Annotated in this window: 212 protein-coding genes, 2 tRNA genes and 1 riboswitch (2 of these 215 cut by a window edge); of the genes, 94 read left to right on the top strand and 120 right to left on the bottom strand. The window is 37.3% G+C overall.

Annotated features, from left to right (window positions below):
- The 5 genes from DEU40_RS05505 to DEU40_RS05485 form a co-directional block, all read right to left on the bottom strand.
- A protein-coding gene (locus DEU40_RS05505; protein ID WP_110008896.1) for a GNAT family N-acetyltransferase crosses the window boundary here: on the bottom strand, window positions 1-144 show its start. 378 nt of this gene lie to the left of the window's left edge; 144 of the gene's 522 nt are visible here — the first part of the coding sequence; the start codon lies at window positions 142-144; its stop codon lies beyond the left edge, outside the window.
- Window positions 145-161: 17 nt separating this feature from the next.
- Window positions 162-743 (bottom strand): nucleosidase, encoded by a 582-nt coding sequence (locus DEU40_RS05500; RefSeq protein WP_110008895.1) that lies wholly within the window; start codon window positions 741-743, stop codon window positions 162-164.
- 102 nt (window positions 744-845) lie between these two features.
- Complete coding sequence (locus DEU40_RS05495; RefSeq protein ID WP_110008894.1) at window positions 846-1,547, bottom strand: DsbA family oxidoreductase; 702 nt, start codon at window positions 1,545-1,547, stop codon at window positions 846-848.
- A 74-nt stretch (window positions 1,548-1,621) separates the two neighbouring features.
- On the bottom strand, window positions 1,622-2,788 hold the full coding sequence (locus DEU40_RS05490; protein WP_110008893.1) for an MFS transporter: 1,167 nt from the start codon (window positions 2,786-2,788) through the stop codon (window positions 1,622-1,624).
- A 6-nt stretch (window positions 2,789-2,794) separates the two neighbouring features.
- Window positions 2,795-3,724 (bottom strand): alpha/beta hydrolase, encoded by a 930-nt coding sequence (locus DEU40_RS05485; RefSeq protein ID WP_110008892.1) that lies wholly within the window; start codon window positions 3,722-3,724, stop codon window positions 2,795-2,797.
- A 160-nt stretch (window positions 3,725-3,884) separates the two neighbouring features.
- Here DEU40_RS05485 and DEU40_RS05480 point away from each other — a divergent pair, with 160 nt between their 5' ends.
- Window positions 3,885-4,262 carry a winged helix-turn-helix transcriptional regulator gene (locus tag DEU40_RS05480; RefSeq protein WP_110008891.1) on the top strand — a complete coding sequence of 126 codons (378 nt, stop codon included), beginning with the start codon at window positions 3,885-3,887 and terminating at the stop codon, window positions 4,260-4,262.
- Between the two features lie 109 nt (window positions 4,263-4,371).
- On the opposite strand, the gene DEU40_RS05475 is transcribed toward DEU40_RS05480, so the two are convergent.
- Window positions 4,372-5,568 carry an MFS transporter gene (locus DEU40_RS05475; RefSeq protein WP_110008890.1) on the bottom strand — a complete coding sequence of 399 codons (1,197 nt, stop codon included), beginning with the start codon at window positions 5,566-5,568 and terminating at the stop codon, window positions 4,372-4,374.
- Window positions 5,569-5,824: 256 nt separating this feature from the next.
- Between DEU40_RS05475 and DEU40_RS05470 the strand changes: the two genes are divergently transcribed.
- Window positions 5,825-6,556 carry an MBL fold metallo-hydrolase gene (locus tag DEU40_RS05470; protein WP_110008889.1) on the top strand — a complete coding sequence of 244 codons (732 nt, stop codon included), beginning with the start codon at window positions 5,825-5,827 and terminating at the stop codon, window positions 6,554-6,556.
- Window positions 6,557-6,568: 12 nt separating this feature from the next.
- Here DEU40_RS05470 and DEU40_RS05465 read toward each other — a convergent pair whose 3' ends face one another.
- On the bottom strand, window positions 6,569-6,910 hold the full coding sequence (locus DEU40_RS05465) for a helix-turn-helix transcriptional regulator (protein WP_110008888.1): 342 nt from the start codon (window positions 6,908-6,910) through the stop codon (window positions 6,569-6,571).
- Between the two features lie 597 nt (window positions 6,911-7,507).
- On the opposite strand from DEU40_RS05465, the gene DEU40_RS05460 reads away from it, so the two are divergent.
- Window positions 7,508-8,101, top strand: a complete 594-nt coding sequence (locus DEU40_RS05460; protein ID WP_110008887.1) for a Crp/Fnr family transcriptional regulator — start codon at window positions 7,508-7,510, stop codon at window positions 8,099-8,101.
- 41 nt (window positions 8,102-8,142) lie between these two features.
- Here DEU40_RS05460 and DEU40_RS05455 read toward each other — a convergent pair whose 3' ends face one another.
- Window positions 8,143-8,772, bottom strand: a complete 630-nt coding sequence (locus DEU40_RS05455; protein ID WP_110008886.1) for a chloramphenicol acetyltransferase — start codon at window positions 8,770-8,772, stop codon at window positions 8,143-8,145.
- A 212-nt stretch (window positions 8,773-8,984) separates the two neighbouring features.
- Here DEU40_RS05455 and DEU40_RS05450 point away from each other — a divergent pair, with 212 nt between their 5' ends.
- Window positions 8,985-9,830 carry an NAD(P)-dependent oxidoreductase gene (locus DEU40_RS05450; protein ID WP_110008885.1) on the top strand — a complete coding sequence of 282 codons (846 nt, stop codon included), beginning with the start codon at window positions 8,985-8,987 and terminating at the stop codon, window positions 9,828-9,830.
- 10 nt (window positions 9,831-9,840) lie between these two features.
- Entirely contained in the window at window positions 9,841-10,287 is a 447-nt protein-coding gene (locus tag DEU40_RS05445; protein ID WP_110008914.1) for a PPC domain-containing DNA-binding protein, read from the top strand.
- 123 nt (window positions 10,288-10,410) lie between these two features.
- Here DEU40_RS05445 and DEU40_RS05440 read toward each other — a convergent pair whose 3' ends face one another.
- The 3 genes from DEU40_RS05440 to DEU40_RS05430 are packed head-to-tail and all read right to left on the bottom strand — an operon-like array spanning window position 10,411 to window position 12,430.
- Entirely contained in the window at window positions 10,411-11,214 is an 804-nt protein-coding gene (locus tag DEU40_RS05440) for a helix-turn-helix domain-containing protein (protein WP_110008884.1), read from the bottom strand.
- An 18-nt stretch (window positions 11,215-11,232) separates the two neighbouring features.
- Entirely contained in the window at window positions 11,233-11,634 is a 402-nt protein-coding gene (locus tag DEU40_RS05435; protein WP_110008913.1) for a GlcG/HbpS family heme-binding protein, read from the bottom strand.
- Between the two features lie 4 nt (window positions 11,635-11,638).
- The gene (locus tag DEU40_RS05430; protein WP_110008912.1) at window positions 11,639-12,430 is read right to left on the bottom strand and encodes an SDR family oxidoreductase; all 792 of its coding nucleotides are present in this window, start codon (window positions 12,428-12,430) and stop codon (window positions 11,639-11,641) included.
- Window positions 12,431-12,867: 437 nt separating this feature from the next.
- Between DEU40_RS05430 and DEU40_RS05425 the strand changes: the two genes are divergently transcribed.
- The 5 genes from DEU40_RS05425 to pdeM all read left to right on the top strand — a co-directional run bounded on the left by DEU40_RS05425 (window position 12,868) and on the right by pdeM (window position 19,724).
- Complete coding sequence (locus DEU40_RS05425; RefSeq protein ID WP_110008883.1) at window positions 12,868-13,890, top strand: ligase-associated DNA damage response exonuclease; 1,023 nt, start codon at window positions 12,868-12,870, stop codon at window positions 13,888-13,890.
- Complete coding sequence (locus tag DEU40_RS05420) at window positions 13,887-15,467, top strand: ATP-dependent DNA ligase (RefSeq protein WP_110008882.1); 1,581 nt, start codon at window positions 13,887-13,889, stop codon at window positions 15,465-15,467. Before DEU40_RS05425 ends, DEU40_RS05420 begins: the two co-directional genes overlap by 4 nt.
- 376 nt (window positions 15,468-15,843) lie before the next feature.
- Window positions 15,844-18,297: a ligase-associated DNA damage response DEXH box helicase gene (locus DEU40_RS05415; protein ID WP_110008881.1), complete on the top strand. Its 2,454-nt coding sequence runs from the start codon at window positions 15,844-15,846 to the stop codon at window positions 18,295-18,297.
- 130 nt (window positions 18,298-18,427) lie between these two features.
- Entirely contained in the window at window positions 18,428-19,030 is a 603-nt protein-coding gene (locus DEU40_RS05410; protein WP_110008880.1) for a 2,3-bisphosphoglycerate-dependent phosphoglycerate mutase, read from the top strand.
- A gap of 49 nt (window positions 19,031-19,079) precedes the next feature.
- Window positions 19,080-19,724, top strand: a complete 645-nt coding sequence (pdeM, locus tag DEU40_RS05405) for a ligase-associated DNA damage response endonuclease PdeM (RefSeq protein WP_110008879.1) — start codon at window positions 19,080-19,082, stop codon at window positions 19,722-19,724.
- A 57-nt stretch (window positions 19,725-19,781) separates the two neighbouring features.
- On the opposite strand, the gene DEU40_RS05400 is transcribed toward pdeM, so the two are convergent.
- The gene (locus tag DEU40_RS05400; RefSeq protein ID WP_110008878.1) at window positions 19,782-21,002 is read right to left on the bottom strand and encodes an MFS transporter; all 1,221 of its coding nucleotides are present in this window, start codon (window positions 21,000-21,002) and stop codon (window positions 19,782-19,784) included.
- Between the two features lie 151 nt (window positions 21,003-21,153).
- Here DEU40_RS05400 and DEU40_RS05395 point away from each other — a divergent pair, with 151 nt between their 5' ends.
- The 5 genes from DEU40_RS05395 to DEU40_RS05375 all read left to right on the top strand — a co-directional run bounded on the left by DEU40_RS05395 (window position 21,154) and on the right by DEU40_RS05375 (window position 23,621).
- Complete coding sequence (locus DEU40_RS05395; RefSeq protein WP_110008877.1) at window positions 21,154-21,744, top strand: TetR/AcrR family transcriptional regulator; 591 nt, start codon at window positions 21,154-21,156, stop codon at window positions 21,742-21,744.
- 69 nt (window positions 21,745-21,813) lie between these two features.
- Complete coding sequence (locus tag DEU40_RS05390) at window positions 21,814-22,272, top strand: hypothetical protein (protein WP_110008876.1); 459 nt, start codon at window positions 21,814-21,816, stop codon at window positions 22,270-22,272.
- Window positions 22,273-22,274: 2 nt separating this feature from the next.
- Entirely contained in the window at window positions 22,275-22,577 is a 303-nt protein-coding gene (locus tag DEU40_RS05385) for a DUF3817 domain-containing protein (protein ID WP_110008875.1), read from the top strand.
- Complete coding sequence (locus DEU40_RS05380) at window positions 22,574-22,936, top strand: rhodanese-like domain-containing protein (RefSeq protein ID WP_110008874.1); 363 nt, start codon at window positions 22,574-22,576, stop codon at window positions 22,934-22,936. Before DEU40_RS05385 ends, DEU40_RS05380 begins: the two co-directional genes overlap by 4 nt.
- A gap of 178 nt (window positions 22,937-23,114) precedes the next feature.
- Window positions 23,115-23,621 (top strand): pyridoxamine 5'-phosphate oxidase family protein, encoded by a 507-nt coding sequence (locus tag DEU40_RS05375; RefSeq protein WP_110008873.1) that lies wholly within the window; start codon window positions 23,115-23,117, stop codon window positions 23,619-23,621.
- A gap of 100 nt (window positions 23,622-23,721) precedes the next feature.
- Here DEU40_RS05375 and DEU40_RS05370 read toward each other — a convergent pair whose 3' ends face one another.
- From DEU40_RS05370 to DEU40_RS05360, 3 genes are all read right to left on the bottom strand, one after another.
- Complete coding sequence (locus DEU40_RS05370; protein ID WP_110008872.1) at window positions 23,722-23,955, bottom strand: thioredoxin family protein; 234 nt, start codon at window positions 23,953-23,955, stop codon at window positions 23,722-23,724.
- A 4-nt stretch (window positions 23,956-23,959) separates the two neighbouring features.
- On the bottom strand, window positions 23,960-24,850 hold the full coding sequence (locus DEU40_RS05365; protein ID WP_110008871.1) for a dihydrodipicolinate synthase family protein: 891 nt from the start codon (window positions 24,848-24,850) through the stop codon (window positions 23,960-23,962).
- A gap of 135 nt (window positions 24,851-24,985) precedes the next feature.
- Entirely contained in the window at window positions 24,986-25,441 is a 456-nt protein-coding gene (locus DEU40_RS05360) for a cupin domain-containing protein (RefSeq protein ID WP_089691934.1), read from the bottom strand.
- Between the two features lie 100 nt (window positions 25,442-25,541).
- Between DEU40_RS05360 and DEU40_RS05355 the strand changes: the two genes are divergently transcribed.
- Window positions 25,542-26,969, top strand: coding sequence for a PLP-dependent aminotransferase family protein (locus DEU40_RS05355; RefSeq protein WP_110008870.1), 1,428 nt, complete (start codon window positions 25,542-25,544; stop codon window positions 26,967-26,969).
- A 145-nt stretch (window positions 26,970-27,114) separates the two neighbouring features.
- Here DEU40_RS05355 and DEU40_RS05350 read toward each other — a convergent pair whose 3' ends face one another.
- Window positions 27,115-28,251: an Atu1372/SO_1960 family protein gene (locus tag DEU40_RS05350; protein ID WP_110008911.1), complete on the bottom strand. Its 1,137-nt coding sequence runs from the start codon at window positions 28,249-28,251 to the stop codon at window positions 27,115-27,117.
- Between the two features lie 117 nt (window positions 28,252-28,368).
- Here DEU40_RS05350 and DEU40_RS05345 point away from each other — a divergent pair, with 117 nt between their 5' ends.
- Window positions 28,369-29,172, top strand: coding sequence for an AraC family transcriptional regulator (locus DEU40_RS05345; protein ID WP_171006217.1), 804 nt, complete (start codon window positions 28,369-28,371; stop codon window positions 29,170-29,172).
- Here the strand turns inward: DEU40_RS05345 and DEU40_RS05340 are convergent.
- The 15 genes from DEU40_RS05340 to DEU40_RS05270 all read right to left on the bottom strand — a co-directional run bounded on the left by DEU40_RS05340 (window position 29,154) and on the right by DEU40_RS05270 (window position 41,954).
- The gene (locus DEU40_RS05340) at window positions 29,154-29,810 is read right to left on the bottom strand and encodes a DUF6766 family protein (RefSeq protein WP_110008868.1); all 657 of its coding nucleotides are present in this window, start codon (window positions 29,808-29,810) and stop codon (window positions 29,154-29,156) included. The two genes, DEU40_RS05345 and DEU40_RS05340, sit on opposite strands and share 19 nt — an antisense overlap.
- A gap of 59 nt (window positions 29,811-29,869) precedes the next feature.
- Window positions 29,870-31,399, bottom strand: a complete 1,530-nt coding sequence (locus DEU40_RS05335) for an FAD-dependent oxidoreductase (RefSeq protein ID WP_110008867.1) — start codon at window positions 31,397-31,399, stop codon at window positions 29,870-29,872.
- Between the two features lie 24 nt (window positions 31,400-31,423).
- Window positions 31,424-31,588 (bottom strand): hypothetical protein, encoded by a 165-nt coding sequence (locus DEU40_RS22325; RefSeq protein WP_171006216.1) that lies wholly within the window; start codon window positions 31,586-31,588, stop codon window positions 31,424-31,426.
- A 40-nt stretch (window positions 31,589-31,628) separates the two neighbouring features.
- Window positions 31,629-32,378 (bottom strand): SDR family oxidoreductase, encoded by a 750-nt coding sequence (locus DEU40_RS05325; RefSeq protein ID WP_110008865.1) that lies wholly within the window; start codon window positions 32,376-32,378, stop codon window positions 31,629-31,631.
- A gap of 8 nt (window positions 32,379-32,386) precedes the next feature.
- A complete protein-coding gene (locus DEU40_RS05320) occupies window positions 32,387-33,184 on the bottom strand; it encodes an SDR family NAD(P)-dependent oxidoreductase (RefSeq protein ID WP_110008864.1) in 798 nt (265 codons plus the stop codon).
- Window positions 33,185-33,188: 4 nt separating this feature from the next.
- Window positions 33,189-33,689 (bottom strand): CinA family protein, encoded by a 501-nt coding sequence (locus DEU40_RS05315; protein ID WP_110008863.1) that lies wholly within the window; start codon window positions 33,687-33,689, stop codon window positions 33,189-33,191.
- A gap of 36 nt (window positions 33,690-33,725) precedes the next feature.
- Window positions 33,726-34,904, bottom strand: coding sequence for a zinc-dependent alcohol dehydrogenase (locus DEU40_RS05310; RefSeq protein ID WP_110008862.1), 1,179 nt, complete (start codon window positions 34,902-34,904; stop codon window positions 33,726-33,728).
- Between the two features lie 49 nt (window positions 34,905-34,953).
- Window positions 34,954-37,092 (bottom strand): catalase, encoded by a 2,139-nt coding sequence (locus tag DEU40_RS05305; protein ID WP_110008861.1) that lies wholly within the window; start codon window positions 37,090-37,092, stop codon window positions 34,954-34,956.
- Between the two features lie 59 nt (window positions 37,093-37,151).
- Window positions 37,152-37,529, bottom strand: a complete 378-nt coding sequence (locus DEU40_RS05300) for a hypothetical protein (protein ID WP_110008860.1) — start codon at window positions 37,527-37,529, stop codon at window positions 37,152-37,154.
- Window positions 37,530-37,544: 15 nt separating this feature from the next.
- Complete coding sequence (locus DEU40_RS05295; protein ID WP_110008859.1) at window positions 37,545-37,862, bottom strand: hypothetical protein; 318 nt, start codon at window positions 37,860-37,862, stop codon at window positions 37,545-37,547.
- A 47-nt stretch (window positions 37,863-37,909) separates the two neighbouring features.
- Entirely contained in the window at window positions 37,910-38,497 is a 588-nt protein-coding gene (locus tag DEU40_RS05290; RefSeq protein ID WP_110008858.1) for a ferritin-like domain-containing protein, read from the bottom strand.
- A 72-nt stretch (window positions 38,498-38,569) separates the two neighbouring features.
- Window positions 38,570-39,373 (bottom strand): KGG domain-containing protein, encoded by an 804-nt coding sequence (locus tag DEU40_RS05285; RefSeq protein WP_110008857.1) that lies wholly within the window; start codon window positions 39,371-39,373, stop codon window positions 38,570-38,572.
- Between the two features lie 462 nt (window positions 39,374-39,835).
- The gene (locus tag DEU40_RS05280) at window positions 39,836-40,432 is read right to left on the bottom strand and encodes a Crp/Fnr family transcriptional regulator (RefSeq protein WP_228406448.1); all 597 of its coding nucleotides are present in this window, start codon (window positions 40,430-40,432) and stop codon (window positions 39,836-39,838) included.
- A gap of 317 nt (window positions 40,433-40,749) precedes the next feature.
- The gene (locus DEU40_RS05275) at window positions 40,750-40,983 is read right to left on the bottom strand and encodes a hypothetical protein (protein ID WP_110008856.1); all 234 of its coding nucleotides are present in this window, start codon (window positions 40,981-40,983) and stop codon (window positions 40,750-40,752) included.
- An 86-nt stretch (window positions 40,984-41,069) separates the two neighbouring features.
- The gene (locus DEU40_RS05270; protein WP_110008855.1) at window positions 41,070-41,954 is read right to left on the bottom strand and encodes a DMT family transporter; all 885 of its coding nucleotides are present in this window, start codon (window positions 41,952-41,954) and stop codon (window positions 41,070-41,072) included.
- Between the two features lie 97 nt (window positions 41,955-42,051).
- Here DEU40_RS05270 and DEU40_RS05265 point away from each other — a divergent pair, with 97 nt between their 5' ends.
- Window positions 42,052-43,473 carry a PLP-dependent aminotransferase family protein gene (locus DEU40_RS05265; RefSeq protein ID WP_110008854.1) on the top strand — a complete coding sequence of 474 codons (1,422 nt, stop codon included), beginning with the start codon at window positions 42,052-42,054 and terminating at the stop codon, window positions 43,471-43,473.
- Between the two features lie 126 nt (window positions 43,474-43,599).
- Here DEU40_RS05265 and DEU40_RS05260 read toward each other — a convergent pair whose 3' ends face one another.
- The 5 genes from DEU40_RS05260 to DEU40_RS05240 all read right to left on the bottom strand — a co-directional run bounded on the left by DEU40_RS05260 (window position 43,600) and on the right by DEU40_RS05240 (window position 46,919).
- A complete protein-coding gene (locus DEU40_RS05260) occupies window positions 43,600-44,196 on the bottom strand; it encodes a Crp/Fnr family transcriptional regulator (protein ID WP_110008853.1) in 597 nt (198 codons plus the stop codon).
- On the bottom strand, window positions 44,193-44,573 hold the full coding sequence (gene ytxJ / locus DEU40_RS05255; RefSeq protein ID WP_110008852.1) for a bacillithiol system redox-active protein YtxJ: 381 nt from the start codon (window positions 44,571-44,573) through the stop codon (window positions 44,193-44,195). The genes DEU40_RS05260 and ytxJ overlap by 4 nt, the downstream gene beginning before the upstream one ends.
- The gene (locus DEU40_RS05250) at window positions 44,570-45,031 is read right to left on the bottom strand and encodes a DUF1569 domain-containing protein (RefSeq protein ID WP_228406447.1); all 462 of its coding nucleotides are present in this window, start codon (window positions 45,029-45,031) and stop codon (window positions 44,570-44,572) included. The genes ytxJ and DEU40_RS05250 overlap by 4 nt, the downstream gene beginning before the upstream one ends.
- Window positions 45,025-45,561 (bottom strand): YfiT family bacillithiol transferase, encoded by a 537-nt coding sequence (locus tag DEU40_RS05245; protein ID WP_110008851.1) that lies wholly within the window; start codon window positions 45,559-45,561, stop codon window positions 45,025-45,027. The genes DEU40_RS05250 and DEU40_RS05245 overlap by 7 nt, the downstream gene beginning before the upstream one ends.
- Window positions 45,562-45,776: 215 nt before the next feature.
- On the bottom strand, window positions 45,777-46,919 hold the full coding sequence (locus DEU40_RS05240; protein WP_110008850.1) for a DEAD/DEAH box helicase: 1,143 nt from the start codon (window positions 46,917-46,919) through the stop codon (window positions 45,777-45,779).
- A 214-nt stretch (window positions 46,920-47,133) separates the two neighbouring features.
- Between DEU40_RS05240 and pncA the strand changes: the two genes are divergently transcribed.
- Entirely contained in the window at window positions 47,134-47,739 is a 606-nt protein-coding gene (gene pncA / locus DEU40_RS05235) for a bifunctional nicotinamidase/pyrazinamidase (RefSeq protein WP_110008849.1), read from the top strand.
- An 85-nt stretch (window positions 47,740-47,824) separates the two neighbouring features.
- On the opposite strand, the gene DEU40_RS05230 is transcribed toward pncA, so the two are convergent.
- Entirely contained in the window at window positions 47,825-49,006 is a 1,182-nt protein-coding gene (locus tag DEU40_RS05230; protein ID WP_228406446.1) for a pseudouridine synthase, read from the bottom strand.
- A 102-nt stretch (window positions 49,007-49,108) separates the two neighbouring features.
- Here DEU40_RS05230 and aroB point away from each other — a divergent pair, with 102 nt between their 5' ends.
- The 6 genes from aroB (at window position 49,109) to DEU40_RS05200 (ending at window position 54,930) form a co-directional block, all read left to right on the top strand.
- Window positions 49,109-50,155 carry a 3-dehydroquinate synthase gene (aroB, locus tag DEU40_RS05225; RefSeq protein WP_110008848.1) on the top strand — a complete coding sequence of 349 codons (1,047 nt, stop codon included), beginning with the start codon at window positions 49,109-49,111 and terminating at the stop codon, window positions 50,153-50,155.
- A gap of 275 nt (window positions 50,156-50,430) precedes the next feature.
- On the top strand, window positions 50,431-51,078 hold the full coding sequence (locus DEU40_RS05220; protein ID WP_110008847.1) for a porin family protein: 648 nt from the start codon (window positions 50,431-50,433) through the stop codon (window positions 51,076-51,078).
- A gap of 331 nt (window positions 51,079-51,409) precedes the next feature.
- Entirely contained in the window at window positions 51,410-51,922 is a 513-nt protein-coding gene (locus tag DEU40_RS05215; RefSeq protein WP_228406450.1) for a porin family protein, read from the top strand.
- A 190-nt stretch (window positions 51,923-52,112) separates the two neighbouring features.
- Complete coding sequence (locus DEU40_RS05210) at window positions 52,113-52,706, top strand: porin family protein (protein WP_110008846.1); 594 nt, start codon at window positions 52,113-52,115, stop codon at window positions 52,704-52,706.
- Between the two features lie 444 nt (window positions 52,707-53,150).
- Entirely contained in the window at window positions 53,151-53,846 is a 696-nt protein-coding gene (locus DEU40_RS05205; RefSeq protein ID WP_110008845.1) for a porin family protein, read from the top strand.
- Window positions 53,847-54,210: 364 nt separating this feature from the next.
- Window positions 54,211-54,930, top strand: a complete 720-nt coding sequence (locus tag DEU40_RS05200) for a porin family protein (protein ID WP_110008844.1) — start codon at window positions 54,211-54,213, stop codon at window positions 54,928-54,930.
- 89 nt (window positions 54,931-55,019) lie between these two features.
- Here DEU40_RS05200 and DEU40_RS05195 read toward each other — a convergent pair whose 3' ends face one another.
- The 6 genes from DEU40_RS05195 to DEU40_RS05170 all read right to left on the bottom strand — a co-directional run bounded on the left by DEU40_RS05195 (window position 55,020) and on the right by DEU40_RS05170 (window position 62,122).
- Window positions 55,020-55,967, bottom strand: a complete 948-nt coding sequence (locus DEU40_RS05195) for a glycerophosphodiester phosphodiesterase family protein (protein WP_110008843.1) — start codon at window positions 55,965-55,967, stop codon at window positions 55,020-55,022.
- Window positions 55,968-56,105: 138 nt separating this feature from the next.
- A complete protein-coding gene (gene purF, locus DEU40_RS05190) occupies window positions 56,106-57,605 on the bottom strand; it encodes an amidophosphoribosyltransferase (protein ID WP_110008842.1) in 1,500 nt (499 codons plus the stop codon).
- 99 nt (window positions 57,606-57,704) lie between these two features.
- Window positions 57,705-58,427: a phosphoribosylaminoimidazolesuccinocarboxamide synthase gene (gene purC / locus DEU40_RS05185; protein ID WP_110008841.1), complete on the bottom strand. Its 723-nt coding sequence runs from the start codon at window positions 58,425-58,427 to the stop codon at window positions 57,705-57,707.
- Window positions 58,428-58,463: 36 nt separating this feature from the next.
- Window positions 58,464-59,159, bottom strand: coding sequence for a DUF3307 domain-containing protein (locus DEU40_RS05180; RefSeq protein ID WP_110008840.1), 696 nt, complete (start codon window positions 59,157-59,159; stop codon window positions 58,464-58,466).
- A 2-nt stretch (window positions 59,160-59,161) separates the two neighbouring features.
- Window positions 59,162-59,767 carry a SatD family protein gene (locus tag DEU40_RS05175; protein ID WP_110008839.1) on the bottom strand — a complete coding sequence of 202 codons (606 nt, stop codon included), beginning with the start codon at window positions 59,765-59,767 and terminating at the stop codon, window positions 59,162-59,164.
- Window positions 59,768-60,208: 441 nt separating this feature from the next.
- Window positions 60,209-62,122: an endonuclease gene (locus DEU40_RS05170; protein ID WP_110008838.1), complete on the bottom strand. Its 1,914-nt coding sequence runs from the start codon at window positions 62,120-62,122 to the stop codon at window positions 60,209-60,211.
- Window positions 62,123-62,313: 191 nt separating this feature from the next.
- Here DEU40_RS05170 and DEU40_RS05165 point away from each other — a divergent pair, with 191 nt between their 5' ends.
- From DEU40_RS05165 to DEU40_RS05115, 10 genes are all read left to right on the top strand, one after another.
- Complete coding sequence (locus DEU40_RS05165; RefSeq protein ID WP_110008837.1) at window positions 62,314-63,453, top strand: acyl-CoA dehydrogenase family protein; 1,140 nt, start codon at window positions 62,314-62,316, stop codon at window positions 63,451-63,453.
- Window positions 63,454-63,476: 23 nt separating this feature from the next.
- Window positions 63,477-63,974, top strand: a complete 498-nt coding sequence (locus DEU40_RS05160; RefSeq protein WP_110008836.1) for a DinB family protein — start codon at window positions 63,477-63,479, stop codon at window positions 63,972-63,974.
- A 375-nt stretch (window positions 63,975-64,349) separates the two neighbouring features.
- Window positions 64,350-67,280, top strand: coding sequence for a reprolysin-like metallopeptidase (locus tag DEU40_RS05155; RefSeq protein ID WP_110008835.1), 2,931 nt, complete (start codon window positions 64,350-64,352; stop codon window positions 67,278-67,280).
- Window positions 67,281-67,469: 189 nt separating this feature from the next.
- Entirely contained in the window at window positions 67,470-69,689 is a 2,220-nt protein-coding gene (locus tag DEU40_RS05150) for a zinc-dependent metalloprotease (protein WP_110008834.1), read from the top strand.
- Window positions 69,690-70,146: 457 nt separating this feature from the next.
- Window positions 70,147-70,860 (top strand): glycohydrolase toxin TNT-related protein, encoded by a 714-nt coding sequence (locus DEU40_RS05145; RefSeq protein WP_110008833.1) that lies wholly within the window; start codon window positions 70,147-70,149, stop codon window positions 70,858-70,860.
- A gap of 10 nt (window positions 70,861-70,870) precedes the next feature.
- Window positions 70,871-71,290, top strand: coding sequence for a hypothetical protein (locus DEU40_RS05140; RefSeq protein WP_110008832.1), 420 nt, complete (start codon window positions 70,871-70,873; stop codon window positions 71,288-71,290).
- 234 nt (window positions 71,291-71,524) lie between these two features.
- Window positions 71,525-71,992 (top strand): nucleoside triphosphate pyrophosphohydrolase family protein, encoded by a 468-nt coding sequence (locus DEU40_RS05130; protein WP_110008830.1) that lies wholly within the window; start codon window positions 71,525-71,527, stop codon window positions 71,990-71,992.
- A gap of 3 nt (window positions 71,993-71,995) precedes the next feature.
- Window positions 71,996-72,559, top strand: a complete 564-nt coding sequence (locus DEU40_RS05125; RefSeq protein ID WP_110008829.1) for a TlpA family protein disulfide reductase — start codon at window positions 71,996-71,998, stop codon at window positions 72,557-72,559.
- A 3-nt stretch (window positions 72,560-72,562) separates the two neighbouring features.
- Window positions 72,563-73,168, top strand: coding sequence for a DUF4230 domain-containing protein (locus DEU40_RS05120; RefSeq protein ID WP_110008828.1), 606 nt, complete (start codon window positions 72,563-72,565; stop codon window positions 73,166-73,168).
- A gap of 72 nt (window positions 73,169-73,240) precedes the next feature.
- Window positions 73,241-73,426 carry a hypothetical protein gene (locus DEU40_RS05115; RefSeq protein WP_110008827.1) on the top strand — a complete coding sequence of 62 codons (186 nt, stop codon included), beginning with the start codon at window positions 73,241-73,243 and terminating at the stop codon, window positions 73,424-73,426.
- 98 nt (window positions 73,427-73,524) lie between these two features.
- Here the strand turns inward: DEU40_RS05115 and leuB are convergent, their stop codons facing one another.
- From leuB to DEU40_RS05095, 4 genes are all read right to left on the bottom strand, one after another.
- On the bottom strand, window positions 73,525-74,649 hold the full coding sequence (gene leuB / locus DEU40_RS05110) for a 3-isopropylmalate dehydrogenase (protein ID WP_110008826.1): 1,125 nt from the start codon (window positions 74,647-74,649) through the stop codon (window positions 73,525-73,527).
- A complete protein-coding gene (gene leuD / locus DEU40_RS05105) occupies window positions 74,630-75,238 on the bottom strand; it encodes a 3-isopropylmalate dehydratase small subunit (protein WP_062669734.1) in 609 nt (202 codons plus the stop codon). Before leuD ends, leuB begins: the two co-directional genes overlap by 20 nt.
- A gap of 200 nt (window positions 75,239-75,438) precedes the next feature.
- Window positions 75,439-76,827, bottom strand: a complete 1,389-nt coding sequence (leuC, locus tag DEU40_RS05100; protein WP_110008825.1) for a 3-isopropylmalate dehydratase large subunit — start codon at window positions 76,825-76,827, stop codon at window positions 75,439-75,441.
- 30 nt (window positions 76,828-76,857) lie between these two features.
- The gene (locus DEU40_RS05095) at window positions 76,858-78,021 is read right to left on the bottom strand and encodes a 2-isopropylmalate synthase (RefSeq protein ID WP_110008824.1); all 1,164 of its coding nucleotides are present in this window, start codon (window positions 78,019-78,021) and stop codon (window positions 76,858-76,860) included.
- Between the two features lie 148 nt (window positions 78,022-78,169).
- On the opposite strand from DEU40_RS05095, the gene DEU40_RS05090 reads away from it, so the two are divergent.
- A complete protein-coding gene (locus tag DEU40_RS05090; RefSeq protein ID WP_110008823.1) occupies window positions 78,170-79,714 on the top strand; it encodes a hypothetical protein in 1,545 nt (514 codons plus the stop codon).
- A gap of 288 nt (window positions 79,715-80,002) precedes the next feature.
- On the opposite strand, the gene DEU40_RS05085 is transcribed toward DEU40_RS05090, so the two are convergent.
- Complete coding sequence (locus DEU40_RS05085; RefSeq protein WP_110008822.1) at window positions 80,003-80,977, bottom strand: dipeptidase; 975 nt, start codon at window positions 80,975-80,977, stop codon at window positions 80,003-80,005.
- Between the two features lie 242 nt (window positions 80,978-81,219).
- On the opposite strand from DEU40_RS05085, the gene thrS reads away from it, so the two are divergent.
- Both thrS and infC read left to right on the top strand, forming a co-directional pair.
- Complete coding sequence (thrS, locus tag DEU40_RS05080) at window positions 81,220-83,139, top strand: threonine--tRNA ligase (protein ID WP_110008821.1); 1,920 nt, start codon at window positions 81,220-81,222, stop codon at window positions 83,137-83,139.
- Window positions 83,140-83,303: 164 nt separating this feature from the next.
- On the top strand, window positions 83,304-83,804 hold the full coding sequence (gene infC / locus DEU40_RS05075; RefSeq protein WP_027372223.1) for a translation initiation factor IF-3: 501 nt from the start codon (window positions 83,304-83,306) through the stop codon (window positions 83,802-83,804).
- 97 nt (window positions 83,805-83,901) lie between these two features.
- Here the strand turns inward: infC and DEU40_RS05070 are convergent, their stop codons facing one another.
- Window positions 83,902-84,465, bottom strand: coding sequence for a hypothetical protein (locus DEU40_RS05070; protein ID WP_146207827.1), 564 nt, complete (start codon window positions 84,463-84,465; stop codon window positions 83,902-83,904).
- 158 nt (window positions 84,466-84,623) lie between these two features.
- Between DEU40_RS05070 and DEU40_RS05065 the strand changes: the two genes are divergently transcribed.
- Window positions 84,624-85,697 carry a resolvase gene (locus DEU40_RS05065; protein ID WP_110008819.1) on the top strand — a complete coding sequence of 358 codons (1,074 nt, stop codon included), beginning with the start codon at window positions 84,624-84,626 and terminating at the stop codon, window positions 85,695-85,697.
- A gap of 86 nt (window positions 85,698-85,783) precedes the next feature.
- The gene (locus DEU40_RS05060; protein ID WP_110008818.1) at window positions 85,784-86,350 is read left to right on the top strand and encodes a hypothetical protein; all 567 of its coding nucleotides are present in this window, start codon (window positions 85,784-85,786) and stop codon (window positions 86,348-86,350) included.
- 81 nt (window positions 86,351-86,431) lie between these two features.
- On the opposite strand, the gene DEU40_RS05055 is transcribed toward DEU40_RS05060, so the two are convergent.
- The 3 genes from DEU40_RS05055 to DEU40_RS05045 form a co-directional block, all read right to left on the bottom strand.
- The gene (locus DEU40_RS05055; protein WP_110008817.1) at window positions 86,432-87,061 is read right to left on the bottom strand and encodes a response regulator transcription factor; all 630 of its coding nucleotides are present in this window, start codon (window positions 87,059-87,061) and stop codon (window positions 86,432-86,434) included.
- A 1-nt stretch (window position 87,062) separates the two neighbouring features.
- The gene (locus DEU40_RS05050; protein ID WP_110008907.1) at window positions 87,063-89,270 is read right to left on the bottom strand and encodes a histidine kinase; all 2,208 of its coding nucleotides are present in this window, start codon (window positions 89,268-89,270) and stop codon (window positions 87,063-87,065) included.
- 61 nt (window positions 89,271-89,331) lie between these two features.
- A complete protein-coding gene (locus tag DEU40_RS05045; protein WP_110008816.1) occupies window positions 89,332-91,797 on the bottom strand; it encodes a tetratricopeptide repeat protein in 2,466 nt (821 codons plus the stop codon).
- Between the two features lie 972 nt (window positions 91,798-92,769).
- Between DEU40_RS05045 and DEU40_RS05035 the strand changes: the two genes are divergently transcribed.
- From DEU40_RS05035 to DEU40_RS05010, 6 genes are all read left to right on the top strand, one after another.
- Window positions 92,770-93,591, top strand: a complete 822-nt coding sequence (locus DEU40_RS05035; protein WP_110008814.1) for an alpha/beta fold hydrolase — start codon at window positions 92,770-92,772, stop codon at window positions 93,589-93,591.
- Window positions 93,592-93,822: 231 nt separating this feature from the next.
- Entirely contained in the window at window positions 93,823-94,020 is a 198-nt protein-coding gene (rpmI, locus tag DEU40_RS05030) for a 50S ribosomal protein L35 (RefSeq protein WP_034694453.1), read from the top strand.
- Between the two features lie 117 nt (window positions 94,021-94,137).
- Window positions 94,138-94,482, top strand: a complete 345-nt coding sequence (rplT, locus tag DEU40_RS05025) for a 50S ribosomal protein L20 (RefSeq protein WP_002979659.1) — start codon at window positions 94,138-94,140, stop codon at window positions 94,480-94,482.
- A gap of 350 nt (window positions 94,483-94,832) precedes the next feature.
- A complete protein-coding gene (locus DEU40_RS05020) occupies window positions 94,833-96,011 on the top strand; it encodes a M28 family peptidase (RefSeq protein ID WP_110008813.1) in 1,179 nt (392 codons plus the stop codon).
- Window positions 96,011-97,246 (top strand): M28 family peptidase, encoded by a 1,236-nt coding sequence (locus DEU40_RS05015; RefSeq protein WP_228406445.1) that lies wholly within the window; start codon window positions 96,011-96,013, stop codon window positions 97,244-97,246. The genes DEU40_RS05020 and DEU40_RS05015 overlap by 1 nt, the downstream gene beginning before the upstream one ends.
- Window positions 97,247-97,440: 194 nt before the next feature.
- Window positions 97,441-98,610, top strand: coding sequence for a M28 family peptidase (locus tag DEU40_RS05010; RefSeq protein ID WP_110008812.1), 1,170 nt, complete (start codon window positions 97,441-97,443; stop codon window positions 98,608-98,610).
- A gap of 87 nt (window positions 98,611-98,697) precedes the next feature.
- Here DEU40_RS05010 and DEU40_RS05005 read toward each other — a convergent pair whose 3' ends face one another.
- The 16 genes from DEU40_RS05005 to DEU40_RS04930 all read right to left on the bottom strand — a co-directional run bounded on the left by DEU40_RS05005 (window position 98,698) and on the right by DEU40_RS04930 (window position 114,127).
- Window positions 98,698-100,062: a S41 family peptidase gene (locus DEU40_RS05005; protein WP_110008811.1), complete on the bottom strand. Its 1,365-nt coding sequence runs from the start codon at window positions 100,060-100,062 to the stop codon at window positions 98,698-98,700.
- Window positions 100,063-100,126: 64 nt separating this feature from the next.
- Window positions 100,127-100,714, bottom strand: a complete 588-nt coding sequence (hisIE, locus tag DEU40_RS05000) for a bifunctional phosphoribosyl-AMP cyclohydrolase/phosphoribosyl-ATP diphosphatase HisIE (protein ID WP_110008810.1) — start codon at window positions 100,712-100,714, stop codon at window positions 100,127-100,129.
- Complete coding sequence (gene hisF / locus DEU40_RS04995) at window positions 100,711-101,463, bottom strand: imidazole glycerol phosphate synthase subunit HisF (protein ID WP_110008809.1); 753 nt, start codon at window positions 101,461-101,463, stop codon at window positions 100,711-100,713. Before hisF ends, hisIE begins: the two co-directional genes overlap by 4 nt.
- Complete coding sequence (hisA, locus tag DEU40_RS04990) at window positions 101,456-102,178, bottom strand: 1-(5-phosphoribosyl)-5-[(5-phosphoribosylamino)methylideneamino]imidazole-4-carboxamide isomerase (RefSeq protein ID WP_110008808.1); 723 nt, start codon at window positions 102,176-102,178, stop codon at window positions 101,456-101,458. The genes hisF and hisA overlap by 8 nt, the downstream gene beginning before the upstream one ends.
- Window positions 102,179-102,180: 2 nt before the next feature.
- Entirely contained in the window at window positions 102,181-102,759 is a 579-nt protein-coding gene (gene hisH, locus DEU40_RS04985) for an imidazole glycerol phosphate synthase subunit HisH (RefSeq protein ID WP_110008807.1), read from the bottom strand.
- A 2-nt stretch (window positions 102,760-102,761) separates the two neighbouring features.
- Window positions 102,762-103,856 (bottom strand): bifunctional histidinol-phosphatase/imidazoleglycerol-phosphate dehydratase HisB, encoded by a 1,095-nt coding sequence (gene hisB, locus DEU40_RS04980; RefSeq protein ID WP_110008806.1) that lies wholly within the window; start codon window positions 103,854-103,856, stop codon window positions 102,762-102,764.
- Between the two features lie 167 nt (window positions 103,857-104,023).
- Window positions 104,024-105,049 carry a histidinol-phosphate transaminase gene (gene hisC / locus DEU40_RS04975; protein ID WP_110008805.1) on the bottom strand — a complete coding sequence of 342 codons (1,026 nt, stop codon included), beginning with the start codon at window positions 105,047-105,049 and terminating at the stop codon, window positions 104,024-104,026.
- Between the two features lie 91 nt (window positions 105,050-105,140).
- Window positions 105,141-106,415: a histidinol dehydrogenase gene (hisD, locus tag DEU40_RS04970; RefSeq protein WP_110008804.1), complete on the bottom strand. Its 1,275-nt coding sequence runs from the start codon at window positions 106,413-106,415 to the stop codon at window positions 105,141-105,143.
- Between the two features lie 323 nt (window positions 106,416-106,738).
- On the bottom strand, window positions 106,739-107,596 hold the full coding sequence (hisG, locus tag DEU40_RS04965; RefSeq protein WP_110008803.1) for an ATP phosphoribosyltransferase: 858 nt from the start codon (window positions 107,594-107,596) through the stop codon (window positions 106,739-106,741).
- A gap of 245 nt (window positions 107,597-107,841) precedes the next feature.
- Complete coding sequence (locus tag DEU40_RS04960) at window positions 107,842-108,939, bottom strand: glycosyltransferase family 4 protein (RefSeq protein WP_110008802.1); 1,098 nt, start codon at window positions 108,937-108,939, stop codon at window positions 107,842-107,844.
- Complete coding sequence (locus DEU40_RS04955) at window positions 108,936-109,712, bottom strand: polysaccharide deacetylase family protein (protein ID WP_110008801.1); 777 nt, start codon at window positions 109,710-109,712, stop codon at window positions 108,936-108,938. Before DEU40_RS04955 ends, DEU40_RS04960 begins: the two co-directional genes overlap by 4 nt.
- A 1-nt stretch (window position 109,713) precedes the next feature.
- Window positions 109,714-110,643 carry a glycosyltransferase family 2 protein gene (locus DEU40_RS04950; protein WP_110008905.1) on the bottom strand — a complete coding sequence of 310 codons (930 nt, stop codon included), beginning with the start codon at window positions 110,641-110,643 and terminating at the stop codon, window positions 109,714-109,716.
- Between the two features lie 5 nt (window positions 110,644-110,648).
- The gene (locus tag DEU40_RS04945; RefSeq protein WP_110008800.1) at window positions 110,649-111,818 is read right to left on the bottom strand and encodes a glycosyltransferase family 87 protein; all 1,170 of its coding nucleotides are present in this window, start codon (window positions 111,816-111,818) and stop codon (window positions 110,649-110,651) included.
- Between the two features lie 29 nt (window positions 111,819-111,847).
- Complete coding sequence (locus tag DEU40_RS04940; protein WP_089691708.1) at window positions 111,848-112,660, bottom strand: 2,3,4,5-tetrahydropyridine-2,6-dicarboxylate N-succinyltransferase; 813 nt, start codon at window positions 112,658-112,660, stop codon at window positions 111,848-111,850.
- Between the two features lie 72 nt (window positions 112,661-112,732).
- Window positions 112,733-113,341 carry a methyltransferase family protein gene (locus DEU40_RS04935; protein WP_228406444.1) on the bottom strand — a complete coding sequence of 203 codons (609 nt, stop codon included), beginning with the start codon at window positions 113,339-113,341 and terminating at the stop codon, window positions 112,733-112,735.
- A 213-nt stretch (window positions 113,342-113,554) separates the two neighbouring features.
- Complete coding sequence (locus DEU40_RS04930) at window positions 113,555-114,127, bottom strand: C40 family peptidase (RefSeq protein ID WP_062669794.1); 573 nt, start codon at window positions 114,125-114,127, stop codon at window positions 113,555-113,557.
- A gap of 154 nt (window positions 114,128-114,281) precedes the next feature.
- Between DEU40_RS04930 and DEU40_RS04925 the strand changes: the two genes are divergently transcribed.
- Complete coding sequence (locus tag DEU40_RS04925) at window positions 114,282-114,920, top strand: hypothetical protein (RefSeq protein WP_110008798.1); 639 nt, start codon at window positions 114,282-114,284, stop codon at window positions 114,918-114,920.
- 39 nt (window positions 114,921-114,959) lie between these two features.
- Here the strand turns inward: DEU40_RS04925 and DEU40_RS04920 are convergent, their stop codons facing one another.
- Complete coding sequence (locus tag DEU40_RS04920) at window positions 114,960-115,328, bottom strand: hypothetical protein (RefSeq protein WP_110008797.1); 369 nt, start codon at window positions 115,326-115,328, stop codon at window positions 114,960-114,962.
- A 383-nt stretch (window positions 115,329-115,711) separates the two neighbouring features.
- On the opposite strand from DEU40_RS04920, the gene DEU40_RS04915 reads away from it, so the two are divergent.
- Window positions 115,712-116,395: a hypothetical protein gene (locus DEU40_RS04915; protein WP_110008796.1), complete on the top strand. Its 684-nt coding sequence runs from the start codon at window positions 115,712-115,714 to the stop codon at window positions 116,393-116,395.
- Between the two features lie 336 nt (window positions 116,396-116,731).
- Here the strand turns inward: DEU40_RS04915 and DEU40_RS04910 are convergent, their stop codons facing one another.
- The 5 genes from DEU40_RS04910 to DEU40_RS04890 all read right to left on the bottom strand — a co-directional run bounded on the left by DEU40_RS04910 (window position 116,732) and on the right by DEU40_RS04890 (window position 123,420).
- Window positions 116,732-118,285: a hypothetical protein gene (locus tag DEU40_RS04910; RefSeq protein ID WP_228406443.1), complete on the bottom strand. Its 1,554-nt coding sequence runs from the start codon at window positions 118,283-118,285 to the stop codon at window positions 116,732-116,734.
- 194 nt (window positions 118,286-118,479) lie between these two features.
- Window positions 118,480-119,094, bottom strand: coding sequence for a response regulator transcription factor (locus DEU40_RS04905; RefSeq protein ID WP_110008794.1), 615 nt, complete (start codon window positions 119,092-119,094; stop codon window positions 118,480-118,482).
- Window positions 119,091-122,108, bottom strand: coding sequence for an ATP-binding protein (locus DEU40_RS04900; RefSeq protein ID WP_228406442.1), 3,018 nt, complete (start codon window positions 122,106-122,108; stop codon window positions 119,091-119,093). The genes DEU40_RS04905 and DEU40_RS04900 overlap by 4 nt, the downstream gene beginning before the upstream one ends.
- Window positions 122,109-122,499: 391 nt before the next feature.
- Entirely contained in the window at window positions 122,500-122,934 is a 435-nt protein-coding gene (arr, locus tag DEU40_RS22835) for an NAD(+)--rifampin ADP-ribosyltransferase (protein WP_410493747.1), read from the bottom strand.
- Between the two features lie 412 nt (window positions 122,935-123,346).
- Window positions 123,347-123,420, bottom strand: a tRNA-Ala gene (locus DEU40_RS04890).
- A gap of 165 nt (window positions 123,421-123,585) precedes the next feature.
- Between DEU40_RS04890 and DEU40_RS04885 the strand changes: the two genes are divergently transcribed.
- Window positions 123,586-124,122: a GNAT family N-acetyltransferase gene (locus DEU40_RS04885; RefSeq protein WP_110008791.1), complete on the top strand. Its 537-nt coding sequence runs from the start codon at window positions 123,586-123,588 to the stop codon at window positions 124,120-124,122.
- Between the two features lie 494 nt (window positions 124,123-124,616).
- Here DEU40_RS04885 and DEU40_RS04880 read toward each other — a convergent pair whose 3' ends face one another.
- The gene (locus DEU40_RS04880; RefSeq protein ID WP_110008790.1) at window positions 124,617-125,648 is read right to left on the bottom strand and encodes a hypothetical protein; all 1,032 of its coding nucleotides are present in this window, start codon (window positions 125,646-125,648) and stop codon (window positions 124,617-124,619) included.
- Entirely contained in the window at window positions 125,635-126,231 is a 597-nt protein-coding gene (gene pnuC / locus DEU40_RS04875) for a nicotinamide riboside transporter PnuC (RefSeq protein WP_110008789.1), read from the bottom strand. Before pnuC ends, DEU40_RS04880 begins: the two co-directional genes overlap by 14 nt.
- Window positions 126,232-126,256: 25 nt before the next feature.
- Window positions 126,257-126,365: riboswitch (TPP riboswitch) on the bottom strand.
- Between the two features lie 122 nt (window positions 126,366-126,487).
- Here pnuC and DEU40_RS04870 point away from each other — a divergent pair.
- The gene (locus DEU40_RS04870; RefSeq protein WP_110008788.1) at window positions 126,488-126,949 is read left to right on the top strand and encodes a PA2169 family four-helix-bundle protein; all 462 of its coding nucleotides are present in this window, start codon (window positions 126,488-126,490) and stop codon (window positions 126,947-126,949) included.
- 123 nt (window positions 126,950-127,072) lie between these two features.
- Here DEU40_RS04870 and DEU40_RS04865 read toward each other — a convergent pair whose 3' ends face one another.
- The 7 genes from DEU40_RS04865 to DEU40_RS04835 form a co-directional block, all read right to left on the bottom strand.
- On the bottom strand, window positions 127,073-127,684 hold the full coding sequence (locus DEU40_RS04865; RefSeq protein WP_110008787.1) for a DUF4142 domain-containing protein: 612 nt from the start codon (window positions 127,682-127,684) through the stop codon (window positions 127,073-127,075).
- A gap of 130 nt (window positions 127,685-127,814) precedes the next feature.
- On the bottom strand, window positions 127,815-128,423 hold the full coding sequence (locus DEU40_RS04860) for an alpha-ketoglutarate-dependent dioxygenase AlkB family protein (RefSeq protein WP_110008786.1): 609 nt from the start codon (window positions 128,421-128,423) through the stop codon (window positions 127,815-127,817).
- Window positions 128,424-128,650: 227 nt separating this feature from the next.
- On the bottom strand, window positions 128,651-129,217 hold the full coding sequence (locus tag DEU40_RS04855; protein WP_062670015.1) for a ferritin-like domain-containing protein: 567 nt from the start codon (window positions 129,215-129,217) through the stop codon (window positions 128,651-128,653).
- 163 nt (window positions 129,218-129,380) lie between these two features.
- Window positions 129,381-130,859, bottom strand: a complete 1,479-nt coding sequence (locus DEU40_RS04850; protein WP_110008785.1) for an alpha-amylase — start codon at window positions 130,857-130,859, stop codon at window positions 129,381-129,383.
- A gap of 11 nt (window positions 130,860-130,870) precedes the next feature.
- Window positions 130,871-131,623: an SDR family oxidoreductase gene (locus DEU40_RS04845; RefSeq protein WP_110008784.1), complete on the bottom strand. Its 753-nt coding sequence runs from the start codon at window positions 131,621-131,623 to the stop codon at window positions 130,871-130,873.
- A 30-nt stretch (window positions 131,624-131,653) separates the two neighbouring features.
- The gene (locus DEU40_RS04840) at window positions 131,654-132,223 is read right to left on the bottom strand and encodes a CinA family protein (RefSeq protein WP_110008783.1); all 570 of its coding nucleotides are present in this window, start codon (window positions 132,221-132,223) and stop codon (window positions 131,654-131,656) included.
- Window positions 132,224-132,250: 27 nt separating this feature from the next.
- Window positions 132,251-132,646, bottom strand: coding sequence for a low affinity iron permease family protein (locus DEU40_RS04835; protein ID WP_110008904.1), 396 nt, complete (start codon window positions 132,644-132,646; stop codon window positions 132,251-132,253).
- A gap of 374 nt (window positions 132,647-133,020) precedes the next feature.
- On the opposite strand from DEU40_RS04835, the gene DEU40_RS04830 reads away from it, so the two are divergent.
- Window positions 133,021-135,630, top strand: a complete 2,610-nt coding sequence (locus DEU40_RS04830; protein ID WP_110008782.1) for a TonB-dependent receptor — start codon at window positions 133,021-133,023, stop codon at window positions 135,628-135,630.
- An 89-nt stretch (window positions 135,631-135,719) separates the two neighbouring features.
- Here the strand turns inward: DEU40_RS04830 and DEU40_RS04825 are convergent, their stop codons facing one another.
- The 3 genes from DEU40_RS04825 to DEU40_RS04815 all read right to left on the bottom strand — a co-directional run bounded on the left by DEU40_RS04825 (window position 135,720) and on the right by DEU40_RS04815 (window position 137,390).
- Window positions 135,720-136,301 carry a YdeI/OmpD-associated family protein gene (locus DEU40_RS04825; protein WP_110008781.1) on the bottom strand — a complete coding sequence of 194 codons (582 nt, stop codon included), beginning with the start codon at window positions 136,299-136,301 and terminating at the stop codon, window positions 135,720-135,722.
- Window positions 136,302-136,419: 118 nt separating this feature from the next.
- Entirely contained in the window at window positions 136,420-136,899 is a 480-nt protein-coding gene (locus DEU40_RS04820) for a MarR family winged helix-turn-helix transcriptional regulator (protein ID WP_110008780.1), read from the bottom strand.
- Window positions 136,900-136,901: 2 nt separating this feature from the next.
- Window positions 136,902-137,390, bottom strand: a complete 489-nt coding sequence (locus tag DEU40_RS04815) for a GNAT family N-acetyltransferase (RefSeq protein ID WP_110008779.1) — start codon at window positions 137,388-137,390, stop codon at window positions 136,902-136,904.
- Window positions 137,391-137,558: 168 nt separating this feature from the next.
- On the opposite strand from DEU40_RS04815, the gene DEU40_RS04810 reads away from it, so the two are divergent.
- On the top strand, window positions 137,559-138,539 hold the full coding sequence (locus tag DEU40_RS04810; RefSeq protein ID WP_110008778.1) for a BtrH N-terminal domain-containing protein: 981 nt from the start codon (window positions 137,559-137,561) through the stop codon (window positions 138,537-138,539).
- Window positions 138,540-138,626: 87 nt separating this feature from the next.
- Here the strand turns inward: DEU40_RS04810 and DEU40_RS04805 are convergent, their stop codons facing one another.
- The 13 genes from DEU40_RS04805 to DEU40_RS04745 all read right to left on the bottom strand — a co-directional run bounded on the left by DEU40_RS04805 (window position 138,627) and on the right by DEU40_RS04745 (window position 156,395).
- Complete coding sequence (locus DEU40_RS04805; protein ID WP_110008777.1) at window positions 138,627-140,042, bottom strand: efflux transporter outer membrane subunit; 1,416 nt, start codon at window positions 140,040-140,042, stop codon at window positions 138,627-138,629.
- Between the two features lie 91 nt (window positions 140,043-140,133).
- The gene (locus tag DEU40_RS04800; protein WP_062670038.1) at window positions 140,134-143,280 is read right to left on the bottom strand and encodes an efflux RND transporter permease subunit; all 3,147 of its coding nucleotides are present in this window, start codon (window positions 143,278-143,280) and stop codon (window positions 140,134-140,136) included.
- Window positions 143,280-144,467 (bottom strand): efflux RND transporter periplasmic adaptor subunit, encoded by a 1,188-nt coding sequence (locus DEU40_RS04795; RefSeq protein ID WP_110008776.1) that lies wholly within the window; start codon window positions 144,465-144,467, stop codon window positions 143,280-143,282. The genes DEU40_RS04800 and DEU40_RS04795 overlap by 1 nt, the downstream gene beginning before the upstream one ends.
- 1 nt (window position 144,468) lies before the next feature.
- Window positions 144,469-144,924, bottom strand: a complete 456-nt coding sequence (locus tag DEU40_RS04790) for a hypothetical protein (RefSeq protein WP_034694378.1) — start codon at window positions 144,922-144,924, stop codon at window positions 144,469-144,471.
- 116 nt (window positions 144,925-145,040) lie between these two features.
- Window positions 145,041-145,553, bottom strand: a complete 513-nt coding sequence (locus DEU40_RS04785; protein ID WP_110008775.1) for a GNAT family N-acetyltransferase — start codon at window positions 145,551-145,553, stop codon at window positions 145,041-145,043.
- A 173-nt stretch (window positions 145,554-145,726) separates the two neighbouring features.
- Window positions 145,727-145,957 carry a DUF2007 domain-containing protein gene (locus DEU40_RS04780; RefSeq protein WP_110008774.1) on the bottom strand — a complete coding sequence of 77 codons (231 nt, stop codon included), beginning with the start codon at window positions 145,955-145,957 and terminating at the stop codon, window positions 145,727-145,729.
- Between the two features lie 61 nt (window positions 145,958-146,018).
- The gene (lat, locus tag DEU40_RS04775; RefSeq protein ID WP_110008773.1) at window positions 146,019-147,344 is read right to left on the bottom strand and encodes an L-lysine 6-transaminase; all 1,326 of its coding nucleotides are present in this window, start codon (window positions 147,342-147,344) and stop codon (window positions 146,019-146,021) included.
- 112 nt (window positions 147,345-147,456) lie between these two features.
- The gene (locus DEU40_RS04770; RefSeq protein ID WP_110008772.1) at window positions 147,457-149,007 is read right to left on the bottom strand and encodes an aldehyde dehydrogenase family protein; all 1,551 of its coding nucleotides are present in this window, start codon (window positions 149,005-149,007) and stop codon (window positions 147,457-147,459) included.
- 476 nt (window positions 149,008-149,483) lie between these two features.
- Window positions 149,484-149,672, bottom strand: coding sequence for a hypothetical protein (locus DEU40_RS04765; protein ID WP_034694367.1), 189 nt, complete (start codon window positions 149,670-149,672; stop codon window positions 149,484-149,486).
- A gap of 78 nt (window positions 149,673-149,750) precedes the next feature.
- Entirely contained in the window at window positions 149,751-150,617 is an 867-nt protein-coding gene (locus DEU40_RS04760; protein WP_110008771.1) for an SPFH domain-containing protein, read from the bottom strand.
- Window positions 150,618-151,253: 636 nt separating this feature from the next.
- Entirely contained in the window at window positions 151,254-154,523 is a 3,270-nt protein-coding gene (gene ccsA, locus DEU40_RS04755; protein ID WP_110008770.1) for a cytochrome c biogenesis protein CcsA, read from the bottom strand.
- A gap of 270 nt (window positions 154,524-154,793) precedes the next feature.
- A complete protein-coding gene (locus DEU40_RS04750) occupies window positions 154,794-155,372 on the bottom strand; it encodes a Crp/Fnr family transcriptional regulator (protein ID WP_110008769.1) in 579 nt (192 codons plus the stop codon).
- A 387-nt stretch (window positions 155,373-155,759) separates the two neighbouring features.
- Window positions 155,760-156,395 carry a cysteine hydrolase family protein gene (locus DEU40_RS04745; RefSeq protein ID WP_110008768.1) on the bottom strand — a complete coding sequence of 212 codons (636 nt, stop codon included), beginning with the start codon at window positions 156,393-156,395 and terminating at the stop codon, window positions 155,760-155,762.
- Window positions 156,396-156,757: 362 nt separating this feature from the next.
- On the opposite strand from DEU40_RS04745, the gene DEU40_RS04740 reads away from it, so the two are divergent.
- The 5 genes from DEU40_RS04740 (at window position 156,758) to DEU40_RS04720 (ending at window position 163,164) form a co-directional block, all read left to right on the top strand.
- Complete coding sequence (locus tag DEU40_RS04740; RefSeq protein ID WP_110008767.1) at window positions 156,758-159,337, top strand: FtsK/SpoIIIE family DNA translocase; 2,580 nt, start codon at window positions 156,758-156,760, stop codon at window positions 159,335-159,337.
- Window positions 159,338-159,420: 83 nt separating this feature from the next.
- A complete protein-coding gene (locus DEU40_RS04735) occupies window positions 159,421-159,882 on the top strand; it encodes a hypothetical protein (protein WP_110008766.1) in 462 nt (153 codons plus the stop codon).
- Between the two features lie 143 nt (window positions 159,883-160,025).
- The gene (locus DEU40_RS04730) at window positions 160,026-160,673 is read left to right on the top strand and encodes a LolA family protein (RefSeq protein ID WP_110008765.1); all 648 of its coding nucleotides are present in this window, start codon (window positions 160,026-160,028) and stop codon (window positions 160,671-160,673) included.
- A gap of 110 nt (window positions 160,674-160,783) precedes the next feature.
- Window positions 160,784-162,241 carry an LptF/LptG family permease gene (locus tag DEU40_RS04725; protein WP_110008764.1) on the top strand — a complete coding sequence of 486 codons (1,458 nt, stop codon included), beginning with the start codon at window positions 160,784-160,786 and terminating at the stop codon, window positions 162,239-162,241.
- Window positions 162,242-162,372: 131 nt separating this feature from the next.
- On the top strand, window positions 162,373-163,164 hold the full coding sequence (locus tag DEU40_RS04720) for a hypothetical protein (RefSeq protein WP_110008763.1): 792 nt from the start codon (window positions 162,373-162,375) through the stop codon (window positions 163,162-163,164).
- Window positions 163,165-163,207: 43 nt separating this feature from the next.
- Here DEU40_RS04720 and DEU40_RS04715 read toward each other — a convergent pair whose 3' ends face one another.
- Complete coding sequence (locus tag DEU40_RS04715) at window positions 163,208-164,269, bottom strand: 3-oxoacyl-ACP synthase III family protein (protein WP_110008762.1); 1,062 nt, start codon at window positions 164,267-164,269, stop codon at window positions 163,208-163,210.
- A 197-nt stretch (window positions 164,270-164,466) separates the two neighbouring features.
- A complete protein-coding gene (gene frr, locus DEU40_RS04710) occupies window positions 164,467-165,021 on the bottom strand; it encodes a ribosome recycling factor (protein ID WP_110008761.1) in 555 nt (184 codons plus the stop codon).
- Window positions 165,022-165,449: 428 nt separating this feature from the next.
- Here frr and DEU40_RS04705 point away from each other — a divergent pair, with 428 nt between their 5' ends.
- Complete coding sequence (locus DEU40_RS04705) at window positions 165,450-165,689, top strand: hypothetical protein (RefSeq protein WP_110008760.1); 240 nt, start codon at window positions 165,450-165,452, stop codon at window positions 165,687-165,689.
- Window positions 165,690-165,717: 28 nt separating this feature from the next.
- Here the strand turns inward: DEU40_RS04705 and DEU40_RS04700 are convergent, their stop codons facing one another.
- The gene (locus DEU40_RS04700) at window positions 165,718-166,368 is read right to left on the bottom strand and encodes a hypothetical protein (protein WP_110008759.1); all 651 of its coding nucleotides are present in this window, start codon (window positions 166,366-166,368) and stop codon (window positions 165,718-165,720) included.
- Between the two features lie 753 nt (window positions 166,369-167,121).
- Between DEU40_RS04700 and DEU40_RS04690 the strand changes: the two genes are divergently transcribed.
- Window positions 167,122-168,477: a lipase family protein gene (locus DEU40_RS04690; RefSeq protein WP_110008757.1), complete on the top strand. Its 1,356-nt coding sequence runs from the start codon at window positions 167,122-167,124 to the stop codon at window positions 168,475-168,477.
- 81 nt (window positions 168,478-168,558) lie between these two features.
- Here the strand turns inward: DEU40_RS04690 and pyrH are convergent, their stop codons facing one another.
- Entirely contained in the window at window positions 168,559-169,266 is a 708-nt protein-coding gene (gene pyrH, locus DEU40_RS04685) for a UMP kinase (RefSeq protein WP_110008756.1), read from the bottom strand.
- Between the two features lie 166 nt (window positions 169,267-169,432).
- Here pyrH and porQ point away from each other — a divergent pair, with 166 nt between their 5' ends.
- From porQ to DEU40_RS04660, 5 genes are all read left to right on the top strand, one after another.
- Window positions 169,433-170,425, top strand: a complete 993-nt coding sequence (gene porQ, locus DEU40_RS04680) for a type IX secretion system protein PorQ (RefSeq protein ID WP_110008755.1) — start codon at window positions 169,433-169,435, stop codon at window positions 170,423-170,425.
- Window positions 170,426-170,509: 84 nt separating this feature from the next.
- On the top strand, window positions 170,510-171,184 hold the full coding sequence (gene cmk / locus DEU40_RS04675; RefSeq protein ID WP_110008754.1) for a (d)CMP kinase: 675 nt from the start codon (window positions 170,510-170,512) through the stop codon (window positions 171,182-171,184).
- A gap of 95 nt (window positions 171,185-171,279) precedes the next feature.
- Window positions 171,280-171,630: a YtxH domain-containing protein gene (locus tag DEU40_RS04670; protein ID WP_047431084.1), complete on the top strand. Its 351-nt coding sequence runs from the start codon at window positions 171,280-171,282 to the stop codon at window positions 171,628-171,630.
- A gap of 79 nt (window positions 171,631-171,709) precedes the next feature.
- On the top strand, window positions 171,710-172,018 hold the full coding sequence (locus tag DEU40_RS04665) for a phage holin family protein (protein ID WP_034694332.1): 309 nt from the start codon (window positions 171,710-171,712) through the stop codon (window positions 172,016-172,018).
- A gap of 3 nt (window positions 172,019-172,021) precedes the next feature.
- Window positions 172,022-172,522 carry a phosphoribosyl-ATP pyrophosphatase gene (locus DEU40_RS04660; protein ID WP_110008753.1) on the top strand — a complete coding sequence of 167 codons (501 nt, stop codon included), beginning with the start codon at window positions 172,022-172,024 and terminating at the stop codon, window positions 172,520-172,522.
- 79 nt (window positions 172,523-172,601) lie between these two features.
- On the opposite strand, the gene DEU40_RS04655 is transcribed toward DEU40_RS04660, so the two are convergent.
- Window positions 172,602-173,327: a TrmH family RNA methyltransferase gene (locus tag DEU40_RS04655; RefSeq protein ID WP_110008752.1), complete on the bottom strand. Its 726-nt coding sequence runs from the start codon at window positions 173,325-173,327 to the stop codon at window positions 172,602-172,604.
- On the opposite strand from DEU40_RS04655, the gene DEU40_RS04650 reads away from it, so the two are divergent.
- Entirely contained in the window at window positions 173,313-175,922 is a 2,610-nt protein-coding gene (locus DEU40_RS04650) for a BamA/TamA family outer membrane protein (protein WP_110008751.1), read from the top strand. The two genes, DEU40_RS04655 and DEU40_RS04650, sit on opposite strands and share 15 nt — an antisense overlap.
- On the opposite strand, the gene DEU40_RS04645 is transcribed toward DEU40_RS04650, so the two are convergent.
- Both DEU40_RS04645 and DEU40_RS04640 read right to left on the bottom strand, forming a co-directional pair.
- Window positions 175,919-176,476 (bottom strand): vancomycin high temperature exclusion protein, encoded by a 558-nt coding sequence (locus DEU40_RS04645; protein WP_373427997.1) that lies wholly within the window; start codon window positions 176,474-176,476, stop codon window positions 175,919-175,921. The genes DEU40_RS04650 and DEU40_RS04645 overlap by 4 nt on opposite strands.
- Window positions 176,477-176,532: 56 nt before the next feature.
- Entirely contained in the window at window positions 176,533-177,657 is a 1,125-nt protein-coding gene (locus DEU40_RS04640) for a ferredoxin--NADP reductase (RefSeq protein ID WP_110008749.1), read from the bottom strand.
- A gap of 33 nt (window positions 177,658-177,690) precedes the next feature.
- Here DEU40_RS04640 and DEU40_RS04635 point away from each other — a divergent pair, with 33 nt between their 5' ends.
- The 13 genes from DEU40_RS04635 (at window position 177,691) to DEU40_RS04575 (ending at window position 189,403) form a co-directional block, all read left to right on the top strand.
- Window positions 177,691-178,251 carry a TlpA family protein disulfide reductase gene (locus DEU40_RS04635; protein ID WP_110008748.1) on the top strand — a complete coding sequence of 187 codons (561 nt, stop codon included), beginning with the start codon at window positions 177,691-177,693 and terminating at the stop codon, window positions 178,249-178,251.
- Window positions 178,252-178,274: 23 nt separating this feature from the next.
- Window positions 178,275-179,246: a FecCD family ABC transporter permease gene (locus DEU40_RS04630; protein WP_181397933.1), complete on the top strand. Its 972-nt coding sequence runs from the start codon at window positions 178,275-178,277 to the stop codon at window positions 179,244-179,246.
- A gap of 280 nt (window positions 179,247-179,526) precedes the next feature.
- The gene (locus DEU40_RS04625; RefSeq protein ID WP_110008746.1) at window positions 179,527-179,904 is read left to right on the top strand and encodes a GxxExxY protein; all 378 of its coding nucleotides are present in this window, start codon (window positions 179,527-179,529) and stop codon (window positions 179,902-179,904) included.
- Window positions 179,905-180,002: 98 nt separating this feature from the next.
- On the top strand, window positions 180,003-180,926 hold the full coding sequence (locus tag DEU40_RS04620; protein WP_110008745.1) for an ABC transporter ATP-binding protein: 924 nt from the start codon (window positions 180,003-180,005) through the stop codon (window positions 180,924-180,926).
- Between the two features lie 165 nt (window positions 180,927-181,091).
- Window positions 181,092-181,544, top strand: coding sequence for a MarR family winged helix-turn-helix transcriptional regulator (locus tag DEU40_RS04615; RefSeq protein WP_062671553.1), 453 nt, complete (start codon window positions 181,092-181,094; stop codon window positions 181,542-181,544).
- Between the two features lie 53 nt (window positions 181,545-181,597).
- Window positions 181,598-183,991 carry a 3-hydroxyacyl-CoA dehydrogenase/enoyl-CoA hydratase family protein gene (locus DEU40_RS04610; RefSeq protein WP_110008744.1) on the top strand — a complete coding sequence of 798 codons (2,394 nt, stop codon included), beginning with the start codon at window positions 181,598-181,600 and terminating at the stop codon, window positions 183,989-183,991.
- Between the two features lie 83 nt (window positions 183,992-184,074).
- Complete coding sequence (tnpA, locus tag DEU40_RS04605; protein WP_110008743.1) at window positions 184,075-184,539, top strand: IS200/IS605 family transposase; 465 nt, start codon at window positions 184,075-184,077, stop codon at window positions 184,537-184,539.
- A gap of 104 nt (window positions 184,540-184,643) precedes the next feature.
- Window positions 184,644-185,822, top strand: coding sequence for a thiolase family protein (locus DEU40_RS04600; protein ID WP_110008742.1), 1,179 nt, complete (start codon window positions 184,644-184,646; stop codon window positions 185,820-185,822).
- Window positions 185,823-185,865: 43 nt separating this feature from the next.
- Window positions 185,866-186,222, top strand: a complete 357-nt coding sequence (locus tag DEU40_RS04595) for a four helix bundle protein (RefSeq protein WP_110008741.1) — start codon at window positions 185,866-185,868, stop codon at window positions 186,220-186,222.
- Window positions 186,223-186,272: 50 nt separating this feature from the next.
- A complete protein-coding gene (locus tag DEU40_RS04590; protein WP_110008740.1) occupies window positions 186,273-188,051 on the top strand; it encodes an acyl-CoA dehydrogenase family protein in 1,779 nt (592 codons plus the stop codon).
- 148 nt (window positions 188,052-188,199) lie between these two features.
- Entirely contained in the window at window positions 188,200-188,514 is a 315-nt protein-coding gene (locus DEU40_RS04585; protein WP_110008739.1) for a hypothetical protein, read from the top strand.
- 27 nt (window positions 188,515-188,541) lie between these two features.
- The gene (locus tag DEU40_RS04580) at window positions 188,542-188,877 is read left to right on the top strand and encodes a YegP family protein (RefSeq protein ID WP_110008738.1); all 336 of its coding nucleotides are present in this window, start codon (window positions 188,542-188,544) and stop codon (window positions 188,875-188,877) included.
- Window positions 188,878-188,956: 79 nt separating this feature from the next.
- The gene (locus tag DEU40_RS04575) at window positions 188,957-189,403 is read left to right on the top strand and encodes a phosphohydrolase (RefSeq protein WP_041461800.1); all 447 of its coding nucleotides are present in this window, start codon (window positions 188,957-188,959) and stop codon (window positions 189,401-189,403) included.
- Here DEU40_RS04575 and DEU40_RS04570 read toward each other — a convergent pair.
- Both DEU40_RS04570 and DEU40_RS04565 read right to left on the bottom strand, forming a co-directional pair.
- Complete coding sequence (locus tag DEU40_RS04570) at window positions 189,400-190,116, bottom strand: DUF2490 domain-containing protein (RefSeq protein ID WP_110008737.1); 717 nt, start codon at window positions 190,114-190,116, stop codon at window positions 189,400-189,402. The genes DEU40_RS04575 and DEU40_RS04570 overlap by 4 nt on opposite strands.
- 71 nt (window positions 190,117-190,187) lie before the next feature.
- Window positions 190,188-191,999 carry a TonB-dependent receptor plug domain-containing protein gene (locus tag DEU40_RS04565; RefSeq protein ID WP_110008736.1) on the bottom strand — a complete coding sequence of 604 codons (1,812 nt, stop codon included), beginning with the start codon at window positions 191,997-191,999 and terminating at the stop codon, window positions 190,188-190,190.
- A 632-nt stretch (window positions 192,000-192,631) separates the two neighbouring features.
- On the opposite strand from DEU40_RS04565, the gene uvrA reads away from it, so the two are divergent.
- Entirely contained in the window at window positions 192,632-195,424 is a 2,793-nt protein-coding gene (gene uvrA, locus DEU40_RS04560) for an excinuclease ABC subunit UvrA (RefSeq protein ID WP_110008903.1), read from the top strand.
- A gap of 88 nt (window positions 195,425-195,512) precedes the next feature.
- Window positions 195,513-196,280, top strand: a complete 768-nt coding sequence (locus tag DEU40_RS04555; RefSeq protein ID WP_110008735.1) for a methyltransferase domain-containing protein — start codon at window positions 195,513-195,515, stop codon at window positions 196,278-196,280.
- A 153-nt stretch (window positions 196,281-196,433) separates the two neighbouring features.
- Here the strand turns inward: DEU40_RS04555 and DEU40_RS04550 are convergent, their stop codons facing one another.
- A complete protein-coding gene (locus DEU40_RS04550) occupies window positions 196,434-197,075 on the bottom strand; it encodes an NAD(P)-dependent oxidoreductase (protein WP_110008734.1) in 642 nt (213 codons plus the stop codon).
- A gap of 341 nt (window positions 197,076-197,416) precedes the next feature.
- On the opposite strand from DEU40_RS04550, the gene DEU40_RS04545 reads away from it, so the two are divergent.
- The 3 genes from DEU40_RS04545 (at window position 197,417) to DEU40_RS04535 (ending at window position 200,588) form a co-directional block, all read left to right on the top strand.
- Window positions 197,417-198,526 carry an epoxide hydrolase family protein gene (locus DEU40_RS04545; protein ID WP_110008733.1) on the top strand — a complete coding sequence of 370 codons (1,110 nt, stop codon included), beginning with the start codon at window positions 197,417-197,419 and terminating at the stop codon, window positions 198,524-198,526.
- A gap of 144 nt (window positions 198,527-198,670) precedes the next feature.
- Window positions 198,671-200,101, top strand: coding sequence for a S41 family peptidase (locus tag DEU40_RS04540; protein WP_110008732.1), 1,431 nt, complete (start codon window positions 198,671-198,673; stop codon window positions 200,099-200,101).
- A 415-nt stretch (window positions 200,102-200,516) separates the two neighbouring features.
- Window positions 200,517-200,588, top strand: a tRNA-Arg gene (locus DEU40_RS04535).
- 92 nt (window positions 200,589-200,680) lie between these two features.
- Here the strand turns inward: DEU40_RS04535 and DEU40_RS04530 are convergent.
- From DEU40_RS04530 to DEU40_RS04485, 9 genes are all read right to left on the bottom strand, one after another.
- Entirely contained in the window at window positions 200,681-203,644 is a 2,964-nt protein-coding gene (locus DEU40_RS04530; RefSeq protein ID WP_110008731.1) for a response regulator, read from the bottom strand.
- A 1,029-nt stretch (window positions 203,645-204,673) separates the two neighbouring features.
- Window positions 204,674-207,181 carry a cation-translocating P-type ATPase gene (locus tag DEU40_RS04525; RefSeq protein ID WP_110008730.1) on the bottom strand — a complete coding sequence of 836 codons (2,508 nt, stop codon included), beginning with the start codon at window positions 207,179-207,181 and terminating at the stop codon, window positions 204,674-204,676.
- Window positions 207,182-207,429: 248 nt separating this feature from the next.
- On the bottom strand, window positions 207,430-208,809 hold the full coding sequence (locus tag DEU40_RS04515) for an MBL fold metallo-hydrolase RNA specificity domain-containing protein (protein WP_110008729.1): 1,380 nt from the start codon (window positions 208,807-208,809) through the stop codon (window positions 207,430-207,432).
- An 11-nt stretch (window positions 208,810-208,820) separates the two neighbouring features.
- Window positions 208,821-209,237, bottom strand: a complete 417-nt coding sequence (locus DEU40_RS04510) for an Hsp20/alpha crystallin family protein (RefSeq protein ID WP_110008728.1) — start codon at window positions 209,235-209,237, stop codon at window positions 208,821-208,823.
- A 69-nt stretch (window positions 209,238-209,306) separates the two neighbouring features.
- Window positions 209,307-209,678: a hypothetical protein gene (locus DEU40_RS04505; protein ID WP_110008727.1), complete on the bottom strand. Its 372-nt coding sequence runs from the start codon at window positions 209,676-209,678 to the stop codon at window positions 209,307-209,309.
- Window positions 209,679-209,759: 81 nt separating this feature from the next.
- Window positions 209,760-210,812, bottom strand: a complete 1,053-nt coding sequence (locus DEU40_RS04500; protein ID WP_110008726.1) for a response regulator — start codon at window positions 210,810-210,812, stop codon at window positions 209,760-209,762.
- A gap of 11 nt (window positions 210,813-210,823) precedes the next feature.
- Window positions 210,824-212,011, bottom strand: a complete 1,188-nt coding sequence (locus DEU40_RS04495) for a PAS domain-containing sensor histidine kinase (RefSeq protein ID WP_110008725.1) — start codon at window positions 212,009-212,011, stop codon at window positions 210,824-210,826.
- 119 nt (window positions 212,012-212,130) lie between these two features.
- Window positions 212,131-213,006: a universal stress protein gene (locus DEU40_RS04490; RefSeq protein ID WP_110008724.1), complete on the bottom strand. Its 876-nt coding sequence runs from the start codon at window positions 213,004-213,006 to the stop codon at window positions 212,131-212,133.
- Window positions 213,007-213,017: 11 nt separating this feature from the next.
- A complete protein-coding gene (locus tag DEU40_RS04485; protein ID WP_110008902.1) occupies window positions 213,018-214,382 on the bottom strand; it encodes a L,D-transpeptidase family protein in 1,365 nt (454 codons plus the stop codon).
- A gap of 249 nt (window positions 214,383-214,631) precedes the next feature.
- On the opposite strand from DEU40_RS04485, the gene DEU40_RS04480 reads away from it, so the two are divergent.
- The 6 genes from DEU40_RS04480 to DEU40_RS04450 all read left to right on the top strand — a co-directional run bounded on the left by DEU40_RS04480 (window position 214,632) and on the right by DEU40_RS04450 (window position 221,769).
- Window positions 214,632-215,294, top strand: a complete 663-nt coding sequence (locus DEU40_RS04480; RefSeq protein WP_110008723.1) for a BON domain-containing protein — start codon at window positions 214,632-214,634, stop codon at window positions 215,292-215,294.
- 38 nt (window positions 215,295-215,332) lie between these two features.
- A complete protein-coding gene (locus DEU40_RS04475; protein WP_110008722.1) occupies window positions 215,333-216,097 on the top strand; it encodes an MlaE family ABC transporter permease in 765 nt (254 codons plus the stop codon).
- Window positions 216,097-216,876, top strand: a complete 780-nt coding sequence (locus DEU40_RS04470) for an ABC transporter ATP-binding protein (RefSeq protein WP_110008721.1) — start codon at window positions 216,097-216,099, stop codon at window positions 216,874-216,876. Before DEU40_RS04475 ends, DEU40_RS04470 begins: the two co-directional genes overlap by 1 nt.
- A gap of 12 nt (window positions 216,877-216,888) precedes the next feature.
- Window positions 216,889-217,932 carry an MlaD family protein gene (locus DEU40_RS04465; protein ID WP_110008720.1) on the top strand — a complete coding sequence of 348 codons (1,044 nt, stop codon included), beginning with the start codon at window positions 216,889-216,891 and terminating at the stop codon, window positions 217,930-217,932.
- 436 nt (window positions 217,933-218,368) lie between these two features.
- Entirely contained in the window at window positions 218,369-219,505 is a 1,137-nt protein-coding gene (locus tag DEU40_RS04455; RefSeq protein WP_110008718.1) for an FIST signal transduction protein, read from the top strand.
- A 2-nt stretch (window positions 219,506-219,507) separates the two neighbouring features.
- Window positions 219,508-221,769 carry a PAS domain-containing hybrid sensor histidine kinase/response regulator gene (locus DEU40_RS04450; RefSeq protein ID WP_110008717.1) on the top strand — a complete coding sequence of 754 codons (2,262 nt, stop codon included), beginning with the start codon at window positions 219,508-219,510 and terminating at the stop codon, window positions 221,767-221,769.
- A 578-nt stretch (window positions 221,770-222,347) separates the two neighbouring features.
- On the opposite strand, the gene DEU40_RS04445 is transcribed toward DEU40_RS04450, so the two are convergent.
- Complete coding sequence (locus DEU40_RS04445; RefSeq protein WP_110008716.1) at window positions 222,348-222,734, bottom strand: Rid family hydrolase; 387 nt, start codon at window positions 222,732-222,734, stop codon at window positions 222,348-222,350.
- Window positions 222,735-223,032: 298 nt separating this feature from the next.
- On the opposite strand from DEU40_RS04445, the gene DEU40_RS04440 reads away from it, so the two are divergent.
- From DEU40_RS04440 to DEU40_RS04420, 5 genes are all read left to right on the top strand, one after another.
- The gene (locus DEU40_RS04440; protein WP_110008715.1) at window positions 223,033-223,386 is read left to right on the top strand and encodes a hypothetical protein; all 354 of its coding nucleotides are present in this window, start codon (window positions 223,033-223,035) and stop codon (window positions 223,384-223,386) included.
- Window positions 223,387-223,517: 131 nt separating this feature from the next.
- Window positions 223,518-225,827 (top strand): TonB-dependent siderophore receptor, encoded by a 2,310-nt coding sequence (locus tag DEU40_RS04435; RefSeq protein ID WP_110008714.1) that lies wholly within the window; start codon window positions 223,518-223,520, stop codon window positions 225,825-225,827.
- Between the two features lie 3 nt (window positions 225,828-225,830).
- A complete protein-coding gene (locus DEU40_RS04430) occupies window positions 225,831-227,276 on the top strand; it encodes an ABC transporter permease (protein ID WP_110008713.1) in 1,446 nt (481 codons plus the stop codon).
- Entirely contained in the window at window positions 227,277-228,623 is a 1,347-nt protein-coding gene (locus DEU40_RS04425; RefSeq protein ID WP_110008712.1) for a DUF3526 domain-containing protein, read from the top strand.
- Entirely contained in the window at window positions 228,617-229,312 is a 696-nt protein-coding gene (locus DEU40_RS04420; protein ID WP_110008711.1) for an ABC transporter ATP-binding protein, read from the top strand. The genes DEU40_RS04425 and DEU40_RS04420 overlap by 7 nt, the downstream gene beginning before the upstream one ends.
- A 97-nt stretch (window positions 229,313-229,409) precedes the next feature.
- Here DEU40_RS04420 and DEU40_RS04415 read toward each other — a convergent pair whose 3' ends face one another.
- Window positions 229,410-230,686: the 3' portion of a cryptochrome/photolyase family protein gene (locus DEU40_RS04415; protein ID WP_110008710.1), read on the bottom strand. Its footprint extends 19 nt past the window's final position; 1,277 of the gene's 1,296 nt are visible here — the last part of the coding sequence; its start codon lies beyond the right edge, outside the window — the gene reads right to left on this strand; the stop codon is at window positions 229,410-229,412.

The following is a 230,686-nucleotide window of genomic DNA, read 5'->3' as shown; positions in this document are numbered from 1 at the left end:
CGTATTAAAGCTTTCTTCCAGATACTTTTTCATAGCCTCTTCCGTATTATTTTCTGCAAAAGTTTCGGAAAACGTCTGTCTTCCTAAACTTTGTACAATTTCTACATCTTCGGCGGAGGCTTTATTAATGATAATTGAACTCATAATGATAAGAATAAATGTTATGAAAAAAGAATTTTTTTAAATGCTTCGGAAGCGAGATGTACCTGTACACTCCAGTCGTCAGCAGCATCGCTTCCTGCATCGTCAGAAATATATTTCAGGCATAAAAACGGAATGTTTTCCTGTTGGGCAATCAATGCCAGCGGATAGGCTTCCATGTCTACAATATTGTAATCTGTTTCGGAGTGGTTCATTTCAAAACTATCACCGCTACCACAGATTCCTTCTTTCAAAGTATCCATTTTCAGACCATATTCCAGTACAGGTGGTACTCCTGATAATGGAGTTTCATATAATTTAAAACCAAGTCCTCTTACATCCATATCCCGCTGGATGAATTTTGTGCAGCATACCACTTCTCCTTTGTGAAATCCTTTGCTTCCGGCAGAACCTAAATTCACGATCAGTTTAGGTTTTCTTATGTGAATTTCTTTGGTTAATTCAATCGCCGCATTTACTTTTCCGATGCCGGTAATCAATTTATTTTTATCGTCAAATACAGTTCCTGCTTCAGAATCTAATGCAAAAACAAAAAGGGTATCATCAATTGAATAATGACTTTCGTTGTTAATTTTTATCATTGAAAAATCAAATTTACACAGCTTTTATTACTGTATTACAAAGATACAAGACTCTGTTCAATTAAAAACCCCAAAATAATTTTATTTTGGGGTCCTCATATTTTAAATACTGCATCCATCAGCGTCGCATGCAGCGCCGCCGCCACCGGAAAGATCCTTAAACGGGCTCACCGTCTCTTTATAAGTCTGCTGGAGTGCATTTTCAAATACTTCTGCAGGCTGAGCTCCGGAAACAGCATATTTACCGTTCAGAATAAAGAAAGGAACCCCGGAAATGCCATTATTTCTTGCCTCCTGAATATCCTGATTCACTTCATCATCCAGTTGATCTGTCGTAATAGCCTGCAGTGCCTCTTCTCTGTCAATCCCTAAGCTTTCAGCAAGAGCTGTCAAAACTTCAGTATTTCCAACATTTTTGCCGTCAATAAAATGAGCGACAAATAATGCCTCTTCCATTTCATTGGATTTGTTGTGTTTTTTAGCCAGATGAAGCAATTTATGAGCGCTGAATGTATTGGTGATCAATGTTTTTCCGAAGTTGAAATCAATTCCGGCTCCTCTTCCCATTTGGGTAACCTGTCCCAGCATTTGAGCAGCCTGAGCTTCAGCAACTCCTTTTTTCTCTCTGAAATATTGAATGGTATCCTGAGTTTCTTTCGGATCTAAAGTTGGGTCCAGCTGAAAACTCTTCCACTCTACTTCTACTTCATCTTTAAAAGGAAGCTTATTCAAAGCCTGTTCAAAATTATTTTTTCCGATATAGCAAAACGGACACATTACGTCCGACCAGATTTCTATTTTCATTGTATTTAATTTTAAATCAAATTAATAGTACAAAGATAGGGTATTTTATTTAATGTAACAAAAATTATTACAGTTTAATCCTGACAGGTGGTAAGAACCTGGCTGCGTTTTTCTGATACTTCTTTTAGAATCATCATTAAAAATGCCAGCAGACCACAGATCAGACCTATCCAGGGAATATACTCCACTCCTTTCGTAATGATAATCCACCCTCCTATTGTGGTTCCCAGTGTTACTCCCAGATTTCCGAATGAGGTCGCCAGGCTGTTGGCAAATTCCAGGGAGTCAGGTACAGAAGAGATCATATAGGTAGATGCATTCAGGAAGCTTGGCGAATACAAAAATCCCCAGATTCCGATTACTGCAATAGTAGCGAATAAATTACCATCAGAAAAATATAAAAGAAAAGGCACTACAATAGTTCCGGAAAGGAAAAAAGCGGTTGTGCCCGCCACATTTCTGTTCAGCATTTTTCCGGCTACACCATTGGCAAATATTCCGATAATTCCAAATAACAGAAGCATATAGCTTACCATTGAAGTATCCATTCCTTTTGCTTTGTTCAGATAATCTGCAAAATAGCTATAGGTAGAAAACCATGCTGTAATCATGAAAAAATTAGTAAGAGTACTCAGGATAAATGGTGGCTGTTTCAATATTCTGATCTGATTTCCATAGGATTTTTTCTCTTTCACAGGCATCGGTGGGAGAAGAAAATAAATGGTACTCAAAGCAATCAAACTAACAAGCGTTTGTATCATGAATGAATATTCCCAGGACCAAAGCCCGGCAATCCATATGGCAAAAGGGACTGTAGTCACCATAGCAATGGCTACTCCGTTAAAAACAATTCCCATCAATTCGTTCTTTTTCCTGTGATCCGCCTGAGATACTGCTACCGATAATGCGGTCGCAATATAAACGGGCTGAAGAAAGGCGGGTAAAATTCTTACCAGCATCAACAGCCAGAAAGGAGGCGAAAAAGAAGATACAAATCCTGTAACCAGAAACATGAAAATGGCAGCGAGCATTATCTTTTTACGGTCAATACCTGAGGTTAGCAAAGTCATAAAAGGCCCCGTAAGAGCAATTACCAATGCAAAAGCACTTAGAAGATACCCTGCTTTGTCTATACTGATTTTATAATGTTCTGCAATTTGCGGAAGAATTCCGATGACACCAAATTCTGTTGTAATGACGGCTATAAATCCCAGACATCCAATGTATGCATATTTCTTCATGACACTTTATTCTCCAGATTTTAAGTTTTGATGGGCAAAAACGGCCATTTCATCTACAGCTGACTGTACTTCTTCCAACAGCTCTCCCATATGCATAAAACCATGCACCATATCTTTGTAAAGGCTTATTTTAAGGTCAACGCCTGCATTTTTCATATTTTCAGAAAGCTGTTTGCCATCATCCAGTAAAGGATCATGCTCCGCCAGAATGATTAAAGTGGATGGTGTTTGTTTAAAATCTTTAATCAAAACAGGAATGGCAAGAGGATTATTTTTTTCCTCTTCCGGAAGATAACCTGCCCAGGCCTCTATACCACCCTGTTTGGTAAGGACCGGACCGTTTTCATACGTTTTCCATGTATTTGAATTCAATTGATTATCTGCCGCAGGATAAATCAAGACCTGAAATTTCAACTGTTTCCCTAACTGGATGGAAACTGCTGTTGACAAAGCGCCACCTGCACTGTCTCCTATAATTCCTACTTTATCAGGATCAATTTCTAAAGATTCCGCATTTTCAAATATCCAGTTTACAGCACCGATACAATCATTTAAACCAGCAGGAAACGGATGTTCCGGAGCAAGACGGTAATCTATAAATATCACTACAGAGCCGGTTTTATTAGCCAGTTTACGGACTACAGCATCATGAGTCTCATATCCTCCTGCAATAAACCATCCTCCATGAATATAAATAATAGCCGATGACAATTGAGTATCTCTTCCATGAGGACGATAAATCCGGATAGGAATCTGATGGTTTTCCTGTTGAATACTGAGTTCTTCTATCATGGCAACTGATTCTTTTTTACCACTAAGCTGAAGAGACATGGTTTCAAGAAATTTTCTCGCACCATCTAAAGAATTCTGAGGATTGAAAGGTTGAATCGTTTCTAAATGATTTAAAATTTGTGTTATTTTAGAAGTAAGTTGCATTTTTTAATCTGATTTAAGTTGTTATTATTTCTGCTGAGGACATGAGCGCTATTATCCTTCTATCGCAGTATATTTTCTGTTTGGTGAACAAAATTAAATTTCAAACCTTACATTTGCATTGTATACAGCTAAATGTATGGTACTAACAAATTTGTAAGTAATGGGCAAGATAAAAGAAAATTCAACGAATAATATCAACAGACAGTATATACAGGAATGTGATCTGAGTTATGCAGTATGTAAAATCGGTGGGCGATGGAAACTGATAATTTTAAATAAATTAAAAGATGGGAAATTGCGTTTCAGTGAAATTAGAAACTCTATTTCAGGAATAACGGAAAGAATGCTTACCCTTCAGCTGAGAGAGCTTGAAAAAGAAAGCTTAGTAAAGAGAACAGTTCACGCAGAAGTTCCGCCAAGGGTAGATTATGAGCTTACAGCTATTGCCAGAGAGTTGATCCCGATCTGGAAACAGTTGGATGAATGGGGTGGAAAACACAGGCAAATGATGATGCTACAGGAAACAATTGAAGAGTAATAATTATAAAATCTGCAGATCCGGAAATTGAATAAACCTGAAAATAGAAGAAGCGGGATTTTATCTTTGATAAAATCCCGCTTCTTAAACGAATCATAAATATAAAAAATTACATTTCTGCGTTTGCTTTATTGACTTTTTTTGAAAACAAAATATGGGCAATCAAAGCCAGTACTCCAAATACAGTTCCTACAAGACATACGCCGGTCCATTGAGCCTTTTGCCAGGCAATAGAAGCCAGCCATGTTCCCAGTGATCCTCCAATGAAGTAAGAAACCATATACACTGTATTCAGTCTGTTAACTGCATTTGATCTGATAAGGAAATAATTTGTCTGGTTCATAATATGGCTTGACTGTACTCCCAGATCTACAAGAATTACACCTACAATCAGTCCCCAATAGGTTTCACCTGCAAAGTAGGTAAAGCCCCAGCTTCCGATGACAATCAGTAAAGAATACAAGATAATTCTGTTAATATCCAGATACTTTTGAAGTTTTCCCACCTTAGCAGCAGCTAAAGCTCCTACAGCCCCGGCTAATCCAAAGCTTCCCACGACAGAAGAACCTGCATTAAAAGGTGGTTTTTCCATATGAAAAACCAATGTGGTAAACAAAGCACACATAGAACCGAATGCCATTGCCCCACGGAATGATGCCAGCTGAAGAACAGGCTGTGTTCTTGCAAGATGAGCTACAGACTGCATCAGCTCTTTATAGCTACCTTTAAAATTGGGCGACATTTCCGGAAGCATTTTATAGACAGCTAACCAGACAATGATCATTAACCCTGCCGCAATTCCAAACATGGCTCTCCAGCCCCAGACTTCTCCTACAATTCCTCCCACAAAGCGGGACAGAAGAATCCCGAGTAATAATCCGGACATTACCAACCCGATGTTGGAGGATTTTTCTTTATCTGAAGAAAGCTCCGCTGCAATAGGAACAAATAATTGTGGAATAACTGAAGTTGTCCCGATCAGTAAGCTGGCTGCATACAACATCCATAATTGAGTAGCAAAAGTCATCCATAAAAGTGATCCGAAAACAAGAAACAAATCAATTAAAATGAGTTTCTTGCGGAAAAATTTGTCTCCCAACGGAACAATCAGCAAAAGCCCTAACGCATAACCGATCTGAGTCAGTACAGAAATTTTACCTGCTGCACTCTCAGAAACCTGCAGTTCCTCTGAAATAAGGGCCAGTAAAGGCTGATTATAATAATTGTTCGCCACCACGAGTCCGGAAATAACGGCCATAAGCCAGATAACAGTCCGGGAAATACCATTGGAAGAATTCTCCTGCATTACGTATAAAGTTTTTATTTGAATTGAAAGCAGTCTGAAAGCAGATAACGATGCATACTTTCAGATTTTTAAGAGATCAAAGATAACCATTAAAAAAGGAAATAATCTGCTCTTTTCTTTTACATTTTCACGAATGCTATGTGATTCTGAGATAAGTAGAATGATTTCAGCATTCTGCCTTTCTGATTGTTTTTATGGATAATATATATTGACGAAAAACTTTTTGAATCTTGGAAATAATAAGGAAATTTGCATCATGAAAATCATTCCACTTAAAGAAGGCAATTTTTCGGCAAGCAAAACCAAGGATTTTACGCTTTTAACAGAAGAAAATTTTGATAAGATTGGAGGAATCAAAATGTCGGTTCAACCGTTTCTTATCATCACTGAAAATGACCATATCCTTCTGGATGCCGGCATTGGCTGGAAAAACAGTACCGGAACAACTGTGGTTTCAGAAATTCTTGAAAAGGAAAACATCCGTCCTGAACAAGTCACCAGGTTATTGCTGTCTCATCTTCATAAAGATCATATTGAAGGAGCTGTGAAGTTCACGGAAAATGGTTTTGAGGCCGCTTTTCCAAATGCTCAGATTTACATACAGAAACGCGAACTGGATTTTGCAATGGAAAATAAAGGCAATCCGTCTTTTGATTTTGAGATCCTGGAAAAACTGATTCAGCTCCCGAATATCACGTGGATGAATGATGATAAAGGAGAGATCACAGATGAAATTTCCTATGAAGTTGCAGGCGGACACACACCGTTTATGCAGGTGTTCTGGATCAGAGAAAATGATGAAACTGTTTTCTATGGTGCTGATGACCTCCCGCAGGCTTCTTATTTAAAATATCATTTAGCGTACAAAAGTGATTTTGACGGTAGAAAGGCAATGGAATTACGGCTGAAATGGGAAAAAGAAGCAAGAGAAAACCGTTGGAAAATTCTTTTGTATCACGATTTGGATAAAACTATTGTAGAAGTTTAAACAAAAAATGGTTTAAATTTCATTAAACCATTTATAGATATCAAATTCCGAAGGAATATTCAGTTTTTTCCTGATCCTGTTTTTCCTGTTTTGTATCGCTTTTGGGGTTACAAAAATGCAGGTTGCAATTTCCTTTGTGGTCATATTGAGCTTAAGGTAAATGCAAAAGATCAATTCAGAATTTTTTAGTGCAGGCTGTATAGCAGATAACTTCTTAAAAAAATCGGGATAGACGAGTCTGAATTTATTCAGCAGTCGTGGAGAATTTGCTTTAGCAAGAGCCATAATTTCGTCTTGTACAAGAATCTTTTGATTCAAATCCTCTATGTTCGGTTCAGGTTTTTTATTTTTCATAATACTTTCTCATCTCTACTTATTTCAGATACGGCATCTTTTGCGCATATCAGTACAAAGTCTTTTTTCTCTTTTCTATCTGTATTTTGCTGATTTACTATTGGGAGCAGGTTGATTTTTATGTATTCAAAATTCTGATGCTTTTAATTAATATAATGTAATGTTTCATAGTATATAGGCTATATTTATTGAATAATCATGTTAAAAAATTCCACATGTGAATTTTATATCAATTTTACATTGGCAAAGAAAGAAAAAATGATTAAAATTTTATTAAAAGCGTGTACCACATAGATACCACGTTATTTTTTTAATAAAAATTTCCTAACAGCTTTTATCAGCCTGTTTCCCATTGTTTGCACTGTTACTTTTTAGTGGGTTGTAAATGTAATGGATTATCCAAGTTACTTTTTATGATCTGGATCAATATTTAAACAAAAGAATTACTCAGAAAAAAGTGACTATATGTGGTACATGAATGGTACCACATTGCATGGGAAATAAAGAAAATCACAGTTCCTTTATTATTATAAATTTTAAAACATTAAAAGTCTCTTAAAGAGTATTTAAAATTTTAGCTGAAAATAAATAAGAACTATGATCACTGAAAATTTGCTCATCTCATTTGGAGCCGAAATTAAAACCTATAAAGCAGAAGATATTATTTTCCGGGAAGAAGATTCGCCAATGTATTATTTCCAGATTGAAAAAGGAAAAGTTAAGCTTAATAATTATATGGAAGACGGGAAAGAGTTTATCCAGAATATATTATCAGACGGCCATAGCTTTGGAGAATCCTTACTTTTTGTAGACCGGCCCTACCCGATGAATGCCATTGCAATGGAAGACTCCGGTATTTTCATCATGCCAAGACAGAACTTTCTGAAGCTGATCCAGGATAATCCCGAAATTTCATTAAATATCTATCAGTGCCTTGCAGAAAGAATGTATTATAAATATATCATGCTCTATAACCTTTCTTTTCAAAATCCGGTTTCCAGGCTAAAACTACTGATGGATTATCTGAAAAGTTATCATGATGATAAAAAGCCTTATTCTTTCCAGATTCCTCTTACCCGGCAGCAGCTTGCCTCATTGACAGGATTACGTGTGGAAACTGTTATACGGACCATAAAACAGATGGAAAAGAATCAGATCTTGAAAATAGAACGCGGGAAGATTTATTATTAAAAACAAAAGCCGGTTTTAAGCCCAGCTTTTGTTTTTATGTCTTATTCCTGATCCAGTTCTTTCTGGAACTCTTCCAGGTATCTTGCTATATGAATACCGTCTGCCAAACCATGATGTGCTTCAACAGACACCGGTAGATATTTTCTGCCTCCACGGATATTGAATCTTCCAAAAGCGATTTTTGGAACTGATTCTGTTGTATTAAAATCTGTAGGATGCAATATCGCACTGAATGAATTCCATGGAATAGTAGTATGTCTGATGTGATCTTTTCCCAGTCTTCCGTTGCTTAATCTCAAACCTGTGGTTTCATGGACTCCTTTTATTTCCTCCTGTAGCGCTGCATTGAATGTTTCAAAATCTTCTGAGAAAGGAGTGAATGAAAAACCGAAAGTACCATCCGGTCTTCCGATCGTACTGCCGGCATGAACGGTGTCAAACTGTATCACCTGCCCATCAATAATTCTGAGTTTCAGCTCATCTACTCTATTAACGGCCACCATAGATTTGTGAAAATAATAGGCAAAAAATGAATACCCTTTTTCTTTGGCGGTATCATAAGCTTTTGTGCAGTCCACCTCCGTTGTAAATCCAAAATAAGGGCTTGCCATATTAGAAAAGAATTCAAAATGTTCTTTTCTGTTCCAGTTGTCTATATCTACGATCTTCATTAATTCTTATTTGCTGCAAATTTCTGAAAGTTTATCCGGTTTTAAAAGCTTATGGATAAAAATATAATTAAAACTTAATTGGGTAAAGGGATTGTTTGGTCGATATTTTGCTGCAAAACAAACGTATTTTATATACTCATTGATCTCCTTTCAGAGGACTCTTCTTCAATCAGGATATTAAGACTTACTCAATAAAAAATAGAAAACATACTATGGAAAAAATCGGATTCATCGGATTAGGAAATATGGGGCATCCTATGGCAAAGAATATTGAAAAAGCAGGATTGCCGCTTTCAGTGTATAACAGATCTTCTGAAAAAGCCAAAGATTTTGAGGAAAAATCTATAGTCTGCACCCAGATTAAAGACCTTGTTCAAAACAGTGATATTATATTCACAATGCTAACCAACGACACTGCTGTAAAAGCAGTATACGAAGAAATTCTTCCACTAAATATTCAAGGGAAACTCTTTGTAGATATGAGTACGATCTCACCCGAAGCGTCTGCAGCAACATCTGCTGGTGTGAAAATAAAAGAGGCCTCCTTTATTGATGCACCTGTAGCAGGAAGCACCCAGCCGGCAAAGGAAGGAACCCTGATCATTATGGCAGGAGGTGAAGAAAAAGACCTTCAACGGGCTATACCCTACCTTTTGAAAATGGGAAAATCTGTAAAACATTTAGGTGAAAACGGAAAAGGTATTGCAGGAAAATTATCTGTCAATTATTTTCTGTCTGCCATTTATCAGGGGCTTGCAGAAACAGTTTTATTGGCCGGAAAGCTGGGGATTGAAAGATCAGACATGCTGGAAATAATCAACGAAAGTGCGAGCGGAAGCGGGGCAACCAAAGTAAAAACACCTATGCTGACTGCCGATCAGTACGCTCCGGCATTTGCCCTTGACCTGATGCTGAAAGATATCCTTCTTGCCAAAAATGCAGGTGCCGATTATCCTCTGTCTGAGGCTCTGGTTCAAACCTATCAGAATGCACATGATAAAGGATTCGGTCAGGATGACGTTATAGGAATCATCAATTATTTGAAAACAATACAATAATATGGAAATCATGAATTATAAAGGAAACCATTGGTCTGCAAGGAAAGTGGATCATATTTACATCGTTAGTATTGAAAATCAGTCCAATATTGTAGAAACTTTAACCGACTTTATTCAGAATCAGAATATCCGGGCGGGAGAAGTAACAGGAATAGGAGCTGTGAGTGAAGCCACTCTCCGTTTCTTTAATCCGGCCACCAAAAAATATGTGGACAGGACCTTCAAAGAACAGATGGAAGTCGTCAATATTTCCGGAAATGTTTCTGAAATAGAAGGAAAACAAACCCCGCACCTTCACATTACGCTCGGAAGACAAGATTACACAGCTTTGGCCGGACACCTTCTGGAGGCAAAAATTCAGGGTGCCGGAGAATTTATTTTTTACCCTTTGGCAACGAGAGTTGTAAAAATTAAAAATGAAGAAACAGGAATCAACTTTTATGATTTTGAAAAATAATCCGGTTCCTGTGTAGTATTTTTAATCAAATATTTATTGAATGTTTTATTCGTTACATAAAGCTAAATACAAAGACACAAGAGTATTTCCTGTGTCTTTGCATTTACGGCAAACCAGCAATGCTTAAAGCTCCGTAGTCGTTACTCCGAATTTCTTTTTAAAAGAAGAATAAAAATGAGATAAATTCTCAAAGCCCAGATCAAGATAAATATCTGAAGGCTTTTTATCCTGAGTTTTAATCAAATAATAGGCTTCCTTCAGTCTTTTTTCTTTCAGCCACTGTTTGGGAGCCATTTTAAATATTTTACTGAAATCCCTTTTAAATCCGGAAAGACTGCGTCCCGTAAGCCTTGCAAAAGCATCTACGGAAACATTGAACATATAGTTTTTGTTCATAAACTCTGCAAGATCAATCTTATGAGGCCCGGAAAAATCAAAAAGAAGATTTTTAAAATCCGGATTGCTCAGCAAAAGTAACTCTATGGCTTCTTTCACTTTTAAGGCCGCTAACTTCGGAGGAATTTCCTTTGTTTTATTGATGTAAGGAATAAGAGAAGCAAAATAACTCCCAAAGAAATCATCAGGCTCAAAAAACAACCGCTGATTACCCGGAAAAGGTGTATTTGCTGCGATTCTGTTCTCCGTGGCATACTGTCTTAATGTTTCATCATCAATCGTAATAGAAATAAACTGATACTTTTCGTTAGCGGAAGGATATTTGATCGTTCTGATCAGTTGATTTTTCCTCACCAGAACTACTGTATTTTCTTTGATCACCGTTTTCCCCTGTTCATGAAAAGCATGCGTTTCTCCTGAAATCTGAAAACCCAGAAAATAATCAGGAATAAACTCTTCATGACCTCTGTAAGATTCAAAGGCGCATGAATAAACCAGTTTATCAAATATGATTTCAGAAGTATTTTCCATGATACAAATATCTGAAATTTACGCAATAGCCTGCGCTCCTGCCTCGGCAATTTCTTTATCCTGTTCTGGAGTTCCGCCTGAAGAACCTATTGCACCAATAATCTTTCCGGATTTATCTTGTAAGACGACACCGCCTGCGATCGTCAGAAGCCCACCGTTAGAATTTAGCATTCCATAGCCATGGACGCCTGTTTCTGAAATGATTCCTCCTATGATATCACTGTTAACTCCAAACATAGCCGCCGTTCTTGCTTTTTTAAGGGCAAAATCAATCACTCCATAAACACTGTCCAGTCTGGCTAATGCGATAAGATGCCCACCGCTATCTACCACGGCAATGCTCACAGGAATATTCATCAATAATGCTTTTTCCTTTGCTGCATGTAAGACTTTTTCGGCAGTTTTATAATTCAGTTCCATATGATTAGCTTTTTGTGTTCCATGCATCTGCCTGAAGCTGTTTTACAAAATCTTCAGTCTCCTTTGGATGTACATTCCTGAAATTACTGTTGTCATCTAAAGCTACATTTACAATTACTTCAGCCATAGATTGAGGATCAAGCTGGTGCGCTAAAGATTCTGCAGCTCCATCAAAAGCAGATTCCGGAGTGAAATTGATTTTCGGATCATACCAATGGAAAATAGAATCTACTCCCCTGTCATTGAAACCTGTTCCAAATACACCCGGATTACAGGTTGCAATCTTGATATTGAATGGGGCAAGTTCAGTTCTTAAACCTTCTGCAATAGATTCCAGCGCATGTTTTGAAGCACAATAAGCGGCAACATAAGGAACAGTCCATAAACCTCCCATTGAAGAGGTGAAAACAATCTTCCCGCTTTTCTTTTCAACAAATTTTTTGATAAAACCCTGTGCAAGATTCAACGCACCAAAAACATTCACTTCAAACATAGAACGGATAATATCTACCGGTTGTTCTGCAATGGGACCTCCTTCCATAATTCCGGCGTTACTGATAAGAATATCTATATCATTGTATTTCTTTACAATATATTCTACATCTCTTGGGTTGGTTACATCCAGTTTATCCACGATCAAAGTTATTCCATGTTCCTTGGCTTCACGGATTAAATCACTCATCTGAGGATAGATCTGTGCAGTAGCAATTACCTGATGCCCTTTTTTAGCAAGTTCGAAAGCAGCAATCTTTCCAAATCCGCTTGCTGCGCCTGTAATTAAAATTGTTTTACTCATTGTATTCTTTTTTAATGATGCTCCAAAATTCAAAAAATTTTCAAAGGGCAATATTGGCTCAAGGTTCATTTTTATATTGCTGAAAAGCTCAAAAAAACAGTGGAATAAGATTTTGTTTAATAACCTCTTTTTACATCATAAAAAGATAGATTTATCGTTAAATTTGTAACCTTTAAAAACTAAAAACCAACCTATGCCATTTGATGGAATAGGCATTCAGCCTGACTATTTCATTGATCAGACCATCCCAGATTATCAATGGATTGATTATGTAAACAATGTTTTGAATGAAAAATAAAATAATGAGCTGTTTTCAAATGGAGACAGCTTTTTTTGATGTTTTTCCGTAAAACAATCAGTTTTTACTTAATAAAAAATACCATATTATTAAAATTGGTTAAGTTTTTGAAGCGTATTTTTGTAAACCAGTCACACCATTGAAATTAATCACATTTACCAAAAAAGGAATTTACTGCCCGCAAGGGAAATTTTATATTGATCCCTGGAGACCTGTGGATATGGCGGTTATTACCCATGGCCACGCCGATCATGCCCGTTGGGGAATGAAAAAATACCTTTGTCATCATTTTACAAAACCTATTTTGTACCAAAGAATAGGACCGGATATTGAATGCCAGGGCGTAGAATACGGAGAAGTTATTACTATTAACGGAGTAAGACTTTCGCTTCATCCTGCAGGACATATCATTGGTTCTGCACAGATAAGGCTTGAATATAAAGGATATGTAACCGTAGTTTCAGGAGATTATAAAGTTCAGAATGATGGATTGAGCACTCCTTTTGAGCTGGTAAAATGTAATGAATTTGTGACAGAAAGTACTTTTGGGCTTCCCATCTACAACTGGCTGGAAGTTGCGGATTTGAATAATAAACTTCAGAACTGGGTACTGAAGAATAAAGAAAATAGCAAAACCTCTGTTTTCATTGGATATTCTCTCGGGAAAGCCCAGCGTATTATGAAAGCCGTGGAAGAACTGGGAAAAATATACGTTCACTATTCCATCGGAAAACTCAATGAAGCCTTTGAAGCAGTGGGAATTGATCTTCCTGAATATACCATTGCAGATTTCAGGGAACGTTCGAAAGAAGTGGAACACGAAATTGTGATTGTTCCCCCTGCTTTACTAGACAGCAACGTAATTAAAAAGATTCCGGATCCGGCTACCGCAATATGCTCCGGCTGGATGCAGGTTCGCGGTGCCAGAAGATGGCGCAGTGCAGACGCAGGATTTGCGATGAGTGATCATGCAGACTGGAAAGGATTGTTACAGACTGTGAAAGCAACAGAAGCAGAGCTTGTACACGTAACGCACGGACAAACCGAAGTTTTTTCAAAATATCTGAACGAAATCGGAATCCAATCTGATGTGGTGGAAACATTATTTGGTGAAGACGAAGAAGAATCTGAAAAAGAAACCCTTGAAACCCCGGAATCATGAGACATTTTGCAGAACTTATCAACGCTTTGGAAACCACCAATAAGACCAACGCTAAAATTGATGCCATCATCGATTATCTGGAACGTGCTCCTGATGAAGACAAAGTATGGTTTATCGCCTTATTTACCGGGAAAAGGCCCAAAAGAAATGTCAATACCAATTACATGAAAGATTGGGCACTGGAAATTACCCGGCTTCCTTACTGGCTGTTTCAGGAATCTTACTCTTCTGTTGGAGATTTGGGAGAAACATTATCCTTAATACTGCCTCCTCCCAAGGAAAAAATAGAACGTACTTTATCAGAATGGATGAATGATATCGTAAGTTTAAAAGGCAGGACAGATGCAGAAAAAAAAGAATTTGTACTGCAGTCTTGGAATGGCCTGGATTATACCGAACGTCTGATTTTCAATAAATTAATTGGTGGGAGCTTCAGAATCGGAGTATCAGACAAAACGTTGATCAATGCCCTGACCAGGTTTTCCGGCCAGGAACCGAGTGCCCTGATGCACAGCTTAATGGGAAAATGGCTGCCGGATGAAGTTTCCTTCAGAGAACTTATTGATGCGGAAAATGTGAATCCTGACAATTCAAAACCCTATCCTTTCTGCCTTGCCTATCCTCTGGAAAAACCGGCTGAAGAATTGGGAAATCCCGACGAATGGCTGGTAGAATACAAATGGGACGGAATCCGCGGACAAATCATCAGGAGAAATGACGAAGTCTTCATCTGGTCAAGAGGTGAAGAACTTGTTACAGAACAATTTCCTGAAATCACAGAAGTCATAAAAGCCATGAAAGGTAATTTTGTACTGGATGGAGAAATACTTGCGGTAAAGGAGGGTAAGGTTTTAAATTTTAATGAATTACAGAAAAGATTAAACAGAAAAACTTTAACAAAAAAAATGCTCTCGGAAATTCCGATTGAAGTTTTTGTCTATGATTTATTGGAACTTGAAAATAACGACCTGAGAGAAAAACCTATTTCCGCAAGAAGAGCTCTTCTTGAAGAATTATTATGGAATGAAAGGCCCGAAAATATTAGTATTTCAAAAAGTCTGGATTTTGAGAAATGGGAAGAACTGGATGCTCTTCGTGAAAATTCAAGGGAAATAAACAGTGAAGGACTGATGCTGAAACAAAAAAATTCTCCCTATCATTCCGGGCGGAAAAAAGGCGACTGGTGGAAGTGGAAAATCAATCCGCTCACGATTGATGCTGTCCTGATTTATGCTCAGAAAGGAAGCGGCAGGCGGAGTGCTTACTACACCGATTATACTTTTGCTGTGAAAAACGGTGATACATTGGTAACTATTGCTAAAGCCTATTCGGGATTAACAGACAAGGAAATCATGGAGGTGAGCCGGTTTGTAACCAAAAATGCCATTGAAAAATTTGGTCCTGTAAGAACTGTAAAAGCAGAACTGGTCTTTGAAATTGCTTTTGAAGGCATAGGATTCAGCAACCGTCATAAAAGCGGTGTAGCCCTCCGTTTTCCCAGAATTGTTAGATGGCGGAAAGACAAAACGGTAGACGAGATTGATGATTTGGAAGAGATTAAAAAATTAATACAGTAATATTTTAACGCAATGAGGCAATGATTTTTTAATTATTTCTAATATTCTTTGTTCGCAAAGGCACTCCGTTCAGCTATAGTAAGATATTGTTTTGCTGAGTGAATCGCTTTTGCGATCGAAAATATAACATAATCATACAAACTCTTAGCGTCCTTAGCGTTGAAATTTGGTTAAAAAAATTACTACATTAATTATTTTAACGCAATAACGCAATGATTTTTAAATTATTAATAATATTCTTTGTTCGCAAAGGCATTCCGTTCAGCTATAGTAAGATATTGTTTTGCTGAGTGAAACGCCCTTGCGATCGAAAATTAAACAATATCAAATAAAAACTTTGTGCCCTTTTGCGTTAAAAATTTAAATAAAAATAGAATTGGCAGCTTTTGAACATAGCAACGGATTAAAGATCATCCAGCAATGGATGACCGACAAAGGTATTGCCCCTTTTAAATTTCAGCTGGAAACCTGGAAGAAATTTGGAAACGGATACAGCGGAATGGTGGTAGCTCCCACCGGTTTTGGGAAGACTTTTTCCGTGTTTTTAGCCTTGATTTCAGACTTTCTCAATCATCCTGAACAATATAAAAAAGGGTTGAAAATGATCTGGATAACACCTCTTCGTTCTCTTTCCAAAGATATTGCAAAAGCAATGCAGGAAGCTATTGATGAAATCGGACTTGACTGGACGGTAGGTGTAAGAAACGGAGACACCGATCCCAAAGTAAGACAGCAGCAGGTGAAGAAAATGCCGGAAATTCTTGTGGTAACCCCTGAAAGTCTTCATTTGCTTCTCGCTCAGAAAAATAATGAACGCTTTTTCACCGATATGAAATGTGTAGCTGTGGATGAATGGCATGAGCTATTAGGTTCAAAACGTGGTGTGATGGTAGAACTCGGTATTTCACAGCTTAGAAAATATACCCCAAAAATGAAGATCTGGGGAATTACGGCAACGATCGGAAATCTGGATGAAGCCATGGATGTGCTTATTCCCTATGATATTAAAAAAACAAAAATAAATGCCAAAGAGCATAAAAAGATAGATATTATCCCGGTTTTCCCCAATGAAATTGAAATATTGCCATGGGCAGGACACCTTGGCAATAAGCTCGCCGATAAAGTGGTTCCCATTATTCTGGATTCAAAATCTACCATTGTTTTTACAAATACCAGAAGCCAGAGTGAGATGTGGTATCAGTTATTGTTGGATGCACATCCGGATTTTGCAGGCCAGATTGCCATTCATCACAGTTCTATTGATGCTCATTTAAGAATCTGGATTGAGGAAAACCTAAGTTCAGGAAAGTTAAAAGCTGTTGTCTCCACATCATCCCTCGATCTGGGTATTGATTTTAAGCCCGTAGACACCGTTATTCAGGTTGGATCTGCCAAAGGAGTTGCCCGTTTCCTTCAAAGAGCAGGACGCAGCGGCCACTCCCCTTTTGAAACCTCAAAAATATATTGTGTTCCGACCCATTCTTTAGAACTGATCGAAGTTTCAGCGTTAAAAGAAGCCGTAAAACAGAAAGTTGTTGAGCCAAGGGAACCCCAGGTCCTGTGTTTCGATGTTTTGGTTCAGTTTCTTATGACATTGGCTGTTGGAGATGGCTTTTATCCTGATGAACTCTATGGAAGAATCAAAAAAGTGTATGCTTTTCAGGAAATGCTGGATGAGGAATGGAAAAGCATTCTCGAATTCCTGACCATTGGCGGCAGTGTATTAAAAAACTATGAAGAATTCCACAAGATCGTCATTATGGAAGACGGTCTGTATAAAGTCACTTCAAGGAAAATTGCAATGCTTCACCGGATGAATATGGGCGTGATTGTAAGTGATGCCATGCTGAAAGTGAAATTCATATCTGGAGGCTATATTGGAATGATTGAGGAATATTTTATTTCAAAACTTAAAAAAGAAGAAAAATTTATTCTGGCCGGAAGAACGCTCGAGGTCGCCATGATTAAAGATATGACAGTTTATGTAAGAGCCGCTAAAGGAAGAGCTTTAGTTCCAAGTTATCTTGGAGGAAGGCTGCCGCTAAGCTCCAATCTGGGTCATTTTTTAAGAGAAAAACTCTCTCATGCATTAAGTCCGAAAGCTTCTGAAAAAGAACTGAAGTTTCTGCATCCTTTACTGATCAATCAGGAAACCCGTTCCCATATTCCCAAAGAAGATGAATTTCTGGTGGAAATGATCAAGAACCGTGAAGGTTACCATTTGTTCATGTATCCTTTTGAAGGGCGTCTTGTACATGAAGTCATGGCCGCTCTGATTGCCTATCGAATCTCAAAGCTCGCGCCTATTTCTTTTTCCATGGCCATGAATGATTATGGATTTGAGCTGTTCAGCGATAAGGAAATCCCTTTAAATGAGGATAATCTACAGCAGATTTTAACCAGAGAAAACCTGATGAATGATGTCATTGCAAGCATCAATTCTGCGGAAATGGCCCGAAGGAAGTTCCGTGATATTGCCGTTATTTCAGGAATGGTCATTCAAAATTATGCCGGACAGCAACGCTCCAACAAATCGCTGCAAAGTTCTGCAGGATTAATTTTTAAAGTATTGGAAGACCACGATTCCAATCATTTTTTAATAAAGCAGGCGTATACAGAAGTTTTTAATATGCAGCTTCAGGAACAAAGGCTTGTAGAGGCTTTTAAAAGAATTGAAAAATCGGAAATTATTTTAAAACATTCCCGTTCCTTTACACCACTGAGTTTTCCGATTAAAGTAGACAGCTTAAGACAAACGCTGTCCAGCGAAGGTCTGGATGCGAGAATTAAAAGAATGTTGAAACTTTCTGATATAAGTGATATTTTATAAATGAACTCACTAAGTTTCCTTCAATTTTAATCCTATTCTTAGCCTAATATTCTATGTTAATTTTCTTGATAAGCTTAAATAATCATCGTAACTTAGAATATACCTTATTAGTAGTTTAATAAAATTTAAAATGGAAAAATTGTTCCTGGTCCGTCACGGGCAGTCACTCTGGAATCTTGAAAACAGATTTACAGGCTGGAAAGATATCGATATAACAGAAGCGGGTATTGAAGAAGCAAAAAAAGCAGGTATTGCCTTGAAAGGAGAAAGAATTGATATCGCTTTTACTTCTGCACTCATCAGAGCACAGCATACACTCTCTATCATTTTGGATGTCATTGGAAATCCTGATATTCCTGTCATTCAAGATAGAGCACTTAACGAACGCTGTTATGGAAACCTTGAAGGATTAAATAAAGCAGACACCGCTCTGAAATATGGAGCCGAACAGGTTCATATCTGGCGCAGATCTTATGATGTAGTTCCTCCCGGCGGAGAAAGTCTTAAAGATACTTATAACAGAGTGATCCCTTATTTTGAAAGAGAGATACAGCCGTTATTGAAACAAGGCAAAAATGTATTAATTGTAGCCCACGGAAATAGCCTTCGTGCCTTAATTATGTATCTGGAGCATCTTTCTCCCGAAGAGATTTTAGAAAGAGAGATTGCTACGGGTTTTCCTCTGACTTATATTTTTGATGAAAAATTTCACGTCAGCCGGAAAGTTAGCTGATCCGGTTTAAATAGCTTACCTTTAAACCTTCAATTTTTCAATCTATCAAGTGTTTATAGCAACTAAAAATATTTCCATCCAAAATGAGACTTTCATTCTGACCAATCAGCGGGCGGCATTCTGGCAAAAAGAAAAAGCGTTGATTCTTTCCGATCTTCACATTGGAAAGACCGCTCATTTCCGAAAAAACGGTATTGCACTGGCCAATCATATTATGAAAAGTGATCTGGAAAGATTATCCGCTTTGATTGAATATTTTCAGCCGGAAAAGTTTGTAGTGGTCGGAGATTTACTTCATGCCGGAGACAATTCTGATGTGGATGAATTCTGTATATGGAAAAATCAATATCCGGATATTGAGTTTTATCTTATTGAAGGAAACCATGACCGGATTTCAAAAACGCTGGAAAAAAAGTTATGTTTTAATCATAAAGCTGAATGGCTGGAAATAGATGATATTACGTTCATTCATGATTTTGATGTATCCAGATCCGGATTTCAGATTACCGGACATATCCATCCGGGAATTGTGCTGAATTCTGCGGTAAAGAATATCAGGCTTCCCTGTTTTGCTTTAAGCAGCAATCAGTTATTATTGCCTGCATTCAGTGAATTTACAGGACTGGATACGAAAAATCTGCCTAAGAAAAGTACATTTTTTGTGTTTACGGATGCGGATATTTATGAGATTTAATTTTTTTATTATCTAAAAATATCCATGTCAAGGTTTTAAACCTTGACATGGGTAAAACTATATATTTTTCTTGCTTAAACGGATACTGTAGATGGTTATTAAAACCGTAACCAACAGGAACAAAGCTCCTATCCATGGTGTGCTTGCCAGTCCTAAAGAGGATGTTACAATCATTCCACCTGCATAAGATCCGATGGCAATGCCAATATTAAAAGCAGCAATATTAATCCCCGAAGCAACGTCTTCAGTTCCGGGCAGTTCTTTTTCTGCAATCTGGACTACCAACAGCTGAAGTCCGGGAACCGAAGCAAATGATAATGCTCCCAGAAGGAAAAGTGTAACGATACTGAATACCGGGCTGTTTACGGTGAAATAAAATGCCAGCAGTACCAGTCCTTGTGCAGCAAACATCCATAAAAGGGCATTCAGAGGATTTTTATTGGCTACTTTTCCACCAATCAGGTTTCCCAGGGCAATGGCAATTCCATAAATCAAAAGAATAAAAGTGACTGTAGATTCCTGAAACCCTGTGATTTTCTGTAAAATGGGCGACAGATACGTAAATACCACAAACGTACCTCCATATCCCATTGCGGTCATTAAAAAAGCAAAAATCAGACGTCTGTTGCCCAGTACTTTAAACTGGCTTTTTAAAGAAGCTGTTTTTCCATTTTTAAGATTTTTAGGAACCAGTAACAAACTGGCAACCAATCCGATAATTCCAAGGATTGAAACCCCGATGAAAGTTGCTCTCCAGCCGAAATGCTGTCCTATGAATGTTCCCAGCGGAACTCCCGTTACTATGGCGAGAGTAAGTCCGGCAAACATGATGGAAATTGCGGTAGCTCTTTTCTCTTCAGGAACCAGTGAAGCTGCAATGGTAGAACCTATAGAAAAGTAAACCCCATGCGCCAATCCTGTAAGTACTCTTGCCAGCACTAATGTTATAAAGCTGGGAGCAATAGAAGCCAGCCCGTTTCCAATAACGAATAACAGCATGATTGATACCAGCAGCATCTTACGCTGTATTTTCCCTGTGAGAGCTGTTAAGATGGGAGCTCCGATAGCTACTCCTATCGCATAAAGACTTACCAAAAGCCCTGCTGAAGGAATGGTAATTCCAAGGTCTGATGCTACTGTAGGAAGAAGTCCTACAATGACAAATTCCGTAGTTCCTATTCCGAAGGCACTTATTGTTAATGCCCATAAAGCAGCAGGAAGACCTCTTTTGGCTGTCTGTGCTTCAGTATTGATCTGTATTTCTTTTTGAAAATTCATTGTCTTGTAATTTTGTAGATATTGACAAGGCAAATTTCCGATGAATATTTGTATTATAAAAATTATTTAAATTCTATCAAAGTATCAGAATAATGATAGTTTTATTTTCCCTGTAAAATTTGTTTCTTTGCAACAATAATCAGCAGTTTTAATGAAGAAATCAGAAGCAACCCGTCTTACTATTCTCCAGAAAGCGTTCGAATTGATCTATGTGAAAGGTTTTCAGACTACAAGCATTGATGAAATTATTGCAACGACTCAGGTGACGAAAGGTGCTTTCTATTATCATTTTAAAACCAAAGATGAAATGGGGCTGGCTATTATCACCGATCTGATGAAACCCAACTTCAGAAAAACTTTCATTAACACTCTTCACAACAATCCGGATCCTTTAAAAAGCATTTATGATATCATGCACCATCTTTTGATGGAAAATGATTTTTTAAAAGTGGAATACGGCTGCCCTACTTCTAATTTTGTGCAGCAAATGGCTCCATGGCATAACGCCTTTACCCAGGCTCTTCACGAGCTGTCAAAAGAATGGGAACTGGCGCTTGCTGAAAGTATTGAAAAAGGTAAAAATGCCGGATTAATCAAAAAAGAAGTAAGTGCAAAAGAAGTGAGTGTTTTTGTGATTTCAGGGTATTGGGGAGTAAGAAATCTGGGCAAACTTGAAAACTCAAAAGAAGTATATCTCACTTATTTAAAGGGTCTTAAGTCTTATTTTAAAAGCCTGCAGTAATTTTTTTATTAAAAAACATACTAATTAGTATGTTTTTGTTTTACCTTTGCTCTGTTCAAAAAATAACCCATGTATCAAACCCTGACTTTTTTACATTCCCAAACCCGTTGGCTGGTTTTAATAAGTTTAGTCTACGCAATTTTCCGGGCTTTTAAAGGGTATTTCTCAGACCGGAAATTTACAGCAGTCGACAATTCTGTGAGACACTGGACGGCTACAATTGCTCATATCCAACTGATTATAGGCATGATTTTTTATCTCAAAAGCCCTGTGATTCAATACTTCTGGAAACATTTTAATGAAGCTAAAGATTCATTTGAACATCTGTTTTTCGGGTTAATCCATATCGTACTGATGATTACAGCGATTGCCATTATCACAATTGGCTCAGCGCTGGCTAAAAGAAAGCTTTCGGATAAAGAAAAATTCAAAACGATGGGGATCTGGTTTTCTACAGCATTGGCTATTATTTTCATTGCTATCCCCTGGCCTTTTTCTCCTTTTGCAAACAGACCTTATTTCAGATAATTATGATCAATTTATTTAAAACAAAGATTGGCCGGCTGAGAGCTCTGGCGATCCTGGAAGGAATTTCACTCCTGACTTTGGTATTTATTGCTGTTCCGGTGAAATACTGGATGGGAAATTCCATGTTTGTAAGGCTTCTCGGCCCTGTTCATGGAACATTATTCCTGCTTTTCCTGTTCAACACATTGAGTGTAGGTGTAGAACAAAACTGGAAATTTAAAGAAATAACCTGGAAGGTAATTCTTGCCTGTTTTATTCCATTCGGGACATTTTATATTGACAAAAAAATATTGAGCAAGCTATGAAAAGTATTCTCCTCATTTTGGGTGCAGTTTTTATTCTGTACATTGTGTATAGGGTTTACAGGTTGCAGACCTTGGACAACGGATTGCCCGAACTCATCAGAAAAGGAGCTGTTATTCTTGATGTAAGAACTGAAAAGGAATACCAGACAGGACATATAGAAGGTTCCATTAATATTTCTTTAGGGACAATCAGAGAAAGGTATGTAGAACTGGATCCTGAAAAAACGTATATAACAGTATGTTCACACGGACTTCGCAGTGTAAAAGTTGAAACTATTCTGAAAGAAAAAGGATTTAAACGTGTATACAACGGAGGCGCGTGGAGTGATCTTCAGACAACATTAAGTAAGAAACAATAATCTTTCGATCATTATTTTAAGGAGAGATTAACTTTGAACCGAATTTTATAAATAAATTAAGCTTAGGTACCACATTTTATTTCTTTTTGGTCGGGTATTTGAAAGACTTAAGCAAATTATTCATCATTCTGCTGAATAAATTTCTTTTAATTTACATTAATCACTTAAAATATTTAATATGTCAACAGAAAACCTTACCCACCTTGAAGCGATCAAAAAGATCAAAGAACTCTCGGAAAGTGCGAGAATATGCATGTTCTGTACAGAACTGGAAACCGTTCCTGTGAATTCAAGACCAATGACTCTTCAGGAAACAGACGACAGCGGAAATTTGTGGTTTATCAGCAGTGGAACCAGCAATAAGAATTTTGAAATCAAAGAAGACCGTAGAGTACAGTTGTTTTTTATGAACAACAGCGATTCCCAATATCTTTCGGTGTATGGAGAAGCTTCTGTCTATAAGGACAAAGCAACCATAGAAGATAAATGGTCTCCAATGGCTAAGGCCTGGTTTGATGGTAAAGATGATCCCAATGTTACGATTATCCGTGTAGAACCTAAAGAAACCTATTACTGGGATACTAAAGCAGGAAAACTGGTAAGCCTGTTTAGTTTTGTTGCGGCCGCAATCACAGGAAACAAAACCGATAATTCGGATGGTATAGAAGGAAATGCAACGATTTAAAAAGCTCTGAATAAGCAATACATTTTCCCACAGATTTTACAGCGGTAAAACAAAAAACGGCTCAAGAAATTGAGCCGTTTATACTACAAAATTAATACTGTTAATTTTTCACCTCATCCATAGAAGCTCCAAAATTAATATGAAGCACATTGCCGTTTGGTGTCACTAGAGCAGGCACAGATTTTACTCCAGCCTTTTCCGCGTCCTCAATTTTGCTTCTGTCATTACCCAAATGGACAATTTCTACATTTTCCAAACCTATAAGGTTAACGATATCATGCTCAGCACTGATACATACAGGGCATCCTGCGTGGTAAAAAATGGATTTTTTCATAAGATTATACTGGATTGATAAGGGTTTTAATAATACTTTTTAATTCTTCGGTTTCTTTTTCGTGAAGCGGTTTCAGAGGGCTTCTCAGGTTTCCGCCATCTTCACCCAGAATATTCAGCCCTGATTTCACTGCTCTCGGCAATCCTTTGTTTACAATAAATTTCAAAAGGTCAAACTGCTGATAGAAAATCATTTTTGCTTTTTCAAGATCACCTTCTTCCACCGCATTATAAAGGCTGATATTCAGTTCAGGAATAAGATTAGGAGCTGCCGTACACCAACCCCTTGCTCCCGCCGAAAATGCCGCCAGAGCCAAAGGATTGGAACCGTTGTAGAAGGCAACGTCTTCTCCCAGTTCTCTTCTCAGGTAATGCATTCTCTGAACATCTCCTGTACTTTCTTTAATCATCGTTACGTTGGGAATTTCAAGCAGCCTTTTCAGCAAAGCCGGAGACATATCTACTCCACTTGTTGCCGGATTATTGTATGCCATAATCGGAATCGATATTTTGCGTGCTACCGCATCATAATGCGTTACAATTTCGTCGTCGGTAAGTTTCCAGTAGCTCATAGGAATGATCATCACCGCATCGGCTCCTGCTTTTTCTGCGAACTGGGCATGATGAATGGTTTTCTCCGTGGTAAGGTTGGATACACCTACAAGCGTTGGAATTCTGCCTTTTACCTGCTGTAAAGTAGCTTCCGTAACTTCTTCTTTTTCTTCGTCAGATAAATAAGGCATTACCCCGGTGCTTCCCAATGGAGCAATTCCGTGGCTTCCGGAAGTGATCAGTCTTTCTACCAGGTGTTTAAAAAGAGGAATATCTACCTTTTCATTTTGGTCAAAAGGTGTTATGGGATAAGCAATTATCCCTTTGAATGGAACATTTTTCATGTTTGTTGATTTAAAATTTGAAAATAATTTTAAACCATTAAGAAAGTATTAAGCTTAATTTTGTTTTGAAAGGAAAAATCATATCCGGTATCAATAATTAACATACAAAATTCTTAATGGCTTAAAGCTCTGGTATTAAAGATCTCTGCCTTCTTCCTCTCTTAAGGCAACTCCTAAGTTCTGCAGCTGAGGCGCATTTTCGCAGGCAATATATTTGGCAGGTTCCGTATCACTGAGATTCTGGTGTTTATGCCATGCCCATGAAGGAATATATACCGCATCTCCGGCTTCCCAATATACTTTTTCATCTTCTACTTCTGTCCATCCTTTCCCTTCAATGACAAATAAAACGGTTTCATAGGTGTGGCGGTGTCTGTTGGTTTGTTGTCCCGGGGTAAGCCCGCCAATCGTCATGCTTACATTTTTACTCGGAAGATCTACAAAAAAAACCGGGTGTTTTCTTTCTGTTGAAAACTGATTGTGTTCTCCTGCATTTTCTACATTTTTATGAATCAAATGACTCGGTTTTACATACTTTGGTCTTGCAAAGGTTTCGTGGAAGTCTTTAGAACTGAATTGTTTCTTGTCCATGATTTTAAATTATTAGGGTTTTGTGCTTTATTGCATGACAAAATTATTCTATCTTTGGACTGTTTAAATGATTCAGTTTTTATATAAATAGATAGTCCAGATGTTGCGCCCTTGGAAATTAGAATTAGAAATTGATAAAAAGCTTGAAAAAGCAGTTTATCTACAGATTGCGGATACGATCATCTCTGATATACGTTCAGGAAGGTTAAAAACGGGAGATGCACTTCCGGGAAGCAGGAATCTTGCCCAGACCTTGAAAATTAACAGGAATACTGTTGTAGAAGCCTATCAGGTACTGATCAATGAAGAGTGGGTAATTTCCAGAGAAAGGAAAGGGATTTTCGTATCGGAAAGACTTCCGGCTTTGCATGAAAAGAATGCAGAGGCATTACATAACCCACATCATCAGCAGGTAATGTCTAATGGAATTGTAATCAATTTCGATGATGGACATCCCGACAGTAAAATTGCTCCTGTGACAGAGCTGGCCAGAGCCTACAGACAAATTTTCGGCATCAAAGCCAAGTGGCAGATGATGGGATATGGAAGTGAACATGGTGACACAGAATTTAGAAAAATGATCTCACAGATGCTCAACCATCAGCGTGGAATGCATATTCATGAAAATGAAATTTCCATTACAAGGGGCAGCCAGATGGGAATGTTTCTGACCGCTCAGACACTTTTAAATCCCGGAGACATTGTTATTGTGGAAGATCCGGGGTATCAACCTGCATGGCAGGCATTTGAGTATGCAGGAGCAAAGCTTTTGTCGGTCCCTGTAGATCAGGAAGGAATCCATATGGAGACTGTTGAAAAGCTTTTAAAGCAACATCAGAATATTAAAGCCCTGTATATTACTCCTCACAGACAATATCCTACTACAGTTACTTTGAGTCTTGCAAGACGATTACAATTAATTGAGCTGTCCAACCAATACAATATAACCATTATTGAAGATGATTATGATAATGAGTTTCACTTCGGATACCGCCCTATTCTCCCGATTTCAAGCTTTCCCGAACTGCACAACTATGTGTACATCGGAACTTTAAGCAAGGTGGTAGCTCCGGCTTTAAGGATCGGTTATCTGGCCACTAAAAATCAGGAACTATTAAAAAGAATTGGTGATCTGAGAAAAATTATTGATGTACATGGAGATGTTATCATGGAACAGGCAGTTCTCCAGCTGATTAAAGAAGGAGCCATAAAAAAGCACATCAGAAAGGCTACTGTTCATTATAAAAACAAAAGAGATTTTGTCTTTGAACTATTGACAAAATACATGAAAGATATTGCCGATTTTACTTTGCCTGAAGGAGGCCTTGCCTTTTGGATTGTTCCCAAAACAAGACTGGATTGGGATGCTGTAACAAAGCTTTTACTGGAAAAAAACATTAAGATTATTCATCCTAAACAATACAGTAAAAGCCAGGTAAACGGATTCAGGTTAAGTTACGGAGCACTTTCTGAAGAGCAGCTGGAGCAAAGTATCCCAGTTATCGCAGAGATTATCTCGGGTTTTTAACTTCCACAGATTTACACGATGTTTATATAATCAAAAAATAAAATATTTTTTAAACTTATGTGAACTTCTCAGCAGGTTATCTTTAAACTTAAAAATCAACTTAAGTGTTTTAAACTTTTGTGATTTTGTTGTTTAGACTGGAAATTTATTCTACTTCAAAAACCGCCTGAATCTCCACAGAAGAGCCCACAGGAATGGAAGAAGTTCCCAAGGTAGCTCTGGCATGTTTTCCTTTTTCCCCGAAGATTTCAACAGCCAGATCAGAAGCCACATTCATCAGATCAGCATGTTTTGTATAATCATCTTTTGTATTGAAAATTCCTGTAAGCTGCACGCATTGTTTTACTCTGCTCAAATCTCCTCCCACAGCTTCATTTAACACTGAAATCACATTCAGCATGGTTACTTTTACAGCGTCTTTTACCTGCTGCTCATTCACTTCAACACCCAGTTTTCCCGGATTGAAAATTTTACCGTCTTTTAAAGCAACCTGATTGATAAATACAAGATTTCCGGAACGGACGAACGGCTGATAATTTCCCGCCGGCTTTGGAACCTGTGGAAGAATAATGTTTTTCTGTTTTAATATTTCACTGAAATTCTGATGACTTTCCGTAACAGCCAGCGTTTTTTTAGAATGCGTATCTTTTAATGCCAATGCTATTTTTGCAAAATTTCTTCCCTGAATTTCAGCCATATTCCGCTCTCCTTTCGTAGGTCTTTCCACATCTTTTAAAGAAGCCATGCTGGTAATTCCCAAAACAGTATTTCCTTGCGGAATGGCTTTGTTCAGTTCTTCTGTTCCACGTATTCCATTAGACACAAGAACCATTCCGTGGACGGCTAGGCTGTTCCAGAACGCCTGAAGAGCAAGCTCCTTTCCTGCTCCGCTTCCGGCAGACATAAAAACAGTTGCCGGAACTCCTTCCAACGCATGATTGGTCCAGAGCTGAACAGTTCCGGATAAAAATTCACTCATTCCTGTGCTGATATTTCCGAAATAAACCGGGGAACCAAAAGCGATTCCGTCATAATGGGTCAACTCATCTGGTGTTGCAACCGGAAGATTTTTCAGGTTTGGATTTTGTGAGGCTTTGACAAGTTTTATATGGGAAACTGCGTTATTTTCACTTTCAATTCCTTTGGCGAGTTCCTTAGCCAGTTCGTAGGTTCCGCCATTGTCCGAATGAATTAGAACTAATATGTTAGCTTTATTTTGTGCCATGATGCGGGTGGTATTTGATAATAAAATTAAGATAAAAAAAAGACATAGTTTTTTCATTCTGAATAAGATATAGGTTTTTTTATGTGTTAAATCCTGTAAAAATGACAGTGACAGTACAAAATTACTATTGTCGTTTTTATTAAATTTGCCAAAATATACATTCAAAACGACAAAATGAAATGCGGACTGATTGAAAAAACGGAAAGCCACTTTGTAGATTCTATCAAAAAGGAAGCCTATGTATGGTGTGAAAAAAACTGGAAACATGATGATTATGAGCACAAGCATAGCCGGGCTCAGCTCACTTTTGTGGAAGAAGGCTACCAGTATTTTCATATCGACCAGAAAATTTATCTCGTCCCCCAGCATCATGTCATCTGGATTCCTTCGGAAAAAGCCCATAAGATCACTTCTGAGGCTCAAACAGTAAATCTGATGGTATTCCTGTTCAGATCGGTTTTTGAAGATGAATTTTACCGGCATGTTCAGGTATTTGCTGTTCCTGCTGTTTTAAAGGAAATGCTTTTGTATGCATCAAAATGGAACCAGTTATTGGATGAAAATGAAGAACAGGACCTGTTTTTTAAAGCTATTCTGAAAAGCCTTCCCAATTTCTGCAAAGAAAGCAGTAGTCTGCAGATTCCCGTTCCTACGGATACAAGACTGATTCCTGTATGCAATGAAATTAATGCCAATTTTAAATATAATCCGGACATGGATGCTCTTGCAGAAAAAGCACAAATGTCTGTGAGGAGCCTCCAGAGAATTTTTAAAAATGAAACGGGAATTACAATACAGAAATACCTTCAGCTGACAAGGATTTTAAAAAGTATTGAACTGATAGATACCAGACAATACACGTTGAGTGAAGTAGCCTATAAAGTGGGCTATCAGAGTTTATCAGCTTTTACATCATCATATTTTGCCATTATGCAGACAAAGCCGAAAGTGAATAAAAATCAAGGCGTTTCATCATGAGGCATATCCACGGGTTTTGATTCCGGAGAACCTTTTTCGCGAAGCCATATAGAGAGAAGAACCAGGGAAGCAACCGCCAGGAATTCACTCTGCCAGTTTTGAAAAGACTCAAACCAGAACCGCGATTCTGAAATGTATTGAACGGCCGTTACAGCAGGTTTATCTTTCATCATTTGTTCATCATTAAAATCCCTGAGACTGCCATAGAAATGCAAAATGAAACTCGCCAGAAAAAGGATTGCAAAGGCTAGTGATAAAGAATGTTTATAGAGTTTCAGCCATATTCCGCCTTTTTTTACAGGCCATGGCGCTTTGGGGTGTGGTACAGGTTCTTTGTCAACATCTTCCTCTTCTGTCATAGATTTTGATTCACTGGAGCCTTTTTGCCTCAGAGAAATCGTTAATAAAACATACAGCATCATCTGGAGAAATTCGCTTTCCCAGTTTTCAAAAGTAGCCTGTATAAAATGACCGCTATGGATGTATTCACCGATCTTTAAAACTGGCTGGCCGTTTTCAATGAGTTCTTTATTTTCTGTTTTCCAGCCCATAAAAAACTGTCCTGCAAGAAAAATAATCATTAGAGTAATCAGAACAATACTTAAGCTGTTGCGATACAGGAAACTGGTGCGTGACATATTTCTGAGTTTAAAGGTTAGAGTTCAATATTTAAAGTTTAAGGTTTAAAGTTTGGAGTTTATGAATCACGTTTTTGATAAGGGAATACCTTTTGGAGGTTCTTTGTGGTGGGTCCGGTAAGGATTTTTCCGTTGACATTAAACCGTGAACCGTGACATGGGCAATCCCAGCTCAGCTCCGCACTGTTCCACCGGACTTCACATCCTGCGTGTGGACAGGTACTTCTGAGCAGATGCAAAGTGCCGTCGTTTTCTTTGTACAGTGCATAAGATTCTGACTCATATTTAATAACTTTCGCTTTACCTTCACCGACTTCAGAAAAAGAATCAATTTTCTCGGTTAAAATTTTATCTTTTACAAAATCAAAAGCTACCGTTGCCGTTTCTTTCACAAAATCCGAAAATCCTGCAACAGGTTTGATTCTGGAAGGATTGAACAGCTCGCCATATTTACTTTTTCCTGTAAGGATAAGATCATGAAGGATCTGTGACGAAAGTGTTCCGAAGATCATTCCGTTTCCTCTGAAGCCTGTAGCCACAAAAATTCTTTCTTTACTTCCGGGAAGTTTTCCTATATAGGGAAACCCGTCCACTGGCTCGTAATATTGGCTGGACCAGCTGTAATAGACTGTTTCTACCTCAAAATATTTTCTGACATAATTTTCAAGTCTTGAAAAACATTCTCCGGTATCATCAGCATGTCCTGTTTTGTGATCTTCACCTCCTGCAATCAATAGATTTTCGCCTTCAATATTCTGAATACGGTAATAGTGATAGGGTTCACAAAGGTCATAACCAAGCTCCCACGGGTATTTGTCATTTTTCATGGTAAAAGCCATGGCATAGCTTCTGTAGGGAGCATTTGTAAAATGAAGAAGATTAACTCCAGGCGGAATATGGGTAGCATAGACTACATTTGCGGCCTTTACTTCCCCTTTTGAAGTTTTTAAAACAACAAAATCATTTTGTTCATCATGTTCTTCACAATGGCAGTTTTCTACAATAGAGCCGCCCAGTTTTATAAAAGCTTCGCAGAGCGCTTTACTATATTTTATAGGATGAAAATGCCCCTGCCCGGGAATAAGCACCGCTTCTCTGAATGGGATGGGAAAAGGAATTTCATTCACATAACTCATTTCATGACCTACCTTGGCTGCTCCTTCTACAATATCTTTCAACTGTTCTTCCTGTTTTTCATCCAGGGCAAAAAGGTAAGCTGACTTTCTTGTGAAATCACAGTTGATCTGATATTTCTGAATATTACCTTCAATAATACTGATGGCATCAGTTCCGGATTGTGCATACAGTTTGGCATTATCCGGTCCAAAATCACGGATAGCCTGATTAAAGGTTGTATCAAAAAAATCGTTCAAATGAGCCGTTGTGCCACCTGTAGTTCCAAATCCTATATTGGCTGCTTCGAGGATAACACATTTCTTTCCGGATTCCTGAAGTTTAAGTGCTGTTGAAACTCCTGTAATTCCACCTCCTACAATGGCAACGTCAAATAAGGAGCTGAGATCCGTTTCTGTAGAAAATTTTCTGATCTCTTCCTGCCAAATACTTTTTCTTGCACCGTCTCTGTACATTACCAGAATATTTTATTGTTAAACTTATCTGATACTCAGGGTATCACTTTCGGGCAGACCGGATTTATCGGTATTGGACGAACTGCTTTTCTGGTCTCTTTTCCGGTTTTCGTCTTCATCAATATTACATCGGCAGGAAGTAAAAGCAAACAGGCTGATAACGCCTAAAATAAGTGCTGTAGTTTTCATATTTTTAACTATTTTCATGTTATTTTATACTTGATCTATTTTAACCGTTTACTATCAGTCCTCCATTGGGGTGTAGTACCTGGCCCGTAATCTGTGACGCATCATCACCTGCCAGAAACAGGAAACTTAAAGCGATTTCTTCAGGTGTAGCATTTCTCTCCAAAGGAGGTTTATTGGGGTTTTCTTTCTTTTCATCAAAAGTTTCTTCGGTAAGTGGTGTAGCCACTGGTCCCGGAGCAACGGCATTGATCCTGATTCCCCTGGGTTTTGCCTGCAGTGCCAGAGAACGGGTGAAGGAAACAATAGCGCCTTTTGTTGCAGAATAATCAAGGAGTTCAGGATGTCCCTGATAGGCGGAAACGGAAGTGGTATTGATAACGCAGCTTCCTTCTTTTAAATAGGGGAATACTACTTTTGTTAACAAAATCATTCCGACAATATTGGAATCAAAAGTCTGTCTGATGTTTTTCTCTTCAAGCTGCTCAATACTTTCTGCAGGAAACTGAATTCCGGCATTATTAATGAGAATATCAATTTTTCCGAATGCAGAGATCACTTCTTTTACCGTTTCTTCACAAAAATCGTAATCATTGATATCTCCTTTGAAAATGATACATTTTCTATTCAGATTCTCAATTTCCGCTTTTGTTCTTCCGGCGTCGTTGTCACTGGAATGATAAATAATGGCAATATCTGCACCTTCCAGGGCAAAAAGAAGGGCAACAGCCTTTCCTATTCCGCTGTCTGCACCGGTAATCAAAACTGTTTTATTGTCTAATTTTCCTATCATAAGTCTTTTTATTTTTCTGTTGAAGGTTTCTGCATTTCTGCCATTCTATGAGCCGCCATACTGTCACTGGCTATATTCGCCATTGCTACAGAAAGTTTGTTTTTTAACCCTGATATTATTTTATCATCACCATTCATCAGAGCATGGTAACCATCTGCAGCCACTTCTTCCGGCGATGCCAGATTATCTGGGTCTTCAAGTACTTTACTTCTGTTCATATCCGCTTTATTAAAGAAATCGGTATCGGTAGGTCCCGGTAACAGAGCCGTCACTGTAATTCCGGAATCTTTCAGCTCTTCACGGATGGCCTCAGACCATGATAATACAAATGCTTTAGTACCGTGATATACCGAATGCCACGGGCCGGGAGCTTTGCTGGCTACAGATGCCAGATTCAAAATCTTTCCTGACCCCTCGGGCAGCCGGTCCTTTAAAAACAGTTTGGTCAATATGATGACTGAAATGATATTTAACTGAACAATGTCTACTTCCCTGTGGATATCCGTATCCTGAAATTTCCCGTACACTCCCTGCCCGGCATCATTCACTAATATTTCAGGGCTTATTCCATTCATTTTTAATTCGGAATAAAGAGAATAGACTTCTTCCTGTAAGAATAAATTTTTGGAGATGCTGATTACATTCACTCCACAATTTTTGAGTTCATCGGCTTTTCTTTTCAGCTCTTCATGATCTCTGGCCACAATAACAAGATCATATCCGTTACTGGCAAATTTCTTTGCCAGTTCGTAGCCTATACCGCTGGTAGCACCTGTAATGAGTGCATATTGATTTTTGCGTTCCATAGATTTATTTTAAGATTAAAAGCCTGTTAAGTTCACTTTTAAAACACCCCAAAATAAATTCGGTGTAATATAGCTGGGCATTCAGGGCTTGAGTTTTAGGATGTAATTCCAGTTTTTTAGTCAGGATGATCTCACCTTTGTAAGAGAATGAGAAATAGGCAAAAATTTTATACCCGGAATTCCGGATTGGTGTACAGTATCCGGTTGTAGCGATAGACCAGTCGGATTCGTAAAGTTTTGCGACATTTAAAGCCATCGTCTCTGCAATATTCTCTGAAACGCAGTCACATTCTTCGGCCTCCTGTCTGTTAACCTTTAGTAGTTTTACTTTTTCCGGCAATGTGTAGGCTGTCATTCCTCCTTTGTAGAACATAGAAGCATTAGGCATCTGTGAAAAAGCCAGCTGCAAACATCCTGAAGTGACACTTTCTGCAATTGAAATGGTTTCATCCGTGGTCATCAGTGACTGACTTATATATTCGAGAAGATTTTTTTGAAAGTCCATACTATTAAATTTTGAGTGATTGGTTGATAATTTATTTTAAAAGCCTGTCAGCTTCCATGGGTCAAGAACGACCTTTACACATCCGTCTTCTTTTTTATCAAAAATTTCGTATCCTTTGCTTACTTCATCAAGAGATAAACGGTGGGTAATAACATCATCAAGAGTGATTTTTCCGGTCACGACATAGTCCATAAGCCGGTCTATAATAGGATGAACATTGCACTGTCCTGCTTTAAGTGTAATTCCCTTGTCAAAAATCTGTCCAAGTCTGAAATTGTCATAATTGACGGGATAAACTCCCAGAACAGAAACAATGCCACCTCTGCGTACCGCGCTCATGCATGCTTCCAGCACTTTGATAGAGCCTTTCTCAAAGTTTAAAACAGCTTTTGCACGGTCTATAAAACTTCTTTCCGGTTCAAAACCTACGGCTTCAATACAAAGATCTGCACCCCGCCCGTCTGTCATATCCCTGATCTGTTCAATAGTACTTTCAGCATCTTCCCACAAAATGGTTTCACATCCTGTAAGCATTTTGATTCTGTCTAATCTGTATTGAAGGGTATCAATTACAATAACTTTCTTTGCGTTATGAAGAACAGCACTTTTCGTGGCCATTGTCCCTACCGGGCCTGCTCCAAAAACCGCAACGGTTTCTCCTCCTTTAAGCTCTCCCCACATCACTCCTGTGTAGCCTGTTGGGAAAATATCAGTAAGAAATAAAACCTGTTCATCACTAAGGTTTTCCGGAACTTTTCTGGGCCCAAAATTCGCGTAGGGAACTCTTACATACTGGGCCTGGCCACCGTCATATCCTCCATACAGGTCGGTATATCCGAACAGAGCTCCGCCTTTTTCTTTAAAAATACCTCCTTCCGGGCCGTAATAATCGGGGTTGCTATGTTCACATGCGGTGGGAAGATCATGCTGGCAGAAGAAACAGCTTCCACAAGCAATGGGAAAAGGAACTACTACCCTGTCGTCTGCTTTCAGGTGACTGATGTTTTTCCCGGTTTCTTCTACGATACCCATAAATTCATGTCCCATTACCATGGGTCTGGCCTGCGGAATTCCTCCTGAATACATATGGAGATCACTGCCACAAATCGCTGTGGAAGTTACTCTCAGAATAATATCATTTTCATCCAGAATTCTGGGATCTTCTACGGTATCACAGGTAATATTACCTGGTGAATGAAAAACGGCTGCTTTCATAATGTAGATATTTAAAGTGATTGGTGTTGGTGTGAAGGGTGTTTTATGATTACGCGTTTCTCTCCTTTTCAAGATCCCAGACTCTGTGTTGGGCAATTGCCTGGATGAATTTATCTGCCGGATCTCCGTCTTCCCATGTAATGATTCCGGGATCCTCATGTTGTTTAGCGGCTACATTGGAATTGTGGTAAAGCACCTCCGTATCTTTTCCAAAGTAAATTGCTTTACAGTGTTTATAAGCTTCATTGATGAAATGCAGAACCAGATGTTTGTTTTCAGCAATCATCAGCTCTTTTACGGAATCTTCTCCCGGGCAGATCGCAAGGGCATCAAAACAGACACTTGCCGTACTGCTAAGAGAATGTTTCGGAGTCAGTTCTGAACCGTCATTCAGTTTTACGGGAGCAACACTTGTTGCAATCAGTTCAACTCTGGCACCTTCTGCTTCAAGCTTTGCTTTAAGATCATTGACAGCTCCACCATCAGCACCGTTAGCCAGAATAAAGCCAATTTTACGGCTCTTAATTGTATTTTTTACCGTATTCTTCATACTTAAAGCATCAGAAACCTTTGTATGAGGTTCTCTTTCTTCGCTTTGAAGGTCTATCATATTACTATCTGCCGGCAGACTTTGATTGGGCCATTCCAGTTTTTTAACTTCCACACCTAATTTTTCTGCTACCTTCCAGGCAAGGTCTGTATCAATATAGGCAAGCTGTCCTACCAGTCTTTCCCTGATCTCAGGACGGGTTACTTTTGATAATTCAAAGATCAATGCATTCTGAAGGTGTGTTTTCTCCGGTGCAGACTGGCTGTTATAGAATAATTTTGCCTGTGAATAATGATCCACAAAACTTTTACTTCTTTCTCTGATCTTCACTCCGGAAACCCTTTCCTGCTGGGAGGTAAAGCCGCCTTCAGACATCATCGCCTGGAAAGGACATCCGCCGCCTATAGAATTCGGTTCATAGCTGCTTTTTCCTTTAACGATCTGCTGTCTCATATGACCATCTCTTTGGTTGTTATGAACCGTGTTGATAGATCTGTTGATCGGTATTTCATGGAAATTGGGAGATCCCAGTCTTGAAAGCTGAGTATCGGTATATGAAAATAATCTTCCCTGCAGCAGCGGATCATTGGTGAAATCTATCCCGGGAATGATATGTCCCGGGTGAAATGCAATCTGCTCGGTTTCTGCAAAGAAATTATCAGGATTTCTGTTAAGCGTTAAAGTTCCGAAGATTTCTACAGGAACTTCTTCCTCAGGAACTATTTTGGTAGGGTCGAGAAGATCAAAATCAAATTTGTGTTCATCTTCTTCAGGAATAAGTTGTACCCCGAAATCCCATTCCGGATAATCGCCGTTTTCTATGGCCTCCCAAAGATCACGCTTATGGAAATCAGAATCTACTCCTGAAATCATCTGAGCTTCGTTCCAGGCTACGGAATGAACGCCTAATCTGGGCTTAAAATGGAATTTTACAAAATGTACATTCCCTGCCTCGTTGATAAATTTAAAAGAGTGTACACCAAAGCCTTCCATCATTCTCAGACTTCGCGGAATAGCTCTGTCGCTCATCAGCCACATGATCATGTGAATACTTTCGGGCATCAGTGAAATAAAATCCCAGAATGTATCATGGGCAGATGCAGCCTGTGGAATTTCATTGTCTGGTTCCGGTTTTACAGCGTGTACGAGGTCAGGAAATTTGATAGCATCCTGAATAAAAAATACCGGTATATTATTGGCAACAAGGTCATAATTTCCTTCTTCGGTATAAAATTTTACCGCAAAACCACGGACATCTCTTGCGAGATCGGTACTTCCTTTACTCCCTGCGACAGTTGAAAACCGTACAAAAACAGGAGTTTCCTTTCCCAGTTCTGTTAAAAATTTTGCTTTAGTGTATTCTGCAAGGCTTTTAGTAAGCTTAAAAACGCCATGTGCACCGGAACCCCTGGCATGCACTACTCTTTCAGGAATTCTTTCATGATCAAAATGGGTGATTTTTTCACGCAGAATAAAGTCTTCCAGCAATGAGGGGCCACGTTCTCCGGCTTTTAAAGAATCCTGGTTGTTGTTGATCTTTAAGCCCTGGTTGGTGGTCAGTTTTTCATTTTCATTGGAAGTGCTGTGTACATCCAGCTGTTCTGCTTTTTTGTTGTGTTCGTTGGTGTTCATATTCATAATCTTTTTGTAGTTGGTGTATTTTCTTTCAAAAGCAGTTCAATAATGGGGCGCTGCAATTAATCTGTCTTATTTCCCAGAATTTCAAGAAGCCTGTTGATATATTCTTCCTCCTTCAGAACTTTGTAATACGCTGTTTTGGCATACAAAGTGAAGGCAGGAGATTCATATCGTATTTCGGCATCCAAATCTGTGGTTTTCGTTGTGTTATTAAAATGAAACTCACGGATATTGAGGATGTATTCTTCCATATAATTGTCTATCACTCCTTTCAGGACTTCACAGGTAGCATTATTTTTAATCTTTTCTAAAGACTTAATCAGAAAAGCCGTAACTCCGTAAGAATTCATAATAGACGGAAATAAAGACTCATTCTCTATTGCATTATTTTTATCATTCAGGCCGGAATGTTGTAAAGTGTCGTTTTCAAAAGTCATATTTAAGAATGGTTTTTAGTTATTAGAAGCTTCCATGTATTTTTCAAAATAATGAAGGTCATTTTTATCTTTTATGGATAAATAAAACATGATCTGTTCCGGTTCTTTTAATCCGATACTGCCGAAGCAGTCGAAGTGAGCAATTAATGCCTGTATATTTTCAATATCAATATCTTTCAGAATAATAAATAAAAGAAAAATATTTTTTTTGATCTCTTTTGCATAGATTGCTGCCCCATCTTCAAAACACTTCCCGGTATTCGGTATTTTTATAAAATCCTTATGTCTCAGTGTTTTTATTATTTTCTGGCATTCCATATATTTTGATTTCATGATTAAAATAAGCCATATAGAACAAGCTACATGGCTTATTACATAGTTTAGTCTTCCTGTTCTGCATCAAAGTTGATGGATGTTTCTGCAATATCTGTAAGATAAGAATCGGTGTCTTCTTCTTCCTGAAGCGTTCTTTCAAGCAGATCAGCAGCCTTATCATGTCCCATAGTTATGGCAAGCTGGGCCAGTCCGCCATAAGTGGCAATTTCATAATGTTCTACTTTCTGTGCCGCAATAATAAGGGCAACATCTCTTGTTGCAGTGCCGTCTTCTGTAGCTTTGATGACTTCTTCTCCTTCTTCAATAATCCCTTTGATAGCCTTGCATTCTTTCTTTTCAGGCTTTTCATCAATGAGTTTGAAAACTTTTTCCAAACGTTTAACATGTTTTTGAGTCTGAAGGTGATGGTCTTCAAAAGCATCTTTCAATTCTTCAGCAGTAGCTGCTTCCTGCATTTTTTCCAATGCATCCAGAATGGCATTTTCAGCAAAATAAATGTCCTTCAGGGCACTCACAAAGAATTTGTGAAGGGGTGAATTTTTCATTTCATCCTCGTTGACAGTTGCCTTGTCTGCCGTACCTTTTTTGGTGGCAGAAACTGCCGTATTGGTTTCTAATATTTTATTGGGCATGGTGTAAATGGTGTTTGTTATTAAAGGATTACCTCTTTATATATGGCTAAAGAGGCAATCCTGGAAAAAGAATTATGAATTACGTCTGCCTCCGAATCCGGAACGGCCTGAAGATCTTCCGCCTCCGTGGGAAGCCTGGCCTCCCATTCTGGCTATTCTTGTACGCTCAGATTTACTCATTGCAGCAAATCCTCTTCTTGAACTTCCTGAATTGGAGTTGGAGTTCGAGCCTCCTCTTCCTGAGCTATTACTGTTGTTTCCTGATCTGGACGAACCTCCTCTTCCTGAATTGGAACCTGAGCCTGAGGATCTGCCTCCACCATGAGAAGCCTGACCTCCCATTCTGGCTATTCTTGTACGCTCAGCTTTACTCATGGAAGCGAAACCTCTTCTTGAAGTACCATCTCCTGATGATGACCTGCCTCTGCCTCCTGATCTGGAGCCGGAACCAGAACTTGAACGTCCGCGGGAACCACCACCGGAGTTTCCTCCACGAGAACCGCCTCTACCGGAAGTAAATCTTCCCTGGCTGTCTCTCTGCTGGTTACCGTTTCCGCCTCTGGAACCACCTCTTCCTCCTCTACGGCCTCTCTGATCATCATCATCGTCGTCTTCTTCGTCATCATAATCATCATCTTCATCATCATCATAATCGTCTTCGTATTCATCATAATCATCTTCATCGTAGTCATCGTCATAATCCTCATTTTCATTATCAAAATAATTTTCATATTCTGAAAAATCATCATCATAATCTTCATCTCTGGTTGCATCGTTGAAACCATGATCATATCCTAACTGATATACTTCTTCTAGGTTTTCTGATGAATGTGACTGTCCTCTTGAACTGCGGTTTCTTGAATTTCTAGTGTTCATAACTGAATTTTTTTATTAATATTTAGTGATGTGTATTGCAGCCCGTGACTAGTATTAGACGGCAACAGTTGGATGTCGGTAATTTTAAATGATAATAAAAGCAAATGCTTTTTACGTTCCTTTTTTACTAAGGTTTAGGAATTGGATTGAAAATTTATATTTCAAATGTACGTCAGAATAATTCACTTTTTTATGACCTGGATCATGTTAATGCGTATTAATACAAAATTTTTCAGTCTTTTATGATAATTCTGCCAGATTTTTTCATCTTTTCAAGAGTCCGGAATACATTTTCCATATGCATGTCCGTAAGATTGATAATCTGTTGTCCTGCCAATTCAATGAGGAACCATTTTTAGACAGTACAACAGACTTCCATCAATATTCATACAGTTTATCATTTTCATATCTTTATAAAGATTTAAATGAAAAAAATCACAAAATTTCTATGTCAAATGAATGCTAATATAAAATTTTACGATTTTCAATTCTTAGGATCTTATCCCTTTCCATATGTTTGATGGTCCTTATTGCGGTTTCTACACACAAACCTGTAAGACTTGCCATCTGTTGTCTCGTTAAGGGAATCAGAAATGAATAAGGACGTGCATCTTTCTGGAAACTTTTCAGATAATCCATCAGTCCTTTGAGTCGTATCGAAGGATTTTGCGATGAAAGATTCTGCATCATGATGAATTTATAGTAAAGACGTTCGGAGAGAAAACTGCTGACCTCCATGTATAATTCGGGGTTTTGGTTCAGCAGATTGAAAAAAATGGATTTATGAAGCCTTAAAACAGTACATTCTGTAATAGCTTCAGCATTCATAGGATAAGGTTTTTCTATAAAAAGAATAGATTCTCCACAGCTTTCTCCGTCGGATAAAATATTCTGAATAAATTCTTTTCCTTCCTCATTATAATTATTGAGTTTTACCTCTCCATTAATAATCTGATAATAATAATTGGGAATATCACCCTCGCAGAATATCACTTCTGAAGGGCTGTAGTGTCTCGTTTCTGCTCCCGCTGAAATCAAAATGTTTTCGTCGATAACCATAATAGTTGTTTTTTGGTGTTGTTTTCTTCTTCTCCTTTTCTTAATCTTAGTAAAAATATATTGGTAATCGATATTTAATGAGTGCAAAAAGTGCACCTTAATGATTGTTTTGAAAGTTAAAAAAAGTTAAAAATACTGATAACTTTAATTGTATATTTTATTTATTGGTTAAGTATTGCTATTAAAAATGCGATTAAATTGATTTTTTGATACCACATATTTAAGCTATAATTTCAACAATTTGCAGAATACAAAACAATAAAACCCATTTTTACTTAATAAAAACGGGTTTTTCAAAGTAATAACAGAAAAAACTGCTATTTCTTTGGAATTTTATTTTTATGGGTTCCTGTGGTATCTGTAAGTTTTTTTGAGGAAACCGTATCACTTTGTATTATATCGGAAGGGATTGGGTTTACAGTGGAAACAGAATCCGTCCTGATGGTATCAGCTATGACAGTATCTGTTGTAACATTGGTTTCTGTTTTGGATTCTTTTTTACAGCTCAGGACCATAAGTCCTATAAGCAGGCTTGACATAATAAACTTCATAATGCTCTATTTTGTGGTGATGAATCAAAGGTAGACTATTATGAAGCTGTCTTCTTATGACTTAAGTCATAATGCTTTATATTTAATTATTTCGCAAATTTTTTAGTTCCTGCAACACATAAGATGACGCCCACAGTCACCCCAAGCATTCCCAAACTCACCTGTTCATGAAGAAGCCAGGCAGCGAGTGCCAAGCCAAAGAAAGGCTGAAGCAGCTGCAGCTGTCCAACAGTAGCAATTCCGCCTTGTGCCAATCCTTTATACCAGAATATAAATCCAATAAACATGCTGAAAAGCGAAATATAAGCCATTCCAAACCACCCCTGAAAACTAACATTTTCAATATCATCAGGAAAATAAATAAAAAATAGAGGAATCATAACAGGCAGTGCCAATACCAAAGCCCAGGAAATTACCTGCCATCCGCCTAATGTTTTAGATAGCTTAGCACCTTCAGCATAACCCATACCACATAAAATAACGGCAAGCAGCATCAGAATATCGCCAACAGGTGACGCTGATATCCCCTGCGAAACAGCATAGCCAATCACCAAAAGACTTCCTGTAATAGAGAAAAACCAAAATACAGGATGGGGTTTTTCGCCACCACGCATCACTCCAAATACAGCCGTTGCCAAAGGCAGCATTCCCAGAAAAACAATAGAATGGGCTGAAGTAAGATATTGAAGTGCCAATGCAGAAAGAAGCGGAAAACCTACCACACAGCCCAGGGAAACCAACAATAATGGAATTAAATCTTTTTTAACAGGACGTTTTTCTTTACCCAGCCATAATACGATAAGCGCAAGAATTCCTGCAACAGCCGCACGAACAATCGTTACAAAAATGGGGCTCATTTCCATTACGGCTAACTTAGTGGCCGGCAAACCTCCACTAAATAATACAACACCTATAAAGCCATTGATCCAGCCATTTATATTTTCATCTTTTGATAGTTGTTTTGTCAACATTGTATTCAAACTTTTTAATTGATGTTCAAAATTAGAAAGGATAATCCGATAAACACAGTATCAGTTTTGTATATTTGCATGAGCACAGTTTAACAATATGAGTAAAGAATTTTTGTACACGGAAATTGCAGACGGAATTGCAGGACAGATCAGAAATGGTATTCTAAAGGCCGGAGACAAGCTTCCTTCAGTGAGAATGCTATGCAAGGAGCATCAGGTAAGCATGAATACAGCCAAGCGTGTCTTTCTGGAGCTGGAATCCCAGTCTTTGGTAGAATCCAAACCGCAGTCCGGCTATTTTGTAAGTCAGCTGCTTTCAGCAAAACTCCCTTTGCCGGAAGTAAGCCGTCCGTCATTGATCGCCAATAATGATGAACCGGATGAGCTGATCAGTAAAGTATATGAAAATATGGGTAAAAAGGATCTTACCTTCTTCTCTATCGGAATTCCGTCCGGAGATCTTTTGCCTCAGGCTAAACTAAAAAAAGAAATTGTGAATGCCACCAGGGAATTAAAAGACGGTGGTACCGAATACGAGGAACTTCAGGGAAATCTGAAATTAAGAAGAATGATTGCAGTACGTTCCTTACAATGGGGAGGCAATCTTAGCGAAAATGATCTCATTACCACCAATGGCGGAATGAATGCCCTTTCTTTCTGTTTGATGGCTTTAGGAAAGCCAGGAGATACCGTCGCGATCGAAAGTCCCTGCTATCCCGGAATTCTTCAGCTGGCCAACGGGCTGGGATTAAAGGTACTGGAACTTCCTACCCATCCTACTACGGGAATAGAAATTGAGGCTTTAAAAAAGTTAATTCCGAAAATAGATCTTTGTCTCCTGATTCCCAATTTTAATTCACCGTTGGGAAGCTGTATGCCTGATGAAAATAAAAAAGAAATTGTAAAAATACTTTCTGAAAATAATATTCCGTTAATAGAAGATGATGTGTATGGAGACCTTTATTTTGGTTCCAGCCGTCCGAAATGCTGTAAATCTTTTGATAAAGACGGAAATGTACTGTATTGCAGCTCTATTTCAAAGACTCTGGCTCCCGGTTATCGTGTAGGCTGGATTGCTCCCGGGAAGTATAAAGACAAAATCATGAAGCTGAAACTTCTGCACTCTACTTCTTCTATTTCCATTGTGAATGAAGCAGTGGCTAATTTCCTGAAATCCGGAAAATATGAAAAACATCTTCAGCAGCTTCGCAGAACATTACAGATCAATTACCAGAACTATGTTCAGACCATTGCAGAATCTTTTCCGGAAGGTACGAAAACCAGCCGTCCCCAGGGAGGCTTGTCTTTATGGATAGAATTTGATAAAAATATCCGTACAACAGAACTATATGATCTGGCTATCAAACAGAACATAAGTATCGCGCCCGGAAGAATGTTTACTTTTCAGGAGCAGTTTGAAAATTGTATGAGACTCTGCATAGGGCTTCCATGGTCGGAAAATACACAGGTCAAACTCAGACAGGTTGGACAGCTAGCCAAAAAGATTGATTTGAGGTAAGGAAGATAGAGGCTGGAAGGTGGAAGTGATTATAGTTTTAAGAATAGATTTTCTTAATAAGGGTGTTTAACAGTTCTTTGTGTTGACCAGAACTTCTGGCTTCCCTCTCCCATCTTCCAGCTTTTTTTATTTATTATCCGGGATGAAATTTTTCCTTGCCAGTTCTTTTCTTACTCGGCTCAGACTCTCAGGAGTAATTCCAAGATAAGATGCAATCATCCATTGCGGAACTCTCAGCAGTAAATCCGGATACATTTTGATGAATTTCATATATCTTTCTTCTGCAGTTTCTCCCAGCAAAGAATTGATCCTGTTCTGAAGACTCCTGATATGTTTCTGAAGAAGAAAATCACTTCTTTCAATACTGTTCGGAAATTGTTCTACCAGTTTGTTGAAGAAGTCAGGATGGAGAAACAAAACTTCAGAATCCTCCACGGCTTCTATATAATAAATAGACTTTTCATTGAAATAAAGACTGCTTCGGTCAGAAATCAGCCAGCTTTCCGGAGCAAACTGTATAATATGTTCTTTTCCGTTTTTATCAATGGAATACATTTTTAAAAGCCCTTTTTCTACGAAGAATATATGACGGCATATTTCGCCATATTGCAAAAGAAACTGATTTTTTGGAATTTTCTTTACTTCATAGTGCAGGCTGCAGGTGTTCACATTCTGAAGCGGAACGTTTAAAACTTTGGCTAAATAATTATTTATATTCTTCATGATACAATCTGGCTTAAAGAAATATCCTGGTGTGAAGCACTGTTAACAGGTTTTCCGTTTTCTATGACAATCAGCTGCGGGCTTTCATGCCTGATCTCAAAATCTGCTGCTATTTTGTTGGAAACAGGTCTGTGAGCCAATAAATCCAGATAATATACATGTACCGGCTGCTCAGAATTCTCTACTTCTTTTTCAAAATTTTTCAAAACTGTCCTGCTTATGAAACAGCTTGTAGAATGCTTGAATATGGCGATCTTATTTTGAAAAGAATCTTCTATAGCTTTGGTAAGATCCTCTTCAGATTCTATCTTTTTCCAGAATGTTTTTTGCTCAGGGTTTTCACTTTTCCCACCGAATATTTTATCAAAAAAACTCATACATTAAATTGTTTTAGATGATGATCAAGATGTTTGAATTCTAAAAATGTCCAGTCTTTTTCAGTCATGTTTCCGAATAGTCTGTGGTGATCCGGCAAATTGCCATTTTCAAAGGCTTCCCGGAATTCTTCCAGCGTTTTCAGCAGATTGGTTTTTGATTCATCAAAATCACATTCAAAATTAACGATTAGTTTTTGAAAAGTAGGCATGTTTCTCGGAATTCCATTATTGAAAACATACATTTCTATTTTCGTAAAAATCCCTATTGCCCCAAAAAAGACATTGATGCGGGGAAGTTCAACATTTTTTAAAGCAACCTGAAGAACCAGATCACAGTGCTTTAGCATTTGGCACACGTTCATTTTTCCCCATCTTCCGATAGAGTTTTCAGATAACAAAGAAATTCTATCTATAATTTCCTGATAGTATATTGGATTATTGAGACTCTTCCTTACCAACCTTTCTCAATCTTCAGGGTTTCAATATGAGCAAAATGATGATTACAGTGCCACACGTACAAAGCAAGGCTCTCTCTTAAATTATAATTCTTATTATGCTCGGGATGATGGAAAGTCCTTTCAAACTGTTTATTGGTTAGGCTTTTAAGAAGCACTACCCATCTCTGGTGGGTTCCTTTTAACATTCTCATTGCCGGTTTTACAGGCATATGAAAGCTGTCCTGAAGCTCTGCCCATTTTGCCTCGTCATACGGTTTTATGGTAGGGTTGTCTTCTGTGAGGGCCAGTTTAAAACGGATAAAACTGTTCATATGACTGTCTGAAAGGTGGTTTACAAGCTGTCTTACCGTCCAGCCTCCTTCTCTGTAAGGTGTATCCAGTTGATCGTCTGTAAAGTGTTCGATGAGATTCTTTAGCCGGCCGGGAAAGTCTTTAATGACTTTGATATAAGTATCCAATGTGATATCACAGATGTTTTCGGGCACTTCAAACGGTCCTATGGGGAACTTTTTTTTCTCTAAATCACTCATTACTCAGGTTTTAATTTTTTTATGATTGCCGATTTGTACTATCATTATTTATCAGGATAATTTACGAATATCAGCTTGTGCGAATTTATCAAAAATTCAAGAATATAAAGTGAATAAAGCATTAATTATACCGATAATGGTCTTTGTGGTACCTGTTTTTCAATAAAAAGGGCTTCAATTGTATCAACTGAAGCCTTTTTATTGATACTCAATGATTAATATCCGTGTAAATCAATACCTTCAGTTCTTTGCAGGGTTACTTTTTTTCCCATTTTCTTTTGAATTACCCGGAAATGTTGCAATTCATCATCCGTCAGAATACTGATTGCGGTGCCCTTTTCATTGGCACGTCCTGTCCTTCCGATACGGTGAATATAATCCAGCGGTGAACGCGGCAATTCATAATTGATAACACATGGCAGTGATTCGATATGAATTCCACGCCCGATTAAGTCTGTTGCAACCAGGATCTGGGCTCCGTTTACTTTAAATTCTTCCAGGTTGTTTCTTCTCGCTCCCTGAGATTTCTGGCTGTGAATGGCCACTGCTTTTATTTTATTCTTTTTAAGTTTCTCTACCAGATTATCCGCAGACCTTGTGGATGAAACGAAAACAAGTGCTTTTTCAACTTTCTTTTCTTTAATTAAATATCGTAAAAAGGGTCCTTTATTTTCCGGAGCAACATGGTATGCCAGCTGTTCGATATTATCAATTTCAACCTCTTCTTTTTTTATTTCAATAATCACAGGATTGATGGAAAGACGTTCTTTCATTTCTGAAACTTTATCATTCAGGGTTGCTGAAAATAAAGTAGTCTGTTTCGCCACGGGCATCATGGCAAAAAGTTTATTCATTTCTTCGCCAAAGCCGAGCTGAAACATTTTATCAGCTTCGTCAATCACCAAATGCTTAATTCCTGAAATACTCAATGCATTATGATCAATTAAGTCTAACAGACGTCCCGGTGTGGCAATCAAAACTTCCACACCAAACATTCCCTTCATCTGTGGATTGATAGAAACACCTCCGTACACAGCCATTGTACGGACTTCTCTCTTTAGGTTATCAGTGAATGCTCTGAAAACTTCATCGATCTGAATAGCCAGTTCACGGGTAGGAACCAATATCAGAACCTGAACATTACGATCTTTTTTTACTTCTGCATTCTGTAATTTTTCTAAAATCGGCATCACAAAACATGCCGTTTTCCCGGAACCCGTCTGCGCAATTCCCATCAGATCTTTTCCCTGCAAAATGACAGGAACAGCCTGCTCCTGGATTGGAAACGGTTTTAAATACCCTAATTTTTTGACAGAACGAATAATATTGTGTGATAATCCTAACGATTCAAATGACATAAAATACTTATTTCCCACAAAGATACGCTATTGATATTTGGTTCAGCCCTCAAAACAGCATACGTTGCAGACAAAACTCAATTATTTTATGTGTTAAGTTCTTCGTTGATAAGCATTGAAAAATTTATGTTGCCGATTTGTCCGATAATTAGGGTTTGGACAAATTTTTGAAGATTAGTTTTGTAAATTTATCAAAAATTCGAGAAATCAATATATGAAAAAAGCGTTAATAATAGTCGATGTACAGAATGACTTTTGTGAAGGCGGAGCACTTGCTGTCCCTGGAGCCAGCGAAATTATTCCATACATCAATCTGCTGATGGAGGAAAATGAATATGATCAGGTGGTTCTTACACAAGACTGGCATCCTGCAGGTCATAAAAGCTTTGCAAGCAGCAATGGAAGAAAGGTAGGAGAAAGCATTATTCTCAATGGAGTTCCGCAATTTATGTGGCCGGATCATTGTATTCAGGGGACTTTCGGAGCAGAATTCCATAAAGATCTGAACAGAGATAAAGTAACCCATATTGTACAAAAAGGTAAAAATATTGAAATTGACAGCTACAGCGGTTTCCAGGATAACAATCACTTTATGAAAACCGGTTTGGATGATTTCTTAAAATATCACGACATCCAGTTGGTAGAAATTGTAGGCCTGGCGCTAGATTATTGTGTTAAGTTTACTGCACAGGATGCGGTAGCTAATGGATATGTAACTTGTCTACATTTCAATGGAACACGTGCCGTGAATGTAAAACCAGACAATGCCAGAGATGCCATCTATGAAATGATTGAGAAAGGAGTAACTGTTCTGGGATAATAAATAGAACTTACAACGATAAAAAACAAAAAAAAGCGCAGAAAATAATTCTGCGCTTTTTTATTCTTAACACTTAATATGCTGTTTAAAGCATTTTAAGGTTGTTTACTTCCAGTTCGGTAAGGATTCTCCAGTGTCCTCTTTTGATATTCTTCTTCGTTAATCCGGCGAACATTACTCTGTCTAAAGCTTCCACTTCGTATCCTAATCTTTGGAAAATTCTTCTGATAACACGGTTCCATCCGATGTGGATCTCAATTCCGACTTCATTTTTAGGTTTCCCCTCAATATATGAAATCTGATCAACAACAGCTACTCCTTCATCAAGACGGATTCCTTCTGCTATAAGACGTAAATCTTCACCGGTAAGTTTTTTATCCAATGTTACATGATAAATCTTTTTGGCATCAAAAGACGGATGCGTCAGTTTTTTAGTCATGTGACCGTCATTGGTCAGTAAGATAACTCCTGTTGTAGAACGATCCAGTCTTCCAACCGGGAAAAGTCTGTATGGAGAAGCATTCGCAACAAGATCCATTACAGTTTTTCTGGCTTTATCATCTTTGGTAGTGGAAATATATCCTTTCGGTTTGTTCAAAAGTACATATACAGGCTTTTCAGGAGTAATGCTTTGTCCGTCAAAAACAACTCTGTCTGTTTTCTGTACCTGATATCCCATTTCAGTTACCACCTTTCCATTGACTTCTACCAATCCCTGAGTAATCAGCTCATCAGCTTCTCTTCTGCTGCAGATTCCGGAATTAGCAATATACTTATTAAGACGGATGCTGTCTTTGTTAACGTCTTTTTCAATTTTATTCAATCTCCTTTTCTGAACAAAAGATCTCGTTTTGTCATCATTTCTGTCATCACCGCTGGAAGGTCTTCTTCCGTATTTCAGACTGCCTCTTTCATACTTATCTCTTGTATCGAAATTTTTTCCGCCTCTCTTAGGTTTTCCGAAAGATTTTTTCTCATAGCTCTCACTTTTGTTGGTGATATAAGGTTTTCTTTCAGATTTTGAACCAAAATCGTCATTGGAAGTTTCGAAACTGTCCGTATTTCTTTTAAAAGGTTTCTTTTCAAATCTTGAGTTGGATCCTTTATGTTCCGGCCCTTTTTTTCCTCCGTCTTTAGAGAAAGGCTTTTTAAAAGGTTTTGATCCTGAAGAATTTCCAGATCTGGAAGCACGAGAATCATCAGAACTTTTCTTGGTTGAAATTCTTGGTCTCTTTGGTCTGTCTGAATTATTATTATCTCTGCTCATTCTAAAAATTTATGCAAAGATAGTAATTTAGTTACGAGTTAAAAATTAAGAATCATAACTTTGCACTATAGTTTACATTTTTAACTTTACATACAATCAAAGATGATAACAATATTAAACGATAATTTTTCACAGCTCAACGAGTTTCTTCACCAGAAATCTTTCAGTAAAATTTTTATTCTTGTAGATGAAAATACTCATGAATACTGTCTTCCGGTTCTTCTGGGCAATATGGAAACCGATCTTGGCTTTGAAATTTTAGAGATCGAAGCCGGAGAAGAAATGAAAAATATCCAGACAGCCAACCAGCTGTGGGAAATTCTTACGGAAATGCAGGCAGACAGAAAAGCTCTGGTTATCAACCTTGGTGGTGGTGTAATTACCGATATGGGAGGATTTGTTGCTTCTACTTATAAAAGAGGTATCCAATTCATTAATATCCCTACTACCCTTTTATCGATGTGTGATGCTTCCATAGGAGGAAAAACCGGGATTGATCTGATGCACTATAAAAATATGGTGGGAACTTTTGCTTTTCCTGAACAAATCTTTATTTATCCAAAATTCTTAGAGACACTGCCTTTTAAAGAATTAAGAAGCGGATTTGCAGAAATGCTGAAACATGGACTAATTGCTGATAAAAATCATTGGGACCAGCTGATTCAGATCCGTAAACTGGAAGTGGAAACCGTTGTTCCTCATATCCAGGCTTCTATGAATATTAAACAGAATGTAGTAGATCAGGATTTCCACGAACAGAACATCAGAAAAACGCTTAATTTCGGGCATACCATCGGACATGCTGTGGAAAGTTTATGTTTACAGCAGGAAAATCCTATCCTTCACGGGGAAGCAGTTGCGATGGGAATGATTGCCGAAGCTCATCTGGCATATCTTGAAAATCTTATCTCTGAAGAAGATTCCAAAATTATCATTGAAAACATCCAGAGATACTATCCTTACCTCGATATCAGCGATTTTAAAGATGAAGATATTACTGCATTATTACTGAATGATAAAAAGAATACAGACAGTAAAATCAATTTTTCTCTGCTTTCAGGGATAGGTTCCTGCAATTATGATCATCAGTGCAGCCAGGAAAATATCCTTGCATCCCTATCTTTTTATAGAAAACTGAATGATGCCTAGTGATTTTTATCAAATAATTCATTTCAGGTATATAACTTTTGACAAAATTGTCAATTTAGACCATATCTAAACAAATGTTTATTTAAAGGTATAAATTGCTAACAATCAAATACATAAAATTAAAACCACTTCAACGCTAAGTGGTTTTTTTATTGATTTTAGTCATAAAAAATATTTTTGGCAAGCAATTTGAAAGATACTCAGCGTTCAACTGAAAATGCTGAACAGTAGTAAAATTTAAAATTAAGAAAGAGTAAAATTAAAAAATTAAAGTTATGAAAAAGTTAATTTTAGGATTAGCGTTAACTGCAGGAACATTCGCATTCGCTCAACAGACAGGAAACACATCTTCTAATCCGGTAACATTTGGGGTAAAAGGAGGAATGAACGTTTCTTCACTTTCTAACGGTGCAGATTTAAGTGATTCTAAATCAAAAATTGGTTTTAATGCAGGAGTTTTCGCCAACATCCCATTAGCAAGTTCTTTTAGTGTGCAGCCGGAAGTTCTTTATAATGACTTAGGTTCAAAAGTAACAAGAGAATATTCAGTACTTGGTAATAATTATAAGAGCGAATATTCAAGAAATTTAGGATACGTTGCTGTACCGGTAATGTTCCAGTATAATGCAACACCTGAGTTCTTCCTTGAAGCAGGTCCTGAATTTGGATTTCTTGTAAGCGCTAAAGATAAGTTAAAAAGTTCAACAAACAACAGTAACAATACACAAGTTGCCACTCTTGACAAAGATGATTTCCAGACTTTTAACTTTGGTATAGGTATTGGTGCAGGATATTACTTCATTCCTAATTTAGGAATTACAGCAAGATATACTGCAGGTCTTACTGACATTTACAAGAATAATTCTGGTGATGCTGTAAAAAACAATGTATTCCAGGTAGGTTTAGCTTATAAATTCAAATAAGCTTACATTCACTAACAAATTTTATATTCAATAGAAAAGATCAGATTAATTTTTTAATCTGGTCTTTTTTTATGTTAAAATAATATGGAGTTAATAATTCACCATCAATACATCCCATATAGTTGATTTTTCATTCGTTAAAAACATATAAAGTCTATATTCATGGGGTTTGACAGCATATTGTTTGTTGCTTCGCGAACGTTAAACAACATAAAATTAAACTAATCTATGAAAAAGATTTTTCTAGGCCTGGCCATTATCGCAGGTACTTCACTTTGCTCAGAGCACTTCTGCATCTACTGAAGCTACTACTCCATCCACATCTTCTAAAATCAAATTCGGTTTGAAAGCAGGTCTGAACATTTCTACCCTTTCCAATATGGATATGAAGTCAAAAGCAGGATTCTATGGTGGTGTATTTGCCAATATTCCTGTAGCTAAGGATTTTTCAGTGCAGCCGGAAGTTTTATATAGCGCTACGGGGGCAAAAGGAAAAGGAGATAATAATACCCAGCTTAATTTAGAATATCTTTCTGTTCCTGTCATGTTCCAATATAAGGCACTTCCTAATCTATATGTAGAAGCAGGCCCGCAATTTAACTTTTTAATTGATGCCAGATTAAAGAAAAGTGCTTCTACGGGTCTTCTTAAAAATGGAACTCAATCTTTCGATTTTGGAATCGGATTGGGAGCAGGTTATTATTTTACCAAAAATATTGGGGTGAATGTGAGATATACCGCAGGCTTATCTGATATTGTAAAAACAAAATATCATTATGACTATGACAGAGAGGGAGCTGTAAAAAATGACGTATTCCAGATAGGATTAAACTACAAATTCTAAAGTTTACTAAGTTTTTATAATGACAAGGTGGGCGGATTAATTTTAATCTGGCTTTTTTACTGCAGATAAAAAAATATTCTTAAAAAGTGTATACTAAGTAGAAAATTAAGAACATATATTGATTTTGGCACGTAGTTTGTTTCTTAAAGAAATGTTAAATAAAACTTAATAACTATTAAAAAATAAACTTATGAAAAAGATTTTTTTAGGCCTTGCGCTTGTTGCAGGTACTTTTGCTTTCTCTCAGAAGACTTCAACTTCTACTGCTTCTTCTTCTCCAGTTAGATTTGGTGTGAAAGCAGGTCTTAATATTTCAACTCTTACCGAGAATGACTTCAATTCAAAAGCGGGATTCTACGGAGGGTTATTTGCTAATATTCCTGTAGCTCAGGACTTCTCTTTCCAACCAGAAGTGTTATACAACGGAATGGGTGCAAAAATTAAAGGTACTAATGATATAAAAGTAAATCTGGATTATATTTCTGTACCGTTAATGCTTCAGTATAATGCCTTGCCTAACCTATATCTGGAAGCAGGACCTCAGTTCAGCTTTTTGATTAACTCAAAACTGAAAGCTGATTCCAATTCTGCAGATGCTAAAGATCTGTTCAAAGGTTTCGACTTCGGAATTGGTCTTGGAGCAGGATATTATTTCACAGACAATATCGGAATTACCGCAAGATATGTGGCTGGTTTAACGGATGTTGCCAAAGACAGACCGGATCTATCTGAAGACAAAGCTAAAAACGGAGTATTCCAGGTAGGTTTAGCATATAAATTTTAAGAAATCAGTTTAGCTTTTTAAAGCAGACTTCTCATCAATACAGAGCCGGATTTAATATAATCCGGTTTTTTATTTGTCCCGATATTTTGGCAAGAAATTTGCCTGTAGAATAATTGATTGTACTCTATCCGGAATTTTTCCAACTTACGGTTCATGTTTCACAATGAGTATGCTTTGATTCATTTGATATTCAATTGAATATCAGAATTACAATCTAACTATTACCATTAAACTTTAACGGAACTGTGTCAGCCAGGCTGGCAATATGAGTACACAACAGAATATGGAAAATATTTTGTCTGTTCAATAAGATACATTTTGATTTCAATAGAAAAAGTCAGGTTTATTAGTTTACGCCTGACTTTTTCGCTTATTATGACTTTTATCACTTTATCCTTTTGTGGCAGATATTTTGATCCAAAAAAGAAAATTAAACTTTAAATCATGAAAAAACTCTTTGCAGTAATTGTAATTGCAGGTTGCCTTTTCGCGAATGCGCAGGAAAAACATCAGTCAAAATCTTCTCCTGTCACTTTTGGTGTTAAAGCAGGTTTTAACGGTTCTACACTTACCAGAGGAGATGGCTATGAATATGATAACAATGAGAAAATCAAAGCAGGTTTTCATGCAGGAGTGTTTGCGAATATTCCTGTTTCTGAGAAATTCAGCATCCAGCCGGAGCTTCTTTTCAGTCAGCTGGGATCAAAATCAGACTATAACTACAGAACCAGCTCGGGAAACTACAGAAAGACACAACACTATGATTATAGGACAACATTAAATTACCTTTCTCTTCCTGTAATGGTTCAATACAATATTCTTCCGCAGCTTTATGTAGAAGCAGGTCCTGAATTCGGATATCTGCTGGGAGGAAAGACAAAAGGAGATTTAACCACTATTGAGACTACCGGAAATTCAGTTACAGTACAGCGTACGGAACATATTTCACAGAGCATTTCAAAAAGCCTTTTTAATCGTTTCAATGTAGGATTAGGTATTGGTGCCGGATATTATTTCACTGAAAACTTTGGCGTAACCGCAAGATTTACGGCTGGGCTTACTGAAGTTTACAAATACAACGACGGTGATAAAGTAAGAAATAATGCACTTCAGGTAGGAGTAGCATACCGATTTAAATAGAGATATTTATTATTTTCAAAACTGGTGCCGGGCTTTAAAAAGTCCGGTATTTTTATTTTTATTCTTAAAAAGTACCCGGAAGTCCTTTTAATTCATGGAAAAGCCAATTCCAGTTCATTTTTTTTTATTATTTCAATTATCAATAATAAAGTGTAATGAGCCTTCAACTATTTTCACAAAACATTCATTATATAAAATATTTATTCATCAAAAAGGGATAAATGGTTTAAAATAAACTTTTCAAAAACCATCTCAAAAGCCCTTTAAACAGGCGTTTTTCGACTTTGGCAAGCAATTTGCAAAATACTTGGAGTCTGATTGAGAGATATCCGACACACAAATAGTAAAATTAAAAAATAAAATTATGAAGAAGTTATTTTTAGGATTAGCATTAACTGCTGGTACACTAGCTTTCGCTCAGGAGACAGAAACAAAGACGGAAACGAAAACAGTCAATGCATCACCACTAAAAAAAGATGTACAACCCGTTAGATTCGGAATCAAGGCCGGAGGAAACTCAGCTTATTTCAGTGAGCAAAAGTTTGGAATCAATACACAACAACTAGGTTTCCACGCAGGAGCATTCGTTAATATTCCACTTTCAAAACATTTCAGCTTACAGCCAGAGGTATTATACAACCAAATGGGAGCGAAAGATGTAATTTCATCTACAGAAACTGATAATGGAGTTACGAATATAAAAACTAAAGAAGAAGGTAGAGTAAAAATGAACTATATTTCAGTTCCATTAATGCTTCAGATGAGACCTACCGAGAAATTTTACGTTGAAGCCGGACCTGAATTCAGTTATTTCATCAACGGAAAAACTAAAGGAGAAAGAAGTGTAGCAAGTACTACAGGAGGTGTTACTACAACCACTACAAGTTCTAATACTGAAGATATCGACAAAGATCAGATCAATAAATTCAATTTCGGATTGGGTCTTGGTTTAGGATATGATATCACATCCAACATCGGTATCAGCGCAAGATATGTAAATAGCTTGACAAAAATTGATAAAAGCAGACCTGCTGCTGAAAACAACAACAGAGTATTTCAGTTAGGTCTTAACTACAAATTCTAATTAGAAACCAATTTTTTAACCGAAGTGCATTAACCTTGCACGCATAAAATAGCCGGAAGATTTTCTTCCGGCTATTTATATCAAAAGTTTTATTCAAATATTCTCGGATCATCACTGATCACCCCATCTATTCCCATTTCTTTTAATTCCTTTAATCTTTCTCTGGTATTCACAGTCCATGGGATTACTTTCATGCCTAATGAGTGGCATTCCTTTACTAATTGGGGCGTTACAAGATTATGTTCCGGGCTGTAAATTGTAGGAGTAAAACTCAGGAACTTCATATCTCCGGCTACTCCATTCATATGATCAGGATACATTCTGAACTTTTCTACCGGAATATTTTTAAAATAAGCCTGCTGCTGGGCCAGCTTTTTATCATCAACCTTTTCTACGAGTAAAGCAGTCATTATTCCAGGATATTCTTTATGAAGAATTTCCAGTGTTCTTGGATCAAAAGACTGAATGATCACCCTATCCTGGATCTTTTTTTCAACAATGATCTTCATCATCAGATCCACAAACTCTTTGGGTTCGGGATGGAATATATTGTCTGAGAAAGGACGTGTTTTGGTTTCTATATTATAATAAGGTAACGGCCTTTTCAATTCACGGGCATAAGCTTCAGATGCATCAATGACGTCTGAAAAGAGAGGTTTCTGAACCTTCATTTTCTTTTGATCAGGATAGTTTTCCAGTTTTTTCATTCCTACATCAAAGGTTTTGATCTTTGCATAAGACATTTCATAAATTTTATAATAAAACCCCGAATCCTTGGGAATATAGGTTCCATTTGGTTTTGTTACCAATTCAGGTGAAAGAAAAGCATCATGGGAAAGAATTACTTTTTTATCTTTTGTTATGGCCAGATCCATTTCCAATGTGGAAACATTCATTTTTAATCCGTTTTTCATAGCCGGTATTGTATTTTCCGGGTAAAGGGATTTTCCTCCGCGGTGTGCCTGCCTGTCAAAAGATTGTGAAGCATAAAATTGGGTAAATACAATAAAAATACCCGTGAATAGTGCATTTTTCATATCCTGAAGTTTTAATCTTACAAAATTAAAACTCCATTGTATATTGAATAATACAGGAATATTAAGCTTTTGCTACATTTCTAAAACAAAAGAACCAGGTTGTACACCCGGTCCTTTTTTATTATTTCAATAAAGAGATTAATTGAATAAATCTACTTCTTCTCCTTTTCCTACAGGATATTCTTCTGTAAAGCATCCGAAGCAGTGGTTGGCTGATCCTAAAATATCTTTCAGGTTATCGATACTTAAAAACTCTAAGGAGTCTACTCCCAGGTAATTTTTAAGTTCTTCCGTAGTCATATTGGCAGAAATCAGATCATCTTTGGACGGAGTATCAATTCCAAGGTAGCAAGGAGCGATAATTGGAGGGGAAACACTTCTGAAGTGGATTTCCTTTACTCCTGCATCTTTTAAAATTTTAACCAGTCTTTTAGATGTTGTTCCACGAACAATAGAATCGTCAATAATGACTACTCTCTTGTCTTTCATCTCAGAGATGATCGGGTTCAGTTTAAGGTTCACTACCCTTTCTCTCATTTCCTGTGTAGGAACGATAAAACTTCTTCCGATATATCTGTTTTTGATCAAAACCGGGCGGAAAGGAATTCCTGAAGCTTTTGAGAAACCGATAGCAGCAGGAACACCGGAATCCGGAACTCCAATTACCAGATCAGCTTCTACAGGAGCCTGTTCCCAGATTTTCTCTCCGGATTTTTCTCTGATCTCGTAAACATTGATATTTTCTAAAGTAGAGTCAGGTCTTGCGAAATAAATATATTCGAAAGAACAGATTCTCTGCTTACCTTTCGCTTCATCCATCATATAAGAATGAAGTTTTCCAGGTTCGTTTTCATTGGTATAAATGATCTCACCAGGAAGGATATCACGTACATACTGAGCACCTACAGCATCCAATGCTACAGATTCTGAAGCTACTACATAAGATTTTTCATCAATAGCTCCCAACACCAGCGGGCGGATACCGTTGAAGTCCCTGAAGGCAAAGAATTTATTTCTGGTCATCCCTACTACAGAATAAGCTCCTTCAATCTTTTCCATGGTTGCTTTAATCGCTCCACGAAGACCTAAATCAAGGTTTTTCTGAATCAGTCTCAGGATCACTTCAGAATCGGAAGTTGCTCTGAAAACAACGCCTTCAGCCTCTAATTCAGCCTTTAATTCTTTCGCATTGGTAAGATTACCATTGTGTGCTATAGAAAGTATAATCTGGTCATATTCGTTTTTGGCGAAAAATGGCTGGAAGTTATATTTCTTCTTATCTCCTGCAGTGGTATAACGGGTATGCCCAATTGCAGAATTTCCCATAAAAGTTTCAGGTTCCTGAATTTCTTTATAAACATCCAAAACCAGTCCTTCGTCTTTCATGTTTGTGATTCTTCCATCCTTTAAAACGGAAATACCACAAGCCTCCTGACCTCTGTGCTGTAATGCAAAAAGGCCAAACTGTGAAAGAGAGAAAGTATCCAGATCATTATCCGAATACATTCCGAAGATCCCACATTCTTCATTAGGAGCATCCAGTCTTTCCTCTTCCTGAGTTCTGAAAAGATTTCTTCCATAGGTCTGGGTTTTAAACTGTTTTAAATATTCACTTTTATGAATGTCTAAACTTTTCATTTCTATTTTTTCTAAATTAAAAGATTAAAAAATTTAATGATTAAAAAGATTACAGCCTGTTTAATTTTTAAATGGTTTAATCTTTAAATAAATTAAATCTTATTTCTGTAAAAGATTTTTAAGACGGTTGTAGATTTCAACATAAGCCTCAGTAACTTCTCCCAGGTCTCTTCTGAATCTGTCTTTGTCTAATTTCTTCATGGTATCTTTATCCCAAAGTCTGCAGGTATCCGGAGAAATTTCGTCTGCTAAGATGATTTCGCCGTCTGAAGTTTTCCCTAATTCGATTTTGAAATCTACCAGAATGATATTGATTTTGTCAAACAGATCGATAAGGATATCATTGATATCTGAAGATAACTCATACATTTCGTCAAGTTCTTCGTAAGTAGCTGCTCCTAAGAAAACGGCATGGTGATCATTGATAAGCGGATCTCCCAACTCATCTTTTTTATAACAGATATCAAAGATCGTTACCGGAGATTTAATTCCTTCTTCTACTCCTAATCTTTGTGCCATACTTCCTGCAGAGTAGTTTCTTACCACCATTTCCAAAGGAATGATAGAAACCTTTCTTACCAGCTGCTCTCTTTCGTCTAATTTTTTGATGAAATGAGTTTTAATCCCTTTCTCATTTAAGTATTCAAAAATAAGGGTTGTGATTGCGTTGTTCATTTCCCCTTTAAGGTCTACCTGACCTCTTTTTTGAGCGTTAAATGCTGTAGCATCGTCTTTGAAACGTACTACTACTTCATCAGGATTATCGGTTGCAAATACTTGTTTTGCTTTCCCCTCGTACAACATTTCTTTCTTTTGACTCATAATTTTACTTTCTAAATTGTAGTTAGATTTATTGATTTATTTTATTATTATTCCTGTTAAGACAGCCAGTCCAAAACTCAGCAGTGTACCAATTAATACATACTCCGTAAGTTTTCTCTGTTTTGCCTGTGCAAGGTCGCTGAACCTGAAAACAGATTTGGCAGCTACCATGAAACCTACGCCTTCCCAATGATTCACCATAATAAAAGTGAAAACCAGCAGACGTTCTAAAATTCCGATATATTTTCCGGCACTTGATAATGATTCGGTTTGAATAGTGTTGGGGCCATCCGGAGCAGGTGTCCAGGATGACAATAAGGTTTTGATAAAAATAGAAGCTGGTGTTGTCAGAAACAGCGCCGTCATAATTACCTTCAAAAATTCCTGATTTTGTACGAAGCCAAAACTGAATTCCCCGAAATAAAAAGAAACTCCGGCAATCACTGAAACATGCAGCAGCTGATCAATGAAAAACCATCTTTTCTTAGTCTTTACATTTTGAAATATAAGTTTGGAAACATCAATCATAAAGTGAGTAATTCCCACCAATACAGCGACCCACCAAAGCTGAAGATCCCACAGGAAAATAAGGCTTAATACCGTGTGAATCAGAATGTGAAGGTACAAAAACTTACTTTTCAGTTTATGGTTCTCCTTATCTGCAACCCATGAATTTGGCTGAAGTATAAAATCTCCGAGTAAATGTGCCAATATGAGTTTGATGAAGATCATGCTTATAATTCTGAGATTTTCTTTCTGAAATACTGATTGGTTTCCACGATGAGCTCATAGTTGGCTCGTTTCAGTCTCTGGCTTACCGAAGACTGTGAAATAGCAAATCTCTTAGCAAGATCTTCCTGAGTGATATCCTGATTCATAATCATCTCATGAATGATCTCTGCCGTAGCCATTGTCCAGTTATCAAAATCCTTGGACGACCATTTCAACAGAATATTAAGATCTCTGTCTACCGGATCGCTGGAGGTTTTGATGGCAACAGTATGCCCGTCACTTTTAAGGTCATTAAGCAGTCTCCCGGAATTGACATAGGCAGTACCATTGGATTCAGTGATTTTCTCAGAAGAAAAACTTTCCTCACCAATACCTATGGCCATCCTTACATCTAAATTTTCAACACTTTTAATAAGAGATTTTATGGCTAGAAAACGCCAGAAAACGTCATCAATTCTGCATTTGAACTGGAATTCATCTCCTCTGTAGATTTCCCATGTGTGAGGAGCGCTTCCCCATTTTTCGAGAAGATGTTTAAGCCTGGTAATCCAAACTTCAGTATCCGCATGCTGTGAATTTATAATATCACCGGTAATGACCGCTATCATACTGCAAATATAAGCATAATTACTTATATATAAAAAATATAAGCAGAAACACTTATAGATATTGATTATTAGTGAATCAGCTTATATCAATGATATAGTAAACATAAGGTTTTTAAGGCGTTATATAAAACTACTGAATAGCAAAACAGCAAAAAAATGTTCAATCGTTTATTATGGTGTCGACTTTAACTCTACTTTTTTATACTTTTTTATAATAAGAAGCTGTTCCTGCTATCCGCTTATACTCCTCGCGCCTTCATATTCCAACTCCTTAACCCTACAACTCTCCCACTTCTACTGCGGGGTAACCGCTGCTATCAGGGCTAGGACAGTCATTGCGGGTAAAGCAAAGCAATCTCTTAAATTACACAATATAAAATAAACCTAACAGGTTTTTAAAACCTGTTAGGTTTAGCTGATAGTATTTAAATCTGATGTTATTTACTTTTTAATAAACTGATGCGCTTTCTCATCAAGCTTTAAGAAATATATTCCTGTAGGAATTCCCATCATTGGAATACTTTTCTTATTTCTAAACGGATCTTTCTCCATATAAATCACTTTCCCGGAAAGATCTATAATCTGAGCTGTTTTTACCCTTTCCATTTCTTCCTTCACATAAAGATAGTCATCAACCGGGTTTGGATAGATGGTAAATTCATTATTAACAGTAATCAATTCCGCTGTAGACAATGTGCCACCCAGGTTCTGACAGTAATTGGACGGATAAGAATCCCATTCACTGCTAGTAAAAGTATTATTGGGTTGATTGATGGCGTTTTTTCTGTATAAAGATACGTTCCCGTTATTATTGGTCGTGTATTTCACCCCGATAGCATCCACTGTAACCGTTTTATTATACGCAAGTTCCACATAATTTCCTCCCGAAAACATCATAGGATCAGAAGCCGTAGCAAATCTTGCCTCGGTGGGAGTATAACATGATAAGGTGCCTTTCGGATTCAGGATAACAAAAGTTTCATTGTTTCCTACCTTGCCTTCCAATTCGTATGTGTCACCATTATAGAAATCTCCTGATATATTATTTTTAAACTGAATATTAATTCTGTAATTATTTAAATTAACCTCATGTCCTGTTTTATTGACAATTTCCAGCGCATTATTTTTCACAGATTCCGTATTTGTTCCGGATATATATTTGGTAATGATAAGATCCGGGGCATAGGGATCCGAAGCAATTGTTGAGGCTGTTACCATATTACTGAATGGAGATTCCAGGTATGCTTTATCAAAGGCTTTCACCGTAAAAGTATAGGTGGTTGATGGGCTCAGGTGATCGATGCTGATGGAAGTCCCTTTTGTAGTGGCAACAGGCGTTGCAGATCCATTCATATAAATCCTGTATCCTAAAATATCCGCATCAGGAGAAGCCGTCCAGCTCAGATTCACAAAATAAGAATTCTGCTGGGTTGAAACCAGTGATCCGGGAGCCGCAGGAGCAATAGTATCAGGCGTTTCGGACCAGATCATATCAATCCACTCAGGATGATCAATAAATGGATTTCTGTTTTTTTGTATGGCATAAACGGCGTTGTTTCGGTCAATTTCTCTTTGTGAAACCGGATCTGCCGTATTCCACTGTTTCAACATGGCAATATAAGCCAGATCAACTGCTCTTTCTTCTGTTCCGTCCAACGGACATTGGTTTGTAGCAGGAGTAAGATTGGCAGATGTCGTATAAGCTGTATTGAACGAACCTAACTTTCCTTCATAGCGTACTGCAAAGTACAACAATGATCTTGCAATATCCCCTTTAAATTCATTAACAGGCTCATAAACCCTTCCGGTATAGGGATAATTCGGAATCGCTGCATTGGATATCCTCGACGTGTTGGAAAAAATATAATGGTTGGTATTATTTCCTATTCCATAAGGATAATTGCTCCTGCGCTGATTGATCCATCCATCAACAGGAATTATAAAATTCAGATCCGAATACATAGGATAATCACTGATAGATGAGCTTGTACTGAATGTACTTTGCGGCATCATATGTTCCCGGTTGTACCCCAAACCTTCCGCACCAACACCTGCTACCAGCTGATCCGCAGTATATTCATAAGAATCAGGTCCTGAAGGAATTTCAGAATAGATATCCAGCAGATACTGAGTATTGGAAGCATCATGATCATAATATTTATCCAGATCAGTCTGTCCATACAACACCTTAAGATCGTTATAATGCCAGTTGATCATTTTTTCCGAAATAATATCGTGGATCTTTGATTTCAGGGCATATCCCGTCAGTCCGGCTGTTCCATCATAATACCCGGCAGGTGCCTGTGCAGCACTATAAGAAGAAATTAAAAGGATCGGAAGTAGAATTTTTTTCATGCCTTAAAAATTGGGAAACTAAAATAGTGAAATAAAAAACGAATAAGCCTGAATATTTTATTAAGGAAGTATTAATTCTCAAAATATAAAAAATTGAAAACTAGACGCATTGATCGCTAATAATACCGGGGAAATAATTTTTCTTTAGCATTCCATCAATTTGGTTATCTTTGGGAACTAACTATTATTATATGAATACTGAGACTATTGACAACATCAAAATGATAGCGGAGACGGCTAGAGAATTTGCAGAAAAAAACATCAGACCGAATATTATGGAATGGGATGAAAGCCAAACATTTCCAAAAGACTTATTCCACCAATTGGGTGAGATGGGGTTTATGGGAATTGTAGTTCCTGAACAATATGGAGGTTCCGGATTAGGTTATCATGAGTATGTTACTATTCTGGACGAAATTTCTCAGGTTGACCCTTCTATTGGTCTTTCTGTAGCAGCACACAACTCACTTTGCACCAACCATATTTATGAATTTGGAAATGAAGAACAAAGACACAAATGGCTTCCTCAGCTGGCTTCCGGAAAAGTAATCGGAGCTTGGGGACTTACAGAGCACAACACAGGTTCTGATTCAGGAGGTATGTCTACGACTGCTGTAAAAGATGGTGATGAGTGGATCATCAACGGAGCTAAAAACTTTATCACCCATGCTATTTCAGGTGATATTGCCGTAGTAATGACGAGGACAGGCGAAAAAGGAGCTAAAAATAATTCTACAGCCTTTGTTTTGGAAAAAGGAATGCCTGGTTTTACTTCCGGAAAAAAAGAAAATAAATTAGGGATGCGTGCTTCTGAAACTGCGGAATTAATTTTTGATAACGTACGTGTACCGGATTCTCACCGTTTAGGCGAAGTTGGAGAAGGTTTCAAGCAGGCTATGAAAGTGTTGGATGGAGGTAGAATTTCTATTGCTGCATTAAGCTTGGGTACTGCAAGAGGAGCTTATAAAGCAGCTTTGAAATATGCAAAAGAAAGACATCAGTTCGGAAAACCTATTGCAGATTTCCAGGCCATCAACTTTATGCTGGCAGATATGGCAACAGAAATTGATGCTGCTGAACTTCTTATCCAGAGAGCATCTACTCTTAAGAATGCAAAACAAAAAATGACAAAAGAAGGAGCTATGGCTAAACTATATGCTTCTGAAGCTTGTGTAAGAATCTCAAATAATGCAGTTCAGATCTTCGGAGGATATGGTTATACGAAAGATTTCCCTGCTGAAAAGTTCTATAGAGATTCCAAACTGTGTACTATTGGAGAAGGAACGTCTGAGATCCAGAGACTTGTTATTGGAAGAGATATTACAAAATAATTTTAAAAATAACACCGATACAAATGATTAAACAGGCACTTTTAGGTGAATTTCTGCATGAAGCAGATAACACCAGAAAAATTTTACAGGCAATCCCTGACAGCGCATTGGATTGGAAACCGTCCGAAAAAAACTGGACAACCGGACAGCTTGCGTCTCACATTGCTGAAGTATACAACTGGTATGAATCCACTTTCAATCAGGACGTTTTTGATATGGGAACATACAGGTATGACAAAGGAGACATTTCCAAAGCAGATAATATCCTTGCAAAATTTGAGGAAAATGTTGCCAACGCACAGAAAGCTCTTGAAAACTCTGATGAAAATACCTATTTCAACGAGTGGAAAATGGAAATGGACGGAAATGTACTTTTCCCTCCTATGCCAAAGGTTCAGGTGATAAGAGCTTTTCTTTATAATCATTTGTACCATCACAGAGGTGAGCTGGTTGTTTATTTAAGAGCAACCGGAAACAAAGTTCCTGGACTTTACGGACCTACTGCTGATGATAAAATGTAGTTAAACATTGCATCAATATAATAGAAGCTGTTTCATTTTGAAACAGCTTTTTTTGTAGGGAGAACACAGAGCGGCATAATAGTATTCATTAAATGTAATTTATTAAAATTTATTCATGAATAATTGAATTATTAATAAAACATATTGTCTCAATTTAATAAATTAACAAATAAAAAGTAGATATATTATTTTTTTAAAAAAATAAAATTCATTTTACGACCTTTATTTTTCTTTTATTAATGAGCATTTTCCATTATATACAATGTATTGCATAATATATTACATGCAAAGTCTAAATATTCCTTAAAAAATTTTGTTTTTCGTAATATATTTTTTATTAGATTTGACATTCCACAATCAAATTTAATATTTAATATGAAAAAACAATTAACGCTGATTGGAATGCTCCTTATTTCGGGTGTTTCTTTCGCACAGACTGACCGTCTTTGGTCTGAAGGTTCAAAAAGAACTTCATCAGAGATCTTTGAAAACAAAACCAGTATCAGCAATCCAAAGGTTTACAACCTGGATATCAATGGATTGAAAAACATTCTGGCAAAAGCTCCCAAAAGGCTGGCTGCAGGCGAAAAATCTGAAATCATTATTTCTTTTCCAAATTCTGAAGGCAGAATGGAAAATTTTAAAGTGAGGGAGAATTCCAATTTTGCCCCTGAGCTGGCAGCCAAATATCCGGACATCAAATCCTATGTAGGACAAGGTCTGGATGATCCTAATTCCACAGTCTATTTCAGTGTTTCTCCGCTAGGACTGTCCTCCATGGAAATTTATGGTGATAAATCAGCCGTTTTCATCGAGCCTTACACCAAAGATCTTTCTTCGTATGTAGTATACAGAAAATCTGACAAAAAAGATGATCTCAACAAGTTTGAATGTACAGTGGTAGATGCCGCACAGAAAGGAGTTTCCAATTCTTCTCTTGCTGCAAGACCTAACGCTGACGATGCCAAACTGAGAACATTCAGGCTGGCACTGTCCTGCACAGGTGAATACACCACGTATTTCGGAGGAACAAAAGCTCAGGCTTTAGCGGCGATGAATACTACAATGACCCGTGTAAACGGTGTATTTGAAAAAGATTTCGCAGCCAGAATGGTTCTTATCGCCAACAATGACGCTGTCATCTACACCAATGCATCTACAGACCCTTATTCCGCAGCTTCAGGAATGAGCAACTGGAATTCCCAGCTACAAAGTACACTGACTTCTGTAATTGGTGAAGCCAATTATGATATCGGACACTTGTTCGGAGCTTCCGGAGGTGGAGGAAATGCAGGCTGTATAGGCTGTATCTGTACAAACGGATCAAAAGGAAGCGGATATACTTCTCCGGCAGATGCTATTCCTTCAGGAGACAATTTTGATATTGACTACGTAGCTCATGAAATGGGACACCAGTTCGGTGGAAACCACACCTTCTCTATGAGTAATGAAGGAACAGGTGTCAATATGGAACCTGGATCAGGATCAACAATCATGGGTTATGCAGGAATTACCAGCCAGGATATTCAACCGCATTCTGACGCATTTTTCCATGCAATAAGCATCCAGCAGATCACCAATAATATTAAAGCTAAAACCTGCTCTGTTAATACCAACACCGGAAATGCAATTCCTACAGCTAATGCAGGATTAGATTATACCATTCCAAAAGGAACTCCGTTTGTTCTTACAGGTACAGGAACAGATGCTGATGGAGATTCTCTAACCTATATCTGGGAACAAATGGACAACGCTTCGTCTTCCCAGACAGGAGCAAGTTCTGCAGCAAGTGCTACAAAAGCTTCGGGACCTAACTTCAGATCATGGACTCCTACTGCTGCACCGGTAAGATATTTCCCAAGAATGTCTTCGGTTTTAGCAGGTGCTACCACTACCGCAGGTTCTGAAATCACTGTAGAAGCACTTTCTTCAGTTGCCAGAACATTAAACTTCAGATTCACAGTTCGTGATAACAAAGCAGGAGGTTCAGGAAATAATTCCGATGATGCTGTTATCACTGTTAACGGAACTGCCGGACCATTCAATATCACTTCACAGAACTCTGCAACAACATACGCCGGAGGAAGTTCTCAGACAGTAACATGGAATGTGGCAGGAACTACAGCCAACGGGGTAAATGCTGCTAATGTGGATATCCTTTGGTCAACAGACAGTGGAAATACTTGGACTACTCTATTGGCAGGAACTCCGAATGATGGCTCACAGGCAGTTACTATCCCTAATTCCAATACAACGACAGGAAGAATTATGGTAAAAGGATCAAATCACATTTTCTTTGATGTTAACAATGCTAACATCTCTGTAAATGCAGGTTCCGGAACTCCTGACACGGTTGCTCCTACAGCTCCTACCCTTGCTGCTTCAGGAACTACAGCTACAACCACTAACCTTTCATGGTCTGGAGCTACAGATAATGTTGGTGTTACCGGATATGATGTATACCAAGGAGCTTCATTAATTGGTTCTACGGCTTCTACTACATATACTGTAACAGGACTTACACCGGCAACTACCTATTCTTTCTCAGTGAAAGCAAAAGATGCGGCAGGAAATACTTCTGTTTCCAGCAACACCGTAAGTGTTACAACTCTTTCCGGAGGAACAGTTACTTATTGTTCTTCTTCGGCCTCAAATACAGCAGATGAAAGAATTGGAAATGTGACATTCGGATCTATCAACAATACCTCTACAGGAACTGCGGGATACGAAAACTTCACTTCAGTTTCTACCAATGTTACAAGAGGAAGTGCTTATACAATTTCCATTACTCCTGTGTGGACTTCTACAAAATACAGCGAAGCCTACGCAGTTTATATTGATTATAACGGAGACGGAGACTTCACAGACAGCGGAGAGCTGGCATGGACAAAAGCAGGTTCTACAACCAGCCCTGTTACAGGATCTATTACAATTCCTGCTACTGCCACAGTTGGATCTACTAGAATGAGAGTAATGATGAAGTACAGCTCAATTCCTACATCTTCATGTGAAGCATTCACTTACGGACAGGTGGAAGATTACACCCTTAATATTGTTTCTTCAGGAAAAGGAGATCTTCATAATACAAATGATCTGATCACGGATGTGAAGCTTTATCCAAACCCTGTGAGAGATATCCTATATATTTCCAATACAGCATCAGAAGATTATAAGATCTTCGATATGGGTGGAAAACTAATTGACTCAGGAAAACTTCAAAGGGGCTCTGTGAATGTAAGCAACCTTATCAAAGGAGCTTATATGATTCAAATTGGAGAATCTTCTAAGAGATTTATTAAAAATTAGTAACGAATAGACTTTTTAAAATTAAACGATGTGAAAAACCGTTCTGCACAGAACGGTTTTTCTTTTTTTTAAATTTTATACCATCTCTCACTTTATCACCTTTTCGTATCGGTATATCCGATAAAAAATTCATATAAAGAATACATTTTCAGTAAGTTTTTTTACTATTTTTGCTGAAAATACATATAAGTGAAAAAACAATTATTGATGACGGGAATGCTCGCATTGTCGGGTATTTCTTTTGCACAGACCGATCGTTTATGGACTTCAAGCTCCAGTAAAATATCCTCTCCCGTTCTTGAAGACATGTCAGTTTTTGAAGATCCGAAGCTTTTTCATCTGAATATAAGCGGATTAAAAAATGTATTGGCAAAGGCTCCGAAAAGAGTAACAGAGAAATCTGAAGTCATTATCTCTTTCCCCAATTCAACCGGAAAAATGGAGCATTTCAAAGTAACGGAAAATTCTAATTTCGAACCGGAACTCGCTTCTAAATATCCGGATATCAAATCCTATCTCGGTGAAGGTGTCGAAGATCCTGCTTCAAAAGTTTATTTCAGCATTTCTTCTTTAGGGCTATCTTCTATGGAAATCTACAGAGACCAATCTGCTGTTTTTATTCAGCCTTATACAAGAGATCTTTCCACTTATATTGTTTATAAAAAGTCTGACAGAAAAGACCATTTGAACAAACTCGAATGTACAGTTTCTGATGCTGCTCAAAAAGGTAATTTAAATGTCGTAACCCATAAAAATGCGGATGATGCTACATTAAGAACGTTCAGACTTGCACTTTCCTGCACAGGAGAATATACATCTTATTTCGGAGGAACAAAAGCTCAGGCTTTAGCAGCCATGAATAATACCATGACCCGCGTGAATGGTATTTTTGAAAATGATTTTGGAGCAAGAATGGTCCTGATTTCCAATAATGATGATCTTATCTATACCAATGCCGCTACAGATCCCTATTCTTCCTCTTCACAAATGAAAAACTGGAATCTGGAGCTGATGAACAATCTGAGCTCTTCCATCGGAAATAATAATTTTGACATAGGACACCTTTTTGGCAGAGACGGCGGTGGCGGCAATGCAGGATGTATCGGATGTATTTGTGACAATGATATGTCTACTTACCAAAGTCAGGGTATAACCTACCCAAGCAGCTATAAGGGAAGCGGATATACTTCTCCGGCAAACGGTAATCCTTCGGGAGACACTTTTGATATAGATTTTGTAGCTCATGAAATGGGACATCAGTTCGGCGGAAATCATACATCTTCTTATCGCGTTGAACCGGATTTAAAATCTGTAGAACCAGGCTCAGGATCTACCATTATGGGCTATGCCGGCGTCACCAGTTATGATGTTCAAAATAATTCTGATCCGTTTTTTCATGCCATAAGTATTGAACAGATCACCAATAATATCAAAGCAAAAACCTGTTCTGTGAATACCAGTACCGGTAACTCAATTCCTACAGCCAATGCAGGTCCTGATTATATTATTCCTAAAAGCACTCCTTTTATGCTTACCGGATCAGGAACTGATGCTGATGGAGACCAGCTTACCTATATCTGGGAACAGATGGATAAAGGAACTTCTTCTGAAACAGGAGCTAATGCTGCAGCGCAGGAATCAAAAACTCGGGGGCCAATATTCAGATCATGGACACCTTCAGGTTCTCCGGTAAGATATTTTCCGACAATGTCTTCTATTTTGGCAGGTTCTCTCAAAACCGCAGGAACAGAAATAGATGTTGAGGCACTTCCTTCTGTAGCCAGAACTTTAAATTTCAGACTTACTGTTCGCGATAATAAAGCCGGAGGCGGAGCCAACAATTCCGATGATACAAAACTCACTGTTGATCCGGCAGCCGGACCATTTATGATAACCTCACAAAACACAGCTGTTTCTTATGTAAAAGGAAGCTCACAAACGGTTACATGGGATGTAGCAGGCACTACAGCAAATGGTGTGAATACCGCCAATGTAGATATCCTCTGGTCAACAGATAACGGCAGCACATGGACGGCACTTTTGGCCGGAACTCTTAATGATGGTTCGGAGAGTATTACAATTCCTGATACTTTAACCAACTCCGGAAGAATAATGATCAAAGGAAGCCATCATATTTTCTTTGATATCAATAATGCTAATATTTCAGTAAGAGATTCCAATGACGCTGCTGCTCCAGCCTCTACCGAAATCAAACTGTATCCCAATCCTGTAGAAAATATTCTTACCCTTACAAACACCAGTAATGAAGAATATAAAATTTACGACATGTCCGGCAGGCTTGTAAGTGGAGGAAACCTTGAAAGCGGAACGGTTAATGTCAATAAACTAACCAATGGAACTTACGTCATCCAAATTCCGGGATTCACAAAACAATTCATTAAAAAATAGAAAAAATAGATTTGAAACAATAAGCTGCTCATTCGGGCAGCTTTTTCGTTTATTGAAATACAAAATACAATCTTAAATCTATTTATCATTAAAATTAATTTCATAATAATAATTTATTTTAGATAAAACTACTAGCATTTGAGTTTTTTAATTTAAATTTATCGCATAACAATATTTCATTGTACCGTTTACCCAGATTGTATTTAAGGGAGCTCCAGATCGTTTTTGACATCTGATGTCTTTGCTTCTTTTGAGTTTATTTTGGCATGAATTGGTAATTTACGGTCAGAAATCACATTATTAATCCAGATTCCAATCCTTAATTTCTGCTATAGAACGGAAAACATCAGCAATACTTACGTCAGTATTTACTTAAGATCTTTATCAGAAAAGCGATGTTTCAAAAAGGTACCCTTCAAATACCTCTGTAATTTTAAAATAATTTAAAATTTTTTATATGAAACATTTATTTAAGTACATCTTTTTTTTAGCTATTGCTTCGTTCTCGGTTGCCTGCAGCTCTGACGATGACGACGTAATAGACATCAATCCGGATGTGACCACCGTCTTCTACAAAAATGCAGATGAACTGGCAGTAACCTATGACTCTAATAATTCGGTAAGCCAGGCCATAAGAAATCAAGCTTATGACTTATACAAAAGAGGAAAATGGAGTGAACTGGAATCTCTTTTTAAGGCTAATAATTTAAATGGCGGATGGCCGCCTGCCAACGGAGGTTATAATATTGTTGATGATGTTCCTTTAAAGGTTGGGCAGAAGTTCGACAGATACAGCGGCGCTGTCGGCAGTTATAACGGAGCCGGGGTTCCTACATTAGGAGGAAGCTTTACAAGCCCTATCATCAACGGATATGTTTATACTTTTACACAAAGGGCTCTAAACCAGCCTGAAGACAAATACGATTTTTATTATGAAATTGATGTACTGAACAACTCCATGCAGTTTAAAACCCAGACAGCAGACATTATTCCGTGGTTCAGCCAGGCAGGAAAAGGTAAACAAACGATGTGGAAAATTCCTATTGATATCAATACAGGTTACCAGAAAACATGGAATAAGCTGGCAGAAGAAGGCTATATTAAAATTACCATTAAGAGAAGCCCAAGCGGAAAATATCCTAACTTAGCAGGCACAGTTATTCAGCCATAAATCTGCTCAGATGTATTCATTATCAGAAAAAATAAACATTACCGGGAAAGCTTCTGTTGAAAAAAGCGTCTTTATCAATGATGAAGCTCTCCCATCAGCAACAACCACTTTCACCTGCTCTCATTGCGGAAACAAAAATAGAATTGCAATAGCACCTTATGAATCAGGGTTTCCTGTTCTGCAGTTGTATCATGAGGATAAAGTAGTATCTAAAAATGAATTGCTAAGCCATGGAATGGTCAACGGAACCTCTCAAAGAATGTTTCATTTCGGAGAATTGACAGTCAACGATCTGCCAACTTTATATTTTGGAACCGACTGTTCTTCCTGTCATTCCAGGTTCATCTGTCTATTCAGCTATGGAGAAAAGCAACCGGGATTAATGATACTTACCATCTCCGGAGTCTGGAATTATGAAGAGTCTAAATAATTGAGTATAATTGAATCACTTCAAAATAAAACCACAATTTTTACAGTTGTGGTTTTTTAATTTTCATGGATAAAATTTTCCCACTGTATAATACAGATTTTTACAGTTTTTTTTGTTTTAAGATAGGGTTGTATATTCAAAAACATTTTCCCAGGCACTTTATTTTTACATTTCCTGCTGTACATTTCACATTTTGCAAATCCTTTTCTATCTTTGTGGGAAATAAAAAAATTCATGGATAAAATTGATAGTCTGAACCAAGTAGCAGAATTCCATACTACTTTCAAAGCCCCTATTTTAGATACCCCACAAATTCCTTCTCCTGAAAGATGCAACCTGAGAGTAGAACTTTTACAGGAAGAATTAAACGAACTGAAACAAGCGATTGCTGACAATAATATTGTAGAAATTGCAGATGCATTGTGTGATCTTCAGTATGTTTTGAGTGGTGCGGTACTGGAATTCGGACTTGGCAACAAATTTGTAGAGCTATTCAACGAAGTTCAACGCTCCAATATGTCGAAAGCATGTGATAATGAAGAACAGGCAGAGGAAACTGTAGAATTTTACAAAGCGAAGGAAGTAGAATCTTTTTATGAAAAGTCCGGAGAAAAATTTAATGTTTACAGAAAGGCAGATCATAAAGTATTAAAAAACAAATACTACTCTCCTGCTGATTTAAAATCAATTATCGAAAAATAAAATATGAAAAAATTTATTACCAATATTGTTGCCTTTTCAACCTTGTTTTTGGCTTCACAGCAGCTTACTGCACAAAAAGTAGTGGTAAACCGTGAAGTTGAAACCCAGAATGACGGCAAAATGCTTTTGGGAAACCAGTTGAAAGAGCAGTTTTTAAAAGCTCCTTATGCAGATTGGTATGTGAAAGAACATGATGAGTATGTTCTTGATCAAAAAGCAGTCAGTGAATTAAAAAAAGAGAGAATCGGAACCTATGATATTATCGTTTTCATGGGAACCTGGTGTGAAGACAGCCACAGAGATTTTCCAAGACTGATGAAAATATTGGAAGCCGTAAGTTATCCGGAAAGTAAATTGAATATTATTGCTGTTAACCGTAAGAAAGAATCTCCTACCGGGGATGAAAGTCTGTACAATCTTCAGAAAGTTCCTACCATTATTCTGAAAAGATATGGAAAAGAAGTGGGCAGAATTATCGAAATGCCTACGACAGGATATATTGAAAGGGATTTGGTTCAAATTCTGAAAAAGAACGATTCATCTGTTATCAAAGAAATTTTTAAATAGATTTTGAGAAATTATAGAACAATATTATCTTTTGCTGCGGGTGCTGGCGCAATGGTACTGCTCTTTTTTGGCCTGAAATCCTGCCTGAATCTCGGAAATAAAACTGAAAAGTCAGATTATTATATCCTGACCAATCAAATTTCCAAGATGAATAAGATGGTCGTGATGGAACAGAATACATCCAGCATGCAGAAGACCAAAATGGGTTATGAGGTTTTTGGAAAAGAAGTTTCCAGCAACAGTATTATTACCTACACAAAGACTAATGCACAGGTTTCTTATGATCTCAACAAAATGAAGATTGAAGTAGATTCCATCAACAAAAAGCTGGTGATTACAGAACTTCCTGATGCTGAAATCAGAATTACACCAAGCGTTGAAATTCAGTCTTTGGATGATTCTTTCTTTAACAGGATTTCGGAGAAGGACATTAAAAATGTTACTCAAAAAGCTAAGGAAACCGCAGAGAAATCAATTGATCAGAATCAACTCAGAAGTGAAGGCCGCAAACAGCTCATGGAAAACCTGAATAATATTTTTGTGCTGGCCAAGGCTTTGAATTATGAAATAGAAGATAAAACGGGGAAAATTGGTATTCTGGGGCTTTAAGTTAAAATATTTCTGTTTGGCAAACCCTTTGAATGATATTATCCATATTGTTTACATTTAAAATTCAAACTCATGGATACAAAAGGAAAAACCACCAGGAAAGAATCTGCCAATACCGCAGAAACCCAAAAGCAAAATCAGGATTTCCAGAATATTCCTGCCGCATCAAAAAAGACCAATCCGCCTGATATTGATAAAGAAGATGTTCAGAAGTCTTCCGAAAACAAATCAGGAAAAACGGATAACACAAAAAAATAAAAGAGCTTTTAAGGCTTTATTTAATAATGAAAAACGAAAAGTTCCGTCTCATATGAGGCGGAACTTTTCTTTCTAACTATCTAACTGAACTTTTGTTTCTATACAATGGTAGATTTTCCGATCTTAATATTTTCAAAATTGTAATAAGACTTTTCAGAATATCTGATATGATCTGCAATAAAACTTCCCACTTCACTTGTGGAGTAATACTGTTTGCTATTAAGATCGATTGTGACATACTTATTCTCAATAGCATGTTCTACCGACTGTCTTAATTTTTCGGCTGCGGTCTTTAAACCAAGATGATCCAGCATCATCGCCACACTTAAAATAGAAGCAACAGGATTGGCAATTCCTTTTCCTTTCGCCTGCGGATAAGATCCGTGAATAGGCTCAAACAAAGCATTCTTCTCTCCTACTGAAGCAGATGGTAATAATCCGATAGAACCTCCGATCACACTTGCTTCATCGGAGATAATATCACCAAACATATTTTCCGTTACAATGACATCAAAATGCTTAGGATTAAGGATCAGCTGCATGGCTGCGTTGTCTACAAACATATAATCAAGCTCCACATCCGGATATTCCGGTGCAATTTCCTGACACGTCTTTCTCCACAATCTTGACGTATCCAAAACATTGGCTTTATCGATAAGCGTAAGCTTTTTCTTTCTTTTCTGTGCTTCCTGAAACGCCATATGCGCAATCGGAATAATATCTTCACGGCTGTATTTGCAGACATCATAAGCGTAAGCACCTTCCGGATCTGTAAATTTTTCACCAAAATAGATTCCGCTTACCAGTTCTCTGAAAATCTGAATATCAGCACCTTCAATAATTTCTCTTTTCAATGGGCTTTTATCAATCAGAGAGGCATAGGTTTTTAAAGGACGGATATTGGCAAACAATCCTAACTCCTTGCGAAGTTTCAATAATCCCTGTTCAGGTCTCACTTTCGCTTCCGGATTATTATCAAAAACCGGATCACCAATAGCTCCGAACAGTACAGCATCAGACTCTTTACAGATTTTCAGCGTTTCTTCGGGCAAAGGATTTCCAGTTTTAAAAATAGCCTCTGCACCGATTAATCCATATTCAAAATGGAATTTACATTGAAAAGCTTCAGCAATAGCATCTAATATTTTAATGCTTTCACCGATGATTTCCGGGCCAATCCCATCTCCGGGAAGAACCGCGATTTTAAAATAATTGTCGCTCATTTGCTTTTTGTGTTTTTAATTCAAATTCTGTGATCGTCTGCTTTCTGCTGATTAAAAAATCAATATCGTCATAGCCGTTCAGCAGGCATATTTTTTTATAAGAATCTAATTCAAAGGTTTCTGTGGTATCTTTAAAGCTGATGGACTGTAGTTCTACATCAATAGCGATTTCATTATCAGGATTTTCATTGATACCCTCTAAAATTTCTTTTAAAAATTCTTCGGAAACTTTTACAGGAAGAAGGCCGTTATTCAAAGCGTTTCCTTTAAAGATATCCGCGAAATAACTTGAAACAATGACCTTAAATCCATAATCCGTTAAAGACCAGGCAGCATGCTCACGACTGCTTCCACAACCGAAATTATTTCCTGCAACAAGAATCTCACCACCGAATTTGGGATTGTTTAAAACAAAGTCCGGATTCGGTTCTCCTGTATGAATATTGAATCTCCAGTCTCTGAACAGATTCTCTCCGAACCCTTTTCGGTCTATACTTTTAAGGAATCTTGCCGGAATAATCTGGTCTGTATCTATATTTTCTGCCGGCAATGGAACTGCGCGGGATTTTAAAACAACTAATTTTTGCATTTATTCTATATTGTTTAGACTTGGAACCACAAAAGGCACAAAAGTTTTCTTTTTTACTTTTCAATTAATTAACTGAAGTTCACATAAGAATGAAAATCAAAGATTTTCAAAAAGCTTAAGTGTTCTTTTTCTACAAGCAAATGAAACCTTCTTCTTAGTTAAGTGTTATCATCTTTTGTGTCTTTGTGGTTAAATTCTTTTTAGTTTAAACTTTCAAAAGCTGAAATTTTACCCTCTATGGCTGCTTTTGCTGCAGTAAGCGGGCTGGCAAGAATTGTCCTTGAGCCTTGTCCCTGTCTGCCTTCAAAGTTTCTGTTGGAAGTGGAAACACAATATTCTCCTTCAGGGATTTTATCGTCATTCATTGCCAGACATGCCGAACACCCCGGCTGACGAATCTGAAATCCGGCATCACTGAATATTTTATCCAAACCTTCTTCATAAATCTGTTTAACCACCTGTTGAGATCCGGGAACAATCAGTGCTTTTACAGCCTCAGATTTGCTTTTCCCTTTAATGTACTGGGCTGCAGAACGGAAATCTTCTATTCTTGCATTGGTACAGCTACCTATGAACACATAATTAACCTTGATACTGTTAACTGCCTGCCCGGCTTCCAGTCCCATATATTGTAAAGCTTTTTCTTCGGATTCATTTTGCGGTGCCGGAATAACTTCACGGATTGAAATCCCCATTCCCGGATTAGTACCGTAGGTGATCATAGGATAAATATCTGCAGCATCAAAGCTGAGTTCCTGATCAAAAACAGCGCCTTCATCTGTTTTCAAGGTTTTCCAATAGGCTACTTTTTCATTCCAGTCTTCTCCTTCCGGAGCGAATTTTCTTCCCTGTACGTATTCAAAAGTGGTTTCATCCGGAGCAATCATTCCGCCTCTCGCACCCATTTCAATACTCATGTTGCAGACGGTCATTCTTCCTTCCATTGACATTTCCTCGAATACACTACCAGCATATTCACAAAAATATCCTGTCCCTCCGTCTGTTCCTATTTTTGAAATGATATAAAGAATAACATCTTTAGGCTGAACATTTTCGTTTAATTTGCCATTCACGGTAATTCTCATAGATTTCGGCTTGTTCAGCAATAAACACTGGCTGGCAAATACCTGAGCTACCTGGCTGGTCCCAATCCCAAAGGCAATTGATCCAAATGCCCCATGGGTAGAGGTATGGCTGTCACCACACACAATACTCATTCCCGGCTGGGTAATCCCTAATTCCGGAGCGATGATATGAACAATTCCCTGATATGGGTGTCCCAATCCGAAAAGTTCAATATTATTTTTTTTACAGTTTTCTGTAAGCTGTTCTACCTGATTTCTTGAAAGATCATCTTTAATAGGCTGATCCTGATGCAATGTAGGTACATTGTGATCCGCAGTCGCAACAATCTGTTCCGGTCTGAAGATTTCCAGATTTCTGGATTCAAGTTCTGCGAAGGCCTGAGGGCTGGTTACCTCATGAATAAGATGTTTGTCTATATAAATGATCTGAGGTCCGTCAGGAATGGTTTCTACCACATGGGCGTCCCATACTTTATCAAAAAGTGTCTTTTTACTGTTGTTCATTTTTTACTTTATCTTGATTTTAAATCAAACCTATCCTATTTTTCTGGCGAAAGAATCCATCATAACACTCAGATCATCGTTGTCTATTTCTTTTTTAAGATCAGCGATTTTCAAAAACTCCTGATACAGATAATCAAGTTCATTTTTGGTAACCTCATAACCGATATGTTTGAAACGGTAAGCCAATGCTGAACGTCCGCTTCTGGCAGTAAGAATGATTGAAGAGGCATTCACACCTACTTCTGCAGGATCTATGATTTCGTACGTTTCCCTGTTTTTAATCACTCCGTCCTGATGAATTCCTGAGCTGTGAGCAAAAGCATTAGCTCCTACAATAGCTTTGTTGGGCTGTACAGACATTCCCATCAGATCAGAAACCATGGCACTCATTTCATTCAGCATTCTGGAATTCACATCGGTATGCAGATTCAGATTTTTATGCTGTTTTAAAATCATGACAACTTCTTCCAGTGCTGTATTTCCTGCTCTTTCTCCCAATCCGTTGATCGTACATTCAATCTGGCGGGCTCCATTAATTGCTCCGGCAATAGAATTGGCAGTAGCCAGTCCCAGATCGTTATGGCAATGACATGAAAGCACTGCTTTTTCAATTCCCTTTACATTTTCTTTCAGATATTTTATTTTCTGACCATACTCTTCCGGCAGGCAATATCCTGTGGTGTCAGGAATATTCAGAACAGTTGCTCCTGCTTTGATCACTGCTTCACATACTCTTGCCAGATACTCATTATCCGTTCTTCCGGCATCTTCAGCATAAAATTCAACGTCTTCAACATATGTTTTCGCATATTTTACTGCTTCTGCTGCTCTTTCAATAATATCTTCTCTTGTTGAGTTGAATTTGTATTTAATATGAGAATCCGAAGTTCCGATTCCTGTGTGGATTCTCGGTTTCTTTGCCAACTTCAGCGCTTCTGCTGCTACATCAATATCTTTTTTGTTCGCTCTTGTGAGTCCGCATACCTTCGCATTTTTCACCAGTTTTGAAATTTCTGAAACCGATTCAAAATCGCCGGGGCTGGAAATCGGGAATCCTGCCTCGATAATATCAATCCCTAATTCATCAAGCCTTTCAGCAATAACCAGTTTTTGTTCCGTATTCAGTTTGCATCCCGGAACCTGCTCCCCATCTCTCAGTGTTGTATCAAAAATTTCGATTTTTTCGGAATTCATAAGTGAAGTTTTTTACTTAATTTTGGCTCAAAACTACAGCTTGCGATATTTTTTCTTTTTCACTTTTTCTGAAAATTACAATACTCAACAGCTTAGAAAACAATTGTATTTATTTGTTAATCAATAATTTAATCCCCCAAAATTTACAATGGCAGAATTGCAGAAAGATTTTTTGTTTGTATTGGTAAAGTCATTGACGACCTCTGAAAAAAGACAGTTTAAGCTCTACGTAAACCGCCTCGGAATTAACGTAGATGCCAAATTCTTATTGTTATTTTCTGAGATGGACAAGATGAAAGAATATGACGAAAGTATTATTATTGAGAAAAAAATATCTACAAAACAACAGCTTTCTAATCTTAAGGCTCATCTTTACAAGCAGATTTTGGTGAGTCTCCGTATGAACCCGAGTCATCAGAATTATAGAATCCAGCTTCGCGAACAGTTAGATTTCGCCAATATTCTGTATCAGAAAGGACTTTACAAGCAGGCTTTAAAAATATTGGATAAAACCAAACAGACAGCACTGGAACTGGATGAAAAAAGTATTGCTTCGGAGATCATCGATCTTGAAAAAGTAATTGAATCACAGTTTATTACACGAAGTATCGAAGGTCGTGCCGAAGAGCTTATCAAACAATCTCAGGAGATCAGCAAACAGAACCGTTATACCACAAAACTGTCTAATCTTTCTTTGAAATTATACAGTGAAATGCTGACCCATGGTTATGTAAAAAATGATGCAGACCGGCAGGAAGTTATGGATATTTTTAACGCAGAGATTAAAAGTATTAACCCTGAAAAACTGAATTTTACGGAGAAATTATGGTATTACAAAGCCCATGTCTGGAAAAACCAGCTTTTACAGGACTATAAATATACCTTGAAATATGCTTATCAGTGGGTAGATCTTTTTCATAAGAAGCCTGAAATGATCTACAGCCACCCGGTTTGGTATATCAAAGGGAATACGTATCTGCTGAAAATCCTCTTTTTATATGGAAATATTGATATTCTGGAGGAACATTTCCAGAACTTCAATACAATGGTACATGCCGAGAATTTTGTTCAGAATGAGAACCTGCAGTCCCTTATTTTCCTTACCCACTACAATACGCTGATGAATATTCACTTTGTAAAAGGTGAATTTTTTACAGGAACCAAGCTTATTCCTGAGGTAGAATTAAAAATGGAAAAGCTCAGAGAAAGGATCGATGAACACCATTTTATGATTCTCTACCTTAAAATGGCAGCTATGTTCTTTGGCAGTAAAATGTTTGAAAAATCGATTGAATATTCTATGAGAGTTATAGAATCCAAAGGAAATGTTCAGGAAGATCTGTTGTTCCATACCCGGATTCTGATCTTAATGGCTAAATATGAATCAGGGAATGATGAGGATTATGATGAGTTTACTGCGTCAACTTTAAAGTTTGCGAAGAAAATGAAAAAGCCGGAAGAATTCCATTTTGAAAGCATTCAGTTTTTCAAGAATCTTAATAATCAGGTGCCGGATCAGCGACAGAAAGCATTTGAAAATTTTGATAAAAAACTGGAAGAGTATGCCGGCAATGAATATTACCGCCGATCATTATTCTATATCGATATTCATGGATGGATTAAATCTAAAGTTCAGAATGTGGACGTAATTGAGATTATCAAGCAGAAAGTGAAGTATAAAAGAAAGCATTAAATAAGAATATATAAAAATATATTTTTCAATAATTTACAATATTTTATTTCATGTAAAATAAAACATCAAAAAAACATTTTTTAATATAATCTTTTATAGATTTAGGTATTAACAGGTCGCTCCTCCGGAGCTCTGATTTAAAACCAAATATTTTAACAGTTAGCTCCTATTGGGGCTGCTTATGATCCTGTCGGGATCTTCTGTTAGTAGAAAATGATGAAGTCCGTAAAAATAAAGCTCCGGAGGAGCGACCTGTTCATTATGCTGTGATGTAATCGGATGATGATTTTATTTATACATCTTCTTTATAAAATTCAATGCATTTCTATGACTGATTTTTTCCATCAGTTCATGTGAAAAACGCTTCTCAATTTCTTTATTGATAGCATTAAATGCAGATGCATCATCATATCCTTTAAAGAAAAATGGATGACGGGATTTATCAGGATGGTTTTTACAGAAGAAAAAATCGGCACCATACGCAACTGCATCTTCTCCGCCCAAATCAAGGCCATACTGAATATGTTCATATAACATTTCCGGATTTGTATCATCGACACAATTGCGGATAAAATTGAGTCCGATTAACCCTTTTCTTTTAATCACTTCTTTTGCCAGTTCATCGGGAAGATTTCTCTTTTTATCATGTACCTGTCTGTAGTTGGAATGGCTTGCGATAACAGGAATTTTGTAGTTTCTCTGATCAATATAATTAAGAATTCCGTAGGCAAGCTGATCACTGGTATGAGCCAGATCAACAGCAATATTTTTTTCTGAGAAATAGTCAAGCAAGACTTTTCCGTCATCTTTCAACCCTACATCGGAATTATTTCCTCCTCCAAAGCGGTTTTCAGTATGATGGGTTATTCCAAGGTAAAGAATTCGTTGTGTTTTTTCAATGATCGCTTCCAGATTTTTAAAACCCGTTTCCAAAGTGTCATCTTCGCCACAGAAGCCGGATGCATTTTCAATAGAAGCGATAACTCCTACTTTATCGGTGTTTTCGGAATTTTTATAGTTTTCACCATCCAATAAGAAAAAATTTTCGTTTTGAAGGAGATCTGAAAATATTTCGCTCTGTTTTGCTCCGTAAGCAGTACTATCTTGCCCTGTCGCAGAGTATATAGCCATCACCTGAAGCTTTACATTTCCTTCTTTTAAATAAGGAAGTGAACAGCCAAGCTCTTTGTCATCAGTTAATGAGCCCGGCTCCAGTAAATAGCATAATAAATCGCAGTGAAGGTCAATATTTATAGCATTCATATTAATTGTAATTAACTTATTTTTAAAGACTTACAAATAGACTAAGTATCTTAATATTGGTATTATCATGAATAAAAAATCAAAGGTATTTTTCTATGAAAAACGAAATATGGAATTCAGTGAGACTAAAACCATCTGCATCTTTTACATTTTTAATATTAATTCTCATTCTAAATATATGCTAATATAGTATTTTATCTAAAAATTCCGTATTTTTGCATCTTAAAATTTCTTAGTAAACAATGATAAAAATTACACTTCCAGACAATAGTGTCAAAGAATTCGAGGGAGCAGTGACTCCCCTTGATGTGGCAAAATCTATAAGCGAGGGATTGGCTAGAAACACCATTTCCGCAATTGTTAATGACAAACAAGTAGAAACGACCACACCTATAACCACGGATTCTACGGTACAGCTTTTGACCTGGAATGATGATCTTGGAAAGAAGGCTTTCTGGCACTCTTCTGCCCACCTTCTGGCGCAGGCAATCCTTGAGTTTTATCCTGATGCTAAGTTGACCATCGGTCCTGCTATCGAAAGTGGATTCTACTATGATGTAGATTTCGGGGATGAAAGTCTATCTGAAAAAGATTTTGAGAAGATTGAGAAAAAGATCCTGGAAAATGCGAAGAAAGGCTCTACCTTCTCTTTATATCCGGTTTCTAAAGAAGAAGCCTTGAAGACGTATGCAGATAACCCTTACAAAGTGGAATTGATCTCTAATCTTAATGATGGAGAAATCACTTTTGTAACACACGATAACTTCACAGATTTATGTCGTGGTGGTCATATTCCGAATACAGGAATCGTAAAAGCGGTTAAAATATTAAATGCAGCAGGAGCTTACTGGAGAGGGAATGAAAAGAACCCGCAATTAACAAGAGTATATGGTATTTCTTTCCCTAAGCAGAAAGATCTTACAGAATATCTTGAAAGATTGGAAGAAGCCAAAAGAAGAGACCACAGAAAATTAGGTAAAGAACTTGGAATCTTCGCATTCTCTGAAAAAGTAGGTGCAGGTTTACCACTTTGGCTGCCAAAAGGTACTGCTTTAAGAAGAAAACTGGAGAATTTCCTTTCTGATGCTCAGAAAAAAGGAGGTTATGAATTCGTAATGTCTCCACACATCGGGGCAAAAGAATTATATGTAACTTCAGGACACTGGGACAAATATGGAGAAGACAGCTTCCAGCCGATTAAAACGCCGAACGAAGGAGAAGAATTCCTGTTGAAGCCAATGAATTGTCCTCACCACTGTGAAATTTACAAAACTTCACAATGGAGCTACAGAGACTTGCCAAAAAGATATGCAGAATTTGGTACGGTATACAGATATGAGCAAAGTGGAGAGCTTCACGGATTGACAAGAGTTCGTGGATTTACTCAGGATGATGCTCACCTTTTCTGTACTCCGGATCAGCTTTCTGAAGAATTTGAAAAAGTAATTGATCTTACGTTGTATGTATTCAAATCTTTAGGTTTTGAAGATTTTGTGACTCAGGTTTCATTAAGAGATCCTGAAAACAAGCAAAAGTATATCGGTTCTGATGAAAACTGGGAGAAAGCAGAAAGTGCGATCATCAATGCAGCTCAAAAGAAAGGTTTAAAAACAGTAGTAGAATACGGCGAAGCGGCATTCTATGGTCCTAAGCTTGACTTCATGGTGAAAGATGCTTTAGGAAGAAAATGGCAGTTAGGAACAATTCAGGTAGATTATAACTTACCGGAAAGATTTGATCTTCACTATATCGGAAATGATAATGAAAAACACAGACCGGTGATGATCCACAGAGCACCTTTCGGTTCTATGGAGCGTTTTATCGCTATTCTGCTGGAAAACACTGCAGGTGATTTCCCGTTATGGCTAAGCCCGGATCAGTTTATTATTCTACCAATCAGTGAAAAATATGTAGATTATTCAAAAAAAGTTTCACAATTTTTGGAAAATCACGATATTAGCGGTCAGATTGATGAAAGAAACGAGAAGACAGGTAAAAAGATCCGTGATGCTGAATTGAAGAAAATCCCTTTCATGCTTGTTGTAGGAGAAAATGAAGAGAAAGAAGGCACGATTTCTGTAAGAAGACGTGGTGAAGGAGATCTTGGAGCGATGAAGCTGGAGGATTTCGTTGCTTACTTCAAAAAAGAGGCAGCAATCTAAATTTTAAATAAAAAGATTGAAGGATTAAAAAATTAATAAAGTCTTTCAATTTTAAATATTTAAATCAATTAAATTAAGTAATTAACCAATAAAATTATAATACAATAGCACAAAGATTTAACAACAGGGGCCCACAGAGACGTCCGGTACAAGAGGACGCTCACTTGATCAACGATAAAATTCGTGTGAGAGAGCTTCGTTTAGTGGGCGATAACGTAGAGCCAGGAATTTATCCAATTGACAAAGCAAGACAAATTGCTGCGGAACAGGAATTGGATTTAGTAGTAATTTCTGACAAGGCAGAACCATTTATTGCAAGAGTATTGGAATATAAGAAATTCTTATACGAGCAAAAGAAAAAACAGAAGGAACTTAAAGCCAAGCAGGTAAAAGTGGTCGTAAAAGAGATCCGTTTCGGACCTCAGACTGATGATCATGATTACGAATTCAAAAAGAAGCATGCTGAAAAATTCCTTGAAGAAGGTTCTAAATTAAAAACCTACGTATTTTTTAAAGGACGTTCGATTATCTTTAAGGACCAGGGAGAAATTTTGCTTTTAAAACTTGCTCAGGAACTTGAGCATGTGGGTAAAGTAGACCAGCTTCCTAAACTTGAAGGAAAAAGGATGATTATGATGATGAGTCCTAAAAAACCAGCAAAATAATTAAGTCATTATTTTATATAAAGAAACCTCAAATTACTTTGAGGTTTTTTTTATGCTAATGTTTTAAAAAAGATTGTGCCGGAGGCTACTCTGCTGTTTATCCTTCAAAATCCCCGCAATCATGCTCTGTGAAAAGGGGCAAAACTTTTTTGGTGGTAAAATATTTCGAAACTCTCTTGTTTTTTAACTCCAGCTTTTTACCTTCTATAACGAGTTCATAGACAGGTGCTTTATCTATTTGAGTTAAAATATAGGTTCTTTCCGGTGTTTTAAAAATCGTTTTGTTTCCTTCAGTAGTGTATGAAAAATCATCAATTTCAAAAGTGTCTTTTTCATCACAGACGTTGGTCCATCTGATCTGCTTCTTCGTTATAGAAAGACTGGCCAAATCGCATGAGTAACAGTTCCCGGAGAATTCTATACCATATTTATCATGCACATTGGGGCTTTTACTATTCAATACGTCAATAGGAACCAAGGTTGAAAAATCATCGGGTATTTCTACTATTTCCGGATCATTCTTCACGGGTTCCGGTTGAGATGCTGCCACTTCTATTTGAGTTTCCGGAGAAGTATTTGTTTCTGTTTTTTTGTCTGAAGAAGGTGAACAGGATGCTAATAAAGCAGTCGCCACCGAAAGGCTGATTATTAAGTTTTTCATTCTTATAAAGTAAATTACAATATTGGGGTTATCATTTTGTAAAATTCTCCAAAATCCTTTGTTCAAAACATCCCTGTTTTCGGCCATTTATTCCCTATATCAGGCGGTTTTGTTGGCTGCTGGTCTTAATACTGATACATTTGCGCAAAAATATAAAAATGAAAGTCATCAATCAATTCTTTATATCATCCCTGGTAATTCTTGCAGGATGTAACCAGAAGGATAAAACATCAGAAACACATAATGTAAAAACTGAAGTAAAGCAGAAAACGGTAACATTTGCCGATTTCAAAAAAATACAAGGCGTGGACAATGTTCAGGAGGTACCGTTTCAATTATTTACTAAACTGGATTCTGTACAGTTTTTTACCGCGCCGAGTACAGATGCTCCCTATTTGAAAATGCCTTACAATAAACTCGATAATTATTATGGATTTGAAGAGTTTGAGGACTTCTATTCTATTCATTACAGCATTAATAATAACATTTCGAACAGTATTGAAGCGTTTGTCCTGAAGTCGGAATTCACACCGGCATACGAACTTACGTTAAATGGGGTTGACCTTTATGAGATCAGAAGCAGCACTTTTAGAGAATCTAGTGATTTTAAGAATAAATCTTTTAAGAAATTCGGAACCATCGTGGAGATTTCAGAACATGAATTTAAAGCCAGTTCAAAAAAACAAATCGGTGAACATTTGACAAAAAATCCCAATATACAACTGCAGGCAGATAACTGGGTATATAAAGAAAACGGCAGGGAAGATGTAATTACGCAACATGAAAGTGTCTCTACCGAGACCGGACCGCTTGCCAATGAATATGTAGGAAGGTCGCCTTATTTAAACCTGGAAGTATTCAAAGAAAATTCTGATGAAGTTGCAGATTCCTACTATTCTTTTTACAGTCTAAAAAATGCAGTTATGTTTGAACTGGGTACCGAAGGTTATCCGCAAATTCTTCCTTCCAAAGACTGGGTTACCTTCGTTTCTTCCAATCATGATGTGGGGAGTAATTTTGTTATTTCCAGATACTTTCCTCAAACTAACAAACAGGACAACCTTTTATATGTGAATTTCACCAACTTTAAAATAGCAGATGATAAAAAGGCTTTCTGGACTGATAATAACACCTTCTACGCAGAAGTCTACCCTCTTAATTCAGCTTCTGGAAATGGTAAAAAACAGAAAACGGCTTATGTAAAAATCCAGCTGAAGGCTGACCTGTTTTAATTTGATGAGATAAAAACCCCTGAAATCAGCGAGTGTACAGGGAAATAAAGTCTAATATCTTTGCTGCAATTATTTAAAGAGATACAATGAAAAAATTAAGTTTGACCCTTCTTTTTTGTTTAGTAAGTTTTATGACTTTTGCACAGTCTTTAAAAGTCGTTATTAAACAGGACGGAAAAGTAATTGAACCCGTGAATGATGTTTATGAATTGAAAAAATCTCCCTTTTTATTTGAAATCACATCTTCCAATCTGGAAGGATTTTTAGTGGGTGCCACAACAAATAAAGACATCTATGCAGGAGCTTTGGGCATTTTGAATACTGAAGTTCAATGGTTCCAGAATACAGGTATGGCCGAGGAGCTTTACAACAAGGATAAAGAAATGTTTCTGATGGATTCCGCACCTTCATACTGGTATTACACAGATGCAAAAGATCACAGATTTGATAAAAATCCTAAAGGCAATGCAAAGCAATGGACTGCAACCCGTACGATTACAAGATTTTATGATATCATGGTAGATCAACCCATCAGTTTAAAAGATTTTGACGGCAGCGTTTTCATCCTGATGTATCAGCCGGTTTACAATGACGAATATGATTTAGTAGACAAAAAGAATCTGTTCCAGGCTGCGTTGAAATTCAAAGATTAACCGTACACACCCAAATTATTTGATTATATAAGAAAAAGGCTGCTTACATGATGTGAGCAGCCTTTTTTCCGGATGATTATTTTATTCGATAATCAAGCCGTATTCTATAGCTAATTTTATAGCTGAACTCAGGTTGGAGGTCTGAAATTTTTCGATAAGATTTTTGCGGTGGCTTTCTACCGTGTGCGGACTTATAAAAAGCTTTTCCGCCATTTGATTGGTAGTAAGCCCTTTTGCTGCTTCACCCAGAATTTCTTTTTCTCTTCGTGTCAGTTTCGGAACCTGACTTAATCCGTCTGTTGATTTTTTCTCCAGAACAGCTTTGGTTTGAGAGCATAAAAACCTGTTACCGGAATATACAGAGGTGATTCCTTCAAGGATTTCGGAAACCGAAGCATTTTTTTGAATATATCCCAAAGCCCCTTCAGCAAGAGTACTGTTGATGACGGGCAGTTCGTTATGAACACTCAGGATAATAATCTGAAGGTTGCTGTACTTTTTCTTTAAAGGCTTGATGAGTTCAATGCTGTTGATATCTGCCAGATTAATGTCGAGCAGCAGAATATCAACCGCCTGTTTTGCAAGGCCTGCATTCATTTCGGAGACACTCTTGAAACAATCTACGACATCTATTGTTTCGCTGTTTCCTAAAATATTTTTCAGTCCTTCCAATAGAAGCGGATGATCGTCTGTTATGGCTACTTTTATCATGTTAATGAATAGGGATTTGAAGTTCTATACTGGTGCCAATATTCAATTCGGAGGTGATATTCATGGTTCCTTTTAAAAACTGGACTCTTAATTCTATATTGTGAAAACCTGCTGTTTTTCTAACGTCTAAATTAGTATGATCGAAACCTTTACCGTTATCCTCTACCGTAAGATTTATTAGGTTTTCTTCTTCGCTTACCTGAATGATAATTTCAGAGGTATCGGCATGTTTTATCGCATTGTTAACCAGTTCCTGGATGATTCTGTAAATAACCAGCTGTTTTTCCTTCGATATGGAATTGCTGTAATTGATAAACTCTGTATGGATTTCCAGAGCATGATTGGAAATTCGTGAAGCAAACTCCTGAATAGCCACTTCCAGACCGTATTTTGTTAATAAATCAGGCATTAGATTATGCGCCACCCTTCTCAGTTCTTCTACAGCACCATCGATCTGTTCAATTGATTTTGAAATTCCTTCCTCTATATTTTCAGCCTGATCAGGATTTAAATAAGACAGTTGGTGTTTCGTTCCTGAAAGCAAACCTCCCAGTCCGTCATGGAGATCACGGGCCAGACGGCCACGCTCCTGCTCCTGCCCTTCAAGCAATGCAGTAAGGGTAGATATTTTCGAGTTTTGTTTTTCCTGTTCCATGGCTAAAGCATGCAATTCGTCTCTTCGTTTAATAGACCTGGCACGTTGTTTATAGGCATACAGCAACAAGAGGATCAAGACGATGAAAAAGATAATAAAAAAAATGTAGTACGTATTGATCTTTTCCTTGAACGCCAGAAGCTTTTTAAAGGTATTAATATCGTTATTCTTCTGTTGGGTTTCCAGTTTTGCCAAACGAAGCTGCTGTTCTTTTTTCTCGGATTCAAGTTCTGAAAATTTCAGTCGCTCACGTTGGTTTTCTTCTACCAATTTTAGGTTGTTGTAAACCTGTTCACGCTGTGCACGCAAAATATTAATAAGCTTAATTTCCTGAGCTTTCTTGTCGCTTTCGAGCTGTAGCTTGATGTATTTCTGTTCCTGCCGTTCTTTATCAAACTGGGATTCTAATCTTTTGGTGATATCCAGTTTTTCCTGATCGTAAATGCTCTTGTATTGATCAACATAGCTTTTATAATAAGTCAGTGCTTCTTTATAATTGCCCTGCTCTTCACTAATTCTGGATAGAGATTCAAGGATAGACAGTTCTATCATATGATTTCTTACCGGGCTTTTCCCAATTTCCACGGAGGCTTTCAGAAAATAAGATTTGGCTAAATCATAATTTTTATCCTGCAATGCCAATTCTGCCAGAATTCCAAAGGAAGAAGCAATGTGAATAGCATCACCAATCTCCAGGCTCACTTTATTGGCTAACTGCGCATATTGCATAGCTTTATTACTGTCAAACCCAGTATATAAATTAGCTAAATTGATGGCAGCATATGAGAGGCTGTTTCTGCTAAGCATCGCATCTTTATTTTTATTAAAAGTAGCAATAGCCTGTAAATAATACTGTTCTGTTTTATTTCGAAACATTGTATTGGATGGCTCCTGTGTATATTTTTGTTCATATACGTAGCCCATCCGCATGTAAGCATCAAAGATAAGATTGGGATCATTTTGTTTGGAAGCTAACAATAGAAATTGTTTGCTGTATTTTTCTTCCAGCTGATATTCATTCAGGTCAGAATAAATGGCAGATAATTCCTTGGCTGCATTACCCAATCTTCCATATAGTGTGGAAGTGGTTGGTGAGTTTTCATAATATTCGATCGCTTTCAGGTAAGCAGCGACAGCATCGGTCGTTTTATTATTACGTACCAGAATCCAGCCTTTTGCGTATTGTACATAACCTTTTGCTTCATTACTATTCGTTTTTAAGCTGTAGGCCTTTGCCATATCGAGGCTTTTTGAAGACTCCGCGGTTTTATTATCCAGCCGGTAATTCATGGCCTGCACCGCGTACAAAATTGTGGCATACTTTCCATCCGCCTGTCTTGCAGCAAGGGAAATATTAGTATCTAAAATCTGGTAAGATTTGGGCTTAAGATTATGAAAAAATAATGCTGTAGCGTACTTGGGAGCCAGGTTGAGCTGTTCTGCCGTATTGTTTGAGGCATGGCTGTATTCTCTTTCTAATTTGCTTAAAACATCCTGTGCCTGAACAAAAAACGGACAAATAAGTAAAGTAAATATAAGTAATAACCTGTGCATCAAACCCTTATCTTTATTAAATTGCATTCCATTAAGGAACGTAAATATAGGTAAATCCCTGCTAATCTGTTTCGAAACCATGCTTTTCAGCAAAAGCACTCCACTTCAGGTATTTCTTTTCATTTTTAAAGGCCGGATCTTCACCATAATAATACATCAAACGTTGAGTTGCATATTCGTAGGCACTGTAAATATTGGCCTGCTCATAATACTTAATGGCTTTCTTCAGATCCGTTTTTACTCCCATACCGTGTTCGTAGATAATGCCGTAATAAATCCCGGAATAAGATTGATCATAGTCTTTTTTTAAGTACACCAAAAGGTTTTTATAGTCTCTTAACTGGTAATAGATTTCTGAGATTTTATCGTAATTGTAGGCGTATTTTTTCTCAGCTTTCTGATAAAAATCCAAAGCTTTATTGTAATCCTGCTTCACGTGTTGTCCAAAATAATAGAGATCACCCAGGTTGACAAGAGCCATTTCGTCACTAAGCTCAGCACTCTTTTCATAGGCCTCAATTGCTTTTTTGATATTAAAAGAATACCCTATTCCGTTGTGGTATAAAGCACCGATATTGTTCCAGGCTACAGGATGGTTTCGTTGTGCTGCTTTTTCGTAATATGCAATGCCTCTTTGCGGATCAAATAATGATTCTATTTCAGGATCCGTAAGCAGTAGCCCTATTTCTACCAGGCTATCCATGTCACCCTTTTGGGCAGATAACTCAAAAAGACGAAGTGCTTCGTGGTAATTCTGGTTTTTCTTTTCGTCAAAAGCCATTTTTTTAATCGTTCCAACCTCCATAAATTGTTCGGCGTTCTTACCCGTCTGGCTTTTCCAACGGTTATAAAAGGAAGTAAAGTATTCCAGATCTTTTCCCCGGAATGAATACCGGTCCAGATAAACGGCACCATATTCGGAAGCCTCTACCCGGTGAATGCTTCTGTCTTCATGCATCCTCAACATATTTTCACCCTGATACAGAAACAATAAACCTTCTTCTGTTCTGTAATTCAAAGGATTGGAAATATAATCATACAATTGGGCTGACAGACCATTCTCAAAATCGAAAAATTGATACCCTTCATTTTTTTGAACCGATAAAAATCCATTTTCCAGATAGTGAATCTGCTTAATTTCCGGCTGGGGAATGATTAACCAATTGCCATTACCTGCATCAAAAAGTCCTGATCCTACGTTGGTTTCCAGGATAAAGACATTATTTCTATATCTATTGGATTCTGCTTTTACTTTACTAACAGATTCATTTTCCAGCAGAAACTGGTGTTTTAAAGCATGATAGATCTTCCAGCTTTTGTCTTTGCGAACAGCAAGAGTTTCATAATTATCAATTAAGATCATCTGATCTGCTTCGTCTATAATGAGGCGGCCTTTCTCGTCAATCAATCTGCCTTTCTTGTCAAATTTGTTCGGCTTGACCCAGAAACAGGTACTTGCTTTTGAGATGCTGCCTTCTAAAAAGTCTCCGAGATAGTTTCCTTCTTTCGTATAATATTTTCGTTTGCCGGTACCTTTTTGTCTGGTGAAAAATAATTCAGGGAAATAATCATATTCATAAGGGTTTTCGCTTTCAACAGGGATAACCAGTCCGTTTTCATCGCTGTAAACTCCGAATTTGCCGTCTTTTTCTACCCCAAAGAATCCATAGCCTGTTCTTTCGATGGCATCGTATTCCGCAGGAACCATCCATGTGTTTGAATAGATTTTTAAAATCCCTGATTTGCCATTCACCTTTACTTCGCCTAAAGGTTCCTGTCCAAAATCGAATACGTCAAAAGCATCTTCATATACCGGAGAAACCCATTCTTTTCCATCACTTTGCAGGTAACCGAACAAAGCCCCTTTTTGAATTACCGATATATTGTAGTAATCATCTGCTTCAAAAATATCGTCATAAACCGCAGGAGCTAAAACAGCACCTTTTGCATCTTTAAGGCCGAATTTCGCGTTCTCTTCAAATACAGAAGATGCCGCTTTTTTATAGGCAAGCTCTTCAAAATATCCCAATCCGTAATTAATCCAGCCGGTTTGTAAAATTTCAAGAAATGAGGAATACCCTGTCTGTGAGAACAAGGAATCCAGCAGCGAAAGATTCCGGGCTTTAACAGCCTTTTTATACAGCTTGCTTTTCTGCTGAATTTCTACCAGCCATTCCTTTGCCTGTACCGTATGTTCTTCTTCGTTCATATTGAAAACATCTGTTGCATTCAATACAAAAGTGTCGTAAGGTAAAGCTTCCAGAAACTCGAACATTTTATTAACGGGTTCATAATAAGCCTTCTTGTAATGCAGCTGATAATTATCTGCCAGCAGATTGAAAAAATAACGCAGCTGAACAATTCCCTGGTTTTTATCGGAGAAAAATTCAACGCCTTCCACTTTGATATCTTCTGCCAGCAGAGGATACAGCAATAATGGAATTTCATAATTCCACTCGCCCAGATAGGAATCGAATGTCTGATTTGTTTTTTGATCGTAATTGTATAAATAAATCCGGTGTGCCATTCATTCAATTTTAACATATCGGAAAGCATTACAGCATTCCCTGTTACCTAAGGTTGCCTCCCGAGCAGCTGCAAATTACAAATATACGCAGCAATATTACTTTTACAGCTTCTTCCTCACTCCATTGTATCTGGCTAGTGTTTTTACCCATAGTTTTTTAGTGTTTATTCGAAATAAGAATTTATCGTTGAATCGGGTGTGAAAAAGAAAGCTATAAAAGTTATAAATTATTGTTTATCCGGAGAGATTTAACCGTTTTATCTTTATTAGATTTTTAGGCCAAATATAAAAATAGAGACAGTATAAAAACATCCCTGATATCAGTGGTTTTTAATTTAGTCTGTTTCATATTATAATGCATCACATCTTCTTTATGGCCTGTAGGTTTCGGCCTGTTCAAACAGGATCATGTAACAATAAAATGCAGTTAAAACTACTCCGATAAGGCCGGAAATAAGAAATATAAGAAGGTAATACACGGCTTTTTTATCTTTCTTTTGTATAAAATTGATAATGAAAGTAATCAGCGTGCACAGGAATCCTGCTCCAAAAAATATAATTAAGACAGCAAAAAATAAAGCTCTTTCCAGGTGTAGGTCTGCAGATGAAAGCATAAGGGTCTAAATTTACAGGTTAACAATAAGTTCAGCAGGTTCGACTGAACATAGAAATGATCAAACCTGCCTGAATTGTATGTTTCATATTCATCGTCAATATTAGAGAGAACAGTCAAATACTGCAATCCCTATTATCAGGTATATTGTATGTTGCCTTACTTTTTTGAGTGTTTTTCTTTATAACAAAAGGATTTTCAATTCATTTGCTCTTTGAAGAGTGTTGACAATACATTACTATTGTTAACAAATTTTTAATCAATTATTATCTTAGATCAAGGTATTCTGAAGATTTTCTATCTACATTTGTGATTATAAAAATCAAGCACACTATTTATTAATATTAAAAAAAGAAACAATGAGCACATTTACATTAAAAGACGGAACAGAAATTTATTACAAAGATTGGGGGAAAGGACAGCCGGTTTTCTTTCACCACGGATGGCCATTATCGAGTGATGACTGGGATGCACAAATGTTCTTCTTTTTAGAACAGGGCTACAGAGTAATTGCTCATGACAGAAGAGGCCACGGAAGATCCGAACAGACTCCTTACGGACATGATATGGATACTTATGCTTCTGACGTAGCAGAAATTGTTAAAGCTTTGGATTTGAAGGATGTAATCCACGTAGGACATTCTACAGGCGGTGGTGAAGTGATCAGGTATGTAGCAAAACATGGTAACGGAAGAGTTGCAAAAGCCGTTCTGGTAAGTGCAGTAACACCTATTATGGTTAAGAATGAGAATAACCCGAATGGAGTTCCTATTTCCGTTTTTGATGATATCCGAAACAATACCGCAAAACACAGACAGCAATTCTTCATCGATATTACCTTCCCTTTTTATGGGTACAACAGAGAAGGAGCCAAAGTTTCAGAAGGAATCCAGAGAAACTGGTGGAGACAAGGTATGAATGGTTCTATCAAAGCACATTATGATTGTGTGAAAGCATTCTCTGAGACAGATTTCACCGAGGATCTTAAAAGCGTAGAAGTTCCGGTATTGGTAATGCATGGCGAAGATGATCAGATTGTACCTTTTGAAACAACAGGCAAGGTAGCTGCTACCCTTCTTAAAAACGGGAAACTGATTTCCTATCCCGGATTCCCGCACGGAATGCCAACTACAGAGGCTGAAACCATCAACAGAGATCTTCTGGAGTTTTTTAAATCATAATAAGAATAAGAACATCATTACGTCTTTATGAACGTATAGCATTGAAGGCAAATCCGTATTGATATGGGGTTTGCCTTTATAATTCAACCCAAAAGACCTTCCTGTTGATATACATTAAAAATTCCTTTCGTGTATCACTTTTTTTTCGTAATTTTGCACACTATTATTCCTAATGTCTTTAGGAGTAGCCAAAACAGATATTGATAACAAAAACAATAAAAAAGCAAAACAATGCCAAAATTAAAAACGAAATCAGGTGCTAAGAAACGTTTTGCTCTTACCGGAACAGGTAAGATCAAAAGAAAAAACGCTTACAAAAGCCACATCTTAACTAAGAAAGAAACTAAGCAGAAGAGAAATCTTACGTCTACTTCTTACGTAGCTAAAGTGGATGAGAAAAGCGTTCAACGTCAATTAGCAATTAAGTAGTTTTTATAAATCTATATTCGGTTTATAAGAATTCAAACAAATTCACAATTTTAACCCTGAAACGGTGCAAATAAGAGCAATAACACTGCCGCCCTTTTCAAAAAAACAATTTAAATTATGCCAAGATCAGTAAATGCCGTAGCTTCAAGAGCTCGCAGAAAGAAAATTTTTAAGCACGCTAAAGGTTATTTCGGAAGAAGAAAGAACGTTTGGACTGTAGCTAAAAACGCGGTAGAAAAAGCAATGCAATATGCTTACCGTGGTAGAAAAGAGAAAAAGAGAAATTTCAGAGCACTTTGGATCACTCGTATCAACGCGGGAACCAGAGAGCACGGAATGTCTTACTCTCAATTTATGGGAGCTCTTAAAAAGAACAACATCGAACTTAACAGAAAAGTTTTAGCAGATTTAGCAATGAATCACCCTGAAGCTTTCAAAGCTGTTGTAGATCAAGTAAAATAATGTAGAATAGATTTTGTTATCAATATAAGTCCCGGGTTTTCCCGGGATTTTTTTGTTATATACTTTTCAATTTCTTATATGGTAAATTCCATTCTAATTGCCATATCAACAGTAAACTTTATGAGATAGAATTCACAAAAGATGAATTTATCATTAAACATATTCAATAATAAAGAAAAATTTACCTAAATTTTATTTATTTAGCGAATTCTAATCTAACACAATAATAAATTTAATAAAAAGTTAAATTATTATTGATAAATCAAACAAATTAACACTATCCCAGTTAATAATTAACAATAAATAATGATTAATTGTTATATTAGCAATCTCTAAAGAAAGTATTAAAAATGAAAAAAGTTGCGGCTCTTTTGCTCAGTTCAATTGCACTTCAGAATATGAGTGGACAAAGTTTTATTCAGGCTTATAAGGACAGAGCAGATATGGTTACCCAAACCAATATTAGTACAAACCTTCAGGAATTTGCGGGATTTGGTATTAAAAAAACAGGTACAACAGCTAATAATAACGCTTTAAACTGGCTTAAAAATAAATACCTTTCCTACGGATATACTGTCAATAATATGTCTGAAGATAGTTTTACCTACGGAAGCAGCACTTCAAAAAATTTAATTATTACCAAGACAGGAACAGTATACCCCAACAAATATGTTATTATCTGCGGACATTACGATACGATTGTAGGTCCCGGGGTAAGTGACAATGGCAGCGGAACTTCCATTATTCTTGAAGCAGCAAGAATATTGAAAAATGTTCCCACGGAATATTCTATCAAATTTATTCATTTTTCCGGGGAAGAACAGGGGCTTGTGGGAAGTAACCATTATGTAAATAATGTAGCTTATCAGAATGGCAGTCAGGTTCTGGATATAAAACTGGTTTTAAATATTGACCAGGTAGGCGGGCTTATTGGAAATAACAACAATACGATTACCTGCGAAAGAGATACTGGTGGGGTGTCTTCCAACAATGCAGCCTCTACTGCTGTAACACAGGAACTGATGAACTGTACTACCCTTTACTCTCCTCTTCAGACGAATCTTTCGTATGCTTACAGCTCCGATTATATGCCTTTTGAGGCGAAAGGATACACCATTACCGGATTCTACGAATATTTGAGAAGTGAAAACGAACATACGGTAAGTGATACTTTTGCCAACCTGGATCCTGTATATGTCTTCAATGTAGGAAAAGCAGCTGTGGGAGCTTTACAGCACTTTGCCGTTGCCTCTACAACCAGCAATCTTTTAAGTACTAAAGATACAGCACAACACTCAACAGAAGCCATCAGGTTTTATCCTAATCCGGCTAAAGATCTTGTGACTGTGGAATTTCAGGAGAAAGTAAAACACTTCAAAGTTGAAGTCAACGACATGTCAGGAAATACTGTGTTATCACTTGAAAACCAGGACAAAATAAATACTTCAGGATTAACAAACGGGGCTTATACTTTTACTGTTACAACCGATAAAGGAAATACCACAAAAAAAATTATCATTAATCAATAATGTCTGACGGATATTCTGCATCTGTTGCATTCTGGAATATTCAGCATTACTCTCATCAAATGAAAAAAATCGCTGCTTTTTTATTCGCTTCTGTTGCTATGCAAAGTATTGGAGCTCAAAGTTTCATTCAGGCTTATCAGGACAGGGCGGATATGGTAAATCAAACCAATATTACCACTTACCTTCAGGAATTTGCTAATCTAGGGGTGAAAACCACGGGTTCACCAGCTAATGCCAATGCATTGACATGGCTCAAAAACAAGTATCTTTCTTACGGATATACAGCCAGCCAGATAACAGAAGATCCTTTCACTGCAGGAAGTTATAATTCTAAAAACCTGGTTATTACCAAAACAGGTACGGTATATCCCAATAAATATGTAATCATCTGCGGACATTTCGACAGTATCACCGGCCTGGGAATCAATGATAACGGAAGCGGAACGTCTATCATTCTTGAAGCAGCAAGGATTCTGAAGGATGTTCCGACTGAATATTCTATAAAATTCATTCATTTTTCCGGGGAGGAGCAAGGACTTCTGGGAAGCAAACATTATGTCAACAATGTGGCTTACCAAAGTGGTGTTCGTGTTCTGGATATTAAACTTGTTTTTAATCTCGACCAGGTAGGCGGTGTTATGGGAAATAACAACAATACCGTTTACTGTGATGAAGATCAGGGCGGACTTTCAACAAACAATGCCGCTTCGGCTGCTGTAACTCAGGAACTGAGAAACTGTACAGCGCTCTACTCTCCTCTTCTGACTGCCGTAGATCCGGCTGCTGATACGGATTATATTCCTTTTGAACAAAAAGGCGAAGTGATCACAGGTTTTTTTGAAAGAATAAGAAGTACCTATCCACATACAGTGAATGATACTTTTGCCAACACAGATCCTGTTTATATTTATAAAATAGGAAAAGCCTCTGTGGGAGCATTGCAGCATTTCGCGGTTGCCACCGGCACATTAGGGACGAATGAAACCGCAGGAAAAAATACGTTGGAAAGTGTGAAAATTTACCCCAATCCTGTAAAAGATGTTATCAATATTGAACTTCCGGACTCCGGAATTAAAAATTTCACTTTTGAAATCACGGATTTTCAGGGGCGTTCCATTTTCAGGAGAAACAATGAAACAAGTATTAATGCTTCAGGCCTGGAAAACGGAGCTTATATCGGAATTTTAAAAATTGGAGATCAAAAGGTTGTCAGAAAAGTGATGATTGAAAGATAAACCAGTATACAATACGAAAAAAAGACTTTTGAAGCTATTCAAAGGTCTTTTTTTTACCAGAACTGCATTATACTATTCATAAGGCAATTACGATAATTAATATGATATTCATAATAAATATTATTTTATTTTAACACATTAAACACTTCGTTGTGATTTATTTACTACATTCGTGTCACCAAATAATATTATATATGAAAAAATTCACAACACTTTTATGCTCAGCATTGATAATGCAGAGCATTGCAGCTCAAACTTTTATTCAGGCTTACAAAGACAGAGCAGATATGGTTACCCAAACCAATATCACCACCAATCTTCAGGAGTTTAGTAATTTAGGGGTAAAAACAACAGGTTCAGTAGCGAATACCAATACATTGAACTGGATCAAAAACAAGTATCTTTCTTACGGTTATACGGCCAGCCAGATAGAAGAAAGTCCTTTTACCTTTGGAAGCACCAGTTCGAAAAATTTAATTATTACCAAAACCGGAACGCTTTATCCTAACAAATATGTTATTATCTGCGGACATTTCGATACCATTTATGGCCCGGGAGTGAATGATAATGGCAGCGGAACTTCAATTATACTGGAAGCCGCAAGAATTCTGAGAAATGTTCCTACTGAATATTCTATAAAGTTCATTCATTTTTCCGGGGAAGAACAAGGGCTAAAAGGAAGCAGCCATTATGTGAACAATGTAGTATATCAGGGAGGTGTCCGCAAATTGGATATCAAACTGGTTTTCAATCTGGATCAGGTAGGCGGCGTGAAAGGAAATAATAATACCACCGTATATTGTGATGAAGATCAGGGAGGAGTATCCAGTAATAATGCAGCTTCTGCAGCTGTCACACAACAACTGAGAAATTGTACAGCACTCTACTCACCTCTTCTGACTGCCGTAGATCCGGCAGCTGATACGGATTATATTCCTTTCGAACAGAAAGGTGAAGTGATTACCGGATTTTTTGAAAGGATAAGAAGCACTTACCCTCACAGCTCTAAGGATACTTTCACCAACATGGATCCTGTTTATGTATACAAGATCGGAAAAGCAACCGTTGGTGCTTTACAGCATTTTGCAGCAGCATCCACTACCATGAGCAAACCCGCATCAAAAAATTCACTGGAAGCTGTAAAGATCTACCCTAATCCAGCCAATAATCTAATTAATATTGACTTACCGGATTTTAAGGGAATGGATTTCAGCTTTGAAATCAGCAATTCTTTGGGAAGGTCACTTTTAAAAGTCAATAACGAAAGAAAGGTTAATGTTTCATCCCTTCAGAACGGAGTCTATGTTGGAGTTTTGAAAGTGGGTGAAGAAACCCTTGTTAAGAATATTATGATTGAAAGATAAGAAATCAATTCATTGATAATAAAAAACAGCAGGGTTATTCTATTCCTGCTGTTTTGTTTTTATGCATTAAATACAACACATAGAATTTTAAAGCTCTTCAACAATCTGTTCTCTTGTTTTGTTATTTAAATCAATAACTTTTATAGGGATAAGCTTGTTAGGTAATATATTTCCTGCCGGCCTGATCCATTCCTTGACCCCAAAAAGGAAATCAAGTTTGGTGTTGGGAGTCTGAAAGCTAATCAGTTCACCAAAATGATTGGGATGTCCTCTTTCAGGTGCTTCACCTACTACTTCTGCCAATTTGTCATCCAAAACCATGACGCTGAACATCATAGCACTGGAAAATGTATTTTTTCCAACAATGATATAAGTCTTCCCATGGAATCGCAACGGATTTTCATCCGCTGTTACAGAACGAGAACGGATCGGATAGTAATCACCATCTTTTATTTTGCTATATTCTGCAGATTCTTTATTGTTTGCTTTTAAATAATCAGCGTACTCTTTACTTTTTTTAAATTTTCCCTGATAAGTATAATACGTTTTATCTGAAAAATAGTTAATAAGTAAATTTCCAACGGCAGAATTTCCTCCGGAATTGTTGTGAACATCAATGACTAGCTTCTGGGCTTTGTCTTTTTTGATCTGGCTGAAAATACTGTCCAATTTTGTTTTCCATTCTTCCAGAGTGAATGTATTTCTGTCATCAAAAGTATTGACTGTTAAATAAGCATAATCCTTTATTTTTTTATAATCAAGAGGTTTAAAATCTTCTTTTTTCTTAGGCTGAGACTTTGAAGCATTGGCTTTCAGCTGTTCCAGAGAAATACTTTTAACCACTGTTTGCAGACCGCTTTTAAACTTCAGGTTGTAGTCATCTGTGATAAAGTAACAGTACTTATTAATCATTATCCAAAACCGATCAACGGCTATGGGTATTCGTTCTTCTTTAGCGCCCGGAATAGTCTGGGCACAGGTCTCCAGGACTTCATGAATTGGTATAGTATTCAGCGAAATCACTTCGTCACCAATAGTAGGTTTACTGTCTGAATAGTTTTCCGTAAGAAGCATTTTGCCATTTTCATATTTGAATTTCAACGGTAAAACTTTCATGCTTTTTCTAATGCTGTCAGTAACGCAAAAGTCAGACATTGAGCTATGTTCGTCGTTCAATGTGACAATCAAAGGCTTTGCTAGGTAATAAAAATCCTTCTGCGTCATGCCATCTTTCAGAGAATTACGGATATCTGTATATTTTTTTTCAAATTCTGATTTTGAAATTTCTGTATAGGGATTGACGTGTGCATTGGTTATTTTTGCCTTAATAAAGTCTACATCCTGCTCCAGCTGCTGCTTAGTAAATTTCTGAGAATAAAGTTCGTTACAGTTTTTCTGGGCAAAAGCAGATTGAACAAACAAAACTGCAAGTAAGGTTAATTTTAATTTCATAGATATTCGTTTCCGAAGGATTAGTGGCTTGATATTTACTTTTGTTACAGTTGAAAAAAGTTGTTTATTTATTCCTGATTTTAAGAATCTCTTCAATTTCCCCCATTGAAAATCCTTTGGCTTTCAATAAAATTAAAAAGTGATACAGCAGATCTGCAGCTTCGTTTTTAAAGAGATCATCATTATTGTCTTTTGCTTCTATAACCAATTCTACGGCCTCCTCGCCTACTTTTTGAGCCATTTTATTGATTCCTCTCTGATATAATGAGTAAGTATATGAGTCTTCAGCCTTCGTATCTATTCTCTGAGAGATTTTTTCTTCCAGTTCATACAGAAATCCTTTAGTATTCTTTTCCCCGAAACAACTAAAACTTCCTGTATGGCAAACCACATTTTTCGGAACGGCTTTAATTAAAATGGTATCCTGATCACAGTCGATGTCAATACTTTTTACCGTTAAAAAATTACCCGATTCCTCACCTTTTGTCCAGAGTCTGTTTTTGGAACGGCTGAAAAAAGTAACAATTCCTTCTGCCTGTGTTTTTTCAAAAGCTTCCTCGTTCATGTAGCCCAGCATCAAAACCTGCAATGTTCTGTTGTCCTGAATAACCACAGGCACAAGGCCATTATCTTTATTAAAATCTATTTTCATCGTATTTGAATTTTTTGAGTTTTTAACTGTTGTTTTAAATCCTGAATCCCTATTTCATTAAAATGAAAAATACTGGCTGCCAATCCTCCTGTAGCTTTTGTTTCATTAAATACTTTAACAAAATCATCAATGTTACCAGCGCCTCCGGAAGCAATCACCGGAATGCTTATATTTTCTGAAACCAGCTTTGTAATCCTAATATCAAAACCGTTTTTTGTACCATCACCATCCATGGAAGTCAGCAATATTTCACCTGCTCCTAATGCTGCTGCTTCTTGAGCCCATTCCATCGTTAAAAGTGCTGTGGCTTCCCTTCCTCCTTTGATATGAACAAGATCTTTATCTTCCACCAGTCTTGTATCAATGGCTACCACAACACACTGGCTTCCGAATTCTTGGGCCAGATCAGAAATAAGACCCGGATTTTTTACGGCTGAAGAATTGATGCTGATCTTGTCTGCACCTGCTTCCAAAAGTTTTCTCACATCCTCTACAGACGAAATCCCGCCTCCTACTGTAAAAGGGATACTCAATTCTTTTGCGATCTCTTTTACCAGCTCTACAAATGTTTTTCTATCCTCAATTGTGGCGGTAATATCCAGAAAAACAAGCTCATCAGCTCCTTCCTGCTCATATTTTTTGGCAAGTTCTACCGGATCTCCGGCACTTTTTAGATCTTCAAAGTTAACACCTTTTACAGTCGCTCCATCCTTAATATCCAGACATGGGATAATTCTTTTCTTAAGCATTTTCAATAAAATTTTGAAGTTGTTGTAAACTTATTTTTCCCTCATAAATTGCTTTTCCAATGATTGTTCCCGCACAGCCGATATCCTTCATCTTATAGACATCAGCAATGCCTGAAATACCGCCGCTTGCTACCAGCTGAACAGATGTTTTATATAAAATTTCAATATAAAGACCTGTTGAAGGACCTTCCAGCATACCGTCTTTTGCAATATCAGTACAAATAGCGGTCTGTATTCCTTTTTCCTGATACTGAAGGATAAAATCAATGATATCATAAGCGCTTTCTTCCAGCCATCCGGATGTTTTAATCTTTCTGTTTTCACAGTCTGCACCCAAAATGATCTTCTCCGCTCCATATTTTTCAATCATTCCAAAACAAAATTCAGGATCCTGAACGGCAATACTTCCTAAAGTGATCTGCTTTGCCCCGGAATTAAAAGCGGTTTCAATATCTTCCTGAGTTTTTAGCCCTCCTCCAAAGTCGATATGCAGCGAAGTAGAACGGGCAATATTTTCCAGAACTTTCTGGTTGACAATATGCTTTGATTTCGCCCCATCAAGATCCACCAAATGAAGGTATTGAATCCCAAAGCTTTCAAACTCTTTTGCCACTTCTACAGGATCTTCATTGTATATTTTCTTTGTATTGTAATCTCCTTTTGACAAACGGACACATTTCCCGTCGATAATATCAATAGCCGGAATTATTTTCATGATTATAAATTTATAAAGTTCTTAACAATCTGATTTCCCACTATTCCCGATTTTTCCGGGTGAAACTGTACTGCATAGAAATTGTCTTTCTGCAAAGAAGCACTGAAAGGCAGGATATAATCACAAACAGATGTTGTATAGTCTGACAGTTCACAATAATAGCTGTGAACGAAATACACATCACTACTCTTTTCAATTCCTGAAAACAGTGGCGAAGTCTGCCCGGAAACGGTATTCCAGCCCATATGGGGAACAATATCCTTTGCCGGAAACTTTCTGACATTGATATCAAAAATCCCCATTCCTTCGGTATCTCCTTCTTCATTTTCCCCGCACATCAGCTGCATACCCAGGCATATTCCTAAAACCGGCTGTGTAAGACCAGGAATCAACAGATCAAGCTCTTTTTCTTTCAGCAGTTTCATGGTTGATGAAGCTTCTCCCACGCCCGGAAAGATCACTTTGTCAGCTTTTAAAATCTGTTCGGGATCATCGGTGACCACGGAATCAACATTCAGTCTGTTGAGGGCATTCTGAACGGAATTTACGTTTCCTCCGTTGTATTTTATTATGGCGATCATATTTATAAACTTCCTTTTGTAGAAGGCAGACTGTAATTAGTATCTGATTGATTCACTGCCATTTTAACAGCCTTTGCAAAGGCTTTAAAAATGGATTCAATTTTGTGGTGTTCGTTATCCCCTTCTGCTTTGATATTCAGATTGGATTTTGAAGCATCAGTAAAGGATTTAAAGAAGTGAAAAAACATTTCCGCAGGCATGTCTCCAATTTTTTCTCTTTTAAACGGAGCATCCCACACCAGCCACGGTCTTCCGCCGAAATCGATAGCCACCTGAGAAAGACAGTCATCCATCGGAAGCAGGAAACCGTATCGCTCAATACCTTTTTTCTTTCCCAAGGCTTTTAAAATAGCTTCTCCCAGCACAATTCCGGTATCTTCTATCGTGTGGTGTTCATCTACGGCAAGATCTCCGTTCACTTTAATCGTAAGATCCATATTTCCGTGTCTGGCAATCTGATCCAGCATGTGATCAAAGAAGTGAAGCCCCGTTGAAATATCTGATTTTCCGTTTCCATCAAGATTGACCTCAATTTCAATATCAGTCTCATTGGTTTTTCTGGAAGCTTTAGCCTTTCTCATTCCGGATTTTAAGAACTGATAGATTTCTGACCATCGCGTTGCAGACAGCTCCGCCTCCTCATTGAAGTTTTTGTTAAGATAAATAGCTTTAGATCCAAGATTTTTAGCAAGTTGAATATCCGTACTTCGATCACCAATTACATAGGAATTTTCAAGGTCGTAATTCCCATAAATATATTTTCCAAGCATTCCAACTCCTGGTTTTCTGGTGGGAAGATTTTCGGATTCAAAGCTTCTGTCAATCAAAATATCACTAAAAATGATCCCTTCATTTTTAAATGCCAGCAACATTTTTTCGTGTGGTTTTATAAAATCTTCTTCAGGAAAACTTTCAGTTCCTAACCCATCCTGATTGGTTACCATTACCAATTCATAATCTAATTCATTGACAATTTTTGCAAGGTTTTGAAAAACTCCCGGATAAAACTCAAGCTTTTCCAGAGAATCTACCTGAAAATCTGCAGGCGGTTCAATAATTAACGTTCCGTCGCGGTCTATAAAGAGTACTTTTTTCATATTTTTTTTATAAATTATTTTTAACCATTAAGCTTTTTTAAGTGGTTAAGAAGCAGTAAGAACATAGCTGAAGCTATTAATTTAGCTTGAATTTTATTCATCCCGATGAATCTTAACTTTTCTTATGATCTTATCTTTCTTAATGGTTATATTTTTGGCAAGCTAGATTATATTCCTTTTAAAAGGTTAATTAATTTTTCATTTTCGGCACGGTTTCCCACATTAATCCTGATACATCCGGGAATCACAGGATCTCTTCTGCTGGTTAAAATCTCTTCTTCAAGCATTTTTCTGTATACACGATCCACATTATCTATTCTGATCAGAAAGAAATTGGCATCGGTTGAAAAAACTTTGGAAATACATTGAATTCCTTCAAATTGCTGTTTTAGCCATGTTCTCTCTTCCAGAATACGGTTTACGTTTCCCTGAAGTCTGTTTTTATCCTCCAGCGTTTTTAAAATCAACTCCTGGCTCAGAACATTCACATTATAAGGCGCTTTTACAGTATTGATAAAGCGGATAATCTCTTCAGATGCATAAGCCATTCCTACTCTTGCTCCGGCAATTCCCCAAGCTTTGGAAAACGTCTGCAATACAATCAGATTGGAATATTGATCCAACAGCTCCAGACTTGATTTTTTTCCTGAAAATTCAATATATGCTTCATCCGCCACGACAATGCCATTGAAATTCTGAAGATAAAATTCAATATCATCCACACTGTTTCCGGTAGGGTTATTAGGAGAACATAAAAAGAAAATCTTCAGCGAAGAATCATCTGCCATCTTTAAGAAGTTATCTTTTACGATTTCAAAGTTTTCATCCAGATCCAGTTTCAGAACTTTATTTTCATTGATGGCCGCATAGAAAGCATACATCGCGAAAGACGGATTCATCATCAGAATGGCATCTTTTTTAGGCTCACAGAAAATTTTAATGATAAGATCTATCAGCTCGTCACTTCCGTTTCCTATGGCGATCTGTGAAGGTGAAAGGTTTTTAAGCTCTGCAAGCTTGGTTTTAAGCTTTTTCTGAGTAGAATCCGGGTAGCGGTTGCATTCCCCGAACGGACTTTCATTCGCATCCAGCATGACAGGAGCATTAAATTCATTATGGTCCCTGAAACTGATGTAGGGTTGTAATTGTAATATATTTTCTCTTACGAGTGTTTTGATACTGTTATTTTTCATTGTATTGTTTATTTAAAACTACTTTTAAACCATTAAGTCTAGAACCTTTATTTTTCAAATGGTTTTATGGTTTCTCGTTTTTCAACATTTATCATTTTAATCTTATTGATACTGCATTTTTGTGAGCAAACAGCCCTTCTGCTTCCGCCATGAGTTCTATTGTTTTTCCTAAATTCTGAAGCCCTTCTTTTGAAAGTTGCTGGAATGTTATTTTCTTCACAAAACTATCCAGCGATACGCCACTGTAATTCTTGGCATAGGCATTGGTAGGAAGCGTGTGATTCGTTCCGCTAGCATAATCTCCTGCACTCTCACAGGAATAGTTTCCAAGGAAAACCGAACCTGCATTCTCAATCATCGGAATATATTTTTCAAAATCATTGATGGCCAGAATAAGGTGTTCAGGAGCATAAAGATTGCTGAACTTAAGAGCCTCTTCCAGCGTATTGATCAAAAAAAAAGAGCTGTTTTCCAAGGCCTGACCTGCGAATTCATTTCTTGGTAATTCTTTGATTTGCTGCTCAACAGCTTCTACCGTCTCTTCCAGCACTTTAAGATCTGTCGTAATGAAAACCACCTGACTGTCACTTCCGTGCTCTGCCTGCGAAAGAAGATCTGCCGCACAAAATTCAGGAACAGCCTGTTCATCTGCAATCACAAGAACTTCACTTGGTCCGGCAGGCATATCAATAGCTACTCCATACCGTTGTGCATATTCTTTGGCCGCTACGACAAACTGGTTTCCAGGACCGAAAATTTTATTCACCGCAGGAATACTTTCTGTTCCAAACGTCATCGCTGCAACAGCCTGTGCTCCCCCCGTTTTAAAGATTTCCGAAACACCACAAAGCTTTGCTGCATACAGGATTGCAGGATTGATATGACCATCTTTATCTGGCGGTGTACAAAGAACTATTTCTTTACATCCGGCCAGATTTGCAGGAACCGCCAACATCAACACTGTAGAAAATAAAGGTGCTGTTCCTCCCGGAATATAAATCCCGACTCTCTCTACAGCACGATTTTCACGCCAGCAAACCACACCTTTTGTGGTTTCAATTTTTTGAATTTCCTGCTTTTGAGAGGCGTGAAATGTTGAAATATTCTCCTTCGCCTGTTGAATGGCTTGCTTTAATTCATCTTGAATCTGATTTTCTGCCTCCTTGATCTCAATTTCAGAAACTTTTAGGACTGAGGTTTCTGCTTTATCAAATTTTTTGTTGAATTCTATTAAAGCTTTATCACCATTTTTTTCAACTTCTGCAAATATTTCTGTGATCAGACCTGAAATTTCTTTCTGTTCCAAGACAGGGCGCTTTACCAGGTTTTTCCAGGTGTCTTTTGTGGGATATCTGTATATTTTCATTGTACTTTTTTAATTTTTTTTGAACCATTAAGATTCTTTTAAGTTGTTAAGTTTCATTAAGATCATAGCTGAAGCTATTTTATTCAGCTGCCTGGTACCTTAATAATTCAATTTTTTTATGAACGCAAAGGCGCAAGTTTTTTAAATCTTTACTTTTTTAAGGCGCAAGAAAATCTAAGATTTTCAGCAAGTGCATGAGTATAATTTTGTGACTTAAAATGGTATTCAATTTTATCGGAGATAAAATCTTTGCGTCTTAAAATAGCATCAACTTCATTTTTATTGCGCCTTTGCGTTAACCAACATCTATCATTATGATTTTTTTAAATAACCATTTTATCAATTGGAATAATTAGAATGTCCTGTGCTCCATTTTCTTTGAGTTCGTCAATGACATCCCAGAAACGTTCTTCATCAATCACAGAATGAATACTGCTCCAGCCTTCTTCTGCAAGCGGAATCACCGTAGGACTTTTCAATACGGGAAGAACGCCGGCAACTTTCTGTATTTTTTCGTTGGGAACATTCATCAGAATGTATTTTGAATTTTTTGCTTTTAAAACGGCTTTGATTCTGAATACAAATTTTTCAAGAATGGCTTCTTTTTCAGTTGATAACCGGGGCGTTTGAGCCAGCACAGCTTCCGATTTCAGTAAAGTAACCGTTTCTCTTAATCCGTTTTTGAATAGAGTACTTCCGGAACTTACAATATCACATATTCCGTCCGCCAGACCGATATTAGGGGCTATTTCTACAGAACCTGAAATCACGTGAATGTCTGATACAATTCCCTGGTTTTCTAAAAAGTTTTTGAGGGTGTTAGGATAAGAGGTAGCAATTTTTTTACCCTGAAAATAAGAGATGTCGTCCGTTTCTATTTCTTTGGGAACAGCCAGTGAAACACGGCATTTTGAAAAACCAAGCTTCTGGATAGTTTTGATGTTTTTACCTTTTTCAACCAGAAGATTTTCGCCAAGAATGGCTACATCCACCACTCCGTCTTCCAGGTATTGCGGGATGTCTGAGTTCCGGAGATACATGATTTCCATCGGAAAGTTATCGACTGAAACTTTGAGCTGGTCTTTACCGTTGTTGACAAAGATTCCACAGTCTTTGAGAAGCTGAAGAGATTCTTCGTACAGCCGGCCGCTTTTTTGAATTGCAATTTTTAATTTACTCATTTTGCCTTTTTTGGGTCCGAGCAAATAAAAACTGATCTGTTGAAATTTCTGAGGAGAATTCAGGAAACAAAAAAACCGCCTATTTACTCAGACGGTTTTAATTATTTTTGATTTTAGCACATACTATATCAATCAATTCCGTCTAGCAGAGATGATGATGATAATGATGTAATGCTAAAAATATTGGTTTCATTGTTTGAATTATGATGCAAATGTAGGATTTATTTTTAAAATGCAAAGTTTTTTCAGAGAATTTTTTGATAAAAATTTATCAGCTCCTTTGCAATGGGTTCGTCATTAAACTTCTGAACAAACTCGAAACCCTTTTCTTCACGGCGTTTTCTCTCGGATTCATTTTCCCAGAGAAATTTAAGTTTGGCGCGAATATCGAGATCATTGTCCGGATTGATGTACACAGAGTCTTTTCCTCCCGCTTCCGGCAGACAGCTGGTATTGCTGGTAACAACAACCGTTTTGGAGAAAAGTGCCTCAATGACAGGAATTCCGAAGCCTTCAAAGAAGCTTGGATAGATAAAAATATCGGCCAGTTTATAAAGACAAGCCAGTTCATCCATAGAAACTCCTTCGAGGAAGAGCACCTGCTTTTCCATTTTATTCTTTTTCAGAAAACGTTCTATTTTCTGATAGTATTTTGTCTTTCTTCCCACCACAACCAATGGAATTTCTGTTCCGCTGATCGCTTTTACAACATTCAGAAGATTTTTGCGGTCTTCGATGGTTCCAACATTCAGTACAAACCTTTCGGGAAGCTTAAATTTCACTTTGACAGCTTTCATCAATTCCGGAGACTGCTGTTCTTTAAAAGCATGATGACAGCCCTGATAAATGACTTCAATTTTAGATTCAGGAACTTTTAAATACTGAATAATATCTCTTTTGGTCTGTTCTGAAATCGCAATGATTTTGTCAGCCGTATCAGCGGCTTTTTTGAATTTCCAGAAATGGATTTTCCTGTCAAAAAAGGAATAATACTGCGGATATCTTACAAAGATCAGATCATGAATGGTAACGACCTTTTTAATAGGTTTTGAATCCCATTTTAAAGGAAGTTCACCAGATAATCCATGGAAAATATCTGCGTCCTGCTTTTGGGCATCTTTACCCATTTTCAGCTGACGTGAAAAGTTTCCTTTTGAGGTTTCAATAAAATGAACATTCGGACGATTAAAAATCTCTTTTCCTCTCTCCGATTTGTTTTTGTTGAGCAACAGATATTCGTTGTCCGGTTCATATTCGGAAAGAATTCTTACAAGATCTCTCGAATAGTTTCCCAGGCCGGATGTATTGTGGAAAAACCGTTTGGCATCAAAGGCAATCTTCATCGTTGGATCTGTTTTTGAAATTCCTGAAATGTGCCGAATGTATGGCCTTTTTCTTTCAGCCAGCCTACAAACGAGTCAAACCTTTCCACCATCTCTTTTCCTGAGTTTTTTACCGTAAATCCGGGAAGTTTAAAAGCTTCATCTTTTATTTCTGCAAATTCCCATGGATGGAAATAAATATTCAGATAATTATCCTTTTTCAAGGTGTCCGAAGCCAGTTTTTTGTAGAAAAACAAAGGGAAATTGTGAAAGCTTAGCCAAAACAAAGGAATTCTGAAGTTAGGAGAAACCGAAGCCGGAATCTGCGTTACATTTCCTTCTTTGAAATACGTTCTTGATACTTTTAAATTATTATATCTTCCCGGCAAAAATGTAGGGTTGATGGAGGAATTGTATGCGTATCCTGCTTCTTCCACTGCTTTTTCATCTACCGGCATCATTCTCGGCATTCTTAATCCGGTCACCTTTGTGGAAAATAACCCTTCCAGCCTTTCTCTTGATTCTTTCAGGTGTTTGTCTTCAAATTCTGAATGAAACCACGTGTGAGAGGCCAGCTCATGACCTTCATGTAGCAACCTTTCAATAAGATGTTTGCTGTTTTCTGCAAAAACTACCGTGGAAAAAAAGGTAGCGTTGGCATTATGTTTTTTAAGGATATTGAGGATTCTCTCCAATCCTGTCTGTGAAATTGAAATCTGCTTTTCAAAGGGAATTTCACCCTTATATTCTAATGGCATATCAAATTCTTCAATGTCAAAACTCAATAAAACCATTTTAAAAATTTTTGTTTTTAATAATATAATTAGGTCTGTCTTTCACCTGTTTAAATATTTTACCTAAATAAATTCCCATGATACCAAGGATGATCAACTGAAGTCCTCCAAAGAAAACAATGGTCATAATCAAAGATGCCCAACCGGAAATCTCTGTTTTGGCAATAAATGAATGAATTACGTAGGCTCCATATCCGATTACTGAAAGCGCTGAGAATAAAAAGCCCAGATATGCTGCCAGATAAAGGGGTTTTACACTGAAAGCAGTGATTCCCGTAAAGGCAAAAGTAAACATCTTTTTAAGATTGTAACTGCTTTTCCCTGATAGTCTTTCTGCTGCAGTAAAATCGATTCCTGTTTGTTTGAAACCCATCCAGCTCGTTAATCCTCTAAGGAACAGATCGTCTTCATTAAAATTTCTCATCACTTCAACTGCACTGGCATCCAATAGTCTGAAATCTGAGCCGCCGCCTTTTGTTAAGTTAACATCTGAAAGGCTTGATAAAAGCTTGTAAAATAAGTCTGATGTTTTTCTTTTAAAAAAAGAAATCTCTTTAGGATAAGTTCTAAAAGTAAAAACAACATCATAGCCTTCTTCCCATTTCTGAATCATTTCCGGAATAAGCGCCGGCGGATGCTGAAGATCTCCATCCATAGAAATGACTGCATTTCCGTGGGCATTGTCCATACCTGCCTTTACAGCCGGCTGGTGTCCGAAATTACGGGAAAATTCGATGAATTTCACTTCATCATACTGACTGGAAAGTTCTTCTAATTTTTGTTGAGTATTGTCTCTGCTGCCATCATTCACAAATATGATTTCAAAGTCATAATTGTTTAAACCATCAAAAACTTCTTTAATTTTCTGATGGATCATGGCAACGTTTCCTTCTTCGTTATAAGCGGGAATTACAATTGAAATTTTCTTCATATGCATTAATTCAGGCTGTAATTTTTCTCAAAATCTTTAGTCAGAAGCTCATAAGTCACTCTCAACCAGATTACAATACAAGGTACGGCTTTTAATGAATATTTGATGATATAATTCTCTTTTACAAATTTCGGGAAAAGATCCGAAGTTGAGAAACAGGTAAAGATAATGACAAAAACCAACAATCCAATAATCAATGGTGTTCTTTCTTTCTGAAGGAAAAACCAGATCAGCACTCCTACCACCGCAATAATATAGGTTGGAGATTCTGAACTGGAACTGAACAATACCAAAAACAGTAATGTTGAAGCCAGAATCATCAGTTGGAATGCGTAGTGTTTATACTGTTTAATTCTGATGTAAGGCAAAGCAAAAAGCGGTAGTCCGCCTGCTAAAAATACAAGATTTGAAATAGATGCATCTCCCAAAATTCTTCTTACAAAGCCCATTAAAGAGATGTCCTGCATATTTCCAAGAACCTGATTTTCATTATTCTTCTCTACAATAGACTGAAACCAGTCCGAGTAGCACTGAATGACAAACTGCGGACTTGAATACGCCATAGGAAGCACGAAAAATAATAGGGCAATAGCAACTCCTGAAAGAATAAATTTAGTTTTGTTTTTAATAAAGAAAAACTGCGTTAATCCTACAATTCCGTAGATTTTCACAAATATTCCTATTAAAATTGCGGTTACAGATTTTACTTCTTTTCTTTCGTAAATATAGACTGCAGATAACAACAAAAGACCTGTCAGTGCCACATTGAACTGCAGGCTTAATGCTGCTGTAATGTATTCCTGAAGACAAAGCAGCCCGAAAATCGCTTTCTTGCTGTCTGAAAACGGCAGTTTATAAATTCCGTAGATAAAGATGAAGGTATTGGCAATATTCCAGAGCGATATTCCCAGCCAATCCGGCATCATGGCAAATGGTGCGATCAATGCACTGAAAAATACACCATAATGGTTCAGATCAAAATAAAGATCAGGATAATGGATAAATAGGTTTTTCTGATGAATGGTATTAAAGAATACATTTTTAAAAATCAGATAATTATTGATCGCATAATCTCCTCTCAGATATTTGGAAATTGCAGTAACAACGGATATAATAAGATAAACCCCAAATATATATTTAGGGTTTAATAGTATTTTAAGAAATTTTTCTTTCAAGATTGTGGTATTAGCTTAAAATATTAATCTTAAACAGCTACATTATTCTCTCTCAATGCGTCATTCAGAGATGTTTTCTTATCTGTAGATTCCTTTCTCTGACCGATGATCAAAGCACATGGAACCTGATATTCTCCAGCCGGATACTGTTTTGTATAGCTTCCTGGAATAACTACTGAACGTGCAGGAACTCTTCCTTTGATTTCAACAGGTGTATCTCCTGTAACGTCGATAATTTTTGTAGAAGCGGTCAATACTACATTAGCACCCAATACAGCTTCTTTTTCTACGTGAACTCCTTCCACAACGATACATCTTGAACCGATAAAGCAGTCATCTTCAATAATTACCGGAGCTGCCTGTAACGGCTCCAATACTCCACCGATCCCAACACCTCCACTCAGGTGAACATTTTTACCGATCTGTGCACAGCTTCCTACTGTTGCCCATGTATCTACCATTGTTCCTGAATCTACATAAGCTCCAATGTTTACATAAGAAGGCATCATAATTACTCCGGGAGCAATATAAGCTCCTTCTCTGGCAACCGCATGCGGTACAACTCTCACTCCTTTTTCAGCATAATTTCTCTTTAAAGGCATCTTGTCATGAAATTCAAACGGACCAACTTCAATAGTTTCCATTTTCTGGATCGGAAAATACATTACTACCGCTTTTTTCACCCATTCATTTACCTGCCATCCATTTTCAGTAGGCTCTGCTGTACGAAGTTCACCCTTATCAACCAAAGAAATAACCTCTCTAATTGCCTTCTGGCTGTCTTCATTCTGCAATAAATCTCTGTTGTCCCAGATATTTTCAATAGTTTGTTGTAACGACATGTTTCTTATTTAAAATTATACCGGCCAAAGATACAAAAAAGTTCAGCAAAACTGTTTTTAACATTAGTTTTATTAATAGCCCAGCATACGCTTCACTCTCTTTTTATAGGTCAGGTAAATTTCTCCGTGTTCCTTTAGCAGGAACTCTTCTTCAAGCCTGATTTGAATCTGCATTAAAATATTTCCCGTCAGTAGAAAAGCAAAAGCAATTACGGTAGGGAAAGCAAGGAAAAATCCAATAAGGCTTATGGTCATTCCCAGAAATATAGGATTTCTTGAAAACCTGAATAATCCGTGAGTTATCAGTTCTGTTTTTGCTGAGTTATCAATTCCAATCCTCCATGAGTTTTTCATTTGTAACTGGGCAATAACAACCCAAATCAATGCCATCATCATTAAACCCAACCCTATGTATTGAATGAGATCATATTCCAGCACATTGATTTTAAAAGCAGGGAAAATGTCTTTCGGAAAAAATAAAAGAAGTATTGTATAGATAAACAAAGCAAATAAAACCAGTTTAAAATACAATCCCACAAGTCCATATGCAGAATCATCTTTGGGAAGAACATTAGGATTTTTGCCAATCTGTCTGGCTACTTTATAACTAATTCCAACAAAGGAAATGATAAAGAAGAGTATGAAATATAAAGGAATAAAGAATCTGATGAAATCTGCCATATGATAATAGTTTTGGACAAATTTCATAGGTTTTGGGATGCAATGCTATTGCAATGACAAGAATATTATTGATTTGCAGAAATGCGCAATTGTAAAACCTGGCAATTCCCCTCCACCGGAGGTGTGGCAAAAATTCAGAGAATTTTTGACGGGGTGGTTAAAGAAGAAGATTATGTAAGTTTTGGCTAAAGCCCATTTCTATTGATAGAATATTTACAACACTCTTTGAGCATGAAGATAGGCCTTATTCCAGTATTTTTCATTCAGGGATGAAATGATTACGCCTTTTGAGGTAGAAGCATGAATGAATTTCACTTCTCCATCAGGGCCAATATCATGAACAATTCCCACATGGGATACTCTGCTTCCTCCGGCTGTCGCAAAAAACAACAGATCACCCGGTTTTACGTCTTTGATATCAATATTCTTTCCGGCATCGGCCTGATCAGAAGATCTTCTGGGAAGATTAAAATTATTTTCTTCAAATACTTTTACCGTAAATCCCGAACAGTCAAATCCTGAAGAAGTATTTCCTCCAAATTTATATGGTGTTCCGATATACTTTTCTGCATCTTTCAAAATATCATTGATGGACCTGGAAACACTGCCATTAAATTTTGAATCCAGTTTTCTGAGATTTTCAGCCTTCGCTACGGCTTTTGTATTTGACTTTTTGCTCGCAGAAGCACTTTTCGAGGATCCACAGGAAACCATAAAAACAGCAGCTGCCAGGGTAACCACCAACTGCTTTACTTTTATTTTTTGTTGAAATAATTCCGCTCCCATATTCTTCTGATTTATAATTAATTAACAAAATTTACCACAAATATACATTTTATAATTTAATTATAGTATAACTATACTACAACTATATTATAAATATATGTTAAAATTTTGATTTTCATTATTTATTGGTATATTTGATTTCTATTTTAAAGATATGGCAACCTATGAAAGTGTAATCAAGATCACAGGAGCAGTAGGCGATCTGGTATTTTATACTCTGAATGGCAAAAATGTGGTTCGGAAGAAAAGCGGGTTTAATAAAGCTGCGTTTAAAAAGAATCCGTCATATGAGAAGGTAAGACAGAACAGTTCTGAATTCGGGCATTGTTCCAAAATGGGAAAAGTGATCCGGAAGAGTCTGGATGCCTATATTAAAGAATCAGGAGATCCCCTGCTCTACCAGAAGTTTGCCAAGGTGATGACAGCCATCAAAGATTTGGATACAATTTCTGAAAGGGGAAAAAGAACAGTTGAAAACGGTTTAAAGACTGAAGAAGGAAGAAAATTGCTGGTAGCATTTCAATTCGGCATTATTAAGAATGTTTCTGATTGTATAAGGATTAAAGATCATGTTCTGTATAAAAATGATTATTGTACATCAGACCATGCGGTGATTTTAACTTTAAAATTAGATTCTGAAAATTATAGCGTAGAAAGTAATGAAGAGATTATGAGTTGGAATCAAGAGCAAAAGAAACCGTTAAAAAAATATTTTTCTGATGAGGGTTTTCTGCTCTGTTTTGCAGCATTGAAAAATGAACATGATGAGATTACCCATATGGGATTTGTATAAATAAAAAAGTCTGCAGGATATCCTGCAGACTTTCTTGTCTTATTTCTTTTCTCCTTTCCAGGTTCCTGATATGGAAGGTGTAGGAAGTGAGTTTGACCAGTTTCCGTTTCCTTTTTTATCTGTAGATAATGTTCCTCTGAATTCTCCTTTCGAAGGAAGTCCTACGGTTGCGTTCAGATCTCCTGTTTCACTTAAATTCCCGGAAATGTTATAGTTTTCATTATTGACATCGGAATGCATTGTTCCCACCACTTTACCACTCTCATCTACCACGAAGTTCCAAACTCCTTTATCACCTCCTTCATAAGAACCAGACCATGTTCCTACATAATCATAAATAGTATCATCATCAGAGCTGCAACCGATAAATAAAAACGCCGTAAATAAAAGTAAAAAAAGTTTCTTCATAGTTTCAGTAGTTTTATAACCTAAAATTCTGTTATTCTCATCTGCCTTCCTTCCAAAAGTACAGCTGGGTGAGAATGCTTAATATTTATTATTTTTTTTGTTCCGTGCAAATCTACTAATTTTTTCATTCAAATTATCTGAATTTTAATCAGCGTTCAATATGTTTGTTAAAAAACAACATATTTCGGCTAAAATACAAATATTTTTCAAACAAACAGAGACTGTACAAATTTTGAGTTAATTAAAAATATAAGGTTAAAGTTGGATAGTAATATGTCCAAAATTCGTTTACAATTACTTTATACTAGATTGCAGATCATTTGCGGTATGTTTTAAAGATATTTCTTACCTTAGTGAAAAATTTAACCTTTTCAAAAAATTACATGAAAACAAAAACATTATTTTTGGCAGCACTTGCTATTTGTGGCAGCTCAACAGCACAGGTTGGGATTAATACTTCAACTCCAAGTCATACACTGGATGTAAATGGCCTGGTAAGGGTGAGAGGACTCTCAAATGCTGAAAAAAAGATTGTTGCTGCGGATGCGCAAGGAGTTTTAATTCTTATTTCTCCTGAGGAAATTTTTGCGCCAAAAGCTGTATTGAACACTTCAACATCTTCCAGTGAACGGAGATCCACTGTCTACGAAGGGAAATGCTTTCAGCCTGGTGACAATGCATCTTCCTGTACTGTGTCAGTAAACCATTACACTTCTTGTGCGGGATTTACCAATCCTGTAGATACTCAGATTATTGTGGGGCAAGGGATAAATACCTCTAACGGCCAGTTTTTAGGCACATGGACAGCCCGATATGTTGATAATAAAGGATTTGCCAATACAACACCTGTTGCCAACCAGACAGCACCTGACTATCCCAGAATCTCTTATCCAAGTACCAATACAGTGAACTATTTAGGAAGTGGAAATTTTGCGGGTCAATGTAATACAGATTTGGTTACTACCATCAATCAGGCCACCGGAGATATAAAAGTAGAGTCTGTAAAGCGAAGCATGTACGCACACCTTGTGTACCTTATTAATATTGCCCGCTCCAGATCTTTATAATAGTTGATATTTGATTTCAAAAAGGCAGCCACAATATTTTCATTGTGGCTGTTTTTTTGATACAACGAACCCTCTTTTTTGAAAAAAAGCCTCTAAAAAGAGGCTAGAAACTATTATTGGATGATGAAAAACTTATCCCAAATGTATGATATATTCGTCTCTGGTTTTATGAGTACAGTCATATTGAGAATTTTACAGTAACATGATTTCTGTTTATCAGAAATCATGTTACCGCTTGAAATAAAAGTAAACAAAAACTGCAAAGAATTAACCTCGCAGCTTTTGTTTTCATAGTATGTTTTTAGAATCTTTTCTGGTCTGATAACTATCCGGAATTTAATTTTGGAACTTTACAAAATCCAGATAAAAAGTAGGGTTCCCAACATTAAACCCAGATGGAACTACAAGATTAGTCTTATGAGCAACTATAGGGTAAACACCGGGGGCTGCAAAATATAATACTCTGGTTTGATCTCTTGGCACAAAATTAATAGGATCGGGACTGGCAGTTCCACAATATGTTTTCCATACTTCCCCTATCCCGGGAATGTAAAACCAGTAATCATTACAGGTAGAAGTTATTGTAATTCCTGAACGGAAAAAATACCATCCTTTAGCAGGAATATTCACAGAAATTCCTGTTGGCAGGTTATCTCCTCCTGAGTTTCCGGTAAAAGGATTAACCAGTGTTCCAGTGTAAGATGTCCAGTTATCAGCAAATGCTGTAGTAACAGTGGAAGACCATGTAGCCAGTCCGTTAGCATCACTGGTCAGTACGTACCCCAGCTGCTGGGTGCCGTCTTTAATCTGAAGTGCTCCATTGGCTGTTCCGTTATCAATAACAACTTTTGCACTGGCAGCTCCCGCCGGCACTGTATTGGTTCCCACCAGGACTTTTCCTGTACCATTGATACTTAAATTATTTCCTGCTGTTGCAATATCGGTTGCCTGTGAAAGGGTTCCTCCCAATTTTACATCTGTCCCGGATAAACTAAGACCGTTACTTGCTGTGATATTGTTATTAATGATTGTTGTACCGCCATTTCCATTACCTCCTGCAAGCTCAGTTACCGTCATAAAACCTATTGTAGGGTTCAGCTGTGCTGTTCCGGCTCCTCCCAGCCTTACTTTTACAGAGGTATCAACTGTTGGCCTGTAAATAGCATAGGCTTCCGGCTGGCCGCCAATAGATGTTGCCGGATAATTATTTATGGCATCAACAACCCCTGTTGTACTGGAAGGAAGAACGGAATTATTGGAAGCATCTACCCATTCATACACGAAGAATCCACCTGCCAGCGAAAAATCTGTAGCATGAAGCTGACAACGGAGAACATAGGTTTTACCTGCTTTCAGATTGAAAACACCTGCGCTATAAGTAATATTATTGGAGGCAATCACAGATCCAAATGTCACATCTGATCCTGTAGATACTGATTGGGCTGCGTTTGGCTTCACAATAATATAATCCCCTGTTGAAGATGTTCCTGTTGAAAGAAGTTCCCATGTAGAATTTGTTCCGGTGAGACCCGTGCTCACGAGTTCCACACTCTGATTGGCTGGTACTGAAATACTGGCATTTCCGTTAATTGTTTCCGGAGCTACAGCATTCACTGTGATCTTAAAATTTGTATTGTTTTTAATTCTGTAAATCCTCCCTTTGAAGTTTCCAACCCCACTGACAGAAGGTGGTAAACCAAATACAGCATCTGAACTCCCATTGTATGAAACATGAAAGTCTGATAATACTAAATTATAAGTGGCTGTAGTAACCGCTTTATAATTAGCTGCCAATGATCCGTTAATATCCATAGTAGAACCTGGATTCACTGTGTTGACCCCAACATTTCCTGCCTGGGCAAAAGCAATAGCCGGACTTAAGGCTATCATTGCAAAGATTAGTTTTGTAGAAATTTTAAACATTTATCATTATTTTATTTACATTAATAAACTCAATTGTTTAACATAATGTAAAAGTATCAGAATAAATTCTACAAGAAACATCACCAAGCGTAGAAAAAAACTAAGCAAATTGTAGAAAATTTTCTACACTCAAAAAATTGTTTTATTCATAAAATTCAGTATCAGGACATGTAAGCTTCATACAGTTTAATAAGATCAGCCAGATTACTTGTTTTCAGTTTTTTATGGATTCTTTTTTTATAAGTACTAATTGTAGACATTTGAATATCCATCTCATTTGAAATTTCCAGGTTTCCGTTTCCTTTTACCATGAGCATAAAAATTTCATATTCCCTTTCTGATAAACTCTTTACAGCATCCAGTGCGGACGGCTGCAATAGCTTATTGACAAATCCATTAGGATAATAATTTCCTTCTGAAAACATCTTCATGACTGCTTCAGAAATTGTATCTACTTTACTGAGTTTATTAATGTATCCATCTGCCCCTTCTTTGATATATTGTATGGCTATTTCCTCTTCATACGCCGAAAAAACAAGTATTTTCAAAGCAGGATCAAGCTGTTTGATTTCTGAGATCATTTTTTTGTTTCTGCTTTCAGGCATATTAATATCCAGAATAAGCAGATCAAATTTCTGTCTGGAAATTTTATCGAGGGCTTCAGGATAATCTGAAGCGGTATCTATCAGTACATCAGGAATGCGTGCTTCTAAAATGATAGCGGTTCCTGTTAATACAATATCATGATCATCTGCTATAAGGATCTTTTTAATCATTTTTTTGATTTTTTTATAATTAATTGGAAAGAAGTGCCTTTGTTCTCGTTTCTTCTGATTATAATTTTACTTTCCAGCATCTGGAGCAGCTGCAGGATGAGATGAAGTCCCATACCATATTTCTGCAATAGCAGCTTTTCATTTTCAATATTCTCCTGAAGTTTGGTATAATATTCAATTTTATGGTCGTCCATTCCGATTCCTGTATCTGTAATTTCCAGAATAACAGTTTCCGGCTCATCTGCCCCGGTGATTATAATCGTTCCGTTTCTTGTATATTTTACAGAATTATCCATTAGATTATGAATAATCACAGCAAGAATATTTTTACTGATTTTCACCATTAATTTTTCATCTACATTATTAACAATTGTCGTATTGTGATTGGCTGCAATCTCATCAAAAAGGATTTTCTTTTCCTGCACCAGATCATAGAAAGAATACAGCTCTGTTTCATCACTCCTGTATTCATTATAAATATCAGCATACTCTTTCAGTGTTTTTGTAAAATTGTACAGCTGGTTAGATGATTTGTAAATAGAATTAAGAATTCTTTCAGTACGGTAGGCATTCTTTTCATCATAGTCCAAGGCTTCTTTGCTGGTTAAAGCAATAAATTTCAATGGTGTGGTAATATCATGGGTAATTGTTCCGATGAGCTTTTTCTGCTGTTCAATTTCTTTTCCCAGCTTTATCTGAGTGATTTCCAGATTTTCTACAGTTTCTGAAAGAGTTTTGGTTCTTAAACGGATAATTTCTTCCAGCTCACGGTTTTTCTTTTTATGAAAGCTCGTCCTCCACCTTACGGATACATACAGTAAAAGAAGAAAGATAAAAACAATCAATAGTTTAAACCATAATGTCTGATAAAAAAAAGGAGGAATGATAATTTTAATTTTTTTGAAAACGTATTCCTGCTTATCAGAAACGAGCATCCTGACGATAAGATGATGGGTGCCATGGCCAAGATTATTGAGTAAAAACTTCCGGTCTTTTCCTACAGACAGCCATTTATTGGTTCCATCGTCATCCAGTTTTGCTTCAATGACAATATTATCAGGGTTTGCATAGTAAGGGACATCGATAAACAGTTCAACCTGTCTGTTCTCCTGACTCAGTTTCAGGGTATCTTTAAACAATCTTTCTTTATCATCAACGAGGACTCTTTCTACATACATCGCTGCGGGATAATAACTTTTAACTTTCAACGGGTTAAAAAATACCAGTCCGCTTAATGAAGGCAAAACAAAATCTCCGTTTTTCAATTTGTTGCTATTGATATTACTTCCTCCATTAAACTCGTTGGTACTAAAGCCAGCTTCTTTTGAATATCTGTAATAGTTCAATTTAAAATTCCTGTTTTGCAGGTACTTTAAAAGTATGCTTTCTCTTATTTTATACAATCCATTATTGGTTGGAATCCAGAAGTAACCATTAGGATCTTCCATCAGGGTATGCGGTGATAAAAGATTGCCTTCAGAATCACCCGGCAGCTTTATAAGACGGTTGTTTTTTAAAAGATAAAAACCTTTTCCAAGTGTGGTTACCCATATATTTCCGTCTGCAGTAAGTACGATATCACGAACTGATAATTCATTTTTACCGTTTAAACTATAGATTTTGTTATGATTGACGGATATTTTATACAATCCTTTTATCGTACCAACCAGAATATCTCCTGCTTCTGTCAATACCATTTTGGTAGGTTCGTTGGCAAACAGGTATTTTTTCTTTAATGACTTAAAAGGCCAGTTTTCATAAATGCTTAGTGTGCCTGTGAACTCGGTATTTCCTTTTTTTTGTTTCACTGCCAGCACATAATATTTCCCATTGGCAAAGAAGAAATCATTCACCGTGTCTTCTCCGGTGGAAATACTTTGAAAATCTGTAAAATCAGACTTTTTACTGTATACAAAAAGAGTTTGTTCTCTCCGGGTTACAATATTGCCCTGTCTGTCAAAATTTAAAAAATACGATATACTTTTATCGAAGTTTTTGCTTTTAACCAATCCATAGCGGTTGTAGATTTCCCCTGCAGGATTAATTACACACGAATCATTATAAGGCTGGATCGCATAAAAAACAGCTGATGATTTTGGGATGTTCTTTTTCGAAGAGGTAAAATCTGTTAAGCTCACTATTTTGAGCCCGTCTGTACTGCTTCCAAGGTAAAGTTTTTTATATTTTTCATCATAATAAATGCACATCAGATTACTTTCGTCTATATGATCCAGCCGGATCAGTTTTGATAATTTAAGCGTTCCGTTATTGTAGATGCATCTGTAAAGGATATTATTATTCAGGACAAATCCCTGTCCATTGGTTCTGTTCCAGAAAATTTTGCTTCTGACATCCGCTACAATGGACAGATCATAAGAACCGGTAATTTTCCCTTCTTCTATTTTTTTAACCTTTTTAGCATTCCGATCAATATAAAACAGAATATCTCCTATTGTAAAGGCATTTGGATCATTTTTAAAAAGCGGCTTCACGTCCAGTTTAACCTGTGATTTTGAAAGAAAATCTTCATAAACAAAGGAATTCTGTGTGATAAAATACCTTCCTTTTTTGAAGTCCATAAAAAAATAGACTCCCGGAGACGGACTGTAACTGTAATTTGAAATACACAGATGATAATTGATATTCTCCCTAACAATAATTGTTGGACATCTTTTTATGTTTTTAAATACTTTTGGAATTTTTTGATGGATTAAAACCGTTTTTCCATCATCTACCGCCGTAAAAATACTGTCCTTATCAGCATCACCATAAAAATAGGTAAACCGCTGGCTATTGAGTGGAAATTTTTTATGAACAAAAAAATTAAGCCCGTCATATCTTACAATTCCGTTTTCTGTAGTCAGCCAGATAAAACCATATTTATCTTTTATAATATCTTTTACACTATTCTGAGGCAGTCCGTTATCTGTATTGAAAAACTGCACCGTGTATTGTTGAGAATAAAACAAAAGAAAAGCAAACAGAAAACCAACCGTAAGAATATTTCTACACAAAACCAATCATTTTTACCAATAGTGTAAAGATAATTTATTTAAAACACTTTATTGCTAAAATATAAGACATTACCTATAAAGTAGGTATTTTTCATGCTAAATATTTCTACAGACCGTAAATGAAGTTCAAAGATCCCTTGCCTGGTTGATATCGGTAATCGCAAAGCCTTATGTGTTCAAAATTGTTGATCACAAATCGGCTTTTCTGGATTTCAGAAGTATGTCTGGAAGTAGGAATGATTTTAATAAGTTGCCCGATAAAGCAGTTGCCGCATCAGAAAAGAAATAGTAAAAATTGGCTATTGATCTCCGAAATAACGGAGGTGGAAACTCTATGCTTATTGATAAAATCTTGGAATATATTAACGATCATCAAAAATAAATGAGGAGACTAATTGATAATCTCCCCGTTATTGTTTTCCAGCTTTTCGCGGAATCTCTGAAGATCTTCAGGAGCTGGTCTGGTCCAATCTGTCACTTCTCCGATAATTTTCAAAGGCATTTCGGAACGATAAGAGCGGGTGGGATTTCCGGGAAATTTCTTATCGGTAACATTGGGATCATTCTCAAAATTTCCTGTTGGTTCTACAATATACACACGTTCTGTACCCTCTCCCTTTGCTAATGCAGCAGCAAGTCCTGCTCCGTTTACCAAAGCGGTAAAATAGATATGATTCATTTTCAGGTCAGACTGATAATTGGAACTTCCGCCTGCTTTCAGTAAATCTCCAATTTTTAAATCTGTTTTTGTTCCGTGATAAAAAGGTCCTTTGTCGGACGGATGGTTTTTTAACTGTAATGCCAGTTCAGCATTCTTTTTTGACATTTCTGTATCTCCCGACTTCTCCCAGCATTGAGCAATGTTCTGATAAAGAGCGGGCAATGCACTTTTAACGGTATCATCATTAATTTTTAAAGCAAATTCTAAAGAAGTTTCAAGCCATTTCAACTGATCCTCAGTTGTTTTCTGGTTACGTGACAGATAATAAGCTGCCAGAAACTTTTCATGGTCATCCGTAGCTTCTTCCCAGGCTTGCAAAAATAATTCACCTGCTTTTTCAGGCATTCCTTTGTCTTCAAAATTCATTCCTTGCAGACAAAGCTTAATCACAGGATTAAAAGGAGAAAATTCCATGTTTGATTTTTTATTTCAAATCTAGCATATTCTGTTGGAATTGCGGGGACAAAATATCAACCACAAAAAAAGAGCTGTAACACATTATATTACAGCTCTTTAGTGGAGAATACGGGATTCGAACCCGTGACCTTTTGACTGCCAGTCAAACGCGCTAGCCAACTGCGCCAATCCCCCGTATTTTTATTTTTAAAGCGGTACAAAAGTAAGTATTTAAATGGTATTTGCAAATATTTTATCGTTTTTATTGAAATAAATTAGCTTTAATCTTCATAAAAACTTGAATTCCCCATTGAATAACTACCAATTACCCCTATTTTTGTCCGAAATTATATTACCCTTATGCAGCACTACACAGAAAGATTGGTTCTACGGGATATTACGATTGAGGATCAACAAGACATTTTCGACTACCGTTCCGATGCTGAAGCCAATAGATTTCAAAGCTGGATCCCTGAAACGCTGGAAGAGGTGGAAAATTTTATCCTGAAAAATACTAAAGAATTCAACCAGCCTGAAAGCTGGTATCAGCTGTTAATTACGGATAAAGAAACAAAAACGGTTATCGGAGATATCGGAGTTCATTTTACCGGAGATGAAAATGCACAGGTAGAACTGGGAATTACATTAAATACGTCTTTTCAGGGAAAAGGATATGCTTCTGAGGCTTTAAAAGGCATCATAAGTCACCTGTTTGATGATTTACATAAACACAGAATTACAGCGTCTGTGGATCCGGACAACACCGCTTCTATTCTATTAATGGAAAGAATCGGTTTACGAAAAGAAGGTCATTTTGTAAAAAGTCTGTTTTGGAAAAACAAATGGGTTGATGATGTTATTTATGCGGTTCTTCGGGAAGAATGGCTTGCCGGATAAGAATATAACTCCTTTCCGGGGATCAATATCACCATCAACTGTTCCGGCCATCTATTTTTACAAAAGTATCAACAGAAATCAACTTACAGTACTGTATATTTTTCGTAAAATGGAGTGAGTTTTGTTCTTACGATAATTAAAGTGACTAAGTCATTGCATATTAAGCAGGATATGATCATTGTCCGGTACCATTCTTTAATTGTAACCGTAATCCAGTTATCATTTTCTACCAATGGATACCTCTCTTTTTTAAAATACATAATTACATGATCCTTCCTCTTTCCGTTGAGTGAAAATAAGTCTTTCATAATGTTTTTGTAATCTGGTTGCTCTTATTTTAGCAGGTGTTATGTTGGGCTTATTTCAGGTTTTAGTTTAGTCCAAATATAGTGAAATAACTAAAATTTATTGTACAATTTCCTCAATAAAGAACATTATTAACAAAATATTCACATAAAATACTTATTAAAAGAAATATTTTCTGAAACTTTAACTCAGAAAGAAAAGTCCAGATCATCTGCAGAAGGCCTGAAATTGGAATGCATAATCGCTGTAAAATAATCGCAAAATATCTGGTACACTGCAGAATCAGTATCGGTTGCCCGGATTCCCAGCTGTGTATAAACAGTAAGGATCTGACGGGATAATTTTTGAACCAGCTCTACTCCATACTGATGAATCACGTGTTGTTTATCCTCCGGAATCTCTTTGTGACCGCCGAGTATTTGTTCTATTTCTCCGGCTATGCTGAATACCTTTTCCAAATGTTTTTCAACAGATTCAGTAAAATGTTTGAAATTGATTTCAGGACGAATACATTCTGCCTCTTCAATAAAATGAGAAGCGATTCCAAGATAATTGACCAACAGTGTTAAGTCCGCAAAAACCCGGAACGGAATGCTGTCCAGAATATCATTCGTGAAAAAAGTATCATAAACAAAGCTGTAATCTTCACTGACAACGACATTTTTAATGGCAAAAGAATAGGTTCCGCTGGCTTTCATTCCCATAGAGCTCCAATTGGGGATAATATGAACCTCCTCTTTAGGAACGATGAATGAATGGATGATCTCATTGCCGTCTTTATCCGTTATAACCTTACCATTTTCCATAACCCTGGCATTCAATGTAAAATGAGTCAAATGAGGTGCTCCTGTTGCAAAATTCCATGAACCGTTGATCAGATACGTGCTGTCATCCTGTTTTTCTGCCGTCCCGCCAACCATTCCGCTTCCTCCAAAGCAGGTTTCAGAATGTGTAAAGAATGATTGAGCAATTTCAGGTTTTATATTTCTGGAAAAGTAATTGGCACCGGCACAGAGTGTCAGCATCCAGCCGAAACTTCCATCGGTTTCAGCCCAGCCAAATAAGGCTTTAAGCCCCTCTTCAAAACGGTAGCCGAGTCCGCCATATTTTTGGGGAACCCAGATCTTAAGCAGTCCTTCCTCATGAATATGCTGCATTACTTTATCAGAAATTACAGAGGCGCCCTGAAGTTCTTGCCTGATCTCTTTAATACTCAGCATTAGCTTTGGATTTAATGATTTTCTGCCATTCTATATATCCTGAAATGGCCACTAAAAATAAAAACGACGTTAAAACAGCATAGAGATATAATTCTTTATGAATCATTAGCGGGATTGAAATAAGATTACTGACATTCAGTATTACCCAGTTTTCAATTTTTCTTCTTGCCATCAGCCACATTCCGGCCCAGGCAAAGGCGCTCACCAGAGAATCCCAGACCGGAACATCCGAGTCGGTAAAATGAGTCAGGAAGAACCAGAATAAGATAAAAGTTCCCAGAACAATTCCTCCGGTAATCCATTTTTCTGCAGTTGAGGTAACAGAGATTTCCATTTCGGATCTTTGTTTCCCGAATTTCCAGTACAGCCATCCGTAAATACTCATGATCAGATAATAAAGATTTAAGGTAAATTCAGCATACAACTTCGAATTTAGCATTACATAGAGTGTAAGCAGAATACCTGCAATTCCGAAAAGATAGTTGTTGACATTGTTTTTACGGGCCAGTAAAACCTGGATTACTGAAAATAAGACTCCGAACCATTCCGGTAAGGTAATTTGTTTTAAAATGTCCTGCATCATATTAATTATTAGAAATCAAATGATGAGATGATCAATAAGCAATCCCTACGCCGGCGTTATCCGGATCAGGTGTGGAAGTATATTCCTGGGTATCATCTCAGCCACCGTTATCTGTAGCACCCCATTGTTGGGCAAAGGTGCAGCTTTTTGTTGAAAAAAGAAAGGACTTTAGCCTATTATTTTTGAGATATGATCAGGATTATAAAGAGTCCGTCAGGTAAGTTTTAATTTTATAGCTCACTTTAAAAATTATATTATGAATCATCAGCAGGAAATATCGGTACTTAATGACTTACTACACATTACCAACGACAGGAAGGAAGGCTTTGAAAAAGTTGAGGGAAAAGTCTGGGAAATGTATCCGGATGTAAAAGATGAATATGAACATATGATTTCGCAGTCGAAAATCATGAAAAATGAACTGATCAACCTCATCACAGAAAAGCAAGGTACTCCGGAGGACTCAACGTCCATGGCAGGAGCTGTTCACAGAACATGGATTGACATTAAAAATTCTTTTACCATGGGAAATCTGATTGAATCTACATTAGAAAATGTGGTGTTTGGCGAAAAAGCAGCTATTGAAGCTTATCAAAATGCTCTGGATACTGGTGATCTCAGTCCAAAAAGTAGTGAGGTTGTATCTGAACAGCTTCGTATCCTGAAAGATTCTTACAGACAGTTTAAGAAAATTGAAGAATATAAAAAGAAAGAATAATCAAAAAACTCCTCTTCAAAAGAGGAGCCTTACTATAATCAAGAACAAAATAATATTTAATCACATCAAAATTATTAAATACTTTATGTTCATATTTATGATGCAGGTCATATAAACTGAATATTATTTGACTGCATTTTTAGCTTTTTCCGATTCCTGCAAATGATGTTCAAGTGTCGGAAGGGTTTTCGCTGCGAAAGATTTTAATGAAGCTTCTGTTCCTTCAGATGCCTCTTTTTTGAAGGCTTCCACATCTTCTTTATGATCACTGACCATTAGATCTGTATATTTTTTGTCAAAGTCTTTACCTTTCTTAGCTTTCAGGTCATCATACATCTTCTGCTTTTCGGCATCCAAACTTGTGGGTAAGGTATACCCTATTCCTGATGCCCAATTCTTAAGCTCGTCATTCGCTTTGGAATGATCGGTTAGCATCATTGATCCCAAAGATTTTACCAATGAGTTTTCAGCGTTTGTCGCGGCCAGTTTTCCCATCATTACCTCCATCAGTCCTCCTATGGCTGCATTATCTGCAAACTTTTTGTCCTGATCGCTGAGAGCACTTTTCTGATCTTTGGTGTCTGACATTTTGGTGGAGTCGCTTACCGTCATTCCTGATTCTGCAGGGGCAGACATTGTGGTACTTTCCTCAGATTGACTCGTGGTTGTCGGCTCGTTTTTTTTGCAGGCCGTTAAAGCAGCCAATGCAAAAATTGTTACTACAAGATTTTTCATAATAATAAATTTTAAGTGGTGATATTAATGAAGTCAAACAATGACTTTGTTTATAAATGCAACAATTTATCTGCCAAAAAAAAGATTAAAACATTTATAGCCTACTCATAAAACATTATGAATAAATATTTTACGACTTACTAACCAACCTAAATGTAAGATTAATACGCTCCTTCATAGAGGTTAGAGACTTGGCAATACGATGTTCCCAGTTTTCCTGAAGGTCTCCTTTCATAATCAATAATGATCCGTGAGGAAGAGGCAGGCTGTATTTACTCTGATGATGGTCTTTTTTCCTGAAATCAAAATTTCTGGTCTGCCCCAGACTCACTGATGCAATCACCGGACGTTTCCCATATCTGCTTTCCTTATCCCGATGCCAGGCAACAGAATCGTTATGATCTCTGTAAAGGTTCAACAGTACGGAATTGAACTGATACCCAAATGTTTCTTCTATTCTTTGTTTTAAAGAAAACAGTTCGGGTGTCCAATGATGGGCATCGAGTTCATTGTCTGCAGGATAGGCATTTTTCTCATCTCCATACCAGGCGGTTAGGCGTGGGGTCAGAACCATCTTATCGTACATTTTCTGGGTACGCTGTTTCCAGGGAGCTGTTTCAAGCAGATGAATTTTAAGGCGGTCAGCTTCTTCCTGATTCAGGAAATGTTCTCTGTATTCCAGAAGGTCTTTTGGAAATTCGTACAGATCTGCTGATTCGAACAGGCTAAGTTGGGGCATTTTTAAACTTTATAAATGGCAGAATACAGTTTTCTTTTACAGTATAACAGTTTGGGTATTCAATTACAGTTCATTATTAAAAACCAAATTGATACAAATAATATCCACAAATATACTAAAACTGATACAAAATCAACCAGAATAAAAATGCTGCATTTTAAACCTTTCCGGATTTCAATAAAAAAAGGAGACCTGATTTTTTCAGGTCTCCTTTTTAAAGATTGTATTTACATGGCTTTGCTGTTAAGATTGGTATCAGCAACTTTTGTAAGCAGTTCATCACATTTTTTTTCTTCTTCCAATGTGCTTAAAAAGTTTTTAAGACACTCTTCTTCCTTCAATACTTTTGCGAATGCTGCCAGTGTTCCATAAGTAGCAATTTCATAATGTTCAACTTTTTGCGCTGCTGCAATAATGCCCGCATCTCTTACTGCTCCCGGTTCTGTCTCTTCCATAATGCTCTTTCCTTCATCCAGCAATCCCTGCATAGCATCACATTTTTTTGCCTGGGCTTTTTTTCCTAATGCTTTAAAACATTCTTCCAATCTTTCCACATGGCCTTCTGTTTCCGTAATGTGCTTATCAATGCCTTGTTTAAGCTTTTCACTGGTTGCATTTTTCATCATTGCCGGCAGCGCTTTCAGCAGTGCTTTTTCAGCCCAGTAAATATCTTTCAGCGCATCTTCAAAAAGATCTTCCAAACTTTTGGCTGCATTTTTTTTAGCCGGAGTTTTTGCTTTTGCTGTTGTTGCTTTTTTGGCTGGTGTTTTTTTGGTTGCCGTTTTAGTTTCCATATTATAATAATTTAGTGATTGATTGGTGGTAAATCTGCAACTATAAGACCATTTTTGTCCAAAATACAGAGATGTGGTATCTAAAATTACAGGAGCTTATATGGTAAGTTAAAATTAGAATAGCTGTTCGCAGAGAATAAAAGGCCTGAAAATTTGCCAATCATTACGGTGTTTGTTTTTTTACCCATATACTTACCGAACCAGAATTTACAGTAAACACCGCTTTCCCGTTTTTATCTGTATAAATTTCTTCATGACGGTTCTTTAAAAAATCGGTATAAACTGAATCCGCATGTTCTTTTCCCAGTTCTATTTCTTTATAACCCTCTTCACTGTTAGACAAAATTACAATGCATCCCGGATGCTTTTCATCTCCTTTCCGTACAAAAGCCACGCAGTTGGGATGATCAAAATAATCGATCTGCTCACCATATGCAAAAAGCTTTCTCGCTTCAAGCAGACCAGGAAGTTCTTCAACCTTCGGCATGATGATATGCACTTCCTGTTCATCTTTTATATCGATATAGTCTGCACCAAAAAGGTCGGGATAAAATATGCAGGGATAAGCTTCATCGGTAAGAAGAATAATAGCATAAGCCAAGGGCTTGAACCAGTCTTTCACCGCAGATTCAAGAGCCTGCAGCTGCTGTGTATCGTGATTTTCAACAAAAGAAACAGAGAATACCGGTTTCTTTTCCAGGAAACTTCCTTTTAAAATCCGGCTCATATCATAATCTTTACCATCCTGTGATGCTTTAAAGAAATTATAATGCAGCGGAGCATCAAAACAAGAGATAAGATCAGACATTTTATCGGAAAAATACTCAATTTTTTCTGCCTCGTCTTTCCAGAATTCGCCTAAAACAAAACATTCAGGATTTACTTCTGTTTTAATATAGTAGATCCAGTCTTTCAAAAAGTCGGAGGAGATATGTTTTAAGGCATCCAATCTGATTCCGTCTACTTTCGTTGTTTCCATATACCATCTGATCCAGTTTTTCATTTCCTCCACAACATAAGGATTACGGTACTCTATGTCAGCTCCCATCAGATAATCATAATTACCGAACTGATGACTTACTGTATCTGTCCACTCCTCACCATATTCATTATGGATTTTAAAAACCCCCTTCATCTCCTCACCTTCTCTGATCACATAGTCAATGCCGCTGAAACAGCGGTAGTCCCATATAAAGTCCGAATACACTCCCTTTCTTCCCGGAAAAGTAAATTTCGTATAGGCTGAAACCTCCATATTTTCAGAGATTCTTTCATTACGGTTTTCTTCATTCAGCTGATGTACCATAATCTTTTCTTCTTCATCTCCTCCCATCCTATGATTTAAAACAATATCTGCATATACAGACATTCCCGCTCCATGCGCTTTCTCTATGGCGAGTAAATATTCAGCTTTCGTCCCATATCGGGTTGGTATACTTCCTTTCTGATCAAATTCTCCCAAATCATAAAGATCATAGACATCATAACCACGGCCTTCCCTATTGAGACTGCATTTATTGGCAGGAGGAAACCAGACGGCAGTAAACCCCAAATCTTTTAAATATTCTGCTTTTTCAGCAAACTCATTCCATAGGTTTCCGGGATGATACCAATGGAAAAACTGAATAATAACTCCATTCATATCCGTTAAGATTAACCGTTAACAATTAAACCTCCATTAGGATGAAGAACCTGTCCCGTTATCTGTGATGAAGCATCTGTGGCAAGAAATAGAAAACTTGCTGCCACTTCTTCGGTAGAAGCATTACGTTCTAGCGGCGGTTTATTCTGATCTTCATCTTCTTCTCCAAATGTTTTTTCCGTAAGCGGCGTGGCCACCGGTCCGGGTGCAACAGCATTCACCCGTATTCCTTTAGGTTTAGCCTGCAGTGCCAATGAACGGGTGAACGAAACGATAGCGCCTTTGGTTGCTGAATAATCCAGTAATTCTTCATGTCCCAGATAGGTAGTAGCTGAAGTAGTATTGATAATAGAATCTCCTTGTTTTAAATAAGGGAATACGATCTTTGTCAGAAGGATCATTCCAATAATGTTGGAATCGAAAGTCTTGCGGATATCCTCCTCTTTAAGATTTTCTATACTTTCACAGGGAACCTGGGTTCCGGCATTATTGATCAGGATATCTATTCCTCCTAATTTGGATACAACTTCATTAACAACAGATTCACAAAATTTGCTGTCATTAATATCTCCTTCAAACGAAAGAACTTTTCTTCCTGTTTTTTTAATTTCATCCACTGTTTTCATGGCATCTTTGGCATCATGATAGTGTATGAAGGCAATATCAGCTCCTTCTTTAGCAAATAAAAGAGCGATGGCTTTACCAATTCCGCTGTCTGCTCCTGTAATAAGGACAGATTTATTTTTCAGTTGTAAATCTTTCATAAGTGATTATAGTTTATTATTGAAATCGGTTTATTCTTTGTTTTTCCGGTTCTTATCCAGTTCCAGCTTAAAGCATCCCAGAATGAATTCACTGTAATAGAGCTGGGCATTAACAGGCTTGGTTCTGGAATGCAGATCTAATTTCTCTGAAAGAACCACTTTTCCTTTGTGGGCAATGGCAAAGTAAGCGAAGAGCTTCCCTTCTGATTCTTCCACCGGAGTGGCATATCCTGTAACTCCAATAGACCAGTCGGTTTTGTAGAGTTTACCTGCCTGCAACGCCATTGTCTCAGCAATATGAGGAGATACAGAGTTATATTGTCTTGCTTCCAGAGCATCTACATCAAGAAGGTTTACCTTTTCTTCTAAAGTATACGCTGTCATGCCGCCTTTAAAAAATTGGGAGGCATCCTTCATCTGGGAAAATGAAAACTGTAAAAATCCGGCTGTAACACTTTCAGCCGTTGAAACGGTTTCCTGTCCGGAAAGAAGATACTCTCCGATACGTTTAAACAGTTTCTCGAGTTCTATGACGAAATGCACCAGGGATTTCACTGACAGTGAATCAGCGTGGGCAATTTGAGAAGATTTTAAAATCATGCTATATATATTATAATAGTATTAAGACTATTCTTGCACGGGATCCTGTGAATGTTCTTTTTCTTGGGATAGTTGTCCAAGTTTCTCATAATATTTGTGAAGCTTGTCCAGTTCTTCTTCCGTCAGATCTTCAATATCCACCAGTCTGTTGCTGGCCTTTTCATAGGATGCTATCAATTCGTTGAGTTTTATCTGAATAGCCTTAGAGTCTTTATTCTGAGTTTTTTGAATCAGAAATACCATCAGGAAAGTAATAATAGTGGTACCGGTATTGATAACAAGTTGCCAGGTTTCTGAATAATTGAAAACAGGTCCGCAAACAGCCCACACAACCACCAGTAAAGTGGCACCCATAAAAGCACCCGGACTTCCGGTTATACAGACAACACGGTCTGAAAACCTTTCAAAAAATTTTTTTTTCATAAATAATACGATTTTGAATAAAATGGTAATACAAGTTATCAAAACAACAGTATAAAAATTATGATTCAAGTCATCTCTGACTTTTAATACATAGCTATTATTATAGTATATTTTCCAAGAATATTTAGTTTTATTTAAAAATATGGAGAAGCACATAATTATTTTTACCCGTTAAAAACAAGCCCTTTTTTTGATCAATCTCTTTTATAACAAATTGTAAACGAAAGATGTGGAATAATTAACATATTCAAAAAAGCGAGAAATAAAGCATATTTAAAAAACTGAATAAAATCACTTCGCTAAGATTTAATACTTAATTAAAAAATAATTATCCATCTTTGCAGCCTTAAAAATCAAACACGCTAGTTTATTTCATGAGCATTACTTTTAAAAAGCGACTAATTATAGCGCTTGTATTACCTACGGCCGCCATCTATTATGGGCAGAGTACGAAGGATTCTTTAGAGAAATCCAAATCTATTGATGAGGTTATGTTGGTTGGTAGAAACCTTTCCCAAACAGCCAAAGAGAGAAAAACACCTGTTGCGGTTTCCAACATTAAGGCTGCAGAAATTCAGGAGAAACTGGGAAACAGAGAATTCCCTGAAATTATGAAGTCTACTCCATCCGTTTACGTAACGAAAGTAGGTGGAGGATTCGGAGACAGCAGAATCAACATGAGAGGTTTTGACGGAGCTAACATTGCTGTGATCATCAACGGACAGCCGGTGAATGACATGCAGGGAGGTACCGTGTATTGGTCCAACTGGACCGGTTTGGCTGATATTGCCAGCAATATTCAGATTCAGAGAGGATTGGGTGCTTCCAAATTTGTAGTACCTTCTGTTGGAGGAACGATCAATATTGTAACCAAAGCTACCGATTCTGAGCAAAAAGCAATGATCAAAGGAGAAGTCGGAAACGATAACTACTCCAGAATTTCTGCCATGTACTCTTCAGGGTTAAAAAACAAGTGGGGAACAACCGTATTGCTTTCCCGCTGGCAAGGTGACGGATACATCAACGGAACAAAAGGAGAAGGTTACTCATGGTTTTTCTCAACAGGATTTAAACCTAATGACAAACATGCATTCAATTTAATTGCAACCGGAGCACCACAGGTACACGATACGAGAAGGTCTTCTGCAACCGGAGCCAATGTTGCCACTTTACAGCAATTTGGAACTTACGGAAGAAGATATAACCCTCAAACAGGAATGCTGAATGGTTCTCAATTCAATTTAGCTCCTAATTTCTATCATAAGCCTATCGCATCATTGAACTGGGACTGGACCATGAATGACAACCTGAAATTATCTACAGTGGTTTACGGCTCATGGGGACGCGGCGGCGGCGGTACCGGACTTAACGGTTCTATCAAAAACGCAGCCGGACAAACCATGAATTTCATGAATTATGGTGCTGGCGGAGATGGTACGATCAACTGGGATATGATTTATCGCTACAACAGAGGCGGTATGGTAACAGATTATAACGGAAATACTTTCCAGAAATCTACCTTTACGGCACCTGCAGGATCTTCCGGTGATTATAACGGCCAATACGTCTCTACTCTGAACGGAACCACTGGTATCGTGAGAAAGCAGAGTATCAATGCTCATGACTGGTATGGTGTAATTGCAGACCTTAATTACAAAAAGAACAACTGGACTTTCAACGGAGGTATCGATCTTAAAACGTACAAAGGGGCATTGTATGACATCGTAACCGATATGCTTGGTTCAGATGCATTATTTGTTCCTACTACAGCCAATGCTCCAAAAGGATATTATATTAATCAAACCGTAAAACCGGAGCCGCTTACCAAGCTTAAAGATGCTCAGAAAGTATCCATACACAACGAAGGTCTTGTAAAATGGGCAGGGATCTACGGAATGGTTGAGTACAGCTCTGAAAAGCTAAGTGCATCCGTTCAAGGATCTGTTTCCGAGCAATATTACAAGAGAAGAGATTATATGCTGTACACTCCAGGGAATCAGGAAACAAAATGGTATCACAAAACAGGTTATATTGTAAAAGGAGGTGCCAACTATAATATTGACGATCACCACAATGTATTTTTCAATACTGGAGTCATTTCAAGACAGCCTCTATTCAATGCTTTATTCCCTTCAAACCAGAATATTTACAATGATGCCAAGAATGAAAGAATCTTCTCTGTGGAATTAGGTTACGGTTTCAAATCCCGTTATGTGGACGTGAACATCAATGCGTACAGAACACAGTGGGATGACCGATTTATTTCAAGAACATTCAATGCTACGGCTGCAGATGTTTCCAAATTCTCTCAGTTAACCCTTGGAAATGCTTATTTCTATAATGCATTGAACGTTGGGCAACTACACCAGGGAATCGAATTGGAAGCCAAAGCAAGACCTTTCGCTAATCTTAGACTGAGAGGAATGGTATCATTGGGGAACTGGAAATATAAAGGAAACGCTAACTTCAATATTCTTGATGTTCAGAACAATCAGGAAATAGCAGGAGCAACCGGAATGATTAATATCAAAGACCTGAAGGTTGGAGATGCGGCACAGACAACAGCAAGCATCGGAGCAGATTACAATATTACCAAAGCTTTCAGTATCGATGCCAACTGGGAATATTATGACAAGCTGTATGCTCAGTTCAACCCGATCAACTTCCTTACTGAAGCGGCAAGAGAAAAAGGAATTGTAAAATTGCCAAGCTATCACCTATTTGATGTAGGAGCTTCTTACAAATTCACGCTTGATGCGAAAAAATCTTTGACATTGAGAGCAAACGTTTACAACTTATTCAACAAATATTATATTTCTGAATTAAGCTCCAATATCTTCGCGGGCGATAAAATTGCCAATGGCCCTGATGCCGGAAAAACATATCAGGAAGCTGGCAGAGTATATCAGGGTGTTGCAGACGGTAATACAGGATTCCTTGGTTTCGGAAGAACCTGGTCCGTTGCAGCGACTTTGAGATTCTAATACAATATCATTTCAATAATGAAACTATTAAACAGGCTGCTCCTTTTTGGAACAGCCTGTTTTTATATCTATTAATCATCAATAAAAAATTAAAAGTTTTTAGGCTTCCTGTTCTGAGCGGCCTGTCCCGCGATTTCATCTATACGGTTTTTTCTGGTTTCCGGTCTTTTGGCCAACACAATCCATTGCAGCATCATTTTTTTTATGGACTTGCTCAAACTTTGAAAATAGGCTTCAGAGCCTTCATGAATTTTAAATGCTTCATTCAGATCTTCCGGAGTTATCAGGTCTTCCACACTGTCTAAAATAGTCCAGGAGCCGTTTTCTTTGGCAATTCTGATGGTTTCAAATCCTGCTTTCATCATCAGATTATTTTCTATCAGCTTCTGAACCTTCTCTTTATTGATTTTAGACCAGGTACTCTTCGGCTTGCGTCTGCTGAATAACTGCATAAACGAGCCTTCATCAATAGTCTTTCTTGTACTGTCAATCCAGCCGAAACAAAGCGCTTCATCTACCAGTTCGCTCCAGGAAACATTGGGTAAATTGGATTTTCTGGTATTGCAGATCAGCCATACCGATTGTTCTGTATGATGATTCTCTTCCAGCCATTGCCGCCAGTCCTCCCTTGTTTTGACATGAAAAGTTTGTTTCTCTGCAATTTTTACCATAGCTTTTTATTTTATTGATGATGTAAAATTAAAATACTTTAGTGACAATAGTTTGTCAGTATTAAATATTTAATTTATCATAACAGCCGAACAGCCAGATCTGAAATGACACCTAAATTTACTTCGAGTTCTTCACCTGCATCGCTCTTTGGTAAAAAGACTGATTGGCAATTTTCTCTTCTGCTTCATCAATGGCAGTCAGCAGGTTATTTTTATTGTCGGAAATATCACCTAAAACCTGTGACATCAGTTCCCAAACGGGTTTCATTTTTTCAATGAGCTCCTGCCCTTTTGAAGTGAGTTTAAAAAGCCTTTTGCGCTCGTCCTGTTTATCTTTTTCCCATTGGATCAACTCCTGCTTTTCAATTTCTTTGAGCAGTGTTATGGTGGATGGATGGGTATAACCGATCTCGTTGGCTATTTCTACTACACTTGCTATTTCTTTTTTATAAATGGTAAAAATAACCGGAAACCATTTCAGCTCAAAATCAATTCCAAATGCTTTATAAATCAATGCTCCGTCTTTCCTCAATTGTTCACTGAGGCGGTGCAGCCTTGTGGATATGGCAAGAATTCCTGCTTCGTTGATTACATTCATATTCAGTTAAGATTTAAGTGGTAAAAAACATCATCGGCACTCATTAAAGGAAATTTCGCAGGAAGATTGCTTTTTTCAATCTTTACAAACTGATTCCTTTCATAGAAACGCTGGGCTGCTTTCAGTACCGTTATGGTTCCCAAATATAGATCATCAATTCTGTTTTCATGGCAGAAAGAAATTAAAACTTCCAGTAATTTCTGGGCAATATTCAGTTCTTTTCCTCTGAATTCCTTTTTAACAAACATTTTCCTGATGGCTCCTGCCCTTTCGTCAAATTTAACCAATGCTATAGAACCTACCAGTTCACCATCTGCAAAAGCACCCCAAAAGTTACCTCCGGCTGCTGTGTAAAAACTTTCTATCTGCAAAAGGTCAGGCTGATCTTCTATCGTAATCGGAATATTAAACTCTTTCTGCTGGATCGTCAAAATCAAATCAATGGCTTCCTCTGAATAAGAATTTCCTATGGGTTGTATTTCTAATTTCATAGTGTTTACTTTTTAAAGTACAAAACTACGTAGTTGAATACATAAATACAAGTCAATTCTACTCTTTAAAAAATTTTAACACTAAATTTTCAAAGCCGGAATTTCTACATGATGATATTTATGTAATTTTCTCAAAAAATTAATACCATTCAAAACTTCACTTTAACAATGAAAATAGAAAACATAAAGCCTTTTAACGGTCAGCATTGTGAAACGACCGCTACGGGAACATTATTACAACAAATCGGAATCGACCTTTCCGAACCAATGCTTTTCGGATTGGGTGAAGGGCTGGGCTTTATCTATTGGAACATGAAAACAATGGACTTCCCTTTCATCGGAGGACGGATAAAACCTGACCTGCTCACTCAAAATTTAGCCAGAAATCTGAATCTTGAATTAACCGTAAAGGAAACTTCTTCACAGCAAAAAGCCTGGGATCAGGTTAAAGAACTTCTCAATGACGGACAGGCAGTAGGATTGAAAATGGATTGTTATCATCTGGAATATTTCTCAAATCCTTTCCATTTTGCAGGACATTATGCCGCCATTTATGGTTATGATGATGAAAATGCTTTCCTGATTGATACCAGACAACAGGGCAGCCAGGTACAGACATCTTTAAAAAGCCTGGCAAGAGCAAGGGCTGAAAAAGGCCCGATGGCTTCCAAAAATCTGTATTATACCCTCAGAAAAACCGATATAAATTTTGATCTGAAAAAAGCCATATCCGCCGCAATCAGAAATAATGCGGCCGAATACCTAAATCCACCCATTACCAATATTTCTTACAAAGGGATTTTAAAAACAAGTGCTGAAATTATCAAATGGTTCAATACAAGTAAAGATATTGAAGGAGAATTTAAGCAAGCGGCTTTACTAATGGAAAAAGCAGGAACCGGAGGTGCGCTGTTCAGGAATTTATACCGTGATTTTTTGAAAGAAAGTAACGAACTGATTCAACTTGATCCGCTGAACACAGGCTATGAAGCCTTCACTGAAATTGCCGGACTCTGGACAAATGTATCTCAGCTGTTTGAAAAAGTGAGCCAGACAAAGGAAATAAAATATATTCAACAGGCTTCGGATATTTTAAAAACGATATCTGAAAAAGAGAAAAAAGTGATGGAAATATTGGCGACACTCTAGCTATTTTTTGCAAACTCTTTAAGTTTGAAATAAAAAACGTATGCCATTCCTGACATACGTTTTTATGATATTACATTGCTGAAACGGTTATTTCCAGCCTCCGCCCAAAGCCTGATAAAGCTCTACGGCTGCTTTCATTTTACTGTATCTTGCATTGGAAATGTTAAGTTCTGCATTCAATGAATTCACACTTGCATTCAATACTTCAAGATAGTTGGCCATCCCATAGTTCACCAGCTCCTGGGAATAGTCTACTGATTTTTTGTAGGCATCCAGTTCTTTTTGTTTCAATTCAATGAATGAATCCTGAACAGAGAAAACTCTGATAGCATCAGAAACTTCTTTTCCGGCAGTCAAAACTGTTTTTCTGAAATTAAGATAAGCTGTTTCCTGATTGGCAAGACTTACGTCATAGTTGGTCTGAATCTGTCTTTTATTTAAAATCGGCTGAGCGAGTCCTGCCACTATATTTGCAAATAATGAATTTACACTGAATAAATGGTCAATATCCACAGACTGCAATCCGCCGCTTCCTGTCAGTTTTAAAGTAGGATAAAACTGAGCTTTGGCAGCATTCGTCAGTTGGAAAGCATTCATTAAGTTAAACTCTGCTCTCATTACATCCGGACGGTTGGCCAGAAGCTGAGTCGGGTAACCCAGTTTTAAATCGATCGGGAGTTTTTGCCCTTCCAATGTAGATCTTTCAATAGAATGAGAAGGCTCTCCCATCAAAAGACTCATTGTATTTTCGAGCAGCTGGATCTGTGTATCAATATCAATCAGTAATGATTTGGCATTGAAAACAAGCGCTTCGCTTTGCTGAACTGCTACTTCAGTAAGAGATCCGGAAGCTTTTAAAGCTTTTGTGGCTTCAAGATTTTTCTCCCTTACAGCAATTGTTTCCGTGATAATTCTTTTCTGGGCATCAAAAGTCAGCAACTGATAATACGCAGAAGCTATGGAAGACACCAGACTGCTTTTAACGGCTTTATGAGCTGCCACAGTTCCTAAATAAGTCGCCAGCTGGGCTTTTTCCTGTGCTTTCAATTTGCCCCAGATATCAGCTTCCCATCCGATACTTGCCGTAATGTCAAACTGGTTTACATAACGTCTTTCGCCAATGATCTGCCCAAACTGGGTATTGATAGACTGAGTCTGAAATGTATAGTTGGGTCCGATAGAAAGTGTCGGCTGATACGCTGCTTTACTCTGTTTAAGATACGCTTCGGCAGAATTAATACTTTCCAAAGCAATTCTGATATCAAGATTGTTTTCCAGTGCCTTGGAAATATGCCCCTGCAATATCGGATCAGTGAATATTTCTTTCCATGAAATATCCGCAATATTCGTACTGTCAGAAGGAAGCATGTCTGTACGAAAAAGTTTTTCGTCTACAACATTTTTCGGTCTTTCATACTCTTTTCTCGCCATACAGGATGAGATGGCTCCGAGTATGAAAACTGAAAAAGTGATTCCTTTTATGATGTTTAATAAACTCTTCATTATTTTTAATTAGAAGTTAGAGTTTAGAAGTTAGAAGTTAGTTTTTAGACTTATCTCTAATTGCTAACTTCTAATTTCTTAAATCTTAATTTTATTCTGCTAAATTGATATCTTCTTTTTTGATAGGTTTGATTTTTTCCTGCAGTGTTTCAAAAATCACATACAGAACCGGAATTACAAATAATCCCAAAACAGTTCCTATCAATAGTCCGATTGCCGCTCCCGTAGCGATAGATCTGTTACCTACTGCTCCGATTCCACTTGCCAGTACCAACGGCAATAAACCAAAAATAAAAGCGAATGAGGTCATCAGAATAGGTCTCACCCTGGCTTTCGCCGCATTGATGGCTGACATCACAATCGTTTCTCCATGATGCCTTCTCTGGACAGCGAATTCAACAATAAGGATTGCGTTTTTCGCCAGTAGTCCCACGAGCATGATCAGGGCAATCTGGAAGTAAATATTATTTTCAAGTCCCATGATCTTCTGGCCGAAATAAGCTCCCATTACCCCAAGAGGAAGAGAAATAATAACAATCAGCGGAAGGATATAACTTTCATACTGTGCAGAAAGGATAAAGTAAACGAAGATCAAACTCAGTCCGAAAATCAGAAGTGTCTGAGATCCTGAATTTAATTCTTCTCTCGTTAACCCGGTAAATTCTACGGCATAGTTTTGATTCAGGGTTTCATCTGCCACCTGCTGCACCGCTGCAATGGCATCCCCGGAACTGTATCCGTCAGAGTTTGCTCCTGTCACCTTCACTGAAGTAAATAGGTTGTAACGGCTTACGGATTGTGGTCCATATGCTTTTGTCAATGTTACAAACTGTGAGATCGGCGTCATGATCCCTGATCCTGTTCTCACATAAAGCTGATTCAGATTTTCAATATTCTTTCTGTTTTCAGGAAGAGCCTGAACCATCACTCTGAACTGCTTTCCATACTTGGTAAAGTCTGCAGTATAAATACCTCCGATATACCCCTGCATTGTAGCCAGAATTTCATTGACAGAAACGCCAAGCTGTTTGCTCAGGGGAACATTAATTTCCATCTGATACTGAGGATATTTGGTATTGAATGAAGTCTGTGCAAACTGAATTTCCGGTCTCTGCATCAGCTTACCGATGAATTCATTGGTTTTAGCATCCAGATCAGCATATTCTCCACCTGATTTATCAAGCAATACCATTTCAAAACCTGCACTGTTACCAAATCCCGGTACACTTGGCGGTTGGAAGAATACTACTTTTGCATCTGGAACAGATCCCACAATTCCAAATAATTTTTTGGTGATATCTTCAGAAGTCTGTCCGTCTTTTTTTCTTTCTTCGAATGGTTTCAGTTTCACAAAGGCAAGACCGTTGTTACTTCCGTTTCCGGACAAGAACCCTCTACCTGTTGAAATCGTTACATTCTGAACACCAGGCACTTTCAATGCTTTAGCCTGAAGAGTTTTCAATGCGTTGTAAGTTCTTTCCATAGAAGCTCCCGGAGGAAGCTGAACATCGGTAAAGATAATCCCTCTGTCTTCTGTAGGTACAAACCCTTTCTTCATGCTGCTGCTTGCCCAGAACAGAATACCTCCGGTAACAGCGAAAATAATCAGGGTTACCCATTTATGTCTCAACAGGAATACAAATCCTCTTCCGTAACGCTCAGTAGTTGTTTTAAAAGCAATATTAAACTTATAAAAAAACTTCTGTAAAAGGTTCAGATTTTTATATTCTGCATGATGCGCTTCGTGAGGTTTTAAGAATAATGAACATAAAACCGGGCTCAGGGTTAATGCATTAATCGCAGAAATGATGATGGCTATAATCAGCGTAATACCAAACTGCTGGTAGAATACCCCTGTAGGCCCCGTAATGAACGTTACCGGGATAAATACTGCTGCCATTACCAAAGTAATAGAGATAATAGCTCCTGTAATCTCATCCATTGCCTCTACTGTTGCTTTTTTAGCATCGGAAATACCATGTTCCATCTTGGCGTGAACGGCCTCAACGACGACGATGGCATCATCCACTACAATACCAATAGCCAGTACCAATGCAAATAAAGTCAAGAGGTTCAATGAATATCCGAAGAGATTCAGGAAGAAGAATGCTCCTACAATAGATACCGGAACCGCGATAGCCGGGATCAGCGTAGACCTGAAGTCCTGAAGGAAAATATATACTACGATAAATACCAGAATGAAGGCTTCGATAAGGGTATGAACTACCTTTTCAATAGAAGCTTCCAGGAATTCGTTGGTATCGAAGTTGAAAGTATACTTGATTCCCTGCGGGAAAGTTCCCTCAGCAGATTTCAGATAGGCTTTGATATTTTTAATAATCTCCTGTGCGTTGGATCCCGGAGTCTGGAAGATCCCCATACTGATGGAAGGATTGTTTCCGTTCTCCCCGATTCCTGTGTAAGACTGTCCTGCAAGTTCCACTTTGGCAACGTCTTTCAGCATCAGGTTCTGTCCGTTTGCGAGAGATTTGATGATGATATTATCGTACTGTTCCTTATCGTTGAATTTTCCTACGTATTTGATGATATATTCAAAAGAACTACCGCTGTTCTGGCCGATAGAACCTGCTGCTGCTTCTCTACTCTGCTCATTAATGGCATTGGTAACGTCGGTAGGCGTTACACTGTAGGCAGCCATTTTTGCAGGATCAAGCCAGATTCTCATCGAGTAGTTTTTACCCCCGAAAACGTTCGCATCTCCAACACCATTCACCCTTTTCAGGTTAGGAATAATATTGATATTCAAAAAGTTCTGAAGGTATACGTCATCCAGGTCTTTATTTTCAGAATAGAAAGACATATACATCAGCGCACTGGTCTGCTGCTTCTGGGTTACTACCCCTGAACGCGTTACTTCGGCAGGTAACAGCGGCGTAGCTCTCGCTACACGGTTCTGTACGTTTACCGCTGCAATATCCGGATCTATTCCCTGTTTGAAGAAAACCTGAATCTGGGCAGAACCGTCGTTTCCGGCACTGGAAGTGATATAATCCATACCTTCCACCCCATTGATCTGTTCTTCCAAAGGTACTACTACACTTTTCATTACCGTCTCGGCATTGGCTCCCGTATAGTTTGCGGAAACACTCACCGTAGGCGGTGCAATGTCCGGATACTGTGTAACCGGTAACGAGATCAGTCCCAGCACACCGAGAATCACAATCAGAATTGAGATTACGGTGGATAAAACCGGTCTGTTAATAAAGTTTTTTATCATTAGAATTTCGGTTTTATTGATTGAACAAGACTATCCATTTTAATTGGCTGCGGTTTCACGGCTGTTCCCGGTTTCAGACCTCCGATACCAGCTGCAATAACTCTTTCACCTTTATTAACTCCGGATTTGATAAGAGCCATATTGTCGATTCTGTCGATAACATTCACAACAACGTTTCTGGCAGTATCTCCTTTTTCTACTTTGTAAACGTAAACAATACCCTGCTGCTCATAAGTAGCACTTTCAGGTACTACAAGTACATTGTCATAATGCTGAGGGAACCTGATCGTTCCACTGTTCCCATTACTTAATAACTTCTGGGCATTCGAGAAAGCAACTCTGAACTGGATTGTCCCGGTTGTAGGATCAATCTGGCCGGTAATGGCTTCAATTCTCCCTTTTTCAGGATAAAGACTTCCATTGGCCAGCTGAAGCTCAACCATTGGTAAGTTTTTAATTTTCTCAGGCATCGATGCGCCCGGAGATTTTTCAAGGAAATCAAAATATTCCTTTTCATTCATCGCAAAGTAAGCGTAGATCTCAGAGGTATCAGAAATCGTTGTCAGAGGAGTCTGGTCAGACGGCCCTACCAAACTTCCTACTTTCAATGGCAGTCTTCCGATTACCCCTGAAATAGGAGCACGGATAATAGAATATTCGATGTTGGCTTCTACTCCTTTATAGTTGGCTTCTGCCTGTCTTTTAGCAGCATTGGCCTGCTGAAGCTGTGCCTGAGCCTGAGCCAGCTGAGCCTGAGCAGTCTGTAACTGTACGTTACTGATGATATTTTTCTGAACCAGAGGTTTAAGTTTGTTGACTTCAACCTGAGCTGCATTTACAGAAGCCTGCGCGGCGGCAACACTTGATGCTGCAGCACCGATTCCTGCTTTGGAAGCAGCTGCATTTTCGGTCAGGATATTGGTTTCCAGACGAAACAATGGCTGTCCCTTTGTAACATATTGTCCTTCATCTACCAATACCTGGGTAATATATCCCTGTATTTTTGCACGTACATCATTGTTTACTCTACCCTGGATGGTAGCCGGAAACGTCTGATAACCCACTATATTTTTTGACTCCACTGAGATAACAGGATATGGCTTGGCACCATCCTGTTTCGGAGCTTCTTTTTTGCAGGCTGTCAGTGAAAGCGCTGCAATGGAAAGTATAACTAGCTTATTATTCATTTTATAGTTTATTAAGAGATTCCTGAATATTTTCTATGTTTTTATTTAAGAGTGCTTTGTAAACTTCTATTCTTTCGTTGTATCCATCGTCTTTACTTTTTTTAAAATTGTTTAAATCATCTAATAGTCTTAGTTCGTCCTGCATTTTCTGGACAATTTTCTCGAATCGTATCTTTTTGTATTCATCATTGATGAAAAAATACCGTTTCCGCTCATCCATTTTGTTATGGTCTACGATAAGCTGGGCATTGAGCAGTAATGAAATACTGGTGGAAACAGAACTTTTGCTCGCGGAGAGCACTTCAACGAACTCGTCAAAAGTAATTCCTACTTTCTCATAGTCAAAAAGAAGGTAGGAATAAATTTTTGATGCTAAAGGAGGTAAGCTGAACACAGTACCATAAAATTTTACGGCATCCTGAAAAATTTTTTCATCAATTTCTATACTTTGGTGCATAATATAAAAATTTGAACAAAAGTAGAAATTAGTTCAGAACCAAACGAACAAACCCGATAGAGTTTATAAATACTGGGCGTTTTAAAAATTCAATGAAAGTTGATTTAACTTTTTGCCTAAATTATAATCTTCTCAAAAGCTTTCCTCATCCCGTCTCTTAAAAGAACTTCTCCGCAATAGGAATAACCTCTGCCTTCAAGAATTTTCAGCATAGCAATATTATCATGGTTTGTATCTACTTTAATACTCTGAATTCCATGGGATTTGGTAAACTCTTCAATCTGATCAAAAAGCTTCTTTACCATTCCCTGTCCGGCAAATTTTTCATCTACGGCCACTCTGTGAACCACTACAAATTCACCATCGCTTAGCCATGCTCCTTCAATGGTACTGTAAGCCGGTTCATCATTCAAAATCAGGGCTGCGTATACTGCAATCTCTCCGTCTACGGTCAAAACATGCCCGAATCCTTTGGCAATATCACTTTCCACTGTCCCGAGATTAGGGTACCCGTTCTGCCATTGGGTACTTCCATCCTGTCTTCTTCTTTCGATGGATTGCTGAATGATTTCCCAAATAATGTTTCTGTCTTCAATTTCCGCTTGTCTTAGTTTAATCTCTGGATTCATGTTATAAAATTTGATTAAAAGATTGAATGATTTAAAAATTCAAAATCAGAATTGCTGCTTTTCGTTCAATCTTTGAAATATTTATTTTTTTGATGGGTTGCAATTAAAAAACCGAAAATTAATTAAAATTAATTTTCGGTTCGAAGTAGTAAAATTTAAAATTATGAAATTGTTTATTGATTTTCACTTTGTTGAAGGTAAGCATCAATAATTTCAAATGCTTTGGATTCATCTTCCAGATCTACCATCACCTTCAGCGAAGTTGCCGTTGGCGTTGTAGTAAATGTAAGATAGCTATTTTCAACCGTGTTTGTAATCTGTGCGTCATCCAATTTAGATTTAACCAACTGAATTTCTGAAGGGTTATCACTTTCATAAACTGATACTCTCGTACTTCTTTCCATATTCTAAATGTTTGAGTATCTAAATGTACAACGTTTTTTTTAAAATTACAAATTCCGGGATTTAAATTTTATTAATATTGCTCTCGATTTTATCTAAAGCAAGCTGGATTTCTTCTTTCGTAACATTCAAATGAGGTCTGAAACGAAGAGACTGGTCTCCACAAGGAAGAATAATCAATCCATCTTTGAAAAGTTCATTCATCATATGATTTCTCTGTTCTGCAGTAGGAAGATCAATAGCACACATCAGGCCTCTTCCTCTTGCATTTGAAATTTTCTCAGGGTGTTTTTCAGCCAGAGCTTTTAGACTTTCCAATAAGAAATCTCCAACTACTCTTGCATTTTCTACAAGGTTTTCTTTTTCGATCACTTCCATTACCAGCTGAAAACGAAGCATATCAATAAAGTTTCCTCCGAATGTTGAGTTGATTCTTGAACTTTCCCTGAAAACATTGTTTGGAACCTGATCAAATTTTTCCTTATTAGCCAGCACACCACAAACCTGAGCTTTTTTCCCGAAAGAAATAATGTCCGGTTTCGCTGTGAAATGCTGGAAAGCCCACATTTTCCCTGTAATGGCAATCCCTGTCTGAACTTCATCAAAAATAAGTAAGATTTCGTTATCATCACAGATTCTTCTTAATCCCATCAGGAATTCGTCTCTGAAATGATTGTCACCTCCTTCAGCCTGAATAGGTTCGATGATTATACACGCCACTTTATCAGGGTTCATCAGAATAGCCTCTTCAATCTGAAGTAAAGCAAGGTTTTCGTTTTTGATAGTTTCTTCAAGGTTTTCTTCTGTAATCGGGAACTTTAATTTGGGATTTAAAATTCTCGGCCAGTTGAACATCGGGAAATATTGGTATTTTCTTGGATCAGCAGTATTTGTTAAACTTAAAGTATAACCACTTCTTCCGTGGAAAGCCTGTTTGAAATGAATACAGATTCCTGCTTCAGTGTCTAATCCTTTTGCAAAGTTTTTGCGGGTCTTCCAGTCAAAACATGCTTTCATTGCATTTTCAACACCCAGAGTTCCGCCTTCGATAAAGAAAGCATATTGTAATTCTTCAGGAATAACTACTCTCTCAAATACTTCAAGGAAGTGAGCGTACTCTTCTGAGTAAACATCCGCAAGAGTAGGTTTATTAACAGCCATTCTACCTAACCATTCTGATCTTTCCAAAAGGTAAGGATGATTGTAACCAATGGATGCTGATGCAAACATAGAGAACATATCCAGGTATTCTCTGTCTGTCAGTTTATCATAAAGCCATGATCCGTGTGACTTTTCAATATCCATCACAAAATCGAAACCGTCTGCCAACACATGTTTTCCTACTGTTTCTTTTACTTTATTTGCTTTTATATCTAATGTGTGTTCCATAATAAATTTGTAGTGTGATTTAATAAATGAATAATTAAATGATCCAAAAATGAAGCGTTTAATCATTCAGGTTATTAAGTTTTATGTTTTTTGAGTGCTTTAAGTAAAGCTTTTATAAATCAAATTTAATTCCCTGTGCTAAAGGAAGTTGTGCGGTGTAATTTATAGTGTTGGTTTGTCTTCTCATATAATACTTCCAGGCATCAGATCCTGACTCTCTTCCTCCTCCGGTTTCTTTTTCACCACCGAAAGCTCCACCGATTTCAGCACCGGATGTTCCGATATTGACGTTGGCAATACCACAGTCTGAACCAGCATGAGAAAGGAATAATTCTGCCTCTCTTAAATTCTGGGTCATGATCGCAGAAGATAATCCTTGTGGAACATCATTCTGAATGGCAATAGCTTCTTCCAGTGTTTTGTATTTGATCAGATATAAGATCGGAGCAAAAGTTTCGTGCTGAACAATCTCATAAGAGTTTTTCACTTCAGCCACACAAGGTTTCACATAGCATCCGGATTCGTAATCTTTCCCGGATAAAACCCCGCCTTCCACAACGAATTTTCCTCCTTCTTTCTTACATTTTTTGATGGCTTCTTCGTATTGGTTTACAGCATCCGTATCAATAAGTGGTCCTACATGGTTTTTCTCATCCAACGGATTTCCGATTTTCAACTGGCCATAAGCTTTTGCCAATCTTGTTTTCACTTCATCATATACACTTTCGTGGATAATCAGTCTTCTTGTCGAAGTACATCTCTGGCCCGCAGTTCCTACAGCTCCGAAAACAGCTCCGATAATTGACATATCAATATCAGCTTCTTTTGTAATGATGATCGCATTGTTTCCACCTAATTCAAGGATAGACTTCCCGAATCTTTCAGCTACTTTAGAAGAAACCATTCTTCCTACTCTAGTGGATCCTGTGAAAGAAACAAGAGCAACTCTTTTATCGTCTACTAATTTCTGTCCGATTTCGTGGTCTGATACCAATACACTTGAAATTCCTTCAGAAAGATTATTTTCCTTCAGAACTTCCATCATGATATTCTGGCATGCAATAGCACAAAGTGGCGTTTTCTCAGATGGCTTCCAGATGGTAACGTTACCGCAGATCCATGCCAATGCTGTATTCCAGGACCATACGGCTACCGGAAAGTTGAATGCAGTGATAATTCCCACTACTCCAAGCGGATGGTATTGCTCATACATTCTGTGTCCCGGTCTTTCAGAGTGCATGGTGTATCCCTGAAGCTGTCTTGAAAGACCTACTGCGAAATCGCAGATATCAATCATTTCCTGAACTTCTCCAAGACCTTCCTGTAATGATTTACCCATTTCATAAGAAACAAGTTTACCCAGGTCGTCTTTATATTCTCTTAATTTTAAGCCCAGCTGTCTTACCATCTCTCCTCTTTTGGGAGCCGGGATCAGCCTGAATTCCTGAAATGCCTTTTGAGCAGTTTCAATTACTTTGTCATAATCACTTTCTCCGGAAGTTTTTACTTTAGCAATCAACTTTCCGTCCACAGGAGAAATGCTTTCTATCACTTTTCCTGATGCGAAATATTTTCCGCCCACTGAAGTCCCTTTGTTCTCTTCTTTAATCCCAAGATTTCTGAGTGTTTTTTCGATTCCGAAATCTTTTACTTTTTTTGACATAAAATCTTACTTTTCGTTCTCTCTAAAGATAAAAATATTATGTGAACCTCAAAACTTTAATTTTTAATAGGCTTTTTATTTGGACTAATTATAAACATGCTTATCTTTGTAAAGTAATCATTTTGATAATCACCAATGGAAAATTCACAGGAAAACAACTCAAAGCTTAAAAAGTGGTTCAAGCGTGTGGGATGGGCAGGATTAGCGTTCTTTACCATTAAAGGCTTGATTTGGCTCGTCATATTCTACGTTGGAGCAGATAGTCTTCAAAGTTGTATACAATAAAAAAAGCAGAGAAATTTTCTCTGCTTTCTTTTTTGGTATAAGGTTAACTGAATTGTTATTTCTTTATTGAAAAGCTAAAAAAGAAGGTCTTTTTTATATTTTCTGTAATTTTAAAAAAGGGGGATATCATCATTTTTTGTGGGTATACCTCCCCAAAATATTATCATTCCTTCTCTATTCTTTCCTTTCATTTACTCTTTTTTCTTTCTCCCCGCGTTAACAAGACTCTGATGCAGCAGGTATTCTATCTGTCCGTTTACACTTCTGAATTCATCATTGGCCCACTTTTCAAGGAGTTTATAAGTAGACTCGTCTATTCTTATCACAAAGGATTTTTTGCCTTTGCTTTCTGAAGAGTTCTGAGCTTTTTCTGATTTCATTTTTTTAATTCTCTAACATTATTTACAGTTGCTGTCAGTATAGAAACTGTCTGTACCAAAAGCCCACTGTTAAATTTCTTAATTGTAAAGTGTTCCTGCATTTAGGATAGGTGTTGCCGCTTTTTCACCGCAAAGAACAACCATTAAATTGCTTACCATCGCCGCTTTTCTTTCATCATCCAGTTCAACGATATTATCTTCAGAAAGCTTTTTCAGGGCAAGGTCCACCATTCCTACTGCTCCTTCCACAATCTTGGTTCTTGCAGCAACAATCGCAGTAGCCTGCTGTCTCTGAAGCATTGCTCCAGCAATTTCTGAAGCATAAGCCAAATGGGTAATTCTCGCTTCCTGGATAATAATTCCTGCCGGTGCCAGTCTTTCTAATAATTCCTGCTCGAGAATTTTGTTGACCTGATCCCCACCGTCCCTTAAGGTAATGTTCGCATGCTCATCTTCAAGGTTATCATAAGGAAAGCTTACCGCAAGGTGTCTTACAGCGGCCTCACTCTGCATTCTTACATAATCCGTATATCTTTCTACTTCATAAGCTGCTTTGTAAGTATCTCCTACTTTCCATACAATTACGGCTGCAATTTCAATAGGATTCCCCATCTTATCATTTACTTTTAAAGTCTGCCCCTGAAGGTTTTCGGAACGAAGACTTATTTTCTGTGATGAATAAAGCGGGTTGATAAAGAAAAGTCCGTTTTCTTTCACCGTTCCAACATACTTTCCAAAAAAGTTAAGCACTCTTGAGTGGTTAGGCTGAATAATCATTAATCCTTTTAAGAAAAAGCATGATATCAGAAAGCACAGCATAGCGAGCGCAACAAAAGTTATATTCTGGTCTACTCCGGTAATAAAAAAGTAGACAGCTGCGATAAACAAAGCCAGGCAAATAACCAATGTAAGATAGCCGGACATAGGTTTTAAGATTTTTTCCATGATTGAATTTTATTTTGATATTATTTTGATATCATAAAGATAGTAATGAATTTTGAATTGTGAATGATAAATTTTGATTTTTTTTGAGGTGCGAGGTTTGGGCTTCGGGGTTCGAGGTACGAGGTGAGGGGCTCGGGATATAGGATTTGGGTATTTTTAACTAACACAAAGTTCGCGAGGTTAATCCATTAAGATGCATTATATTTTTGTTCGCAAAGCCACTTCGTTTAGCTAAGACTACTATTTTTTTGCTAAGTGAAACGCCCTTGCGAACGATATTTTATCATCATCAAAAATCATTGCGAACTTTAACGTTTAGAAAAACACCAGTTCTTTACATTTTACAAAACTTCTAACTTAACTAAACCACTTTCTTCTTTTGCTGAGTGAAACCAAAATCATTGCGAACCTTAGCATTTAGAAAATATCAGTTCCTTACACTTTACAAAACTTCTAACTTAACTAAAACGTCTTCTTCTCTTGCTGAGTGAAACGCCTTTGCGAACGATATTTTATCATCATAAAAATCATTGCGATCCTTAGCGTTAAAACAGCTGACCCTAATGCTAAAAACAATAGAAATAAAAAAATCCCGGAAAGTGAATTCCGGGATTTTAAAATTATAGGTTCAGTATTTTATTTCTTTGTTAAAGTTTTAAACTTCCAATAAGAAACAGCTGATAAGATGATCATTGTTGAGATTCCGATATATACCCAGGCTGGCACTGGTACCGGATCTCCCGCTGCGTATGAGTGAAGTCCGCTTAGATAATAGTTTACTCCGAAGTATGTCATTACCATTGAGCAGAATGCAAACATTGTCGCTATGTGGAATGCCCATCTGCTTCTCAATCCAGGTACTAATCTCATGTGCAGTACAAATGCATATACCATGATAGAGATGAAAGCCCATGTTTCTTTCGGATCCCAGCTCCAGTACCTTCCCCATGATTCGTTCGCCCAGATTCCTCCTAAGAAGTTTCCTACCGTTAAAGCAAACAATCCGATCGTTAATGACATTTCAGAAACAATTACCAGTTCCTTCAATGTCGTATCGTGGTGAATTTTATATGTTTCTTTATTGGAGATAATATAGAATACTAATGAGATCACCGCAATAATCATGGAGAGCGCGAAGAATCCGTAACTTGAGGTAATAATGGCTACGTGAACAATTAGCCAGTAAGATTTCAATACCGGAACAAGCGGTGTAATCTGGGGATCAAGAGCTGAACCTCCGTGGGCAAATCCCATCATAATAACAGCCACCATGAAGCCGGCTGCAGGAATCAATGCATTGGCATTTCTGTACAGGATCAAACCTGCCGTAATCCCTACCCAGGAGATAAAGATAATCGCTTCATATCCGTTACTCCAAGGGGCATGACCTGAAATATACCATCTTGCAACAAGTCCTAAGAAATGACACAGATATCCAATTAAACCAATCGCAATGATTACTTTAATTACTTTATTTAATACTTTATTTGATTTGAATAATTCAACAAAACCTAAGATCAGAAGAAGACCACCGATAAGCGTGTAGAAAATCAATAATTTGAAGTTAATATCTACTTTATTCATAAATACTTCAAGATCTACTTTGGATTTAGCAGGAACAACTGCTTTACCCCATTTCTGCTGATAGTCTGAAAGCTTTTTCAATTCTGCATCTGCTTTGCTCCAGTCACCGGTTTTTTGTGCCGTAAGCGCTTCTGCAAAATAAGGTCCCATTACCTGCTGAGATTCCATATCCGGTTCGAATTTCTGATCCAGCCATGAATGCCATGTATGGTTAGCATCATTTTTCACAGGAACAATTCTCATAAACTGACCGCTGAAGAACTCATTGAAGATCTGTACTCTTTCGTTTACAGCAATTACTTCTTTATCATAATTCGTTTGTTCAGCCGGTTTCTTACGGAATGCGGTATTGTAATCATGCTCAAGGATATATGTAAGATTACCGTTTGCATCTGCCGGGAAAAGGTTCATCAGAGAAGTATAACCATCTTCATCTGCTTTTGTTTTATTCTTCAGCTCATCCCCTCCTTTAGTTCCTACTTTAATAATCGGAACCATTGTCCAGCTCGGAGTATCTGTATTGATAGAAAGGAACCATTGGTTGGCTGTAAGAGATCTTCCGTCTGTTCCTTTAAATTCGTCTTTCTTGTATAATTTTCTTAAAATATCGATTGCCTCTGTATTGATAGGAACAATTCTTCCTTCAAAGTTCTGAACCAAAAGATATCCGAATTTATCAGCATGTTCTTTACTGATTTTGTTTCTTGCAATGATCTCGTCCGGAGAAATAGTTCTCATTTTTCCCATTGGAGTTGCCAGAGAATTCTGCTTTGGAGCAGCGCCATCAAGCGGCTGGGCAGACGGTACCGGAGCATGGGAATGATTGTCTCCTTCCACATGAATATGTTCTCTGCTTCCGTCGGTAGTTCCGTGAGTTTCGATTTTTTGTGCATGTAAACCTAAACTTAAGAACAATAAAAGTATACCTGCTGCTTTCTTTTTATTCACGTCAGCCAGCATTTTATTTAATTTCCAGAAATGAGTTCCTTTCCAGAAGAAAATGACAAACATTCCAAGGAATAAAAGTCCGTATCCGATGTAAGAAATCAATGTTCCCCAGTAATCGTGGTTTACAGAAAGAACGGTTCCCATTCTGTCCGGATCAAAACTCGACTGGAAGAAACGGTATCCTTTATGGTTAAGAACGTGGTTCATATAGATTTTATAAGGAGTTTCTTTACCTTCGTCAATGATTTTTACGTGGCTTTCATAAGCACTCGGAGATGAACTTCCCGGATATGTTTCCATTACGAAATCATCCAGTTTCAACGCGAAAGGCGTGTTGTATACTTTAGGTCCGAAACCTACCATAATGTTTAAACCATCCATCGTCACCTGCTTGTAAGCATTCGGGTTTCCTTTTTCAACCGAAAGGTCTACAATTTGTTTTGTTTTTGGTCCCTGAAGCTCAATCTGAAGCATATCAGGAACATTAGCATCTTTCTTTCTGTCGCCTTCAATAGCCATCAGTCTTCCTTTTTTAAGACCTTCAGGTACTACCAGCTTCAGCTCGTTGATGGTATATAAACTTCTTAATGCCAAAGGCTGAAACGCATCTTTCACTGTAGTTCCTGTTGCTTGTGTAGCCATGGTCATATAGCTGGCATCTACAGGAGTTTTGATGAATAATTTTCCGCCTTCATTTTTAAATTCAACAGCACCTTCAATCGCTCTGTTGAATGTCACCAAAGTACCGTTTATGGATTTTGTTTCTCCCGGTTTGATGTAAATATTCTGTCTTCCGGTATTTCCGGTAGAAACCAAATGAAGATACTCAGCACCATTTGGTTCGGCAATAAGGCTGTCTTTTTTTCTTTGGATGTATTCCTTGGCAAATACTTTCACTTCTTTTCCGTGGAAGTCATAAGTTGCTTTGAAATCTTTGTGTAACGGAGACATCAGATAAGGAACATCCTGATAATTCAGTACATCACCCTTTTCTTCGATCTGAATTTTAAAGAAATTTTTATCGGTTACGATTTCGTTGGATGTCTCACCTTCTCTGATGTGCATTTGTCCTTCGAAACTGATGTATCTGGTGATGGCACCACCGATAAAAATAAAAACAAAGGCAAGGTGGAAAACAAGAACCGGCCACTTATCTTTTTTCCACAGTCTGTATCTTCCGATATTTCCTATGAAATTGAGAATCAGTAAGACCATGATCAGTTCGAACCATTTAGCCTCATAAATTAATGCTTTTGCTGTAGGAGTTCCGTAGTCGTTTTCTAAGAACGTTGCATAAGCCATCGCGAATGCGTACACCAGCAACAATACAGCCATTGTCCTGGTTGAGATAAGAATATCTTGGAGCTTCTTCATGATTTATTGTACTTGACATGCAAAAATAAGCATGATAAACCACAAAGAGCTTAAAAAAAGCTGTTTTTTATCACTTTGGCCTTGGTTTTGCTTATTTTGAAACGTTCTTAATAAGCCCCAGAAACATTAAGAAAAATTCAATTTCTAATTCCGAAAAGATATAGATTTATAAAAACTATTCTAATGATTGAACCCTTCTATATGAAAATAAAATAAAACACTGTAAAACATTGGTTTATAGCTAAACTTTCATATAAAAATCAAATCCCTTCAGCCAATCAATAATTTCTTTCTGATCTTACTTAAAAATTCATGGGTAATTCCCAGATAGGATGCTACCTGCTGTTGGGTAATCCGTTGTTCCAATCCCGGATACTTTTCCAGGAATTCAAGATAGCGTTTGTCTGCTGTTTTACCCGTTAAGGAAAGAATTCTTCTCTGCAATGCTACCGAAGATTTCTGGTTCATAATTCTGAAAAGCTTTTCTATCTGTGGCATTGTTTCATACAGATCTTCCTTATCTTTTTTAGAAATCATCAAAACTTCACTGTCTTCAAGGGCTTCAATATTCAGAATACTGGGAACGGTATTGATAAGGCTGTCAATATCCGTAATCCACCAGCCTTCAACCCCAAAATATAAGGTTTGCTCCAATCCGTTTTCATTGAGATAATAGATTTTAAAACACCCGTTCAGAACAAATCCTTCAAAGAAACAATACTCTCCTTCTTTGAGCACCAACTCTTTCTTTTTAAACGTCTTGCGTTCAAAAGGCTTTGCAAACTTTTGAAAATCCTCTTCTGAAAGATTGATATATTGACTGATATTTTTAAAAAGTAAATCGGGCATAGGATTATTTAAGCAAAATAAAGGTATCAAAATTATTGACACCTTTATGAAATTAAGTTAGGTTAAGTTATTTTGTATTTAAACAATAGAACTCTGTTTTTTTGTTGGGCAAGCGCAAAGACGCTAATAATTTTTTGAAATATCAGATGTTTTTAAGGTCGCAAAGATTTTATCTCCGATAACATTTAAAACATCTCAGTTTGCTGAAAATCTCATATTGAGCGAGGTCGAAATGTTCTTACGCCTTACATAAACATAATATATCCTAAGCCTTTTGCGTCTTTGCGTTTTTAATATTTTTATTCTCTCACTGATTGAGCTGATTCTGCAGATGATTGCATATAAGCATATCTTAAAAATCTTTGTGTCTGCATGTCCAGGATAACATTATTTTAAAAATTCTTTTGCATTTATTACACGGGCATAAAGATTTCCAAGAGCAGATATTCCCGCCAGAAAGGATCTTTGAACTTCTTCAGCCTTTATTACTTCCCCGTTCAGTTCACGATTTCTGGTTGCTGTGGCATCGGCAATAATGGTATTGGTAAACCCGAAATCAAAAGCAGCTCTGGCTGTAGATTCCACACAGACGTCTGTCATCATTCCTGTAATCACAAGGTTTTTAATGTTCTTTGACTGAAGATAATCTAGAAGATGCGTCTCTCTGAAACTGTTGGGAAAATGCTTAACGATAACTTTTTCATCTTTCTCCGGTACAACCAGATGATGGATTTTAGCGCCCTCTGTACCCGGAAGGAAAAACGTTGCACCATCATTGGTAGAAATATGCTGAATGTGAATGACAGGAAGATGATTGTTCCTGAAATATTCTAAAATTCTTCTGGTGTTTTCAGCGCCCTGTACGCTTTTTTCCAGTGTCATTTTTCCGCCCGGGAAATAATCATTTTGTACATCGATAATTAATAGTGCCGTGTGTTCCGTTTTTTGTTGTTGTGCGTTCATTGTAATCATTGAAATTACTATCAGACAAGAGGTCAGAATAGTTTTAAATTTATTTTTCATAGGTGAAATTGTATAGGCCAAAATTACAGAGGCTTTACGTCCTGACCTTTGAACTAGTTCAAAAAACACTATTGCTATCTAAAAACTTTAATATTGTTAATTTTTTTAATCTCTGTCCGATTAAATCAAAAATTTTATTATCTTTTTAAAGAAAAACAATTCATAAACAGTTAATATAATTTAACGGTATCAGATTTGGATAAGCCAAAAAAATAACCTTATTTTATTCTGTCATAAAAGAAAATATTCTTAAAGTAAAAATTTTAAATACCCTTTGTAAAAGCGGGATTACCAAAATGTTTTTTGGATAAAAAAGATTTATTTAGTGTTGAATAAAACATTAAATTTGCGACATTGATATTATGGATAAAAAGACACAAAAAAAACCGACTGAATCGCCTGAGAAAGGCAGAATCTTATCTAAGCCACGTATTTTTTTCGGGCTTACTTTTATACTTTTATCGGCTGTTCTTGCACTCTCATTCGTCTCTTATCTGATGAACTGGAAAGCAGATCAAAGCCAGGCCGGAACTATGCTGGACAAAAGCATAAAATCTTCCAATGTCTTTGGCAAGGTAGGTGACTGGCTTGGAAATATTTTCATTTTTGAAAGTATTGGTATTGCTTCATTTATCATTGCATTTTTATTCCTTGTAGTGGGGACTCTGATCCTTAAGAAGAAAATCTTCAAACCATGGAAAACGATCGGCCACTCTTTATTTTTCATCTGCTGGCTTCCTATTTTTATGGGGGCACTTACGAAAGGCCAGGGTGTTTTAGGCGGTGTTTATGGATATCAGATCATGGACTATCTTAACTCCATCATCGGAGCAGTAGGTCTATGGACAGTGTTAGCTGCGAGCATTCTTCTCTATTTTATTCTTGAGTTTAATCTTCGTCCAAGTTCGATCAAGGCGAAGCTGGATAAGATCAATGAAAATACGATCGGAAAAGTAAAATCCATGATGCCGGACTCCAATGATGATTTCGAAGCTGATGAGGAATTGAAAGAGGAAGCAGAGGAAGCGGAAGAAGAGACGCTTTCCAGAGTTACGGTGAGTGATGTTGCCAACAAGCCCGTTACAACTCCTGTCAATACAATGAAAGAACCAGAACCTGTAAGTGCTCCGAAAGGATTTCCTGAGGTTCCGGTTTCCAACGAAATAGAAACCATTTCTACGCCCAACCATACTTCTTTTGAAGCAGAGCCAAGAGATGTTTCTCAACAGGTAAGTTTAAATCTTTCTACCAAACCTATTGTTCCGGTTTCCAGCCCGGAGGAAGCATTTGATATCAGACCTTCTACTCCGTCTCCGGCAGTAACCACTGCTCCGGCACAGGAAAACATTAAATTCAATGTAGAAGTGGCACAGGTGGTTGATGTTTTGGATGATTCTGATAAAAAGTCCCAGGAACTGGTAGAAAAGCATGGTTTGTATGACCACAAGCTAGATCTTGCCAACTTCCAGATGCCACCTGTAGATTTGCTGAAAGACTATGGAAATGAAGAAATTTCTATCAATAAGGAAGAATTAGAAGAAAATAAAAATAAAATTGTCGGACTTCTGAAGAATTTCAATGTTGGAATCGCAGAGATTAAAGCAACCATCGGTCCTACAGTTACGCTGTATGAAATTGTTCCTGAAGCAGGAATCAGAGTAGCAGCGATTAAAAAACTGCAGGATGATATTGCGCTGAACCTTTCTGCATTAGGAATCAGAATTATAGCGCCAATGCCAGGAAAGGGAACAATCGGTATTGAAGTACCAAGAAAGAATCCTACCATGGTTTCTATGCGCTCTGTTATCGCTTCCCAGAAATTCCAGAATACAGATATGGACCTTCCGGTAGTTTTCGGAAAGACCATTTCCAACGAAATCTTCATGGCTGACCTTTCAAAAATGCCTCACTTATTGATGGCAGGAGCAACAGGTCAGGGTAAGTCTGTTGGTATTAATGCTATCCTTACTTCCCTTCTTTATAAAAAGCACCCGAGCGAACTGAAATTCGTCATGGTAGACCCTAAAAAAGTGGAACTTTCATTATATTCTAAAATTGAAAGACATTACCTGGCAAAACTACCGGATGCAGAAGAAGCCATCATCACAGACACCAATAAAGTAATCAATACACTGAACTCTCTTTGTATTGAAATGGATACCCGATATGATCTTCTGAAAAATGCGTTTTGTAAAAACTTAAAAGAGTATAATAAAAAGTTTACGGAAAGAAAATTAAATCCTGAAAACGGACATCGTTATTTACCGTATATCGTATTGGTAGTAGACGAGTTTGCAGATTTGATCATGACGGCAGGAAAAGAGGTTGAATTACCGATTGCCAGACTTGCACAGCTTGCAAGAGCCGTAGGAATCCACCTTATTGTGGCTACACAGAGACCATCTGTAAACGTTATTACAGGTATGATCAAGGCTAACTTCCCTGCAAGAGCCGCCTTCAGGGTAATTTCCAGTGTTGACTCCAGAACCATCCTTGATTCTCCGGGAGCAGATCAGCTGATTGGTAAAGGAGATATGCTTTATTTCAACGGAAATGAGATCCTGAGACTTCAGTGTGCTTTCGTGGATACTCCGGAAGTGGAAAGACTGGCAGAGTTTATCGGAGAACAGAAAGGGTATTCTTCAGCATTATTACTTCCTGAATACGTATCTGAAGATTCATCAAGTACAGTAGGTGCTTTTGACCCGAACGAAAAAGATGCTTTATTTGAAGAAGCCGCAAGAATAATCGTTTCTACCCAGCAGGGATCTACTTCAATGCTTCAGAGACAATTGAAACTGGGCTATAACAGAGCCGGAAGAATTATGGATCAGCTGGAAGCAAGTGGTATTGTGGGAGGATTCAATGGTGCTAAAGCAAGAGAGGTTCTGATCAGTGATCTTCATTCTCTGGAACAGTTTCTTGAAGATTTAAGAAACTAATTATAAAAAATCATCAATACAAAGATTAATCCCGGATACTCCTGATTGGAGACCGGGATATAAGAATCACTAAAACTATTACCATGAAAATTACATTAAAACAAACTATTGCATTGAGTCTTCTGGCATGTACATTAACATTATCTTCATGCGCCTTAAGAACTGTTCCCAGTGATTATGCTTCTGTGAAACTGGACGTTATTGATAATAACACGCTGGGAAATGGCAAAGTACTTATTTATAACGGCGCCGGAATTCTCCATAAAATGGATAACACGGCAAGATTGAATATCGGACTTGATGGCAAATCATTAGGACAAATCAGACCGAAAGAATATGTTATTGTTGATTTAGAGAAAGGAAAACATGAGTTTACGGTTCTTCATATAGATATGGTAAATATGAGAAGTAAGCATCAGGTTGAAATTGATGAAAATACTAAAGTAATTAAAATTGAACCAACCATTACTTCCAATAAGTTAACTGTGACCAATATTCTTCCTGAAAAATTTGATCAGTACATTGAAAGACCGGAAACAAGATAATCTGTAACCTATCTGCCATAAAGTATCAGGCATTAAAAGGTGGATTTTGGAACAGTTTTTGGAAGATCTGCGTAGTTAAAGGAAAAACACATCGTTTTAACCTTAAGAATTAAAGAAAATCTAACGATTATTAAATTAAGAAAATGAAAAATATTATTTCAAAAGTTATATTGGGAAGTTTTGTTGTAGGTGCAGTAGGTATGGCCAACGCTCAAAAGATTGATGCGAAAGCTAAAAAGATATTGGATGATATTACAGCCAACTACAATTCTAAAAAGAATTCTTACTTCAAATTTTCTTTTGGAAGCGGCCTTAACGGACAGGTGACCAAAACAGAACCTGGTATTTATTATGTTGCCGGAGAGAAATACAAACTGAAGATCATGGATACGGAACAGATCTTTGACGGAAATAAAATTTACAACATCAACGCCGATGATATGGAAGTTACCATTGCCAAGCCCAACGGAACCAGCACCATGTTCTCCCCTATCAACTATCTTACAACGTATAGAAACGATTATAATGTAACATACAACGGTAAGAAAATAGTGAATGGCGTGAATGCCGATTTTATTAAACTGACTCCGGTGAAAGCCAACGGAATTAAGTTTGTGTACCTTTTTGTCGATTCAGCGAAAAAGCAGATGGTAAAACTGGAACAGCACGGAAACAATAAAGATGTTGCAGTAATTGCTATTAAAGAATATAAAGAAAACCAGGATCTGGATCCTAATATGTTTGTTTTTGACAAAAATAAGTTTAAAAACTACATCGTTACAGAACTTTAAAAAGCTGAAAGTGAATTCGCAACTATGTAAATTTACTTTTAACGTTAAAAAAATAACAAAATATAAAAAGCCACAAGTAAACTTTGTGGCTTTTTGATTAATTTTGGCGCATGTTAAAAATACTAGACCGATACATTATAAAAACCTTCTTTGGACCGTTTTTCTTTATATTCAGCGTATTGTTTTTCATTTTTATTGTAAACATTATCTGGGTACAGTTGGGACAGTTTATGGGAAAAGGATTAAGCTACTGGCAGATCCTTAAACTTCTTTTTTATCTTGGAGTAAACGTCATCAGTATGGTGCTCCCGCTTACCATCCTTCTGGCAAGTATTATGTCGTTCGGTGAATTTGGAGAACGCTACGAGCTTGCTGCCATGAAAGCAGCGGGAATTCCTCTGACCCGTGTAATGACTCCTCTTCTTGGAATTTCCACTGCACTTGCCATCATGCTGTTTTTCTTTTCCAATAATATTATCCCGGATTTTCAGAAAAAAGCCAAGAACATGCTTTTCAATATTGCTCAAACCAAACCGGCCATCAACTTTACTCCGGGACAGTTTATTGATCAGATTCCCGGTTATATGGTAAAATTTGATAAAATTTATGGGGAAAACGGAGAAAATATTGAAGGTGTTTTTGTTCATAAAAAAGCCAATGCTTACGAAAACCAGCAGTCTGTTGTTGCTGAAAAAGGAAAATTTGTTCCGGCAGCCAACAAGAACTTTCTAAAGCTTGTTCTATACAACGGCTATGTATTTGAAGATGCTTTTGCCGGAAAAGGCGATAACGTAAGGCTGAAACAGCCGGACCAGGCTATTAAATTTGACACATTGGTTTCTCACTTTGACATCAGTGAAATCATCAATAAAGCGATCGAAAAAGAACAGATTACGGATGACTACCGTTTCCAGACTTACAATCAGCTTGACGGAACGATTACCAAAACCAAAAAAGATAATAAGCAGTTCTTTGATAACATCGGATCCGAGGTTCTTAACCAGACCAATTCTGTAATTACCTATATGGATAAAGGGAATAAACATAAAGCTGCTCCGAAAACCCAGATCAAACTGGATACGGTAAAAGGTGAAAGAAAACTGGAAATCATTTACAATTCCTACACCAGGCTTGACAACCTGAAATCAACACTGGAATCCAAAAAGAATGAGTACAGTTCTAATGTAAAATACTTCAGTAAGGTAGTGATTTACCAGCAGAGAATTGTTGCCTATTCTGTGACCTGTATCATCTTCTTTTTGATCGGATCCAGTTTAGGTTCTATCATCAGAAAAGGAGGAATGGGACTTCCGGTCATCATTGCAATCGTTATTTTCATCATCTTTTATGTCATGAATGTCGGGGTGGAAAATATGTCATGGAGCGGAAAAATGAATCCTTATCTTGCAGCATGGCTGCCCAACCTGATCCTTCTTCCCTTTGGAGTATGGATGACGTACAAAGCTCTTACAGACTCACAGCTGTTTGATGCAGAAAAATACAAAGCGTTGTTCAAACCCATCACCAAAAGGTTTGTAAAAAGTAAGGAACATCAGAGATATCAATAATTCTGATTTTAAAATAAAATTAAAAGCTTCGAAGAAATTCCGGAGCTTTTTTGTTGATTATTATTACAATATTTAATTGATAATGATTTTGAATTTAAAAATTTATATTTGTGGGAATTTAAAACAAAACCATGAAGAATTTACTACTTATTGGCCTGTTCGGTCTTGTGTCACTCAATGCCCATGCTCAGGATCAGGATGAAACCGGAACCTACAACGGTGAAAAATACGGCTACATCATTGACAAATCCGGAAAGAAAATTGAAGGTGTTGTACATCTGCACGGCGGCTATTCAAGTCCGTGGCAAAATCAGTTAAAAGTAAAATTTGTAGCCATTGCTGATATTGACAAAGTAAAGAATAAGATAAAATTCAAAACCTACGACACAGACGATATCAAAGAATACATGTTGTATGAAGGTGACACTCCGAGGGTTTTCAAGTCGGTAAAATACTCAAACATGAGAGAGGCTCTGAACAGCTCTGAAAGTTCAACAGGATTGTCGGCCGGCTTTAAGGCAATCAACAACCTGTCAAGAACGGAACAGTTTGCTGAAGTAGTAGCAGAAGGTAAAATTACAGTTTATAAGCTTTATGGCTATCCTACGGCTCTTTCTGCAAACAGTACTCAGGCCATCACACAACGGGAAACAGACCGGTTAAGAGAGAATCCTAATTATATTTTTTCGAAGAAAGGAGGAAAAGCTGAAGAATTAACGCCCGCAAAAGCCAAAATTATCCTGGCAGACTGCCCATATGTAAAAGCAAAAATAACAAAGGGTGAATACGGTTCCCTGAAAAACGAAGAGAAGAAAAGAAGCGGTCTTGGAAAATTCATCCGGGATGAGATCAGCAATTCAACGGTGGATAAACTTTCAATTATCAATGAAGTGATCTACGATTACAATGAGAACTGTAAATAGAATATACAAAAAGAGGTTTCCGGTTGGAAACCTCTTTTTATTTTTAAAACTTATAGACAAAAGCATTAATATTCATCCCTGCTCCTACTGAAGCAAATAATACGATATCATTTTTTTTGATTTTATGATGTTCCAGCTCGTCCTGTAGAATCATCGTCAGCAAAGAAGGAATCGTAGCCACACTGCTGTTTCCTAATTTATGAATAACCATAGGCATGATATTTTCCGGAACGGGTTTTCCATACAGCTGATAAAACCTGTTAACAATGGCTTCGTCCATTTTTTCATTCGCCTGATGAATAATAATTTTATTGAGCTGGTCAATAGAATATCCACTGTTGTCCAGACATTTTTTCATGGCATCCGGAACATTTACGAGAGCAAATTCATATATTTTCCTGCCATCCATCTTAATATACCGGGTATCTGGGCATCTTTCGTTGTTGTAAGATTTTCCAAAATACAGATAGTCTTTCTCTTCAAGCGTATACGAAGCTGATAAATGCGCTTTGATCCCGGCATCATCACCCTGGTTCACTTCCAGAACAGCCGCCCCGGCACCGTCGGCATAGATCATACTGTCTCTGTCGTGGATATCTACCACACGGGAAAGTGTTTCTGCTCCAATCACCAGACATCGCTTTGCTATACCGGATTTGATAAACGCATGAGCCTGTATTACCCCTTCAATCCATCCCGGACATCCAAAAAGAACATCATAGGCCACGCAGAAATTATTTCTGATTCCCAATACATGCTTCACCCTTGCAGCAAGACTGGGCACCGTATCAGACTGAACCGTTCCGAAGCGAACATCCCCAAAATTATGGGCAAATATAATATAGTCTAATGTTTCAGGATCGATTCCTGCATTTTCTATAGCTGCACGCGCCGCAATGACGCCCAGATCTGAAGTGACCTGTGTACTATGTGCATATCTCCTTTCTTCAATACCTGTAATCTTTTTAAGCTTATCCGTAATGGAAGCGTTATTCTCCTTTAATAAAATCCCTTCTTCATTAAGAAAAATATGTTTATCAAAAAATAAATTGGTTATTGTTTCCGATGGGATATAATTTCCTACCCCGATTATTTTTGTCATCATTATAGTATCTGTTTCCTGTTTTTTAATTGAACGTCAGGAATAATTCATTAAATATAATGAATGAACGTAAATACTTCACAATATAGTATGGAATAAGAATGCATTGCATCATAAAAAGTTAAAATAATGGCTGAAAAATAATAAAAAAAGAGGTCTCACATCGGAAACCTCTTTACAAATATTTTAAAAACTGAAAATTATACTTTCATAATTTCAGCCTCTTTTGTCTTAAGATGCTCATCGCAAAGCTTAACGTATTTATCAGTATAAGCCTGGATTTCTTCTTCCACGCCTTTTACGACATCTTCAGAAACTCCTTCCAGTTTTTTAAGTTCTTTCAAACCGTCCTGTCTTGCGTTTCTTACCGTTACTTTAGTGTTCTCAGATTCTACTTTAGCCTGCTTTGCAAGTTCCTTTCTTCTTTCCTCAGTTAAAGGCGGAACATTCAGGATAATATTTTCTCCGTTGTTAGAAGGTGCAAAACCTAAGTTTGAGTTGATGATTGCTTTTTCAATCGCATTGATTGCCGTTCTGTCCCAAGGTTGAATAGAGATTGTCATTGCATCCGGAACAGAAACATTCGCAACCTGGTTGATAGGAGTCATTGCTCCATAATATTCTACCATTACATCCTGAACCATTGCCGTAGAAGCACGTCCTGCTCTAATTCTTTGAAATGCGTGATCCAGGTGCTTTACCGCTGCATCCATGTCTTGTTTTACAGATTCTAATATAAGATCTAATTCTTCCATTATTATATTAAAGTTTGATAAATTACACATCTATTAATCCTTCTGAATATCAATTAATTAAAATTTAAAAAACGCAGCAAACATCAGTGTTTTCTATTATTTTAAATTCTTTTTTACTATTCAGTGCTGCAAAAATAATGATTATTTCCATATTCTGGTAAGACTGCATTCTGTATTTTGTGAAAACGTTGATATTTTTAAATAGGACACTGTGCAAAATTATTTTATTACCAGTCGTTACTTGTTTCTTGTTTTGCTCATGGTGGATTTAAATTGAGCAATTAGCGAAGTGATTTTTTCATAAGTTTTTTCTTTTATATCTTAACAAGCATAATCATCTATTATCATTTTACATTTTAATCAATTCCAAAATCTTTTCTTCGCACTTGAAGGAAAAGAATTATATTTGAAAGAATAAACAAATCATCATGAATAGAAGAATTACGATTAAACATGGTCCAGTCGAACATATTGTGGATGTTCCAAGTGATAAATTTGATATGCACAAGGAAGTTATTAAGCAATGTATCAAAAATGAAGGTAATTGCTGGATAGTACCAAGCGAGGATGGAAGTGAAAGATTCTTCCCTGCTGAATTACTCCGAAATAGTGTAATTATTTTCGAACCGTCTGAGATTGATTTAGAAATTTTTTCACAACGAATTTAAATACAGCCCCAAATAGGGGTTGTTTTATTTAAATAAATTGATTAACAAATTTACTAACTTGCGGAATGTGGTCATATAGCCCTCTAGATACCAAAGATGCGGTTACACTACTCACCCACGCAAATAACTTCTTACTAAGTTCTCCTTTGTCCTTAGTATCATCTGAAATTATATTGTCCAATTCTTCTACTTCTTGCTCTTGAACACCTATGGCCTTCAATTCTTGTCGTTGATTATCACTTAAAGAAATTCTATTTGTAGAATTAATTGTAATATTCGCCCCAACTGCATTATTCAATGAATTATTATCACCATACATGTTGTTTGTGATAATATTTTGATTATTTTTTAATTCTTTTTTTTCCAAGTTCTGTAAGTATTTATAATATCCACCTTCCTTTTTAATTTCGCGTCCTAAATTTGTCATTTTCAGCATAGCATTAGCATCGTATGGAATTTCAAGTATTCCTTCTTCTATCATAATCCTTTCTACATGTGAAATAATACTTCTTAATTTCTTTTTCTCTTCTAAATTGGGGTGATTCATATGATCAGTAATATGAAAATTCCCATATGATGGAATATCATGAATAAACTTATCGATATAATCAAGCGCGTACTTTGTTTTCTCTTCCTCAGTCTTGAAATAAATTGTTGGTTGATTAACTCTTAGTGACATATTATTAGTTATTGGTTTACACAAAGATAACAAAAAGCCCTCTCAAAGAGAAGGCTGTAGATTTAAATTCTTGAATGCTTAAGAGTAAATTTTTTGAACCTACTTCCATACACAAACTTTAGGTGATCACAACATTCGTATAAGAATTTGTTATCATCATCCCAATCATCTTCTGGGCCCAATTGTAAAAAACCATAGATTTTCCCACCCATCACTAGAACATCTAAATAATGTTCAGTCCTACTTCCATTCTTCATAGTTCTGTAAATAAGCATGATTTTGATTCCCACTTTTATACGGTACTATCTCTAATATAACAATTTAGTTTTGAACCACAAATAGTTATACAGTATTTTTTGAAATTTCTTTTGGCGTTTCTTTCTTTATTCCTCTTTCATCTTATCTAAATCCTTTACCCTGCTTTTTCCATTATTACTCGGAATAATTACAGTTTTCGCATAATGCTATTTTCAACATGGGTTTTGTGTATTTGTCTTCTCTTTAGAAAAAAAGAGGCTGCTTTTATTCTGAAATTAATTGAAAGCAAAAAACTTCAGGTACAAATACCTATCAAACATTTTGGTTATTTCTACTTAGTGTGATATCATTTTTAATAACGTCCTTTACTCTATTCTTTTAAACGAAACGTCGGCAGGTATTTTACATTGAAAACTTGCCGTAACAAACGGAAAGTCCTGGAGAAGACATTTTGCAAAAATGAACAATTATAAACTAATTTAAACCCATCACATCATGACAAATCCATCTTTAGATGCCTATCAACAAGTTTTCGGTATGGCAGGTCTTGCCAACCGTGCCGGAGGCTACAACGGTTTTGGTATCCAACTGCAGCAACAGCTTCAGTATGATTTATCCTATTATTTTAACAATGTTCCTCCGGTTAAAATAATGGATCAGAAAACACCTTCTATAGCTAATCCTTCAGCCGTATCGGAATTAGGAAACTGGGATCTGGTCTGGGGCCCGGCCCTGATTGAAGAAAAAAATGAAAAGGGAGTTCCTACCGGAGTTGCAGATAATGCATTATATGTCGTTAAGTCTAATGCTGTCGCATTTCCGGGAGGTCCTACATTGCCTACCTACGTTGTGGCTATTGCTGCCACTAATCCTTCCTCTCTTTACGATTGGGAAACAGAAGATTTCTCAGTGGCAGAAGTAGTCAACTGGACGACTTATAACCCTTCCAACTTTGCTCCATCAGCCTTTAACGGCATTGACCCTTATATTTCAAAAGGAACGGCTACCGGGGTCGGTATACTTCTGGGACTTATCAGTCCGGGTGATGCAGCCGCACCCAATACCACGCTTCAACAGTTTCTTGCCAGCTTAAGTCCGGATCCGGATACAGCCATCATATTCTGTGGACATAGCCTTGCCGGAGCATTATCTCCTACCCTTGCCCTTTATCTGAAAGAGAATAAAGATCTGGATGCTTTCGGGGTTACGCTTGTATATCCTACTGCCGGACCAACGCCAGGTGAGGCAGCATTCGCCAATCTTTTCAACAGTAAATTCCCACCATTGCCTCCGGGATGGCAGCAACAGACAGGTACTTATCAAAGCTGGAATACCATGCACTGGAACGATCTGGACGTTGTTCCTCATGCATGGCCGGTATCGGAACTGGGAAAAATAGCAACGATTTATGGTCAGGCTCCTACCTATATGACGGCAGCCTTATTAAACGCTTTACAAAAGATGGCGATTGCTGATTCTTCAAATTCAGGAGCCAGTTATACAAGAATACAGAACCAATCGCTCCCAGGCCGGCTCCAACATTCAAGCGCCTCCTCGGTGAGCATTAAGACACCTCCTGAGTCTTTGCAGGACTATATGCTGCAGCTATCCGTACAGCATGTAGGAATGTATAATGGCATTCCTGCAGAAGGATCCAATCCACAGGTAGAAGGACTTATTTTATCACAGCCATTACCAAAACCAAAGGTGAAGCTGGTACCCGGAGTAACTGCTGTCACGGAATTGGAGATGATTCTTAAAATAATCGATCAGATCATCGGATGGATTTCTTCCCGTTATGTTTTGGTTGAAAAGGAAAATGCCACACAGAATGTTGAAGCAGACAAATAAGTACTTAAAACAATCATAAATAAAAAACACCTGTCACAATTACTGCAACAGGTGTTTTTATATTTTAAACGGTTAAACTGATTATAAATCAACTAAAGTACCTACATTTTCTCCGTCTACGATTTTTTCTAAATTTCCATTCTTATTCATATCGAATACAATGATTGGCAATTTATTTTCGTGGCTTAGAGTAAATGCGGTCATATCCATTACTTTAAGGTTTTTCTCAAATACTTCATCAAAAGATAATGAATTGTATTTTACAGCATCTGCATTCTTTTCAGGATCGCTGTCGTAGATTCCGTCTACCCTTGTTCCTTTTAAGATCACATCAGCTCCGATTTCGATGGCTCTTAAGGTAGCCGCTGTATCTGTTGTAAAATAAGGATTTCCTGTTCCTGCCCCGAAGATCACTACTCTTCCTTTTTCAAGGTGTCTTACCGCTCTTCTTTTGATGAAAGGTTCAGCTACTTTATCCATTTCGATAGCAGACTGAAGTCTTGTTTTGATTCCTGCATCTTCCAATGCTCCCTGCAAAGCCATTCCGTTGATTACCGTGGCCAGCATTCCCATATAATCTCCCTGCACTCTGTCCATTCCTTTGGCAGCTCCTGCAACACCACGGAAAATGTTTCCTCCTCCGATTACGATCGCTACTTCACAGCCTTTTTCAACTACCTTTTTGATCTCAGCTGCATATTCCTGCAGTCTTTCGTTGTCAATACCGTATTGTCTGTTTCCCATTAAGGCCTCACCGCTTAGTTTCAGAAGGATTCTTTTATATTTCATCTTTTATTTTTAATAACTTTTATTAGTATGGGTTTCCCCGGAATTTGATTTTGCAAATATAATCATTAAAGATATTGATGAAAGAAAAATATTTAAATAGAAATAATGTCAGAAATATTTTGAAAAGTACGAAAAAGGATTATTTTTGCATTAATTATAAATTGAGTTGAAGAAAATTATCATTTTTTCATTATTTCTATCAGGAATTGTTTCTTATGCGCAAACAGGAACAAATGTTTATCCGTTCTTAAATGTACCTGTATCTGCAAGACAGGCTGCTCTGGGCGGCGATGCAATTTCGGTAAGAGATTATGATGTTTCCTTTGCTATTGCAAACCCTGCCCTGTTAAATAAAGATTCTGACAAACAGCTTTCTGTAAACGCAACGGCTTACCTTGCCGACTCGAAATACGGAACGATTGCTTATGCCAAAGACTTTGAGAATGGCCATATGGCTACCATCAATGCAAGGTATATGAGCTATGGAAGTATTCCGAGGACGGATGAAAGCGGTTTTGAAAACGGAGAATTCAAAGCTTCTGATGTTGCAATTGGCGCAGGCTATGCCTACCAGTTTGAAGAAGACTGGACGATTGGTGGAGGACTTAATTTTATTACCTCAAAAATTGATAACTATACTTCTTCTGCGATCTCAGGAACAGCGGGAATTACCTATCATAATAAAAAGAGCAAGGAAGTCGTTTCATTGGTCATGAGAAACTTTGGTTTTCAGCTGAAATCCTTTAACGGGACAAGAGAAAATCTTCCTTTCAGAATCGATCTTGGATATACCAAAATCATCAAGAATTTTCCTCTTGCCATCACCATTACCGCACACGATCTTCAGAAGTTTGATATTTCCTCAGAAGAGAATCTGGACGGGCAGAAAGTGGGTGCCGGCAGAAAGATTGCCGATCACTTTTCTTTGGGAGCCGAATTGTTTCCGGAAAAGAATTTCAATATCAGGCTAGGATATAATGTAAAAAGAGGAAATGAGCTGGCGGTTGCGGATCAAAGAAATTTCTCAGGACTTTCTGCAGGATTTGGAGTTAAAGTTTCCAGATTCCGTATTGATTATGCCCACGTGAGATATCACAACTCTTCGAACGTCAATCAGATAGGAATTTCCATGGACCTTTCCAGCCACAGAGGAGAATAATTTTCCTGGCCGGAAATTTCTTAATTATTCTGAAAATTTCTTACTTCCTCTTGATTTTCTAAAAAAAATCTTGAAATTTGCAGTATGAAAAAACCTGTAATTGCTATCGATGGGTACTCGTCTACCGGAAAAAGTTCTATCTCAAAAATCATTGCTGATCAACTGGGACTTATTCATATGGATACAGGAGCGCTTTACAGAGGAGTTACCTGGTATGCTTTGCAGCATTGTCTGAATGAAAACGGCGAGATTGATCTGAATGCGCTGTTCTCTTCTTTTAATCAGATCAAACTTGAATTTAAAAATAACGACGGCACCCTTATTCTTTTCCTGAATGACACAGATATCTCTACGGAAATCCGTACCAATATCGTATCAGACAACGTAAGTCTTGTTGCCAAGCAAAAAGAGGTGAGAGATTTCCTCCTGCAGTCACAGCGCACTTTGGCAGAAAAAGGTGGCGTTATTATGGACGGGCGTGACATTGGGACAGTAGTTCTGCCAGATGCAGACTATAAATTCTTTCTTACTGCCAGTATTGATGAAAGAACCAACAGAAGGTTTCTGGAACTGAAAGGACTGGGAATTGAGGCGGATAAGGAACAGGTAAAGCAAAACCTTATAGAACGCGATAAAATCGATAGTGAGCGTGAAATAGCCCCATTGAAGCAGGCTGACGACGCTATTGTTATTGATAATTCGGCACTCACCAAAGAAGAAACCATGCAGCTTATTTTATCTCACATCAAAAAGATTTAACAATTTTTAATAGGCTTCAGGCCTCCTTTGGTATACAAATTGTAAGTTTTATTACTGTAAAAACTAATCTATTATTAATTATTAAAAAACTTAAAATGTCTAGAAAAGGAAATAATACAGCAGGTATATTGGCAGGACTTCTTGCAGGTGCTGCGGCAGGTGTAATCTTAGGAATGTTATACGCACCGGAAGAAGGTAAAGAAACCAGAAAAAAAATCAAAACAAAGGCAAATGATCTTAAAGATCAGGCAAAAAACAAATACGGTGAGGTTTCTGAAAAAGTGAAAGACCAGTACAGCAATATTTCTTCTACTTTCAAGGAAACGGCGAACAGCGTAGCACATACTGTGAAAGACGGATATGACAAATACAAAGATCAGATTGTTTCTAAAACTGCAGATTTGGCAAAAGATGTAGAAGCAGAACTGAATGATCTGAAAAAATAAGTAATTTATCTTTTTAAGTAAATTACGAAAAGGAACTTTTGTGCGAAAGTTCCTTTTTTTGTAACTTTAAAAAAAAACAATGATAGAAACTATTAAAGAATACGCCTCCAAGAGAATCGATCTTCTGAAAATTGAAGCAACTGAAAAGTCGTCACTTTCTGCCGGGCTCATTACTTACTTTGTAGTACTGCTTGTTGCTTTTGCTTTTTTTATTATCCTTTTCAACTTTGGAATTGCTTTCCTTATCGGAAAAGCACTGGATAATTATTCCTATGGATTCTTAATTGTTGCTGCATTTTATGCACTGGTAATGGCGTTTGTTGTTGCCTTCAAAACAAAAATTGTGAATACTGTTGCAGATCAGGTTATTAAATTTTTAAATCATTAAACTATGGGCAGAAAATACGAGAGCATAGAAGAATTAAGAAGAAAGAAAAAACTGCTTCAGGGTGAAATTAGTGATCTTGAAAATCTTCTGACCTTCAAAAATACAAAAGAAAGCCTGAGTGCATTTACCAATGGTCTAACTGATCAGTATCTTCAGGAAAAGATTGATGAAGACGGTGATGAAAAAGTGATCCTAAGGAAGGATGTCATTGCCAAACAGCTTACTTCAGAGGTGAAAGACCTTTTGATCAGCAAAAATACAGCTGTAGGAATTGCCAGTTCTGCTTTCAAAGGAGGAAATCTTACAGACGGGCTTGTAAAACTAGGGGTTACTGCTATCGTAGGGAACTATGCCAAAAAGAATATGAAAAGTTCCAACTGGAAGAAAAAACTGATTGGTGCAGCTTTGATTTACCTTGCTCCTATTGCACTGAAATATGTCAGAAAAAAAATAGAAGTATACCAGAAAAACAAAAGTGTTTCAAGTATGGAACAATTGATATAGGTTTAAATATCAGAAACCAGAAGTTAGAGAATATTGATAAGTAGTTTATCCGCCATTCCAACCTCTGGTTTCTGATTTTCTATTTTGAAAATAACTGTCCTAAAATAATCCCTGCAGCCATTGATACATTCAGGCTTTCTGTAGACTGGGATTTTCCAAATCTAGGAATGCTGATACTTTTTTGTACCAGTTTTTCCGTCTCCGGTCTCATTCCGTTTCCTTCATTTCCTAAAATAAGGTTTAGCTTTTCGGGTTTCTGGAAAGTATAAATATTCTCCCCTTCCATATCCGTTCCGATATTTACATTCTCTGTTTTGGAAAGATATTCCACCAGATCAGTATACACCACATTCACTCTGGTAAAAGATCCCATCGTTGCCTGAATGACTTTCGGATTGTAAACATCTACAGTATCTTCACTACAGATGATCTGTTCAATACCAAACCAGTCTGCCAGACGTATAATGGTTCCCAGGTTTCCCGGATCCTGTATTCCATCCAAAACCAATTGTATATTCTTATCTTCCCATTTTTCTTCCTCGGCAAGATAACATACCGCCACGGAATCTTTTGGAGTTTTAAGAAAACTTATTTTTTTTAATTCATTTTCAGAGATATGGGTAACAGGAACGTCAGTACGGTCCAATTTTTGTGGATCGGTTGACAATATTTCTTTAACTTTAAAGTTAGAATTAGAAAGTTCACAAATGATTTTATTACCTTCAACCAAAAACAAATTGTATTTTTGTCTGAACTTCTTTTTATCTAAAGATTGTAAAACTTTTATTGTATGAGCTGTAAGCATTATAAGAATTCTCCTCAAAAATATTATAAAATTATCTCATTTGCAACATTTGTTGGTCTCCTTTATGCTTGTAGTACGACAAAAAAAGTTCCTGACGGCGAATACCTGCTTACCAAGAACAATTTAGAGTTCGAGGATAAGAAAGTATTTTTTGATGAGGAACTTAAAGATTATATTCAGCAGAAGCCCAATAAAAAGCAGTTTCTTTTCATGCCATTAAGTCTCCTTCTGTACAATATGGCGGATCCGAAATACGACACCATACTTAATGAATATATGACCTATCCCGGTGAGATGAGAAATCAGAAGCTGAGAGATTCTTTATTCATTAAATATAATATGAAAAGCAGTGTCGGGAAAAGTCTTCTTTTCGACCGTTTACTGCACAACTGGGGAACACCGCCGGTTATTCTTGATCAGACAAGAAGTGAAAAAAGTGCTGAATCTATCAAGAAAAGACTTACCTACAGGGGATATTGGGATGCTGATGTCAATTTTAAACATACGCTGGATTCCGCTTCCAAAAAAGCATCGGTTAATTATTCCATCAAACATAATGAACCTACGCGTATCAAGGATTATTTCTATAATATTCCGGATCAGGGGATCAAAGGGTATTACAACTATAATCTGAACAGAAGTCTTGTAAGATCAGGACAGATCCTTGACCAGACCGTTCTGGAAAGAGAGGTTACCAGAATTACGGATCTGATGAGAGAGTTTGGTTTCTACAGGTTCAATGCTTCCAATGATGAAGTTTATTTCGTTGCAGATTCCCTTAAAAGCAGAAAGCAGGTTCCTTTAACCCTGGAAATTCATAAAGATTCCCTGGATACTCCTTATAAAATAGCCACTTTTGGAAATATTGATGTGGCTATTGTGGATGAACCCGGTGATTATCCTAAAAACACCAAAAAAGACAGCTTAAGGAGAATAAGATTCCATACGATGAATGATAAATATAAACTTTCATCGGTGTGGAGAGCTATTATTCCGGACAGTAAAAAGGTTTTTGACCAGACAAAACTGGACGTTACCAAGAGAAATCTTTTATCGATGAATAACTTCAGCATCGTTAAAGCCAGAGACTCTCTGAGACAAGGCGGAATGACCTCTCCAAACGACAGTATTGTTGATGTTTTGTATGTACTGAAACCACTACCGAAATACGAACTTAAAGTGGGAACAGATATCAATTATTCTCAGGTTTTAAACCTGGGGATCTCTCCTTCTGTTGACCTTACCACCCGAAATGTTTTCAGAGGAGCAGAAAACCTTTCTACCAGCCTTTCAGGGACATTTGGTTCTATCAGAAGTACAAAAGACATCAGTAAAAGGGTTGCGGCCTACGAAATATCAGCTCAGGCATCCCTGAACTTCCCAAGACTGCTGCTTCCTTTTAATTATTATAAATTCATTCCAAAACGATACACGCCTACATCATCTATTTTGCTGGGGGCATCCATACAGAACAACATCGGTTTGGGAAGGTTGATTTTCAATACGGGACTGAATTATCAGGCAAGTGTTAATGATCAGGTGTATCACAAGCTTACTTTATTCAATACTCAGGTCAGTCTGACAAAAAATAAAGATGCCTACTATGACTACTTTGTGAATGACGGAAGGGTAAAAGATGAAGTTTTCGGAAATTATTTTATGTTTAGCCCGGAAACTGCGCAGACCGGACAAGATTATAAAGATGGGAAACTCAGTGTAGATGAAGTTTCCAAAATGATTATTGAGAACGATGCTTACCGTGGAAGTCTTAATCAGCAGGGAAGAGATCTTTTGACTGCATTTACCGGAACATTGGTCAACAAAGACAGACAGACCCAGGATGTCCTTATCTCATCTATGATCTATAATTTTGTTTATAGTGAAATTGGAAAAAAGGAATATCCAAATGCCTTTTATTTTAATGGAAAAGTGGAGCTTGCGGGAAATATATTAAGTATATTCAATAAAAAAGATAACGGCGGAGGTATTGTTACCGGCCCGCAAGGAACTATTTTCGGACTGCCCTATGCACAGTTTGTAAAATTTGATATTGATACAAGAAAATATTTCAAGTTTAACGGAAACCAGACATTGGTACTGCGCCAGTTTATCGGAGTTGGAATACCTTATGGAAACTCTAAGGATATGCCCATCATCAAGTCTTATTTCAATGGAGGTTCCAACGATATCAGAGCATGGGTAGCCTTTGGAGGATTAGGTCCTGCCGATTCTCAGGTAGACGAAAGAGTTCGTACTTATATGACGGATAACCTAAAGCTTACCACCAATATTGAATACCGGATTCCTTTTAATAAAACTTATGAAGGCGCACTATTTACCGATATCGGAAATACATGGAGTCTTCGTAATTATAACGATGGATACGGAGATGAATTTAAGTTCGGTAAGTTCTGGAAACAGGTAGGTATCGGAAGTGGATTCGGATTAAGATTAAATATTGCCTATGTAACGGCGAGAATCGATCTTGCGTATAAGATCTATGACCCGAATAAACCTGAAGGCGACCGATGGAGATTCAAATTCATCCAGCCTTTCAAACCTACAGTTAATATCGCGTTCGGATATCCTTTCTAATCCGGAGAAACGCCTAAAATAAAATACACTACAGCAATCACACGGGCGAGGATTTCCCTCGTCTGGTTTCTGTAGAAACTCTCTGGTTTTGTGACATCCTGCGCATCAAATCCCAGGGCATTCATATCATTATTTCTTGCAAAAAACAATGCTCTCAGGTTGTGATATCCCTGAGATACAATAATGACATTTTTTTTCTTATAAACATCCTTACAACGGAGAATACTTTTGTAGGTATTAAAGCCTTTCGGATCTTCCACAATAATATCTTCAGGCACTCCTTCCTGATTGATCAGATAGTTTTTCATTGCTCCCGGCTCGTTATAACCTTTGCTTTTTTCCCCGCTTACGATAATTTTCTTGATTTTCCCATGATGGTAAAGAAGGGCAGTCGCATCCATTCTTTTAGTGAAATAAGGGTTTGATTTTCCTGATCTCATTTTTGGAGAGGTTCCCAGAACCAGTGCAATTTCCCTTGGCGGAATTTTTGAGATTTTGGTATAAGTTCTTCCGTTGGTAAGCCCGAAAACCCACACATTACAGAAGCATATCATCAGAATTCCCAGTTCCAGTGATATAAACCCAAGGTTAAATATGTTCCTAATAACTCTCAACTAAGATCAAAGTTAAGCTTTATTTTTTTACTTTTCACAATAGACATACAAGCTAAAATATGTCCCTGCTCCTCCTCTTTTTCGGTAAGATACTCATTCTCCAGCAGTTCTACTTCCCCTTCTTCCAGAGAACATTCACAGCTTCCACAGATTCCTGACTTGCAGGAATAAGGAACAGGGAATTTCTGCATCAAAAGCTGCTGTAGGATTTTATCCTTATTATCAGGCAGATAAGTGGTGTATTTCTTTCCAAGCATGGTAAATTCAACCTCTATATTTTCAATCAGAGGAAATTCTTTTTCCACAGGATAAATATCGTCATTAAATTCTTCAAAAAGTTCAAAATGGATATTCTTTTTCGGAATTCCGTGATGATAGCAGGCATTAGCCAAAGTTTTGATCATTTCGCCTTTTCCACAGATCAGCACTTCGTCTACAGCATCCCAGATTGTAGATTCCTCGTCTGTATCATCCAAATGAAGAATCTGATTGATGATAAGATTCAGCTTTTTTTCATCAAGTCTTCCATAAAAAAACTGATCTGCCGTTTTCTCCTGAGAAAAAAAGTAAAATATCTGGAGTCTGTCACCACATGTTCTGGCAAGGTTGTCCAGCTGCTCACGATAGACAAGATCTTCTGAACTTTTGTTTCCAAAAAATAAGAACAGTCGTGTTCTGGGTTCGTTGTGGAGAATATTTTTAAAATGACTCAAAATGGGCGTAATCCCTATACCGGCTGCAAAAGCAACAATAGTTCTGAATTCACTGGGCTTGGATACAATGGTAAATCTTCCTGCAGGTTCACTAATCCAAAGTTCATCACCAGCATTATAATTTTGAAATAACTGCGAAGTAGCTCCTTCAGAGGAATTCACCTTTATCCCCAGACATATTTTCCCTTCATAGGGAGCTGAAGTCATTGAATAATCATTAATAACCTCCTTCCCATGTGATTGAAATCGTATACTGACGAACTGCCCGGCTTCAAACCTGAAATTTTCTTTTAAATTCTCAGGAATATCAAATTCCAGAGAAAAAGTATTTTTGGTCAGCTCTTCCTTTTTCGCTATTTTTAACGGATGAAACTGTATCAGTTTCCCTTTATAGATTTGTTGTTCCATAACTTCAATTCAAAAATAGATAAAAAATAATTTATGAAGAAGATAATTTTATCCACGTTACTTCTTACTGCTCTCTACAGCTGTAAAAAAGAAGGTCAGAAAACTGAAGACACAGCTGGCACAGCCCCTGTTTCTGTATCTCAAACTACAGAATCTGAAGGAAGTACAGCTATCCCCCAAGAACTTTCTCCTGAAAATGTAAGCCAGCATTTGGCCAAAAATAATGATACTTTATATGTAACCAATTTTTTTGCAACCTGGTGTGGCCCATGTATCAGAGAAATTCCAAGTTTTAAAAGTAAAATGGAGGAATTGAAAGGAAAACCTGTAAAGTTCACTTTCGTCAACCTTGATGATAAGGCAGATTGGGCTGGTGCTGTTAAGAATTTTGCTGCAGAAAATAAATTGGGAGGCAGCATTATATTACTGGATGGACAAAAATTAGATCCAAACTTCTTTCACAACAACTTCAAACAATGGGACGGAGGTTCTATCCCTTTTACTTTCATGAGAAAAGGTGATAAAACCGACGAATATCTGGGAATGATGACGGAAGATGTATTGAATTCTAAAATCGATTCTTTCCTAAAATAAATAGACTGAACTCTTTCTGAATCATGTCAAAAAGATTTAAAATCCTATGTTTATTATTCGTGATTGCCATTATTGCAAGCGCAATTATTAATCTGAACACAGGATTTTTAAGTTTAAGCTTCCAGGATTTCTTTCAAGATTCCGCTCAGAATCAAATTGCTGAAATCCGTATCAACCGTGTGCTGGTGATGATGCTGGCTGGAATTTCCATTCCCACTTCAGGTTTTCTGATGCAGGAATATTTTCAAAATCCACTGGCAGGACCTGATATATTAGGAATAACTTCAGTTGCCAGTTTATCAGTCGCTTTTTATATTTTCTTTTCCCATACTATTTCCCTTCCTGAATTTTTACAGAATAGTTTTCTCAGTTTATCAGCTATTGGAGGCAGCTTACTGCTAATGCTGATCCTACTGTCAATGTCTAACAGATTTCAGGACAAGTCCTATCTTATTATTTTCGGGTTTTTGGTATCTGCTTTTGCCGGTGCCATTGTATCTCTGTTGCAATTTTATGCGGAAAACCAGAGTCTTAAAAACTATATTTTATGGTCTTTCGGAGCGAATAATATGGTAACGAGGAATCAGATCTATGTACTTTCCGTTCTTGTTTTAATCGGAATGTTGATCTGCTTCAGAGCGATAAAACCACTCATTGGAAATTCTCTGGGCAATTCCTATGCACAAAGTTTAGGGGTCAATCTGAAACAGCTGAAGCTCTTAATTATAGTAGCATCTTCTCTCCTATCCGCCTCTGTTACTGCATTTTTAGGGCCTATTCTTTTTATCGGAATTATTGTACCTCACTTTTGCAGACTTGTTTATAATCCATCCAGATTATGGCAGCAATGGATTCTTAATATGTTCCTGGGAATGCTGATCATGTTATTTTTCTCTGTCATTGCAGAAAAAACACAGATTCCTTTGAATGTGATAAGTTCTGTATTTGGGATTCCTGTGATTCTGATGATGCTGTTGAAACAGAATAAAGTGTGATTTTTTTGTTGGATAAACGCAAAGGCGCAAAAACTTGTAAAACTTTATATTTTTAAGACGCAAAGATTTTATCTCCGATAAAATTTAGCACTGCATATTTTAATTCACAAAAAATCACCATATCCTTGCTGAAAATCTTTGATTTTCTTGCTCCTTACAATATACAAATTGTAACTTTGCGCCCTTGCGCTTACCCAACAATACACTTAAATAAAAAATTTTAAGACATAATATCCTTTACCTAACAATTCTTATATTTAGGTTCAACAAAACACCACAAATGACAGAAAATGAAATTTCAAAAATTGTTTTTGAAACAGGATTAAAGATTCATAAAAAGCTTGGAGCAGGACTTTTTGAGCATGTATATGAAGAATGTATGTTCTACGAATTAACAAACTCAGGATTTCTTGTAGAAAAACAAAAACTACTACCTATTATTTATGAAAATTTGAGAATAGAAAACGTTTTCAGGCTTGATATGATAATTGAAAACAAAGTGATTCTGGAAATAAAAGCAGTTGACTACATAAGTCCTACTCATAAAGCTCAATTACTCACCTATTTAAAAATGTCAAACTGCAAATTAGGTATGCTGCTCAACTTTCAATCTGATGTTTTCAAAAACGGAGTAACAAGAATTGTAAACAATTTATAAAATAAAACTGGATAAAAATTTGACAAAGTCAAATTCCTTGCGCCTTAAAACATTATTTTTGTAAAACATTTTGCGTCTTACGTATAACCAACAGAAACATGCACCTACAAATCAAACAGGCAGATATCGGCTACAATACAACTTTAATCTCCAATGCCAATGCAGATTTAAAGCTTGGTGATGTATGCCTGCTGATTGGTAATAACGGTGTAGGAAAAACAACATTAATCAAATCTATCCTGCATCAGCTCCCTTTACTGAATGGGGAAATTTCTATTAATGGAAAAAATGTAAAAAATCTTTCGGTAAAAGAGATTGCAGAGAATATTGCCATTGTCTTCTCAAAATCTGTTATTCCGCAGCATTATACCGTTGAAGATCTTATTTCTCTCGGAAAGTATATCTATTATCCTTTTTATTTTGAACTCAAAAAAGAAGATCGTGAAGAGGTTGGCCATATTATTGAAGAACTGGATCTTAATCAGTACCGATATACTCTTTTGAAAAACCTTTCTGATGGAAACCTTCAAAAAGCATTTATAGGACGGGCCATTACCCAGAATTCCCCTATTATTATTCTGGATGAGCCTACTACTCATCTGGATGAAAAAAATAAAATTATTATTCTTAAAACTTTAAGAAAGCTGGCTAAGGAACAGAACAAGCTTATCCTTTTTTCTTCCCATGACTGGCGACTGGCCAAAGAATTCGCAGACAAAATATGGTATGTAAAGGAAAATCATTTGTATTCCGGAATTGTTGAGGACATTTTGCTTCAGCATAATGAACTTACAAATGCTTCCTTATTTCAAATCAATGAGACCTTTATTCCGCCAGTGATCTCTGCACCGCAGTTTCACAAGGAAATGCTGTATTCTCTGCTTCAAAAAAACTTCCAAAAAGACCTGTCTGACCTGAATTTCGAATTTCAGAACCCATTTTGGGTAATTGCTAAGGATTCCTCCATCTATCAATGTGAATCTTTTGAAGAAATCATTATTTTAGTCTCAAACATTCATTAATACTTGATTTTCTTTGATTTATCCACATATTATGCATGCATAGTATTATGCTAGTCATACATTTTAATCCATTTATTTACAGCCTATTAACAAAATTTAACGTTAATAAATATTATGCATGCATAATATTTATTAAATTTGGGTAAAACCATTGGCGCAAAAATGATGGATCATAATAAGGAAAAAATAGAAAACGTAGATTTAATTTTAAAACAGACCTGGTTGGCTGTTTCTAAAATGTACACAGAATTAGCCCAGGAACATGATTCCACAGCGGTACAGGCACTCACACTTTTAAAAATAGATCCTAAAGAAGGAACCCGAAGTACCAATCTTGGACCGAAGATGGCTATTGAACCCACTTCTTTAACAAGAATCATCAAACTTCTTGAAGATAACGGATACATCTATAAGGAGAAGACCACCACTGATAAAAGAGAGGTGATCATCAAACTTACAGATAAAGGATTAAACTCCAGAAATATGTCTAAGGAAGTCGTTGTGAATTTCAACAAGAAGGTGATGGAAAAAATTTCTCCGGAAAAACTGGAGGCTTTCAAAGATGTGATGGGTGAAATCATGAAAATAGCCAACGAATTATTAAATAACAGAAAATAAATTATGATGAAGCCTTCGGGTTCATATCATCTTATACAAATAAAAATTTACATATGAAAAGAAGAATCAAACATGTAACGGTTCTTGGTTCAGGAATTATGGGAAGCGGAATCGCTGCCCACTTCGCCAACATCGGCGTTGAAGTATCACTTTTGGATATTGTTCCTTTTGAACTTACTGAAGCTGAACAGAAAAAAGGTTTGACCAAAGATGACAAAGCAGTAAGAAACAGAATTGCTTCCGAAAACTTTGAAAAACTTAAAAAAGCAAGTCCTGCACTTCTTTATTCACCCAAGTTTGCAGACAGAATTACAATCGGAAATTTCGATGATGATTTGCCGAAAATAAAAAATACCGACTGGATCATTGAAGTAGTCGTTGAAAGACTTGATATCAAGAAGTCTGTGTACGAAAAAATTGAACAGTTCAGAAAACCGGGAACATTAATTTCTTCCAATACATCCGGTATTCCTATTCATCTCCTTACAGAAGGGAGAAGCGAGGATTTCAAGAAGTACTTTGCGGGAACACACTTCTTCAACCCGGTAAGATATCTTCCCCTTTTAGAGATTATCCCAACCAACGATACAGCTCCTGAAATCATCGATTTCTATATGAATTACGGAGCAAAATTCTTAGGTAAAACGACTGTTTTAGCCAAAGATACACCAGCCTTCATCGCCAACAGAATCGGGGTGTTCTCTATGATGGATCTTCTTCACAATGTACAGAAATTAGGACTTACCGTTTCTGATGTTGATAAATTAACAGGTCCCGTAATCGGACGTCCAAAATCTGCTACATTCAGAACAGCCGACGTTGTAGGTCTTGATACTTTGGTAATGGTAGCCAATGGAGTTCGTCAAAGCGGTGCAGAAGCGAACGACTTTAATGATGTATTTGCCCTTCCTCCTTATATCCAGAAAATGATGGACAATAAATGGCTGGGTTCAAAAACAGAACAAGGTTTCTATAAAAAAGTGAAAAATGCAGAAGGAAAATCTGAAATTCATGGATTAAACCTTGATACTTTAGAGTATGAACTTCAAGGCAAATCGTCATTCCCGACATTAGAATTAACAAAATCTATTGACAAGCCAATCGACAGATTCAAAGTATTGATCGGCGGTAAAGATAAAGCTGGCGAATTATACAGAAAATCTTTAGGGGCATTATTCGCTTATGTTTCACACAAAGTTCCTGAAATCTCCGACGAAGTTTACAAAATTGACGACGCTATGAGAGCAGGTTTCGGATGGGAAAACGGTCCTTTTGAGATCTGGGATTCAGTAGGTGTTCAGAAAGGCATTGAACTGGCAAAAGATGCAGGATACGAAGTTTCAGACTGGGTAAAAAACGTAGAAACCTTCTATAAAGTGAATGATGAAGGACAAAGTATTTATGTTGATAAAAACTCGGGAGAATACAACAAAATCCCTGGTCAGGATGCATTCATCATCTTAGATAATATCAGAAAAAATAAAACACTCTGGAGCAATTCAGGTGCTGCTATTCAAGATTTGGGAGACGGAATTATCAACTTTGAGATCCGTTCAAAAATGAACTCTCTTGGAGGCGAAGTTCTTGACGGATTGAACAGAGCGATTGATTTGGCAGAAAAAGAATATGACGGATTAGTAGTTGGAAACCAGGGAGCTAATTTCTCTGTAGGTGCCAACCTTGCAATGATCCTTATGATGGCAATCGAACAGGATTGGGATGATCTGAATATGGCGATCGCTTACTTCCAGAAATCAATGATGAGAGTACGCTACTCATCTATTCCGGTTGTAGTTGCTCCTCACGGAATGACTTTAGGTGGAGGATGCGAAATGACCATGCATGCAGACCGAGTGGTTGCCGCGGCAGAAACGTATATCGGACTGGTAGAAACCGGAGTTGGAGTAATTCCTGGTGGTGGTGGTACTAAAGAGCTTACTTTAAGAACTTCCAGAGAATTCCACAACGATGATGTTAAAAATAACAGACTTCGTGATGCTTTCATGAACATCGCCATGGGTAAAGTAGCGACTTCTGCCTACGAAGCTTACGATATGGGAATCCTTGAAAAAGGGAAAGACATCGTTTCCGTAAGCAAAAACAGACAGATTGCTGAAGCGAAAAAAGTAGCGAAACTATTAGCAGAACAAGGCTATACCCAGCCGATCGAGCAAAAAGTAAAAGTTCTTGGTAAAGACGCATTAGGAATGTTCTACGTAGGAACTGACCAGATGTTAACCGGAAACTTTATTTCTGCACACGATAAGAAAATTGCTGATAAACTAGCCAACGTGATGGTAGGTGGAAATCTATCAGAACCAACAGTTGTAACAGAACAATATCTATTGAACCTTGAAAGAGAAACTTTCCTTCAGCTTTGTGGAGAAAGAAAAACTCTGGAGAGAATTCAGTATATGTTGCAAAATGGGAAACCTTTGAGAAACTAATAGAGAGCTCCGTAGGAGCGAACTGTTAATAGCATGAATAATTAAAAAAATCGGAAAGCCTCGTAGAGGCGACCTGTTAATGTATGGCAAACACCTACACTCAGATTTATATTCAAATTGTTTTCGCGGTAAAAGGAAGACAAAATCTGATTTCAAAAGAAAACAGAGAAGAATTACATCAGTTTATAACAGGTATTGTTTCCAATAGAAATCAAAAATTATTCGCAGTTTTTGCAATGCCTGACCATGTGCATATTCTTGTAAGTATGAATCCTACACTTTCGGTTTCAGATTTAGTAAGAGATATTAAAGCAGGTTCTTCAAAATTCATCAATGAAAAAGGATGGGTAGATGAAAAATTCAATTGGCAGGAAGGGTACGGAGCTTTTTCTTATTCTAAAAGCAGTGTTGATTCTGTTGTAAAATATATTTTAAATCAGGAAGAACATCATAAAAAGAAAACTTTTAGAGAAGAATACCTGGATTTTATGTCAAAATTTGAGATAGAATATGATCCAAAATATTTATTTGAATGGATTAATGATTAACAGGTCGCTCCTACGGAGCTACGCAAAAGCAAAAACAAAATCTATGAACAGTTTACCTCTACGAGGCAAAAAATTCTTAAAACAATTTAATTAAACAAAAAAAAATGAAAACAGCATACATAGTAAAAGGTTTCAGAACTGCCGTTGGAAAAGCTCCAAAAGGAAGTTTAAGATTTACAAGACCTGATGTCATGGCGGCTACCGTTATTGAAAAATTAATGGCTGAGCTACCACAATTAGATAAAAACAGAATTGATGACCTTATCGTAGGAAATGCAATGCCGGAAGCTGAACAAGGGCTTAATGTGGCGCGTCTGATCTCTTTGATGGGGTTAAATACCGATAAAGTTCCGGGAGTAACCGTGAACAGATATTGTGCATCAGGAAGTGAGGCAATTGCTATTGCTTCTGCGAAAATTCAGGCTGGTATGGCAGATTGTATCATTGCGGGTGGTACAGAATCGATGTCATATATTCCTATGGGAGGTTATAAGCCGGTTCCTGAAACGGATATCGCAAAAACAAACCCTGATTACTACTGGGGAATGGGTTACACAGCGGAAGAAGTTGCAAAACAATATAATATTACAAGAGAAGAACAGGATCAGTTTGCTTTTGAATCTCATATGAAGGCTTTAAAAGCTAATCAGGAAGGTAAATTTGCCAACCAGATTGTTCCGATTTCTGTAGAATATAATTTCCTGGACGAAAATCAGAAACTGCAGACTAAAAAGTTTGATTTCTCTGTAGATGAAGGGCCTAGAGCAGATACTTCTTTAGCTGGATTAGCAAAACTTAGACCTGTATTTGCCAACGGAGGAAGCGTAACGGCCGGAAACTCTTCTCAGATGAGTGACGGAGCAGCTTTCGTAATGGTAATGAGTGAGGAAATGGTAAAAGAATTAGGTCTTGAACCGGAAGCAAGATTGGTAGCCTATGCCGCTGCAGGTCTTGAGCCAAGAATCATGGGAATGGGTCCTATCTATGCTATTCCAAAAGCATTGAAACAGGCTGATTTAGAATTAAAAGATATCGATTTGATCGAACTTAACGAAGCTTTCGCCTCTCAATCGGTTGCAATCAAAAAAGAATTAGGATTAAATCCTGACATCTTAAACGTAAACGGAGGAGCTATCGCCCTTGGTCACCCGCTTGGATGTACAGGAACAAAACTGACAGTACAGCTTCTTGACGAAATGAGAAGAAGAGGCAACAAGTACGGAATGGTTTCTATGTGCGTGGGAACAGGTCAAGGAGCTGCTTCTATTTTTGAACTTCTTTAATTAATAATTAATTATAGATTTTAAATTATAAATTTTAGATGCAATGAGTTTCAAAGAAGACAATTTGATCCAAATAAAAACTTTTGATTTTGCCTTAAGAATAATTCAATTTTATACTGAATGTAAATCTCAAAACGAGTTTATTTTATCAAAACAAATTCTTCGCTCTGGAACATCCATTGGAGCAAATGTAGAAGAAGCTATAGCCGCTCAATCTAAAAAGGATTTTATTTCAAAGCTTTCGATTGCAAATAAAGAGGCAAGAGAAACAAGATATTGGCTAAGGCTTTATAACTCTTCAAATCTTGTTCAAATTGAGATCAATTCATACTTAACAGACATTGAAATGATCATTAATATTTTGACTAAAATCATTAAAACATCATCTGAAAATTTATAATAACAAAATCTAATTTAAAATTTATAATCTAAAATTTAAAATAATAACAAATGAGCAATATACTTAAAGGCGGGGAATTCCTGATCAAACAAATTCCTGCAAACGAAATTTTCAGTATTGAAGAGCTGAATGAAGAACAAAAAATGCTTCGTGATTCTGCGAAGGAATTTATAGATAGAGAAGTAGTTCCTCAAAGAGAACGTTTTGAGAAGAAAGATTACGCATTTACTGAAGAGACCATGCGTAAACTGGGAGAAATGGGAATGTTGGGAATCGCTGTTCCTGAAGAATACGGAGGTCTTGGAATGGGCTTTGTGACTACAATGCTTGCTTGTGATTATCTATCAGGAACTACAGGTTCATTGGCTACAGCTTATGGTGCACACACCGGAATTGGAACCCTGCCAATCGTTCTTTACGGAACTGAAGAGCAGAAGAAAAAATACCTTCCGGATTTAGCAACAGGAACAAAATTCGGAGCTTACTGTCTGACAGAGCCAGATGCCGGTTCTGATGCCAATTCAGGAAAAACAAGAGCAAAACTTTCCGAAGACGGAAAACATTATATCATCAACGGTCAGAAAATGTGGATCTCTAATGCAGGATTTGCAGATACATTTACATTATTCGCTAAAATTGATGATGATAAAAATATCACAGGATTTGTAATCAACAGATCTGAACTTGAAAACCCTGAAAGCTTAACTTTCGGTGAGGAAGAGCATAAACTGGGTATCCGTGCTTCTTCTACCCGTCAGGTTTTCTTCAATGATATGAAGATTCCTGTGGAAAATCTTTTAGGAGAAAGAAACAATGGTTTCAAGATCGCTTTAAATGCATTAAACGTAGGCCGTATCAAATTGGCTGCCGCATGTCTTGATGCACAGAGAAGAATCTTAAACCACTCTATCCAGTACTCTAACGAAAGAAAACAGTTTGGTGTTTCAATCGCTACTTTCGGAGCGATCAGAAAGAAACTGGCAGAAATGGCAACCGGAGTTTTCGTAAGTGAAGCAGGTTCTTACAGAGCTGCTAAAAATGTTCAGGATAAAATTGATGAGCTTGTTGCAGCAGGATTAAGCCATCAGGAAGCAGAATTAAAAGGTGTAGAAGAATTCGCTGTTGAATGTTCAATCCTTAAAGTATTCGTTTCTGATCTTGCACAACACACCGCAGACGAAGGAATCCAGGTATACGGAGGGATGGGATTCTCTGAAGATACTCCTATGGAAGCGGCTTGGAGAGATTCAAGAATTTCAAGAATTTATGAAGGTACCAACGAAATCAACAGACTGCTGGCTGTAGGAATGCTTATTAAGAGAGCAATGAAAGGTGAGCTGGATCTTTTATCTCCTGCAATGGCGATCAGCAAAGAATTGATGGGTATCCCTTCATTTGAAGTTCCTGATTATTCAGAATTCATGAGTGAAGAAAAAGCAATTATCGCCAACCTTAAGAAAGTATTCCTAATGGTTTCCGGAGCTGCTCTTCAGAAATACATGATGGACATTGAAAAACAACAGCATTTATTATTGAATGCTTCTGAAATCCTTAACCAGATCTATATGGCAGAATCCGCAGTATTAAGAGCAGAGAAACACTTCTCTCCTGAATCTGTAGAAGCAGCTATGGCTCAGTTAAACCTTTACAAAGCTGTTGAAAAAATTATCACTGCAGCTAAAGAAGGAATCGTTTCTTTCGCTGAAGGAGATGAGCAGAGAATGATGCTTTCAGGACTAAGAAGATTCACTAAATATACCAACCATCCGAATGTAGTAGCGCTTACTGAAAAAGTAGCCGCTCACTATATTGAGAAAGGAGCTTATTAGTCTTTAATAACATAAATTTGATTTAGCGTCCCAATTTTTGGGGCGCTTTTGTTTTCACCCTTATTTATGACGATGACCATTGGATTTATTGACAGCCCATAAGTATATTCAAAAAAAATTATTATTTTTATTCTAAATTAAATAACACATGAAGAAATTATTATTTCCCCTCGTCCTCATTTCGGCTATAGTTACGGCACAAAAAAAAGACAATTTAGTCCCTGCTCCAAAGATTGATACAACAAAGATCATTTCTAAAGGAAAATTCCCGGGATATTCTGCTGTGAAGCCCGAGCGTCCTCAAAAAGAATTTTACAGGATATTGACGGCTAAGCCTAAAGATACTGCCCTTTATCTGGCTTTAAAAGAACCTTCAAAGGATTATTCACAATATAAAATTCTAAATTCGGTTACTCCTGATAAGCTTCAGGTAAGCCGAAAAAAGATAATACCGTCAAAATAAACACAGTACAAACTAAAAACTATTACCATGGGAAAATTTATTATCTCTAAAAGAACAAACGGAGACTTTCAGTTCAACCTCAAAGCTGGAAACGGGCAGGTTATTTTAACCAGCCAGGGATACAGTACCAAACCTTCCTGTGAAAGCGGAATCGGATCCGTAAAACTCAATGCACAGGAAGATGCAAAATTTGAAAGAAATACAGCCAATGACGGCAGATGTTATTTTAATCTAAAAGCCGGAAACGGACAGATCATCGGAACCAGCCAGATGTATGAATCCGACAATGGTATGGAAAACGGAATAGAATCTGTAAAAAACAATGCTCCGCATGCTCATATAGAGGATGAAACAAACTTGTAAAATCATCTGAAATATTCTTCATAAAAATGCCTTAGTTCTTAAGGCATTTTTTATTTTTGTACTCTATTTTTCATTAGCAATGACAAAAGAAGAATTACTTAATAAAGCAATCAAAATCGCCGATAAGGCTCATAAAGGACAAACCGATAAATACCATGCTCCCTACATTGCCCACGTAATGCGTGTGATGAACTATGGTAAAACACTCGATGAAAAAATCGTTGGAGTACTTCACGATGTTGTAGAAGACCATCCACAGGAGTTTAGTCTGGATTATTTAAGATCTGAAGGATTCCCCGAATATATTATTTTTGCCATCAGCTGTCTTACAAAGCTTGATCCGGAAGAAGATTATGATGAATTCATCAAAAGAACAGAAAGATCTCTGCTATCTGTTGCTGTAAAGCTCAATGACCTTCGCGACAATATGGATCTCAGAAGAGTCAACAGAGAGCTTACCCCTAAAGATATCAAAAGATTCAATAAATATCTGAAAGCCTATCGTTATCTGATAGAGAAATATTAATCCGCACCCGGGAAATCATATGTTTTTGTGTGATGATCTGTTCCATCGATATTGATGTTTAACGCAAGGTAAACGAAATGTAAATTTTTGTTCCCTTTTGCTTCAAATTCACGCTGCCACAGATATCCGCTCACGATTCCAAAATAATCATCGATCTGATAGCCGAAACCGCCATAGACTCTGTTTCTGGCAAAAGTAGGCTTCATCGGAGAGACAAAGAACACCTCGTCATAAGCATTAGCAAAAACAGTTCCTTTCTTAATGGTTTTAGCGTTCAAAGGAACACTTACGTTCAGACGGTACCGGTAACGCATTCTCTGGGAAGTCTGATCTGTTTTCGGCTCATAGAACCAACTCTTTTCAGCACGAAAACGGTTTTCAAACTTTACAATACCTTTTTTAACGTCGATAACGTCCTGAAGCCATACCCTGAACTCCTCTCTGCTCAGGCTATGTTCTTTATAGTTAACATATCTTCCCAGCCCTACAAAAGGTTTGTGGTTTTTGGTAAGATTATACCCTAGCCCCCCTTTTATTTCATAATAATCAGGGTAGGTATAATCTTCGTTACCACGCATCTGCCCTTCAGCATAAAGGAAAAATTTCGGATGAAACTTATAGGTCAGAGTCACTGCATTGAAGCTGGAAATGTGTTCCTGTGCTTTAAAAAAAGATATTCCAAGTAATAAACCTAAGCCTATAAGACGTTTCATAAAAAATTTTTGCAAATGTATATTTTTTAACAATTTGTTAATATTAACTTTCATTAATATTAAATTAACACCTACTTAATATTAATTGTATACGAAAACCCAATGTGGAACCACCTTTGCGGCATCCCGACACCAAAAGCTTCTGTATATTTTGTATTGGTCAAATTGTTAATCAACACATATACTGAGTAATCTTTTTTAGCAAAGCTCAGCTTCTCATCTACAAGGTTATAGGTTCCCAGATTGACTCTTTCATTGTAACGGTAAACAAGCTCGTTGGTAAAGTTTTTCAGGAATTTCACCTCTAACTTGGACACAAACTGATGCCTCAGATTGTCCAGAATATATCTTGAAACCACACCGTCTTTTTCTTCATACTTACTGTCAATATAAGTATAGCCAACCGTATATTTTAACCAGTCTGTCGGTCTGTGACTCCACTCTGCTTCAACTCCTTTTGTTTTGATATCTCCTACATTCTGGGCGTACCATATTTTATCGCTCAGATCTTTTTTTACCCAGTCAATGGAATTATTGGAGTTTCTTAGAAAACCACTTATTTTTGCTAAAATCCTGTTATTTAGATATTGATATCCTACTTCCGAAGAAATCGCATTTTCAGGCTGCAAATCCGGATTTCCCTGTTCCGTTTTACTTACATAATACAATTCAGTAAAAGTGGGTACACGGTGTACTTTTGCGATGTTTCCATAGATTTTAGAATTGGCATTAAAGTTATAGCCTACATCCAGACCCGGATAAAAGAAATTTCCTTCTTTAGAATAATTGGCCCATGAAATTCCCGGACTGATATTCAGTTTTTTATCCAGTAATGAAAAATGATGTTCAAAGAAAACCTGAGAAACAAAGCGGTTTCGGTCACCCAAATTACTGCTTACTAAAAATTCTTTTCTAAGCTCAACACCAATTCCGGTTGTTCCCAATCCCCACTGATAGCTGGAATTCACTTCTCCACCTGCATTATTTCCAATGTGCATATTTCGGTAAAAATCAGGATTCCATCTGTCATAAAGGTACATATCCTGCCCTCTTCTCCAATACACATTAGAGTTAAGCTTCAGCTTTCCAAAAGTCTGCTGATGAGCTACACTTACGATAGAAGCCTGCGTTTCCTCATACTGCTTCGTCGCAGCACTGGAAGCATAAAAGCCATTGGCTCCGAATTTCTTTTCTGAAAAGCCGGCCTGAACTCTCACATCTCCGTTTTTGATATTCAGTTTTCCCTGATAAAATACATTTCTGATCTCATAATCCGTATTGAACATATACCCTTCTGATGAAGCTGAATTCGCCTGCAGGGAGTTCGTGAACTTTTCATTTCCGATCTGCGCATTAAATCCCAGACCATAACTTCCATAATCTCCTCCCTCTGCACTTATCTTGACTTTTTTTCCCGGAAAAGTTTTGGTGATGATATTGATAACACCGGCATAAGCATTCTGTCCGAAACGTCTGGCGGCCGGGCCTTTTATGATTTCTATCTTTTCTACTTCATCCAGATCTACCGGAATATTCATATTATTATGTCCGGTCTGGGAGTCATTCATTCTGATTCCGTTCAATAATAAAAGAACCTGCTCAAAAGAACTACCACGGAAACCGATATCACTCTGCACTCCATTGGCTCCTCTCCTTCTGATATCCATTCCCGGCACCTGCTGAAGAATTTCGTCGATACTTTTAGCCGGAGAATTTACAATATCTTCTCTGGTGATCACGCTGATGTTCTGGTTAGCGCTTTTATAAGGTGTAGAGATAAATTTACCCTGAAATTCAATGCTTTCAATATCTGTTGTCTTTTCCTGTGCATTTACCCAAAGTAAAGATCCCAGAAAAAAAGCACTTCCTATCTTTTTGATCATAATCGTTTCCGTAGTTTTTTAAGAGAGTCCAAAAGTAAGGGAGTTCACCAAGACAGGCAAATGATAGTTGTCATAAAAAAAGATGCAGTGTAAAGCTGCATCTTTCTGAGGGAGTAATTTCTATCTTTTTCTCATTAAATGTGTAACCAGATCTCTGAATAATTTTCTCATTTCTCTATTACATATTTATGAATGCAATTTTAAATAATTTTACAATATAAAACAATAGTGCAATAAAAAAACACAATATATTTTAAAAAATTATATAAAACACTGTAAAATAAACAGCAAAATAAAATTAAGTCCACAAAACATACACCTTTTCAGGTGGTTTTGACAGCAAAATATGGGTTTAATCTGTTCAATGTTACGATCATTATAACAATTTTTAACAATAAGATAAGCGTAAATTTTTCGCTAAAATTTCGTAATTTTGTGGGTCTTAATTTTACGATGAAAATATTCTATTTCAACAGTAATTTTGCCAGCGTTTATAAAAATTGCAGCAACAGATTTCGGAGGAATCAGGATATATCTAAAAGTTCAATTGATACCGGCCACAGAATATTTGTAGCCAAACACCATTACTGACAGCCTTAATGCTGTGCAGTCTTTATATGAATAAACAAAATATGGCTAACACAACAGAAATAGATATAAAAAAGCAGATTTTCGTTAAGAATGCACATCTTAATAATCTGAAACATATAGATGTCCTGATTCCGAAGAACAAACTGATTGTTATTACTGGGGTTTCAGGAAGCGGTAAGTCCTCTTTGGCTTTTGATACAATCTACGCAGAAGGACAGAGAAGATATGTTGAAAGTTTAAGTTCTTATGCCCGTCAGTTTTTGGGAAAATTAGAAAAGCCAAAAGTAGATGATATCAAAGGACTCGCCCCTTCTATTGCCATCCAGCAGAAAGTAATTTCTTCCAACCCTCGTTCTACGGTGGGAACTTCTACAGAGATCTACGATTATATGAAGCTTTTATTTGCAAGGATCGGGAAAACCTTTTCACCGGTTTCGGGAGAAGAAGTGAAGAAAGATTCGGTTTCTGATGTAGTCGACTTCATCAAGGCTTCAAAAAAAGATACTTCCTTTCTATTAACTGCTCCTTTGGAATATGATGTTGACAATTTCAAAGAAACCTTAAATATTTTAAAACTGGCAGGTTTCACAAGGCTTGAAATCAATGGAAATGTTGCAGGAATTGAAGACCTTGAAAGTTTTGGTTTTACTCCTGAAAAAGGAATGACCATTAATCTTGTCATCGACCGTTTCTCATACGAAGAAGACGAAAGTTTTTTACAGAGACTTGCAGACTCTATACAAATGGCATTCTATGAAGGACGCGGATATTGTTCATTAAAGAATACAAACACTGAGAAGGTAAAAGAATTTTCCAATAAATTTGAGTTGGACGGCATGGAGTTCCTTGAACCCAACGTTCATTTTTTCAGCTTTAATAACCCGTACGGAGCATGTCCGGCGTGTGAAGGATACGGAAAAGTAATCGGAATTGATGAGGATCTTGTAGTTCCTAATAAAACATTATCCATCTACGAAGATGCTGTTGTCTGCTGGAGAGGAGAAACGATGAGCGAATGGAAAAAAGATTTCATTAAAAAAGCAGGTGATTTCCCTATCCACAAACCTTATCATCAATTAACAAAAGAACAGAAAAACTTCCTTTGGAAAGGTGACGGAAGGAGTAATTTCCCGTGCATCAACAATTTCTTCAAGATGCTTGAAGAAAATCTATACAAAATCCAATACAGAGTAATGCTTTCCCGTTACAGAGGAAAAACCCTTTGCCCGACATGTGAAGGATTGAGACTTCGTGAAGAAACAAGTTGGGTAAAAGTAGACGGACACAATATCCAGTCGATGATTGAACTTCCTTTGGATGAACTTGCTCCGGTGATCAACGGATTAAAACTTTCAGATCATGACAAGGAAGTCGCCAAGAGACTGATTTACGAAATCACCACCCGTCTGGAATTTTTATTAAAAGTAGGATTAGGATATTTAACATTAAACAGAACATCGAATACCCTTTCAGGAGGAGAAAGTCAGAGAATCAACCTGGCAACAAGCTTAGGAAGTTCTTTGGTAGGTTCTATTTACATTCTGGATGAGCCTTCTATCGGGCTGCATTCCAAAGATACGGAAAACCTGATCGAAGTATTGAAAAATCTTCGCGACCTTGGAAATACCGTGATTGTGGTAGAACATGACGAGGATGTAATGAGAGCAGCGGACTATATTATTGATATTGGTCCGGAAGCAGGTTATCTTGGTGGGGAACTGGTATTTGCCGGAGATTATAAGGATCTGAAAAAAGCGAATACACTTACTTCAGAATACCTTACTGGAAGACTTGAAATAGAAGTTCCGAAGAAAAGAAGAAAAGCAAAAGAATGGATTCACATTAAAGGAGCCCGTCAGAATAACCTTAAAAATATAGATGTAGACGTTCCTTTGGAAAATCTCGTTGTTATTTCCGGAGTTTCAGGAAGTGGAAAATCTACTTTGATGAAAGAAATTCTTACCAATGACATCCAGATCCAGTTGGGAATGGGCGGTAAAAAAGGAGATTATGATGCTGTAGAATTCCCGAAGAAACTGATCAAAAACATTGAACTGATTGACCAGAACCCGATTGGAAAATCATCCCGTTCAAACCCTGTAACTTATCTAAAGGCTTATGACGATATCCGTGATCTTTTTGCCAAGCAGAAAGTAGCCAAAATGATGGGTTATAAGCCTAAACACTTCTCTTTCAACGTAGATGGCGGAAGATGTGATGAATGCAAAGGAGAAGGAGTGATCAATGTTTCCATGCAGTTTATGGCGGATATCGAGCTTGAATGTGAGGTTTGTAAAGGAACACGATTCAAAAATGAGATCCTTGAAGTAAGATTTGATGAGAAAAACATCTCTGATATCCTTCATATGACCGTAGATGAAGCATTGGAATTCTTTAAAGATAATAATGAAGAAAAGATCGTAACGAAGCTGAGACCTTTGCAGGAAGTAGGTTTAGGTTATTTACAGCTGGGACAAAGCTCCTCTACCCTTTCCGGCGGTGAGGCACAGCGTGTGAAGCTGGCTTCTTTCCTTGTAAAAGGGGTAACAACGGATAAAACGCTATTTATCTTTGATGAGCCTTCCACAGGACTTCACTTCCATGATATTCAAAAATTATTGAAATCATTACAGGCGTTGATTGATCTCGGACATTCGGTGATTGTTATTGAGCATCAGCCTGATATTATCAAATGTGCCGATTATATTATCGATATCGGTCCGGAAGCCGGAAAACACGGCGGAGAAGTTGTATTTGCAGGAACACCGGAAGATCTGACAAAAAATAAAAAGTCTTATACAGCAAAATATATCAAAGAAAAACTGGAACAATAAATACAACCGGCTGTTTAAAAACAGCCGGTTTTTTATTGAGATTACTTATCTTTATTCAACTTATCAACCCATTACAAAATTATTATTTATGCCCTGGAATCCCGAATTATATGATCAGTACAAAGATGTACGTTATAAGCCATTTTATGATTTAGCAGCGTTAATCAAGCCTGAAAACAATATAAAAGCTATTGACTTAGGCTGTGGAACCGGAGAACAGACCTCTATTCTTACGGAAAAACTGACAGGCTCTACATTCTTAGGAATTGATTCATCAGCAGAAATGCTTGAAAAATCGAAGAAATATGAAAACGATCATTTACACTTTAAGCTTCAGAGCATTGAAGAAACAGCGCAGTCTGACGAGAAATGGGATCTTGTCTTCAGTAATGCCGCTTTACAGTGGGCTGATGATCACGAAACTTTATTTCCTAAAATCATTGGATTACTTTCAGAGAATGGACAGTTAGCAATACAAATGCCGGTTCAGAAAGAAAATATTCTCAATCAGATTCTGACAGAAATGGCAGGTGAAGAACCCTACGCATCCCAGTTAAATCATTTTAACCGTGATTCACCAGTGCTTTCAATGGACGATTATGCCCAGATATTATTTGATAACGGAATTCAGGACATTGAAATATTTCAGAAGGTATACCCTATTATTGCGGATGATCACGAGGCTTTATACATCTTTATTTCAGGAACAGCATTGTTACCTTATTTAGAGCGTCTGGAAGGAGAACAGAAAGAACAATTCATCTCCGAATTTAAATCGCGTATTGCAAAAAGGTTTACAAAATATCCGGCTATCTATGCATTTAAGCGCATCCTGATGTATGGCCGTAAGAAATAGAAAACCTTAATGCCCAATAAAAAACTGCCACAATTGTCATTCTGACGAAGGAAGAATTCCATTAATAACCAATGATATGAGATTCTTCATTACACTTCGTTTCATTCAGAATGACAAAATTGTGACAGCTGTTTCTGTTTATTAATAAAATAGTTACTCTTTCAGATTATACAAAAACGGACTTTCCCTGATATACTCAGAATTTTCAATCTGAGAAACCAGAAACTCGGCCAGATCTCCTGCATTGATCCCTTCGCCTTTACAGTCTGTAAGATTTGTTTCGATTGGAAAATTTTCCTCTGTAAGATGAATCAGTGGTAATCTTACTAACGTCCAGTCGAGGTCACTTTCCAGAAGAAGTTCATACTCTTTCTGCTTATCAGCGGTTGTCTCAGGATAGTTCTGATACATCCAGTCTGTAGCCATTTTTACCCGCTCACTTTTATGATCAGATGCTGTATTTACACTGAGACCAGTCGTTACAATATAACGCTTACCCCCATAATGATTCATTGCTTTGATGATATTTTTGGCAGCATCACTGAAGATAGACTTCTCTCCTTTTGGCTGTCCCAAAGTACTCATGACAAGATCAGTTCCCTCAATTAAATTACAAATTGCTGTTTCATCCCTTGCATCTCCTTTTATCATTTCTATCAATGGGTTTTGAAGAGCAAAATTTTCAGGGTGTCTTAACAAAAGCTTTAGAGAATATCCTTTCTCCAGTAATTTTCGGACCAGATATTGTCCCGATTTTCCTGTACCGCCGATTACGGCAATTTTATAAGTTTTCATATGATTTTTTTATATTAAATATCAATAATCAAAAGCAGAATAACCACTAATGACCATTGACACAGCAAATAACACATTGTTTTTGCTTTAGATATGATATAATGAATGTATAGGGCTCAGAAAATTGAACCTAAGATGTTCAGGCTGAAAAAATAACCCGACCCACAGTAATATGTATTACGAGATTTTAATGAATTAAAGTTACATTTTTTCCCTCAAAAAAAATCAAAAATTTATGATTTTGACAACATGTATTAAAAGAGAAAGTTTTTAACTTTGATAACTATCTTACTGTCAGTATTTTCCTTAAAACAAACTTACACCCAATAAAATATCATAATATGGAACCATTTACAGTAAACATCCCCGAATCGGTTATAACCGATCTTAAAAACCGGCTGCAAAATGTCCGCTGGCCGGGAGAACCGGAAGGTTCCGGCTGGAACTACGGCACCAGTGAAACATACCTGAAAGAACTTACCCGCTATTGGATCAATGATTATGACTGGAAGATGCACGAACAGCAATTGAATCAGCATCCACAGTATGTCACCCGGATTGACGGAATTTTAATTCATTTTCAATACATCAGAGGAAAAGGATCAAATCCTAAACCGCTGATCCTTACCCATGGCTGGCCGGACAGCTATTACCGCTTTCATAAAATTATTCCACTGCTTACGGAAGGCGAACAGAGTTTTGATCTGGTTATTCCTTCCGTTCCGGGGTTTGGCTTTTCTGATAAAACAGCGGTCAGCAGTGAGAAGGTGGCAGATCTGTGGAAACAACTGATGACTGAAGTCCTAGGTTATGAAAAATTCTGTGCTGCCGGAGGAGATATCGGAATGGGAGTCGTAAAGGCATTGACTTCAAAATATCCTGAAGCCCTGGAAGCTGTTCACCTTACAGATGTAGGTTACCCCACCGGTCAGGAAGACCCTGCTACAATGAGTGAAGATGAGCGGGCATTTGCTCAGTTTGTCCAGCGCTGGTGGTACAGTGAAGGAGCTTACGCCATGGTACAGTCTACCAAACCTCAATCTCTGGCCTATGGTCTTAATGATTCTCCTGTTGGATTGGCAGGCTGGATTATAAGTTTTATCAATGCGGGTGCATCGCCTGAATTAATTGAAACGGCATTTGGCGGAAAAGATGAGTTGCTCACCAATATTATGATTTATTGGGTGACCCAAACCATTGGTTCTTCTGCCAGAATGTATAAGGAAGATGCAGCCGCTTTATGGAGCGGAACACATGCGCATCAAAAGAGCAATGTTCCTGCGGGAGTACTTGTATTTCCCCGTGAAGCTCAGTTTCCGAAAGAATGGGCAGAACGTTTTGTGAATGTCACCAGCTTTAAAAAGATGAATGAAGGAGGCCATTTTGCCGCCTTGGAATTGCCTCATATATTTGCAGATGAACTGAGAACATTTTTTTATTCTGCCACATAAACAATTCATGAGCTACAATCGGTCCTGTCTTTTTGTAGCTCCTTTTTGATGGTAAAATGTTAATCCTTCTAAACCATTACTAAAATTTTGTTAATAAGTATAAAGTTGTTGGCAAGTTTTTTATTTTAGCCAAAATTAATAACTATGAAAAAATTGTCCTTCACGATTATAGCAGCATTTCTATTCTGCTCAGTGCAAGCTCAGATACAAAATGCCGGTTTTGAGAACATGACCGATGGATTACCCAATCACTGGAATATAAAAAAAGCAGATTCGTACGAAGGAAAAGTAGATTACACCCAATATTTTGGAGGAAAAGCCTCTATGCAGCTTATAGGGAAGGCTGATCATTCCAAAGACTTTCAATCTTTTTCTCAAAAAATACCTCTTGATATTCAGCAATTGCAAAAAATAGAAATCAGTGCCTATGTAAAATCTGAGAACACCAATGGGAAAATCAATCTATGGACACAGGTGAAGGATGAGAAGGGGCAGATGATTGACTTTGGAAATTCAGAGTCACAACAAAAGTCCATTGCATTGAATAAAGACTGGACAAAATATTCTTTAATTTTCACTGTTGATAAAAATGTAAAAAGCCTTCTTCTTGGAGGCGTATTCTCAGGAAACGGAACGGTTTGGTTTGATCACTTTGAACTGAACAGAATTGCATTTTCAAATGAAGAACCTTCGAAAAAATCTGCAAAATACATTCAGGAGTTTAAAGATATTGTGAAAAAGAATTCAATCTTTTCAGATCAACTGGACTGGAAAAATATTGAAACCAACCTTCAATATCTTTCAAAAGGCATGAAAACCATAGATGATACAGACCCTGCATTGAGCTATATTATACAAAATCTAAGACAGGCCGGTGATAATCATTCATTTATTTCCGGCAAAGAACGTTCAGAAAAGCAGAAGAAAAGCAACACCAGTGAGGCAAAGCCCGATTCCAGACTTATTGATCAGAATATTGGCTATATTTCTGTTCCCGGCTTTGGTTCCGTCAACACAGAAGTTGGAAATGATTTTGCCCTGCAGATCCACAATATGATTAAAAAGCTGGACTCTGAAAATACGATTAAAGGCTGGATTGTAGATCTGAGAGGCAATACAGGAGGAAATATGTATCCTATGATCGGAGGTCTCGGAAGTCTGATTGGAGAAGGAACTTTGGGATATTTTGTATATAAGGATAAAAAAACTCCATGGATTTATAAAGACAGGAAGTTTGGTTCCAATAAAATTACAGAACCTTATAATCTTAAAAGCGGACAATCTAAAATTGCAGTTCTGATTGGTCCGAACACCGCCAGTTCAGGAGAAGCTACAACAATTGCATTTATTGGAAAAAGCAATGTAAAACTCTTTGGAAAACCATCTGCGGGCTATACTTCGGCCAATAGTATTTATCCGTTAAGCGATGGTAAAAGCTTTGCTCTGGCTTCTTCTTATGAAATGGACCGAAACGGGAAAGTCTACTACGGGAAAATTGATCCGGACGTTCCGGTAGAATCCAAAGAAGGCCACGATATGGATCTGGAGACTGCTAAAGCCTGGATTTTAAATTAGTTTCAGACTTATCCACAAAAAAATGTGGATAACTTGTGAATTTTAACATTTAATTCATTTTTCGTATTAAAATAATTACTACATTTACTATGTAATAAACATCGAAGTGGAAACTTTATTTGCTTTTCTTACTACTCTTGAAATTGCAATTAAATTTGAAATAAAAATTTAAGCACAGCATTGTCGGCTGTGCTTTTTATTGTTGTCTAATTAAAAAAATGAGATGTATTTATCTACTGGATCTGCCTCTAAAGGGCAGATTCTTTTATCCATATACCTTTTATACAAGCATTTTCGCATATTTACTATTCAACAGGTACAAAACGGTACAAACATCTTTGCCCTAGTCTCCATTCTCTGCATTAATTGTTGATTATTAAAATTAAATAATTTGTATTTTTATGAATCAAATCAAGGCCTCATAGTTCAATGGATAGAATAGAAGTTTCCTAAACTTTAGATCCAGGTTCGATTCCTGGTGAGGCCACAAATTTGCCAAACAGCACTAACTAAATAAGATACATTATCTTATTTTCTTTCTATTTTAAGAAGAAATCAAGTCCTGTTTTTTCATCAATTCTAAACGATAATATATTTTTTGAGTACTTCAAGAAGGTCCGCCTGCTTTACAGGTTTGGGAAGGAAATCATTCATTCCGGCTTCAAGGCACTTTTCTTTTTCACCCAGCACATTTCCAGCTGTAACACCTATGATAGGTATATGTTCATATCCCGGAAGCATTCTAATATTTCGTGTTGCCTCAATACCGCTCATTACCGGCATCTGTACATCCATCATAATAATGGAAAACTGTTTTTTCCTACATTCTTCCAAAGCCTGCAGCCCATTAACGGCTTCCGTTAGATGTATACCAGGTGCAAGAGATCTCATTATTCTATTATTCAGGACCATATTCACTACGTTATCATCAACCAAAAGCACTTCTAATTCCGAATCAAATACATGCGAAGTTTTCTCAGACTGATCCTTATTAATTTTTACTGTATAACTTTGGTCTACCTTTTTTAAGGTTTTGTATAGATCATGAGATTTGATGGGTTTCAATAATAAATGTGCATTTTCTATTTTTCTAACTGAACTAAGTATGCCCAGTTCTTCAGAAGAAGAAGAAAGTACTATAAATGGAGAAGTCTCATTTCGCTGATTGAACAGTCCTGTTATTTTATCTATTGTTTCCAATCCGGACATAACAGGCATATGATAATCCATCAGGATCACATCGAACCGCTCACCTTTCAACAGGATCTCTAAGGCTTCCATCCCATTAGAAGCCAAGGTAGACTTGATATTTTTATAGGTAAGCATATGCTCAAGAATGATCCTGTTGGTTTCATTATCATCAACCACTAAGGCTGTTTTAATAGTTATCTCCTCTTCGTCTCTCAATGGAGGGATCTCATAAGGAATCTCAATGTCAAAGAAAAATACAGACCCTTTTTCCTTTACGCTGCTCAGCGACAAATGGCTTCCCATATATCCCAGGATATTGTTTGAAATCGTAAGTCCCAGACCCGTGCCACCATATTGTTTACTAATGGAACTGTTTTCCTGTGTAAAGGCATTAAAAATATATTTTTGTTTCTCAATAGGGATGCCAATCCCAGTATCTCTTACTGAGAAGCGCAAAGCAATAGTACGATCATCCATGCGCAATTTCTCAACTTTCAGCTCAATCTCTCCCTTTTCTGTGAACTTCACAGCATTCCCGAGAAGATTAATCAGGATCTGTTTTAACCTTGCTTCATCCATAAAAAGTATTTTGGGAAGACCCGGCTCAATATTGAGCAGAAGTTCAATATCTTTTTTCTGGGATTGATAAATAATCACATTGATCACCTGGCTCAACATATCATAAACATCACATTTTTCAATCAAGAGCTCCATTTTTCCGGATTCTATTTTAGAAAAATCCAATATATCATTGATGATGCTAAGAAGATTTTCCCCAGACTCATTGATGTAATTCAGATATTGCATCTGTGTTTCATTCAGCGGTGTCGTGAGGAGAAGGTCTGAAAAACCTATAACTCCGTTTAAAGGAGTCCTGATCTCATGACTCATATTGGCAAGAAATTCGGATTTTGCTTGGCTGGCTGTATCTGCTGTTTCTTTGGCATTTTTCAGTTCTTCATTGATCTTAACAGCATTGGTAATATTCTGTATGGAAATAATGACACCGCCTACTTCATCTTTTGTAAGATACCAAGGTCCCACTTTAAGGTCGTAATGCTGAATTTCTTCTTTTCCTTCCACCTTTAACGTAAAATCACCGTTGATGTACGTTTTTCCCAACAGCGCATTCTTATAGATCTCTTTTCCTTCTTCGGGAATATTAGGTGATATTGTGAAAAGATTATTACCGATAAGATCTATATCATTCATATTAAATTCCTCTCTCCATCTGCTGCTTACAGCAACATAATTAAGGTCTTTATCAAACATGGCCAAAGGAACAGGAACATCAGTGGCAAAAGACTGCATTATAGCCTCCTTTCGGGTAACTTCAAGAAACATTTTTTTGAAGGCATCAATGTCCTGAATGATTCCGAAAACTCTTTTACAACTATCACCTTCAAATTCGGGAATGCCTTTTACTCTTACCCAGATCGTAGCGCCATCATTACGCAACAGCTGAAGCTCCTCATCAAAAGGAATTCCTTGTTGTATTGCCCTGTTAAAAAGATATTTTATTCTATCCCCGCTTTTTCCTGTGTAAAATCCAAGGGCATTTTCAAAAGTAGGCTGGAAATTATTTTCTATTTTGTGAATTTCTCTTGTACTTTGAGACCAGAAAAGCTTTCCCGTCTTCATATTAGCTTCCCAGCCTCCCACCTGGGCTACTGAGCCTGTTTCCTCAAGCATTTCCTTAGTGTAAAACAGATCGTTTTCTAACTTACCACGCCGGATAAGATCAGATTTTAGTTGTATATAGACAAAAAGGGTTACACCGATAGCTGCAACAGCAGAAAAGATGATGAATAAAACAGTCCGATTGGAAGATTTGTTCAGATCTTCATTTTTTATGGCAAGTTGAAATTCCTCAAGTTTTACAAATTTCTGAACGAGCATGCGGCATCTATCCATAGCCTCCTTGTTTTGTACAAGTTCTGCCGGACTCATTACAATTCCTTTTTTACGATTCTCAATTAGCAAGGCATATTCTTTCATCAACACCTCTGAAGTATACAGCAGTTCATTTAGGATATTAATCTGATCTTTATCTCTAAGATTAAGCCTATCTTTGTGAGAGACAAACTGCGGATATTCATTCTTACTTTTATTGAATGGTTCAAGAAAATTCTCCTTCCCGGTAAGCTGATATCCCCGATTTCCAGTTTCAGCATTTAAAAGAGTACTTAAGATATCTTTTGCTAAGCTTATAGATTCCTTATTTTTTAATAACTCTTTCCTATTCTCCATCTGCTTATGTATGCTGATATAAGATGCTATGGAACTAGCAATCAGAAGCATCAAAGAAATTACTACTCCAATTTGAAGATTTCTAATAATTTTTTTTGGCATTTAATCCTATTTTGGCAATAAAATACTAAAAATAGGTCATTTTATAATGTTAACAAATTAATTTAAAAATTTGTCAGCAGATATTGGAAAATGAGTACAATTAAAGTGTTAAAGATGGGTTTATCAATTTTATAAAAGTTTACTTTGTATATCATCTTTCTCCATTGGTGTTTATTTTAAAAAAAACTTGAATATGTGAGATATTCGATTAAAAAATAAAATTTTTATACTTGTAATGCTTTTGCGACCAGCTCAAAAGTTTAACGTAAATTTTGGAGAGTAAGTGAAAATGATTTCCCGGGCATCGTAGTTTTATTAAAAATCAATTCCTAACATCTTACCATTTCCGGTCATTAATTTGCTAAAAAGCAATTTCTTTTACTTCTATAGCTGATTTTTACCCTAAATTATGAAAAGAAAAATCCCCGGATCCCTCTGGGGAAAAAATCAAATCAATATAACATAAAATATGTTATTTTTTTATTAATATATGGACGTTTAGTAATGTATAATTTTTTTAATTGTTTTCAACGTAAGCTGCAAGGTTTCATTAGTACTTGATATGGAACAAATCTACAATGATCATTAAGGTAATAACAAAGTAATTCTGTAGATATAAAATTTCAGTAGTGTAGATATTGTTGGTAATAATTCTCAATTTTGTTTGATGTTTTGGTGTTGAAAATGTACAATATTTTTGTACTGTTTGTTAAAACTCTGTACATATACGGATAGGCCATTCTTCTTCCATCCTGATGAAATGATTTTGTAAATTTCAAAGTTGAAAGATTGATCTTAATTTTAAACAAATTACTAAATGATTATGGATGTTTATTATATCCAAACAAAAACTGTTTGAATCATTTTTTGTAAAAAGGAACTCAAACAGTTTATATTTATTACTATATCCATCAGTTACCTGAATCTGAGATTCAGAGAAATAATATCTGAACTCATTCCTACAGACTTTGTATAATGTCCATATCTGATTTCCTGCATACGATCTAAATTCTATTTTCTTATTATAGATTATTTCCTTAAATAAAGTCTTTTTATGAATTTATAAACCTCAAACCACAGTACGGAAACTGAAGCTGTGAGCAGTGCTAGTCCAAGTTCTTCTATGCTGAGAGCGGTTACGCTGAAAAACCCGGAAACAGGAGATGCATAGAGAATAATCAGAAGGAAAATTACAACCAATACTGAAATCCCGGCAAGCAGGACGTTTCGGTTCTTAAAACACTCCAACATGCTGTAATAGAAAGAACGGTTTACCAGACTCAGCAATATATTGGAAAATATAAGCGTAGTGAAAACCAATGCTCTGGTTTTAGATTCACCATTTCCATGACTGACAGAGTACTGATACAGCCATAATATCCCTACGGTAATGATGATCCCCTGAATAATGCTTATTGTGAGTTCTCTCCAGTTCAGAAAAGTATCTGTCAATGCTCTCGGAGGCCTTTGCATCGCATTTTTTTCAATTGGCTCATTCTCATAAACAATAGAACACGTCGGCCCCATAACCAGTTCCAGAAAAATCACATGCACCGGAGTAAAAATATGGGGAAATACCCAGCCCAGAAATAAAGGCAAAGAAACGGTGAGTATAATAGGAATATGAATAGAAATAATATACTGGACCGCTTTTTTTATATTGGCATAAATTCTTCTTCCTGCAGCAACCCCAATTACGAGCTTATCCAGATCGTCATTGGTGATGACCAGTGCTGCGGCTGATTTGGCAATTTCAGTTCCTTTATTTCCCATTGCCACCCCAATATGAGCTGCTTTTAAAGCAGGGCCGTCATTCACACCGTCCCCCAGCATGGCCACTACATGGCCCTGCTCTTTCAAGGCAGAAACCACTTCGAGCTTTGCTTCCGGAAACATTCTTGTAAACAAAGTAGTCTCTTCGGAAAGTTTTATAAGATCTGATTCTGAACACGCGGCTATTTCACTTCCATTAACGGGCGGAGTATTGTTTGCTATTCCTGCCTGCAATGAAATGGCTTTAGTAGTATCTGCATTATCTCCTGTAATGACTTTTACCTGAATACCGGCGTCGTAAATATGTTTAAATACTTCTTTTATTCCTTTTTTAGGAGGATCATAAAATACAGTCAATCCTAAAAAGTCAAATTTAAAATCCTGCTGTTTATCCGGGAAATCATTTCCTTCAAAATGAGATCTGGCAACACCGAGAACCCTGAATCCCTGTTCTCCGAAATTCTTTATTAACTTTCTAATTTTGTTTTTTTCTTCTTCTGAAAGACTGGAAACACTGATAATGGCTTCCGGAGCTCCTTTAGCTGCAATAATGCGGTTTTTCTGTTCATTTTCAAAAAGATGGGTCATCATCGGCGGCTTGCCCTCCAGCGGATATTCATGAAAAAGCTGGTAATTTTTTCTTTGGTCAGGCTTCCGGGTCTGCTCATAGACCTTATGCAGTGTTATTTCCATAGGATCAAAAGGTACGGGCTCACTACTCCACATCGCATAATCAATAAGCTCATGCAGCGCTGTTATTCCAAACTCCGGCTCTTCATAAATCTTGTCGGAACGGTAGTCATAAAGATGTTTCAACTTCATGGAGTTTTCAGTAATCGTACCTGTCTTGTCAGTACAGATTACGGAAACGCTTCCCATGGTTTCTACGATACTGCTTCGTTTAATAATAATTCCTTCCCGCATCAGTTTCCATGCCCCCAAAGCCATAAAAGTTGTAAAGGCTACGGGAATTTCTTCAGGAAGAACAGACATTGCCAATGTGAGTCCGCTGAGTAAGCTGGTCACAAAATCTCCTGTTTTAACAAAACTGAAGATGCATACTGCAAGAAAGATAATGATTCCGATAACAGCCATTCCCTTTACAAAGTTCCGGATCTGAAGCTGTAAAGGAGATATTTCTGCTTTTATATTGAGTATGGACTGTCCTATTTTTCCTACTTTAGTTTCTTTTCCTATATTTTCTACCTCAAAAACAGCAAGTCCGGACACAGTGATTGTTCCGCTGTAGACTCTGTTATCTTCGGATCTGCTGTCCTTGGAAACAGAAAAGCTCTCGCCCGTAAGGGATGATTCATTGACAGAAAAATCGTTACTGTGAACGATTCTTCCGTCCGCATTGATGAGGTTTCCTTCTTCGGTAATGCACAGATCTCCGACTGCTATCTCAAAAGTAGGAATATCTATAATCTTTGAATCCCTGATGACCTTACTTAAAGGTTCATTCAATTTTTCAAGTTCTTCCAGTGCCTTTTTGCTCCGGTTATCCTGGTAAAAAGAAATTGCAGTAACTCCAACAATAGCAGCAAACATAAAGAAAGCCTCGCCATAATCTCCTGTAAGCACATAAATGAAGGAAACACATATAAGAAGAATCAGCATTGGCTCTTTGAGGATGTTGAGAAGAAGATCTGTCCAGGATTCTTTCTTAACCGCTTCGAGACGGTTATATCCGTATTTTTTTCTGGAAGCGGTTACTTCGGATTCTGTAAGCCCTTTCAAATTTTCCGGTATATTGTAATTCATACGAAATGGATATGATACTAAATTTACTGATTGTTTTGCTTATCAAAAGGATTTCACCGTAATATTTTTTATCAGGTTCGGTATTGGTGTACGCGGCAAACCTCTGCCTTTTCTTCAGATTCGACAGATTTTTTTCATATCTTTAAGAATCAGCAAGTGAAAGTATTATGGGAGAATTTAAAAGCACTTTTGTTTTTATGGCCGCCGCTTCTGTGGCAATGCAGTTTATCATTTAAAATAACAAATTCCTATTCCACTTGTTCTAAAATACTTTCTTCATCTTTTTTAAGAATCTTAACCGGAACCTGAAGCTCCGTCTGGATTTTTACCCTCAGGGCTTCCAATGCAGACAGCTCACCATGGACAAGCATGACCTGCTTTGGAGGAATTTTATATTTTCTGATCCATTCCAATAATTCAGACTGATCTGCATGCGCGGATAACCCTGTAATTTCTGCAATTTGGGCTCTGACCTCATAGTATTTTCCGTGCATTTTAAGTTCATGAGATTGATTTAACAATGCCCGGCCCCTGGTACCTTCAGCCTGAAATCCAACGATCAGCACTGTATTTCTGCTGTCGCCGATATAGTGTTTCAGGTATTCCAGCACTCTTCCGCCTGTAATCATACCACTTCCTGCAATAACAATTTTTGATTGTTTTTCTGCAATTATTTCCTGGGTTTCAGTATAATCCTTTGTTATGTAAATCTTTTCAATAATGTCATTCCATTGCTGTCTCCCGACTAATGTATAATCTGAATACCTTACCATAATTTCGGTAGCGGCAGCTGCCATAGGACTATCCAGCACCACCGGAATACTGCCCGGGATTTTATTCCTGTCTTTAAGTTCCTGAAGGATATAAATGATTTCCTGTGCCCGCCCGACTGCAAAACAGGGAATAATTATATTTCCCCGGTCTTTTACAGTCTTATTAATCCAATATTCCAACTGATCAGATAAATCTTTATTTTCGTGGAGCCTGTCTCCGTAAGTTGATTCCATAACCAAAAAATCAGCCTGTGTAAAAAAATCGGGAGGAGCCAAAACTGCACTGTGATTTCTTCCTATATCTCCGGAAAAAACTATTATTTTCCCAAAGCAGGTAATTCTCACCGAACAGGCTCCTATAATATGCCCGCACGGCTTAAACATACAGCTTATATGTTCGCTTAGCTTAATTTCCTCATTTTCATCAATCACAAAGAACTGCTTAAAAGATCTTTCAGCGTCATTTACCGTATACAGAGGTTTTGCCGGATGATGTCTTGTATAATGATGGCGGTTGGCTTTTTCGGCATCTTCTTCCTGAAGTTTGGCGCTGTCTAGTAATATCAGTTTTGTAAGTTCCTTAGTAGGACCGCTCATGTAAATTTTACCTTTAAACCCATTCTTTACGATAAGCGGAATATATCCGCAATGATCAAGGTGAGCATGGGTAAGAATAATAGCGTCTATTTCCGAAACATCGGTATCCAGCTGCATCCAGTTTTGCTCTCTAAGGTATTTTACACCCTGAAACAAGCCGCAATCAATTAGAATAGTTAATTCAGGCGTTTTTAATAAATGCTTCGATCCGGTAACTGTTTCTGCACCGCCAAGTGATTTTAAAGTAATCGTTTTCATTTTGATATCATTTACTGGACTTTTACTTTTTTATTCATTTGTTTTACGGTATTGGCTTTACCCATTTTAATGTACAGCCGGCCATTTTTATAGCGGGCTTTGATATTACTGACATCAATACCTTCCGGAAGCCTGAAACTTCTTGCAAGAGAAGAGGTTAAAAATTCTTTTCTTACGTAATTTTTTTTAATTTCTTCTTTTTTATCTGATGTATAAGCCTGAATATTCAAAACGCCGTTTTCTATCTTGATCTTAAAATCATCTTTCTTAAAGCCGGGAGCATTAACCTGTATCTTATAATTCCCGTTTTTATCAATGATATTGACTGAATGTTCTATTTTAGCAGGCTGGTTAACAATTTCGTTTTTACTCCAGAACTCTTCTGTTAATAGTTTTACTGCAGATTGTTTTTGGGCTAAAGTTTTCATAATAACCGTTTTTGATTAGATATCAAAGGTACCATAAGACGTATTCAGAAACCGTGACAGTTATTGTACTTAATTGTGATCGTCATCATCCTTCTGCCACCTATTGATAATATTGATAACTTCCCAGGCACCGGACGGATCTGCATTTCTGACAGATGTCCATCGTAAACTGTCATTCCGTATTCCGGCCACATCATCTTTTAAAGGGTCGTTAAGCCATGCTATAATATATCTGACTCCTAATGAAATAAGAATTTTAAAAATAGAGGGCGAAACAGAACAGTCATCACCAGTAATGATAACAACATCCTTTGCCTGTGCAAAATATGCAGTTGCCTCATCCAACGGAACGCTGATGATGGTAATTTTATGTCTTTTATGATTGGCTAAAGCAAGAAATTGTTTGTCAATCTGACTTATATTATATGCGATCACTTTCATAGCTTCTGTTCATTCATCAAATGTATTGAAGAATAAAAAAGCCAGCCGTGTGCAAAATCATTATTAAAGATGATCTGTATTTTAATTTTTCATCTTCTGTAATCGGGTAATGTCCAAAATTGTAATCCTTCCAGCATTTCTATCAATAAGACCTTCTTCTTTAAAGTCTCCGAGAATCCTGCTTACTGTCTCGATAGCCATACCGGCCATAGAAGCGAGATTCTCCCTGGAAATTTCAAAGTTTCCCGTCTCCGAATGCACCTGATATAATCTGCTGAGAATTTCTGCCATTCTTTTTCTTACTGAAAAATAAGCGAGATGTAAAAGCTGCTGTTCATGATTGACCACATTTTGTGCAAGAATTTTAATAAACTTTTCTGCCACATCAGGATATTTACAGACCAGCTGATCCAGCTCTTCTCTGGGAATAGAACATAAAGCAGCATCTTCAAGTACTTCGGCCGTTTCTTTATACTCTCTTCCTGTAAACAATGAGGTAATTCCAAAATATTCGTCAGGGTAATATACACATGTCATCAGCTCCTTTCCCTCCTCTGTCATTTTTGTAGTTTTTACCGACCCGGAAAGTATGAGGTACACAGCATTTGCCGTATCACCTTCAGTGTATATAATCTGTTTCTTTTTGAGAGTTTTGATTTTGCGGACATCAAAAGATTTTTTCAGTTCTTCAAGACCACTTACAGATCGGAACAAATGATTCATCTGATCACAATTGGTGCTATAAGACTTTTTCTGATGCTCTCTTTTCTTAAGCCTGCTCTCAATAGCATTTAAAAGTTCAATATCATCAAACGGCTTTGTCAGATAATCATCCGCCCCCATTTCTATTCCCCTGCGTATTTCTGCCCTGTCCGCTTTAGCTGTAATAAAGACAAAGGGGATCAGTGAAGTTTCTTCTCTTTTGCTTAAAAGATATAATACTCCATACCCATCGAGCTCAGGCATCATAATATCACACAATATGATGTCAGGGATATATCTGATGGCCAGCTCCACTCCCTGTCTGCCATTTTTTGCCTGCAAAACCTCATAGCCGGCCAACATCAGAATTTCGGATGTGCTTTCCCGGATGTCATCATGATCCTCAATGATCAATATTTTTGTTTTTTCCATACATAATGAACTTATTTCCTTGTAAAAGACAACGTAAACTGAGTTCCTTTACCAGGCTCGCTATTAAAATCTATATTCCCGTTCATCAGATTAACATACCGGAGAACAATATTTAGTCCCAGACCGGTTCCCGGAATATTACCAATGTTATGAGCCCTGAAAAAAGGCTGGAAGAGCCCTGCATGATCATCTTCAGGAATCCCTATTCCATTGTCTTTTACCGTCATCAGGTAATATTCTTTATTTATTTCCGTACAAAACTCAATAAGTGTATTTTCCCCGGAATACTTTATAGCATTACTGATCAGATTCATGAGGCAGTTTCTTAATAAATTCTGATCCAGACTGACAAGATTTTCTACTCCGGTATGCTGATAAATTATAATTTGATTGTCTTTGGTAATCAGCTGCATTTCTTCCACAAGTTCTTCTGAGAAATTTATAATATCAAACTCATTATAAGTTGGGGTTACCATACCCGCTTCCAGTTTTTCCAGGGAAAGAAAATCATTAAGAATCCCGTTGAGACCAGCAATTGCATTTTTTATTTTATGAAGATGTTTCAGGATTTGAGAATGATCAGCAAGCTGAAGGTATTTTTCAATTAGAACGACAGAAAGCTGCATAGAGCTTAAAGGGGTACGGAATTCATGCGAAGCCATAGATACAAAACGGCTTTTCATCCGGTTAAGCTCCTTTTCTTTTTCAAGGGAAAGATTCGCTTCTTCTTTTGCTTTTTCCAAAGCACTTAGCATCTCCTGAAGAGATTTTGTTCTCTTTTCAACCAGGTCTTCAAGTTCCTCGGTGTATTTTTTAAGAAATTCCTCAGCTTCTTTCTCTTTAGAGAGGTCGTGAATAAACCCGGTATAAATAACCCTGTCCTGGAGCTGGACTTCGCTTACAGCAAGTCTGAATGGAAACTGGGTACCATCTTTCCTAAGCCCTTTTACTTCTCTGCCTTTACCAATTATTTTTTTCTCTCCTGTCTGCTGATAGCGCAGAAGATACCCATCATGTCTGCTGTGATCGGGTTCCGGCATTAACACAGAAATATTTTTACCAATTAACTCTTCTTCTCTATACCCAAATATCTTTAACGCAGAGGGATTCAAATTTTCAATCTTACCCTGACTGTCAATAGTAATAATTCCGTCTATTGCTGCTTCTATAATTGCTTGTAAGAGTCTGGCGCTTTCCATAAAAAATAAATACTTACCCTTATTAAAGATAAGTATTTTAAATCAATTTTCTATGAAACACTGTAATATGTTAACAAATAAATATTTTTTAATTATTATTTTTATCAATATTTTGGAATCTAAAAATAGATGTGCCCTCCTTCCGGAATAATCAATAAAGGAATCTGTAAATCGTGAGCTTGTCTGGCTGCATGACTACCGGTAATAAGCCTGCTTATAAAGCTTTTTTGCTGATGACCCATCACCAGCATATCAATGCTTTTCTCTTTTAAAATGTTCAGTCCTGCATCAATGCTCTCGCTTTCAATATAGTTATAACAGATTTTTCCTTCAAGATCTCTAAAAAAAGTATCTTTCTTCTGCTGATAGGATGTATTATCTATAAGATCAACAGCGGTGTCTGTGATATGGGTTATAAGCAGTTCAGCATTGAAATACTTCGCAAATTTGATCAGCGCATGTGATATTTTTATATCCTGTATATTCAAATCTGTGGCAAATGCAATCTTTTTCAGGTCCTGATATTGATATCCTGCCGGTATGAGAAGTAATGGATATTCAGTATGCTCAATCATTTTGATACTGTTGCTCCCCAGAAGAAACCGTGCAAGATTGCTTGCTCCTTTCATTCCCATTACCACCAGTAATGTTCTGTTTCTAGCCGCTGTATCGTTGATCAGCCGTATGGGATCTCCTGTTTCGCATGTATAATAGATGGAAGGATGAAAAGGAAAAGAATCCTCTCCCCACAAATGCTTTTCTTTATATTCAATACTTTTTACCTCTTTCTTCAATTCATCCTCATATTCTTTCTTTAGTACAGGATATTCATATAAAGTCCATGCGGTCTGTCCGAGCATGGGCTCTTCAACAGGTATATGGAAGGCATGACACAGTTCTATATTACTTTTTAATGTATGTGCCAGGTGAAGAGCATATTCTGCGGCAGCTCTGGCGGGCTCTGAAAAATCGGTGGGTACTACAATTGTTCTCATTATTTTAGTTATTAAAATTGAAGTTTACGTTCCAGGATAGGATCAAGATTATAAATATCATTATAGAATACCAGCTTTCCGTTTTTGATAAGGCAGGTAAGGTAAGCAATCATGATAGGAACCGGATGTTTTAAAACAAAATCTTTTCTTTCATAACGATCCATAAAAGATTTCATAAGCGGGATCTCTTTTTCAGCTCCATCATATTTCAGCAGCTGGGCAGCCAGGTCTCCTGCATTTTCTACACGGATGCATCCATGGCTTAAGGCCCGCTGCGTCTTTTCAAATAATTGTTTCTGAGAGGTATCATGAAGGTATACCCCATAGGAGTTTGAAAATCTGAAAACGACAGCTCCAAGCGCATTATCACAGCCGGAAGACTGCCTTATACTGTATTGATACGGGTTTTTATATATTTGTTTCAAATTTGAAGAAGTAGCAGGTATTGCTTTTCCTGATCTGTCATACAGTGAATAATGATGATCTTCGAGATACCGGCTGTTTTTTACTATTTTAGGAAGCATTTCTTTTATGAATATATTTTGAGGAACTTTCCAGTCAGGAGCAGTTGTAAAATAATCAACGGTACTCTTTAAAACAGGACTTGGCGTAGAGGGTTTTCCTACAATCACCTTATAATGGAGTATCCTGTCTTTCTGAACGAAATCCAGGGAATAAGCAGGAATATTCACCAACAGATAAGTATCTCTGCTTGCGTCCATCCAGCGCAAACGCTCCATATTGATAGCAATCTTTTTAAATTCTTCTTCCCGGCTTTTAACACCATCGCCATAATTCACATTCAGATAATTCTGAAAATTAACGTATTCCTTAATTTCAGGCTGAACATCCAGAACTGTTTTTTGTAAATCATCTTTCTGTAATGCCTGATGCAATATCTCTACTGCCTTAAAACCTTCTATATTATTACCATCAATAAAAGACGAACTGTAAAAAGGATTGTATTTTCCAAAGTGCAGGTAATTGATATAAGTAATAAGAGCATCTGTCATTAAAATATCAGTTACAGCATTTTCTTTGGTATCTGTATATTGAGTTTGCTCTGCAACAATATTTAAAATTTCCGGGGTAAGACTCTGCTCATGGTAATCTTTGGAAGATAGTCCCCTTTTACCGGTATCTTTCAATAAAAGAATGGCATCCTGAAGCAGGCTCTTCTTTACAGAGGGATTCATCCAGACATATTCAAACCCGTGTTGATGATAAAACTGGTTTACAGATTTTGGAAAGTGCAGTTCCGTAAGTTCAGCTTTATCACGGAGTACAATTGCTATTTGATTGGCAGCACTTATATCTTGTCCGTGGAAAAATGTAATACTGAAAATAACAGTTATCCAATTCAATAAAGTCTTCATAATCCTTAATTTATGAATGTAAAGTTCCAAATTCATTGCCTGATGAATAATGACCCTTATCACATAAAAAAATGACATAATCCTGTACTCTATTTTTCTTATATGAATACAGCAATCATCTGTTTTGATAAATCAACTTAAAAACTATATACACAACCGTCATATGATCAACATCATTTTTCAGAATGACTGCCATCATTCCTTTACCTGTAAGTCTTCCTGAACTTTGAAGTATAAAATTGACTACAGATGAAAACAAACGAACAATTACAGCAAGATGTACAGGATGCCATCAAGTGGGAACCTCTGCTCCACCCTGCAGAAATAGGAGTTACGGCAGCAGATGGGGTTGTATCTTTAACCGGAACTGTTGATAGCTTTTCGAAAAAGAAACAGGCAGAAAATGCAGCCAGAAATGTAGCCGGAGTAAGGGTACTGGTCGAAAACATCCAGGTAAAACTTCCGGATTCAAAGGTAAAAACGGATGCTGAAATTGGTGCTGAAATCATCAGTGCTTTTGCTTCCAATGTTATTATTCCTCAGGATAAGATAAAGGTTAAGGTAGAAAACGGATGGGTAGATCTGGATGGTGAGCTTCCCTGGGATTATCAGAGAGAGATTACTGAAAATGCAATACAATTCCTCCCCGGAATAAAAGGTATCTTTAATAATATCACCATCAATCCCGATACTGATGATACGGTCAGTAAAAATAAAGTAGAAGAAGCATTGAAAAGAAGTGCTGTTGATGAAAGAGAAATAACGGTCTCTGTAACTGGTACAACAGTAACCCTGACAGGAACTGTCCATTCATGGCAGCAAAAGGAAGAAGCAGGCCGGATTGCCTGGAAAACTCCTGGTATTAAACATTTAAAAAACAAACTGGAAGTCGATTATGAATACAATGTATAAGTAAACGGTTCCGCTTATCCGAAATTAAACAGAATATTGTGAAATCTTTTCTTACAAAAAGCTTTGCTCTTGCAGGCAATATTGCCTCCTTTTCTGCCCGGTTTTTCAGAGAAATGGTGAAATCCGGTTTTGAATATAAAGAGTTTACCAGACAATGTTTTGTTGTGGGATATCAGTCATTACCTCTGGTAACCGTAACTGCTTTTATCATGGGGCTGGTACTTACCATTCAGTCACGTCCGGCAATGTCCAGATTTGGGGCTGAATCCTGGATACCGGGTATGGTTTCCCTTTCATTAATAAGAGAAATTGCTCCGGTTATTACCGCTCTGATCTGTGCAGGAAGAGTTTCATCCGGAATAGGTGCCGAGCTTGGGTCTATGAAGGTTACCGAACAGATTGATGCTATGGAGGTTTCTGCCATTAATCCTTACCGTTATCTTGTTGTAACAAGAACTCTTGCCACAACATTAATGATCCCTGTCCTGGTAATTTTTGCCGATCTGGTGGGAATTCTGGGAGGTTTTATAGGAATCAATATTCACGGAGATAATAGTATCAGTCACTATTTTTCCCATGTTTTTGAGTCACTGGAATTTGCCGATCTTCTTCCGGCAACCCTGAAAACATTTTTTTTCGGTTTTTTTATCGGAATTATCGGCTGTTATCATGGTTTTAGTGCTGAAGGAGGAACAAAAAGTGTAGGAAAAGCTGCCAACACAGCCGTAGTTTCAGCTTCCCTGATGATTTTTATTATTGATTTGCTCGCAGTACAGATCGCGGATTTATTTTTTGAATTGTAATGAAAACATATGAAAACCTTAACGCTGAATTTACCTTACCTCAGATTAACGGACCGCTAATCGAGTTTAAGAATGTATGCAAATCTTATGGCAATAATAAGGTATTGGACGGGATCAGCTTTCAGGTTAAAAAAGGAGAAAATCTGGTGATATTAGGAAGATCAGGTTCAGGAAAGTCCGTTACGGTAAAATGCCTTGTAGGTCTTACCAAAATTGATGAAGGAGAAATCTATATTGGCGGAAAAGCAATAACCAGCCTTAATGAAGAAGAGCTTAACAAGGTGAGGAAAAAAATTGGTTTTCTGTTTCAAAGCGGAGCTTTATATGATTCTATGACGGTGAGACAAAATTTAGCATTCACCTTACAGCATCATAATAAAAATCTGAGTGAAGAAACAATATATCAAGCCATTACAGAAGCGCTAAGCAATGTTGGCCTTGAAGAAGCCATCGACAAAATGCCATCGGAACTTTCAGGAGGAATGCGCAAAAGAATAGGCCTCGCAAGAGCTCTGATCATCAAGCCTGAAATAATGATCTATGACGAACCAACCGGAGGGCTGGATACGATTACTGCCAAAGAAATTATAGAACTGATACGCAGCATTAAGCAGAAGTTCAATACAACTTCTATCATTATCACCCATGATTTATTATGTGCAAAGTATACCAGTGACCGGGTTATTGTACTGAAAGATGGAAAGGTCAATATGGAAGGAACCTATCAATCTATTGAAAGCAATATGGACAGCTGGATAAAATCATTTTTTGAAAAATAAACGGAGGAAGTCATGAAAAACGAATCATCAAATAATCTGAAATTAGGAATCTTTGTTATCGCAGGGATCATCCTCTTTATATTGACCATCTATTTTATTGGCCTTAAAAGAAATATATTTGGTTCTAACTTTATTCTGCGTTCAGAATTCGAAAATGTAAGCGGATTAAAACAAGGCAGCAATGTACGCCTTTCCGGGATCAATATCGGAACTGTCAGTAAAATAGATTTTATTTCTGATTCACTGGTTATGGTAAAAATGAGCATCAAAAAAGATGTTCAGCAGTATATTAAGACAGATGCGGTTGCAAGCATCGCTTCAGACGGATTGGTTGGTGATAAAGTACTTGTTATTTCTCCGGGAACAGGTTCTGCCAATGTAGTTGGTAATAATACTGTAATTGCTTCATACAAAAGCACGGAAATTGAAGATGTCCTTTTCAGCATTAAGAAAAGCGCAGACAATATCCGGACCGTTACCACCGGACTGGTTGATTTCACAGCCAAGATGAACAATAAGGACGGTTTACTGGTAAAAATAATGACCAGTAAGGATTTTGCGAACCGTATAGACAAAACGGTACAGAATCTTCAGACAAGCATGAATGATTTCGCTTCATTCACTCCTGTTCTCCACAATAAGGATGGAATTATCTACAGGGTATTTGCTGATAAAAGTCTGAGCGATAATATGGAAAGCAGTATTCTTGATTTAAAAAACAGTGCAGGACAGATCAGCCTTTTCGCTGCGAAACTCAATGATAAGAACAATATACTTTCTCAAATAACGACAAATGATACTTTAGCGGCCTCACTGGAAAAAACATTGACAAATCTGGAGAAATCTTCTGAGGATCTGAAAAAATTCACTACAAAGATCAACAATGACGAAAATGTAGTTTCCAAATTGGTTGATAATCCAAGATTGGGAAGGTCTGTAGATTCTACCATCAATAATATCGGTAAAGGGGTTGATGAACTCAGGGAATTAGAGGCTGCGGCCCGAAACAACTTTTTATTGAGAGGATATTTCAAAAAAAAGACTAGGAATAAGTGAGAGCCTGTTTTAATAGATTCAAATACTCACCTACTACTTTCATACACTATATTCAATAATAATCGATTATAATTTAAATTTATCAATCTTTATGATAAAATAATTCATTAGTTGATGAAAATTACTTATTTTAGTAGTAAACTTAAAACTAAAACCAACGCAAATGTGTAAAATATTTATAGCCGACGATAATAATTTCTTTGGAGAAATGTTAAAATATCATCTCCCGCTAAATCCCGATTACGAAGTCCTGCTATTCAGCAATACAAAAAACTGCATTTCAACCCCATACAAATATCCTGATATAATTTGTACTGACTTTCGATTACCTGACATTCAAGATGGTGAACTCTTTAAACAGATTAAAGCCATCTAAAAGAAATAGGAAAATCAATTATTTATAAGCGATTAATAACCTTGAAACAGCAATAATTACATGAAAGTTGCCAAATTACTTTTTATAAACGGAGATTTCAAATCAGAAAGAAATGAAGAAAAGCTTGACTATCACGAAGTGCAGCTCGTCATAGGATTTGGAACCAGAAATATTATAGAAAAAGAGGACTTTTTTATTCTTTTAAAGAAAAAGTTTCCGAATGCAGAGATCGCCCTCTCCTCTTCCTCAGGAGAAATTTTTTGTAATGAAGTGTATGATGGAACAGTTGTTTTAACCGCAATCAGTTTTTCAACATCTTTCATAAAAACGTCACAAATTGATATTGAAAATTTTTCAGACAGCTATGACGCAGGAAAAAAATTAATTGAAAATCTGCCTTCAGAAGGGCTTAGATGGGTATTCATCCTTTCAGATGGCAACAAGGTAAATGGCAGCCAGCTGGTACATGGACTTAACGCCAGCCGTCCGGAAAAAGTTTTGATCTCAGGGGGACTTGCCGGAGATGGGGATAAATTTGAAAAAACAGTGGTTGGGCTCAATCAGGTTCCCCAGCCCAATAAAATTCTTGCTGTTGGATTTTATGGAGAACATCTTGAATTATCACATTCTTCAATCGGAGGCTGGGAAAGCTTTGGACTTGAAAGGATAGTTACAAAATCACAAAATAATCTTCTTTACGAGATTGATAATAAAAACGCACTGGATCTCTATAAAAAATATCTGGGAAAATATGCTGAAGAGCTTCCCGGCTCTGCCCTGCTTTTTCCATTATCGCTTAAGCTATCCAAAGATCCGTCATCAGTAGTAAGAACGATTCTGTCCATTAAAGATGACACAATGATTTTTGCGGGAGATTTACCGGAAGGAAGCAAAGTAAGGTTTATGAAAGCCAATATGGACAGGCTTATTGATGCAGCAAATGACGCAGCAAATGAATGCCTCCGGATGACCCAACATAACATTAAACTGGGAATCATTATCAGCTGCGTGGGAAGAAAGATCGTACTGGGTGACAGAGTGTATGAAGAAGCAGATATTGTTCGGGATGTTTTCAAATCAGATACGGTACTGACCGGATTTTATTCATATGGAGAATTATCTCCTTTAAGCCCGTTTGGCAACTGTGCTCTGCACAATCAAACCATTACCATTACCACAGTGAATGAAATTGAATAGCTATGGAAATCAAATTACACAATTTGCTTGAAAGGCAGATTAATAAATACCTTACGGACGACTTTAAAAATCATTCGCAGTTTACTAATTTCATCAATGCAGTTAACGAATCCTACAAATCATTTGATAGAGATAAGGAACTCATGGACTATGCTTTCAAACAAAGTGAAGAAGAATATCAGGAACTTTATCAAAATCTTAAAGATGAAAATACCCTTAAACAGGAATCTATCAGCAATCTATATGAATCATTAAAGATTATTGATTCTGATATTGAAATAAAAAAATCAGAAGATCTTAAAGAATTATCCCTGTACCTTTCTGAACAGCTGAGAAAAAGAAAAAGGGCCGAAGATTACATAAAACAACAGGAAGAGAAATACCGTAATATTATTGCTAATATGAATTTAGGGCTCATTGAAGTAGATAATCATGAAATTATCCGCTACGCTAATCAGAGTTTTTGTGATGTTTCAGGGTTTTCACTGGATGAAGTCATTGGCAAAAATCCCAGTGAACTTTTCCTGTATGGAGAAAATAATATCCGTTTCATACAGGATCAGATAGAATTAAGAAAAAAAGGAGTTTCCAGTGTGTATCAGCTTCCTGTCAGGAATAAGAAGGGTGAAACAAGATGGTGGGCCATAAGTGGAGCTCCCAGTTATGATGATCAGGGAAATTTATTAGGATCCATAGGAATTCATCTTGACATAACCGACCAAAAAAAACTGGAAGACGAATTAAAACTTGAAAAAGCAAAAGCCCTGGAGGCCTCCAAGGCAAAAGAGGTTTTTCTGGCCAATATGAGCCACGAAATCCGAACCCCTCTTAATGGCATCATTGGTTTTTTGCGTGAACTTAAAAGAAGCCACCTTTCTTCAGATCAGCAAGAATTTGTAGAAAACAGCTACAATGCTTCACAACACTTATTATCAATTATCAATAATATACTGGATATCTCTAAAATTGAATCGGGAGAAATGTCTCTGGAAAATAAAAGTTTTTCTTTAAAAGACAGCATTCAAAAGGTGATTTCTGTTCTCAAACCAAAAGCGGATGAGAAAAAACTCAAGCTGATCACCTATTTTTCACCTGATATTTTTTCTGTTTTAAAAGGTGATTCGTTAAGGCTTGAACAGGTTCTGTATAATATTATTGGGAATTCGCTAAAATTCACCAATGAGGGCCAGATCAGAGTTGAATCCAAGGTCTTGAAAAGTTTCCCCGACCAACAGACCATTTCAATCAGCATTACGGACACGGGAATTGGAATGAGCGAAGAATATGTACGTGATATATTCAAAAAATTCAATCAGGAAGACAGTTCAATTTCGAGAAAATATGGAGGTACTGGTCTTGGAATGTCTATTACACGGGAACTTATTTACCTTATGAAGGGTGAAATTAATGTTGAAAGTGAAAAAAATACGGGTACATCTATTACAATAACTTTACTTCTGGACAGAGGCAGTGAAGAGGATCTGAAAAAAAATGACTGGAAAAATCAACATATTTCCGTCGCCGGCACAAGAGTTCTTCTGGTGGAAGATAATGCCCTTAATCAGCTGGTTGCCGAAAAATCACTACATCATTTTAAATGCAGCGTCGCCAAAGCCGAAAATGGTAAAATAGCCATAGAAATTTTAAAAAGAGAAGAATTTGACATTATTTTGATGGACCTGCAAATGCCGGAAATGGATGGTATCGAAGCCACTAAAATAGTAAGAAAGGAACTTGGAATTAAGACTCCCGTGATAGCACTTACGGCCAATGCTTTTAAAACAGAAATAGATCATTGCATTAACGCGGGAATGAATGATTATATCACTAAGCCTTTTAATGAAGAAAATTTACTGAATATCATTTATAAGTATGTCAAAATTCATGAAAAAACTGCAGAGACAGTATCTGATACAGATGAAAAAAGCCTCTACAACCTGAAAAGGATACAAACCCTCAGCAGGGGGGATAAAGAATTTATACAGAAAATGATCTCATTATTTATTATGCAGACCGAGACAATAATTCCATTGGTGGAAAAAGCGTTTGAAGAGAAAAACTACACCGAAATTGCAAAACTGATGGATAAAATCCGACCGGGCATACAGTCTGTAGGAATAGTTTCTATTGAGGATATTGTAAAACAGCTTGAATTACTTGCAAAGGAACAAAATAAAGAATTTCCTGAACTGTATTCCTTATTTGAAAAAATAAAAAAGACCCTTGAAATAGTGGTGACACAATTGAAAGATGAGATTAAATAACCTCATCTGCCTGATCCGGAAGTACGATTGATCTTATTTTCAGATTTACAATCTTCCTGTTAATCCATGAGATCATAAAACAGTCTTCCAAAGCCTGCTTCCAGGGTTGAATTTGATATACCAAATGATACAATGAAAAATCCCCGGATCTTTCCGAGGATAAAACTTATAAAAAAAATTTGATTAACATTTCAAAATTAATAAATCTCCATTAATTGAGTTATGATCATGGTCATAAAAAAACCTCCCTGAGGAGGCTAAAAAAACTTTCTGTACTTATTGTTATTTAAAACTTTGTAAATATACGGATAAGCTGTAATCATTCTCTACGGGAAACCGTAATGGTAGCGTTTAATTATTTGTATTTTAGGAAAATAAATAATAATCATAAAACAAATTGTGGAGTATTATTACTTAAATTTTTCCACAAAAAAACCTCCCGAATCACTGAGAGGTTATACTGTAATTTGTCAGAAATATGAAATTTTCAATGCCCAAATATAATAAAGTGTCAATACCGTCGAATATGATCTCAATCATATATCGGATAAACAGTACATAGAATTCTGATAATCCCTTTAAACTTTAGCTGTAACTTTAATTTCCACTTTCTGCCCGGGAAGTGCCAGCTCAGTCACTCCGACAATGGTACTGGCAACCATACAGGACTCACCATAAAATTCTTTTCCAAAAACCTTTCTGCTTTCAAAGCCTTCCTGCATATCGGTAACATAGATAACTTCTTCTGTAACATGGCCGGCATTTAATCCAAATTCACTCAGCAACTTGCCTATATTCTGATAGGTCTGTCTGAACTGGTTTTCCATTCCTTCTGCAAGATTTCCCTGCATATCGTGGCCCAGCTGTCCGGAGATCCACACCGTGTCACCGCTTTTTACAGATTGCACATAGCCATATGCCTCTTCCCAGGGCATACCAAAAGTTCTGAATTCTTTAGTATTCATAATGTATTTATTTTTAGAATATTCTATAATCAATAAACAGGCATAAAATCATAATGTATTGATTATAAAATCATTTAAAGAGAGTCACCTAAAAATAATATACGAAATACCGTAGTTTTATAAGTGCCTTATTTCATATCATTCTTATCAATATTGCTGCAAACCCAAATAGGCAATCATTTCGATCCGGTAAATGATAATTGGAACTGAATTATTTTTAATTTTTAAAGAAAACATCACCTACTTTTTCTTCATCATTCAATTTTTATCAAATTAAATTGTACATTTGCTTTCTGTTATGCAAAAATTTCTCAGGGTCTTTTTTGTTTTTTCTTTACTTCTGGTATTTGTTTCAAATGTCAGCGGGGTAACCACGTGTCTTGATCATGCCAGACACGCCAAAAGTAAAGTGATCTATAAAAAAGGGTCAAAAGAAGAGAAAATTCCTTCCTTTTCTCAGGACGACCAATGTCAGTGTGCCCTTCATATGCATATGACACAAATTCTTCTCCCTGACTCTTTGAACATGGATTTTGCCATTGACACAACCAGTGATAATGAGATGCCACAGCCAAGAGCCATTTCATATCGTTGTCTTCTTGACTTTTTCAGCTCCAGAGCTCCCCCAGCCTTATTTTCCGCGGTAGCTTAATCGATGCTGCCTTAATATTTCGTTTACAGATTTTTTGGTCTGTACTGTAATTCCGTGGATATCTGTGTCTTTACACAATTAAGGATATCCTTTTTATTAATGGGCCATTCGCTGCCCGTACATCCTTATTCATGACTACCAGTAATTTTAATTATTCGGGAATAATTTATTGCATTTCCCCAAATCCTGTAAAGCTTTTCAGCACAGGCTTCATCACAGTCTCATCACTTCTTTGTGCTCAGTCCCGTCCGGAAGATTCGTTATCTACGGAGGTACAAACTGTTGAAGTTATCGGAAGAAAGTCTAAAGATTATACTTCCGAATATTCTTTTGCCGCCACCAAGATCGCAACGAAAAACAAAGATCTGCCTTTAACACTTAATACCGTTACCAAAGAACTGATCACCGACCGTCAGGCTTTTCAGCTTGGAGATGTCATGAAAAATGTGAACGGTGTTTCTCCTTCAAGCTATTATAATCAATACAACATCCGTGGGATCAGCCAGAATGAAGAAGGACAGATCATCAATGGAATGCGCACAAGGCAATATTATTTTTTGCAGCCCATGACCTCCAATATAGAACGTGTGGAGGTTTTCAAAGGTCCGGCAAGTATTACGATGTCCAGTGTAGATCCCGGAGGAACCATCAATATGGTTACTAAAAAACCATTATCCAATCCTCGTCATGAAATCAGTTTATCCGGTGGAAGCTTTGAAACTTATCGTGTCACTACAGATCTTACAGGTCCTTTAAATAAGAGTAAAACATTATTATATCGTTTTAACGGAGCATATCAGAATGCTCATTCATTCAGGGATCATGTTAAAAACAGTGGTATCCTGATCTCCCCTTCTATCACTTTTGTTCCGAATGATAAAACATCCGTGAATGTGGAAATGATTTTCAATGATCTCTATGGAAATCTGGATCGTGGACAGCCTATTTTCGGGGCAGTGGCAGGAAAAACAGATTTATACAGTACTCCACGAGCTTTGAACCTGGGAGCTCCTGATGATTTTTTTAAAACAAGGGAACTTATCCTGATGGGAACCGTTGCCCATCATTTTAACCAATATATCAGCTTTAATGCATCTTATATGAAGCAATACTGGAGGGAAAATCTTCAGGAGCACAGAACTACCAATTCATTTGTTCCTGATATGAACAATATCCCGGTTTCCAGCCTTGCCATGATGCAGTTTGTTCAAAGAAAACAAAACTGGGCAACAGATAATATCAATGCGTATTTCAATTTTAAATTCAAAACGGGTTCTGTTCAGCATCAGGCTCTGATAGGTTACGACAGCCAGATCTGGGAGAAACGCAAAGGCGGACAGCAGAAAGCAGCAAGAGGTTTTCTTTTAAAGAATGGCTCTGTGATTTCCTCTTATAATCCTGCAAATGCTTCGGATTATCAGACCATCAATTATAATGGAACAATTATTCCCAGACCTAATGTAACACCATTTGACCTGAATCCCGGTGCGGCCAATTATCAGGGTACTGATTTTAATACGCTTAATGTGATCACCCCTCTGCCTTCTGCTCTTACCACAACGCATGCTGCTTATATTCAGCATCTTCTTACCTGGAAAAAGTTGACAATATTATCGGGAATACGTCAGGAATGGTTTCAGGATATCACCAATTTCAAAGAAGCCAATGAGTCATCATTCAAAAATAATAAACTTCTGTACAGATTCGGGATTACCTATAGTGTAACGGATCATATCAATGTATATGGAACTTATTTAACCGGCTATCAACCCCAATCCAATACCGTAACGCTGATGCCCAATACCTCAGCCCTTACCGGATCTGCAGCAAGATTTAAGCCTCTGACTTCTGATCTTAAAGAACTGGGAATCAAAGCGCAGCTTTTTGGCAGAATTTCATTGAATCTTGCAGTGTATGAAATCAAACAAAGAAATATAATCATCAATGCCAATAATCCTTCAGAACCTGATGAACTTGTACAGCGTGGTGCTGACCGGAGCCGTGGATTTGAAGCTGAGTTTTCCGGACATATCCTTCCTCAATGGCATATTTACGGAGGCTACAGCTATATTGATGCTACAATATTGGATGACACCAACCGTGATCTTGTAGGAAAAAGAAAGGAAAACACTTCTAAAAATTCCGTGAATATCTGGACACGCTACAATTTTTCAACTGTTGAATTCCTCAAAGACTTCGGAATCGGTGCCGGAATGCTTTATCAGAGTTCTAAAATTCCGTGGTTTACAAGGAGTTTTGAGCTTCCCGCCTATACGACACTGGATGCAGCATTGTATTATACTCCGGCAAAAACTGTCCAGCTCTCTTTCAATCTGAATAATATAACCAACAAAGTATATTGGATCGGGGCTCAGAACTACTTAAGACTGTTTCCGGGAACTCCGAGAAATTATTTACTAACTGCTACTTATAAATTTTAAAATATGGCTGCTTCAAACTTACAACTGATGGTGAGAAAAACCTGGCAGGATTTGTTTAAAGGGAAACAAAATCTGATCACCACGATTGCTGTACTCTTATTCTGTATGCTGAGTATTGGCATAGGATATACAAAATACACCGATTCTTTTTCGAAAATAAAAGAATACCGGAAGGAAGTCCGGGAAAACTGGGAACACAGGCCTGATAAGCATCCGCACCGTATGGCCCATTACGGTTATCTGGTTTTCAGAATCGGACATCCGCTGAATATTTTTGACAACGGACTGGATGACTTCCTTGGGAATGTCATATTTCTGGAGGCTCATAAACAGAATACCGCCAATCTGTCGGAAGCGGGAAGCTCGGGTACTTTGGTAAGATTCGGAGCGTTCAGCAGTGCATTTATTCTGCAGAGCATTGTCCCGTTGATTATTCTCTTTTCAGGATTTGGGTTAATTGTTCAGGAGCGTGAGAATGCTACTTTAAAGATCATAAGTGTTCAGGGAACTTCCGGAAGAGCGATTATCTGGGGCAAAATTCTGGGACTCTGGCTGTTTTCTCTCTGTTTTCTTATTCCTGTAATTCCTGTTGTTTTCGTCGCTGCACTGATGTCCGAGACAACAGATTCAGCGGATATTGTATTACGTCTGTCATTACTGCTGCCTGCTTACATGATTTACTATTTTTTTATCTGTACATTAACCGTTATCGTATCGGCAAACAGTAAAAGTACCTCATCTGCGTTGATCAGCCTTATTGGTTTCTGGCTTCTTTTCATCATTGTTTTGCCTAAAGGAATTCAGTTTGCAGCGCAGAATTTTTATCCTGCACCTTCCAGAATTGCTTTCGAAACAACACTCGAAAAGGATATCTTAAAGTCTGGAGACAGCCATAATCCTGATGATCCGCATTTCAAAAAAATCAAGGATTCTTTACTGGCAAAGTATCAGGTAAAAACAACCAATGAACTTCCTTTCAACTATGGCGGATTCGTTATGAAGGAAGGGGAAAAAATAAGTTCACATATCTATATCAGACATCAGAAAGAACTGCAGAACATTTACAGTAAACAGCAAAATCTGACTGATATTTCAGGATTCATTAATCCCGCCATTGCCATTAAAAACTTTTCCATGATTGCCGCAGGAACAGATTTCTTTGCTTATAATCAGTTTCAGAAACAGGCAGAAGAATATCGCTATAAAATGGCTCAGCACTTAAATGATTTGCAAATTGAGCACATCAGCAATATTAAACCGGAAAACGGCGGACCGGCTGCTGTCATCGACAGGCACAACTGGGAAAGGTTTCCGGATTTTCAGTATCAGTATACTTCTGTTCTGAAAAGTTTAAAGCAACAGCCCATATCTGCTGCTGCATTAGTACTATGGATGTTTATCTGCATCATTGCTATCGAAATAAGTGGAAGAAAACTAAAACTCATCTAAATGAACCGTTATTTATACACCCAATTTTACCGTAACAAAGCCTATATCATTGCACTGCTGTTTTTATTGATAGCCGGGCTGATGGCTATTTATACAGGGAAAAAATTTTTAGACAGGAACGAAGACATCATCTCCCGAAGCGGAGCATTTCAGAAAGAAAGTATTGAAAGAAATACAAAATTTCATAAGGATGATCTGGGGCTGGTTCTTTATTATATTAAATTCAATCTGGTGAATGAAACACCCAGGCTGGCTGCTTTAAATATCGGAATGCGTGATTTAAATCCTTCTATTCAGGGAGTAACCATCCGGAATCTGGAAGAACAGCGCTATAATGCAGATTTTTATAATCCCGCCAATGCCGCAGTTGGTAATTTTGATTTTAGTTTCGTTGTTGTTTTCCTGTTTCCACTGGTGATTGTTGCATTCTGCTATAATCTGATTTCTGAGGAAGAAGAAAGAGGAACCTGGAAGCTGCTGTCGGTTCAGAGCGGTAATTTACAAAAGCTTCTGGATCATAAGATGTTCATCCGTCTTTTGGCTGTTACAGCTGTATATTTTGTATTAATTATTATCGCTTCGGTCTGGATGAAAATACCTTTAGATTCTTATTATATTGCTTTTATCATCAGTGGCTGGCTGTATATTATTCTTTGGTTTGCCTTATGCAGATGGATGGTATCGTTCCGTAAAACATCGGCTCAGAATGCGTTAATTCTACTGATTGTTTGGGTGGGCATCAATTTTATTATCCCGATGAGCAGTAATATTCTGATACAGAAGCTGTATCCGGTTCATGAGTCCCTTAAAGCTGTGATGGAACAGAGAGAAGGCTATCACAACAAATGGGATGAAGCTAAGCAGCCTACGATGGAAAAGTTCTACAGAGCATACCCTCAATACAGAAATTTTACCGTGGAAGAGAATGATACATTCACCTGGACCTGGTATTATGCCATGCAGCATATGGGAGATCTTGAATCGGCAAAATCTTCGGAACAGTATACGGAAAAAATGCAAAAAAGGAATCAGGCAGCAGACTATTTAGGCTATTTCCTTCCGAATCTTCATACTCAGCTGGCACAAAGCCATTTAGCAAAATCTGATATGAATAATCATTTGCAGTATGCTTCATCGCTCAAAAAATTCCATGAGAAAAAAAGGATGTTCTTCTACCCTTTAATTTTCTCAGGTAAGAGTGCAGAATCTGTCAACTGGGCACAGCAAACGATAGAGGTTTTCAAATTCTCTTCCTCTATCAAATGGATACAGATACTTCTTCCCTATCTCATCTTCATTGCTTTATTCATCATTCTTTCACAATATAAATACAGAAAAATATGTTAAAAACAGTCAATCTACATAAAAAATACAACGATTTTACCGCCCTTCATTCTCTTAATCTGGAAGTAAAAAAAGGTGAAATTTTTGCACTGCTCGGACAAAACGGAGCAGGAAAAAGTACAACCATCAATATTCTTCTGGGACTCATTAAAGCAACTTCCGGAGATGCTTTTATTAATGATATTTCGGTAACAGAAGAGCCCCAAAAAATAAAAAAACATTTGGCTTACATTCCTGAAACCGTTCTTTTATATCCTCATCTTACAGGAATAGAAAACCTTGATTTTTTCTCCAAAATCGCAGGTTTTGATTACCAGAAAGATGAACTGTCTGCGCTCCTTAAACGTACCGGTTTGCAGGAAACCGCCCATCATAAAGCATTGGGCGGTTATTCCAAGGGGATGCGTCAGAAAGTTGGAATTGCCATTGCTCTGGCCAAAGATGCCAAAGTGCTTCTTCTGGATGAGCCTACCAGCGGTCTGGATCCGATTGCTACTGCAGAATTTACAGAAATTGTAAGACAGCTGGGTAAAGAAAGCAGAACGGTTTTAATGGCAACTCATGACATCTTCAATGCAGTAAGTGTTGCTACCAATATCGGTATTATGAAACAGGGAGAACTTGTCCAGAATTTACCTTCCAAAGCGTTTACAGCACAGGAATTACAGGAGCTGTATCTGAAAACAATCTGATGATTCCGTTACTTCTGTAAGTAACTTTTCATATTAATATCAATTGGTTGATGCCCGGTGACAATTTGTTACCGGGCATTTTGCTGATACCTGATATTTATGCCAAAGCTTTTTTGTATTCTGATAAAGCTCTTTCACGGGCAAAGGTGTGTTCTACAATGGGTGATGGATATGCTGGTGTATTCCATTCAGGGAGCCACTTTTTGATGTACAGTAAATCTTTATCAAATTTTTCTGCCTGAGCCGTTGGATTAAAAACCCTGAAATAAGGTGCAGCATCACATCCCGAGCCTGCAGCCCACTGCCAGTTTCCATTGTTGGCCGACAGGTCATAATCATTCAGTTTTAATGCAAAATACGCTTCCCCCCAACGCCAGTCGATCAACAGATGTTTGCATAAAAAGCTCGCGACAATCATTCTTACCCGGTTATGCATATAGCCTGTCTCGTTCAGCTCCCTCATTCCGGCATCTACAATCGGATACCCTGTGGTTCCTTCACACCAGTGCTTAAACTCTTTTTCATTATTCCGCCATTGGATATTATCATACTGCTTTTTAAAAGACTGATGAGCCACCTGGGGGAAATGATATAAAATCTGCATAAAAAATTCACGCCAGATCAACTCGGACAGCCATACCGCATTATGCTTCAATGCAAAAGCCACACACTTTCTGATGCTGATGGTTCCAAAGCGTAAAGCAATTCCGAGCTGTGTGGTATGCTGTAATGCCGGAAAATCACGGTACTTATCGTAATCATCAATAATGGCTGCATCTAGAACCGGTTTTTTAAAATCAAAATCTGTTTTTTTGAAACCTATTTCCTTTAATGCCATAATCTCAGAATATTTCTGTGGAAAGAGGTTCTTACAATCCAATTCAACAGATTGATAATGCTCAGGAGTTAAAGCTTCCCGCCACTTTTTGGCAAAAGGAGTGTAAACCGTGTAAGGCGAACCGTCTTTTTTAACAATCTGATCCTTATCAAAAATCACCTGATCTTTACAGGCTTTAAAAGGAATATTTTTTTCTTTGAAAAAATAATAGATTTCCTTATCTCTCTCAATCGCCTGTGGTTCATAATCTCTGTTGCAGAAAACACTTTTGATAGTGTATTCTTCAGACAATTTCCTGAATATTTCTATAGGCTTACCATGATAGATATTGATTTTTGAATGATACTTTTTTAATGAAACATTGATATCTGTCAAAGCCTGATGGATATAATCAACCCTGCGGTCTTCTTTATCTTCCAGCTTCCCGAGAATATCAGTATCAAATATAAAAATGGGTAGTACCGGTGCATCAGACTGCAGAGCATGGTGAAGTCCGATATTGTCTTCCAATCTCAGGTCACGCCTGAACCAGAAAA

The organism is Chryseobacterium sp. AG844 (genome assembly GCF_003182335.1).
Taxonomy (GTDB): Bacteria; Bacteroidota; Bacteroidia; order Flavobacteriales; family Weeksellaceae; genus Chryseobacterium; species Chryseobacterium cupriresistens.
The sequence above is the reverse complement of the archived record's forward strand: the minus strand, read 5'-3'. Positions and strand labels throughout refer to the sequence as shown.

Excerpts from the sequence above, each read along its gene's own strand:
- DEU40_RS05500 (WP_110008895.1), bottom strand. The coding sequence starts at position 743 with ATGATAAAAATTAACAACGAAAGTCATTATTCAATTGATGATACCCTT.
- DEU40_RS05495 (WP_110008894.1), bottom strand. The coding sequence starts at position 1,547 with ATGAAAATAGAAATCTGGTCGGACGTAATGTGTCCGTTTTGCTATATC.
- DEU40_RS05490 (WP_110008893.1), bottom strand. The coding sequence starts at position 2,788 with ATGAAGAAATATGCATACATTGGATGTCTGGGATTTATAGCCGTCATT.
- DEU40_RS05485 (WP_110008892.1), bottom strand. The coding sequence starts at position 3,724 with ATGCAACTTACTTCTAAAATAACACAAATTTTAAATCATTTAGAAACG.
- DEU40_RS05480 (WP_110008891.1), top strand. The coding sequence starts at position 3,885 with ATGGGCAAGATAAAAGAAAATTCAACGAATAATATCAACAGACAGTAT.
- DEU40_RS05475 (WP_110008890.1), bottom strand. The coding sequence starts at position 5,568 with ATGCAGGAGAATTCTTCCAATGGTATTTCCCGGACTGTTATCTGGCTT.
- DEU40_RS05470 (WP_110008889.1), top strand. The coding sequence starts at position 5,825 with ATGAAAATCATTCCACTTAAAGAAGGCAATTTTTCGGCAAGCAAAACC.
- DEU40_RS05465 (WP_110008888.1), bottom strand. The coding sequence starts at position 6,910 with ATGAAAAATAAAAAACCTGAACCGAACATAGAGGATTTGAATCAAAAG.
- DEU40_RS05460 (WP_110008887.1), top strand. The coding sequence starts at position 7,508 with ATGATCACTGAAAATTTGCTCATCTCATTTGGAGCCGAAATTAAAACC.
- DEU40_RS05455 (WP_110008886.1), bottom strand. The coding sequence starts at position 8,772 with ATGAAGATCGTAGATATAGACAACTGGAACAGAAAAGAACATTTTGAA.
- DEU40_RS05450 (WP_110008885.1), top strand. The coding sequence starts at position 8,985 with ATGGAAAAAATCGGATTCATCGGATTAGGAAATATGGGGCATCCTATG.
- DEU40_RS05445 (WP_110008914.1), top strand. The coding sequence starts at position 9,841 with ATGAATTATAAAGGAAACCATTGGTCTGCAAGGAAAGTGGATCATATT.
- DEU40_RS05440 (WP_110008884.1), bottom strand. The coding sequence starts at position 11,214 with ATGGAAAATACTTCTGAAATCATATTTGATAAACTGGTTTATTCATGC.
- DEU40_RS05435 (WP_110008913.1), bottom strand. The coding sequence starts at position 11,634 with ATGGAACTGAATTATAAAACTGCCGAAAAAGTCTTACATGCAGCAAAG.
- DEU40_RS05430 (WP_110008912.1), bottom strand. The coding sequence starts at position 12,430 with ATGAGTAAAACAATTTTAATTACAGGCGCAGCAAGCGGATTTGGAAAG.
- DEU40_RS05420 (WP_110008882.1), top strand. The coding sequence starts at position 13,887 with ATGAGACATTTTGCAGAACTTATCAACGCTTTGGAAACCACCAATAAG.
- DEU40_RS05410 (WP_110008880.1), top strand. The coding sequence starts at position 18,428 with ATGGAAAAATTGTTCCTGGTCCGTCACGGGCAGTCACTCTGGAATCTT.
- DEU40_RS05400 (WP_110008878.1), bottom strand. The coding sequence starts at position 21,002 with ATGAATTTTCAAAAAGAAATACAGATCAATACTGAAGCACAGACAGCC.
- DEU40_RS05395 (WP_110008877.1), top strand. The coding sequence starts at position 21,154 with ATGAAGAAATCAGAAGCAACCCGTCTTACTATTCTCCAGAAAGCGTTC.
- DEU40_RS05390 (WP_110008876.1), top strand. The coding sequence starts at position 21,814 with ATGTATCAAACCCTGACTTTTTTACATTCCCAAACCCGTTGGCTGGTT.
- DEU40_RS05385 (WP_110008875.1), top strand. The coding sequence starts at position 22,275 with ATGATCAATTTATTTAAAACAAAGATTGGCCGGCTGAGAGCTCTGGCG.
- DEU40_RS05380 (WP_110008874.1), top strand. The coding sequence starts at position 22,574 with ATGAAAAGTATTCTCCTCATTTTGGGTGCAGTTTTTATTCTGTACATT.
- DEU40_RS05375 (WP_110008873.1), top strand. The coding sequence starts at position 23,115 with ATGTCAACAGAAAACCTTACCCACCTTGAAGCGATCAAAAAGATCAAA.
- DEU40_RS05370 (WP_110008872.1), bottom strand. The coding sequence starts at position 23,955 with ATGAAAAAATCCATTTTTTACCACGCAGGATGCCCTGTATGTATCAGT.
- DEU40_RS05365 (WP_110008871.1), bottom strand. The coding sequence starts at position 24,850 with ATGAAAAATGTTCCATTCAAAGGGATAATTGCTTATCCCATAACACCT.
- DEU40_RS05360 (WP_089691934.1), bottom strand. The coding sequence starts at position 25,441 with ATGGACAAGAAACAATTCAGTTCTAAAGACTTCCACGAAACCTTTGCA.
- DEU40_RS05355 (WP_110008870.1), top strand. The coding sequence starts at position 25,542 with ATGTTGCGCCCTTGGAAATTAGAATTAGAAATTGATAAAAAGCTTGAA.
- DEU40_RS05350 (WP_110008911.1), bottom strand. The coding sequence starts at position 28,251 with ATGAAAAAACTATGTCTTTTTTTTATCTTAATTTTATTATCAAATACC.
- DEU40_RS05345 (WP_171006217.1), top strand. The coding sequence starts at position 28,369 with ATGAAATGCGGACTGATTGAAAAAACGGAAAGCCACTTTGTAGATTCT.
- DEU40_RS05340 (WP_110008868.1), bottom strand. The coding sequence starts at position 29,810 with ATGTCACGCACCAGTTTCCTGTATCGCAACAGCTTAAGTATTGTTCTG.
- DEU40_RS05335 (WP_110008867.1), bottom strand. The coding sequence starts at position 31,399 with ATGTACAGAGACGGTGCAAGAAAAAGTATTTGGCAGGAAGAGATCAGA.
- DEU40_RS22325 (WP_171006216.1), bottom strand. The coding sequence starts at position 31,588 with ATGAAAACTACAGCACTTATTTTAGGCGTTATCAGCCTGTTTGCTTTT.
- DEU40_RS05325 (WP_110008865.1), bottom strand. The coding sequence starts at position 32,378 with ATGATAGGAAAATTAGACAATAAAACAGTTTTGATTACCGGTGCAGAC.
- DEU40_RS05320 (WP_110008864.1), bottom strand. The coding sequence starts at position 33,184 with ATGGAACGCAAAAATCAATATGCACTCATTACAGGTGCTACCAGCGGT.
- DEU40_RS05315 (WP_110008863.1), bottom strand. The coding sequence starts at position 33,689 with ATGGACTTTCAAAAAAATCTTCTCGAATATATAAGTCAGTCACTGATG.
- DEU40_RS05310 (WP_110008862.1), bottom strand. The coding sequence starts at position 34,904 with ATGAAAGCAGCCGTTTTTCATTCACCAGGTAATATTACCTGTGATACC.
- DEU40_RS05305 (WP_110008861.1), bottom strand. The coding sequence starts at position 37,092 with ATGAATATGAACACCAACGAACACAACAAAAAAGCAGAACAGCTGGAT.
- DEU40_RS05300 (WP_110008860.1), bottom strand. The coding sequence starts at position 37,529 with ATGACTTTTGAAAACGACACTTTACAACATTCCGGCCTGAATGATAAA.
- DEU40_RS05295 (WP_110008859.1), bottom strand. The coding sequence starts at position 37,862 with ATGAAATCAAAATATATGGAATGCCAGAAAATAATAAAAACACTGAGA.
- DEU40_RS05290 (WP_110008858.1), bottom strand. The coding sequence starts at position 38,497 with ATGCCCAATAAAATATTAGAAACCAATACGGCAGTTTCTGCCACCAAA.
- DEU40_RS05285 (WP_110008857.1), bottom strand. The coding sequence starts at position 39,373 with ATGAACACTAGAAATTCAAGAAACCGCAGTTCAAGAGGACAGTCACAT.
- DEU40_RS05280 (WP_228406448.1), bottom strand. The coding sequence starts at position 40,432 with ATGGTTATCGACGAAAACATTTTGATTTCAGCGGGAGCAGAAACGAGA.
- DEU40_RS05275 (WP_110008856.1), bottom strand. The coding sequence starts at position 40,983 with ATGAAGTTTATTATGTCAAGCCTGCTTATAGGACTTATGGTCCTGAGC.
- DEU40_RS05270 (WP_110008855.1), bottom strand. The coding sequence starts at position 41,954 with ATGTTGACAAAACAACTATCAAAAGATGAAAATATAAATGGCTGGATC.
- DEU40_RS05265 (WP_110008854.1), top strand. The coding sequence starts at position 42,052 with ATGAGTAAAGAATTTTTGTACACGGAAATTGCAGACGGAATTGCAGGA.
- DEU40_RS05260 (WP_110008853.1), bottom strand. The coding sequence starts at position 44,196 with ATGAAGAATATAAATAATTATTTAGCCAAAGTTTTAAACGTTCCGCTT.
- ytxJ (WP_110008852.1), bottom strand. The coding sequence starts at position 44,573 with ATGAGTTTTTTTGATAAAATATTCGGTGGGAAAAGTGAAAACCCTGAG.
- DEU40_RS05245 (WP_110008851.1), bottom strand. The coding sequence starts at position 45,561 with ATGAGTGATTTAGAGAAAAAAAAGTTCCCCATAGGACCGTTTGAAGTG.
- DEU40_RS05240 (WP_110008850.1), bottom strand. The coding sequence starts at position 46,919 with ATGTCATTTGAATCGTTAGGATTATCACACAATATTATTCGTTCTGTC.
- pncA (WP_110008849.1), top strand. The coding sequence starts at position 47,134 with ATGAAAAAAGCGTTAATAATAGTCGATGTACAGAATGACTTTTGTGAA.
- DEU40_RS05230 (WP_228406446.1), bottom strand. The coding sequence starts at position 49,006 with ATGAGCAGAGATAATAATAATTCAGACAGACCAAAGAGACCAAGAATT.
- aroB (WP_110008848.1), top strand. The coding sequence starts at position 49,109 with ATGATAACAATATTAAACGATAATTTTTCACAGCTCAACGAGTTTCTT.
- DEU40_RS05220 (WP_110008847.1), top strand. The coding sequence starts at position 50,431 with ATGAAAAAGTTAATTTTAGGATTAGCGTTAACTGCAGGAACATTCGCA.
- DEU40_RS05210 (WP_110008846.1), top strand. The coding sequence starts at position 52,113 with ATGAAAAAGATTTTTTTAGGCCTTGCGCTTGTTGCAGGTACTTTTGCT.
- DEU40_RS05205 (WP_110008845.1), top strand. The coding sequence starts at position 53,151 with ATGAAAAAACTCTTTGCAGTAATTGTAATTGCAGGTTGCCTTTTCGCG.
- DEU40_RS05200 (WP_110008844.1), top strand. The coding sequence starts at position 54,211 with ATGAAGAAGTTATTTTTAGGATTAGCATTAACTGCTGGTACACTAGCT.
- DEU40_RS05195 (WP_110008843.1), bottom strand. The coding sequence starts at position 55,967 with ATGAAAAATGCACTATTCACGGGTATTTTTATTGTATTTACCCAATTT.
- purF (WP_110008842.1), bottom strand. The coding sequence starts at position 57,605 with ATGAAAAGTTTAGACATTCATAAAAGTGAATATTTAAAACAGTTTAAA.
- purC (WP_110008841.1), bottom strand. The coding sequence starts at position 58,427 with ATGAGTCAAAAGAAAGAAATGTTGTACGAGGGGAAAGCAAAACAAGTA.
- DEU40_RS05180 (WP_110008840.1), bottom strand. The coding sequence starts at position 59,159 with ATGATCTTCATCAAACTCATATTGGCACATTTACTCGGAGATTTTATA.
- DEU40_RS05175 (WP_110008839.1), bottom strand. The coding sequence starts at position 59,767 with ATGATAGCGGTCATTACCGGTGATATTATAAATTCACAGCATGCGGAT.
- DEU40_RS05170 (WP_110008838.1), bottom strand. The coding sequence starts at position 62,122 with ATGAAAAAAATTCTACTTCCGATCCTTTTAATTTCTTCTTATAGTGCT.
- DEU40_RS05165 (WP_110008837.1), top strand. The coding sequence starts at position 62,314 with ATGAATACTGAGACTATTGACAACATCAAAATGATAGCGGAGACGGCT.
- DEU40_RS05160 (WP_110008836.1), top strand. The coding sequence starts at position 63,477 with ATGATTAAACAGGCACTTTTAGGTGAATTTCTGCATGAAGCAGATAAC.
- DEU40_RS05155 (WP_110008835.1), top strand. The coding sequence starts at position 64,350 with ATGAAAAAACAATTAACGCTGATTGGAATGCTCCTTATTTCGGGTGTT.
- DEU40_RS05145 (WP_110008833.1), top strand. The coding sequence starts at position 70,147 with ATGAAACATTTATTTAAGTACATCTTTTTTTTAGCTATTGCTTCGTTC.
- DEU40_RS05140 (WP_110008832.1), top strand. The coding sequence starts at position 70,871 with ATGTATTCATTATCAGAAAAAATAAACATTACCGGGAAAGCTTCTGTT.
- DEU40_RS05130 (WP_110008830.1), top strand. The coding sequence starts at position 71,525 with ATGGATAAAATTGATAGTCTGAACCAAGTAGCAGAATTCCATACTACT.
- DEU40_RS05125 (WP_110008829.1), top strand. The coding sequence starts at position 71,996 with ATGAAAAAATTTATTACCAATATTGTTGCCTTTTCAACCTTGTTTTTG.
- DEU40_RS05115 (WP_110008827.1), top strand. The coding sequence starts at position 73,241 with ATGGATACAAAAGGAAAAACCACCAGGAAAGAATCTGCCAATACCGCA.
- leuB (WP_110008826.1), bottom strand. The coding sequence starts at position 74,649 with ATGAGCGACAATTATTTTAAAATCGCGGTTCTTCCCGGAGATGGGATT.
- leuD (WP_062669734.1), bottom strand. The coding sequence starts at position 75,238 with ATGCAAAAATTAGTTGTTTTAAAATCCCGCGCAGTTCCATTGCCGGCA.
- leuC (WP_110008825.1), bottom strand. The coding sequence starts at position 76,827 with ATGAACAACAGTAAAAAGACACTTTTTGATAAAGTATGGGACGCCCAT.
- DEU40_RS05095 (WP_110008824.1), bottom strand. The coding sequence starts at position 78,021 with ATGAATTCCGAAAAAATCGAAATTTTTGATACAACACTGAGAGATGGG.
- DEU40_RS05090 (WP_110008823.1), top strand. The coding sequence starts at position 78,170 with ATGGCAGAATTGCAGAAAGATTTTTTGTTTGTATTGGTAAAGTCATTG.
- DEU40_RS05085 (WP_110008822.1), bottom strand. The coding sequence starts at position 80,977 with ATGAATGCTATAAATATTGACCTTCACTGCGATTTATTATGCTATTTA.
- thrS (WP_110008821.1), top strand. The coding sequence starts at position 81,220 with ATGATAAAAATTACACTTCCAGACAATAGTGTCAAAGAATTCGAGGGA.
- DEU40_RS05070 (WP_146207827.1), bottom strand. The coding sequence starts at position 84,465 with ATGAAAAACTTAATAATCAGCCTTTCGGTGGCGACTGCTTTATTAGCA.
- DEU40_RS05065 (WP_110008819.1), top strand. The coding sequence starts at position 84,624 with ATGAAAGTCATCAATCAATTCTTTATATCATCCCTGGTAATTCTTGCA.
- DEU40_RS05060 (WP_110008818.1), top strand. The coding sequence starts at position 85,784 with ATGAAAAAATTAAGTTTGACCCTTCTTTTTTGTTTAGTAAGTTTTATG.
- DEU40_RS05055 (WP_110008817.1), bottom strand. The coding sequence starts at position 87,061 with ATGATAAAAGTAGCCATAACAGACGATCATCCGCTTCTATTGGAAGGA.
- DEU40_RS05050 (WP_110008907.1), bottom strand. The coding sequence starts at position 89,270 with ATGCACAGGTTATTACTTATATTTACTTTACTTATTTGTCCGTTTTTT.
- DEU40_RS05045 (WP_110008816.1), bottom strand. The coding sequence starts at position 91,797 with ATGGCACACCGGATTTATTTATACAATTACGATCAAAAAACAAATCAG.
- DEU40_RS05035 (WP_110008814.1), top strand. The coding sequence starts at position 92,770 with ATGAGCACATTTACATTAAAAGACGGAACAGAAATTTATTACAAAGAT.
- rpmI (WP_034694453.1), top strand. The coding sequence starts at position 93,823 with ATGCCAAAATTAAAAACGAAATCAGGTGCTAAGAAACGTTTTGCTCTT.
- rplT (WP_002979659.1), top strand. The coding sequence starts at position 94,138 with ATGCCAAGATCAGTAAATGCCGTAGCTTCAAGAGCTCGCAGAAAGAAA.
- DEU40_RS05020 (WP_110008813.1), top strand. The coding sequence starts at position 94,833 with ATGAAAAAAGTTGCGGCTCTTTTGCTCAGTTCAATTGCACTTCAGAAT.
- DEU40_RS05015 (WP_228406445.1), top strand. The coding sequence starts at position 96,011 with ATGTCTGACGGATATTCTGCATCTGTTGCATTCTGGAATATTCAGCAT.
- DEU40_RS05010 (WP_110008812.1), top strand. The coding sequence starts at position 97,441 with ATGAAAAAATTCACAACACTTTTATGCTCAGCATTGATAATGCAGAGC.
- DEU40_RS05005 (WP_110008811.1), bottom strand. The coding sequence starts at position 100,062 with ATGAAATTAAAATTAACCTTACTTGCAGTTTTGTTTGTTCAATCTGCT.
- hisIE (WP_110008810.1), bottom strand. The coding sequence starts at position 100,714 with ATGAAAATAGATTTTAATAAAGATAATGGCCTTGTGCCTGTGGTTATT.
- hisF (WP_110008809.1), bottom strand. The coding sequence starts at position 101,463 with ATGCTTAAGAAAAGAATTATCCCATGTCTGGATATTAAGGATGGAGCG.
- hisA (WP_110008808.1), bottom strand. The coding sequence starts at position 102,178 with ATGAAAATAATTCCGGCTATTGATATTATCGACGGGAAATGTGTCCGT.
- hisH (WP_110008807.1), bottom strand. The coding sequence starts at position 102,759 with ATGATCGCCATAATAAAATACAACGGAGGAAACGTAAATTCCGTTCAG.
- hisB (WP_110008806.1), bottom strand. The coding sequence starts at position 103,856 with ATGAAAAAAGTACTCTTTATAGACCGCGACGGAACGTTAATTATTGAA.
- hisC (WP_110008805.1), bottom strand. The coding sequence starts at position 105,049 with ATGAAAAATAACAGTATCAAAACACTCGTAAGAGAAAATATATTACAA.
- hisD (WP_110008804.1), bottom strand. The coding sequence starts at position 106,415 with ATGAAAATATACAGATATCCCACAAAAGACACCTGGAAAAACCTGGTA.
- hisG (WP_110008803.1), bottom strand. The coding sequence starts at position 107,596 with ATGAGTAAATTAAAAATTGCAATTCAAAAAAGCGGCCGGCTGTACGAA.
- DEU40_RS04960 (WP_110008802.1), bottom strand. The coding sequence starts at position 108,939 with ATGAAGATTGCCTTTGATGCCAAACGGTTTTTCCACAATACATCCGGC.
- DEU40_RS04955 (WP_110008801.1), bottom strand. The coding sequence starts at position 109,712 with ATGGTTTTATTGAGTTTTGACATTGAAGAATTTGATATGCCATTAGAA.
- DEU40_RS04950 (WP_110008905.1), bottom strand. The coding sequence starts at position 110,643 with ATGAAGAAAATTTCAATTGTAATTCCCGCTTATAACGAAGAAGGAAAC.
- DEU40_RS04940 (WP_089691708.1), bottom strand. The coding sequence starts at position 112,660 with ATGTCGTTACAACAAACTATTGAAAATATCTGGGACAACAGAGATTTA.
- DEU40_RS04935 (WP_228406444.1), bottom strand. The coding sequence starts at position 113,341 with ATGGCAGATTTCATCAGATTCTTTATTCCTTTATATTTCATACTCTTC.
- DEU40_RS04930 (WP_062669794.1), bottom strand. The coding sequence starts at position 114,127 with ATGGGAGCGGAATTATTTCAACAAAAAATAAAAGTAAAGCAGTTGGTG.
- DEU40_RS04925 (WP_110008798.1), top strand. The coding sequence starts at position 114,282 with ATGGCAACCTATGAAAGTGTAATCAAGATCACAGGAGCAGTAGGCGAT.
- DEU40_RS04920 (WP_110008797.1), bottom strand. The coding sequence starts at position 115,328 with ATGAAGAAACTTTTTTTACTTTTATTTACGGCGTTTTTATTTATCGGT.
- DEU40_RS04915 (WP_110008796.1), top strand. The coding sequence starts at position 115,712 with ATGAAAACAAAAACATTATTTTTGGCAGCACTTGCTATTTGTGGCAGC.
- DEU40_RS04910 (WP_228406443.1), bottom strand. The coding sequence starts at position 118,285 with ATGATAGCCTTAAGTCCGGCTATTGCTTTTGCCCAGGCAGGAAATGTT.
- DEU40_RS04905 (WP_110008794.1), bottom strand. The coding sequence starts at position 119,094 with ATGATTAAAAAGATCCTTATAGCAGATGATCATGATATTGTATTAACA.
- arr (WP_410493747.1), bottom strand. The coding sequence starts at position 122,934 with ATGTCAAAAAAGAATGCTGAACTGGCATTACAGTTAAAAAACCATCCG.
- DEU40_RS04885 (WP_110008791.1), top strand. The coding sequence starts at position 123,586 with ATGCAGCACTACACAGAAAGATTGGTTCTACGGGATATTACGATTGAG.
- DEU40_RS04880 (WP_110008790.1), bottom strand. The coding sequence starts at position 125,648 with ATGCTGAGTATTAAAGAGATCAGGCAAGAACTTCAGGGCGCCTCTGTA.
- pnuC (WP_110008789.1), bottom strand. The coding sequence starts at position 126,231 with ATGATGCAGGACATTTTAAAACAAATTACCTTACCGGAATGGTTCGGA.
- DEU40_RS04870 (WP_110008788.1), top strand. The coding sequence starts at position 126,488 with ATGAATCATCAGCAGGAAATATCGGTACTTAATGACTTACTACACATT.
- DEU40_RS04865 (WP_110008787.1), bottom strand. The coding sequence starts at position 127,684 with ATGAAAAATCTTGTAGTAACAATTTTTGCATTGGCTGCTTTAACGGCC.
- DEU40_RS04860 (WP_110008786.1), bottom strand. The coding sequence starts at position 128,423 with ATGCCCCAACTTAGCCTGTTCGAATCAGCAGATCTGTACGAATTTCCA.
- DEU40_RS04855 (WP_062670015.1), bottom strand. The coding sequence starts at position 129,217 with ATGGAAACTAAAACGGCAACCAAAAAAACACCAGCCAAAAAAGCAACA.
- DEU40_RS04850 (WP_110008785.1), bottom strand. The coding sequence starts at position 130,859 with ATGAATGGAGTTATTATTCAGTTTTTCCATTGGTATCATCCCGGAAAC.
- DEU40_RS04845 (WP_110008784.1), bottom strand. The coding sequence starts at position 131,623 with ATGAAAGATTTACAACTGAAAAATAAATCTGTCCTTATTACAGGAGCA.
- DEU40_RS04840 (WP_110008783.1), bottom strand. The coding sequence starts at position 132,223 with ATGATTTTAAAATCTTCTCAAATTGCCCACGCTGATTCACTGTCAGTG.
- DEU40_RS04835 (WP_110008904.1), bottom strand. The coding sequence starts at position 132,646 with ATGAAAAAAAAATTTTTTGAAAGGTTTTCAGACCGTGTTGTCTGTATA.
- DEU40_RS04830 (WP_110008782.1), top strand. The coding sequence starts at position 133,021 with ATGAGCATTACTTTTAAAAAGCGACTAATTATAGCGCTTGTATTACCT.
- DEU40_RS04825 (WP_110008781.1), bottom strand. The coding sequence starts at position 136,301 with ATGGTAAAAATTGCAGAGAAACAAACTTTTCATGTCAAAACAAGGGAG.
- DEU40_RS04820 (WP_110008780.1), bottom strand. The coding sequence starts at position 136,899 with ATGAATGTAATCAACGAAGCAGGAATTCTTGCCATATCCACAAGGCTG.
- DEU40_RS04815 (WP_110008779.1), bottom strand. The coding sequence starts at position 137,390 with ATGAAATTAGAAATACAACCCATAGGAAATTCTTATTCAGAGGAAGCC.
- DEU40_RS04810 (WP_110008778.1), top strand. The coding sequence starts at position 137,559 with ATGAAAATAGAAAACATAAAGCCTTTTAACGGTCAGCATTGTGAAACG.
- DEU40_RS04805 (WP_110008777.1), bottom strand. The coding sequence starts at position 140,042 with ATGAAGAGTTTATTAAACATCATAAAAGGAATCACTTTTTCAGTTTTC.
- DEU40_RS04800 (WP_062670038.1), bottom strand. The coding sequence starts at position 143,280 with ATGATAAAAAACTTTATTAACAGACCGGTTTTATCCACCGTAATCTCA.
- DEU40_RS04795 (WP_110008776.1), bottom strand. The coding sequence starts at position 144,467 with ATGAATAATAAGCTAGTTATACTTTCCATTGCAGCGCTTTCACTGACA.
- DEU40_RS04790 (WP_034694378.1), bottom strand. The coding sequence starts at position 144,924 with ATGCACCAAAGTATAGAAATTGATGAAAAAATTTTTCAGGATGCCGTA.
- DEU40_RS04785 (WP_110008775.1), bottom strand. The coding sequence starts at position 145,553 with ATGAATCCAGAGATTAAACTAAGACAAGCGGAAATTGAAGACAGAAAC.
- DEU40_RS04780 (WP_110008774.1), bottom strand. The coding sequence starts at position 145,957 with ATGGAAAGAAGTACGAGAGTATCAGTTTATGAAAGTGATAACCCTTCA.
- lat (WP_110008773.1), bottom strand. The coding sequence starts at position 147,344 with ATGGAACACACATTAGATATAAAAGCAAATAAAGTAAAAGAAACAGTA.
- DEU40_RS04770 (WP_110008772.1), bottom strand. The coding sequence starts at position 149,007 with ATGTCAAAAAAAGTAAAAGATTTCGGAATCGAAAAAACACTCAGAAAT.
- DEU40_RS04765 (WP_034694367.1), bottom strand. The coding sequence starts at position 149,672 with ATGAAATCAGAAAAAGCTCAGAACTCTTCAGAAAGCAAAGGCAAAAAA.
- DEU40_RS04760 (WP_110008771.1), bottom strand. The coding sequence starts at position 150,617 with ATGGAAAAAATCTTAAAACCTATGTCCGGCTATCTTACATTGGTTATT.
- ccsA (WP_110008770.1), bottom strand. The coding sequence starts at position 154,523 with ATGAAGAAGCTCCAAGATATTCTTATCTCAACCAGGACAATGGCTGTA.
- DEU40_RS04750 (WP_110008769.1), bottom strand. The coding sequence starts at position 155,372 with ATGCCCGATTTACTTTTTAAAAATATCAGTCAATATATCAATCTTTCA.
- DEU40_RS04745 (WP_110008768.1), bottom strand. The coding sequence starts at position 156,395 with ATGAAAAATAAATTTAAAACTATTCTGACCTCTTGTCTGATAGTAATT.
- DEU40_RS04740 (WP_110008767.1), top strand. The coding sequence starts at position 156,758 with ATGGATAAAAAGACACAAAAAAAACCGACTGAATCGCCTGAGAAAGGC.
- DEU40_RS04735 (WP_110008766.1), top strand. The coding sequence starts at position 159,421 with ATGAAAATTACATTAAAACAAACTATTGCATTGAGTCTTCTGGCATGT.
- DEU40_RS04730 (WP_110008765.1), top strand. The coding sequence starts at position 160,026 with ATGAAAAATATTATTTCAAAAGTTATATTGGGAAGTTTTGTTGTAGGT.
- DEU40_RS04725 (WP_110008764.1), top strand. The coding sequence starts at position 160,784 with ATGTTAAAAATACTAGACCGATACATTATAAAAACCTTCTTTGGACCG.
- DEU40_RS04720 (WP_110008763.1), top strand. The coding sequence starts at position 162,373 with ATGAAGAATTTACTACTTATTGGCCTGTTCGGTCTTGTGTCACTCAAT.
- DEU40_RS04715 (WP_110008762.1), bottom strand. The coding sequence starts at position 164,269 with ATGATGACAAAAATAATCGGGGTAGGAAATTATATCCCATCGGAAACA.
- frr (WP_110008761.1), bottom strand. The coding sequence starts at position 165,021 with ATGGAAGAATTAGATCTTATATTAGAATCTGTAAAACAAGACATGGAT.
- DEU40_RS04705 (WP_110008760.1), top strand. The coding sequence starts at position 165,450 with ATGAATAGAAGAATTACGATTAAACATGGTCCAGTCGAACATATTGTG.
- DEU40_RS04700 (WP_110008759.1), bottom strand. The coding sequence starts at position 166,368 with ATGTCACTAAGAGTTAATCAACCAACAATTTATTTCAAGACTGAGGAA.
- DEU40_RS04690 (WP_110008757.1), top strand. The coding sequence starts at position 167,122 with ATGACAAATCCATCTTTAGATGCCTATCAACAAGTTTTCGGTATGGCA.
- pyrH (WP_110008756.1), bottom strand. The coding sequence starts at position 169,266 with ATGAAATATAAAAGAATCCTTCTGAAACTAAGCGGTGAGGCCTTAATG.
- cmk (WP_110008754.1), top strand. The coding sequence starts at position 170,510 with ATGAAAAAACCTGTAATTGCTATCGATGGGTACTCGTCTACCGGAAAA.
- DEU40_RS04670 (WP_047431084.1), top strand. The coding sequence starts at position 171,280 with ATGTCTAGAAAAGGAAATAATACAGCAGGTATATTGGCAGGACTTCTT.
- DEU40_RS04665 (WP_034694332.1), top strand. The coding sequence starts at position 171,710 with ATGATAGAAACTATTAAAGAATACGCCTCCAAGAGAATCGATCTTCTG.
- DEU40_RS04660 (WP_110008753.1), top strand. The coding sequence starts at position 172,022 with ATGGGCAGAAAATACGAGAGCATAGAAGAATTAAGAAGAAAGAAAAAA.
- DEU40_RS04650 (WP_110008751.1), top strand. The coding sequence starts at position 173,313 with ATGAGCTGTAAGCATTATAAGAATTCTCCTCAAAAATATTATAAAATT.
- DEU40_RS04655 (WP_110008752.1), bottom strand. The coding sequence starts at position 173,327 with ATGCTTACAGCTCATACAATAAAAGTTTTACAATCTTTAGATAAAAAG.
- DEU40_RS04645 (WP_373427997.1), bottom strand. The coding sequence starts at position 176,476 with ATGATATGCTTCTGTAATGTGTGGGTTTTCGGGCTTACCAACGGAAGA.
- DEU40_RS04640 (WP_110008749.1), bottom strand. The coding sequence starts at position 177,657 with ATGGAACAACAAATCTATAAAGGGAAACTGATACAGTTTCATCCGTTA.
- DEU40_RS04635 (WP_110008748.1), top strand. The coding sequence starts at position 177,691 with ATGAAGAAGATAATTTTATCCACGTTACTTCTTACTGCTCTCTACAGC.
- DEU40_RS04630 (WP_181397933.1), top strand. The coding sequence starts at position 178,275 with ATGTCAAAAAGATTTAAAATCCTATGTTTATTATTCGTGATTGCCATT.
- DEU40_RS04625 (WP_110008746.1), top strand. The coding sequence starts at position 179,527 with ATGACAGAAAATGAAATTTCAAAAATTGTTTTTGAAACAGGATTAAAG.
- DEU40_RS04620 (WP_110008745.1), top strand. The coding sequence starts at position 180,003 with ATGCACCTACAAATCAAACAGGCAGATATCGGCTACAATACAACTTTA.
- DEU40_RS04615 (WP_062671553.1), top strand. The coding sequence starts at position 181,092 with ATGGATCATAATAAGGAAAAAATAGAAAACGTAGATTTAATTTTAAAA.
- DEU40_RS04610 (WP_110008744.1), top strand. The coding sequence starts at position 181,598 with ATGAAAAGAAGAATCAAACATGTAACGGTTCTTGGTTCAGGAATTATG.
- tnpA (WP_110008743.1), top strand. The coding sequence starts at position 184,075 with ATGGCAAACACCTACACTCAGATTTATATTCAAATTGTTTTCGCGGTA.
- DEU40_RS04600 (WP_110008742.1), top strand. The coding sequence starts at position 184,644 with ATGAAAACAGCATACATAGTAAAAGGTTTCAGAACTGCCGTTGGAAAA.
- DEU40_RS04595 (WP_110008741.1), top strand. The coding sequence starts at position 185,866 with ATGAGTTTCAAAGAAGACAATTTGATCCAAATAAAAACTTTTGATTTT.
- DEU40_RS04590 (WP_110008740.1), top strand. The coding sequence starts at position 186,273 with ATGAGCAATATACTTAAAGGCGGGGAATTCCTGATCAAACAAATTCCT.
- DEU40_RS04585 (WP_110008739.1), top strand. The coding sequence starts at position 188,200 with ATGAAGAAATTATTATTTCCCCTCGTCCTCATTTCGGCTATAGTTACG.
- DEU40_RS04580 (WP_110008738.1), top strand. The coding sequence starts at position 188,542 with ATGGGAAAATTTATTATCTCTAAAAGAACAAACGGAGACTTTCAGTTC.
- DEU40_RS04575 (WP_041461800.1), top strand. The coding sequence starts at position 188,957 with ATGACAAAAGAAGAATTACTTAATAAAGCAATCAAAATCGCCGATAAG.
- DEU40_RS04570 (WP_110008737.1), bottom strand. The coding sequence starts at position 190,116 with ATGAAACGTCTTATAGGCTTAGGTTTATTACTTGGAATATCTTTTTTT.
- DEU40_RS04565 (WP_110008736.1), bottom strand. The coding sequence starts at position 191,999 with ATGATCAAAAAGATAGGAAGTGCTTTTTTTCTGGGATCTTTACTTTGG.
- uvrA (WP_110008903.1), top strand. The coding sequence starts at position 192,632 with ATGGCTAACACAACAGAAATAGATATAAAAAAGCAGATTTTCGTTAAG.
- DEU40_RS04555 (WP_110008735.1), top strand. The coding sequence starts at position 195,513 with ATGCCCTGGAATCCCGAATTATATGATCAGTACAAAGATGTACGTTAT.
- DEU40_RS04550 (WP_110008734.1), bottom strand. The coding sequence starts at position 197,075 with ATGAAAACTTATAAAATTGCCGTAATCGGCGGTACAGGAAAATCGGGA.
- DEU40_RS04545 (WP_110008733.1), top strand. The coding sequence starts at position 197,417 with ATGGAACCATTTACAGTAAACATCCCCGAATCGGTTATAACCGATCTT.
- DEU40_RS04540 (WP_110008732.1), top strand. The coding sequence starts at position 198,671 with ATGAAAAAATTGTCCTTCACGATTATAGCAGCATTTCTATTCTGCTCA.
- DEU40_RS04530 (WP_110008731.1), bottom strand. The coding sequence starts at position 203,644 with ATGCCAAAAAAAATTATTAGAAATCTTCAAATTGGAGTAGTAATTTCT.
- DEU40_RS04525 (WP_110008730.1), bottom strand. The coding sequence starts at position 207,181 with ATGAATTACAATATACCGGAAAATTTGAAAGGGCTTACAGAATCCGAA.
- DEU40_RS04515 (WP_110008729.1), bottom strand. The coding sequence starts at position 208,809 with ATGAAAACGATTACTTTAAAATCACTTGGCGGTGCAGAAACAGTTACC.
- DEU40_RS04510 (WP_110008728.1), bottom strand. The coding sequence starts at position 209,237 with ATGAAAACTTTAGCCCAAAAACAATCTGCAGTAAAACTATTAACAGAA.
- DEU40_RS04505 (WP_110008727.1), bottom strand. The coding sequence starts at position 209,678 with ATGAAAGTGATCGCATATAATATAAGTCAGATTGACAAACAATTTCTT.
- DEU40_RS04500 (WP_110008726.1), bottom strand. The coding sequence starts at position 210,812 with ATGGAAAAAACAAAAATATTGATCATTGAGGATCATGATGACATCCGG.
- DEU40_RS04495 (WP_110008725.1), bottom strand. The coding sequence starts at position 212,011 with ATGGAAAGCGCCAGACTCTTACAAGCAATTATAGAAGCAGCAATAGAC.
- DEU40_RS04490 (WP_110008724.1), bottom strand. The coding sequence starts at position 213,006 with ATGAGAACAATTGTAGTACCCACCGATTTTTCAGAGCCCGCCAGAGCT.
- DEU40_RS04485 (WP_110008902.1), bottom strand. The coding sequence starts at position 214,382 with ATGAAGACTTTATTGAATTGGATAACTGTTATTTTCAGTATTACATTT.
- DEU40_RS04480 (WP_110008723.1), top strand. The coding sequence starts at position 214,632 with ATGAAAACAAACGAACAATTACAGCAAGATGTACAGGATGCCATCAAG.
- DEU40_RS04470 (WP_110008721.1), top strand. The coding sequence starts at position 216,097 with ATGAAAACATATGAAAACCTTAACGCTGAATTTACCTTACCTCAGATT.
- DEU40_RS04465 (WP_110008720.1), top strand. The coding sequence starts at position 216,889 with ATGAAAAACGAATCATCAAATAATCTGAAATTAGGAATCTTTGTTATC.
- DEU40_RS04455 (WP_110008718.1), top strand. The coding sequence starts at position 218,369 with ATGAAAGTTGCCAAATTACTTTTTATAAACGGAGATTTCAAATCAGAA.
- DEU40_RS04450 (WP_110008717.1), top strand. The coding sequence starts at position 219,508 with ATGGAAATCAAATTACACAATTTGCTTGAAAGGCAGATTAATAAATAC.
- DEU40_RS04445 (WP_110008716.1), bottom strand. The coding sequence starts at position 222,734 with ATGAATACTAAAGAATTCAGAACTTTTGGTATGCCCTGGGAAGAGGCA.
- DEU40_RS04440 (WP_110008715.1), top strand. The coding sequence starts at position 223,033 with ATGCAAAAATTTCTCAGGGTCTTTTTTGTTTTTTCTTTACTTCTGGTA.
- DEU40_RS04435 (WP_110008714.1), top strand. The coding sequence starts at position 223,518 with ATGACTACCAGTAATTTTAATTATTCGGGAATAATTTATTGCATTTCC.
- DEU40_RS04430 (WP_110008713.1), top strand. The coding sequence starts at position 225,831 with ATGGCTGCTTCAAACTTACAACTGATGGTGAGAAAAACCTGGCAGGAT.
- DEU40_RS04425 (WP_110008712.1), top strand. The coding sequence starts at position 227,277 with ATGAACCGTTATTTATACACCCAATTTTACCGTAACAAAGCCTATATC.
- DEU40_RS04420 (WP_110008711.1), top strand. The coding sequence starts at position 228,617 with ATGTTAAAAACAGTCAATCTACATAAAAAATACAACGATTTTACCGCC.